The sequence below is a fragment of the Parafrankia irregularis genome, from assembly GCF_001536285.1.
In the GTDB taxonomy this organism is placed as follows: Bacteria; Actinomycetota; Actinomycetes; order Frankiales; family Frankiaceae; genus Parafrankia; species Parafrankia irregularis.
On record NZ_FAOZ01000006.1, the window covers coordinates 57,672 to 288,357 of the forward strand.

The 230,686-nt window shown below is 72.1% G+C and carries 173 protein-coding genes, 1 tRNA gene and 1 pseudogene (1 of these 175 running past the window's edge); 74 read left to right on the plus strand and 101 right to left on the minus strand.

Going from position 1 to position 230,686, the window contains the following annotated elements; translation table 11 throughout:
* Window positions 1-168 precede the first annotated feature (168 nt).
* The 3 genes from glgX to treZ all read left to right on the plus strand — a co-directional run bounded on the left by glgX (window position 169) and on the right by treZ (window position 6,839).
* The gene (gene glgX / locus AWX74_RS11515; RefSeq protein WP_091275698.1) at window positions 169-2,412 is read left to right on the plus strand and encodes a glycogen debranching protein GlgX; all 2,244 of its coding nucleotides are present in this window, start codon (window positions 169-171) and stop codon (window positions 2,410-2,412) included.
* A gap of 163 nt (window positions 2,413-2,575) precedes the next feature.
* A complete protein-coding gene (treY, locus tag AWX74_RS11520; protein WP_226932013.1) occupies window positions 2,576-4,993 on the plus strand; it encodes a malto-oligosyltrehalose synthase in 2,418 nt (805 codons plus the stop codon).
* Window positions 4,994-5,078: 85 nt separating this feature from the next.
* Window positions 5,079-6,839: a malto-oligosyltrehalose trehalohydrolase gene (gene treZ, locus AWX74_RS11525; RefSeq protein ID WP_091274882.1), complete on the plus strand. Its 1,761-nt coding sequence runs from the start codon at window positions 5,079-5,081 to the stop codon at window positions 6,837-6,839.
* Between the two features lie 82 nt (window positions 6,840-6,921).
* Here the strand turns inward: treZ and AWX74_RS42000 are convergent, their stop codons facing one another.
* Window positions 6,922-7,047 (minus strand): hypothetical protein, encoded by a 126-nt coding sequence (locus AWX74_RS42000; protein ID WP_278184626.1) that lies wholly within the window; start codon window positions 7,045-7,047, stop codon window positions 6,922-6,924.
* A 151-nt stretch (window positions 7,048-7,198) separates the two neighbouring features.
* Between AWX74_RS42000 and AWX74_RS11530 the strand changes: the two genes are divergently transcribed.
* The 3 genes from AWX74_RS11530 (at window position 7,199) to AWX74_RS11540 (ending at window position 10,682) form a co-directional block, all read left to right on the plus strand.
* Window positions 7,199-8,017 carry a pyrimidine reductase family protein gene (locus AWX74_RS11530; RefSeq protein ID WP_091275701.1) on the plus strand — a complete coding sequence of 273 codons (819 nt, stop codon included), beginning with the start codon at window positions 7,199-7,201 and terminating at the stop codon, window positions 8,015-8,017.
* A gap of 168 nt (window positions 8,018-8,185) precedes the next feature.
* Window positions 8,186-8,611, plus strand: coding sequence for a hypothetical protein (locus AWX74_RS11535; RefSeq protein WP_226930972.1), 426 nt, complete (start codon window positions 8,186-8,188; stop codon window positions 8,609-8,611).
* A 31-nt stretch (window positions 8,612-8,642) separates the two neighbouring features.
* Complete coding sequence (locus AWX74_RS11540) at window positions 8,643-10,682, plus strand: hypothetical protein (RefSeq protein WP_091274886.1); 2,040 nt, start codon at window positions 8,643-8,645, stop codon at window positions 10,680-10,682.
* A gap of 86 nt (window positions 10,683-10,768) precedes the next feature.
* Here the strand turns inward: AWX74_RS11540 and AWX74_RS11545 are convergent, their stop codons facing one another.
* Complete coding sequence (locus tag AWX74_RS11545) at window positions 10,769-11,932, minus strand: ATP-dependent DNA ligase (RefSeq protein WP_091274890.1); 1,164 nt, start codon at window positions 11,930-11,932, stop codon at window positions 10,769-10,771.
* Window positions 11,933-12,021: 89 nt separating this feature from the next.
* On the opposite strand from AWX74_RS11545, the gene cysC reads away from it, so the two are divergent.
* The gene (gene cysC / locus AWX74_RS11550) at window positions 12,022-13,881 is read left to right on the plus strand and encodes an adenylyl-sulfate kinase (RefSeq protein ID WP_091274893.1); all 1,860 of its coding nucleotides are present in this window, start codon (window positions 12,022-12,024) and stop codon (window positions 13,879-13,881) included.
* Here the strand turns inward: cysC and AWX74_RS11555 are convergent.
* The 4 genes from AWX74_RS11555 to hemE all read right to left on the minus strand — a co-directional run bounded on the left by AWX74_RS11555 (window position 13,875) and on the right by hemE (window position 20,299).
* The gene (locus AWX74_RS11555) at window positions 13,875-15,770 is read right to left on the minus strand and encodes a sugar transferase (protein ID WP_242666181.1); all 1,896 of its coding nucleotides are present in this window, start codon (window positions 15,768-15,770) and stop codon (window positions 13,875-13,877) included. The two genes, cysC and AWX74_RS11555, sit on opposite strands and share 7 nt — an antisense overlap.
* 855 nt (window positions 15,771-16,625) lie before the next feature.
* Window positions 16,626-17,363, minus strand: a complete 738-nt coding sequence (gene hemQ / locus AWX74_RS11560) for a hydrogen peroxide-dependent heme synthase (protein WP_054565764.1) — start codon at window positions 17,361-17,363, stop codon at window positions 16,626-16,628.
* A 139-nt stretch (window positions 17,364-17,502) separates the two neighbouring features.
* A complete protein-coding gene (gene hemG / locus AWX74_RS11565; protein ID WP_479724495.1) occupies window positions 17,503-18,906 on the minus strand; it encodes a protoporphyrinogen oxidase in 1,404 nt (467 codons plus the stop codon).
* Window positions 18,907-19,216: 310 nt separating this feature from the next.
* Window positions 19,217-20,299 (minus strand): uroporphyrinogen decarboxylase, encoded by a 1,083-nt coding sequence (gene hemE, locus AWX74_RS11570; protein ID WP_091274900.1) that lies wholly within the window; start codon window positions 20,297-20,299, stop codon window positions 19,217-19,219.
* Window positions 20,300-20,500: 201 nt separating this feature from the next.
* Between hemE and AWX74_RS11575 the strand changes: the two genes are divergently transcribed.
* Window positions 20,501-20,854, plus strand: coding sequence for a DUF3817 domain-containing protein (locus AWX74_RS11575; RefSeq protein WP_091274903.1), 354 nt, complete (start codon window positions 20,501-20,503; stop codon window positions 20,852-20,854).
* Window positions 20,855-21,098: 244 nt separating this feature from the next.
* Here AWX74_RS11575 and AWX74_RS39930 read toward each other — a convergent pair whose 3' ends face one another.
* Window positions 21,099-21,305 carry a hypothetical protein gene (locus tag AWX74_RS39930; protein ID WP_193209708.1) on the minus strand — a complete coding sequence of 69 codons (207 nt, stop codon included), beginning with the start codon at window positions 21,303-21,305 and terminating at the stop codon, window positions 21,099-21,101.
* Window positions 21,306-21,329: 24 nt separating this feature from the next.
* On the opposite strand from AWX74_RS39930, the gene AWX74_RS11580 reads away from it, so the two are divergent.
* From AWX74_RS11580 to AWX74_RS11595, 4 genes are all read left to right on the plus strand, one after another.
* A complete protein-coding gene (locus tag AWX74_RS11580) occupies window positions 21,330-21,983 on the plus strand; it encodes a DUF3000 domain-containing protein (protein WP_165615568.1) in 654 nt (217 codons plus the stop codon).
* Between the two features lie 111 nt (window positions 21,984-22,094).
* Window positions 22,095-23,723, plus strand: a complete 1,629-nt coding sequence (locus AWX74_RS11585; RefSeq protein WP_091274907.1) for a ribonuclease D — start codon at window positions 22,095-22,097, stop codon at window positions 23,721-23,723.
* A 594-nt stretch (window positions 23,724-24,317) separates the two neighbouring features.
* Entirely contained in the window at window positions 24,318-25,523 is a 1,206-nt protein-coding gene (locus tag AWX74_RS11590) for a thiolase family protein (protein WP_054565758.1), read from the plus strand.
* Between the two features lie 102 nt (window positions 25,524-25,625).
* A complete protein-coding gene (locus tag AWX74_RS11595) occupies window positions 25,626-27,788 on the plus strand; it encodes a 3-hydroxyacyl-CoA dehydrogenase NAD-binding domain-containing protein (protein ID WP_091274910.1) in 2,163 nt (720 codons plus the stop codon).
* 141 nt (window positions 27,789-27,929) lie between these two features.
* On the opposite strand, the gene AWX74_RS11600 is transcribed toward AWX74_RS11595, so the two are convergent.
* From AWX74_RS11600 to AWX74_RS11615, 4 genes are all read right to left on the minus strand, one after another.
* Window positions 27,930-29,060, minus strand: coding sequence for a lysylphosphatidylglycerol synthase domain-containing protein (locus AWX74_RS11600; protein WP_091274914.1), 1,131 nt, complete (start codon window positions 29,058-29,060; stop codon window positions 27,930-27,932).
* 208 nt (window positions 29,061-29,268) lie between these two features.
* The gene (gene dxs / locus AWX74_RS11605) at window positions 29,269-31,218 is read right to left on the minus strand and encodes a 1-deoxy-D-xylulose-5-phosphate synthase (RefSeq protein ID WP_091274917.1); all 1,950 of its coding nucleotides are present in this window, start codon (window positions 31,216-31,218) and stop codon (window positions 29,269-29,271) included.
* Window positions 31,219-32,026: 808 nt separating this feature from the next.
* On the minus strand, window positions 32,027-33,337 hold the full coding sequence (locus AWX74_RS11610) for a class I SAM-dependent RNA methyltransferase (protein ID WP_165615588.1): 1,311 nt from the start codon (window positions 33,335-33,337) through the stop codon (window positions 32,027-32,029).
* A 236-nt stretch (window positions 33,338-33,573) separates the two neighbouring features.
* Window positions 33,574-35,703, minus strand: a complete 2,130-nt coding sequence (locus AWX74_RS11615) for an APC family permease (protein WP_091274931.1) — start codon at window positions 35,701-35,703, stop codon at window positions 33,574-33,576.
* 166 nt (window positions 35,704-35,869) lie between these two features.
* On the opposite strand from AWX74_RS11615, the gene AWX74_RS11620 reads away from it, so the two are divergent.
* Together AWX74_RS11620 and AWX74_RS11625 are read left to right on the plus strand one after the other, a co-directional pair.
* Window positions 35,870-36,532 carry a potassium channel family protein gene (locus tag AWX74_RS11620; protein WP_054566524.1) on the plus strand — a complete coding sequence of 221 codons (663 nt, stop codon included), beginning with the start codon at window positions 35,870-35,872 and terminating at the stop codon, window positions 36,530-36,532.
* A gap of 25 nt (window positions 36,533-36,557) precedes the next feature.
* Window positions 36,558-37,313, plus strand: a complete 756-nt coding sequence (locus AWX74_RS11625) for a potassium channel family protein (protein WP_054565752.1) — start codon at window positions 36,558-36,560, stop codon at window positions 37,311-37,313.
* A 152-nt stretch (window positions 37,314-37,465) separates the two neighbouring features.
* Here the strand turns inward: AWX74_RS11625 and AWX74_RS11630 are convergent, their stop codons facing one another.
* The 4 genes from AWX74_RS11630 to dut form a co-directional block, all read right to left on the minus strand.
* A complete protein-coding gene (locus AWX74_RS11630) occupies window positions 37,466-38,380 on the minus strand; it encodes a DUF3159 domain-containing protein (protein ID WP_226930973.1) in 915 nt (304 codons plus the stop codon).
* A gap of 31 nt (window positions 38,381-38,411) precedes the next feature.
* Window positions 38,412-38,798 (minus strand): OB-fold nucleic acid binding domain-containing protein, encoded by a 387-nt coding sequence (locus AWX74_RS11635; protein ID WP_091275710.1) that lies wholly within the window; start codon window positions 38,796-38,798, stop codon window positions 38,412-38,414.
* Between the two features lie 339 nt (window positions 38,799-39,137).
* Window positions 39,138-39,830 (minus strand): DUF3710 domain-containing protein, encoded by a 693-nt coding sequence (locus AWX74_RS11640; protein WP_091274934.1) that lies wholly within the window; start codon window positions 39,828-39,830, stop codon window positions 39,138-39,140.
* Window positions 39,811-40,389: a dUTP diphosphatase gene (gene dut / locus AWX74_RS11645; protein WP_054565748.1), complete on the minus strand. Its 579-nt coding sequence runs from the start codon at window positions 40,387-40,389 to the stop codon at window positions 39,811-39,813. The genes AWX74_RS11640 and dut overlap by 20 nt, the downstream gene beginning before the upstream one ends.
* A 340-nt stretch (window positions 40,390-40,729) precedes the next feature.
* Between dut and AWX74_RS11650 the strand changes: the two genes are divergently transcribed.
* A complete protein-coding gene (locus AWX74_RS11650) occupies window positions 40,730-41,041 on the plus strand; it encodes a DUF4235 domain-containing protein (RefSeq protein WP_091274937.1) in 312 nt (103 codons plus the stop codon).
* 270 nt (window positions 41,042-41,311) lie between these two features.
* On the opposite strand, the gene AWX74_RS11655 is transcribed toward AWX74_RS11650, so the two are convergent.
* On the minus strand, window positions 41,312-41,830 hold the full coding sequence (locus tag AWX74_RS11655) for a gamma carbonic anhydrase family protein (protein ID WP_091274940.1): 519 nt from the start codon (window positions 41,828-41,830) through the stop codon (window positions 41,312-41,314).
* A 140-nt stretch (window positions 41,831-41,970) separates the two neighbouring features.
* Window positions 41,971-44,634: a valine--tRNA ligase gene (valS, locus tag AWX74_RS11660; protein ID WP_091274943.1), complete on the minus strand. Its 2,664-nt coding sequence runs from the start codon at window positions 44,632-44,634 to the stop codon at window positions 41,971-41,973.
* Window positions 44,635-44,737: 103 nt separating this feature from the next.
* Between valS and AWX74_RS11665 the strand changes: the two genes are divergently transcribed.
* Window positions 44,738-45,649 carry an inositol monophosphatase family protein gene (locus AWX74_RS11665; RefSeq protein ID WP_091274948.1) on the plus strand — a complete coding sequence of 304 codons (912 nt, stop codon included), beginning with the start codon at window positions 44,738-44,740 and terminating at the stop codon, window positions 45,647-45,649.
* 67 nt (window positions 45,650-45,716) lie between these two features.
* Here AWX74_RS11665 and AWX74_RS11670 read toward each other — a convergent pair whose 3' ends face one another.
* The 4 genes from AWX74_RS11670 to AWX74_RS11690 all read right to left on the minus strand — a co-directional run bounded on the left by AWX74_RS11670 (window position 45,717) and on the right by AWX74_RS11690 (window position 51,715).
* The gene (locus tag AWX74_RS11670; protein ID WP_165615569.1) at window positions 45,717-47,642 is read right to left on the minus strand and encodes a choline/carnitine O-acyltransferase; all 1,926 of its coding nucleotides are present in this window, start codon (window positions 47,640-47,642) and stop codon (window positions 45,717-45,719) included.
* A 169-nt stretch (window positions 47,643-47,811) separates the two neighbouring features.
* Window positions 47,812-48,654, minus strand: coding sequence for a class I SAM-dependent methyltransferase (locus tag AWX74_RS11675; protein ID WP_091274954.1), 843 nt, complete (start codon window positions 48,652-48,654; stop codon window positions 47,812-47,814).
* Between the two features lie 116 nt (window positions 48,655-48,770).
* Complete coding sequence (locus tag AWX74_RS11680; RefSeq protein ID WP_091274958.1) at window positions 48,771-49,670, minus strand: HalD/BesD family halogenase; 900 nt, start codon at window positions 49,668-49,670, stop codon at window positions 48,771-48,773.
* A gap of 1,034 nt (window positions 49,671-50,704) precedes the next feature.
* On the minus strand, window positions 50,705-51,715 hold the full coding sequence (locus AWX74_RS11690; protein WP_091275713.1) for a heme o synthase: 1,011 nt from the start codon (window positions 51,713-51,715) through the stop codon (window positions 50,705-50,707).
* An 871-nt stretch (window positions 51,716-52,586) separates the two neighbouring features.
* On the opposite strand from AWX74_RS11690, the gene tal reads away from it, so the two are divergent.
* The 4 genes from tal to pgl all read left to right on the plus strand — a co-directional run bounded on the left by tal (window position 52,587) and on the right by pgl (window position 57,459).
* Window positions 52,587-53,696 (plus strand): transaldolase, encoded by a 1,110-nt coding sequence (tal, locus tag AWX74_RS11695; protein WP_091274964.1) that lies wholly within the window; start codon window positions 52,587-52,589, stop codon window positions 53,694-53,696.
* A gap of 139 nt (window positions 53,697-53,835) precedes the next feature.
* Window positions 53,836-55,368: a glucose-6-phosphate dehydrogenase gene (zwf, locus tag AWX74_RS11700; protein WP_091274968.1), complete on the plus strand. Its 1,533-nt coding sequence runs from the start codon at window positions 53,836-53,838 to the stop codon at window positions 55,366-55,368.
* A 31-nt stretch (window positions 55,369-55,399) separates the two neighbouring features.
* Window positions 55,400-56,494: a glucose-6-phosphate dehydrogenase assembly protein OpcA gene (locus tag AWX74_RS11705; protein WP_091274971.1), complete on the plus strand. Its 1,095-nt coding sequence runs from the start codon at window positions 55,400-55,402 to the stop codon at window positions 56,492-56,494.
* Between the two features lie 77 nt (window positions 56,495-56,571).
* Entirely contained in the window at window positions 56,572-57,459 is an 888-nt protein-coding gene (gene pgl / locus AWX74_RS11710) for a 6-phosphogluconolactonase (RefSeq protein ID WP_091275716.1), read from the plus strand.
* Between the two features lie 32 nt (window positions 57,460-57,491).
* Here pgl and AWX74_RS11715 read toward each other — a convergent pair whose 3' ends face one another.
* From AWX74_RS11715 to uvrC, 12 genes are all read right to left on the minus strand, one after another.
* Entirely contained in the window at window positions 57,492-57,881 is a 390-nt protein-coding gene (locus AWX74_RS11715) for an SHOCT domain-containing protein (protein ID WP_091274973.1), read from the minus strand.
* 148 nt (window positions 57,882-58,029) lie between these two features.
* A complete protein-coding gene (locus AWX74_RS11720) occupies window positions 58,030-59,733 on the minus strand; it encodes a serine/threonine-protein kinase (protein ID WP_341271971.1) in 1,704 nt (567 codons plus the stop codon).
* 84 nt (window positions 59,734-59,817) lie between these two features.
* Window positions 59,818-60,159 (minus strand): RNA polymerase-binding protein RbpA, encoded by a 342-nt coding sequence (locus AWX74_RS11725; protein WP_006538993.1) that lies wholly within the window; start codon window positions 60,157-60,159, stop codon window positions 59,818-59,820.
* Window positions 60,160-60,443: 284 nt separating this feature from the next.
* Complete coding sequence (locus AWX74_RS11730; RefSeq protein WP_226932026.1) at window positions 60,444-62,165, minus strand: ABC transporter substrate-binding protein; 1,722 nt, start codon at window positions 62,163-62,165, stop codon at window positions 60,444-60,446.
* A 68-nt stretch (window positions 62,166-62,233) separates the two neighbouring features.
* Window positions 62,234-62,464, minus strand: a complete 231-nt coding sequence (gene secG, locus AWX74_RS11735) for a preprotein translocase subunit SecG (protein ID WP_006538991.1) — start codon at window positions 62,462-62,464, stop codon at window positions 62,234-62,236.
* Between the two features lie 103 nt (window positions 62,465-62,567).
* Window positions 62,568-63,380 carry a triose-phosphate isomerase gene (gene tpiA, locus AWX74_RS11740; RefSeq protein WP_091274982.1) on the minus strand — a complete coding sequence of 271 codons (813 nt, stop codon included), beginning with the start codon at window positions 63,378-63,380 and terminating at the stop codon, window positions 62,568-62,570.
* Window positions 63,381-63,470: 90 nt separating this feature from the next.
* Window positions 63,471-64,673, minus strand: a complete 1,203-nt coding sequence (locus AWX74_RS11745) for a phosphoglycerate kinase (protein WP_091274986.1) — start codon at window positions 64,671-64,673, stop codon at window positions 63,471-63,473.
* A 61-nt stretch (window positions 64,674-64,734) separates the two neighbouring features.
* Window positions 64,735-65,742 (minus strand): type I glyceraldehyde-3-phosphate dehydrogenase, encoded by a 1,008-nt coding sequence (gene gap, locus AWX74_RS11750; RefSeq protein ID WP_091274989.1) that lies wholly within the window; start codon window positions 65,740-65,742, stop codon window positions 64,735-64,737.
* 235 nt (window positions 65,743-65,977) lie between these two features.
* Window positions 65,978-66,964, minus strand: a complete 987-nt coding sequence (gene whiA, locus AWX74_RS11755; RefSeq protein ID WP_054566520.1) for a DNA-binding protein WhiA — start codon at window positions 66,962-66,964, stop codon at window positions 65,978-65,980.
* A gap of 5 nt (window positions 66,965-66,969) precedes the next feature.
* Window positions 66,970-68,178 carry a gluconeogenesis factor YvcK family protein gene (locus AWX74_RS11760; RefSeq protein ID WP_091274992.1) on the minus strand — a complete coding sequence of 403 codons (1,209 nt, stop codon included), beginning with the start codon at window positions 68,176-68,178 and terminating at the stop codon, window positions 66,970-66,972.
* Window positions 68,175-69,044 (minus strand): RNase adapter RapZ, encoded by an 870-nt coding sequence (rapZ, locus tag AWX74_RS11765; protein ID WP_006538985.1) that lies wholly within the window; start codon window positions 69,042-69,044, stop codon window positions 68,175-68,177. The genes AWX74_RS11760 and rapZ overlap by 4 nt, the downstream gene beginning before the upstream one ends.
* Window positions 69,041-71,317: an excinuclease ABC subunit UvrC gene (gene uvrC, locus AWX74_RS11770; RefSeq protein ID WP_091274994.1), complete on the minus strand. Its 2,277-nt coding sequence runs from the start codon at window positions 71,315-71,317 to the stop codon at window positions 69,041-69,043. The genes rapZ and uvrC overlap by 4 nt, the downstream gene beginning before the upstream one ends.
* A 574-nt stretch (window positions 71,318-71,891) precedes the next feature.
* On the opposite strand from uvrC, the gene AWX74_RS11775 reads away from it, so the two are divergent.
* The gene (locus AWX74_RS11775; RefSeq protein WP_006538983.1) at window positions 71,892-72,311 is read left to right on the plus strand and encodes an SsgA family sporulation/cell division regulator; all 420 of its coding nucleotides are present in this window, start codon (window positions 71,892-71,894) and stop codon (window positions 72,309-72,311) included.
* A 77-nt stretch (window positions 72,312-72,388) separates the two neighbouring features.
* On the opposite strand, the gene uvrA is transcribed toward AWX74_RS11775, so the two are convergent.
* Window positions 72,389-75,421, minus strand: coding sequence for an excinuclease ABC subunit UvrA (gene uvrA / locus AWX74_RS11780; RefSeq protein WP_091274998.1), 3,033 nt, complete (start codon window positions 75,419-75,421; stop codon window positions 72,389-72,391).
* A 440-nt stretch (window positions 75,422-75,861) separates the two neighbouring features.
* Here uvrA and AWX74_RS11785 point away from each other — a divergent pair, with 440 nt between their 5' ends.
* A complete protein-coding gene (locus AWX74_RS11785; protein ID WP_091275719.1) occupies window positions 75,862-76,530 on the plus strand; it encodes an MBL fold metallo-hydrolase in 669 nt (222 codons plus the stop codon).
* A 37-nt stretch (window positions 76,531-76,567) separates the two neighbouring features.
* Here AWX74_RS11785 and AWX74_RS11790 read toward each other — a convergent pair whose 3' ends face one another.
* The 3 genes from AWX74_RS11790 to AWX74_RS11800 form a co-directional block, all read right to left on the minus strand.
* Complete coding sequence (locus AWX74_RS11790; protein WP_091275001.1) at window positions 76,568-77,626, minus strand: glycosyltransferase family 2 protein; 1,059 nt, start codon at window positions 77,624-77,626, stop codon at window positions 76,568-76,570.
* Window positions 77,627-77,827: 201 nt separating this feature from the next.
* Window positions 77,828-78,919 (minus strand): TerC family protein, encoded by a 1,092-nt coding sequence (locus AWX74_RS11795; RefSeq protein WP_091275005.1) that lies wholly within the window; start codon window positions 78,917-78,919, stop codon window positions 77,828-77,830.
* A 275-nt stretch (window positions 78,920-79,194) separates the two neighbouring features.
* On the minus strand, window positions 79,195-80,421 hold the full coding sequence (locus tag AWX74_RS11800) for a zinc metalloprotease (RefSeq protein WP_091275010.1): 1,227 nt from the start codon (window positions 80,419-80,421) through the stop codon (window positions 79,195-79,197).
* Window positions 80,422-80,757: 336 nt separating this feature from the next.
* Here AWX74_RS11800 and AWX74_RS11805 point away from each other — a divergent pair, with 336 nt between their 5' ends.
* Together AWX74_RS11805 and uvrB are read left to right on the plus strand one after the other, a co-directional pair.
* Window positions 80,758-82,584 carry a helix-turn-helix domain-containing protein gene (locus tag AWX74_RS11805; RefSeq protein ID WP_091275014.1) on the plus strand — a complete coding sequence of 609 codons (1,827 nt, stop codon included), beginning with the start codon at window positions 80,758-80,760 and terminating at the stop codon, window positions 82,582-82,584.
* 113 nt (window positions 82,585-82,697) lie between these two features.
* On the plus strand, window positions 82,698-84,824 hold the full coding sequence (gene uvrB, locus AWX74_RS11810; protein ID WP_091275722.1) for an excinuclease ABC subunit UvrB: 2,127 nt from the start codon (window positions 82,698-82,700) through the stop codon (window positions 84,822-84,824).
* Between the two features lie 52 nt (window positions 84,825-84,876).
* Here uvrB and coaE read toward each other — a convergent pair whose 3' ends face one another.
* Complete coding sequence (coaE, locus tag AWX74_RS11815) at window positions 84,877-85,494, minus strand: dephospho-CoA kinase (protein WP_091275725.1); 618 nt, start codon at window positions 85,492-85,494, stop codon at window positions 84,877-84,879.
* A 124-nt stretch (window positions 85,495-85,618) separates the two neighbouring features.
* Between coaE and AWX74_RS11820 the strand changes: the two genes are divergently transcribed.
* Complete coding sequence (locus AWX74_RS11820; protein WP_091275018.1) at window positions 85,619-86,470, plus strand: hypothetical protein; 852 nt, start codon at window positions 85,619-85,621, stop codon at window positions 86,468-86,470.
* 107 nt (window positions 86,471-86,577) lie between these two features.
* On the plus strand, window positions 86,578-87,651 hold the full coding sequence (locus tag AWX74_RS11825) for a M4 family metallopeptidase (RefSeq protein ID WP_091275021.1): 1,074 nt from the start codon (window positions 86,578-86,580) through the stop codon (window positions 87,649-87,651).
* Between the two features lie 45 nt (window positions 87,652-87,696).
* Here the strand turns inward: AWX74_RS11825 and AWX74_RS11830 are convergent, their stop codons facing one another.
* Together AWX74_RS11830 and polA are read right to left on the minus strand one after the other, a co-directional pair.
* Entirely contained in the window at window positions 87,697-91,392 is a 3,696-nt protein-coding gene (locus AWX74_RS11830; RefSeq protein ID WP_091275024.1) for an EAL domain-containing protein, read from the minus strand.
* Between the two features lie 157 nt (window positions 91,393-91,549).
* Window positions 91,550-94,225 (minus strand): DNA polymerase I, encoded by a 2,676-nt coding sequence (gene polA, locus AWX74_RS11835; RefSeq protein WP_242666184.1) that lies wholly within the window; start codon window positions 94,223-94,225, stop codon window positions 91,550-91,552.
* A 180-nt stretch (window positions 94,226-94,405) separates the two neighbouring features.
* Here polA and AWX74_RS11840 point away from each other — a divergent pair, with 180 nt between their 5' ends.
* A complete protein-coding gene (locus tag AWX74_RS11840) occupies window positions 94,406-94,852 on the plus strand; it encodes a PaaI family thioesterase (protein ID WP_054565712.1) in 447 nt (148 codons plus the stop codon).
* 233 nt (window positions 94,853-95,085) lie between these two features.
* Here the strand turns inward: AWX74_RS11840 and AWX74_RS11845 are convergent, their stop codons facing one another.
* The 7 genes from AWX74_RS11845 to AWX74_RS11875 all read right to left on the minus strand — a co-directional run bounded on the left by AWX74_RS11845 (window position 95,086) and on the right by AWX74_RS11875 (window position 103,409).
* On the minus strand, window positions 95,086-96,144 hold the full coding sequence (locus tag AWX74_RS11845) for an ABC transporter ATP-binding protein (RefSeq protein ID WP_091275031.1): 1,059 nt from the start codon (window positions 96,142-96,144) through the stop codon (window positions 95,086-95,088).
* Window positions 96,141-97,163 (minus strand): ABC transporter ATP-binding protein, encoded by a 1,023-nt coding sequence (locus tag AWX74_RS11850; protein WP_397311435.1) that lies wholly within the window; start codon window positions 97,161-97,163, stop codon window positions 96,141-96,143. The genes AWX74_RS11845 and AWX74_RS11850 overlap by 4 nt, the downstream gene beginning before the upstream one ends.
* Window positions 97,160-98,605, minus strand: coding sequence for a branched-chain amino acid ABC transporter permease (locus AWX74_RS11855; protein ID WP_091275033.1), 1,446 nt, complete (start codon window positions 98,603-98,605; stop codon window positions 97,160-97,162). The genes AWX74_RS11850 and AWX74_RS11855 overlap by 4 nt, the downstream gene beginning before the upstream one ends.
* A complete protein-coding gene (locus AWX74_RS11860) occupies window positions 98,602-99,534 on the minus strand; it encodes a branched-chain amino acid ABC transporter permease (protein ID WP_054566517.1) in 933 nt (310 codons plus the stop codon). Before AWX74_RS11860 ends, AWX74_RS11855 begins: the two co-directional genes overlap by 4 nt.
* A gap of 84 nt (window positions 99,535-99,618) precedes the next feature.
* Window positions 99,619-100,767, minus strand: coding sequence for a branched-chain amino acid ABC transporter substrate-binding protein (locus AWX74_RS11865; protein WP_226932040.1), 1,149 nt, complete (start codon window positions 100,765-100,767; stop codon window positions 99,619-99,621).
* A 210-nt stretch (window positions 100,768-100,977) separates the two neighbouring features.
* A complete protein-coding gene (locus AWX74_RS11870; RefSeq protein WP_423212965.1) occupies window positions 100,978-102,588 on the minus strand; it encodes a branched-chain amino acid ABC transporter substrate-binding protein in 1,611 nt (536 codons plus the stop codon).
* Between the two features lie 221 nt (window positions 102,589-102,809).
* Window positions 102,810-103,409 (minus strand): ANTAR domain-containing response regulator, encoded by a 600-nt coding sequence (locus AWX74_RS11875; RefSeq protein ID WP_006541716.1) that lies wholly within the window; start codon window positions 103,407-103,409, stop codon window positions 102,810-102,812.
* 199 nt (window positions 103,410-103,608) lie between these two features.
* Between AWX74_RS11875 and AWX74_RS11880 the strand changes: the two genes are divergently transcribed.
* From AWX74_RS11880 to AWX74_RS11900, 5 genes are all read left to right on the plus strand, one after another.
* Window positions 103,609-103,681: transfer RNA gene (locus tag AWX74_RS11880), tRNA-Leu, on the plus strand.
* 335 nt (window positions 103,682-104,016) lie between these two features.
* Window positions 104,017-105,159 carry a sensor histidine kinase gene (locus AWX74_RS11885; RefSeq protein ID WP_091275037.1) on the plus strand — a complete coding sequence of 381 codons (1,143 nt, stop codon included), beginning with the start codon at window positions 104,017-104,019 and terminating at the stop codon, window positions 105,157-105,159.
* Window positions 105,156-105,812 (plus strand): response regulator, encoded by a 657-nt coding sequence (locus tag AWX74_RS11890; RefSeq protein ID WP_091275041.1) that lies wholly within the window; start codon window positions 105,156-105,158, stop codon window positions 105,810-105,812. Before AWX74_RS11885 ends, AWX74_RS11890 begins: the two co-directional genes overlap by 4 nt.
* 327 nt (window positions 105,813-106,139) lie before the next feature.
* Window positions 106,140-106,535 carry a DUF6326 family protein gene (locus AWX74_RS11895; RefSeq protein ID WP_242666186.1) on the plus strand — a complete coding sequence of 132 codons (396 nt, stop codon included), beginning with the start codon at window positions 106,140-106,142 and terminating at the stop codon, window positions 106,533-106,535.
* A gap of 438 nt (window positions 106,536-106,973) precedes the next feature.
* Complete coding sequence (locus AWX74_RS11900; RefSeq protein WP_091275735.1) at window positions 106,974-107,888, plus strand: nuclease; 915 nt, start codon at window positions 106,974-106,976, stop codon at window positions 107,886-107,888.
* 257 nt (window positions 107,889-108,145) lie between these two features.
* Here the strand turns inward: AWX74_RS11900 and nudC are convergent, their stop codons facing one another.
* The 16 genes from nudC to AWX74_RS11980 form a co-directional block, all read right to left on the minus strand.
* Window positions 108,146-109,162: an NAD(+) diphosphatase gene (nudC, locus tag AWX74_RS11905; protein ID WP_091275046.1), complete on the minus strand. Its 1,017-nt coding sequence runs from the start codon at window positions 109,160-109,162 to the stop codon at window positions 108,146-108,148.
* A 176-nt stretch (window positions 109,163-109,338) separates the two neighbouring features.
* Window positions 109,339-110,736, minus strand: coding sequence for a GMC family oxidoreductase (locus AWX74_RS11910; protein WP_091275051.1), 1,398 nt, complete (start codon window positions 110,734-110,736; stop codon window positions 109,339-109,341).
* A gap of 255 nt (window positions 110,737-110,991) precedes the next feature.
* On the minus strand, window positions 110,992-112,002 hold the full coding sequence (locus tag AWX74_RS11915; protein ID WP_091275054.1) for an amidohydrolase family protein: 1,011 nt from the start codon (window positions 112,000-112,002) through the stop codon (window positions 110,992-110,994).
* Between the two features lie 100 nt (window positions 112,003-112,102).
* Window positions 112,103-113,662, minus strand: coding sequence for an amidohydrolase family protein (locus AWX74_RS11920; protein WP_091275057.1), 1,560 nt, complete (start codon window positions 113,660-113,662; stop codon window positions 112,103-112,105).
* A complete protein-coding gene (locus tag AWX74_RS11925; protein ID WP_131799446.1) occupies window positions 113,643-114,620 on the minus strand; it encodes an aminopeptidase in 978 nt (325 codons plus the stop codon). Before AWX74_RS11925 ends, AWX74_RS11920 begins: the two co-directional genes overlap by 20 nt.
* 86 nt (window positions 114,621-114,706) lie before the next feature.
* Window positions 114,707-116,104 (minus strand): amidohydrolase, encoded by a 1,398-nt coding sequence (locus tag AWX74_RS11930; protein ID WP_091275738.1) that lies wholly within the window; start codon window positions 116,102-116,104, stop codon window positions 114,707-114,709.
* A 43-nt stretch (window positions 116,105-116,147) separates the two neighbouring features.
* A complete protein-coding gene (locus AWX74_RS11935; RefSeq protein WP_054564147.1) occupies window positions 116,148-116,870 on the minus strand; it encodes a GntR family transcriptional regulator in 723 nt (240 codons plus the stop codon).
* 169 nt (window positions 116,871-117,039) lie between these two features.
* A complete protein-coding gene (locus tag AWX74_RS11940) occupies window positions 117,040-118,053 on the minus strand; it encodes an LLM class flavin-dependent oxidoreductase (RefSeq protein ID WP_091275067.1) in 1,014 nt (337 codons plus the stop codon).
* A complete protein-coding gene (locus AWX74_RS11945; protein ID WP_091275070.1) occupies window positions 118,046-119,389 on the minus strand; it encodes a M20/M25/M40 family metallo-hydrolase in 1,344 nt (447 codons plus the stop codon). Before AWX74_RS11945 ends, AWX74_RS11940 begins: the two co-directional genes overlap by 8 nt.
* Window positions 119,386-120,675, minus strand: coding sequence for a CaiB/BaiF CoA transferase family protein (locus tag AWX74_RS11950; protein WP_091275073.1), 1,290 nt, complete (start codon window positions 120,673-120,675; stop codon window positions 119,386-119,388). The genes AWX74_RS11945 and AWX74_RS11950 overlap by 4 nt, the downstream gene beginning before the upstream one ends.
* Window positions 120,669-122,291 (minus strand): acyl-CoA mutase large subunit family protein, encoded by a 1,623-nt coding sequence (locus AWX74_RS11955; protein WP_091275076.1) that lies wholly within the window; start codon window positions 122,289-122,291, stop codon window positions 120,669-120,671. The genes AWX74_RS11950 and AWX74_RS11955 overlap by 7 nt, the downstream gene beginning before the upstream one ends.
* Window positions 122,288-122,764: a cobalamin B12-binding domain-containing protein gene (locus tag AWX74_RS11960; protein WP_242666187.1), complete on the minus strand. Its 477-nt coding sequence runs from the start codon at window positions 122,762-122,764 to the stop codon at window positions 122,288-122,290. The genes AWX74_RS11955 and AWX74_RS11960 overlap by 4 nt, the downstream gene beginning before the upstream one ends.
* Entirely contained in the window at window positions 122,761-123,978 is a 1,218-nt protein-coding gene (locus AWX74_RS11965; RefSeq protein ID WP_091275082.1) for a M20 family metallopeptidase, read from the minus strand. Before AWX74_RS11965 ends, AWX74_RS11960 begins: the two co-directional genes overlap by 4 nt.
* 212 nt (window positions 123,979-124,190) lie before the next feature.
* The gene (locus AWX74_RS11970) at window positions 124,191-125,210 is read right to left on the minus strand and encodes an ABC transporter substrate-binding protein (RefSeq protein WP_091275085.1); all 1,020 of its coding nucleotides are present in this window, start codon (window positions 125,208-125,210) and stop codon (window positions 124,191-124,193) included.
* The gene (locus AWX74_RS11975) at window positions 125,207-125,983 is read right to left on the minus strand and encodes an ABC transporter permease (protein ID WP_091275087.1); all 777 of its coding nucleotides are present in this window, start codon (window positions 125,981-125,983) and stop codon (window positions 125,207-125,209) included. The genes AWX74_RS11970 and AWX74_RS11975 overlap by 4 nt, the downstream gene beginning before the upstream one ends.
* Window position 125,984: 1 nt before the next feature.
* A complete protein-coding gene (locus AWX74_RS11980) occupies window positions 125,985-126,770 on the minus strand; it encodes an ABC transporter ATP-binding protein (protein WP_091275088.1) in 786 nt (261 codons plus the stop codon).
* 201 nt (window positions 126,771-126,971) lie between these two features.
* On the opposite strand from AWX74_RS11980, the gene AWX74_RS11985 reads away from it, so the two are divergent.
* The 4 genes from AWX74_RS11985 (at window position 126,972) to AWX74_RS12000 (ending at window position 131,050) form a co-directional block, all read left to right on the plus strand.
* On the plus strand, window positions 126,972-128,465 hold the full coding sequence (locus AWX74_RS11985; protein ID WP_091275091.1) for an aldehyde dehydrogenase family protein: 1,494 nt from the start codon (window positions 126,972-126,974) through the stop codon (window positions 128,463-128,465).
* Window positions 128,462-129,208, plus strand: coding sequence for a thiaminase II (gene tenA, locus AWX74_RS11990; RefSeq protein ID WP_091275094.1), 747 nt, complete (start codon window positions 128,462-128,464; stop codon window positions 129,206-129,208). Before AWX74_RS11985 ends, tenA begins: the two co-directional genes overlap by 4 nt.
* Complete coding sequence (locus AWX74_RS39940; protein ID WP_165615571.1) at window positions 129,205-130,383, plus strand: aromatic ring-hydroxylating oxygenase subunit alpha; 1,179 nt, start codon at window positions 129,205-129,207, stop codon at window positions 130,381-130,383. The genes tenA and AWX74_RS39940 overlap by 4 nt, the downstream gene beginning before the upstream one ends.
* Window positions 130,384-130,531: 148 nt before the next feature.
* Entirely contained in the window at window positions 130,532-131,050 is a 519-nt protein-coding gene (locus tag AWX74_RS12000) for an SRPBCC family protein (protein WP_091275098.1), read from the plus strand.
* A 39-nt stretch (window positions 131,051-131,089) separates the two neighbouring features.
* On the opposite strand, the gene AWX74_RS12005 is transcribed toward AWX74_RS12000, so the two are convergent.
* Window positions 131,090-132,112 (minus strand): cold-shock protein, encoded by a 1,023-nt coding sequence (locus AWX74_RS12005; protein WP_091275744.1) that lies wholly within the window; start codon window positions 132,110-132,112, stop codon window positions 131,090-131,092.
* Between the two features lie 256 nt (window positions 132,113-132,368).
* Here AWX74_RS12005 and AWX74_RS12010 point away from each other — a divergent pair, with 256 nt between their 5' ends.
* Entirely contained in the window at window positions 132,369-134,072 is a 1,704-nt protein-coding gene (locus AWX74_RS12010) for a serine/threonine-protein kinase (RefSeq protein ID WP_091275105.1), read from the plus strand.
* Between the two features lie 62 nt (window positions 134,073-134,134).
* Here the strand turns inward: AWX74_RS12010 and AWX74_RS12015 are convergent, their stop codons facing one another.
* The 3 genes from AWX74_RS12015 to AWX74_RS12025 are packed head-to-tail and all read right to left on the minus strand — an operon-like array spanning window position 134,135 to window position 137,578.
* Window positions 134,135-134,842, minus strand: coding sequence for an SDR family NAD(P)-dependent oxidoreductase (locus tag AWX74_RS12015; RefSeq protein WP_091275109.1), 708 nt, complete (start codon window positions 134,840-134,842; stop codon window positions 134,135-134,137).
* A 25-nt stretch (window positions 134,843-134,867) separates the two neighbouring features.
* A complete protein-coding gene (locus tag AWX74_RS12020) occupies window positions 134,868-136,826 on the minus strand; it encodes a flavin-containing monooxygenase (RefSeq protein ID WP_091275131.1) in 1,959 nt (652 codons plus the stop codon).
* Between the two features lie 41 nt (window positions 136,827-136,867).
* Window positions 136,868-137,578, minus strand: coding sequence for a TetR/AcrR family transcriptional regulator (locus AWX74_RS12025; RefSeq protein ID WP_091275135.1), 711 nt, complete (start codon window positions 137,576-137,578; stop codon window positions 136,868-136,870).
* Between the two features lie 88 nt (window positions 137,579-137,666).
* Between AWX74_RS12025 and AWX74_RS12030 the strand changes: the two genes are divergently transcribed.
* A complete protein-coding gene (locus tag AWX74_RS12030; protein ID WP_091275139.1) occupies window positions 137,667-138,641 on the plus strand; it encodes an alpha/beta hydrolase in 975 nt (324 codons plus the stop codon).
* 73 nt (window positions 138,642-138,714) lie between these two features.
* On the opposite strand, the gene AWX74_RS12035 is transcribed toward AWX74_RS12030, so the two are convergent.
* The 3 genes from AWX74_RS12035 to AWX74_RS12045 form a co-directional block, all read right to left on the minus strand.
* Window positions 138,715-139,512 (minus strand): tyrosine-protein phosphatase, encoded by a 798-nt coding sequence (locus AWX74_RS12035; RefSeq protein WP_311983734.1) that lies wholly within the window; start codon window positions 139,510-139,512, stop codon window positions 138,715-138,717.
* A 326-nt stretch (window positions 139,513-139,838) separates the two neighbouring features.
* Window positions 139,839-141,008 (minus strand): CobW family GTP-binding protein, encoded by a 1,170-nt coding sequence (locus AWX74_RS12040; RefSeq protein WP_091275147.1) that lies wholly within the window; start codon window positions 141,006-141,008, stop codon window positions 139,839-139,841.
* A 112-nt stretch (window positions 141,009-141,120) separates the two neighbouring features.
* Window positions 141,121-141,549 (minus strand): nitroreductase/quinone reductase family protein, encoded by a 429-nt coding sequence (locus AWX74_RS12045; RefSeq protein ID WP_165615573.1) that lies wholly within the window; start codon window positions 141,547-141,549, stop codon window positions 141,121-141,123.
* 318 nt (window positions 141,550-141,867) lie between these two features.
* On the opposite strand from AWX74_RS12045, the gene AWX74_RS12050 reads away from it, so the two are divergent.
* The 5 genes from AWX74_RS12050 (at window position 141,868) to AWX74_RS12070 (ending at window position 147,759) form a co-directional block, all read left to right on the plus strand.
* A complete protein-coding gene (locus AWX74_RS12050; protein WP_091275150.1) occupies window positions 141,868-143,433 on the plus strand; it encodes a tRNA wybutosine-synthesizing protein 4 beta-propeller domain-containing protein in 1,566 nt (521 codons plus the stop codon).
* Window positions 143,434-143,632: 199 nt separating this feature from the next.
* Window positions 143,633-146,137 carry an alpha-amylase family glycosyl hydrolase gene (locus AWX74_RS12055; RefSeq protein ID WP_091275154.1) on the plus strand — a complete coding sequence of 835 codons (2,505 nt, stop codon included), beginning with the start codon at window positions 143,633-143,635 and terminating at the stop codon, window positions 146,135-146,137.
* A gap of 47 nt (window positions 146,138-146,184) precedes the next feature.
* Window positions 146,185-146,643, plus strand: coding sequence for an NUDIX domain-containing protein (locus AWX74_RS12060; RefSeq protein WP_242666189.1), 459 nt, complete (start codon window positions 146,185-146,187; stop codon window positions 146,641-146,643).
* A gap of 187 nt (window positions 146,644-146,830) precedes the next feature.
* Window positions 146,831-147,274, plus strand: coding sequence for a nitroreductase family deazaflavin-dependent oxidoreductase (locus AWX74_RS12065; RefSeq protein WP_091275158.1), 444 nt, complete (start codon window positions 146,831-146,833; stop codon window positions 147,272-147,274).
* Between the two features lie 185 nt (window positions 147,275-147,459).
* The gene (locus AWX74_RS12070) at window positions 147,460-147,759 is read left to right on the plus strand and encodes a hypothetical protein (protein ID WP_054564172.1); all 300 of its coding nucleotides are present in this window, start codon (window positions 147,460-147,462) and stop codon (window positions 147,757-147,759) included.
* A gap of 175 nt (window positions 147,760-147,934) precedes the next feature.
* Here the strand turns inward: AWX74_RS12070 and AWX74_RS12075 are convergent, their stop codons facing one another.
* Window positions 147,935-148,123, minus strand: coding sequence for a hypothetical protein (locus tag AWX74_RS12075; protein ID WP_091275162.1), 189 nt, complete (start codon window positions 148,121-148,123; stop codon window positions 147,935-147,937).
* Between the two features lie 512 nt (window positions 148,124-148,635).
* Between AWX74_RS12075 and AWX74_RS12080 the strand changes: the two genes are divergently transcribed.
* Both AWX74_RS12080 and AWX74_RS12085 read left to right on the plus strand, forming a co-directional pair.
* Window positions 148,636-149,538 (plus strand): alpha/beta fold hydrolase, encoded by a 903-nt coding sequence (locus AWX74_RS12080; protein ID WP_091275166.1) that lies wholly within the window; start codon window positions 148,636-148,638, stop codon window positions 149,536-149,538.
* Between the two features lie 20 nt (window positions 149,539-149,558).
* Window positions 149,559-150,872 carry a DUF427 domain-containing protein gene (locus tag AWX74_RS12085; RefSeq protein WP_242666190.1) on the plus strand — a complete coding sequence of 438 codons (1,314 nt, stop codon included), beginning with the start codon at window positions 149,559-149,561 and terminating at the stop codon, window positions 150,870-150,872.
* A gap of 27 nt (window positions 150,873-150,899) precedes the next feature.
* Here AWX74_RS12085 and AWX74_RS12090 read toward each other — a convergent pair whose 3' ends face one another.
* The 3 genes from AWX74_RS12090 to AWX74_RS12100 form a co-directional block, all read right to left on the minus strand.
* Window positions 150,900-151,745 carry an enoyl-CoA hydratase-related protein gene (locus tag AWX74_RS12090; protein WP_091275169.1) on the minus strand — a complete coding sequence of 282 codons (846 nt, stop codon included), beginning with the start codon at window positions 151,743-151,745 and terminating at the stop codon, window positions 150,900-150,902.
* 101 nt (window positions 151,746-151,846) lie between these two features.
* On the minus strand, window positions 151,847-152,896 hold the full coding sequence (locus AWX74_RS12095) for a DUF2889 domain-containing protein (protein WP_091275172.1): 1,050 nt from the start codon (window positions 152,894-152,896) through the stop codon (window positions 151,847-151,849).
* Between the two features lie 54 nt (window positions 152,897-152,950).
* Window positions 152,951-153,958 (minus strand): LLM class F420-dependent oxidoreductase, encoded by a 1,008-nt coding sequence (locus tag AWX74_RS12100; protein WP_091275175.1) that lies wholly within the window; start codon window positions 153,956-153,958, stop codon window positions 152,951-152,953.
* Between the two features lie 206 nt (window positions 153,959-154,164).
* On the opposite strand from AWX74_RS12100, the gene AWX74_RS12105 reads away from it, so the two are divergent.
* The 3 genes from AWX74_RS12105 to AWX74_RS12115 all read left to right on the plus strand — a co-directional run bounded on the left by AWX74_RS12105 (window position 154,165) and on the right by AWX74_RS12115 (window position 156,700).
* A complete protein-coding gene (locus AWX74_RS12105; RefSeq protein WP_091275178.1) occupies window positions 154,165-154,944 on the plus strand; it encodes an HdeD family acid-resistance protein in 780 nt (259 codons plus the stop codon).
* A gap of 269 nt (window positions 154,945-155,213) precedes the next feature.
* A complete protein-coding gene (locus AWX74_RS12110) occupies window positions 155,214-156,017 on the plus strand; it encodes an enoyl-CoA hydratase-related protein (protein WP_242666191.1) in 804 nt (267 codons plus the stop codon).
* Between the two features lie 224 nt (window positions 156,018-156,241).
* Window positions 156,242-156,700: a hypothetical protein gene (locus AWX74_RS12115; RefSeq protein WP_091275758.1), complete on the plus strand. Its 459-nt coding sequence runs from the start codon at window positions 156,242-156,244 to the stop codon at window positions 156,698-156,700.
* A 232-nt stretch (window positions 156,701-156,932) separates the two neighbouring features.
* Here AWX74_RS12115 and AWX74_RS12120 read toward each other — a convergent pair whose 3' ends face one another.
* Window positions 156,933-157,460 (minus strand): MarR family winged helix-turn-helix transcriptional regulator, encoded by a 528-nt coding sequence (locus AWX74_RS12120; protein ID WP_091275182.1) that lies wholly within the window; start codon window positions 157,458-157,460, stop codon window positions 156,933-156,935.
* A gap of 154 nt (window positions 157,461-157,614) precedes the next feature.
* Between AWX74_RS12120 and AWX74_RS12125 the strand changes: the two genes are divergently transcribed.
* Window positions 157,615-160,581, plus strand: a complete 2,967-nt coding sequence (locus tag AWX74_RS12125; RefSeq protein ID WP_242666192.1) for a bifunctional acetate--CoA ligase family protein/GNAT family N-acetyltransferase — start codon at window positions 157,615-157,617, stop codon at window positions 160,579-160,581.
* Window positions 160,582-160,663: 82 nt separating this feature from the next.
* On the opposite strand, the gene AWX74_RS12130 is transcribed toward AWX74_RS12125, so the two are convergent.
* Window positions 160,664-161,185, minus strand: coding sequence for a hypothetical protein (locus AWX74_RS12130; protein ID WP_091275185.1), 522 nt, complete (start codon window positions 161,183-161,185; stop codon window positions 160,664-160,666).
* Window positions 161,186-161,555: 370 nt separating this feature from the next.
* On the opposite strand from AWX74_RS12130, the gene AWX74_RS12135 reads away from it, so the two are divergent.
* From AWX74_RS12135 to AWX74_RS12185, 11 genes and pseudogenes are all read left to right on the plus strand, one after another.
* Window positions 161,556-162,104: a hypothetical protein gene (locus tag AWX74_RS12135; protein ID WP_091275186.1), complete on the plus strand. Its 549-nt coding sequence runs from the start codon at window positions 161,556-161,558 to the stop codon at window positions 162,102-162,104.
* A 106-nt stretch (window positions 162,105-162,210) separates the two neighbouring features.
* Window positions 162,211-163,269, plus strand: coding sequence for a hypothetical protein (locus AWX74_RS12140; RefSeq protein WP_091275189.1), 1,059 nt, complete (start codon window positions 162,211-162,213; stop codon window positions 163,267-163,269).
* Window positions 163,270-163,347: 78 nt separating this feature from the next.
* Window positions 163,348-164,136 carry an SDR family NAD(P)-dependent oxidoreductase gene (locus AWX74_RS12145; protein WP_091275193.1) on the plus strand — a complete coding sequence of 263 codons (789 nt, stop codon included), beginning with the start codon at window positions 163,348-163,350 and terminating at the stop codon, window positions 164,134-164,136.
* Between the two features lie 210 nt (window positions 164,137-164,346).
* Window positions 164,347-164,550 carry a hypothetical protein gene (locus tag AWX74_RS12150; RefSeq protein WP_054564185.1) on the plus strand — a complete coding sequence of 68 codons (204 nt, stop codon included), beginning with the start codon at window positions 164,347-164,349 and terminating at the stop codon, window positions 164,548-164,550.
* A 275-nt stretch (window positions 164,551-164,825) separates the two neighbouring features.
* Entirely contained in the window at window positions 164,826-166,058 is a 1,233-nt protein-coding gene (locus tag AWX74_RS12155) for a metallophosphoesterase (protein WP_091275196.1), read from the plus strand.
* Entirely contained in the window at window positions 166,058-170,038 is a 3,981-nt protein-coding gene (locus tag AWX74_RS12160) for an AAA family ATPase (protein ID WP_091275201.1), read from the plus strand. The genes AWX74_RS12155 and AWX74_RS12160 overlap by 1 nt, the downstream gene beginning before the upstream one ends.
* Window positions 170,039-170,164: 126 nt before the next feature.
* Window positions 170,165-171,028 carry a prephenate dehydratase gene (locus AWX74_RS12165; RefSeq protein WP_091275205.1) on the plus strand — a complete coding sequence of 288 codons (864 nt, stop codon included), beginning with the start codon at window positions 170,165-170,167 and terminating at the stop codon, window positions 171,026-171,028.
* A gap of 25 nt (window positions 171,029-171,053) precedes the next feature.
* On the plus strand, window positions 171,054-171,929 hold the full coding sequence (locus AWX74_RS12170) for a PhzF family phenazine biosynthesis protein (RefSeq protein ID WP_091275209.1): 876 nt from the start codon (window positions 171,054-171,056) through the stop codon (window positions 171,927-171,929).
* A 15-nt stretch (window positions 171,930-171,944) separates the two neighbouring features.
* Window positions 171,945-172,199, plus strand: a pseudogene (locus tag AWX74_RS12175) (DUF2277 domain-containing protein); the annotation flags it as partial.
* Window positions 172,200-172,387: 188 nt separating this feature from the next.
* Window positions 172,388-174,376, plus strand: coding sequence for an ATP-dependent zinc metalloprotease FtsH (ftsH, locus tag AWX74_RS12180; RefSeq protein WP_091275764.1), 1,989 nt, complete (start codon window positions 172,388-172,390; stop codon window positions 174,374-174,376).
* Window positions 174,377-174,435: 59 nt separating this feature from the next.
* Window positions 174,436-175,674 (plus strand): FAD-dependent oxidoreductase, encoded by a 1,239-nt coding sequence (locus tag AWX74_RS12185; protein WP_091275217.1) that lies wholly within the window; start codon window positions 174,436-174,438, stop codon window positions 175,672-175,674.
* Window positions 175,675-175,991: 317 nt separating this feature from the next.
* On the opposite strand, the gene AWX74_RS12190 is transcribed toward AWX74_RS12185, so the two are convergent.
* Window positions 175,992-176,615 (minus strand): MarR family winged helix-turn-helix transcriptional regulator, encoded by a 624-nt coding sequence (locus AWX74_RS12190; protein ID WP_242666193.1) that lies wholly within the window; start codon window positions 176,613-176,615, stop codon window positions 175,992-175,994.
* A gap of 60 nt (window positions 176,616-176,675) precedes the next feature.
* On the opposite strand from AWX74_RS12190, the gene AWX74_RS12195 reads away from it, so the two are divergent.
* Together AWX74_RS12195 and AWX74_RS12200 are read left to right on the plus strand one after the other, a co-directional pair.
* Window positions 176,676-177,449 carry a pirin family protein gene (locus AWX74_RS12195; RefSeq protein ID WP_091275221.1) on the plus strand — a complete coding sequence of 258 codons (774 nt, stop codon included), beginning with the start codon at window positions 176,676-176,678 and terminating at the stop codon, window positions 177,447-177,449.
* 267 nt (window positions 177,450-177,716) lie between these two features.
* Complete coding sequence (locus AWX74_RS12200) at window positions 177,717-178,763, plus strand: hypothetical protein (RefSeq protein WP_091275227.1); 1,047 nt, start codon at window positions 177,717-177,719, stop codon at window positions 178,761-178,763.
* A 146-nt stretch (window positions 178,764-178,909) separates the two neighbouring features.
* Here AWX74_RS12200 and AWX74_RS12205 read toward each other — a convergent pair whose 3' ends face one another.
* The 4 genes from AWX74_RS12205 to AWX74_RS12220 all read right to left on the minus strand — a co-directional run bounded on the left by AWX74_RS12205 (window position 178,910) and on the right by AWX74_RS12220 (window position 184,207).
* The gene (locus AWX74_RS12205) at window positions 178,910-179,194 is read right to left on the minus strand and encodes a GNAT family N-acetyltransferase (protein ID WP_091275230.1); all 285 of its coding nucleotides are present in this window, start codon (window positions 179,192-179,194) and stop codon (window positions 178,910-178,912) included.
* Window positions 179,195-179,240: 46 nt separating this feature from the next.
* Window positions 179,241-180,320, minus strand: coding sequence for an Acg family FMN-binding oxidoreductase (locus AWX74_RS12210; protein WP_091275232.1), 1,080 nt, complete (start codon window positions 180,318-180,320; stop codon window positions 179,241-179,243).
* Window positions 180,321-180,541: 221 nt separating this feature from the next.
* The gene (locus AWX74_RS12215) at window positions 180,542-182,080 is read right to left on the minus strand and encodes an AAA family ATPase (RefSeq protein WP_091275234.1); all 1,539 of its coding nucleotides are present in this window, start codon (window positions 182,078-182,080) and stop codon (window positions 180,542-180,544) included.
* Window positions 182,081-182,326: 246 nt separating this feature from the next.
* Window positions 182,327-184,207, minus strand: a complete 1,881-nt coding sequence (locus AWX74_RS12220) for a GAF domain-containing sensor histidine kinase (RefSeq protein ID WP_091275238.1) — start codon at window positions 184,205-184,207, stop codon at window positions 182,327-182,329.
* Between the two features lie 342 nt (window positions 184,208-184,549).
* Here AWX74_RS12220 and AWX74_RS12225 point away from each other — a divergent pair, with 342 nt between their 5' ends.
* Both AWX74_RS12225 and AWX74_RS42470 read left to right on the plus strand, forming a co-directional pair.
* Window positions 184,550-185,089: an NUDIX hydrolase gene (locus AWX74_RS12225; RefSeq protein ID WP_091275241.1), complete on the plus strand. Its 540-nt coding sequence runs from the start codon at window positions 184,550-184,552 to the stop codon at window positions 185,087-185,089.
* A 179-nt stretch (window positions 185,090-185,268) separates the two neighbouring features.
* Window positions 185,269-185,556 carry an FDXHR family putative zinc-binding protein gene (locus AWX74_RS42470; protein ID WP_006539475.1) on the plus strand — a complete coding sequence of 96 codons (288 nt, stop codon included), beginning with the start codon at window positions 185,269-185,271 and terminating at the stop codon, window positions 185,554-185,556.
* A gap of 19 nt (window positions 185,557-185,575) precedes the next feature.
* On the opposite strand, the gene AWX74_RS12235 is transcribed toward AWX74_RS42470, so the two are convergent.
* Window positions 185,576-186,622, minus strand: a complete 1,047-nt coding sequence (locus tag AWX74_RS12235) for a helix-turn-helix transcriptional regulator (protein WP_091275244.1) — start codon at window positions 186,620-186,622, stop codon at window positions 185,576-185,578.
* Window positions 186,623-186,683: 61 nt separating this feature from the next.
* On the opposite strand from AWX74_RS12235, the gene AWX74_RS12240 reads away from it, so the two are divergent.
* The 5 genes from AWX74_RS12240 to AWX74_RS12260 all read left to right on the plus strand — a co-directional run bounded on the left by AWX74_RS12240 (window position 186,684) and on the right by AWX74_RS12260 (window position 191,342).
* Entirely contained in the window at window positions 186,684-187,184 is a 501-nt protein-coding gene (locus AWX74_RS12240; protein WP_054564199.1) for a pyridoxamine 5'-phosphate oxidase family protein, read from the plus strand.
* Window positions 187,185-187,398: 214 nt separating this feature from the next.
* Window positions 187,399-188,592 carry a thiolase family protein gene (locus AWX74_RS12245; RefSeq protein ID WP_091275248.1) on the plus strand — a complete coding sequence of 398 codons (1,194 nt, stop codon included), beginning with the start codon at window positions 187,399-187,401 and terminating at the stop codon, window positions 188,590-188,592.
* A 117-nt stretch (window positions 188,593-188,709) separates the two neighbouring features.
* Complete coding sequence (locus AWX74_RS12250; RefSeq protein WP_091275250.1) at window positions 188,710-189,822, plus strand: CaiB/BaiF CoA transferase family protein; 1,113 nt, start codon at window positions 188,710-188,712, stop codon at window positions 189,820-189,822.
* A 106-nt stretch (window positions 189,823-189,928) separates the two neighbouring features.
* Window positions 189,929-190,666: a sulfite exporter TauE/SafE family protein gene (locus tag AWX74_RS12255; RefSeq protein ID WP_091275253.1), complete on the plus strand. Its 738-nt coding sequence runs from the start codon at window positions 189,929-189,931 to the stop codon at window positions 190,664-190,666.
* Between the two features lie 463 nt (window positions 190,667-191,129).
* Complete coding sequence (locus AWX74_RS12260) at window positions 191,130-191,342, plus strand: hypothetical protein (protein ID WP_006539468.1); 213 nt, start codon at window positions 191,130-191,132, stop codon at window positions 191,340-191,342.
* A gap of 175 nt (window positions 191,343-191,517) precedes the next feature.
* Here AWX74_RS12260 and AWX74_RS12265 read toward each other — a convergent pair whose 3' ends face one another.
* Window positions 191,518-192,216 (minus strand): DUF4232 domain-containing protein, encoded by a 699-nt coding sequence (locus AWX74_RS12265; RefSeq protein WP_165615574.1) that lies wholly within the window; start codon window positions 192,214-192,216, stop codon window positions 191,518-191,520.
* A 636-nt stretch (window positions 192,217-192,852) separates the two neighbouring features.
* Here AWX74_RS12265 and AWX74_RS12270 point away from each other — a divergent pair.
* Together AWX74_RS12270 and AWX74_RS12275 are read left to right on the plus strand one after the other, a co-directional pair.
* Window positions 192,853-194,148 carry a hemolysin family protein gene (locus tag AWX74_RS12270; protein ID WP_076823743.1) on the plus strand — a complete coding sequence of 432 codons (1,296 nt, stop codon included), beginning with the start codon at window positions 192,853-192,855 and terminating at the stop codon, window positions 194,146-194,148.
* Window positions 194,145-195,191 (plus strand): hemolysin family protein, encoded by a 1,047-nt coding sequence (locus AWX74_RS12275; RefSeq protein WP_054564204.1) that lies wholly within the window; start codon window positions 194,145-194,147, stop codon window positions 195,189-195,191. Before AWX74_RS12270 ends, AWX74_RS12275 begins: the two co-directional genes overlap by 4 nt.
* A 147-nt stretch (window positions 195,192-195,338) precedes the next feature.
* Here the strand turns inward: AWX74_RS12275 and AWX74_RS12280 are convergent, their stop codons facing one another.
* Window positions 195,339-196,586, minus strand: coding sequence for an ABC transporter substrate-binding protein (locus tag AWX74_RS12280; RefSeq protein WP_091275257.1), 1,248 nt, complete (start codon window positions 196,584-196,586; stop codon window positions 195,339-195,341).
* A gap of 176 nt (window positions 196,587-196,762) precedes the next feature.
* The gene (locus tag AWX74_RS12285; protein ID WP_091275770.1) at window positions 196,763-197,635 is read right to left on the minus strand and encodes a methyltransferase; all 873 of its coding nucleotides are present in this window, start codon (window positions 197,633-197,635) and stop codon (window positions 196,763-196,765) included.
* Between the two features lie 252 nt (window positions 197,636-197,887).
* Between AWX74_RS12285 and AWX74_RS12290 the strand changes: the two genes are divergently transcribed.
* Entirely contained in the window at window positions 197,888-200,581 is a 2,694-nt protein-coding gene (locus AWX74_RS12290) for a WD40 repeat domain-containing serine/threonine protein kinase (protein ID WP_242666195.1), read from the plus strand.
* Window positions 200,582-200,748: 167 nt separating this feature from the next.
* Here the strand turns inward: AWX74_RS12290 and AWX74_RS12295 are convergent, their stop codons facing one another.
* On the minus strand, window positions 200,749-203,412 hold the full coding sequence (locus AWX74_RS12295) for an Hsp70 family protein (protein WP_091275263.1): 2,664 nt from the start codon (window positions 203,410-203,412) through the stop codon (window positions 200,749-200,751).
* Between the two features lie 638 nt (window positions 203,413-204,050).
* Between AWX74_RS12295 and AWX74_RS12300 the strand changes: the two genes are divergently transcribed.
* Entirely contained in the window at window positions 204,051-205,607 is a 1,557-nt protein-coding gene (locus tag AWX74_RS12300; RefSeq protein ID WP_091275267.1) for a class I adenylate-forming enzyme family protein, read from the plus strand.
* Window positions 205,608-205,706: 99 nt separating this feature from the next.
* Here AWX74_RS12300 and meaB read toward each other — a convergent pair whose 3' ends face one another.
* The 13 genes from meaB to trpC form a co-directional block, all read right to left on the minus strand.
* Window positions 205,707-206,693: a methylmalonyl Co-A mutase-associated GTPase MeaB gene (meaB, locus tag AWX74_RS12305; protein WP_091275271.1), complete on the minus strand. Its 987-nt coding sequence runs from the start codon at window positions 206,691-206,693 to the stop codon at window positions 205,707-205,709.
* 5 nt (window positions 206,694-206,698) lie between these two features.
* A complete protein-coding gene (scpA, locus tag AWX74_RS12310; RefSeq protein WP_091275274.1) occupies window positions 206,699-208,945 on the minus strand; it encodes a methylmalonyl-CoA mutase in 2,247 nt (748 codons plus the stop codon).
* Window positions 208,945-210,846, minus strand: coding sequence for a methylmalonyl-CoA mutase family protein (locus AWX74_RS12315; RefSeq protein WP_091275276.1), 1,902 nt, complete (start codon window positions 210,844-210,846; stop codon window positions 208,945-208,947). Before AWX74_RS12315 ends, scpA begins: the two co-directional genes overlap by 1 nt.
* A 187-nt stretch (window positions 210,847-211,033) precedes the next feature.
* The gene (locus AWX74_RS12320) at window positions 211,034-211,858 is read right to left on the minus strand and encodes a sulfite exporter TauE/SafE family protein (RefSeq protein ID WP_091275278.1); all 825 of its coding nucleotides are present in this window, start codon (window positions 211,856-211,858) and stop codon (window positions 211,034-211,036) included.
* A gap of 196 nt (window positions 211,859-212,054) precedes the next feature.
* Window positions 212,055-212,510: a tellurite resistance TerB family protein gene (locus AWX74_RS12325; protein ID WP_091275282.1), complete on the minus strand. Its 456-nt coding sequence runs from the start codon at window positions 212,508-212,510 to the stop codon at window positions 212,055-212,057.
* Between the two features lie 166 nt (window positions 212,511-212,676).
* Entirely contained in the window at window positions 212,677-215,211 is a 2,535-nt protein-coding gene (locus AWX74_RS12330; RefSeq protein ID WP_091275773.1) for a phosphoinositide-specific phospholipase C-related protein, read from the minus strand.
* Window positions 215,212-215,322: 111 nt separating this feature from the next.
* Window positions 215,323-215,922, minus strand: coding sequence for an adenylate kinase (locus AWX74_RS12335; RefSeq protein ID WP_091275285.1), 600 nt, complete (start codon window positions 215,920-215,922; stop codon window positions 215,323-215,325).
* A gap of 137 nt (window positions 215,923-216,059) precedes the next feature.
* Window positions 216,060-217,505: a glutamate synthase subunit beta gene (locus AWX74_RS12340; protein WP_091275288.1), complete on the minus strand. Its 1,446-nt coding sequence runs from the start codon at window positions 217,503-217,505 to the stop codon at window positions 216,060-216,062.
* A gap of 64 nt (window positions 217,506-217,569) precedes the next feature.
* On the minus strand, window positions 217,570-222,180 hold the full coding sequence (gene gltB, locus AWX74_RS12345) for a glutamate synthase large subunit (RefSeq protein WP_091275292.1): 4,611 nt from the start codon (window positions 222,178-222,180) through the stop codon (window positions 217,570-217,572).
* Between the two features lie 430 nt (window positions 222,181-222,610).
* On the minus strand, window positions 222,611-223,858 hold the full coding sequence (gene lgt / locus AWX74_RS12350; RefSeq protein WP_278184627.1) for a prolipoprotein diacylglyceryl transferase: 1,248 nt from the start codon (window positions 223,856-223,858) through the stop codon (window positions 222,611-222,613).
* Window positions 223,859-224,108: 250 nt separating this feature from the next.
* Window positions 224,109-224,984: a tryptophan synthase subunit alpha gene (gene trpA, locus AWX74_RS12355; protein WP_397313061.1), complete on the minus strand. Its 876-nt coding sequence runs from the start codon at window positions 224,982-224,984 to the stop codon at window positions 224,109-224,111.
* A 38-nt stretch (window positions 224,985-225,022) separates the two neighbouring features.
* Entirely contained in the window at window positions 225,023-226,384 is a 1,362-nt protein-coding gene (gene trpB, locus AWX74_RS12360) for a tryptophan synthase subunit beta (protein WP_311983759.1), read from the minus strand.
* Window positions 226,385-226,582: 198 nt separating this feature from the next.
* Window positions 226,583-227,389 (minus strand): indole-3-glycerol phosphate synthase TrpC, encoded by an 807-nt coding sequence (gene trpC, locus AWX74_RS12365; RefSeq protein ID WP_006544439.1) that lies wholly within the window; start codon window positions 227,387-227,389, stop codon window positions 226,583-226,585.
* Between the two features lie 372 nt (window positions 227,390-227,761).
* Between trpC and AWX74_RS12370 the strand changes: the two genes are divergently transcribed.
* The gene (locus tag AWX74_RS12370; protein WP_091275309.1) at window positions 227,762-228,520 is read left to right on the plus strand and encodes a hypothetical protein; all 759 of its coding nucleotides are present in this window, start codon (window positions 227,762-227,764) and stop codon (window positions 228,518-228,520) included.
* Here the strand turns inward: AWX74_RS12370 and AWX74_RS12375 are convergent, their stop codons facing one another.
* Together AWX74_RS12375 and AWX74_RS12380 are read right to left on the minus strand one after the other, a co-directional pair.
* On the minus strand, window positions 228,521-229,192 hold the full coding sequence (locus AWX74_RS12375; RefSeq protein WP_091275311.1) for a Trp biosynthesis-associated membrane protein: 672 nt from the start codon (window positions 229,190-229,192) through the stop codon (window positions 228,521-228,523).
* Window positions 229,189-230,686 carry the 3' portion of an anthranilate synthase component I gene (locus AWX74_RS12380; protein WP_091275314.1) on the minus strand. Its footprint extends 50 nt past the window's final position, so only the last 1,498 of its 1,548 coding nucleotides appear in the window; the start codon falls outside the window, past its right edge; the stop codon is at window positions 229,189-229,191. Before AWX74_RS12380 ends, AWX74_RS12375 begins: the two co-directional genes overlap by 4 nt.

The window sequence follows — 230,686 nt, forward strand, 5'->3', positions numbered from 1 at the left end:
ACTCCCCCTCCCGCGGCCACGGCAGCAGCGATCGGCGAAACAACCGGGCACCCGACCGGGCGACCAGCCAAACGATCAACAAGAAACGCAGTGGTGGCAGCCAACGGCCGCCCGCGGTTCGCGCGCCAGCCGGTCACAGCCGGGTGGCGAGCCGTAGGCTTCGTGCGTATGTCGCAGGTCTGGCCAGGCAGCCCTTACCCCCTCGGCGCCACCTTTGACGGATCGGGCACCAACTTCGCGATCTTCTCCGAAGTCGCCGAGCGTGTCGAGCTCTGTCTGTTCGACGCCGCGGGTACCGAGCGGCGGATCGAGCTGCGGGAGCGCGACGCGTTCGTGTGGCACGCCTACCTGCCCGCCGTGCTGCCGGGGCAGCGGTACGGCTACCGTGTCCACGGGCCTCATGATCCCGCACGTGGCCACCGGTGCAACCCCAGCAAGCTTCTGCTGGATCCGTACGCCAAGGCGGTGGACGGCGAGGTCGACTGGGACCAGGCCGTCTTCGGCTACAACTTCGGCGATCCGGACAGCGTGAACACCGCGGACTCCGCGCCGCACATGATGAAGTCGGTGGTGATCAGCCCGTTCTTCGACTGGAACGGCGACCGCCCGCCCCGTCGCCCGTACCACGAGACGGTGATCTACGAAGCCCACGTGCGCGGTCTGACCATGCGCCACCAGGGCCTGCCCGAGGAGTACCGCGGCACCTACGCGGGGGTGGCGCATCCGGTGATGATCGACCACTATCACCGTCTGGGTGTGACGGCCATCGAGCTGCTGCCCGTCCACCAGTTCGTCCACGACGAGCACCTCGTCCGTCGCGGCCTGCGTAACTACTGGGGCTACAACTCCATCGCGTTCCTGGCGCCGCACAACGGCTACTCGTCCGCCGGCGGCGACGGGCGGCAGGTCCAGGAGTTCAAGTCCATGGTGCGCAACCTGCACGAGGCGGGCATCGAGGTGATCCTCGACGTGGTCTACAACCACACCGCCGAGGGAAACCACATGGGCCCGATGCTGTGCTTCCGCGGCATCGACAACCAGGCCTACTACCGGCTGGTCGACGACGACCAGAGGTACTACATGGACTACACCGGCACCGGGAACAGCATGCGGGTCCGGCATCCGCACGTCCTTCAGCTGATCATGGACTCACTGCGGTACTGGGTGACCGAGATGCATGTGGACGGATTCCGCTTCGACCTCGCGGCGACCCTGGCCAGGGAGTTCTACGACGTCGACCGGCTGTCCTCCTTCTTCGACCTCGTCCAGCAGGACCCGGTGGTCTCCCAGGTCAAGCTGATCGCCGAGCCGTGGGACCTGGGCGAAGGCGGCTACCAGGTCGGCAACTTCCCGCCGCTGTGGACCGAATGGAACGGAAAATACCGCGACACCGTCCGTGACTTCTGGCGCGGTCAGGACCACGGCATCGCCGAGTTCGCCTCCCGGCTGACCGGCTCCTCCGACCTCTACGAGAGCAGCGGCCGGCGGCCATCGGCATCCATCAACTTCATCACCGCCCACGACGGCTTCACCCTGCACGACCTGGTCTCCTACAACGACAAGCACAACGAGGCCAACGGCGAGGAGAACCGGGACGGCTCGGACGACAACCGGTCCTGGAACTGCGGGGTCGAGGGGCCCAGCGACGATCCCGTGATCAACCGTCTGCGGGGCGCCCAGGCGCGCAACCTGCTCACCACCCTGCTGCTCTCACAGGGGGTGCCCATGCTGGTGGCCGGCGACGAGATGGGCCGCACCCAGCACGGAAACAACAACGCCTACTGCCAGGACACCGCCGTCTCCTGGCTGGACTGGGCGGACGCCGAACGCAACGCCGATCTCGTCGAGTTCACCGCCCAGGTGGCCCATCTACGGCGGGCGCACCCGGTCTTCCAGCGTCGCCGGTACTTCCAGGGCGAGGCGGGCCGCGGCTCGGCCGGTGGAGGCTACAACGCTGCCGGCACCCGCGACGCAGCCGGCGACCACAACGCGGGTGAACAGCCGGGCGGCGCGGAAACCTCCGACCCGGCCGCGAAGGACATAGTCTGGCTTCGTCCCGACGGTAGCGAGATGTCCGACACCGACTGGGAGTCCGGCACGGCGCGCTCGCTCGGCTGCTATCTGAACGGGCACGGCATACCGGACCCCAACGCGCTCGGAGAGGCGATCGTCGACGACTCCTTCCTGCTGTTCTTCAACGCCCACCACGAGCCGATCCGGTTCGTGGTACCACCGGGCAACTTCGGCACCACCTGGGAGATCATCGTGGACACGCGCTCATCCAGCGCCGAGATCGCGGCGATGCTCGGTGGCGTCGGGGCTTATGCCACCGACGCCGAGCAGGTGATCAAGGCCGAGGATCCGCTCGAGATCGACGCTCGGGCCACCCTCGTGCTGCGCCGTGTCAGCTGACTGGCCCGGCGGCCCGGACCGGACCGGGCCCGCCGAGCGACACGCCCCCGACCGCCGTCGGGACGGCGGGGCCGGGCGAGGCGGCGGGCCCAGGCAGGGCGGCCCGCACGACGGCGGCGAGCGCCGGGGCATCCCCACCGGGACCTACCGGCTCCAGCTCCACATGGAGTTCGGATTCACCGACGCCGCCGTGATCATTCCGTACCTGTCGGCGCTGGGGGTCTCCCACCTCTACCTGTCGCCGATCCTCGAGGCGGCGCCCGGGTCGACGCACGGCTACGACGTCGTCGACCACACCCAGATCAACCCCGAGTTGGGCGGGCTCGGCGGCCTGCGCCGGCTGGTGGCGGCCGCCCGCCGCGCCGGGCTGGCCCTCATCGCGGACGTCGTCCCCAACCACATGGCCGTGCTGACGCCCGGAACGACGAACACGGCCTGGTGGTCGGTGCTGCGCGAGGGGCCGGACTCCCCCTACGCCTCCTGGTTCGACATCGACTGGGACTCCCCCGAGAACCCGGGGCGGGTGCTGCTGCCCCTGCTCGGCCAGTCGCTCGCCGACAGCCTCGCCGCCGACGAGATCAGCGTCGAGCAGGACGAGGACGGCGAATGGGTCATCGTCTACTACGACCACGTGCTCCCGGTCGCGGCGGGCACGGCCGACCCGTCCGACGTCGCGGCGACCCTGGACGCGCAGTACTACCGGCTGTGCTGGTGGCGCGTCGGCGGGACGGAGCTGAACTACCGCCGTTTCTTCGACATCTCCTCGCTCGCCGGGCTGCGGCAGGAGGACCCCGACGTCTTCGCCGCCACCCACCGCCTGCTGATCGAGCAGGTCCGCTCCGGCAACCTGGAGGGCCTGCGCATCGATCATCCGGACGGCCTCGCCGACCCGGAGGAATACCTGCGCCAGCTGTCCGACGCGACAGGCGGTGTCTGGACGGTGATCGAGAAGATCATCGAGCGTGAGGAGGCCCTGCCGGACAACTGGGCCTGCGACGGCACCACCGGCTACGACGCGCTGAACCGGCTGACCCGGCTCTTCCTGGACCCGGTGTCAGCCCGCACGATGGGCACCCTCTACACCGAGGTCACCGGCCGCTCCCCCGACTTCGCGCTGGTGGCCCGGCAGGCCAAGATGGACGTCCTGACCAGCGTGCTGCGGCCCGAGGTCGACCGGCTCACCGGCCTGGCGCTGGCCGAGGCCCGCCGCGACCGCGCCGACCTCACCCGGGCCGGCCTGCGGGAGGCGCTGCGGGAGGTCCTCGCCGCCTTCGAGGTGTACCGCGCCTACATCCGACCGGACGGAACACCGAGCCTGGAAGCCCGCGGGCACATCGTCCGGGCCTGCGAGCAGGCCCGGCTGACGCTGCCCGGCCGGACCAGCGAGATCGATCTCATCGAGGATCTGGCGCTGGCCGGGCCGCCCGAGTTCGTGGTGCGCTTCCAGCAGACCTGCGGCCCGGTGATGGCCAAGGGCGTCGAGGACACCGCCTTCTACCGGTACGTCCCGATGGTCGCGCTCAACGAGGTCGGGGGCGCTCCGGGCGACTTCCCGGCCTACCCGACCGGGCATCCGCGCAGCGCCGTCAACGAGTTCCACGAAGCCAACATCAGCACCCAGCGCACCTGGCCGCTGACCATGACCACCCTGTCCACCCACGACACCAAGCGCTCCGAGGACGTGCGGGCCCGGCTCGCCGTGCTGTCGGAGGACCCGCGGGGCTGGGCCGACATCGTGCGGCGGCTGGCCCGCCTGGGCGAGCGGCACGCCGACCCGGAAGCGGGCTGGCCCGATCCGGTCACGATGTACCTGCTGGTGCAGACCCTGGTCGGCGCGTGGCCGATCTCGGCCGAGCGGGTGTCCCAGTACATGGTCAAGGCGGTGCGGGAGGCCAAGCACTTCACCACCTGGGCGGACACCGACCCGTCGTACGAGGCGGCGCTGACCAACTACATCGAGGGCGCCCTGGAGGACGAGGACTTCGTCGCGGCCCTCGACACCTACGTCTCGACCCTGGTGGAGCTCGGCCGGCAGAACAGCCTCGCGCAGAAGCTGCTCCAGCTCACGATGCCCGGCATTCCGGACGTCTACCAGGGCCAGGAGCTGTGGGACCACTCGCTGGTCGATCCCGACAACCGGCGTCCGGTCAACTTCGGTGAGCGGACCAAGATGCTCACCGAGCTGGGCGTGGAGCCCGGATCCGAGCTCGCCGCCCCGAAACGCCCGCCCCTGCTCGACGACTCGGGCGCGGCGAAGCTGCTGGTCGTCGCGCGGGCGCTGCGCATCCGCCGGGACCATCCGGAGTGGTTCGGCGAGCACGGCAGCTACCGGCCGCTGTGGGCGTCCGGTTCGGCCGCCGAGCACGTGGTCGCGTTCTGCCGGGCGGAGTCGGTGGTCACCGTCGTCCCGCGGCTTGTGCTCGGGCTGCGGCGTGGCGGCGGCTGGCGTGACACCACCGTCACCCTTCCCGAGGGCCGCTGGGCCGACGTGCTCACCGGCCGCCGGCACGACGGTGGGACCGCCTACGTGCTGCGCCTGCTGCGTGACTTCCCGGTGAGCCTGCTGATCCGCACCCCGTAGTTCCAGGGTCGCCGTAGTTCCAGAGCATCCGTAGTTCCAGAGCATCCGTGGTTGCAGGACATCCACGGTTTCAGGACAGGAGACCATGAGCTACTTCCGGGTGTGGGCACCTGCCGCGAAGACCGTCAGCCTGGTCGTGTCGGACACGGTGCACCAGATGGCCGGTGCCCCCGACGGGTGGTGGACCGTCGAGGTGCCGTCCGCCCGGCACGGGACGGACTACGCCTACCTCCTCGATGACGGCGAGCAGGAGCTGCCCGACCCGCGGTCAGCCTGGCAGCCGCACGGGGTGCACGGCCGCTCCCGGCTCGTCGACCACGCCCGCTTCCCCTGGACGGACGTCCACTGGCGCGGGGTGCCGCTGGCCGGCAGCGTGCTCTACGAGCTCCACGTCGGCACGTTCACGCCGCAGGGCACCTTCGACGCGGCGATCGAGCGGCTCGACCACCTCGCGGACCTCGGTATCGACATCGTCGAGCTGCTGCCGGTCAACGCGTACCCGGGGCGGCACGGCTGGGGTTATGACGGGGTCGGGCTGTTCGCCGTCCATGAGCCCTATGGCGGCCCGGAGGGCCTCAAACGCTTCGTGGACGCCGCACACGCCCGCGGCCTCGGCGTGATCATGGACGTCGTCTACAACCATCTCGGACCGGACGGCAACTACCTCGGCCGGTTCGGCCCCTATTTCACCGACCGCTACAGCACCCCGTGGGGCCCGGCGGTCAACCTGGACACCCCCGGTTCGGACGAGGTCCGCGCGTTCATCATCGACAGCGCGCTGGCATGGCTGCGGGACTACCACTGCGACGGGCTACGCCTGGACGCGGTGCACGCGTTCGTCGACAACCGGGCCCGGCACCTGCTGGAGGAGATCTCCGACGCGGTGCACCGGCTCGGCACCCAGCAACGCCGTCCGCTGTTCGCGGTGGCGGAGTCCGACCTCAACGACCCGCGGATGATCACCGCACCCGAGGCGGGAGGCCACGGTCTCGACGGGCAGTGGGCGGACGACATCCACCACGCGCTGTGGTCCACCCTTTCCGGGGAACGGCAGGGCTACTACGGGGACTTCGGCTCGTTCGAGACGCTGAGCAAGGCGCTGAGCTCCGCGTTCGTCCATGACGGTGAGTACTCGACGTTCCGCGGTAGGGCCCACGGCCGGCCGGTGCCACGCCGGACACCGGCCTACCGGTTCGTCACGTTCCTGCAGAACCACGACCAGATCGGCAACCGGGCAACCGGTGACCGCGCCAGCGCCACGCTCAGCGACGGCCGGCTGCGCATCGGAGCCGCGCTGCTGCTCACCGCGCCGTTCACCCCGATGCTGTTCATGGGCGAGGAGTGGGGGGCCACCACACCGTGGCAGTACTTCACCGACCACACCGACCCGGGGCTCGCGGAGGCGGTGCGGACCGGGCGGCGCGGCGAGTTCGCCGCCCACGGGTGGGGGCCCCAGGACGTCCCCGACCCGCAGGACCCGGCGACCTTCGAACGGTCCCGGCTGGACTGGGTTGAACGTGACCAGCCCGGTCCCGCCTCGATGCTCGACTGGCACCGGCGCCTGATCGCCCTGCGCCGGCGGCTCCCGCAGCTCAGTGATCCCGCGCTGGATTCCGTGCGCTGCTCCTACGACGAGCGAGCGAACTGGTTCGTGCTGCGCCGGCTCTCCCGCGACGGTGACGTCGCCGTGGTGTGCAACCTGGGTACCGAGCGGCAGAGTGTGCCGGTGGACGGGGTGCCCTTCGACGCGCCGGCGGCCTCCCGGCCCGGCTTCACCTACATGCCCGGCCGGGTCGAACTGGCGGGCGAGTCCGTCGTCGTGGTGCGCCTGCTGCCGACGGCCTGACCCACTCGCCGGCCCGGCCGGCCCGACGGTCCGGTCGGTGGCCCGGTCGACGACCGGGCCTGCGGGCGGGTCGGCGGGCGGCTCAACGGCCGGGTCGGCGGACGGATCGACGGCGGGCCGCGTTGCGGTTCAGCAGGTAGTACAGCGAGCCGAGCCCGGCAAGGCTGACGATCAGAACACAGATCAGAAGCAGCACGTACGTGTTCACGCATTCATCCTGGCACTCCCGCGGGGACACCGACGGCGGCGGCCCGTGCGGCGCGGTGCTTTCGCCGGGTGCCCGCGGGCGTCTGGCGGGCCTGGCGAAAGCGCCTGCGGCCGGACACCGGTACCACCGGGTGCCGGCTACAGTCGGGCAGATGCGTGTCCTTCTGTCCACCAGCGCCCCTGCTGCCACGGGTGCCTTCGGGAGTACACACACAGAGGCGAGCGGAACCGTCGATCTCGACGCCGCGTACGCGCTGCCCGAGCCGGTGCCGGGCGTCCCCCACGTACGGTCCAACTTCGTCACCTCCGTCGACGGAGCCATCGAGATCGAAGGCCGGTCGGGCGGGCTCGGCGGACCAGCCGACCGGTTGGTGTTCCGCACCCTGCGCTGGCTGTCCGACGTGGTGCTGGTCGGCGCGGGCACCGTCCGAGTCGAGGACTACGGCCCTGTTCCCGTGCCGGCCGAACGCCAGGAGCGGCGGGTCGCCGAAGGACTTGCGGCCGTGCCCCCGGTCGCCGTCGTCAGCGGCCGGCTCGACCTCGACCCGCAGGCCCGGCTGTTCGGCGGGGCGGTACGCCCGCTGCTGCTGACCTCCGAGGCTGCACCGGCCCAGGCGCGGCGTGCCCTGGAACCGGTCGCGGACATCGTGATCTGTGGGGAACGGACCGTCGAGCCGCCGGCCGTGCTCGCCGCGCTCGCAGCCCGGGGCCTGCTGCGGGTGCTGACCGAGGGCGGCCCAAGCCTGCATGCCCAGTTCGCCCAGGCCGGGCTGTTGGACGAGGCCTGCGTGACGCTCGCTCCTGTGCTGGCCGGCCCGGGGCGGCTCGGGATGATGACCGGTCCGGCCTGGGCGACACCGCTCGGCCTGCGGCTCGTGCATGTGCTCGAGGAGAGCGACGTCCTCTTCCTGCGGCTCGCCCGGACGCCCGGTCCCGATGCCGATTCCGATCCCGACTCGGCCGGGCGGTGAGTTCCGGGACGCGGTCTCTGGACGACTTCACGTTGTCCACAGTCCGGGTCTGAAGCGGGCCGCCACCATCGGCCACGCCTAGCGTCGATCACGTCCTTCGAGGCCGTGCGACCGCCCCGCGGAACGCCGGCCCCGCCCTGACGGATCACTGCAACGGACGGCGGCACAATGCCCTCATCTCAGCCCGGCGCGGCACTCCAGGTCGACACAGCAACCCAGATCAACACAGCAACCCAGATCGGCGCAGCACCCCAGATCGGCACGGCACCCCAACCCGGCGTCCCGAACCGGTATCTGCAGGCGGTCGAGGCCGCGCTGGCGGCCGCCGTGGCGGGGCGCCAGGCGGTGTCCGACGCGTTCGATGTGCTGTTCATCGAGGCAACCGCGGGTGGCTGGCAGGGCCGGGTGGCGGACGACTGGTGGCGCCAGACCGCGGACCAGCGCGCGGCCGCCCTCGGCAATCTCGAGGCGTGCGTCACCGAGTGCCGCGGTCTGCTCGCCGGCCAGTCCGAGCTGGTGGGCCTCGACGACCCCCGGGCACGCCATCCCGGCCCGGCCCGGGCGGTGCCCATGGCGCCAGCCGGGCGCCGGTAGGCAGCGCAGGCAGCGGGCCAGGTCCACGCCCATGCCCATGTCAGGCGACCGCGTCGTCGTCGATCCCGAGACGCTGCAACGAATGATCAGCAAGCTGGGTGATCTCCGTGGCACCCTGCAGGCACAGGCGCAGGTACTGACGGCGCAGGTCGCCGCCGTTCCGCTGGCAGTGGACACACCGAACCGGCTGCGGGCCGTCGACACCTGGGCCGCGGAGCAGGAGGCCCGGCTGCACCGCCGCCTGGTGCTGGCACAGGCCGCCGACCCGGCGGTCCGGGACAGTCCACGTCTGGTCTTCCTGCCCACCTCGTCCGACCGGTATGAGACCTCCGAGCAGGCGTCAGGCGCTGGCCGAGCGCTCGCGGAGGAACTGCTGCGCCCCGATCCCGATCGCCCGGGCGGCCAGCGGATCACCACCGCCCTCACCGACCTCGGGGCACGGGTCGCCGACCCGGACTTCGTGGCCGGGTTCTTCGACCGGCTGGGTCCCACCGGCCTCGCCCGCCTGTTGTACCGGCTGTTCGTGCCGGCGGGGCCGGCCGCCCAGCAGCGGGCGGCGGTCATCCTCGGGCGTGGGCTCGCCACGTACAGCGGGGTGCGGGATCTGGCCGGGGGGTGGCTGCGTGGGTTCAATCGGGCGGGCCGTCCCGGCGAGGTCGAGACGTCCCTGCTGGGTCCGCTGCTGGCACACGGGCAGTTCGCGCCCGCGTTGCTCGAGCGCCTCGGGGATCTGTTCTTCGGCACGGCTGACGGCTCGCTGCACGACGCCGGCCTGCGGCCGGGCCCGCGGGGCACCGCCGACGGGAGCCGGTGGACCGCCGGTTCCATGCACCGGGACTACGCCGCCGCACTTCTGCGGGCGATCGCGGCACAGCCGCGACTGGCCGCGGAGTTCGCCACCCGCCACCTCTCCCATCTCCTGTCCGCGTCCCATCTGCAGGGTGGCGGCCTGGCCCGCGCCCTGCGCCCGGACGGCGACGCCTGGTCCGCGCAGCTCGAGCCCGCGCGCGCGGCCCTGATCGCCGCGGCGGGCGGCTCGGCGGCACGCCACGACCAGCCTGCCGCGGCGCGGGAGTTCGTCGTCCGGCTCGTCGAGATGACGGCCGGGCCCGATGCCGCGCACGTGTCCGCGCACATGCGGGCGGCTTTCGGCCAGATCCTCCACGCCTGGCGGGATGATCTCTACGCCGCGGTGACCTCTCCGCTGCCGCCCGACACCTCGGCACCGGGCCTGGGCCTCACGCCGGGGCAGTGGGCCACGCTGCTCCGCGAGAGCCTGCGCGGTGGCGCCAGCGCCCCGCTGCTGGCGGCCGACGCGGTGACCTTCGCCGCCGGTCTCGACCTGCGGGCGTGGGAGCAGACCCGCGGCTACAACCGGCCCGACACGGGCTACTACCCGGCCAGCCCGCGGGCCCTGGCCTACCACCAGTCCAACGAGGTGGCGACGTTCTTCGGGGCCGCTCTCACGGATGTGGCGGAGGCGGAGCTCCGTGACCACGCCGCGAACGTGGCGGCGCACCAGCGGCGCACCGCGGTGCTGCTGGACGTGCTGGCGGAGACCGTGAAATCGATCGACGCCACGAGCCTGGTACGCACCCTGGCGAATCTCGCCCGCGGGCTGACCGTCGAGATCGTCGAGGACCGGATCCGAAGGGCCACCGCGGACCAGCCCACCGGTCCCGCCCGGGAGGTCCTGGCGGAGCTGCGGGCCGGGCTGCGGCGCTTCCCTGACTGGCAGGCCCGCTACCGTGCCTCGGTCACGGACCTGTGGCGGCGCCGTGGCAGCGATCCGCTCCGGCCGGTCCTGGTCACGACGGCCGACGGCGCGACCCGCGTCTACACCGGCGATCCCCGCGCCGACGGCTTCATCGCGGGCCCGGCGGACGACTTCCTCGGCCCCACGGACGAGCCGATCGCCGTCGAGGCCATGAGCCGCGGCCAGCGGGCGGCCTACGAGCGCTGGCTGGCCAGCCCTGCGATCGTGGCGAACAACGACCGGGTCGCCTCGATACTCGGCGTGCTGCCCTCGGACGTGGTGCCCGGGTGGGCGCCGGACTGGGCCCGGCCGTGACCGCCGGCAGCCCGGGTCCGCGCGCCTCCCTCCGTGTCCGCGGCCGCGGCGGTGTCCGCGGCCGCGCCGGTCAACCGACCTTTCGGTCAGCCACCCGAACCACTCAGAACGTCGGCGATCTCGAACCCGATTGGGCGTTCGAGCTGCTCGTAGGTGCACTCGAGCGGATCACGGTCCGGGCGGAACCGAACGAACTGGGTGGTGTGCCGGAACCGCGGGCCCTCCATGTGGTCGTAGCGCACCTCGACGACACGCTCCGGGCGCAGCGGGACGAACGACAGGTCCCGGCCGCGGGCCCACCTGCTCTCCCCGGCGTCCCACGGAGTCCGCGTGGCCGCGCCGTCCGCGCCCTCGGTGCCGTCCGAGCCGCCGGGCCGGGCCCACGGGTGATCGTCGATCGCCGTCACCAGGGGCGCGAGCTCGCCGACCAGTTCGCGGCGGCGCGCCATCGGGAACGCCGAGGTGACCCCGACCGACAGCAGCGACGATCCGTCATAGAGCCCCAGCAGCAGGGAGCCGACCGCCGCCGGGTCGTTCTTGTACGGCCGGTAGCCGGCCACGACGCAGTCGGCCGTGCGCTCGTGCTTGACCTTGATCATGGCTCGTTTGTCTGGTTCGTAGTGCCCGGCCGGCGGCTTGGCGACCAGGCCGTCGAGCCCGGCGCCCTCGAAGCGCCGGAACCAGTCCGCGGCCAGGTCCGGGTCGTCCGTCGCCGGGGTGAGGTAGACACCAGCCGGAGGGCGGCCCGGCGGGAGCTGTGTGTCGGCCGGCCCGGACCCCGGCGGGGGCGAGCTCGCCACGCCTGGGCCCGTCCGGCCCGCGAGCAGGTCCTCCAGGGCTGCACGCCGCCGCGCGAGCGGCTCCCCGACCAGTGCCGTGTCACCGAGCGCGAGCAGGTCGAAGGCCACGAAGGACACCGGTGTCTCCCGCGCGAGCCGATCCACCCGGCTGGCCGCCGGATGAACGCGCTGGCTGAGCTCCTCGAAGTCGAGGCCGCCGGGGGCGATGACCACGATCTCGCCGTCCAGCACACAGCGTTCCGGCAGAACTGCCAGCAGGATCTCGACCAGCTCGGGAAAGTACCTGGTCATGGGCCGGGTGTTACGGGAGGTGATCTCCAGCTCCGCGCCGTCACGGAACACCAGCGCCCGGAATCCGTCCCATTTCGGCTCGTACAGCATGCCCGGTGGGATCGCGGACGCGGCCCGCGCGAGCATCGGCTTCACCGGCGGCATCACGGGAAGATCCATGTGCGGATACTCCCGCACCGCACCGGTCTGCCGCGAGCGTGTCGCGACCCGGAACGCGGCCGAGTGGCCGAGCCGCTACCGTCGCGAGTGTGAGCGCCACCTCCGACAACGACGTCGGCGCCTTCGCCCGGATGCCACGCCGAGGGCATGATGCGGCCGGTCTGTCCGCCACGTCCATCGAGTCCGACCACATCGCCGGGTCTGCGGGCCAGGCTCTCGCGCTTGTCGATCCCGGACGGGCCCGCGAGCTGCGGGCGGCGTCCATCGCCTGGCCCTCGGTCACGCTGGACCCGCATCAGCTCGCCGACCTCGAGCTGATGCTGCTCGGCGTGTTCGGGCCCGCGCCAAGCTACCTCGGCCAGCTTCGGCAGCCCGACGGCCCGCCGGTACCCAGCCTCCCCGTTGCGGCGGACGTCGCCGCCGGCCTGACCGTCGGCTCCGAGGTGGCCCTGCGTGACAGGGAAGGAGTGATGATCGCCGCGCTGCGGCTGCTGGCGGTCGAGCCCGTTGCCCAGCCGGCCGCCCCGGGCCCGTTGGAAGCCCCGGGCCCGTCTGAAGCCGCCGCCGACGGCACGGGGCGGGCTCTCCTGGTCGGCACCGTGCAGGGTCTCGAGCTGCCCGGGCACCCCGACTATCCGGCGCTGCGCCTCACCCCACCGCAACTGCGCGCCCAGCTCGCCGCGCGGGGCTGGACGGCTTCCGGCACCGGCGCGCCGTGGGCGGTGTGGGCCGACGGTCTGCTGCACACCGCGGACGTGGGTCGGATCCGGGCGCTGACCCGCCGGGGCAAGCACTGCGTGATCCTCGTCCCCGTCGGCGGCGCGGATCCGGCGGATGCCACCCATCACCTCCGCGTGCGCTGCCTGCTCGCCGCGCTGGACGCGATCGAGGCCCCGCTGCGCCCGACCGAGGCCACGCTGGCCCACGAGCCACTCGCGTCGGAGGCGGTCGCCAGGGGCGGCCGACGGAACCTTCCGCCGACGGGCCAGGCAGGTCCGTCCGGTCAGGGATCATCCGCCAGCCGGGCATCGCAGTCGCCCGGACCGCCGCAGCAACGCGGCATGCTCGTGCTGGTGCCGGTCGTCCCGGCGAGTCAGCTCGCGGCTCCCCGCGAGCCGACGATGAGCGCCACCTCGCCGGGCGGCCTCACCGACGAGCTCGACGCGGGCGGACCGGCGCTGGATGCGATGGCCGAGCTCACCGCGCTGCGCGCGCACCTGGCCGAGGTGTACGGCTGCGCCGGCAGTCTGACCGGGCCCGCCATCGGCGCTCCGGGTTCCGACGAGATCACCGCCCTGCTGGACGCCGGTGCTCCGCTGCCGGCCGAGCTGACCCCACCAACGGTGGCGGCCGAGCTGGTCCGTGCCGTGCCACCACGTTCCCGGCGGGGTCTCACGATCCTGTTCACCGGGCTGTCCGGCGCGGGCAAGTCGACGCTGGCGGGGCTGCTGGCCTGCCGGCTGCTCGAACGGGGCCGGCGGGTCACCCTGCTGGACGGGGACATCGTCCGGACACATCTGTCCCAGGGACTGGGCTTCTCCCGCGCCGACCGGGAAACGAACGTGCGCCGCATCGGCTTCGTCGCGGCCGAGGTCGCGGGCGCCGGCGGGACGGCGGTGTGCGCCCCGATCGCCCCCTATGGCGCGGTTCGGGAGCAGGTGCGGGCCATGAGCACCGCGCGCGGGGCGGGATTCGTCCTCGTCCACGTGTCGACCCCACGCGAGGTGTGCGAGGGGCGGGATCGCAAGGGCCTTTACGCCAAGGCACGGGCAGGTGTGATTCCCGCCTTCACCGGCGTGTCGGACCCCTATGAGGAACCCGTGGACGCCGAGGTCGTCGTGAACACGGCGGATCTGTCCGCGACCGAGGCCGTGGACCAGGTGGTCGCCCATCTGGTCCAGGCCGGCTGGGTCGAGCAGGCACCTCGGGACGAGGAGCCGCCTCAGTAGGCACCCTCGCGGCGCAGCACCGCGAACAGGGTCCGCCACAGGATGACGAAGTCCATCGCCAACGACCAGTTCTCGACGTACCGGAGGTCGAGCCGGACCGACTCGTCCCATTCCAGGTCGCTGCGGCCGCTGATCTGCCACAGGCCGGTCAGGCCGGGTTTGACCATCAGCCGACGGTAGACGTCGTCCTCGTAGCGGGCGACCTCCGACGGCAGCGGCGGCCGCGGACCGACCAGCGACATGCTTCCGTTGACCACGTTGAACAGCTGGGGAAGCTCGTCAAGCGACCACTTCCGCAGGAACTTGCCCACCTTGGTGATCCGCGGGTCGTCGCGCATCTTGAACAGCAGGCCCTCGGCCCGCTCGTTGTGGGACTCCAGCTCCGCCTTGCGCGCCTCGGCGTCGACGTACATCGAGCGGAACTTGTACATCCGGAACTCGGCACCGCCGCGGCCGACCCGCGTCTGCTTGAAGATGGCCGGGCCGCGGCTGGTCAGCCGCACCGCCAGGCCCAGCCCGATCAGCAGCGGCGAGAAGAGGAGGATCGCGACGGTGGCGACGAGACGGTCGAAGGCCATCTTCATCAGCCGCCGTGTCCCGCTGAGCTCGGGCTCCTCGATGTGCAGCAGCGGCAGGCCGGCGACCGGCCGGATGGAGATCCGCGGGCCCGTCACGTCGGTCAGCGCGGAACTGACCAGGACGTCCACATCGCTTCCCTCCAGCGCCCACAGCACCCGTCGCAGCGTCTCGCCGTCCATCTGGGGGCCGATCGCGACCGTGGTCGCGTGCGTCGCCTGAATGGCGGTGTGCAGGTTCTCCGAAGTGCCGACGATGGGGACACCGAGCAGGTCGAAGCCGCTGCGCTCGGGTCGGTCGTGGCTGTGCCGGCCGGGCAGCCGGTCCAGGCAGACCCCGACGACCGACCAGCCCGTGGTGGGGTCACGCTGCGCGAGCCGGACCAGGGTGGCCGCGGACTCACCCGCACCCACGACCAGCACCCGGTGCAGGCAACGCCCCTGGCGCCGCATCCTGTGCAGGATGCCGCGCCCGGCGGAGCGCCCCGCGACCGAGAGCAGTGTCGCGGCCGGGAAGGCGATGAGCACGTAGCTTCGGGCGATCTCCGCCTTGGTGGCGTACGAGGCGACCGCCACCAGCGCCGTGAGCCGGGCCGCGGCGTTCACGACCCGCCGGAACTCCTCGGATCCGCCGCCGAGGAACCTGCTCTCGTAGGCCCGGTTGAGCGACATCGACAGCACCCAGGCCAGCGGCAGCAGGACCGTCATCACGATGTAGGGCGTCGACGAGACGGGCTTGGTGTCGAACTCGACGACGTCACCGAAACGCACGAAGTAGGCGAGGCCCACCGAGAGCACACAGGCGACCGCGTCGAAGAGCACCAGCAACCGCACGTAGCGACGTTCCCAGCCGACCTGCGCGCGGTAGTTCTTCGGATCGGACGACGACTGGACCTGCGAGAACGCGAACTGCTCGACCCCCGGGCCGGCATGGCGCCCCCCGGCGGGACGGCTTGGCCCGCCGAACCCTCGCGGCCCGCCCGGCCCGTCCGGCCCGACCCGCGGGACAGGCCACGCCGGCGGGGCCGGTGCGGCCGCCCAGTCGTGGCGCGCCGAAGGCCCGGCGCGCCCCGGGCCGTCCTCGTCGTAGTAGTAGCCGCGCTCGTCATAACCGGGCTCGCCGTAACCAGGCTCGCCGTAGCCGCGCTCGTCCTGGTCGTAGTAGCCGCGAGCCTGGGGCACCACGCCCGTCGCGCTGGCCGGCCACGGGCTGCCGGACGGCCTGGGCTCGTCAGACCGCCGCCGCCCACCCCCGAATGATCTTGTTCCCCCGGACACATCCGTCACTGCAGGACCCCCCCTGGCCTTCGGCATGTCAGTTCTGATCGACGGACCGGGCGCGCGGCGACGACCCCCCAGGTACCCCCCCGCCGGGCCAATTGTCGATCAGGACTCACCTGCCGGTGTAGCGGTTCACTCATACACGTCCGGTCCTGTAGTCGGTACGCGCGGGCGCGGCCCCCCCACGCCCCGGCGGCTGCCGGGCGCGTATTCCCCACTGGCCTGTCCCCTCGCGGCTTCACCGACTCCGCCCTCCAGCGATCGTGTGACCCGGGCAGCCGCGCGGACGTCGCGACAGGCCTGGCGCGCGCGGTCTGGGCAACCGACGCGCAACCAGCGCCCGGCCTGGGCCGACGACGGCCTGCGCCAGCCCCGACATGCGGCGCTCGATGGTCAGGCGGCCACGTTACCGGCACGCGCACCACAGCGGACCATCGCCCCGCCCAGCCCGAACGCCTTCTTCACGACAGCTGGCCGACAGACCCCACCGGAACACTGGTAACCAACAGTGACGACAGCCGAATTACCAGCCAGTAACGCTGTGTGAAACAGGCGTCCGATCACCCGAAATACGCTGCACTGCACCTACCCTGCGGCTCCACGCATTGACGAGTAGCAGACAGAAACCCACGGCGATGCTACTGTCAGTCATGGCCGGTCCGGGGCGCACCCGGCCGCCGACCATCGATCACCCGGGCCCCGACGGGCCCGGCGGAGATCGGTGGGCTCTGCCCGCCCAGGTCGACTGCGTCACCTGGCCGTGGGGGCAGCAACGGGGCGGTCGGCGCCTGCCGGACGGGTGGGGGCGCCCGGGCAGGTGCCGACCTCTCCTGTCACACAGGCGGTATGGGCCCGCCTGCGGAGGAATGTGACGAGGCCTTCAGGCCGCTACGGGAGCGCCGCGACGACATCCGCGAGGGGCTTGCGTGCCCCGCTGTAGAACGGCGTCTCGAGTCGGGTATGACGCCGCGTCGCACTGGCACGAAGGTGGCGGATGCAGTCCACGATCCGGTGCAGCTCGTCGGCCTCGAAGGCGAGCAGCCACTCGTAGTCACCGAGGCCGAAGGCCGCGACCGTGTTCGCACGGACATCCTCGTACTCGCGGCCCATCATCCCGTGCTCGGCGAGCAGGCCGCGCCGCTCGTAGTCGGGAAGCAGATACCACTCGAGCGAACGGTTGAACGGATAGACGCAGATGTAGTCGCGCGGGTCCTCCCGGCGGACATACGCCGGAATGTGGTTCCGGTTGAACTCGGCCGGCCGGTGCAGACCCACCGAGGACCACACCGGCTCGAGGCAGCGCCCCAGACCGGTCTGCCGGAACCGCTGGTAGGTCTCCTGCAGAAGATCCGGATTCGGCGAGGTCCACCAGATCATCACGTCGGCGTCGGCCCGATAGCCGGAGATCTCGTAGATACCGCGGGTGTACACGTCCTTGGCCAGCGCACCCTCAAGGAGCGCGGCGACCTCCGTGACGATCTCCGCACGGTCCGCGGGCAGCGGACGCCGGGCAGCGAAGACCGACCAACCGGTGTAGAGCAGTTCGTCGTTGAGCTCCCGCGCCGAGGAGGTACCACTGTGCTGCGGTGAGGTACCGCCGCGCTGGACGTCGTCGCCTGTTGACATGCCACCATTGTCCACCCCGGCCGCCCGGTGGCGAGTGCTCACCGCCCACCACCGCGCGGGTGCTCCCGACCCCGCCCGGCGCCCGGGCTCCCGGCAGGCTCTCGGGCTCCCGGCCGGGGCTCACGCTCCCGGCCGGGGCTCACGCTCCCGCCGGCTCCGACTCCGTCGCCGCCGCGCCTCCGGCGGGCAGCCCGACGGCCACCGCCGCCGCGGCGGCCTCCCCGGACCGGATGCACGCGGGGATGCCGACCCCGTCGTAGCCCGCGCCGGCCAGCGCGAGACCTGCGGGCAACGACCGGCGAACGGCCGCGATCCGGCCCAGGTGGCCCGGCAGGTACTGCGGCAACGCACCGCCCCAACGACTGACCCGGCCGGCGACGGGACGTGCGATCATCCCGGTCACCTGGGCGACCTCCGCCGCGACCACCCCGATCAGCTCGGTGTCGCCGCGCCGCAGCTCACCCTCGGCGCCGGCACGGCCGACGCTGGCCCGCACGACCGTGAGATCACTGCCAGCGGCCACGTGCGGCCACTTCGCGGACATGTAGGTCACGGCCTTGATCGACAACCCGGCTCGGGACGGCACCAGCAGCCCGCTGCCCGCGGGCGGCGTCACCCCCCGGTAGAGCAGGGTGACCAGGCCCACCGACGCGTACGGCACGCCGGCCAGCGGCGCCGCCGCGTGCGGCGCGATCGGGGAGAGCAGGTCCCGCGCCGCGCCCGCCGGCACCGCGATGATCACCGCATCGGCGGCGAACGGAGGCGGCGCCTCCCCACCGCCGATCGGTTCGCAGCGCACCTGCCAGCCATCCGAGGTCTGCCGCAGCTCGCGGGCCATCAGGCCGGTACGCACGATCGCGCCGCTGGTGTCGGACACCCGCTGTGCGAACGCGCCGAGCCCGCCGCGCAGCGAGGCGAACACCGGCGTGTGCGCCGGTGCCGGGCCGGTCCGTGCCCGCACCCGGTGCGCGCCGAGCAGCAGCGACCGGTCCTCCGTCGCGATCGGGGTGAGCTGGGGCACGGTCGCCTGCAGCGAGAGCGCGTCGGCCCGGCCGGCGTACACCCCGCCCAGCAGCGGATCGACCAGCCGGTCGACGATCTCCCGCCCCACCCTGGCACCGACGTAGCCGCCCACGGTCGGATCGTCGGGCAGCGTCGTCCGCGGCAGCACCAGATCGGCGGCGGCCCGCAGCAGCCCCCACGGCGAGAGCACCCGCGACCGCACCAGGCCGAGGGCGTCCGTGGGGACGCCCAGCAGTGTGTTGGGCGGAATCGGTCGACGCCGGCCACCCACCCAAAGCGCGGCGGCGGTCGTGGCCGGATGGACGATCGCGTGCCCGAGACCGACGTGCCGCGCCAGCCGCAGCCCCTCCGGCACGCGCGTCAGGAAGGACTCCGCGCCCTCCTCCACGGCGAGCCCCTCGATCGGGGTCGTGCGCAGCTTGCCGCCGACCCGGTCACCAGCCTCGATCACGGTGACCTCGGCCTTGCCCGCCAGAGCGTTCGCGGCCGCCAGGCCCGCGATGCCCCCACCAATGATCACGACCCGCACGTGTCTCCAGCCCCTTCAGCCGTCACCGGTCCGGCCGCCTCCGACGTGTGTCCGTCGAGCGCGAAGGCGGCGGCCTCGCGCTGACGGACCCGTCGGGTGCCGCGGTCGACCTTCAGTCTTGTCGGTGGATCCGGTTCCGCGGTGCCGCGGGTCTCCTCAGCACACCGCTCGCCCGCGTGGGCGGCCCTCTCCACGGGTGTCCGTCCCGGTACCCGCCACGGCCACGCCGCCACGCGCGCCGGATGGCCCGTCCGGGCGATCCCCCGGAGGGGCCATCAGAACCGGTGGACGAGGTCCACGATCAAAATTGGTGGACGAGGTCCACGATGTGCGCGAGCACGCCCGGGTCGCTCTCCGGCAGCACGCCGTGGCCGAGGTTGAAGATGTGGCCGGGCGCCGCGGCGCCGCGGCGGCAGACATCGCGCACCTTCTCGGCCAGCAGGTCGCCCGGGGCGAAGACCGCGGCTGGGTCGAGGTTGCCCTGCACGGACCGGCCGGGGCCGATGCGCTTGACGGCCTCGTCCAGCGGGACCCGCCAGTCGACCCCGACGACGTCCGCGCCGACCTCGCCCATCGCGCCGAGCAGCTGCCCGGTGTTCACGCCGAAGTGGATGCGCGGGATGCCGTCGTCGGCGAAGGCCGCCAGCACCCGGGAGCTGTGCGGGGCCACGTAGCGCCGGTAGTCGTCCTCGCTGAGCGCGCCGGCCCACGAGTCGAACAGCTGGACGGCGTCCGCGCCGGCGTCGACCTGCACCCGCAGGAACGCCGCGGTGATGTCGGCCAGCCGGCCGAGCAGGTCGTGCCACAGTTCGGGCTCGGAGTACATCAGGGCCTTGGTCCTGATGTGGCTGCGGCTCGGCCCTCCCTCGATGAGGTAGCTGGCCAGGGTGAACGGGGCGCCCGCGAAGCCGATCAGCGGTGTCGTGCCGAGCTCGCGGATCAGCGAGCCCACGGCCGTCCGCACATAGGGCACGTCGTCCGGTTCGAGCGGGCGCAGGATGTCCAGGTCGGCCCGGGACCGGACCGGGTGGGCCACCACGGGGCCGACTCCGGCGACGATGTCGACGTCCACGCCGACCGCGGCGAGCGGCAGCACGATGTCGGAGAAGAAGATCGCCGCGTCGGGGCGGAACCGGCGGATCGGCTGCAGCGTGATCTCGGTGACCAGGTCCGGGTTCCGGCAGGAGTCGAGCATCGCCGTGTTGGCGCGCAGCGCACGGTATTCGGGCAGCACCCGACCGGCCTGCCGCATGAACCAGACAGGTACCCGGTCCGGGCGGTCCCCGGCCGCGGCGCGCAGAAACGGCGATGTCGCGACGATGTCGCGACGTCGGGGCGGAGCCCCCTCACGGGGCGGCGCGACGGCGGTGTTTCCGAGGGACATAGCCCGATCGTTGCACGACGGGCGAGCAGATGCCGGGTTGGGCACACGACTGTGTGCGATATCTTCTACTGGCAGTAGAAGCCAATCGGGTGAACGGTAGCCGGGCGGCTAGGGCACCACTGGGCGCCGAGCCTGTCACCGACCCCGCAGAGACCACAGCGGGCCGCGGCCTGACCGCGGCGACCGTCGAGGAGATTCCCGATGACCGACCCTTCCGCTCGGGACGGTTTCTGGCCGGTGGGCGCCACGCGCGTCGTCTCGCTGGCGGAGGCCGTCTCCTTCGTGCTGCTGCTGGTGGCGAGCGCGATCAAGTACGGCGCGGACGAGCCGATCGGGGTCCGGATCCTCGGGCCGACGCACGGCACCCTGTTCATCGCGTACTGCCTGTTGGTGCTGTACGTGTCGGTGCTGCGGCAGTGGAAGATCGGGCGCACCCTGCTCGCCCTCGGTGCGTCCGTGGTGCCCTTCGCGCCCTTCTTCGTGGAACGCCACTGGCTGCGGCCGCTCGACGCCTCCACCGCGGGCGGGCCGGGTGCGTCCGGCGCAACCGCCTGAATCACCCACACTCTCGCGGATGGGGCTTCGGCCCCGCACCGCGCACAGCCGCCCGCACGCGACACGCCGGTGGGAATGCGCGGAGAACCGCACCACCCGTGGCACCGTCAGTCCAGTCGGAATGTGCGACAACGGTCCGCGATGCCCACACGGTCCGTGATGTCCCGCGTCGCCCACTTCCGGCCGGCCAACGGCGTGCCCGGGGAGTGACGCGAGTGGACCAGGTCCTGGTGAGCCCGGACGATCACATCCGCGACTGCGCGGACTGCGGGCGTGACCGGCGCTTCGAGAGCAGCACCGGCAGGAGCCCGGCGTGAGCCTGCACAGCACGGAGCCGGGCACCGCCGAGCCCACGGACTCGTTCCGCCCGCCACTGCGTCCCGCCCGAACCGGCCAGACCCGCACGGACGGTTCCAAGCGGCACTCTCCGACGTCCGACCAGCGTGATCACGGTGCAGCACCTAACGTTGCGGCCATGGGGGGAACACGGCTGCAGCCAACCGCGCCTGCCCTCTTCGTCGCAGCCACCGACGCGCTGCGGAGCTCGCTGGACGAGCTCCGGCCCGACGTCACCATTCGGGAGATCCCCGCGCCGACTCGCATCGCGCCGTTCGCCTTCGCGCTCGCCGGTGGTCTCACCAACGATGACGAGGCGGCGTCCGGGCGGTTCGTGCTGTTGTTCGACCCTGATGGCCAGGATGCCTGGGAAGGGCTGGCCCGAGTCGTCTGCTACGCGCGGGCCTCGGTCGACCCGGAGGTGGCCGACGATCCGCTGCTGCCCGGTGTCGCCTGGTCCTGGCTGCGGGAGTCGCTCCAGTCGCACGGTGCGGAGACCCACGCCCTCGGCGGGACGGTGACAACCACGTCGTCGCGTCGTTTCGGGGTGCTGGCCACCGATGGCGACAACTTCGACGTGGAGCTGCGCTGCTCGTGGTCACCCACCTGGGCCGGCACGGACGCGGCCGAGCCCGGTCAGGCTGGCCCGGCCGGGGGGGCCGAACCGGCGGGCGGGCTCGACCGTTCGGACGTCGCGGCGCACCTGCACTCGTTCGCCGATCTGCTGGCCGCGATGGCAGGCCTTCCACCACGTCTCTCCGGGGTCGTGCCGCTACCTGCGCGCCGGGCCTGAGCCGTCGGGCACCTCCGTGCGGGGACACAGCGCACCCGCTATGTCAACAGAACGCGTCCAGGATGACTACCTCGACGCCAAAGACGAACACTAAGCGTATAATTAGTCGGAATGCTCGGCCGACTGGGCTGCCAGCCCGCTCATTCACACGTACCATCGCCGATCGTGACGTCGACGGTTCCTGACTCAACGCACCTGGTCAGTGAGGGTGCGGCAGCCGAGGCTGCCGCCGAGCCGTCAGCACCCGTCCCGATCCCCCTGCTGGAGCCGGCCGACGGCGTCCCGCCCGTCCTCGACGATCCGCAGGATCTCGCGCGCGCCACGGAGCGCCTGGCCGCCGGCACCGGCCCGATCGCCTTCGACGCCGAGCGCGCCTCGGGCTACCGCTACAGCCAGCGCGCCTATCTCGTGCAGATCCGCCGCCAGGGCGCCGGCACCATCCTCATCGACCCGGTGGCACTGCCCGACCTCACCAGCCTGCAGGAGGTGGTGGGCCCGACCGAGTGGGTGCTGCACGCGGCCAGCCAGGACCTGCCCTGCCTCGCCGAGCTGGGCCTGCACCCGACCAGTCTGTTCGACACCGAGCTCGCCGGGCGGCTGCTGGGCTACGAGCGGGTCGGGCTCGGCGCCATGGTCGAGCGGGTGCTCGGCTTCGCGCTGGAGAAGGGGCACTCCGCGGCGGACTGGTCCACCCGGCCGCTGCCCGAGCCGTGGCTGCGCTATGCCGCGCTGGACGTGGAGCTGCTCGTGGAGCTCCGCGACCGGCTGGAGGCGGAGCTCGTCGAACGCGACAAGATCGACTTTGCCCGGCAGGAGTTCGCGGCGATCGCCGCCGCTCCCCCGCGGGAACCACGCGCCGAGCCGTGGCGTCGCACCAGCGGGATCCACCGCGCGCGCACCCGGCGCCAGCTCGCGGCGGTCCGCGCGATGTGGCAGGCCCGCGACAAGGTCGCCCGGACCCGTGACCTCGCGCCGGGGCGGGTGCTGCCCGACGGCGCGATCATGGACGCCGTCCTCAAGGCGCCCGCGGACATCGCCGCGCTGACCCGGCTGCCGGTCTTCTCCGGGCCGAAGATCCGTCGCTCGGCGCAGACCTGGATGGAGGCGCTGCGGTCAGCGGCGGAGCTGCCGGAGAGCCAGCTCCCGAGCACGGCCGGTCCGGGTGGAGACGGGCTTCCGCCCCAGAACCGCTGGGCCGAACGTGATCCGGTGGCCGCCGCCCGACTGGCCCGGGTGCGGGCCGCTCTGAACACCATCGCCACCGCGCAGGGCATGCCGGTGGAGAACCTGCTGGAGCCGGCACTCGCCCGCCGCGTCACCTGGACGCCGCCGGCGTCGCGCGACACCGCGTCGGTGACGGCAGCGCTGGTCGCGGGCGGGGCACGTTCCTGGCAGGTGGAGCTCACGGCGACCGCCGTGGCGACCGCGCTGGTCGACCCTCCGGCGACGGGCACCGCTCCGTCGATGCCGTCGACACCGCCATCAACACCGCCGTCGACTCCGCTGCCGACCCCGCTGCCGCCGATGCCGACGGCCGGGCCGGCCGCGAACGACACGACAGCGGACAGCACGGCCCCGGGCGCCTCTGCTGCCCCGCGAGGCGCGGCGGAAGGCCCAGCAGGAGGACGTCCCGAGCCCGACGCCGGCGGCGCTCCTCGCCGGGCCGCCCCGCGGCGGGCGACGCGCCCTCGCCGCTCACCGACCCAGCCCGCGGCGAGCGACGAGCCCTCCGCCTCCTGACGTCCACTGACGTCCACCCCCGGCCGCGCCACCACTCGGCCGCGCCGCTGACTGGCCTTGGCCGCCGCCCGGAGACCGCGGGTCGACGCCCGGCGCCCGATCTCCGGATTCCCGGCACCCGGACGGCCGGCGGTCAGCGCGGCCCGGAGGCAGCCATCCGAGGCGTGAAGGATTCTGGTCGTTCCCGCGACCAGAATCCTTCACGCCTGCTCGGCAGCAGCGGGAACCCGAGGCCCGGGATCTCGCGGCGGACTCTCCGACCGTCATCCCTTCCACAGCCGGAGACCGCTACCGATGTCCGGTTGGCAGGCACATCGCGTCACGCACCGTGACCAGATGTGGAAAAAGGACTACTGAGGCGTACCACCAGGGCCTGGCGGCGGTTCGGCGTTCGCCGAGGGCGCCGGATTTTACATCGCAAATACGACCACCGATCCGTCCTCGATCGTGACACCTCTTACCTACCCACGGGTAACTCCTGTCGTAGGCTGGTGCCCGTCGCGGCCGGCACACACCTTCAGGCGTCCGGCCCGACACCGGTGGCGGCGGGTCGGACACGCGCCGTCGACGGACAAGGGCGTCGAGGAGGCCGGTGTGTTCGTAAGCGCGCGGGGTTCGGTGCGTGATGTGGTGTTCGTCGACGGCGTGCGGACGCCGTTCGGCAAGGCGAAGGGCGTCTACAGCGAGACCCGGGCGGACGACCTGGTGGTCAAGGTCATCCGGGAGCTCATCCGCCGCAATCCCGGCCTGCCGCCGGAGCGGGTCGACGAGGTGGCGATCGCGGCCACCACCCAGATCGGCGACCAGGGCCTGACGATCGGGCGGACCGCCGGCATTCTCGCCGGTCTGCCGAAGTCCGTCCCGGGCTATGCGATCGACCGGATGTGCGCGGGCGCGGTGACGGCGGTGACCACGACCGCGTCCGCCATCGCGGTCGGCGCCTACGACGTCGCGATCGCCGGCGGCGTCGAGCACATGGGGCGCCATCCCATGGGTGAGGGGGTCGACCCCAACCCCCGGTTCGTCTCCGAGAAGCTCGTCGACCCGTCCGCGCTGGTCATGGGGATGACGGCGGAGAACGTGCACGACCGCTACCCGGGCATCACCCGGGCGCGGGCCGACGCCTACGCCGTCGCCTCGCAGGAGAAGGTGGCCAAGGCCTACGCCAACAACCAGATCCAGCCCGACCTCGTCCCGGTCGCCGCGCGGCACGTCGAGAACGGGTGGGAGCTGGTCACCGCGGACGAGCCGCCGCGACCCGGCACCACGCTGCAGGGCCTCGCCGGGCTCAAGACGCCGTTCCGGCCGCACGGCCGGGTCACCGCGGGCAACGCCGCCGGCATCAACGACGGCGCGACCGGATGCCTGCTGGCGGCCGCCGACGTCGCCGCCGAGCTGGGCCTGAGCCGCAAGATGACCATGGTCGGCTTCGGCTTCGCGGGTGTCTCCCCCGAGGTGATGGGCATCGGCCCAATCCCGTCCACGGAGAAGGCGCTCGCCCGCACCGGCCTGACCATCGACGACATCGGGCTGTTCGAGCTGAACGAGGCGTTCGCCGTGCAGGTGCTCGCGTTCCTCGACCACTTCGGCATCGACGACGACGACCCGCGCGTCAACCCCTACGGCGGCGCGATCGCGCTGGGGCATCCGCTCGCCTCCAGCGGCGTGCGCCTGATGACCCAGCTCGCCCGGCAGTTCGAGGAGCACCCCGAGGTCCGCTACGGCCTGACCGCGATGTGCGTGGGCATCGGCATGGGCGCGACGACGATCTGGGAGAACCCGCATCACCAGGCCGTCTGACCGGTGACCCATATCCCGCACCCCGCACCCCGCACCTCGAACCCCGACCCCCGACCCCCGCACCTCGAACCCCGAAATCTTCGCCCGAATGGGAGACGGAGCATGAGCAGCGCCGCGGTGACTCTTGAGCATCCGGACGAGGTCGTCACGCAGGCCCATGTCCGGTACGCGCGGCTTCCCGGCGTGGACGGACCCGTCGCGCTCATCACCCTCGACAACGGGCTGGACCACACCCGCCCGAGCACCTTCGGCCCGGCGGGACTGCGTTCCCTGATCGCCGCGGTCGACGAGATCGAGGCGCATGACCCGCCGGTCGCGGCGGTGGCGGTGACGGGCAAGCCGTTCATCTTCTGCGTCGGGGCCGACCTGTCGTACCGGTCGTCGCTGACCGACCCGGCTGAGGTGCGGCCCAAGCTCACCGCGCTCGGCGAGCTCGGGCACACCGCCCTGCGGCGGGTCGGCGAAGGACGTCTCGGCGACCGGAAGGTGCCGACCTTCGCCCTCGTCAACGGCGCCGCGCTCGGCGGCGGCCTCGAGCTGGCCCTGCACTGTGACTACCGGGCGCTGTCCACCGACATCGCCGCGCTCGCGCTGCCCGAGGTGTTCCTCGGCCTGGTGCCGGCCTGGGGCGGCACCCAGCTCCTGCCGAACCTCATCGGCGCGGACAACGCCGTCACCGTGATGATCGACAACGCGCTGAGCCAGAACCGGACGCTGCGCGCCGCGCAGGCCTTCAAGCTCGGCATCGGCGACATCCTGCTCGAGCCGGCCGACTTCCTGGAGGAGGCGCTGCGCTGGGTGGGCCGCGTGCTGCGGGGCGAGGTCGACCCCACGGCGGGCCGTCCGACCGTCGAGCGCGGCCCGGCCTGGGCGGCGGCGCTCGAACGTGGCCGCACCCTGGCGGACGCCCGGCTGCACGGAGCGGCGCCGGCCGCCTACCGGGCCCTGGAGCTGCTGGCGCTGGCCGAGACCGCGGACCGTGACACCGGGTACGCGGCGGAGGACGCGGCGCTGGCCGACCTCGGGGCCGGCGAGGAGCTGGTCGCCGGCCTCTACGCGTTCGACCTGGTGAACAAGCGCGCCAAGCGGCCCGTGGGCGGGCCGGACCGCTCGTTGGCGCGGCCGGTGACCAAGGTCGGGGTGGTGGGCGCCGGCCTGATGGCCAGCCAGCTCGCCGCGCTGTTCGCCCAGCGCCTGGAGGTACCGGTGGTGCTCACCGACCTCGACCAGGCCCGCCTGGACGCCGGTGTCGCCCGGGTCCACCAGGAGTTCGACAACCTGCTGCAGCGCAAGCGGATCTCCGCGGACCGGGCCAACCGGCTCAAGGCCAACGTCACCGGCTCGCTCACCAAGGACGCCTTCGCGGACGCCGACCTCATCATCGAGGCCGTCTTCGAGGACATGGCGATCAAGAAGTCGGTGCTCGCCGAGCTGGAGACCTACGTCAAGCCGGAGACGCTGCTGCTCACCAACACCTCCGCGCTGTCGGTGACCGAGATGGCGGCCGAGCTGACCCATCCCGAGCGGGTCGCCGGGCTGCACTTCTTCAACCCGGTGGCGGTGCTGCCGCTGGTCGAGGTCGTCCGCACGCCGCGCAGCGACGACGCGACGATCGCGACCACGCTCGACGTCGCCAAGAAGCTGAAGAAGAACGCCGTGCTGGTGGCGGACGCGCCCGCGTTCGTGGTGAACCGGCTGCTCACCCGCTTCATGGGCGAGGTGCTCGCCGCCACGGAGTCCGGCACCGCGATCGACACCGCCGACACCGCCCTGGACCCGCTCGGCCTGCCGATGTCGCCGCTCGTCCTGCTGTCGCTGGTCGGGCCGCCGGTCGCCCTGCACGTGGCCGAGACGCTGCACACCGCGACGCCGGACCGGTTCCGCTCACCGGCGGGCCTGGCCCGGCTGGTCGACGCGGGGCTCGGCGGCTTCTACACGACGGACCCGCAGGGCCGGCAGGTCGTCGACCCGAAGGCCGCCGCGCTCGTCCGCGAAGGCACCGGCGCCGACGGCTCCGGCACAGGCGCGGCGCTGACCCCGGAGCAGGTCCGGGACGCGGCACTGTCCGCGCTCGCGCAGGAGATCCGGCTGCTGCTGGACGAGAAGGTCGTCGCCGAGCCCGCGGACGTCGACCTGTGCATGATCCTCGGCGCCGGCTGGCCGTTCCACCTCGGCGGCATCACGCCCTACCTGGATCGCACCGGCATCAGCGAGCGGGTGACCGGCCGGCGGTTCAGCCCGCCCGGAACCGCCACCATCTCCTGACCCGTCCCGCCTCGGCCCGGCCGGCCTCGGACTCGTCCCGTCTCGGACTCGTCCCGTCTCGGACCCGTCTCCGACCGATGGGGAACCGCTCGCGCGGGGGGGCGGGCGCGGGCGGCCCTCCTCGGTGGCTTCTGGTGGCCCTCAGCGGCCGCCAGGTGCCGTCCCGGAGACGGTCGCGGCTCCCGGCCTCCCCGGTCCGGTTCCGCCCGTCTGCCGGGCGCTGAGGCGGGCGGAGCCGGGCTCGACCGCCTCGGCGAGATCCGTGCTGGCGCCGGCGTGGGTGTCGGCGTCGACGTAACGGCCCGCCGTCGACGTGCCGCGGGGCCGCAGCGCGACCCCGACGAGCGCCCAGACGACGTCCGCGATCGTGGCCAGCAGCCGGGCGACGACCGCGATGAGGGTGGCCGGGCCACTGGCCAGCGCCGGGGCCAGTGCCAGCACCAGGACCGCCTCGCGCACCCCGGCCCCCGCCGGCAGCACCAACACCAGAAAACCGGCCGTCCAGGCCAGCGCGTACGCGCCGATGCACAGCGCCACCAGCCGGGCCCCGCCGACGGCCGGGTCGAGGTCGCGCACCAGCAGCCAGGTCCCGACGCCGTACCAGACGAAACCCGCGATCAGCCAGCCGGCCCCGGCCAGGATGGGCCGCGCGGTGAGCGCCTCGTCCAGCGGCGGACGCCGCAGCAGGCGGAACGCGAGGTCGAGCAGCCTCGAAAGCACGGGCGGATGCAGAACCACCGCGAACAGCGGCACCACCGCCAGCGCCCACCAGTAGTCCGCGAGCGCCGAGCGGGAGACGAACGGGAGGGTCGCCGCCGCGGTCACTCCACCGCACGGCACCGCCAGGGCCAGCACCACCAGGCTCGCCGACGCCGACTTCGGCCGGGAGACCCCGTAGTCGCGGGACAGCTCCATCTGCGCGAGCACCGGCCACACACTGCCCGGGATGTACTTGCCGATCTGGCCGACGCAGAAGATGCGAACGGCCGCGCGCAGCGGCAACGACGCGCCGAGCCCGCCGAGCACCGACCGCCAGGACAGCACTGTGGCGCCGACCGCGAGCACCGTCGCGACGGCGGACCCGCCCAGGCCGGCCGCCGTCAGCTCGCCGACCGAGTCGCGGACGTCGTTCCACTGCCCCACCAGCGCGACGACCAGCAGCACCGCCGCGAGCAGCAGAGCGCCCCGCACCGCCCACCAACGCGCGCCCCGGCGGCGAGGCTGCGCGGCCTGCTTCTTCCCTCGCGGGCCCGCCCCGTCGACATGACTCACCTGGTCAGACTATGGGGTCGGCGCACCGCCGTCGTGGCCGCCCACCGCCGCGCCAGAAGAGGCCAGCGGGGTCAGAAGGACCAGCCGTGCCGCGAGCGCGGCGCCGGCCGGGCCAGAAGCGCGGCAACCGGGCCACGTGACCAAGACGTGACCCGGTTGCCGCAGTGCGCTGTGCCTGCCGAGGTGCGCTATCCCTGCCGGATGGCGATCAGGCCTGGCCGGCGGCGGGCGTCTGGTCGGGCTCGTCCGCGCCGACCTCGGCGTCCACCAGCGCGTTCTGGCGCCGGGCGACGGCCTCGATCACCTTGCGGGCGAGGTCCTGCGGGGCCAGGCCGACCTCGGCGAGGACCTCGTCACGCTTGCCGTGGTCGAGGAAGCGCTGGGCCACACCGAACTCCCGCAGCGGGACGTCGACGTCGGCGTCGCGCAGCAGCTGCGCGACGGACGCGCCGACGCCGCCGACGCGGCCGTTGTCCTCGACGGTGACGACGAGGTCGTGCTCACGGGCCAGGTCGACCAGCGCCGGGTCCAGCGGCTTGACCCACCGCGGGTCGACGACGGTGATGCCGATGCCCTGGCTCGCGACGCGGGCGGCGACGTCGAGGCAGGTCGTGGCCATCGCCCCGACGGAGACCAGCAGCACCTCGCGGTGGCGTGCCACCGCCGGCGCCCGGTACAGGACGTCCACCCCGCCGACCTGGTCGATCGCCGGGGTCTCCGGAGCGATCTTGCCCTTGGGGTAGCGGACGACCGTCGGCCCGTCGACGTTGGAGATCGCCTCGTCGAGCTCGGCGCGCAGGGTGGCCTCGTCACGCGGCGCGGCGATCGCCAGGCCGGGCACGACCTGCAGGAAGGACATGTCCCACATGCCGTTGTGCGACGCGCCGTCCTCACCGGTGATGCCGGCCCGGTCGAGCACGAAGGTCACCGGCTGGCGGTGCATCGCCACGTCCATCAGGACCTGGTCGAAGGCGCGGTTCAGGAAGGTCGCGTAGATGCAGACGACCGGCTTGAGGCCGCCCATCGCCAGGCCCGCCGCGGAGGTGACCGCGTGCTGCTCGGCGATGCCGACGTCGAAGACCCGGTCCGGGAACGCCTTCGCGAACGCCTTCAGGCCGACCGGCTGGAGCATGGCGGCCGTCATCGTGACGACGTCCGGGCGCTCCGCGCCGATGCGGACGATCTCGTCGGAGAAGACCGACGTCCAGGTGGTGCCCTTGGCCGCCCCGACCGGCTTGCCGGTGGCCGGGTCGATGACGCCGACCGCGTGGAAGTTGTCGGCCTCGTCCTGCTCGGCCGCCGGGTAGCCGAAGCCCTTGCGGGTGATCGCGTGGACGATCACGGGGCCGCCGAAGTCCTTGGCCCGGCGCAGCGCCGACTCCATCGCGACCACGTCGTGGCCGTCGATCGGGCCGACGTACTTGAGGCCGAGGTCCTCGAACATGCCCTGCGGGGTGACGACGTCCTTGATGCCCCGCTTGATGCCGTGCAGGGCGTCGAACAGCGGCGCCCCGACCAGCGGGGTGCGGCCCAGCACCTGCTTGACGACGTCGAGGACCTGCTCGTACTCGGGCGCCAGGCGCAGCGAGGCCAGGTGGTCGGCCAGCCCGCCGATGGTCGGCGAGTAGGACCGGCCGTTGTCGTTGACGACGATGACGACCTGCCGGTCGGAGGCGGCGATGTTGTTCAGCGCCTCCCAGCACATGCCGCCGGTCAGCGCGCCGTCACCGACGACCGCGACGACGGCCCGGTTCTCCCCGCGTAGCGCGTAGGCGCGCGACAGCCCGTCCGCGTAGGACAGGGCGGTGGAGGCGTGCGAGTTCTCGATGATGTCGTGCTCGGACTCGGCCTGGCACGGGTAGCCCGACAGCCCGCCGCGCTGACGAAGGCGGTCGAATGCATCCCGACGGCCGGTGAGAATCTTGTGGACATATGACTGATGTCCGGTGTCCCACAGGACTCGGTCAAATGGTGAGTCAAAAACCCTGTGAATTGCGAGAGTCAGTTCGACAGCGCCCAGATTCGGCCCGAGGTGGCCGCCAGTACGGGCAACCGCATGGATGAGGAAATCACGGATCTCGGCCGCGAGCGCCACCAGTTCCTCGTGGTCGAGGCGCTTGACGTCCTGCGGGCTGTCGATCGTCGACAGAAGCGACACGGCGTGCTCTCCCTCCCCCGAAAGGGGATCGGTCCGGGTCCGGCAAAGTCTACGCAGCAGGCCGTGGGCTCCGCAGACGGGCTCCCGACATGTGAGCTGCCCGAAGAGCGTCAGGTATTCTGCCCGGTCGCGGTAGAATCCGCCTCCCGCTGTCGGGAATGTGCGACGGGTAACCGCGGAAGAGACGGCATGAACCAGGCGTGACGCGTTGGCGGCGGTGACAGACCGATCGCCTCGGCCCAGCACGGCGGCGGCGGAACGAGCCGCCCGGCGGGGTTCTTTCTCGGGCTCATGGGTTCGTCGGTCAGTCTTCCATACCCGCGTCATCTTTTCGTGACATTCTCGTGACATCCCGACGGCCGTTACGAGTACCCCTGATCGTGACTTCCGCGACTACCCAGTGTCAGCAACCGTCGCCGGAGCCGGTCGCTCCGGCCGGTCCGCGCGGCCGCGATGCGGGCCGAGTGGACCGGCCGACCGGCTCCCGCCGCCACCGGCCCGGCGTCACGGCCTCCGACGGAGTCCGCCCGAGATGCCCGAGAGGCACGGTCGAAGACCACGGACGGGACGGTTGAAGACCACGGGCCGGGCCACCGAAGGCCATGAGCCGTACCGCCGAAGCCGACAGGGGGCACCATCGGTGCCACCGGGGACACCGTCGGGAAGAATGCCGCGACAGGCAATCAGGACTGTCGGCCGGAGGACTGAGGACCTCGGAGCCGACAGTCGCGCGGGCCGCCTGCCATCGGGCGTCACCAGAAAGGCGCGATCCGGAAATTCCGCCACAAACGGCGGTGACCGGTTCCGGTTACGCCGGCGCCAACGTCGCCACGCACTCCACATGTGAGGTCATGGGAAAAAGGTCGAAAGCCCTCAGCGCCGTAAGCCGGTAGCCCTCCTCCGCGGCAGCCGCGACATCTCGCGCGAGTGCCGCGGGGTCGCATGCCACGTACACGACCCGGCGCGGCCGATGGGCGAGGACCTCCGCCATGACCTCACGGCCGGCACCGGTGCGCGGCGGGTCGAGCACGGCGACGTCGACGCCGCCACCCTGCCGGTCGGACCCTCCGATCAGGCCGCGCACGGTCGCCGGCGTCACTCGCAGCGAACGCAGCGACACCCAGGGCAGATCCTCGAGGCTCCGGGCCGCGGAACGCACCGCGGCCTCGTCCGACTCCATCGCGATGACCCGACCGGTCGGCCCGACCGCCTCCGCGAGGAACGCCGCGAACAGCCCGGCACCGCTGTAGAGGTCGAGGGCCGTCTCACCGGGCGCCGCCGCGGCCGCCGCCCGCACGGCGTCGACCAGCGTCGCGGCCGCCGCCGGATGGACCTGCCAGAAGACTCCCGGTTCAAGACGGAACGAACGCCCCTCGACCGTCTCGACCACCTCGACGGGTTCCGCCAGGCCGGCGGGTTCCGCCGCCGCGCCCGCCTCGGGCGCGGCAGGCTCCAGGCCTCCCTCGGGACGCAGCCGGACCAGCTGCCAGCCGCCGGAACCGGTGGAGAAGGCCACCGCGTCGGACGTCGTCCCCGACTCGGTCAACTTCGCCGCGACGAGGTCGACGGCCTGCCCGGTCCGTTCCGGCGCGGCCGGGCCCTGGAGGAACACGGGGTCGGCGATCACCTGGGCGAGCGACGGGTGCGCGATCCGGCAGTCCGGGGTCGCGACCACCTGGTGGGAGCGGTGCGCGCGCAGCCCCACCCCGCCGTCGGGAGTGCGCGCGAAACGCATCCTGGTCCGCCAGCCGAGACCGTCATCCGCCTTCGCCGGCAGTGGCTCGACCCGCACGGCGCGTTCCAGGCCCGCGATGCGGCGCAGCGAGTCCTCGACCACCGTGGCCTTGAGGCGGCGCTGCGCGTCCAGTGTCGCGTGCTGCCAGTCGCATCCCCCGCACTGGCCGGGGCGGGCATGCGGGCACGGCGGCTCGACCCGGTCCGGGGAGGCGACCAGGATCTCCGTCGCGTCCGCCCGCCAGTAGCGGTCGTGGGAGACGTCGGTGATCCGCGCCAGGACCCGCTCACCCGGCAGCGCGTGCCGGACGAACACGACCCGCCCGTCGGTCCGCGCGACGCACAGGCCGTGGTGCGCCACCGGTCCGATCTCCAGCTCGACCAGCTCGTCCGGGGGCGTCGGAGGCTGTGCGGGTGTCTGGGCCCGCGGGCGTGTCTGGCGGCGCGGCGGCGCCTGGTCTCGCGGCGTCTTCTGGTCTCGCGGCGCTGCCTGGTCTCGCGGCGCTGCCTGCCCCCGCGACGGCGTCTGGTCTCGCGGGGCCGTCCGGTCGGCCCGCGCCGGCGCGGCGCCCTGGTCCGTCCGACGGCGGTTCGGGCCGCCACGGCGCGGCGGACGCCCGGTCACGTCCCGCTCCCGTTACCGGGCCGTACCTGCTCCGAAGGCAGCACCCGACCGCGCCGGACCGCGCCGGCCCCGGCGTGGTCGCGCCTCGTCTGAGCATGTGAGCTGGACTCAAGCTGCCAGGGAACGCTGGTCATCATGACGCCGGGCTGGAACAACAGCCGGGCCTTGAGGCGCAGCGCACTCTGGTTGTGCAGCAGGTGCTCCCACCAGCGCCCGACGACGTACTCCGGAACGAACACGGCGACGACGTCCCGGGGGCTCTCCCGGCGGATGCGCGCGACGTACTCCAGGACCGGCCTGGTGACCTCACGGTACGGCGACGCGAGAACGACAAGGTCGATCTTGATGTCGCGTTCCTCCCAGGCCTGCCGCAGCCGTTCCGTCTCGGCCGGGTCCACGGCGACGGTCGTCGCGACCAGCGTGTGCGGGCGGGTGGCCTTCGCGTAGGCCAACGCCCGCAGGGTCGGCGCGTGCATCTTGCTCACCAGCACGACGCCGTGCACACGGGACGGCAGCGTCGGCGGGCCCGGCTCGGGGGTCAGCTCGCTGGCGACCCGGTCGTAGTGCCGCTGGATGCCCTGCATGCAGAGATAGATCACCGGGATGGCGATGCAGACGATCCAGGCACCGCGGGTGAACTTGGTGAGGAGCACCAGGATGAGCACGGCGCCGGTCATGCAGGCGCCCAGGAAGCTCACGACCTGGTAGCGCCGGACCCGGCCACGCATGCGGGGCTCCAGCGGCACCCGCCCGGTGAGCTGGTCGTCCAGCTTCTCCCCGCTGTCACCGGAGCCGGCCGAAGCACCGGCCGCGGCACCAGCCCCGGTCGCGCCCGCGTCCGTGTCCGTGTCCGCGGCCACCGAGCCACGCAGCAGACGTGCCCAGTGCCGGACCATTCCGGTCTGGCTGAGGGTGAAGGAGATGAACACGCCCAGGATGTACAGCTGGATCAGTGCGGTGACCTGCGCGTCGAACACGACGATGAGCAGGATCGCGAACCCGGCCAGCAGGATGATCCCGTTGGAGTAGGCGAGCCGGTCTCCTCTGGTGTGCAGCTGGCGCGGCAGGTATCCGTCCCGGGCGAGGATCGAGCCGAGGACCGGGAAGCCGTTGAAGGCCGTGTTCGCCGCCAGGATGAGGATGAGCGTGGTGACCGCCGCGACGTAGACGAAACCCGGCGAGCCGTCGCCGAACACGGCGGCCGCGATCTGGGCGATGACCGTCCGCTGCTCCTCACCGTTGCTGCCGATGAGATCGGCGGGGTTCTCGGCGACGTGCACATCCGAGATGAGCGCGAGCGCCGTCACGCCCGCGAACATCGTGACGGCGATGGCACCCATCAGGAACAGGGTCGTCGCGGCGTTGCGGCTCTTGGGCCGGCGGAAGGCCGGCACACCGTTGCTGATCGCCTCGACACCGGTCAGCGCCGTGCAGCCCGAGGCGAACGCGCGCAGGATGAGGAAGATCAGGAACAGGCCGGTGAAGCTCTGTTCCGGATGGATGTGGTAGTCGGCACTCTCGGCACGCGGAGCGTCACCAAGGGCGGTCTTGACCAGCCCGGTGACGATCATGACCAGCACGCCGACGATGAAGGCGTAGGACGGGACCGCGAAGGCCGTGCCGGACTCCCGCACACCGCGCAGGTTGACCAGCGTCAGCAGCACGACCAGGAGGCTGGCCAGAAGCACCTTGTGCTCGGCGAGCCCGGTCGCGGCGGATGTCAGGTTCGCGACACCGGCCGACACCGACACGGCGACGGTCAGGACGTAGTCGACGAGCAGCGCGCTGCCGACCATCAGACCGGCCCGCGGCCCCAGGTTGACCGACGCCACCTCGTAGTCGCCGCCGCCGCTGGGGTAGGCGTGCACGTTCTGCCGGTAGGAGGCCACCACGGTCAGCATGAGGATCACGACCGCGGCCGCGATCCACGGTGTGTAGTGCAGCAGCGTGATCCCGCCGAGCGCGAGGACGAGAAGGATCTCCTCAGACGCGTACGAGACGGAGGAGAGCGCGTCGCTGGCGAAGACGGGAAGCGCGACCCGCTTCGGCAGCAAGGTTTCCCCGAGCCGATCACTACCGATGGGACGACCGACGAATCCGCGCTTCAGTCGGTCTGTGAGCGCCACGCGGCGATGCTACCGACCGTCGTCACAGCTCCTTCAACGGTGTGACGTGGGGCACTACACGGAACACACGTTCCTCCGTCCGCGGGCCGTCCCGAGGCCAGGCGCCTGGAACGGCCACGGCCCGGGCATCGACCGGACAACCCCGACCGGACTACGCTCACTTCCCGTGCACGTCGTGATCCTCGGTTGCGGCCGGGTCGGCTCGTCCCTCGCCGGTGCTGTCGAGCGGCTCGGCCATTCGGTGGCCGTCATCGACCAGAACCCGGCAGCCTTCAACCGGCTGTCCCCCGGCTTCGGCGGCCGGCGGGTGACCGGTGTCGGCTTCGACCGGGACACCCTGATCGAAGCCGGCATCGCGGAGGCCGCCGCGTTCGCCGCCGTGTCCAGCGGCGACAACTCGAACATCATCTCCGCCCGGGTGGCGCGGGAGATGTTCGGCGTCGAGCGGGTCGTGGCCCGGATCTACGATCCCCGGCGCGCCGAGGTCTACGAGCGGCTGGGGATCCCCACCGTCGCCACGGTCCGCTGGACCAGGGACCAGATCCTCGGTCGCCTCATCCCGGATGCCGTCGCCCCCGAGTGGACGGACACGTCCGGCTCGGTGCTGGTCACCGCGGTCACCCCGGCCCGGGGCTGGGTGGGCAAGCGGCTGGCCGACCTGGAGGCGCGGGCCGAGGTGCGGGTCGTGTGCGTGACCCGGTTCGGTGACGGCCTGCTCCCCGACGCGCGCACCGTGGTCCAGGACGGGGACGTCCTGCACATCGCGGTGGTGAAGGCGCGGGCCGTCGAGGCCGACGCCATCATCCACGCCGGCCCCGGGCACGACTGAGCGACAAGGGACGGGAGACCGCGCGATGACACTGGAACCGGACGAACACCAGCGGACCACCACGAGCTCGCACGGAGGACGCCGGGTGGCGATCGCCGGCGCGGGCAAGGTCGGCCGCTCAATCGCCGCGGAGCTGCTGGAGAACGGCGCCGAGGTGCTGATCATCGAGCGGGATCCCGTCAAGATCCGCCGGGACGCGCTGCCGGCGGCGCAGTGGCTGCTCGCCGACGCCTGTGAGCTGTCCTCGCTCGACGGTGCCGGGCTGGACGAGTGCGCCGTGATGGTCGCGACGACCGGCGACGACAAGGTCAACCTGGTGGTGTCGCTGCTCGCGAAGACCGAGTTCGGCGTGCCACGGGTCGTGGCGCGGGTCAACCATCCCAAGAACGAGTGGCTGTTCACCGACTCGTGGGGCGTCGACGTCGCCGTCTCCGCGCCCCGCATGCTGACCGCGCTGGTGGAGGAGGCGGTGAGCGTCGGTGACCTGGTGCGCCTGATGAAGTTCCGCCAGGGCGACGCGTCGCTGGTCGAGCTCACCCTGACCGCGACCGCCCCGGTCATCGGCCGGCGCGTCGGCGACGTCGCGCTTCCGCCCGACTCGGCGCTGGTCGTCATCCTGCGCGACGGGCACGCCATCGTCCCGTCCGCGGACTGCGCGCTGGAGCCGGGTGACGAGGTGCTGGCCGTCGCCACCACGAGCGAGGCCGAGGAAAGCCTCGCTGAGCTGCTCGGCGCCGTTCCGGCCGGGGAACGCTCCCGGGACGCTGCCGGCCTGCACTGAGCTCCGGCCTGCACCGAGCTCCGAGCCCGGCGGCAGCCCAGCCGCGGTGGTACCGAGGCAGGCGAGCGGCTGGCGCGTGGGAGGCGAGACTGCCGGCGCCGTGGCAGTCGAGCGAGCTCCCGGCGCCGCTCCGTGGCAGGCGGGGTGGAGCCTCAGTCCGGGCGAGAGGCGGAGGCCCGCTCGTCAGGAACGGCCACCTGCGCCATCCCCTGGGCAGGCTGCCCCGACTCGGCGGCCGCCTCCGGGACGTCGTCCGCGGGCGGCGCGAGACGCCGCACGATCGCGAAGGTCGCCAGCACGGCGACTCCGAACAGCGGCAGGCCCAGCGCGATGTTCGCCGCCGCGAGCCAACCGGTCTCACCGGCGAGGTACAGCAGGCCCTGCACGACGAACCGCACCCCGAACACGGCGATCCAGACCAGCGTGGCCCACACCGCCGCCCGTCGGACGGCCGGATTCTCCCGCCAGTCGGCATAGCGCTTGTCGAAGCCGGCCATCACGTACCCGCCGATCGGCCGGCCCACCAGCACGGAGACGAGCCCCGCGACGGAGCAGACGGCGTTCTTGGCGATCGAGGGCAGGAAGAAGCCCTCCGCGTGCCCGGTCCGGGAGGCGATGAAGGCGGCGAACCCGACCGCGAAGAGCCCGGAGAACGCCTGCTGAAGCGGCTCGTGCCGAACGAGCCGCAGGACGACCAGCCCCACGGCGGCCGCGATGGCGACGATGATCCCCGCGGTCAGCCCGCTCTCGGCGTTCACCGTGACGAAGGCGACCGTCGGAATCGCGCTGTCGATGATCCCGCGCGGCCCACCGATGGCGTCGGCGAGGCTCAGTACCGGCTCCGCGCCGTCGGCGCCCTCGCCGCTGTCGTCTCTGTCGCCGCCATTGGCCCTGTCGCCACCCTTGGCCCTGCTCCGGTCCCCCGCGGCTGCGGCACGGGCGACCCGGGCGAACGGACCGCCCATCAGCTCCGTGGAGCCCGCGTGCGGGCCCCTCGCCGCACCGAGGTCAGCCTGCTCCGGCTCCGGGCGCGACTGGGAGGAATCCGACGGGAGAGCTGGTGGCATAGGTGAAGACGTCCTGTCCTCCGGGCGCCGCTCAGGCGCTGGTCGACGAGACCGGCAGCAACTCGTATCGCGGATTGAAGATCGTGGTCCGCTCGTCACGAACGACCACTCGACCGGATGCCTTGACCGACCGGCCGGCTTCGATGCCCGCGATATGTTTGCGGCCGAGAAACACGAGGGTCACGGTTCCGGATCCATCATAGAGGTCGACCTCCAGACTTGGCCCCCCGGAACGCGCCCGAACGGTGACCGAGCGTATCGACCCGGCGACGCAGGCCTCCTCCCGATCCCGGCAGGCAAGCATCGGCTCCGCTCCCACGGCGACCGAGGCCCGCTGCAGGTCCTCGTCCTCCAACTCCTGATTGTCCGCTGTCAGCCGGTGGAACCGCCGTCCCAACCAGCCGCGCCCTTCGCCCACGGCTCCTCCGATCATCGACCGTTCCCGTAGCCGGGCGACGGAATCCGAACCTCGGGACGTCACCGGGCCAACGGGTGAGGAAGGTCCCACCAGGTGGCCATGCGTCAGCGCCCTGAACCGGGATTATGCGGTGGACGGACCCCCGCCACCACTGATCCCGCCCAGGATGGGACAACTCGCGGAGCGCCACCGGTGGATGGCCGAGCGTTCCAGCGCCGTTACCGGACTGTTCCGCGCTCGGCCACACCGCTGAGCCCTTTCCACCGTCGGCTCGGACCTGCGGCCTGCCAGACCGCGTGCCGCGAGCCGGAAGAGGCCCGCTGATCAGCGCGCCTCGGATCAGCGCGTCTCGCTGATCCGCACGCCGGGGCCCGGCATCTCGGGCCGGGCAGTCGCGCCCTGCTCCGTCTCCTGGGGCTCGCCGTCGGATTCCGCGACCTCCTTCGGCAACCGCAGCGGCAGCGGGTCACGGACCGGCATGGCCTCATCGCCCCGTACCACCACAGTTCGCCGGAGAGTCTCGTCCAGCAGGGGACCCGCACTGAGATCCTGCCCGGCGGGGCCGGTCACCACCGCACGGAGGAACCAGCGGGGCCCGTCGATACCGATCATGCGCCCGGGGATGGTCTCACCGGGCCGGTTCGTGGGCAGGCGCATCCGCAGCTCCGGGCCGAAGGGGCCCTCCCCCTCCGCGCCACCGACCGCCTGCAGCGTCTCCAGGATTTCCGCGCGGACCTCGTCCCACAGGGGTGTCGTCTTGGGGGCGGCGAACACCGCCACCTCCATCGCGCTGCGCCCGTCCGTGATGATGATCGTCACTGGACGGCCGGTCGCCTCCTCCACCTGGAACTGCATCTGCACGCCGCGCAGCGTCGGTATCCGCAACGCGCCGAGGTCCAGGCGGTGCACGTCGTCCTGCGGCGCGTCAGCGGCATCGAAGGGCCCGACCCGATCGACGTCCTGGCTGGCGCCGCGGGCCGCATCCGCATCCGCCGAGGCCTCGACCGAAGCCTTACGACCGCGACCGAACACCGTGGTCCTCCCTTCGCGGTCCACCGTCGGAAGAGTGGCCGAACCCGCCGGTCGACCCGAAGCCGCCCGTGCCGCGCACGGACTCGGGCAGGTCGGCGACCTCCCGGAAGACCGCGTGCTCCACTCGTTGGATCACCAGCTGGGCCACCCGATCACCCCTACGTAGAGTGATCGACTCACTCTGATCGGTGTTTATGAGATTCACCTTGATTTCTCCACGGTAACCGGCGTCGACAGTACCGGGGGCGTTGACCACAGTGAGTCCATGACGCGCGGCAAGTCCGCTACGGGGATGCACGAAGGCCGCATAACCCGCAGGCAGCGCGATCGACAGCCCCGTCCCGACGATGGCCCGCTCTCCCGGCGCCAGCGTGACGTCCTGCGTGGTCGCCAGGTCGGCACCGGCGTCGGACGGCTGGGCGTAGGTAGGAAGCGGCAGGCCCGGATCCAGCCTGTGCACCAGCACCTCCAGAGAGGCTGGCGACGAGGGAGGCGGCTCGCCGGTCGGCCACTCACCCGAGCGTGGGGCGGTCGGCGGCGTGGGGGTGGTCGCGGTCATGATTCTCCTGGATTGTTCTCACCCGGGCGGGCTGTCCGCGACACTAACGACTCGCCGGCTGGCAGCAGTCGGCGCCTTGCCGGTGGCCCGGGGCCATGACACTTCAGACACCACAGTGAGACGTGCGCGAGGGGCACGAGCGGGGTCGGGGGCCGGCCGAGCGGGGTATTCGTGCCCTGGTGGGTAGTGCTCGGGCAGCACTCGGAACACTCAGTGCCTGGAACGGGCAGTGCTCGGAACAGCGCAGCGCTCGGAACACGCAGTACCTGGGAACTACCAGGACGGACAGGCAACGCGCCCCGGAGACCGCGTCCCGGGGCGAACTGACGAGAGGTGTGGGGTGGCCGGACCGGCGTCGAAGATGGGATGGAAGGTCGTTGGCGGGGCGGCGACCGCACTCGCCGGCACCGCGGCGAGCCGAGGGGCCAGCGTCGCGTATCGCAGGGTGCGCAAGGCCGACCCGCCGAAGAACCCGGCCGACCCGGAGACCGCCTGGTCCGAGGCGATCGTCTGGGCGGCGGTGTCCGGCCTCGCCGTGGGCCTTGGCCGGCTGGCCGCCGAGCGGACGGCGGCACGTGGCTGGGTCCGGGCGACGGGCTCGTTGCCACCCGGCATGCGCCCGGCGTCGACAAGCTCGAAGACGGACGTCTGACCCGAGGCGGTACGCGTCGGAGCGCGAGGGATTCCACGCCGCCACACAGCGCCAACAATTCACACCGATTGGGATATATGGGGCGCAGAGTCGCTTGACAACCCACAAGAAGTGAGGATTTCGGTTGCCGCAGTAGCCAAAATCCTCACTTCTTGCTTTGAAGCAGCGACGGCGGGAGGTGTGGCCGGCGGCCAGGAACCGCTGAGGCGCTGCACTCGCACCCGGGCGACGTGCAGTGCCTCGGCGAGATCCGGTACCGGCGCCTCGGCATCAGTCGATGCGGCGGAGCTCCTTGCGGAAGCGCCGGCCGTTCTCGACGTAGGACTCGGCCGCCATCCGGATCATCTCCTGGGAGGCGGCACCCTCCCGGATCTTCGCCGGAACGCCGAGCGCCATGGCACCCTCCGGGACCTCGACCCGGTTGCCCACCACCGCGCCCGCACCGACCAGCGCACCCTTGCGGACCCGTGCGTCGTGCAGAACGATCGAGCCCGAGCCGACCAGCGAGCCGTCCTCGATCACACAGCCCTCGAGATGCACGACGTGCCCGATCACGCAGTCGTCGCCGACGGTCGTGGGGTGCAGGGCGGTCGTGTGGATGACCGTTCCGTCCTGGATGGACGTCCGCGCCCCGACGATGATCCGGCCATGGTCGCCACGCATCACGACACCCGGCCACACGGTCGACTCCGGCCCGATCGAGACGTTCCCGATGATCGTGGCGTCGGGGTGGACGTAGGCGGACGGGTCGATGGAGGGGACGAGATCCCCCAAAGCGTAGATGGCCACGCTTCCATCCTGCCCGATGGCCCCGGCACCCGCCCCCGGCCCGCGACCACTGCCGCCCAGGAAACACCGCCGACCAAGGACACGACCGCCCAGGAGACCGCCGGCCTGCTGGCGTCAGCCGGCCGGCGGTCGCGCCGCCATCAGCTCGTCGGCACCAGGACGACGTCGACGGTCAGCTCGCCGTCGGTCGCGTCCAGGGTGAGCTCCCAGATCCCGCCGGCGCTGCGCAGGTCCGCGGCCGCCTGCTCGACCAGTGCGACGGTCTGCGCCGGGCCGCCGACCCGGGCGGTCGCGACCTCGGCCTTCATCGAGACCTTCGCCTCGGACTTGGCCCGGCGCACCGCCGACAGCGCCGCACCGACAGCGTCCAGCAGCTCGGGACGGCCGTCACCGGCCGCCGCGCGGATCCGCTCCGCCTCGGGCCACCGGGCCCGGTGCACCGAACCCTCCTGCCACCAGGACCACACCTCTTCGGTGACGAACGGCAGGAAGGGCGCGAACAGGGTGAGCAGCGTCGCCAGCGCGAGCGAAAGCGTGGCCTGCGCGGAGGCGGCACCTGCCGGCCCGTGCGCACCGTAGGCCCGGCCCTTCACCAGCTCGACGTAGTCGTCACAGAAGCGCCAGAAGAACGTCTCGGTGACCTCGAGAGCCCGGGTGTAGTCGTAGCCGTCGAAGGACTCGGTCGCGGTCGCGACGACCTTCGCCAGCTCGGCGAGCAGCGCCCGGTCCAGCGCCTCGGTGATCGCCTCCACGCCGGGAGTGCCGCCGACGGCCGCCGCGCCCGAGCCGCTGACCTCCCGCGGGGCGGGCAGCTCGCCCGAACCACCCGCGCCGTCGGCCTCCCCGGCCTCCGCCAGCCCCAGGACGAACCGGCTCGCGTTGAGGATCTTGATGGCGAGGCGTCGGCCGGTCTTCATCTGGCCCACGTCGAAGGCCGTGTCCGTGCCGGGCCGGCCCGACGCCGCCCAGTACCGGACGGCATCCGAACCGTGCTGTTCCAGCAGGCCCATCGGGGTGACGACGTTGCCCTTGGACTTCGACATCTTCTTGCGGTCCGGGTCGAGGATCCAGCCGGAGATCGCGGCGTCCGACCACGGCAGCGCGCCGAACTCGGCGTGGCTGCGCAGCACGGTCGAGAACAGCCAGGTCCGGATGATCTCGTGTGCCTGCGGCCGCAGGTTCATCGGGAACACCTGGTTGAACAGGGCGGCGTCGCTCTCCCAGCCGCTGGCGATGAGCGGGGTCAGTGACGACGTGGCCCAGGTGTCCATGACGTCGGGGTCGGCCATGAAGCCACCCGGCACCCCCCGCTGCTCGGCGGTGTACCCGGGCGGGACATCGCTGGACGGGTCCACCGGCAGCGCGGACTCGGCCGCCACGATCGGCTCGTCGTAGCGCGGGTCGCCCGCCTCGTCCAACGGGTACCAGACCGGGAAGGGCACGCCGAAGAAACGCTGCCGGCTGATCAGCCAGTCACCGTTGAGACCGTCGACCCAGTTCTCGTAGCGCACCCGCATGTAGTCCGGGTGCCAGCGCAGCTCGCCGCCGCGCGCCCGCAGCTGCTCACGCAGCTGATCGTCCCGGCCGCCGTTGCGGATGTACCACTGGCGGGTGGAGACGATCTCCAGCGGCCGGTCGCCCTTCTCGTAGAACTTGACCGGGTGGCTGATCGCCCGGGGCTCGCCGAGCAGGGCACCGGACTCCCGCAGCGCCTCGACGATGGCCACCCGGCCCGAGGCGATCGTCTTGCCTGCGACCTGGGTGTAGTACTCGCGGCCCGCCGGCGAGGTGATGGCATCCGGCGCCTCGGCGATGAGCCGCCCGTCGCGGCCGATCACCGCGCGCGCGGGCAGCCGCAGCTCCCGCCACCAGGTGACGTCGGTCAGGTCACCGAAGGTACAGATCATGGCGATACCGGAGCCCTTCTCCGGATCCGCCAGCCGGTGCGCCACCACCGGCACCTCGACGTCGAACAGCGGCGTGCGGACCGTCTGCCCGAACAGCGGCTGATAGCGCTCGTCCTCGGGATGGGCCACCAGCGCCACGCAGGCCGGCAGCAGCTCCGGACGGGTCGTCTCGATCACCACCGGCTCGCCGCCGGGCCGCGGGAACGCGATGGTGTGGTACGCGCCAGGGCGCTCTCTGTCCTCCAGCTCCGCCTGCGCGACCGCGGTGCGGAAGGTGACGTCCCACAGCGTCGGGGCCTCGGCCAGGTAGGCCTCGCCACGGGCCAGGTTGCGCAGGAACGCGCGCTGCGCGACGGCCCGCGACCGGGCGTCGATCGTCGCGTAGGTGTACGACCAGTCCACCGACACGCCGAGCCGGCGCCAGAGCTCCTCGAAGCCCTTCTCGTCCTCGATCGTCAGCTTCTCGCACAGCTCGACGAAGTTGCGCCGCGAGATCGGGACCTGGTCCTTGCCCGGCTTGGCCGGCGGGGCGAAGTCGGGGTCGTACGGCAGCGACGGATCGCAGCGCACGCCGTAGTAGTTCTGCACCCGCCGCTCGGTCGGCAGGCCGTTGTCGTCGAACCCCATCGGGTAGAAGACCTCACGGCCGCGCATCCGCTGGAAGCGGGCGATCAGGTCGGTGTGGGTGTACGAGAACACGTGGCCGACGTGCAGGGAACCGCTTACGGTCGGGGGCGGGGTGTCCACCGAGTAGACGCGCTCCCGGGGAACCGATCGATCGAACGAATAGGTTCCGCGCTCCTGCCACTCCTGCGCCCAGCGCGCCTCGAGCCCATCCAGGGTCGGCTTCGCGGGGACCGCACGGGTCGGCCGTTCTGTACTGTCCGTTGCCACCACGCGCCCAATCCTACGGGTCGCACGATCGCCTCCCCGACGGCGGCGGCGGCACGGTGGGCGGCGGACACAACCGGACCCCGCGCCGCGCCGACACCTTGACAGGATGGGGCCCGTGGACTCATCCCCCGACATCACCACACCGCCGGCCGCGGCCGAGCTGCTCGGTCTAGGCCTGGACGTCGCCCGGGAGGCCGGCGCGCTGCTGCTGGCCGGCCGAGAAGGAACTGTCGAGGCCGAGGCGACGAAGTCCTCCCCGACCGACATCGTGACCGCGTTGGACCGGGCGTCCGAGGCCCTCGTCTCCCGCCGGCTGCGCGAGGCGCGCCCGCAGGACGGGCTGCTCGGCGAGGAAGGCTCGGACACGCCCGGCACGAGCGGCGTCCGCTGGATCGTGGACCCCCTCGACGGGACGGTGAACTTCCTCTACCGGCTGCCCAACTGGGCGGTGTCGATCGCGGCCGAGGTCGCGGGCGAGGTGGTGGCGGGCGTCGTGCACGCCCCGGCGCTCGGGCTCACCTACACCGCCGTCCGCGGTGGCGGAGCCCTGCGCTGGACCACCGCCGCCGCCACCGCTCACACCAGCGCGGGTCCGGGTGCAGACGCCGGCGCGGGCACGCCCGGGGAGGCCGATCCCGAGAAGCTCACCGGCTCCACGGTGACGGACCTGCGCGGCGCGCTGGTCGCGACCGGTTTCGGCTACACCGAACAGCGCCGCACCGCGCAGGTCGCGGTGCTGACCCGGGTGGTGCCCAGGGTGCGCGACATCCGCCGGATGGGCGCGGCCGCGCTGGACCTCTGCGCCGCCGCGGCCGGCACCGTCGACGCCTACTACGAACGTGGCCTGCATCCCTGGGACCACGCCGCGGGTGCGCTGGTCGCGTCCGAGGCGGGCCTGCGGGTCGGTGGGCTCGACGGGCGTGCGCCAGGCGAGGACCTGGTCGTCGCCGCTCCCCCGCCGCTGTTCGACGCCCTCACCGCCCTGCTCGCCGAGCACCCCCGCGCCGACAGCGACTAGCGCCGACAGCGACTGGGCCGGCAGCGACTGGGAACGCCGCTGCCGGCACGGGTCACGTCGCCCCGGATCAACCGGTTGCCGCGGGGTCACCGGCGAGCAGTTCGTCGAGCTCGCGCAGGGCCTCGCGGAGCCGGTCGGCGAACGCGTGCATCCCGGCGGCGGCCGGCCGCGGCGTGCTGAGGTAGATGTTCAGCGTGTCGGGCAGCAGCACATAGGCGACGCCGATGCAGTGGCCGCTGGTCGAGCCGAAACCGAAGTACCGGATGCTCTCCGACGGCGCGGAGCTGGTGCTCAGATAGTCGTCCCGCATCACCAGCCAGCCGGGCGTCTCGTACAGCGGCGACGGCTCGGGCACGCCCAGCTCGGCACCGGCCCGGCGCTGGATGAACGCCAGCTCCCACAGATGCTGCTCGGGCGCCTCGCCGCGCTGGCACTCGCCGGCGCGGCGCACATGCGCGGCCGCCGCGTCGCGCAGCGCGGCGCGGCGGGCGTCCGCGTCGGCCGCCGGGTCGTTCATCGTCGCCACGAAGGCCAGGACCTCCGGCGTGACAACGCGCATCGCCTCGGTGCGTCCGTACCGCCACTGCCTGGTCGCGATCGACTCGTAGGTCGCTCCGGCGAATCCCTTCGCCCGGTGGTGGGCGAGCTGGTAGGCCATCTGCACGAACGCGTCCGGGGAGATCCGCAACGCCTTGGCCCGACTCGCGCCGTGGTCCGGGAACGACAGCGTCACCGAGTCGGTGCCGGCGCCGAACGCGGCGAACGACTCCGCCGCCGCCCGGATGTCCGCGCGCAGCGCGTCGTCGAGCACGAACTCGACCGGACGCACCGCCGGCTGCCCGTGTGGGCGGGCCCCGGAGCGGGCCGACAGCTCGGCGGCGGGCGCGGCGAGCAGCTCGTCGACGAAGCTCAGGATCGTGGTGCCGTCGAGCCCGCAGTGCTCGACGTTGATGCCGGCCTGGCCGTCCGGGAAAACGATCAGCGACACGGCCTTGTCGTACCAGCGGCCGGCGGCGCTGCCGTGCAGCAGCTGATCGCAGGCGGCGAGCTCGTCGGACGGGGTCACGGCCTCGAGGCACACGCAGAACAGCGCCGTCTCGACCTCGTCGAGCGCGGCCTTGTTCGCCGGGTCGAGCGCGAGCAGCGCGGCGCGGCTTTCCGCCCAGGCGGCCCGGGCCTTGGTCGTCAGATGGCCGACGGCGGTCTCGTCCGACGCCTGCGCCGGACCGGCCGCCCGCACCGCGGCGAGGCCGGCGGTCAGCTCGTCGAGCGTGTGCGGCGACCCGTCCGGGCCGAGGACGTCCAGCCGGAACATGCGGCCGCCGTGGAACACCAGGATGTGGCGGGCGTCGGACGGCCCCGGCCACTCGGCGCTGTAGGGCACCCGGACGGTGTCCTGCACCAGGCCGGGGATGCGGGTGGTGGAGAAGAGGTACCGGTTCTGCACCATCGACTGCGGCTGGCCGCGGCGCAGCAACGGCGGGATCCGCTCCGCGTCCAGGCGCACCTTGTAGTCCAGCGCGGCCGCGATCAGGCCGGCGGCACGTTCCAGCTGCGGCCCCGCGGCGGTGGCGGGAGTGGCGGGGGTCGAGCCGTCACCTTCGCCGGCGGCCTCGGCGGCAGCGCGGAACAGGAAGATGAAGTTGGCGTTGAGTGCGATCCGGTCGCGGCGGCCGAGGTAGCGCGCCGGCCAGAACTCGTCCAGCCAGCTGTGCACGCCGTCGCTCACGTCGTAGCGGGCGAGCTCGGCGTGCAGCCGGGGGCCCGGGCCGTCCGGCGCGCGGAAGCGTGCCAGCTCGGCCTCGGTCGCGGCGAGCTGCTCAGGGGACAGCAGCGGGGCGCACCACTGGAGAAACCGCCCGCAGCTGTCCTCCAGGGTGGGCAGCGGAACGCGCGGCAGGTCGTCCTCATGGTCGAAGGTGCCAGTGGCAGCGGCGGCGGCCGCTGTGGCGGCGCTGTTCGCGGCCGGTCCCTGGCTCGTCTGGACGGTCATGCGCAGCGTCATCCTCGTCTCGGTTGCATGGTGTCTCTGTACGCGTGGTGTCTCGGTTGCGTGGTGTCCGGTCGCCCGATGGCTCCGCTCGCGCGATGGCTCCGGACGCGCCGCGCCGGTCAGGCTGTTACGAAACAATCCGATACCGGGAGTAATCCCCGAAACGCTCTCATAGCGCGGCCACGCCTGGGTCCGGTTCGGGTGGACGTGAGACGAACAGGCGGGCGTACAGCCAGCCATCGGCCTCCAGGCCAGCCGGGTCCACCCCGACCCCGGCGAGCGTCTCCAGCACCTGCGCCTGCTCCCGCGGGGAGACGAACCGGCGCTGCTCGAACAGCCGGCCCACCGCCTCCGTCTGGTACCCGTACCCGGCGAGAAGCTCGGCGATCGGGTCGAACGGGAACATCCGCAGTGCGAAATGCGCCATCCACGGCAACGGGCGCCGGCCGCCGTCACGGACAGCCGCGACGATCCGGGCGAGCGTGCGATCGGTGACATAGCCGAGGCAGCCGGTGGAGACGACCAGATCGACGTCGGCGAGCAGGGCACGCTCGGGCTCGGTCAGGTCCCGGGTCTCCAGGTCGGCGTGCACGGCGCCGTCGAGAAAGCCTGCCTCGTACGCGTAGGCGAGCGCCGGCTGGGACGTGTCGAGGCCGATCACCTCGACGTCGTGCAGCCCGCCGCGGTCGCGGGCCAGCGCCCGGTCGCGGGCGACCAGCTCCGCCCGGGACCGCCCGACGTCGGCTCCGTCGTACCGGTCGTACAGCTCGTCCATGGAGACGTCGAGCTTCAGCAGCGCCCCGTTGATCCCGTAGGAGCAGCCGATGTCGAGCACCCGCAGGGGCCGACCGGGGCGGGTCTCCCGGCACTCGTCGACGACCTTCGAGAAGTACGGCTTGGCAAGCTGCGGAATCTGATAATCCAGCACCCGCAGCGTACGGAAATAGGCTCGCGGATCGGGCTGCGTGTAGACGTGTTCGAGCGAGACCTTTCCGGTCGCGTCGAATTCCATGGCTGGCGCTCCTCTCCTTCCACTCAGCGGATCCATCCGCTCGGCGAAAGCCGGATGATCAGCCGGGTACCTGGCCGAGATGCGAGGTGAATGCGCGGACCGACCGCGCGGAGAACTCAGTCGAGCAGTCCGTCGACCCGCACGGCGCGGCGTGCCGCCGCCAGGTGCTCCGGCAGGACCCGGCCGAACAGCTGCCGCGTGCGCGACACGCTGCCCACCACACCGGGTCGCTCGCTGTAGGCGAAGATCGCGCTGTGCCGCTGGGTGGCGCCGCCGACCCGGCTCACCCGGTGCAGCGAGTAGCGCCCGAGGAAGAGCTGGAGATCGCCGGGCCGCAGGTCCAGCCGGTGGACGAAACGCTCCCCTTCGGTTCCGCCGGCGAGAACGGCGGACACGTCGTCGAAGTTCTCCGCCTCGGCGGATCGGATTCCCGGGCAGTACTCGAACACCCCACCGGCGTCCGCACCCTGGGTGAGCAGGCTGACGGTGAACTCGTTCGTGTCGAAATGCCAGGGGTGCTCCTGACCAGGCACGACGACGTTTACGCACAGTCCCGAAAGCGGGTCGGCGAGCTCGTGCACGGCCGGCAGCCCGAAGCAGGCCGCGACGAACGACCGGAACGCGGTGCTGACGTAGAGCCGGTGGATGACGTGCTCGGCGGGGATCCGGTCCCGGGCCACGAAGGCGTTGCCGCGCAGCATTCCGACCCGGCCGGGATGCCCCGGCGGCAGCTCCGCGTCGGCGTCGATGTTGTACACGTTGACGGTCTCAGCGTCGTAGTGCGCCGACGGGGCGAGCGTCACGCACTCGTCGCGCAGCCGCGCGTGCAGGCTGGGTCGGACGAAATCCGGAAGCACGCAGCACCCGGTATCCGCGAGCTGCCGGCGGACGTCCCCGACAAGCTCACCCGCGGCCCCGTCGGGCCACGAGCACACCGGATAGCGATCCGTGTCGATCACGTCCTCGATTGCCGAAGGCGAAGTCGCTTTCACGTTCACGGCCGCGGTACCGCCCATTGGAAATCCTTCCGTCCGCCGGTCACCCTGGCACGGCGGCCTGGCCACCGGCGAATCCAGCGACGACCGGAAAGGCCGCCGTGAATTCGGGGAATGCGCACAGTGTTCCCCGCAAGCCGCACGAAACGGCGCGCGGTGTGACCTGCAACACGGCTACCAGCTGCGGATGCGCTCCGACGGGCCGTGCGTCCGGCATCGTCGCCAGCCGCTTTCCGTCCACGTAGCCGACGCTCTGACCTGCACGGACGCGCCACCGTGTCATTCTTGGCCGCGCCGGGGTGGCCACCATCGAAATTCCGTCGACTGATTCGGCCTCCACACGGCTGGCCATTCCGGCAGCTGAAGCTGCCCGCTTCTCAGACGACGGCTCGACCAATCGGGACGGCATCGGCCGGCAGACTGGCCAGAAGCTGGCTGGAGGGCCGGCCGGTTGGCGGCCGGCCGGGAGTCGGCCGGCCGGGAGTCGGCCGGATGCCACCCTCCGGCGGGGGCGTGTCCAGCGCCGCAGCGCGAAGAACGTCCCGCGTCGGGCTGTCGCCGCTGGCTGGCCAGAGTTGAGGCTCGTGGTCGTTCTGGGTTCTGGAGCTCGTAGCAGGGATCCCGAGACGCAGCGGATCCGGACCACCAGCATGAGCTTGACGGAGCCGCACTGACGGATTACGAACCGCACCCGTACGGCCGCCCATCGAGGATCCCGCGCCGCCACGCAGCACCGACAACTCACCACAAGAGGGGCGAAAGGGGCAGGGGTTCGCCTGGCGACTCGCAAGAAAGAAGGATTTCGGTCGTTGGAACGACCAAAATCGTTCACTCTTGCGACTCACCAAACCGGCTAGCCGGCTACCGGGCCCTCGGAAGCCCAACCGCGTCGGTGGAGCGCGGACCTCACCACGGCGGCCCGCCGTCGCACGGCCTGCCGGCCGGGCGCCCAGCAGACGACGATCGGCAGGCCGTGGTCCACCAGACCACGACCGGCAGGCCGTGGCCCAGCAGGCCACGGCCGTCCCGGCCCAGTGCCGTTCGGCCCAGTGCCGTCAGACCAGCGCTGCCGCGGCCAGGGCGGCGAAGAGCAGCGTGAGGTACGAGATCGACATGTGGAACAGGCGCATCGGCCGGATGTCCTCACCGCGGTGGGCGCGGGCCACCATCCGGTGTGCCTCCGCGACGAACCAGGCCCCGAGCAACGCGGCCGGCACCGTGTACACCAGCCCGATGTCGGCGACCGGGCCGACGGCGAGCGAGACCCCGACCATCACGTACGAGTAGAGCAGGATGCGGCGGGTGACGACCTCCGTCGTGGCCACCACCGGGAGCATCGGCACCCCGGCCGCGGCGTAGTCGTCCTTGTAGCGGATGGCCAACGCCCAGAAGTGCGGCGGTGTCCAGAAGAAGATGACCGCGAAGAGCAGCACCGCGGCCCAGCCGACGGTTCCGGTCACCGCGGACCACCCGATCAGTACCGGGAAGCACCCGGCCGCGCCGCCGATCACGATGTTCGACGGCGAGCGCCGCTTGAGGCCCAGCGTGTAGACGAAGACGTAGAACGCGATCGCGCCCACGGACAGTGCGGCGGAGATCCAGTTGACGAGCAGGCCGAACATCAGCGTGGAGACGATGCCCAGCACGATGCCGAACCTGAGCGCCTGTGCCGGCTCGACCGTCTCGCGGACCAGCGGACGACGCTTGGTGCGGCCCATGAGCTGGTCGATGTCACGGTCGACGTAGCAGTTGATGGTGTTGGCACTGCCCGCCGACAGGGTGCCGGCGACGAGCGTCACCACGATCAGCCACCAGGACGGCATGCCGCGCTCGGCGAGGAGCATGACCGGAACGGTGGAGACCAGGAGAAGCTCGACGACCCGCAGCTTCATCAGCGCGATGTACGAGCGGGTTCGGCCGGCGGCCCGGGCCCAACGGCTTCGGGGGCCGGCGAGATCAAGATCGGAGGGCCCCGCCGGGACGGGTGACACCGCGCCGACAGCGCCCATGGCGCCGGCGGCGGGCAGACCCGCCACAGCGGGCGTCGGGACGACGGCAGCGGTCACAGCGGCGGCGCTCGTCGGCTGGACCGCGCCCGGCACGGAGCCGCGCAGCGCGGATCCCGCCGTGGCCGAACGGCCACCGCTCGACGTCACCGGGCGGCGGCGCAGGCCCTGCCGGTGGCGAACAACGGCCTCGGGAGACAGAACGACCTCGCGATCGGCGCGGTCATCCAGCGAACCGCGCGGGACGGTGCCCGGAGTAGGGCGTGGGGTGGGTTCTACGACGTGTCGGAGTCTAGCCGCCGCGAGGCGGGGAGTGCGCGTGGGCTGCGTCCCGACAGTGCTCCGAACCCGCCTGTGGGCGACGTCCGTCGGGGGCTGCGGGCTGGCGGTGCGTCCGGACTGTCAGACCCGCCACGCTGCGCGACGATATGCGCGTGACGTCGGTCGCCGGCCGGCCCGGGTAACGAGTCCAGTGTTCTTCGGCACGTTCCCTCCCTGCCGGCAGGGCACGGACACTGGGGTGAGGATCACGCGACAGGGTAGGGCGGAGGACAGGGACATCCGGCACGGTCGCCGTAAGCAGTAAGGAAGGCGGCACGAAGGCAGTGACGAGCTCGGCCAGGGGCACCGTACGTCCGTCGCCTCACAGTGTCCGCCCGTGTCACGGCGGCGGAAGGCCGTCCGCCGAGATGCGATCATTGTGGGGCAGGACTCCCGTCCCGCATGCACCCGACGACCCGGCACCTCGGCTCCGCCAGCATCTGGAGCTCCCGCAGCACCTTGAGCTCCTTCAGCACCTGGAGCTCCTTCAGCACCTCGGCATCCCCAGCAGTCTCGGCTCCCCCAGCACCCCGGCTACCCATCGCCTCGAACCACCGCAACCACGGACCACTGCGGCGCGACGACACGGCCGCGCAGAGGAGGACGTCCGATGAGCAAGCCACTGTCCGACCTGTCGGCCGCGGGTGTCGCGGTCTGGCTGGACGACATCAGCCGGGAGCGGATCCGGACCGGCAACCTGGCCGAGCTCGCCCGCACCCGCAGCGTCGTCGGGGTGACCAGCAACCCGACGATCTTCCAGAAGGCGATCGGTGGCGGCGAGACCTACGACGCGCAGCTGCGCGACCTGGCCGTCCGCGGGGTCGACGTGGGCGAGGCGGTCCGGGCGATCACCGCGCACGACATCCGGGCCGCCTGTGACATCCTGCGCCCCGCGTACGACGCGAGCGGCGGGGTGGACGGCCGGGTCTCCCTCGAGGTCGACCCGCGGCTCGCCCACGAGACCGAGCGCACCGTCGCCGAGGCACGTGCCCTGTGGTGGCTGGTCGACCGGCCCAACCTGTTCATCAAGATCCCGGCGACCCTGGCCGGCCTGCCGGCCATCACCGCGGCCCTGGCCGAGGGCATCAGCGTCAACGTCACGCTGATCTTCGCGCTGGAGCGGTACGAGGCGGTCATGGATGCGTTCATGACCGGTCTGGAGCAGGCCCTGGCCGCTGGTCGCGACATCTCGGACCTGGCCTCGGTGGCGTCCTTCTTCGTGAGCCGGGTCGACAGCGAGGTGGACCGTCGGCTGGGGAAGATCGGCACGCCCCAGGCGGACGCACTGCGGTCCAAGGCCGCGATCGCCAACGCCCGGCTCGCCTACGAGCTGCATCAGAAGGTGTTCGGCACCGCCCGGTGGGAGCGGCTGGCCGCGGCCGGCGCGAAGCCGCAGCGGCCGCTGTGGGCGTCGACGTCGACGAAGGACCCGTCGTTGCCGGACACCCTCTACGTGGCGGAACTGATCGCACCCGGCACGGTGAACACGATGCCGGAGGCGACACTGGAAGCGTTCGCCGATCACGGGGTCGTCCCCGGCGACACGATCACGCCGCACTACGAGGAGGCGCACTCAGTCATGTCCCAGCTGGCCGATCTGGGGGTGGACATGGCCGATGTCGTCGACGTGCTGGAGGTCGACGGCGTCCGCAAGTTCGAGGACTCCTGGAACCAGCTGCTCGACACGATCCGCGATCAGCTCGGGTCCGCCGCGTCCTGACGCCGCACTCCGACGCTCCGCCCCGGAAGCCGCCAACGGGCCGCCAGCCCAGGCGGATCCGGCGCGCGGGCGGCAGGATCGGTCAGGAGGGTCGGTCAGGCGGACCTCGCGAGCACCACGAACTGTGAAGGGGGAACGGGTGGCGTCCACCGCTAGTGGCAACCCACTGCGGGATCCACGGGATCGGAGGCTGCCACGGCTGCCGGACAACAGTGCTCTGGTGGTCTTCGGCGCGACCGGTGACCTGGCCCGCAAGAAACTCATCCCGGCCGTCTACGACCTCGCGAACCGGGGGCTCCTGCCCCCGGGATTCGTTCTGGTCGGTTTCGCCCGCCGGGACTGGAGCGACGAGGATTTCGCCGCGTTCGCCCGGGAGGCCGCGGAACGCGGCGCCCGAACGCCGTTCCGGGAGGACACCTGGGACAGGCTGGCGAGCTCGGTGCGTTTCCGGTCGGGTTCGTTCTCCGACGACGCCGCGTTCGACGGCCTCGTGAAGCTGCTCGCCGATCTGGAGTCCAGCCACGGCGTGCCCGGGAACGCGGCCTTCTACCTGTCCATTCCACCACCGGCGTTCCCGGTGGTCCTCAAGCAGATGCAGCGGACGGGCCTGGCCTCCAACGAGGCCGCGGGCGGCTGGCGCCGCGTGGTGATCGAGAAGCCGTTCGGCAACGATCTGGAGACCGCGCGCCAGCTCAACTCGCTCGTAGACGACGTCTTCACCCCGGACGACGTCTTCCGCATCGACCACTACCTCGGCAAGGAGACGGTTCAGAACCTGTTCGCGCTGCGTTTCGCGAACACGCTGTTCGAGCCGATCTGGAACTCGCACTTCGTCGACTCGGTGCAGATCACGATGGCCGAGGACGTCGGCATCGGCACCCGCGCCGGCTTCTACGACGAGACCGGCGCGGCCCGGGACGTCCTGCAGAACCACCTCCTGCAGCTGCTCGCGCTCACCGCCATGGAGGAGCCGGTCAGCCTCGGCGCCGAGGCGATCCGGACCGAGAAGCTGAAGGCCCTGCGCGCCGTGTCGCTGCCCGAGGACTTCGCGACCTACGCCGTCCGCGGGCAGTACTCGCAGGGCTGGCTCGCCGGCGAGCGGGTACGCGGCTATCTGGAGGAGGCCGACATCCCCGCGACGTCGGCCACCGAGACCTTCGTCGCCGTCAGACTCGGCGTGCAGACCCGGCGCTGGGCCGGAGTGCCCTTCTACCTGCGGACGGGCAAGCGCCTGCCGCGCCGGGTCACCGAGATCGCGATCACCTTCACCAAGGCCCCGCACCTGCCCTTCGACGAGACCGACACGACCGAGCTGGGCAACAACCAGCTGGTGATCCGGGTACAGCCCGACGAGGGTGTCACGCTGCGCTTCGGCTCCAAGGTGCCCGGTTCGTCGATGGAGGTCCGTGACGTCGCCATGGACTTCCTGTTCGGCGAGGCGTTCACCGAGGCGCTGCCCGAGGCCTACGAACGCCTGATCCTGGACGTCCTGCTCGGCGACGCGACGCTGTTCCCGAACAACGCCGAGGTCGAGGAGTCCTGGCGAATCATCGACCCGCTGGAGGACTTCTGGCAGAGCACCACCCCGCACGCCTACCGGGCGGGCACCTGGGGGCCGGCGGCCGCCGACGAGATGCTCAGCCGTGACGGCCGACGGTGGCGCCGGCCATGACCTGTGACCGTCACGTCGAGGGGACCCTGGCATGACCACGCTGTGGGACACCACCGGATCAGCGGTGGTCAAGGCTCTTTCCGCCGAGCGGCGGGCCGCGGGCGCGCTCGCGTTCGGCCTGGCGCTGACACTCGTCGTGGTCGTTGACGAGCAGCATGTCAGCCAGGCCGAAAGCGCGGCGATGGCGGCGTCCGCGGCGCACCCCTGCCGGCTGCTGATCGTGGTACGCCGCCAGATCGACGCTCCGCATCCGCGTCTTGATGCCGAGGTGTCGATCGGTGGGCGGCTGGGGCCCGGCGAGGCGGTCGTGATGCGGATGTCGGGCCGGCTGGCGCTGCACGCCGAGTCGGTCGTCCTGCCGCTGCTCGCGCCGGACGCACCGGTGGTCACCTGGTGGTACGACGCGCCGCCGGAGAAGATCGCCTACGACCCGCTCGGGGTCTTCGCCGACCGCCGGGTCACCGGGACCTACGCGGCGCCCGATCCGCTCGCCGCACTGCTGCAGCGGGCCGAGGACTTCGTCCCCGGTGACACGGACCTCGCCTGGACCCGCATCTCTGGCTGGCGCACCCTGCTGGCCGCCGCCTTCGACCAGGTCACCGAACCCGCCGGCCCGGCGACAGTGGTGAGCGAGCCCGACAACCCCAGCGCACGCCTGTTCGCCGGATGGCTGCAGGCCAAGCTGCGGATCCCGGTCACGATCACGGACGCACCTGGCCGCAAGGGCATCCAGAGCGTGCAGGTCGCCGTCGGCGACGGTGAGGTCACCCTGGCCCGAACGGACAGCCGCTCGGCCGGCATCACCCGCACGGGCTACCCCACCCGGGTCCTCCCGCTGCCGGAACGAGGCCTCGGTGACCTGCTCGCCGAGGAACTGCGCCGCCTCGACGACGACTACGTCTACGCGGAGGCGCTCTCGGCCTGGAGCGGCGTTCCCCACCTGAACCGCCGGCCGCGGCATCGCGACCACATCTGGCGCGACCCCGCGCTGGAGCAGCCCGCTGCCGCCATGGCCGCCATCACCGCCACGCCGGCTGCCGCACCCCCAGCCGCGCCCGCGTCCGCATCCCCGGCCACACCCGCGGCTCCGGCCCCGAACCCGACAACCCCGCCCGCGGCGTCGTGACCGCGGGGAGACCCGGCCCGGAGGTCGAACCCGTGCCAGCCACCCCGACCAGCCCGACCACAGCGACCAGCCCAACCGTGACGACCACTCCGACCGCGGCGGCCTCCGCCCCGGCCAGAGTGGTCGTCCACGCCGATGCCGGGGTGCTCGTCCGCGCGGCGGCGGCCCGGCTCGTCACCGCACTGGTCGACGCACAGGCGGAGCGCTCGGTGGCGTCGGTCGTCCTCACCGGCGGCGGCATCGGCATCGCGCTGCTGCGAGCGCTGCGGGGAAGCCCGGCGCTGGACGCGGTCGACTGGTCCCGGGTGGACGTCTGGTGGGGCGATGACCGGTTCGTGCCGGCGGACTCCCCAGACCGCAACGACCGGCAGGCCTGGGAGGCGTTGCTGGAACACATCCCGCTGGACCCGAGCCGGGTCTTCCCGATGGCGCCCTTCACTCCGGCGCGGGCGGCCGGCGACATCGAGTCCGCTTCGGACAGCGCCCCCGCCGAGGGCGCCGGCAACGCGGCCCGGCTGGCGTCGATCCGACCAGCCGGGGTCGAGGAGCCCGAGACCGCGGCCGTGGCGTACGCGGCCGAGCTGGCCGCCCGAGCGGAGCCCGGTTCGCCGGTGCCTGTCTTCGACGTGCTGTTGCTCGGGCTCGGGCCGGAGACGCACGTCGCCTCGATCTTCCCCGACTCCCCCGCGTCCGTGGCGACCGAGCCGGTGGCCGCGGTGCGGGACTGCCCGAAGCCGCCACCGACCCGGGTGACGCTGACCCCGCCGACGCTGCGGTCAGCGCGTCAGGTGTGGGTGGTCGCCGCGGGCGAGGAGAAGGCGGAGGCGGTCGCGACCGCGCTACGCCCCGGCGCGGATCCGGTGAAATGGCCCGCCGCCGGGGCTGTCGGGCGTGAAGCCACCCTGTGGCTTGTCGACCGGGCGGCCGCGTCCCGCCTTCACGCCTCACAGGCCGGGGTCCGCTGACGGAAACCCGGCCCGTGGGGCGGCCGGTGGGTTCAGGCCAGGATCTTCGTCTTCTCCCGTTCGAACTCGTTGCTGCTGATGACGCCGTGGTCACGTAGCTCGGCCAGCCTGCTGAGCTCGTCAGCGGTGCTGGGCCGCCCGGCTGCCGAGCGGACCTGGGCACGCCAGAGGTCGGCCGCGGCCGCGGCGTCGCGATTCTGCCGCTCGTGCATGCTGTGGCCCCGAACAATCAGATAGGCCAGCACACCGATCAGCGGGAGGATCAGAATCGCCGCGGTCCAGCCTGCCTTCCCCCAACCGGACAGGTCCTGGCTGCGGAAGACGTCCGTCACCACAGTAAAGAGCAGAAAGATCCACAACACGAAACAGAAGAACCACAGCATGTAGAGGAACACGCTGAGGAGCGGGAAGTCGGAATCCACCTTGCCTCCTCTCACCGTCACCTACCAGCAGGACCGACTCATACCCGCTTCGCCGCGCCACGCCGCGCCCAGCGCTCACCCGGCACGGGTGAATCGGCGAACGCCCCCACGCCGATCGGCTCAGGCGACGACAGCTCAGGCCCTCAGCTCAGGGCCGGGTGAGATCGGCGCTGCCCATCGAGTTGATCGACGTCGCCGGGAACATGTACCCCAACCGGCCATCGGGCCGTAGCGTCAGGACCAGCGGGTCGGCGCCCTGGCACAGCGGCCCCCTCTCGTCGAGCCGCTCCTGGACCGTGATGGTGTTCGGACCGGCCTCCAGCAGGCGCAGGTCCGCGCTGCACCCCTCGGTCGGATAGGAGCTGTGGCCGACGTCGTCGCCGACCGCGCCATCGGTGAGCACGATCTCGACTCCGAACCCGACCGGCCCCTGGACCACCCAACCGCTCCAGGAACCGACCATTCCGGCGGGCACGGCCGAACCAGCACCACGCGGAGCGGCACCGCCCATCATGATCCACAGTGTCACGGTGACGAGCCCGATGGCCGCCAGACCAGCGGTCCCCCCGGCAAGCCACGGACGGCTCCGTAACGCCCGGGCCATCCAGGCCGCTCGCCGAATCGGGCTCACCCGATCCACCTGATCCATCCGACCGGCCTGATCCAGGCCCTGTACCGACGGCACGGGCACCGAGTCCCGCGGGACCGGGGACGTCGCCACACGGCCCGGATCAGCCGCGGGCGGCGGGCTCGGAGCGGTCGGCGGGGCCAGAACGGTTGGAGAGACCGGCACGGCCGGCGGCGCCGGAACCGCTGACGGGGCCGGAGTGGCAGGCGGAGCCGGAACGGCTGGAGAGACCGGAAGGGGCAGGGGGCTCCGAGCGGCGCCAGTCGTCGCGGGGGCGGACAGGCGCAGTGCCCGCAGGAGCAGGGCACGGGCCGCTTCCGCCCCCAGGCGGCTCTCCGGGTTCTTGATGAGCAGACCACCGATGACGGGCCACAGGGTGTCCGCCCGCTCCAGCGGCGGTGGATCCACGTGCAGTACCGCGCCGAGGGTCATCACGATGCTCTCCCGCGCGAACGGCGGCTCCCCGTCGACGGCGAAGTACAGCGTGGCACCGAGGGAGAACAGGTCCGCGGCCACGGAGGCCGGACGCTGGGTGATGCGCTCCGGCGCCAGGTAGGCGGGGGTACCCGCGCTGCCATCGGAACCCGGCGAGGTCGTGTCCTCGACGTGGGTCGCGATACCGAAGTCGGTGAGCAGGACACGGCCGTCGTCGGCCAGCAGGATGTTCGCCGGTTTGACGTCCCGGTGCAGCAGCCCGATGCGCTGCCCGGCCATCAGGGCGTCCAGCACCGCCAGGCCCACCTGCGCGACCCGGGTGTTCGGCAGCGGGCCGCCCGCCCGTACCGCCGCGTCCAGTGACGTGGCGGCGATCAGCTCCATGATGATCCACGGGATGCCGACGTCCTCGAGGACGTCGGTCACGGAGACGACGTGCGGGTTGCCCCGCAGCCGGGCGGCGTTGCGGGCCTCCCGTACCGCGGCGGCGACCCGGGCCCGGTCCGGGTCGACCGGTCCGGGCCCGCTCGGACGTCCACCGACCCAGATGGCCTTGGCCGCCACCTCGACCCGCAGCAGCAGGTCCGAGGCGCGCCAGACGACGCCCATGGAGCCGGCGCCGATTGGTTCCAGCAGGCGGTACCGACCGGCCACAACGTGACCGGCCTGAACCCGGCCGGCCACCATGCGGCCGGCCGCACTGCGGCCGACCTCCTCGTGGCCGGTCACGCCCCGGCCGGCCTCGGTGCGGCCGGCCACCGTGCGATCGGCCACCGTGCGATCGGCCACCGTGCGATCGCTCTCAACGTGGCCGGCCCCAACGTGGCCGGCCTCGAACTCGCACAGCTGACGGTTCCGCGGTGAGGCTCAGGTTCAGGTGACCGGCGCGCCCCGCAGCTTCGCCAGGGCCTCCGCGAGGATCGCCTCGCCGTCCTTCTCGTTGCGGCGCTCCCGCACGTAGGCGAGGTGCGTCTTGTACGGCTCGGTCTTCGGCGGCGCGGGGGTGTTGTCACGGTCCCTGCCGGCGGGAAAACCACAGCTCGGACAGTCCCAGGTGTCCGGTATGGAAGCGTCGGCGGCGAAGGCCGGCTTCGTCTCGTGCTCGTTGGCGCACCAGAAGGAGATCCGTTGCCGCGGCGCAGTGTCGCCCCGCTCGGCCTCCCCCATTGGCCCTGCCCCGACCCGGCTCCCCCGGATGGCGTTGCCACCTGCCACGGCCCGCGTGCTCCTTCGTCTCGTCCCATGGGTGGTAGCTCGGCGGTCGGCCCCCCGCGGTCGGACCACCCACGCCCGCACCGCCACCGTTGACGTGCCGGCGCCTACCGAAAGGCTCGCCGAGGACGTCTTTTCGGAGTGTAGGACGCCAGGCCCACCACGGGTTACACCGACCACCCCCACCGGGGCTTCTATCGGTTCAGGAGGGCCCGTTGGGGCCCTCGCCCGGGTGTGTTCCTGCTCGCTGTGAGGGCTTCGGCGCGCTGCGAGAAGCTCGACGCCACTCAGGGTGCCAGTGCGACTGCGGTGGGGTCGGCCGTTCCCAGCGACGGAACGATCGTGAAGGTCACGACGGTCGCACTGTGGAGGCGGGCCGAGTACCTGACCGCGAGTGGCACGACCGCGGCGTCGCTGACAACCGTGTGCTCCAACGCCGACCAGTCCGCCGCGGCCTCGACCTTCCCCAGGGTCGTGAGAGCGCCCTCCAGGCGGGTCTGCAGGTCCTCAAGCCGGTAGCCGCCGTCCGCCGGGCGTGTGCCGACCCAGGTCTCGTCCAGCAGCGGCTGGTAGACGGTGCGCCCGGCATCGCCGAACCAGTCCGGGTCGATGGTGGTCAGCGCCAGGTCCCAGAACTGCGCCTGCGGGTTGCTCACCGCCTGCTGGTACTGCTCCGCGTTGCGGATCCGCACGTCCAGCCGGATGCCGGCGCGAGCGAACGCGGTCCGCAGAGCCTGGGCGACGGCGGCGTCGGTGGCACTGTCCGTCGTCAGCAGCGACAGCGCGGTCACCTTCCCGCCGGGGTTGTTCGCCAGGCCCTCGCCACAGCGCTCGGGGTCGCCGGTGCCCTCCCCCGCCGCATAGGGGTCGTACTCCTCGTAGCCGGTCATCGGCGGCTGCAGCAGCTGGGACGTCTCACCGGCGAGCGTCGGCCCGCCGAGCGCGTCGACGACCGCGGCCCGGTCGACGCAGTACGCCAGTGCGGCGCGCACCTGCTGCTCGCGCAGCGCGGCCGCGGACGGCCCGTTCAACCCGACGACGAGCGCGGTCACCGGCCCGGTCGAGGAGACCGCCAGCCGGTCGTCCCCGTCGCCGGCCAGGTCGCTCAGCACGCCCGCGGGAACCTCCCCGTCGAGGGCCATGTCCCCTTCCCCAGCCTGGATGCGGGCGGCGATGGTCTCCGGGGTGAGGCCGTCCGTGACGGTGATGTGGTCGGGCAGCGCCCGCCTGATGCCGTCGGACGAGCCGCTCCAGGACGGGTTGCGGGAAAGCAGGTAGCTGCCGTCGGGTGCGGGCACGAAGCGGTACGGACCGGCGGAGATCAGGTTGTCGAGGTACTCCGGGGAGTCCGCCGGATAGGCCAACGCCTCCAGGGGAACCGGGGAGCTGGCCGGCAACGCCAGCAGGTCGACGAAGTCGTTGGACGCCTTGAGCAGGTGGAACACGATCGTGTCGTCGCCGACGACCTCGACGCCGGGGATCGAGCCGCTTTCGATCAGGGCCGGCGCGTCGGCTACCGGTGCGCTGGCGAGCTGGGTGCAGAACTCGGCGAAGCCGCGGATGGTCGCGGCGTAGTAACCGCGCATCGGCGACGGCGTCGGTGGCGAGCACAGCCGCTTGAATCCCCGTGCCACGTCGGTCGCGGTGATCCGGCGCTGGCTCGGTGTGTTCCAGCGGGCCGCCGAACGCAGGCGCACCGTGTAGGCCAGACGGTCCTCGGACACCACGGGAGCGCCGACCGCGAGATCTGGCCGCGGAATCGTCGATCCGGTGACGTCCGTGTCCGAAGGGTAGCTGTAGAGCTGCCGGGTCACGAGCCGGGCGAACGCGCGCTCCCCCGGCTCGTCGGCCCAGCCTGGATCGCCGCTGGGCATCTGCCCGGTGAGCAGGCGGAGGGTGCCGCCGGGCTTGTCGACGGGCGCGGAGGTCGTCGGTGCACTGGACGGGCTTGCCGCCATCGGGCCTGGCGCCGGATCGGGCTCACCGCTGCACCCCGCGGCCGCGAACATCGCGGCCGCGAGGAGGGCGACCAGCGCACGAAGGGTGCCCGACCACCGGGATCTGCTGCTCAAACTATTCAGCTCTTCAACAGCAGACCGAGGCCGATGATGCAGGTGGCCCACAACAGGGCCACCGCGATGGTGAGGCGGTCGAGGTTCTTCTCGACGACCGAGGAGCCGCCCAGCGACGACGACACCCCTCCGCCGAAGAGGGTCGAAAGACCACCGCCCTTGGCCCGGTGCAGCAACACCAGCAAGATGAGCAGCACGCTCGTGACGATGAGTGCGATCGACAGACCGACCGTCATCTGGACCAGCTCCCGCTGTCGTTAGGGCCCGAACGTCGTACCCGATCAGGCCCGACGATCGTGCCAACGTACATCACGCCGCCCCGGTGCCCGCGCAGGTGCCTCAGGCCGCCGGCGAAGCGCGGACGATCCCCACGAACTCCTCTGCGACAAGGCTCGCGCCGCCGACGAGACCACCGTCGACATCGGGCATGGTGAACAGTTCGGCGGCGTTCGCGGCCTTGACCGAGCCCCCGTAGAGGACCCGGATTCCGCTCGCGACGGAATCCCCGAACAGCTTCGAGAGCTGGCCACGAACCGCCGAACACATGTCCTGGGCGTCCTGGGCCGAGGCGGTCCGACCGGTTCCGATCGCCCACACCGGCTCGTAGGCGACGACGAGTGTCGCGGCCTGCTCGGCGCTGACGCCGGCGAGCGAACCCTCCAGCTGGGTCAGCACATGCTCGACGTGGTTGCCCGCCGCGCGGACGTCCTCGTGCTCGCCGACGCAGAGGATCGGTGTGATGCCGTGCTTGTAGGCCGCGAGGACCTTGGAGGCGACCAGTGCGTCGTCCTCGTGATGGTAGGTGCGCCGCTCGGAGTGCCCGACGACGACATAGGAGCAGCCAAGCCTCGACAGCATGGTTCCGCTGATGTCACCGGTGTAGGCCCCGGAGCCGTGCGGCGACAGGTCCTGACCCCCGTAGCCGACGGCGAGCTTGTCGCCGTCGACCAGGGTCTGGACGCTGCGCAGGTCGGTGAACGGCGGCAGGAAGACGACCTCGACCTTCTCCAGCTCGGCCGGCTTCAGGTCGAAGGCGACCTTCTGCACCAGCGCGATGGCCTCGAGATGGTTGAGGTTCATCTTCCAGTTGCCGGCGACCAACGTCCGCCGACCGGAACCGGCCGATCCGCGGGCGGGTGCCCCCTTCGCCACGTCCCTGCTTCCCTTCGTCGGTGATGATGCTTCGGATGGTGATGCATCGGAGGTGATGCCTCGAATGGCGTCCCGTGCCCCGGGCGGGGCTCAGACGTCGAGTGCGGCGAGCCCGGGAAGGCTCTTGCCCTCCAGGTACTCCAGGCTGGCGCCACCGCCGGTGGAGATGTGGCTGAAGTCGCTGTCCGGGATGCCGAGCGCACGGACGGCGGCGGCCGAGTCCCCGCCACCCACGACGGAGAAACCGTCACCGGCGGCGACGGCCTCGGCCACGCCCTTCGTTCCCGCGGCGAACGGCGCGAACTCGAAGACACCCATCGGGCCGTTCCAGAAGATCGTGGCCGCACCGCCGACCACGTCGGCGAACGCCGCGGTCGAGGCCGGCCCGATGTCGAGGCCCAGCCAGCCGTCCGGAATCGCGTCCGCGGCGACGACCGCGGTGTCGGCGTCCGCCGCGAAGCGGTCCGCGACCACGACGTCCGTGGGAAGCACGAGCCGGTCGCCGGCCTCGGCCAGCAGCCCCTTGCAGGTGTCGATCATCTCGCTCTCCAGGAGCGAGGCGCCGACCGGGTACCCGAGCGCAGCCAGGAAGGTGAAGCACATCCCGCCCCCGACCAGGAGCGAGTCGACCTTCGGCAGCAGGGCCCGGATGACGCCGAGCTTGTCCGACACCTTCGAGCCGCCGAGCACCACCGTGTACGGCCGGGCCGGAGCGGCGGTGAGCCTGCGCAGCACGTCCAGCTCGGTCAGCACCAGCCGGCCCGCCGCGTGCGGCAGCCGCTTGGGCACCTCGGACACGCTCGCGTGCGCCCGGTGCACGGCGCCGAACGCGTCACCCACGTAGAACTCGGCGAGCGCCGAGAGCTCGTCCGCGAACGCGGCCCGGGCGGCGGCGTCCTTGCTGGTCTCCCCCGGATGGAAACGGAGGTTCTCCAGCAGGGCCACCTGCCCCTCGCCCAGCTGCCCGACCACCTCGCGGGCCCGGTCACCGGCGATGTCGCCGCTGCCGTCCCCGGCGAAGGCGACCGGGACTCCCAGCAGCTCGGCCAGCCGCTCGGCGACCGGGGCGAGCGAGTACTTCGCCTCGGGCTCACCCTTGGGGCGGCCGAGGTGCGAGCAGACCACCACCTTCGCCTGCCGGTCCAGCAGCGCCTGGATCGTCGGCACGCTGGCCCGCACCCGACCGTCGTCGGTGATGCGGGGCGTGGCCCCCGAGCGGTCCAGAGGCACGTTGAGATCACTACGGACAAGTACACGGTGACCGGTGACCTGCAGGTCGTCGATCGTCCTCACGCTGGCTACTCCGGTGTAGGCGAAGGTCAGGTGGTCAGGTTGGTCGGATGACCTGGTGTTGTCAGAGCCGGCCGGCGACGAGCCCGGTCAGGTCGACGAGACGGTTGGAGTAGCCCCACTCGTTGTCATACCAGCCGACGACCTTGACCTGGCTGCCGAAAGACATCGTCAGCTGCGAGTCGAAGGTGCAGGAGGCCGGGGTGCCCACGATGTCGGAGGAAACGATCGGGTCCTCGGTGTAGACGAGGTAACCCTTCAGTGGTCCTTCGGACGCAGCCTTGTAGGCGGCGTTGATCTCGTCCTTCGACGCCTCGCGGGCGAGATTCACGACAAGGTCGGTCACCGAACCGTCGAGTACCGGAACACGCATGGCGAGACCGTCGAGCTTGCCCTTCAGATGCGGAAGAACAAGCGCGGTCGCCTTCGCAGCTCCGGTGGTGGTGGGAATGATGTTCTGCGCGGCCGCACGCGCACGACGCAGGTCGGAATGCGGGAAGTCAAGGATGACCTGGTCATTCGTGTATGCGTGGATGGTGGTCATCAGACCACGTTCGATACCGAACGCCTCGTCGAGCACCTTCGCCAATGGCGCGACACAGTTCGTCGTGCAGGAGGCATTCGAGAGGATGTGGTGGTTCGCCGGGTCGTACACATCGTCGTTCACACCCATGACGACCGTCAGGTCCTCGCCCTTGGCGGGGGCGGAGATGATGACCTTCTTGGCGCCGGCCTCCCGGTGCTTGCCGGCGGTCTCCGCGGTCGTGAAGCGGCCCGTCGACTCGATCACGATGTCGACGCCCAGGTCACCCCACGGCAGCGCCGCCGGGTCCCGCTCGGCGAGCACCTTGATCGTGGTGTCGCCGACCCGGATGCCGTCGTCGACGACGGAGACCGGCTCGGCGAGCGTGCCGAGGGTCGTGTCGTACTTCAGCAGGTGCGCGAGGGTCTTGTTGTCCGTCAGGTCGTTGACGGCGACGATCTCCAGATCGCTCCGCCGGCTTGCCGCAAGGGCCCGCCAGAAGTTACGACCGATTCGCCCGAAGCCGTTGACACCCACCCGCGTAGCCACGTCCAGGACTCCCTATGCTCGTGTGCCGTCGTGTGCCAGGAGCCTAGCGAGTCCGGACATCATCGGCGGGAATCCGAACCGATACATGTCGGTCTCCTCACATCGGGGGACCCAGCACCCTCAGCAATTGGTTGAATGCAGCGCCTTTCGCCAAACACCCTATCCCATGGGCCTCGGCGAACACGGCGCGTGTCCGCGCACTCGACGTACCCCGTCCAGGCACCTGATTGCGTGCTCAGGCGTTCTCAAAGAGTTCCGGAGAGACACTGGCCTCGGTGTTCGGGATACCGAGAGCGTTGGCCCGTTTGTCCGCCAGGGCGAGCAGTCGACGGATTCGCCCGGCAACGGCGTCCTTGGTCAGCGGCGGGTCGGCGAGCGCACCGAGCTCCTCCAGTGACGCCTGTGCGTGTTCGAGCCGCAACCGTCCGGCCGCGAGCAGGTGGTCCGGCGCATCGTCACCGAGGATGCGCATCGCCGCCTGCACCCGGGCACCGGCCGCCACCGCGGCCCGCGCCGACCGGCGCAGGTTGGCGTCATCGAAGTTCGCGAGCCGGTTCGCCGTCGCCCGGACCTCGCGGCGCATCCGCCGCTCCTCCCAGGCCATCAGGCTGTCATGCGCACCGATCTTGGTCAGCAGCGCGCCGATCGCGTCGCCGTCGCGGACCACCACCCGGTCGACTCCGCGCACGTCCCGGCTCTTCGCCTGCACGCCCATCCGCCGGGCCGCGCCGACCAGCGCCAGCGCCGCCTCCGGGCCGGGCGCGGTGACCTCCATCGAGCAGGACCGCCCCGGCTCGGTGAGCGAGCCATGCGCGAGGAACGCGCCTCGCCAGGCCGCCGCCGCGTCGCAGGCAGACCCGGTGACCACCTGCGGCGGCAGGCCACGCACCGGGCGGCCGCGCTGGTCCAGCAGGCCCGTCGAGCGGGCGAGCTGCTCACCGTCGCGCTCCACGCGGACGATGTAGCGCACCGACCGCCGTAGCCCGCCGGCGGCGAGCACGGCGACCGACGACGGGAAGCCGAAGACCTCGGCGATCTCACGCCGCAGTCGACGCGCGGTGGAGCCGGTGTCCAGCTCGGCCTCCACCACGATGCGCCCGCCGACGATGTGCAGGCCGCCGGCGAACCGCAGCAGCGCCGCCATCTCAGCCCGCCGACAGCAGGGCTTGGCCACTCGCAGCCTGCTCAGTTCGTCCTTGACGGTGGCCGTCATCGCCGCCACACCGATCACTCCTTGCATTCACCGGAGGGGATCCGATGGCCTCGGCCACCGGTCGTTGAGCACCCGACGCCCGAGGGATCGACGCACGCCGCACCCCGGTCCCGCCAGGACCGTTCGTCCACGGGACGTGGGGGCACCGGCACCGCCGCCCGGCCCACATCGGCCTGGCTGCCGGGTGCGAACACGGCACGGAACGCGGCCGCGAGACGCTCGGGATCGTGCAGGGCCGGCTCGTCGGCGGCCCGCACGGACGAAAGGTGAAGCCTGCCGCCCAGATCCGCGGCCGCACGGGCCAGCGGTTCCGGATCATCGACCGCGGCGGGATCCGCGATCACGACGTCCAGGCGAAGACCGGGGACATGGGTGGCCAGCGCGTGCAGATGTGCCTCGGGCGTGTACCCGGCGGTCTCACCGGGCTGCGCCACGAGATTGAGGACCATGACGCGGCGGGCCCGGGAACCCGTGATCGCCGCGCGCATGTCCGGCACGAGCAGGTGCGGAAGCACACTCGTGTAGAGCGAACCGGGCCCCAGGACGATCCAGTCCGCGGCCTCGGCGGCGGCCAGCGCCGCGCCGCACGCCGCAGGCGCCGCGGGCACCAGCCGAACGCCCTCGACCCGGCCCGGAGTCGTGGCGACCGCGGCCTGACCGCGGACCTCCACCGACTTCCCCGGCTCCACCGAATCCACCGGCCGATCCGTGCCGGTGCCGGTGCCGGTCCCAGTCCCAGTGCCAGTGCCAGTGCCAGCACCGATATCGGCGATGGCGCCCGAGCCGGCGCCGAGGCCCGTCACATCCGCGACGATGTCGATACCGTCGCAGGACAGTGGGAGGACCCGGCCGTCGACGCCGAGCAGGGACGCAGCCAGGTCAAGCGCGGCGACCGGCGAACCCGCGCGTTCGGCCAGCGCGGTCAGGACGAGGTTCCCGACCGCGTGGCCGGCGAGCGGCCCGTCGCCCCCGAAGCGGTGCTGGAAGAGGTCGGTCCACGTGGTGGACCAGCCGTCGGTGCCGGCGAGCGCGGCCAGTGCCATCCGCAGATCGCCCATGGGCAACGCGCCGAGCTCGGCCCGCAGCCGACCGGACGATCCGCCGTCGTCACCCACGGTGACGACGGCGGTCAGGTGTGCGGTGATCCGCCGCAACGCCGACAGCGACGCCGCCAGCCCGTGCCCGCCACCGAACGCGGTGATCGCGAGAGCGTCGCCGGTCACTCGCGGCCCAGATCCCGGTGCACCACACGCACCCCGATGCCGTCGGCGGCGAGCCGTGCCCCCAGCTGCTCGGCCACGGCGACACTGCGGTGCTTGCCACCGGTGCAGCCCACCGCCAGCGTGAGGTAGCGCTTCCCCTCCCGCACGTAGCCCTCGCCGACCAGGTGCAACAGCGCCGTGTACTGGTCGACGAACTCCTCCGCACCCGGCTGGGCGAGCACGTAGTCGCGCACCTGCGGATCGCGCCCCGTGTAGGGGCGCAGTGCCTCGACCCAGTGCGGGTTCGGGAGGAAACGGCAGTCGGCGACGAAGTCGGCGTCGAGCGGAAGGCCGTACTTGTAGCCGAAGGAGACCACCGTCGCGTTCAGCCGGTTGGCGCGTGGCTGGCCGAACGCCACATCAATCTTCGCCCGCAGCTCGTGCACGTTGAGATCGGTCGTGTCCAGCACGAGGTCGGCTTCGCCGCGCAGCTCGGCGAGCAGCGCCCGTTCCCGGCTGATCCCGTCGACGACCCGCTCGTCGCCCTGCAGCGGATGCGGGCGCCGGACGTGGTCGAACCGGCGGACCAGCGCGTCGTCGGAGGCCTCCAGGAACAACATCCGCGGATGCATGCCCCGCGAGTCCAACGCCTCGACCGCGGCCCGCAGGTCGGAGAAGAACGCCCGGCCTCGGACATCGACGACCACCGCGATCCGGCTCACCGCCCCGCCGGAACGATGGCCCAGCTCAGCCATGGTCGACAGCAGCGCCGGCGGCAGATTGTCGACGACGAACCAGCCCAGATCCTCCAGGCACTTCGCCGCCGTGCTGCGACCAGCACCGGACAACCCGGTGATGATCGCGAGGTCAAGAGTTGCGGTGGTCATCCAGCCACCCCCCGGATAGTGCCCTGCGCGGCGGCGGGCTCGGCGTGCCCGGCCGACTCGTCGGCCGGGTTCGGCGCCGCCACCGGATCGGACATCGCCCCTGTGGTCTCGGTACCTGTGGTCTCGGTACCTGTGGTTCCGGTCCCTATGATCTCGCCGGTGAGCGGGTTGACGGCGGGCGGGGGCGCCTGGGCCTCTCCGGGAGCCGATCGGGCCAGCGCGGCCACGATCGCCTCGGCCGTCCGCGGCCCGATGCCCGGTACCTGGGCGATCTCCTCGACCGTCGCGGCGCGGACCTTCGTCACCGAGCCGAACTGTTGCAGCAGGGCCTTGCGCCGGGTCTCGCCCAGGCCCGGAACCCCGTCCAGCGCCGAGACGACCATCGAGGCCGACCGCTTCTGCCGGTGATAGGTGATCGCGAAGCGGTGGGCCTCATCGCGCACGCGCTGCAACAGGTAAAGCGCCTCGCTGGTGCGCGGCAGGATGACCGGCTCGTCCTGGTCCGGCAGCCAGATCTCCTCCAGGCGTTTCGCCAGCCCGCACAGGGCCACGCCCCCCGGACCGGACTCGACACCGAGCTCGTCGAGGGCCCGCGCGGCGGCCGCGACCTGCGGCGGACCGCCGTCGACCACCACGAGGTTCGGGGGGTAGGCGAACCGGCGGGGCCGTCCGGTCTCCGGATCCCGCAGGGACGGCCCCCCCACGTCCTCGGCCACTGCGGCCATTGCGGCCGCTTCGGCCTCCCCACCGTCAGCGTCTTCGGCACCCGGGTAACCCGCGAGCTCTCCCGTCCGCGCGCGCTCGGCCAGGTAACGCGAGAACCTGCGGTGAATGGTCTCGTGCATGCTGGCGACGTCGTCCTGCCCGTCGACGCCACGGATCGCGAACCGCCGGTACTCCGACTTGCGCGGCAGCCCGTCCTCGAACACGACCATGCTCGCGACGACATTCGTGCCCTGCATGTTCGACACGTCGAAACACTCGATGCGCAGCGGGGCGTCGGCCAGCTCCAGAGCCTCCTGCAGATCGGCCAGGGCGCGGCTGCGGGCGGTGAGATCACCGGCGCGCTTCGTCCGGTGGAGCGTGAACGCCTGTTTGGCGTTGCGTTCCACCGTCTCCATCAGGTTGCGCTTGTCGCCCCGACGCGGCACGCGCAGGTCGACCCGCGAACCGCGGGCCTGACTGAGCAGTTCGGTGACGGCCTCGGCGTCCGACGGCAGCTCGGGGACGAGGATCTCGCGTGGAATCTCACCGGCATACCCGGTGTCGGTGCCTGTGCCACCGGCACCCGGGTCGCTGGAACCCGTGTCGCTGGAACCGGCCGCCGACCCGCCGGCCCCGTCCAGGTACTCCTGGGTCAGGAACTTCTCGACGAGGTCTCCCGTGGTGACGTCGTCGAGCTTGTCCACGACCCAGCCACGCTGGCCACGGACCCGACCGGCCCGCACGTAGAAGATCTGGACCGCGGCCTCGAGCTCGTCCTGCGCGAAGGCGATCACGTCGGCGTCGGTCCCGTCGGGGAGCACGACAGCCTGCTTCTCGACCGCGCGACGCAGCGCGCCGATATCGTCCCGCAGCCGGGCGGCGCGTTCGTATTCCTGGGCGTCGGCGGCGGCCTGCATCTCGCGTTCGAGCCGGCGCAGGTAACGGCCCGTCTGCCCCGACATGAAGTCGCAGAAGTCCTCGACGATCTCCCGGTGGGTGGCCGCGTCGACCCGGCCCACGCACGGCGCGGAGCACCGGTCGATGTACCCGAGCAGGCAGGGACGCCCCACCTGGCCCGCTCGTTTGAAGACGCCTGAGCTGCAGGTCCGGGCCGGGAAGACACGCAGCAGCAGATCCAGCGTCTCCCTGATGGCCCACGCGTGCGCGTAGGGGCCGAAGTACCGCACGCCGCGGCGCTTGGGCCCACGCATCACCTGCAGCCGCGGAAACTCCTCGTACAACGTCACGGCGAGACTCGGGTAGCTCTTGTCGTCGCGGTAGCGGACGTTGAAACGCGGATCGAACTCCTTGATCCAGGTGTACTCGAGCTGAAGCGCCTCGACCTCGGTGGACACGATGGTCCACTCCACGGAGCTCGCCGTGGTGACCATGTGCTGGGTACGCGGGTGCAGGGTATGCACGTCGGCGAAGTAGTTTGCGAGCCGGGCGCGCAGGTTCTTGGCCTTGCCCACGTAGATGACCCGGCCATGCTCGTCACGGAAGCGGTACACGCCCGGGGTCTCGGGGATCGAGCGCGGCGGGGGCCGGTAGGTCGCCGGATCAGCCATGAACCGAGCCTACGGCCGTCATCCTCCGACCTGAACGGTGCCTGCACGTATCCATTTCATCACGCTCAGCTTCCATGTCGTCGAGGACCCCCGGAGCTCCCCGCGTCGAGCCGCGGCCGACCGGCCCGCGAGCACGCCCCCGGACGCCGGTCAACGGCCCGCGAAAAGCCACTCCCCGGGCCCGCGTCCACGAGCTGCCAGGCGGATGATCTCCCATCAGGCCTCGGCTGAGGCCGCATCGCCGTATGCTGTATGACGGTCGGCGGCTCGACGCCGACCGGCGCGGCAGCCGGCAGGCGGCCGTGGCTGGTCGACACGGCCGCTGACTGGCCGTCACAGCCGTTGATGCTCGGCTGGCCGACACCGCTGTTGACCAGTCGACACCGCAGGTCACACTGCAGGTGCCAGGCGGCCGAAGACGGTCGACTCTGCAGGAGACACTGTTGTAGACACAGCGGACGGTCGTCACGGCAGACGGGCGGCGCAGGCGCAGCAGACAGGCGAGACGCAGCCGTTCGACACGCAACGGTTCGACACGACGGAGCCGGCGGACTGGGACCAAGGGGGCCGACGGGTGCAGGTGGATGACGTCACGACGGAGTTCGTCGTCGACGACGCACCCGGGCGCGGAAGAATCACCGTTCTCCAGGTCACCTGGCGGAGCTGTGACCCTCTGGCCGTCGCCCTGGTACTCGTCTCCCGGCCGGACCACCCCGCGCTTCCGCAGGGCCACTGGGTGACCCCACGGGACGCGCTGCGGGCCGGCCTCGACGGCCCGGCTCCGGTAGGCGACGGTGATGTTCGGATCACCCCCGAGCCGACCCGGGGCGGGATCCGCCTGGAACTGGCCGACGGCGATCGGCGGTCGGTGGTCGTCCTCGACGCGGCACCGGTCCGCCGTTTCCTGGACCGCACGGAGCGGGTCGTGCCCGCCGGCGAGGAACACCCCGAGGTCGCCCTGGACGCCGTCCTCGACGACCTTTTCCAGAGCTGACAGCGGCGGGCCAGCCGTTCCAGGCAGCCCCGGGGCAGCCGGCCCCCGCCGCTCGCCGTCGCCAGGCCGCCAGGCTCTCAGCTGGTCACCGACGCGGTACCAGCCAACCGGTCACGGCCCTTGGACGCCCTCGCGTTCCTGACGCCGGCACCTTTCGCCGCCGGGCCCGCTCCATCAGGGGCGGCAGCACCCGCCTCCTGAGCCGCCGCCACCTGCTCTGCCACCACCTGACCGTCGGTCAGCGGGGCCGCGCCTGCGGTCGTGCCACGGCCACCCAGGATCTCGCGCAGGAATGCGCCCGTGTGGCTCACGGACACGGCGGCGATCGCCTCGGGGGTGCCCTCGGCGACGACCCGACCGCCGCCGGTGCCACCCTCCGGCCCCATGTCGATGATCCAGTCGGCGGTCTTGATGACGTCCAGGTTGTGCTCGATCACGATCACCGTGTTGCCCGCGTCGACCAGCCGCCCGAGGACACCCAGCAGCTTGCGGATGTCCTCGAAGTGCAGGCCGGTGGTCGGCTCGTCCAGCACGTAGACGGTGCGGCCGGTCGAGCGGCGCTGCAGCTCGGCCGCCAGCTTCACCCGCTGCGCCTCGCCACCGGAGAGGGTGGGCGCGGGCTGGCCGAGCCGGACGTACCCCAGCCCGACGTCGTTGAGGGTGCGCAGGTGGCGCGCGATCGCCGGGACGGCGGCGAAGAACTCCGCGCCCTCCTCGATCGGCATGTCGAGAACCTCGGAGATGTTCTTCCCCTTGTAGTGCACCTCGAGGGTCTCGCGGTTGTACCGGGCGCCCCCGCAGACCTCACAGGGCACGTAGACATCCGGAAGGAAGTTCATCTCGATCTTGATCGTGCCGTCGCCGGAGCAGGCCTCACATCGGCCGCCCTTGACGTTGAACGAGAACCGGCCGGGCAGGTAGCCGCGGACCTTCGCCTCCGTCGTCTCCGCGAACAGCCGGCGGATGTGGTCGAACACGCCGGTGTAGGTCGCCGGGTTGGAACGCGGGGTCCGGCCGATCGGTGACTGGTCGACCCGCACCGCCTTGTCGAGGTGGTCGAGCCCGCTCACCGTGCGGTGCCGGCCCGGTACCTCGCGGGCGCCGTTGAGGTGGTTGGCGAGCACGCAGGCGAGGATGTCGTTGACCAGCGTCGACTTGCCCGACCCGGAGACCCCGGTGACCGCCACGAAGCAGCTGAGCGGGAAGGACACCGTCACGTCGCGCAGGTTGTGCTGACGCGCGCCGTGCACGGTCAGCGCACGGCCCCTGGTCGGCGCCCGGCGGATCTCCGGTACGGGAATCTCCCGCCGGCCGGAGAGATACGCCCCGGTCGCCGACTCCGCGCTGCTCAACAGGTCGTCGACCGATCCGGAGACGACCACCCGACCACCGTGCTCCCCCGCGCCCGGGCCGATGTCGACCACCCAGTCCGCGGCGCGGATGGTGTCCTCGTCGTGTTCCACCACGATCAGGGTGTTGCCCAGATCCCGCAGCCGGACAAGGGTCTGGATGAGGCGGCGGTTGTCCCGCTGATGCAGGCCGATGGACGGCTCGTCGAGCACGTAGAGCACACCCACCAGCCCGGAGCCGATCTGGGTCGCCAGCCGGATGCGTTGCGCCTCGCCGCCGGCGAGCGTGCCCGCGGCGCGGTTCAGGGAGAGGTAGTCGAGGCCGACGTCCAGGAGAAAGACCAGCCGGGCGTCGATCTCCTTGAGAACCTGCCCGGCGATGGCCTGTTCCCGCTCGCTGAGCTCGATGTGCCGCAGGAACTCCGCGCATTCCTGGATCGACATGGCGGACACCTCGGCGATGGAGCGCCCGGCGAGGGTGACCGCCAGTGACTCCGGCTTGAGTCGGGAGCCTCGGCAGGCCGCACAGGGCACGTCACGCATGTACCCCTCGTAGCGCTCGCGGCTGCTGTCCGACTCCGCGTCGGCGTGCCGGCGCCGCAGGAACGCCAGCACGCCCTCGAACGAGGTGTAGTACGAGCGCTTGCGCCCGTAACGGTTCGTGTAGCCGACGTGGATCTCGGTCTCGCCGCTGCCGTGCAGGATGGCCTTGCGGGCCCGCTCCGGCAGCCCCTCCCAGGGCGTGTCCATCCGGAAGCTCAGGTCCTCGGCCAGCGCCGTCAGCAACCGCTGGAAGTACTCCTTGCTGTGCCCGCCGGACCACGGCTGGATGGCGCCCTCGGCCAACGAGAGGGTCGGGTCGGGCACGATCAGCTCGGGGTCCACCTCCTTGCGCGTGCCCAGCCCGGAGCACTCCTGGCAGGCACCGAACGGCGAGTTGAACGAGAAGGACCTCGGCTCCATCTCCTCGAACGACAGGTCGTCGTACATGCAGGCGAGGTGCTCGGAGTACATCCGCTCGCGGTCGGGGTCGGCCGGATCCCGGTCGACGAAGTCGAGCAGCACCAGACCGTTGCCCAGCCGCAGGGCCGTCTCGATCGAGTCGGTGAGGCGGCGCTTGGCCGACTCCTTCGCCGCGAGCCGGTCGACCACGACCTCGATCGTGTGCTTGCGCTGCTTCTCCAGCTTGGGGCGCTCGGTCAGCGGCACGACGGTGCCGTCGACGCGCACCCGGGCGAACCCGGAGCTCTGCAGCTCGGCGAAAAGATCCGCGTACTCGCCCTTGCGCCCGCGCACGACCGGTGCGAGCACCTGGAAGCGGGTGCCCTCGGGCAGCTCCAGCAGCCGGTCGACGATCTGCTGCGGGGTCTGGCGCGCGATCGGGCGACCGCACCGGGGGCAGTGCGGATGGCCGACTCGTGCGTACAGCAGCCGCAGGTAGTCGTATACCTCGGTGATCGTGCCAACCGTCGATCGCGGGTTACGCGACGTCGACTTCTGGTCGATGGACACCGCCGGCGACAGCCCCTCGATGAAGTCGACATCGGGCTTGTCCATCTGGCCGAGGAACTGGCGCGCGTAGGCGGACAGGGACTCGACGTACCGGCGCTGGCCCTCCGCGAAGATCGTGTCGAAGGCGAGGCTGGACTTGCCAGAGCCCGACAGGCCCGTGAAGACCACCAGAGCATCTCTGGGCAGGTCGAGATCGACATCACGAAGGTTGTGCTCGCGTGCTCCGCGCACGACAAGACGGTCGGCCATCGTCAGGTCCCTCGTCGTCCTCGATCGGTTGCTGGACTTCGCTGTCGGTGGTTGCGCTGTCGGTGCTGGTCGCGCTGTCGGTGCTGGTCACGCTGGCGCCGGCTGTGCCGCCGGTGCCGCCTGTCGGGGTCGCCCGAACCAGGCCGGCTACCGATCGCGACCAAACGCGCGTTCGAACACCGACGACGCTACACGCCCCGCCGAAGTTGCTCGCAACAGCACTGCCGCCCCGGACTGACGGCGACAACCAGGCCACAAGCCCACCGACGCCGGACCGACGGGCCACGCCCGACCGCCCCCCGGACGGAGACAGCCAGCAGACACACCGATGAGAATGAAGGGAACCCGCGAGTCATTCCCGGCCCAGCCCGTCGCGGCCGCGACGGTCCCCGGCCATGGTCTGCCGGCCTGGGGCCACGGAGAAGATCGAGGAGAACCGTATGAACATCGGCGCCGGCTACACGGGCGACGTCACCGTCGGCGGGCCCGCCGACGTGCGGGAGCTGCCGGACCTCACGATCACCAAGGTGGCCGTCGGCCCCTTCGACAACAACTGTTACCTGCTTCGCTGCGCCGCCACCGGCGAGCAGCTCCTCATCGACGCGGCGAACGAGACGGGCACCCTGCTGCGCCTCATCGGGGACACCGGGCTGAGCACCGTGGTGACGACCCACCGCCACGGTGACCACGTCCAGGCGCTGGTGGACGTCGTGGCCGCCACCGGCGCCCGGACCATCGCGCATCCGCTGGACGCGCCCGAGATCCCCGTCCCGACGACCGACCCGGTCTCCGACGGCGACGAGGTGCGGGTCGGTGAGGTCACCCTGCGGGTCGTGCACCTGGTCGGGCACACGCCCGGCTCGGTCGCGCTGCTCTACGACCAGGGCGACGGCGCTCCGCACCTGTTCACCGGTGACTGCCTGTTCCCCGGCGGCCCCGGGAACACCTTCGGCGACGCGAAGGCCTTCAGCACGTTGATGGGCGACCTGGAAGCCAAGATCTTCCGCCCGCTCCCGGACACGACGTGGATCTATCCAGGTCACGGAAAGGACACGACGCTCGGTGTCGAGCGCCCGCACCTGGCCGAATGGCGCGCCCGCGGCTGGTGACCGGACGCTGGTGACCGGACGCTGGTGGTGACCGGACTCAGTGGTCGGCTGTCACCCACGACGTGGGCGAGACGGCGGACCGGGGCCGGGGAAGCCTCACCGCGGCGCCCGCCCCCAACGTCTCGGGGTCGATACGACCCAGCTCGCGACGTCGCGCCGACGGCACCGCGCGCCACCGGGACGTGGTGGCGGGCTCCCGGCCTGGTTGAGCGATGCCGACGGCGAGGCCGGCGAGGATCCGCATGGCGCGACGCGCGTCGTGCGTCCGGCCGGCGGCGAGCTTGCGCAGGGCGAGCACGACAAGCTGCCCGACGTGCACCGCCAGCCAGCCGCGCCCCAGCGTCGCACGGTGCCGACGGGCGTAGATTGCGGCGGAACGGCCCAGTTCGGCATACAACAAACCGGCCCGGCCGACGGTCCCGCCGCCCACATGGGCCACCTGGCATCGGTCGTCGGCCCAGCCGACCCTGCCCCCCGCCGCGTGCAGCCGGGCGAACAGATCCGTCTCCTCGTAGTACATCCAGTAGGACGGATCAAATCCTCCCAGCCGCAGGAAGGCACTGGTTCGGATCGCGAAGAACGCACCCACCGGGTAGCGGAGATCGGGCCAGCGGGCCACTGCCGCGGCCTCGCCCCGCACCGCGACGTACGCGTTCGTGCGGGTGTTCGGCAGGACTGCCGTCCCCCGGCCGGGGCCCCCGTTCTCGGCAAGCAGCGGAAATCCCAGGGCATCCGTCCCCACCGGTACCGATGCGAGCAGTTCGGGCAACTGCTCGCAGGTCCGGGCCGGAACGGTCACATCGCTGTTGACGACAAGAATCCACTCGGGCCGCTCGGGGGCGGGGCCGCCCGCCGGTCGGAGCGATCCGTCCACTGCCAGCGATCCCCGCACGGCGATGTTCACAGCCGTGCCATATCCGACATTCCCGTGCCCGTCGTATAGTTCGACGTCGGCCGGCAGGCCTTCGTGCTCCGTTCCGCCCCGGTTCTCCACCAGGGTTACCCGGCATCCCGCGACACCGGCCAGTGCCGACAGCAGGCAGTGCAGCTGCGGCGATCCACCATAGGAAACAACGACTGCCAGAAAGTTGTGCATAGTCCGCCTTGGACGGGAGGGGACGGATTCAGGGCGCTCGGGCGATCCCTGCTGTGTCGAAACACTAACGTGAGCGTTGCCCGGGCGAGCACAGGACAATCGGCGCGTCACCCAGCCACTAATTCGTATCAATCATTTCCGGGCCTCCCGCCGGTCCGGGTGACAGCCTTGCCGACCGCCACCCGGACACACCCGGACAGGTCAACGGGCCTGTTCGCCGACCTGCGACGCGGCTCGCTTCGAGAGCCCGTCGGAGGCGGAGTCGGCCGCGTCCGACGAGGTCACCGCCGCGGGCCCGGATCCCGCCGCAACGCCGGCACCAGCATCGGCGCCAACAGCACCGGCACCAACAGCACCTCCGTCGGCTGCGTCGCCGTCCGCATCGGAGGGCGGGGCCGTCGCCAGCGACCAGGTGATCGAACCGGCGAGCACCACGGCGATGACCGTCAGCGACAGCCAGATCGGCATGTGCCAGACATCGGTGAGGAGCATCTTGACACCGATGAACGCGAGAATGACGGCCAGACCGGTGGCAAGGTGGTGGAACTTCTCCATCAGGCCGGACAGCAGGAAGAAGAGCGACCGCAGACCGAGAATCGCCAGCGCGTTCGCCGTGTAGACGAGGAAGGTCTCGTTCGTGACGCCCAGCGCCGCCGGCACGGAGTCGAAGGCGAACAGGACGTCGGCCGTCTCGATGGCGACCAGGACCGCGAGCAGCGGGGTGGCGACAAGCTTTCCGGCCCTACGCAGCACGAAATGCTGGCCCTCGTAGGAATCCGTCACCGGCATCACCTTGCGCAGCAGCTTGACCGCTCTGCTCTGACCCGGGTCCATGTCCACACCGTCGTCACGCACCATCTTGAACGCGGTGAACAGGAGAAATGCACCGAAGATGTAGATGACGAAACTGAAGTGCTCCAGCAGCGTGATGCCGGCTGCGATGAAGACGAAACGCAGCACGAGCGCGCCGAGCACACCGTAGAAAAGTACCCTGTGCTGGTACTCACGAGGAACCTTGAAGTACGAGAAGATCAGCGCGAAGACAAACAGGTTGTCAACCGACAGGCTCTTCTCGAGCAGATACGCCGCCGTGTACTCGCCGGCGGCACCCGGCCCCTGCCACGCCCAGATGACGAAGGCGAAGGTGATTCCCAGGGACACCCATCCGACACTCCACCACGCGGCTTCACGGAAGCCGATGACATGTGCCTTCCGATGAGCCAGCAGGTCGATCGCCAGGAGCAGGAGCAGGCCGCCGACGAAGGCGGCCCAGGCCCAGACTGGTACGTGCACGGAAAATCCTCCGGAATGCTTTCTTGAGGTGCGGGTGGCTCGGGGACGTGGAGGTCATCGCTCTGGCCAGCCGGGCGCCATTGCCGGCAGCCGGCCAGAGCAGGTTCACCGCCGACGCGGTGCGGGACATCCACATGCGCCGGGTCGTAAGGAGCGCTGCAGGGGTGCGTCGAAGGTGCGGCAGCACTGGAGGGCTTCAAGAGTCCGAGAGCCCTTGGGGGTGTGAGCCGTTGAAGGCGTGATCCGTTGAGGGTGTGAGAGGCTTTGAGGTGGGGTCAGCGGCGGCGGCCGAAGCCCACAGGCGAGACCACGCGACCGTGCAGCGGCGAGGCCTCCAGAGCCCTGGCGATCTCACCCGGCCCCACGGTTCCCACCATCTCCTGCCCGCCGTCGGCACCGGATTCCACGACCACGATCACGCCCGCGGCGGGGCGTTGCGCCAGCCGCGAGGTGACGCTGGCCAGCGGCTCGTCCGGCCGGGCGACCGCGACCCGGTCCAGCGGGATCGCCACCCGGGTTACCCGGGCCAGGCCACGATCATCCGCGGGAACGGCGGCCAGATCCCGCAGCAGTACCACTCCCAGCAGCGGACCCGCGAAGTCGCGCACCGCGAACACCGAACCGCCGGAGGGGATCACCGTCTCCTCCAGGGCACTGCCCACCGTCTTCCAGGCCTGAAGTGAAGGCGGCGCGGGCACCATCACATCCCGCACGAACACGCCGCTCAGCGCGGTCGTCGCCTTCTGCTGCGCCTGCGCGACCCGTGAGCTGCCGAGCGCCAGCCAGCCGAGCAGGACCGCCCACAGGCCGACCAGCCCGATCAGCAGGACAGCCACGACACCGAGAGCGATCAGCGTCCACCCGGTGATGACGCCGGCGCGGGCCACCGCCGCCGCGGCGGCGGCCTTGTCACCGGTACGGCGAACGACGCGGGCCGCGAGGATGCGGCCTCCCGCGCTGCGCGGCGCGGGCAGCAGATCGACCACGGTGATCAGCAGTGCGAACGTTCCGACCCACAAGGCGACCTCGCCGAGCAGCTTCAGCGTGCCGGCGGGCGCGAGCGCCCCGGCTGCGACCAGGACGACTCCGACCAGCGCGGTGACGGTCAGGCCGGCCCGGGCAATGGCGGCGTCGGCGGCAGGGTCGTCGGTACCGGGCGTGAGTGGCTCGGAGGTACCGGGGCCGTTCGAGACCCCACTCCGTTGTGCCGGAGCGAGCACGAGACGGCTGCCGAAGGCACCGAGCGTGATGCCGACCACCTTGATCCCCGCACGGCGCGCGGCTGCGGCACGAGCGAGGTCGGCCGCCAGCAGCAGCACGACCAGCAGGCCCGCTCCGATCACGCCACCGCTGAAGTACGCGAATCCCGGCCGGTCCGGCGCGGTTGCCGGGAGGGTGAACGCGGCCAGCACGACCGTCACGATCGTTACGGACACGAATAGACCCGGGCGCACCGCGATGGGGGTATGCGCGGTGTCACGTGGGCCGGTCTTCGCGAACATGTCGCGGTCTGATCCTTTCCCTTTCACTTCTGTCACTTCCGTCCGGGCTGCTTACGCCTGCGAGGAGTCGGGCCGGGTGGCCTCCGGTCGAGCCGGTGGATGCCACCTGCCTGCGCCCGAGGAGCCGAGCAGCGGCACTGGTACCTCTGGCCCGCACAGCACCTGGCCCGCGCACCGCCGCGCCGAGGCCTCGCCGCGGCTCGTCCAATGCCCGTCACCAGGCTCAACGCTCAGCCTGCCCTTCGACGTCCCGGCAGACACCGTCCGGACTCCGCGACTTTGTCTACGATTTCCTTGCCGACACTCGGCAGCCCGACGGGGGGAGACACGAGAGCTGTGGCAGACACCGACCAACGCCCTGGGTGGCCCATCGAGCACGAAGTGCAGGTCACGGGGCTGCCTGGCACGAGCCTCACCCGGCTGCCCCGGGCTGCCGTACTGGCTGCCGCCGATGCCCGCCTGCACGCCGGGCTGCTGGGCAACTACCTCGACGTTCTCGCCTCCACCGCGGACAGCGGGCGGAGGCTGACCCGGGCCGAGCTCGACACGTTCCGGGCCCTCGGCCAGGCCGCCGCCGAGTCCGGAGCCTCGCTGCCCGCGCTCGTCGACCTCTACCTGTCGGCGACCTGGCGGGTCTGGCCGTCGCTGCCCACAGTCCGGCAGGCCGATCGCCTGGCCCGGTTTTCGGCGCACGGCCCGCAGCCGCGCGACGCGGCCGGCCGGCCCGCCGAGGCAACCGGAGGGTCCGACGAGGCAACCGGAAAGCCCACTGGCACAGGGCCTGCTGTCGGCGCCGTCTCACGTACCCGCGCGGCGGCCTCCGCCGTCCTGCGTGCCAGCGACGACGTGGTCGCGGCGGTGTGCGACGGCTATGAGCGCGCTCGGACGGCCCGCGCACGCTCGGAGGAGGCGCTGCGCCGCGAGCTGGTCGACGACCTGCTCACCGGCACCTCGGAGGTGGGGCTGCTGCTGGAGCGAGCCGCGGCGTTCGGGTTCCGGCTGGAGGCTCCCCATGTCCTGCTCGTGTCTGCCGGGAGCCGGCGTTTCCTGGACGGCCGCGCCGTGGTCCGCGAGATCGAGGAGACGCTGCGCCGGCAGTGCCCGACGGAGCCGCTGGTCGCGACGAAGGACGGCCTGCTCGTCTGCGTCGTTCCGCAGGAGTCCGAGCTGACCCTCCCGGTGGCACTGAGCTCGGCCGGCCTCCATGCGGACGCCGCCGGCACCGGCACCGGGATCGACGCCGATGACGGCTCTGGCACTGCCACCAGAGCTGAAGCCGGAAGCGACAGTGCCGACCAGGGCGACGCGCACCGCCAGGAACACGGGCACGAGCACGGCGGGATCCACGGTGACGGCCGCTCGGTCGGACCCGGTGGCGCCGGGCCCGGTGGCGCCGGCTCCGAAGGCGGCGTGGTCCGATCGGGCCAGGTCGTCGCCGCCCCGCCCCCCGGGCGCGGCCCCGCCGTCCACACCCGCGCGGACGGTGGTTCCGGCCACCCTCGGATCGACCGTCCGACCGCCGCCGACCGGACGTCCCCGCGGACCACCGCGCCCCGCGGTCGGCGGCGGCTGGACCCGCCGGCAGCCGGGGATGTCGGCTTCGTCCCGATGCCCGGCGTCGCGCCGGCCGAGGCCGCCCCGGCCGCCGCGATCCGGGCGATCACCCGGCGGCTGGCGGTCGAGCCGGAACTGGTCTGGCGGCTCGGGGTGAGCCGGGCCCGCAGCGGCGTGGCCGGGGTTCGGATCAGCTTCGAGGAGGCGCGCAACGCCGTCGAGCTCGCCGGGCGGATGCGGTTGGACGGCCAGGTCGTGCACACCGACGACCTGCTGATCTACAAGGTGCTCCTGCGGGACCGGGAACCGCTCGAGGAGCTCGTCGACACGGTGCTGAGCCCGCTGCGGTCGGCGCGGGGCGGGGCGGCACCGCTGATCGAGACCCTCGACGCCTATTTCGCGACCGGCGGGGTGGCGCTCGCGGCCGCCCGGCGGCTGCATCTGTCCGTCCGGGCGCTCACCTACCGGCTGGACCGCATCCACGCGCTGACGAAGCACGACCCGACCTCACCGACCGACCGCTACGTGCTGCAGACCGCGGTGATCGGCGCGCGCCTGATCGACTGGGAGGGCGCGTTCCGGCGGCAGTCGGGTGATCCGGGCAGCTGATCGAGCCGGGCGACCGGCCGGGCGGTGGGGTCGGGCGGCCGGAACGGCCTGATCGAGGCGGGCCCGGCGACGCGGTCGGGAAACTGTCGGTGGCGTGTGGTGTTCTGGGAATCGTGAGCACAACGTTCGAACGCCCCACGACGGACCTGCAACGCTCGGCGGCACCGTTCCAGGTCGTCTCGGAGTTCGCCCCGGCTGGTGACCAGCCGGCGGCGATCGACGATCTCGCCCGCCGCATCCAGGCCGGGGAGAAGGACGTCGTGCTCCTCGGCGCGACCGGAACCGGCAAGTCGGCGACGACCGCGTGGCTGGTGGAGCGGCTGCAGCGGCCGACCCTCGTCATGGCGCCGAACAAGACGCTGGCGGCCCAGCTCGCGAACGAGTTCCGGGAACTGCTACCGCACAACGCCGTCGAGTACTTCGTGTCCTACTACGACTACTACCAGCCCGAGGCGTACATCGCCCAGACGGACACGTACATCGAGAAGGACTCCTCGATCAACGAGGAGGTCGAGCGCCTGCGGCACTCCGCGACGATGAACCTGCTCACCCGCCGCGACGTGATCGTGGTGGCCAGCGTGAGCTGCATCTACGGCCTGGGCACCCCGCAGGAGTACATCGACCGGATGGTGCGCCTGCGGGTGGGCGACGAGTTCGGGCACGAACGGCTGCTGCGCCGTTTCGTGGACGTCCAGTACGCGCGCAACGACGTCGCCTTCACCCGCGGGACGTTCCGTGTCCGGGGGGACACCGTCGAGGTGTTCCCCGTGTACGAGGAGCTCGCGGTCCGGATCGAGATGTTCGGCGACGAGATCGAGCGCCTGTCGTACCTGCACCCGCTCACCGGCGAGATCGTCCGCGAGGCGGAGGAGGTCTTCGTCTTCCCGGCGACGCACTACGTCGCCGGGCCCGAGCGCATGGAGCGGGCGATCACCGGCATCGAGGCCGAGCTCACCGGGCGGCTCGACGAGCTGGAGCGCCAGAGCAAGCTGCTGGAGGCCCAACGGCTGCGGATGCGGACCAGCTACGACATCGAGATGATGCGCCAGGTCGGCTTCTGCTCCGGGATCGAGAACTACTCCCGGCACATCGACGGCCGCGCCGCGGGCACCCCGCCGCACACGCTGCTCGACTACTTCCCGGAGGACTTCCTTCTCGTCATCGACGAGTCGCACGTCACGGTGCCGCAGATCGGCGGGATGTACGAGGGCGACATGTCGCGCAAGCGCAACCTCGTCGACCACGGCTTCCGGCTGCCGAGCGCGGTGGACAACCGCCCGCTGCGCTGGGAGGAGTTCCTGGAGCGGATCGGGCAGACGGTGTATCTCTCCGCGACACCGGGCCCTTACGAGCTGGGGCGCGGTGACGGCGTCGTGGAGCAGATCATCCGGCCGACCGGGCTGCTCGACCCGGAGATCATCCTCAAGCCGACCAAGGGCCAGATCGACGACCTGGTCCATGAGATCCGCCTGCGCGCCGAGCGCGACGAGCGGGTCCTCGTCACCACGCTGACCAAGAAGATGGCCGAGGATCTCACCGACTACCTGCTGGAGCTCGGCATCCGGGTGCGGTACCTGCACAGCGAGGTCGACACCCTGCGCCGGGTCGAGCTGCTGACCGACCTGCGCCGCGGCGAGTTCGACGTCCTCGTCGGCATCAACCTGCTGCGGGAGGGCCTCGACCTGCCCGAGGTGTCGCTCGTCGCGATCCTCGACGCGGACAAGGAGGGCTTCCTGCGGTCGGACAAGTCGCTCATCCAGACCATCGGGCGGGCCGCCCGTAACGTCTCCGGCCAGGTCCACATGTATGCGGACAAGATCACGCCCTCGATGAGCCATGCCATCGAGGAGACGAACCGGCGCCGCGAGAAGCAGGTCGCCTACAACACCGAGCGTGGGCTCGACCCGCAGCCGCTGCGCAAGAAGGTCGTCGACATCCTCGACGACATGGTGCGGGAGACGGCGGGCGGCGAGATGATCGGCGGCGGCGGGCGGGCACAGTCCCGCGGCAAGGCCCCCGCGCCCGGCATGAAGTCCAAGGCCGGTGACACGGTCGGTCGTTACGCCGCCGAGCTCGCCGGGATGCCGCGAGGAGAGCTGGCGCAGCTCATCCGCCAGCTCGACGACCAGATGCACGAGGCGGCGAAGGAGCTGCAGTTCGAGCTCGCCGCCCGGCTGCGCGACGAGATCAGCGAGCTGAAGAAGGAGCTGCGCGGCATGGACGCCGCCGGCGTCTCGTAGGCCGCTGGCGAGTAGACCGGCGTCTCGTGGACCGGCGCGCAGTCGGCTCGGCCTACGCGGGGCCGGCTGCGCCGGCGGGGGTGGCGTCGCGGCGCCGGAGCAGCTCCTGCCAGACCTCCCGCACCCGCGCGCCCAGGTCGTCGATCGACCCGCTGTTGTCGATGAGGATGTCGGCGACGGCGCGTCGCTGCTCGTCGGTGGCCTGGGCCGCCATCCTGGCCTCGGCCTGGTCACGCGGAAGGCCGCGTCGGGCCAGTCGCTCCAGGCGGAGCTCCCGAGGCGCCTCGACCACGAGGACAAGGTCGTAGCCTCCATGCGAGCCACCCTCGACGAGCAGCGGCACATCATGGATCACGATCGCGTCCGCCGGGGCCGCGGCGATCCGCCGCTCCATCGTCGCCCGGATCAGGGGATGGGTGATCGATTCCAGCCGCCGACGGCTCGCCTCGTCCGCGAACACCACCTGGCCCAGAGCCGCCCGGTCCAGCGCGCCGTCCGGCCCCAGCATGGCCGGGCCGAAGGCGGCGACGACCGCGGCCAGGCCCTCGCTGCCGGGCTCGACGACCTCCCGAGCGATGCGATCCGCGTCCACCAGGTAGGCGCCGTGGCCCACCAGGAGCTCCGACACGGCGCTCTTGCCCGACCCGATACCGCCCGTAAGGCCCACCATCAGCACGTAGGTGAGTGTGCCAGGCGGCGCACGGCGGCGGCGGTCCTGCAGGTCAGCCGAAGGCGGCGAGGACCACCAGAGGTGCGGACCGGAACAGGCCCGGACACCGGGTAAGACTGGACGAGTGGAGCCGCACCCGACCGGCACGACACCGGACGACCTGACCAGCCGGCACGGCGTCACCAACCAGCGGCATGGCGCCACCGACTCGCACGGCGCCACCGACTCGCACGGCGCCACGGACCCGCACGGCGCCACGGACCCGCACGGCGTCACCGGCCACAACAGCCGCACCGGTCGGGACGGCGCCGCCGGCCGGCGCGGTCGGGTGCCTGCCCGGCTCCTCACCCGGCTTTGGCCGACGCTGCTGACCGGCGCGCTGCTGGGCGCCGGCGGGCTTGGCCTCGCGTTCCTGCCCACGTTGGCGAGCTCCGCCCCACTGCTGCTCATCGCGATGCGGCCGACGGTGTCGGTCCTGCTCCTCGTCGGCGGTCAGGTCGCGTTCGTCCCCGCGCTGCTGGTCGCGACGGTGTTCCGGGCCTCGCTGGACGTCGGGTACTTCGGCCTCGCCCGCCACAACGTGCAGTCGTTGTTGTTGCGCCGGGTCGGCACCAGTCGGCTGGTGGCCGCGCTCTCACGGCACGGGGCGCAGCGCGGCCTGCTGTGGTTCTGCCTCGTGAACACCAACCTCGCCGTCGACGCGGCGCTGGGCGCCGGGTCCGTGCCACTACGTCGCTTCCTGCGGTTCGTCGTCCCCGGGTCGGCCATCTCGGCCGCGCTCTACCTGTCAGCCGGCAGCGCGCTCGCGCCCTGGACGCAGGACCTCGTCCGCTGGTTGGACGACCATGCCGGGATGCTGATCCTCGGCGGGATCGCGGTGGCGACGGTCCACACCCTGGTACTACTGATCAACCGACGACTCCACAAGGGCGGCACAAAAGGACACAACGATCAGTCTGGACATCAACCCGCGTAGCGACAAAGGTCGACTGCGACGGGTCATTCCATCCCGAACGACCCGGCGAGCACTGCCCACTGCGACGGCATCCTCCGATGGAGCGTCGCCTGATGAGGAGTCTCCCGATGAGCGTTCATCGTCGTTGCGCACCCTGTGCCGTGCCGCCGCACGTGTTGGAGCGCATCGCACGTAACGGAAACGACGAGCAGCGGTCCTGGGCCCTTTCCACCATGGCCCAGGACGCGTCCCATCGCACCGTGCGAGTGCACAACGCCTTCCTGCGCGCGGCGCAGCGCACGGCGGCACCGCCTCGCCTCACCCCGACCAGCGGCCCTACCAGCGGCCCGCGCCGCACCGTCGGCGACGCGAAGGAAGCCGAGGAGCTGCCCGGTGTGACGGTGCGCGCCGAGGGTGACAACCCGGTCGACGACACCGCCGTGAACGAGGCGTATGACGGGCTCGGTGCCACGTTCGAGTTCTTCCGAGCCACCTATGGCCGGGATTCCATCGACGACGACGGTATGGCCCTGCTCGCGACGGTCCACTACGGCAGCCATTACGACAATGCCTTCTGGAATGGCCGCCAGATGGTGTTCGGTGACGGCGACGGCGAGCTGTTCAATCGTTTCACCGTCTCGCTGGACATCATCGGCCACGAGCTCGCCCACGGCGTCACCGAGGACGAGGCCCAGCTCATGTACCTGAACCAGTCGGGTGCGCTCAACGAGTCGATGAGCGACGTTTTCGGCTCCCTGGTGCGGCAGTTCCAGCGGGGCGAGACCGCCGAGCAGGCCGACTGGCTCATCGGCGCGAGCCTGCTCACCGATGCCGTGCAGGGCGTGGCGCTGCGCTCCCTGAAGGAGCCCGGAACGGCGTATGACGACCCTGTGCTCGGCGACGACATCCAGCCGGCGCATATGGACGACTACGTGCGCACCAATGCTGACAACGGCGGGGTGCACATCAACTCTGGAATCCCGAACAAGGCCTTCTACAACGTGGCGATCGCGCTCGGCGGCCACGCGTGGGAGCGCGCGGGTCAGATCTGGTACGAGGCGTTGCGCTCCCCCCAGCTCCGCCCGAACGCCACGTTCCGCTCGTTCGCCACCGTGACGACGAGGCAGGCGCAGGTCCTGTTCGGCGCGGACGAGACGAAGAGCGTCCGGGAGGCCTGGGCTGCCGTGGGCATCTCGGTCTGAACTGTCCTACGCGGGCGGTCCTCCACCGGCCTTCGCGGGTGTCGGTCAGACACCCACGAAGGAGGCCGGAGCCGGGCGGTCGGCGGCTGCGGCCGAGTCGCGTGCCGCCGCCATCGCCAGGGCCTGGTTCTCGGCATCCACGAGCGCGCTGCTCAGCGGTACCTGGCTCCTGGTGACGGCGATCCCGACGGCGAGTGGAGCGGCCGACTCCCGCCGCCAGGCTCGGCGCAGCGCCGCGACGGCTGTTTCGGCACCTTCGCGGCCACCGGCCGGAACGGCCAGCACGAACTGCCGCTCCGCCCAGCGTGCGGAATGGACCGGGTCCTGCACCACGCCTCGTAGATCACGCGCGAAACGGGTGAGTCGCTGGTCCGGGCCAGTGCTCCGGGCCGTCGTCGGATGCCCGTTGCCGGCAGGCCCGCCGGCCTCTCCGGCCTCGCCGGCCTCTCCGCCGTTGACCTCTCCAGGCTCACCGGCCTCGCCGGGCACGTCGACGAGGCAGACCGCAGTGCCGGACGGGCAGTGACCGAGCTCGCTCAGAAAGGCCGACCTGGTGGCGAGACCGGTGGTGTTGTCAGTCCGGTGCCCGGGGCCGGGGCGCCCGGCGGTGAGCAGGCGACCGATCCCGTGGCCGGCCTGCCCCGTCAGCAGCCCGATCGCCTTGTCGAGCGCCGGGTCGATCACGGGATACGGGCTGGACCAGCGCAGGCACAACGCACCGACCACCCCGCCAGGGCCTGGCAGCGGAACGATGAGCACCGAGGAGATCTTCTCGGCTCGGGCTGTCTCGGCGTTGAATCCAGCGTAGGAGAGTGCATCGGGCACGAACAGCGGGCGGCGGGTCCGCAGCACGGTCCCGATGGCGGTCTGCTCCAGGCGACCGAACTTCTGCCCAGGTCGGATGATGGCCCTGACCCCCGGAGCCGTGGAGGAATCGACGGCGGTGAACCAGTCGGCGCCGGGCTGGTCCGCGACCAGCCCGGTCGCCGCGTCCGCGCCGGTCAGGTGACGCACCGCGTCGGCGAGCAGCCAGACCGCGGCAGGGACGTCTCCCCGGCAGTCAAGCTGCTCCAACGCCCGGGTGGTGTCGGTGACCGCCTCCAGCAGCGCGCACTCCCTTCGGGTGTCCATCATCGCGATGGTGTGCCGCGCGATGCTCTCCAGCGCCTCCCGCTGCCCCGGGCTGAGCCGCCGCGGGATGCGATCACTGATCGTGATGGCGGCGATCGCATGGCCGTCGGACGTCCGCACCGGCACGCCCGCGAGGAAGCGCACGATCCGTGCCCGGAACGCACGGGTGCCGTGCGCGAACCGGGTGTCCAGCGTGGCGTCCGGGACCTCCATCATCTCGCCGGCCGCGACGGTGTGTGCGGCGATGCCGACCCTGGCCGGGACATCGGGCATCTCGTGGCCGAAACGGCCGACGTAGACCTCCGAGTCGGTGTCGACCATGATGACCGAGCCGACGTCACAGCCGGTCATCGCGGTCGCGAGCGCCGCGACGTCGTCCAGCGGGTAGGCCCGCTGCCGGAACACGATGTCGTAGCGGCGCACGGCGGCGATCCGGGCGGACTCCCGTTCGGTCAGCGGAGCCGGGACCCCGAACCTGCTCGCCTGCTCCGCCGTGAAGGTGACGTTCATGGTGCTCGGCACCGGGGGCTTACCCTGGTCGGGGCCCGATGGCAGATCGGGGCCCGGTGGCACATCGGGGCCCTGTCGCGCATCGGGGCCCTGTCGCGCATCGGGGCCCTGTCGCAGGTCGGCCCGCGACGCCCACCCGTCGCTGAGCACCTCGCCCACGTCGGTGGGTTCCTCACTCGCCTTCGCCGCCCGCTCGGCGAGCAGGCTCGCGAGCCCGTCGGGTGACCGAGGCCGGGAGATCGCGTCACCCTGCAGGATGTCGCAGCCGAGCTCGGTCATCAGGCGCAGGGTCCGCTCGTCCTCGACGCCCTCCCCGACGACCCGCAGGCCGAGGCGGTGGCCCAGATCGAGCACCGACCGGACGATCGCGGCGTCCTGCAGACTGCCGCGGACGTCCACCACGAAGCCTCTGTCGATCTTGACCTCGTCGAACGGCAGGGCCTTGAGCATCTCCATCGAGCTGTAGCCGGTGCCGAAGTCGTCCAGTGAGAGCTTCACGCCCTTGCTGCGCAGTTCGCGCAGCATCGCCGCGGCCCGGCCGGGCTGGGTGACCAGTGCGCTCTCGGTGATCTCCAGGGTCAGCAGGTCGGGCGGCAGCCGGTGACGAGCCAGAGCCGCGGTCACCAGGTCGGGAAGATCGTCCAGAACGAGCATGCGGGGAGAGAGATTCACCGAGACCGGCACGTGCAGCCCCTGGCCGCGCCACACCGCACACTGACGCAGCGCCTCGTCGAGCACCCACCGGGTCATCGCACCGATCAGCGCCGAGCGCTCCGCGATGGGCAGGAACGCGCCGGGCGGCAGCAGGCCACGGGTCGGATGGCGCCAGCGGACGAGCGCCTCGACCCCGACGATCCGCCCGGTCGCGACGGCCTGCGGCTGGTAGAAGACGATGAGCTCATCGTGGGCGATCGCCGTGCGCAGCTCGGTGTAGAGCGAGATCTCCCAGGAGCGCACCCCGGCGATGCCGACGTCCCACAGCCCGACCCGTTCGCCCTCCCGCTTCGCCCGGGACAGCGCGACGTCGGCGCACGGGAGCAGCGCGGCGGTCGTCTCCCCGTCCCGCGGCGCGACCGCGAGCCCCACGCTCGCCTCGACGCCGACGCTGGTGCCCCGCACGTCGAACGGACCCTCCAGCTGGCTCAGCACCGACATGGCGAGATCGCGCAGATTGCGGTCCCGGCGCTGCGTCGCCTGGGTCTGATCCCCCACCTGATCCCCCGCCGTGCCGGCAGGTTCCCCGGGGCCGGCCGAGTCAGCGCCGCCCGAGCCGGCGGCGGTGCCCGGTGCGCCCGGGCCACCGGGACCGGTGGGGCCGCCCGGCGGGCCGGTGATGACCAGCGCGAACTCGTCACTGCCCAGACGGCCGATCAGCGACGGGCACGGCTTCACCCGGGCCAGCGCACGCGCGAACTGACGCAGCAGCTCGTCCCCGGCCTCATGCCCGAGTGCGTCGTTTACCTCCCGGAACCGGTTGATGTCGATCAGAAGGAAGGCGACCTCCTCACCCCGCTGACGCGCACCGGCGATCAGCGGGTCCGCGACGTGGGCCAGCCCGCTGCGGGCCACCAGCGATGTCAGCGGGTCGGAATGGGCCTGCCGGCGGCCCCACTGGAAGAGGCCGAACATGACCATGCAGCCGCCGAACGTACTGACCATCGCCGTGAGCAGCATCGCCGGTGGGTTGGCCAGGTCGGGATTGGCCCAGGCGGCGAGCAGCATCGAGCCGACCAGGGACCCGGCCAGCGCCGCGGCCGACCGGAACCGGAGCAGCCCGGCGAAGCTGGCGATCCATGGGAACCACAGCAGAAACACCTCGCCCGCGTTGCGGGGATCGGCGTCCGCCGCCGCCAGGCCGAGCCCGACCGCCATCGACACGGCGGAGATCAGAGGAAGCCATTGCCGGTCGTCGCGTTCGTCGACCAGGTGCCGGATCACGGTGAGGTTCGCCAGCGCGATGCCCAGCCCGGCGAGGGATCCGGGCCGGAGATAGCCCGGAGAGGCCGGCACGAAAACAATGATCAGGAAAAACCCGGCCATTCCGACCAGGAGAACTGCGAGCAGGCGGCGACCGTCAACCACGATCGGACTGCTGGGCACTCCTGGAGAATTCCCGCGCCCGACGCCCCCGACACCTCGCTGACCCGCGTCGGGCCTGCCACCGGACGTCCGACGTCCAGGCGCAGGGGCGTCAGCACCCAGCGGCATCAGCGGCCCGCGGTGTCGGCGGCCAGCGGCCCGGAGTCAGTGGCCGGCGTCAGTGGCCGGCGTCATCCCAGGTGAGCCCGGAGCCGACACTCACCTCCAGCGGCACGGACATCTCGTAGGCGGCCCCCATCTCGGCGCGGACCAGCGCCTCGACCTCCGACCGCTCGCCGGGCGCGATCTCCAGGACGAGCTCGTCGTGGACCTGCAGCAGCAGCCGTGAACGCAGGTCCCGCGAGCGCAGCGCCCGGTCGACACCCAACATCGCGATCTTGATGATGTCGGCGGCGGACCCCTGGATCGGGGCGTTCAGCGCCATCCGCTCGGCCATCTGCCGGCGCTGGGTGTTGTCGCTCGTCAGGTCGGGCAGGTAGCGCCGACGCCCCATGATGGTCTCGGTGTAGCCGTCGCGCCGGGCCTGGTCGACGACGCCGCGCAGGAAGTCCCGGACGCCGCCGAACCGGGCGAAGTAGGCGTCCATGTGCTCGCGGGCCTCGTCCGGAGCGATACCGAGCTGGCCGGCCAGCCCGAACGCGGACAGACCGTAGGCCAGGCCGTACGACATCGCCTTGATGCGCCGCCGCAGCTCCGGGTCGACCTCCGAGACCGGCAGGTCGAAGGCCTGCGCGGCGACGAAGGTGTGCAGGTCCTCCCCGGACGCGAACGCCTCGATGAGCCCCGCGTCGCCGGACAGGTGCGCCATCAGCCGCATCTCGATCTGCGAGTAGTCGGCCGTCAGCAGCGTCTCGTACCCCGGGCCGACGACGAACGCGCGGCGGATCTGGCGGCCCTGCGGGGTCCGGATCGGGATGTTCTGCAGGTTGGGATCGGTGGACGACAGCCGGCCGGTGGCGGCGATCATCTGGTTGAAGGTGGTGTGGATCCGGCCGGCGTCGTCGATCATCGGGATGAGCGAGTCGACGACCGTCTTGAGGCGGGCGACGTCCCGGTGGTGCAGCAGCACGGGGATCAGCGGGTGATCGGACTGGGTCGCCAGCCACGCCAGCGCGTCCGCGTCCGTGGTGTAGCCCGTCTTGATCTTCTTGGTCTTGGGCAGGGCCAGCTCGTCGAACAGGATCTGCTGGAGCTGCTTGGGCGAGCCGAGGTTGAACGACCGCCCGACGAGGCCGTGCGCCTGCCCGGCGACGTCCGCCACCTCGGCGCTGTAGTGCTTCTGCAGCTCGGTGAGGTGCTCCTCGTCGGCCGCGATGCCCGCGCGCTCCATCCGGGCGAGCACGTGCACCAGCGGAAGCTCCATCTCCCGCAGCAGCCGGGCCGCCGAACGGCGCTCCAGGTCACCGTCGAGCGCGGCGGCCAGCTCGAGCGCGGCGCGGGCGCGGATCGCGTCCGCCTCGGCCTCGTCCGCCTCGCCGGAACCGTCCAGGGTGAGCTGGCCGTTCGTCTCCGTGTCCGACTTGAGCTCGCGGTGCAGGTAGCGCAGTGTCAGATCGGCCAGGTCGAAGGAGCGCTGGCCGGGCAGGGCGAGGTAGGCCGCGAGCGCGGTGTCACTGGTGACACCGGCGAGAGCGAAACCGGCCTCGGCGAGCGCCAGCATCGGGCCCTTGAGGTCGTGCCCGGCCTTGGCCCGGTCCGGGTCGGCGAGCCAGGCGCCCAGGGCCGCGGAGTCCGCCGCGGTCAGCGCGGTCGGGTCGATCCAGGCCGCGGCACCGTCGGCGGCGGCCAGCGCCAGCGCGGTGATCACACCCGTGCCACGGCCCCAGGAGCCACGCAGGTGCAGGCCTGTCCGGCCGGGGCCGGCGGCGTGCGCGGCGAGCCAGCCGGCGACCTCGTCCGGCCCGAGCATGGCCAGGTCGACCTCGAAGCCCTCGTCAGCGCTGGGGGGCGCCACCGCCAGCGCGGCGTACAGCCGCTCCCGCAGCACCCGGAACTGCAACGTGTCGAAGAGCTGGTGGACGGCCTCCCTGTCCCACGGGTGCAGGCGCAGGTCGGCCGGCCCGAGCTCCAGCGGCACCTCGCGCGCCAGCTCCGTCAACGACCGGTTGCGGATGACGTTCGCGAGGTTCGCCCGCAGCGAGGCCCCGGTCTTGCCGCCGATCTCGTCGGCCCGGTCGACCAGGTCGGCCAGCGAGCCGAACTGCTGGATCCACTTGGTGGCGGTCTTCTCCCCCACCCCCGGCACCGAGGGAAGGTTGTCGGACGGGTCGCCCCGCAGCGCCGCGAAGTCGGGGTACTGGATCGGGGACAGGCCGTACTTCGCCTGCACCTCGTCCGGCGTGAAGCGGGTCATGTCGCTGATGCCCTTGCGGGTCATCAGCACGGTCACGTGCTCGTTGACCAGCTGCAGCGCATCCCGGTCGCCGGTGACGATCAGGACGTCCATCCCCTCGCCCGACGCCTGGGTGGCCAGGGTGGCGATCACGTCGTCGGCCTCGTAGCCGGGGGCGCTCACCCCGGGCACGGCGAGAGCCTCGCAGACCTGGTGGATCAGCGCGACCTGGCCGACGAAGTCCGCCGGGGTCTCCGACCGGCCGGCCTTGTACTCGGCGTACTGGGTATGGCGGAACGTCGGCGTCGGCAGGTCCCACGCGACGGCGACGTGGGTGGGCTTCTCGTCCCGCAGGGCGTTGATCAGCATCGAGGTGAAGCCGTAGACGGCGTTGGTCGGCTGGCCGGTGCTCGTCGAGAAGTTCTCCACCGGCAGCGCGAAGAAGGCGCGGTAGGCCAGCGAATGCCCGTCCAACAGCAACAGCCGGGGACGATCCGCCACGGTAGCCGGGGACGCGGCGGACGGGGACGAAGTAGTCGCAGGCACGCGGCGAGTCTAGGACGTCGGTACGACAGGTCCGCGGACGTCCGGCAGGTGGCGAGTGCCGCGTCCGGCGAGGTTCGCCCGACTACGCCCGCCCGGCCTGCCCGCGGCCGCCGCCACGGCACTAGGGTTCAGGGCGTGCCCACACCGCCGACGAATCCTGACGAGCTGCTCAAGGCGTTCAACGAGCATCGGGGCGAGCTCGCCGAGCGCATGGGGATCGTGCTCACGGAGGTCAGCGCGCAGCGCGTGTCCGCCACGATGCCGGTCGCCGGCAACCGCCAGCCCTACGGCCTGCTGCACGGGGGCGCCTCCGTGGTCCTCGCGGAGACGGTCGGCTCGGTCGCCTCGATGCTCTCCGCCCAGCCCGGCCGGATCGCCGTCGGCATCGAGATCAACGCGACGCATCACCGCGCGGCCACCGACGGGACGGTGACCGCGGTCGCCACCCGGATCCACGCGGGATCGACCCTGGCCACCTATGACATCCGGATCACCGACGAGGCCGGCCGGCCGGTGTGCACCTGCAGGCTGACCTGCATGCTCCGGGACCGCCCGCCCGGTTCCGGCTCGGTTCCCGGGTAGCACCCGCCCGGTCCCCGGATGGCGCCCGCGCCGATCCCGGACAGTGCCCCGCTTCCCGGCGAGAACAGCTGCGTCAGAACACTCAGGCCACCTCGGCACACCCGCGGCGTTCCGCCCGCCCGGCCGTGCTGCTACTTTCGTCCCAGGTGGGAGCCCGGGGCGGCCGAGTAGAAAACGCCGGGCACGGGGAAGGTTCGGACGGCACCAAAGTCCTTCCCGGGCATCCGCCAGAGTCAGCCGGCTGACTCCTCCACATCCAGTTCCACCGCACCAGTCTCCGCCGCAAGTCGCTTCCCCACTTCTTCTTCCGGTGCCCCCTCCGGCACCGTCCGCTCCGGCACGGCCTGCTCCGCCTCGTGGCTGGCGCCCAGGTAGGCGTCACGCACCCGGGGATCACGCGCGAGATCCGCGGCGGTGCCCTCCAGCACCACGCTGCCGGTGTCGAGGACATAGCCCCGATGGGCTATCCGAAGCGCGGCCGCCGCGTTCTGCTCCACCAGCAGAACGGTCACACCGTCCGCGTTGATCTCCCTGATCACCGCGAAGATCGTCGCGACCAGCTTCGGAGCCAGGCCGAGCGACGGCTCGTCCAGCAGGATGAGACGAGGGCGCGCCATCAGCGCACGGCCGATCGCCAGCATCTGCTGCTCCCCACCGGAGAGGGTTCCCGCCGGCTGCCTGGACCGTTCCGCGAGCCGGGGAAACAGCGTGTGCACCCGCTCCAGCTCACGGCGCGTGCCCTCGCGCGAGCGGCGGGCATCGAGGAAGCTCCCCAGCGTCAGGTTCTCGGCGACCGACATGGCCGGAAAGATCCGCCGGCCCTCCGGGACGTGGCTGATACCGAGCGCCGCGACCCGATGCACCGGCAGGTTCGCCCCCGAGTCGCGCCCCGGGACCGGCTCGGCGGAGCTGGGGCGACCGCTGCCACGAGGCCTGGGGCGAGGTCTGCGGTGAAGGCCGGGACCGCGCCCGGGATCACGGCTGGGGCCGGCGTTGGGGCCGGGGCCGGCGTTGGGGCCGGGGCTGGAGTTAGGGCCGCCGGCGAGCGGCGCGCCGTCGAACCAGACCGATCCGCGCACAGGCGCCAGCAGCCCGGAGATCATCCGCAGGGTCGTGGTCTTCCCGGCGCCGTTCGCGCCCAGCAGGGCAACCACCTCGCCGGAGCGAACCCGCAGCGAGATCCCGCGAACGGCGGTGACCGCCCCGTAGGCGACCTCGACGTCCCGCACGTCGAGCAGCGGGACGTCATGGAGGCCGTCGGTGGTCCTGGCCGGAGTCGTCGCGGCGGTCATCGTCGGCCCTCCCTGCCGTCGGCCCCATCGCCGGGCTGGCCAGCGGCCCGGTCTCCGGCCCGGTCATCGGCCCCGTCGTCGGCCCCGTCGTCGGAGTCGCCGAGGTAGGCCTCGATCACCGCGGGGTCGGACCTGATCTGCTCCGGCGACCCGGTGGCGATCACCCGGCCGAAGTTGAGCACGACGATCGAGCGGGCCACGGCAGCCACCAGTCGGATGTCGTGCTCGATGAGCAACACGGAGACACCCTGGTCGACGATGGCGCGAATCAGCGCCACCAGGTCGCGCCGTTCCGACGCGGTGGCGCCGGCGGCTGGCTCGTCCAGCAGGAGCAGGGACGGGCTCGTGCCCAGCGCCCGGGCGATCTCCAGCCGCCGTTGCTCCCCGTAGGCCAGGCTGCCGGCCGGCCACCGCACCCGGTGCCGAAGCCCGACGAAGTCCAGCAGGAGATGGCTGCGCTCGAGGATCTCGCGTTCCTCCCGCCGCACGGCCCTGGTCGGCACCAGCCCGCGCAGCGCGCCCGCGCGGGCCCTGACCTCCACACCGACCTGCACGTTCTCGACCGCCGACATCTCGGGGAAGAGCCGGATGTTCTGGAACGTCCGCGCGATGCCGAGCCGCGCGACCCGGTGCGGGGACCGGCCGACGAGGTCGACCCCGCGCTCCCCCACACCCGCCAGGACCGAAGCGCCCGCCGGGCTTGCGGGGCTTGCCGGGGTTGCTGGGCTTGTCGGGCTTGCCGGGGCCGTCGGCCAGAACCGTGCGCTGCCCTGCTGCGGCCGGTAGGCACCGGTGAGACAGTTGAACAGGGATGTCTTGCCGGCCCCGTTCGGGCCGATGACAGCAAGGACGCTTCCCCGGCCGTGCCGCAGGGAGACCCCGTCGAGGCTGGTCAGCCCACCGAAGCGCAGGGTGACGTCCCGCACGTCGAGGATCGGGTCGGCCGCCGACGGCCGCGGCTGCGGAATCGTCCGCGAGATCGCCGCCGGAAGTGGCCGCGGAACCGTCGCGCCGCTCAAGAGACCACCTCCGGCGACGCCTGGTCGGCCGCGCCACGGGACGTCCCGGCAGCCCCGGCGGACTCGACGGGCTCCTCGCGGGACAGCCCGGAGCCGCGGGCCCGATGCGCACGCGGTGGGAGCAGCCCCTCCGGCCGGAAGATCATCATCAGCACCACCACGGCGCCGAAGTAGATGAAGCGGTCGGCCGGCGGCACCGTGTCCCGCAGCAGGAAGGCGGTTCCCTGCAGGACCAGCGCGCCGAGCACCACCCCGAGCCGGGAGCCCATCCCCCCGAAGATCACGATGGTGAGCACGAGCAGCGAGGCCTGCAGGCCGAAGGACTGCGGGTTGAAGAACTGCTTGGTCGCGACCACCACGCCGGCGAAGCCCGACACGGACGCTCCCACGGCGAAGGCCAGCAGTTTCATCCGCATGGTCGCCACACCGGTCGCCTCGGCGGCGATCTCGTCCTGGCGGATCGCCGTCCAGGCCCGTCCCGTCCGTGAGCGTTCCCAACGCCCGAACACCACCATCACCAGCACGATCAGGGCGACCAGCAGGTAGTAGTACGGCAGCGGGTCCAGGCCCCAGGAGTAGCGGACCCCGGGCAGATCCACCGACAGCGGCGGCAGGCCGAAGACGCCCCGGGGCCCGCCGGTGACACCGTCGGCGTTGTTCGCCAGCAGCTGGACGATCTCCCCGAACCCCAGGGTCACGATGGCCAGGTAGTCCCCGCGCAGGCGCAGCGTCGGGCCGCCGAGGACGACCCCGGCGACCGCCGCCACCAGCAGCGCGATGGGCAGCACGAAGAACGGGTTGAGCTGCCAGGGCGCGTGCCAGGGCATCGCGTCGGCCGAGGTCAGGTAGGCGGTCGTGTAGGCACCGATCGCGAAGAACGCGATGTAGCCGAGGTCGAGCAGCCCGGCGTAGCCGACGACGACGTTGAGGCCCAGCGCGAGCAGCGCGTAGATGCCGATCTCGCTCACCAGGGCCTGCTGCGCGGCGGTCGGCAGCACCGGCGGAACCGCCAGGGCCACCGCGAGCAACGCGGCGTGGCCGAGCACCGCCCCGCGCCGCCCGGACAACCAGGTCGCGCCGGACCGGACTGCGGCAACAGCACCACCGCCACCGCCATCGCCATCGCCATCGCCACCTTCGGCACCGGCACCGGCAGTGGCACCGGCAGTGGCACCAGCGAGACCTGCCAGCCGGCCGAGACCTGCCAGCCGGCCGAGGGCCGTCGCGCGCAGCGTGCGGGCCTGGGCGCGCAGCCGGTCGCGGCCCAGCAGTGCCGCCCACAGCACCAGCGCCGCGGCGGCGAAGAACAGCACCCGCGGGAACGCGAGGGACCCGCGGATCCCGGCGAGTGGATGGTCCGCGTCACCCGTCGGCCCCGTCATCACCGCCGCCAGCGCGGCGAGCAGGGCGGCGGTCCGCAGGCTGCGCAGCCGACCGCTCACGCGGGCCGGCCCAGGCGGGTCCCGAGCAGGCCGGACGGCCGCACCAGGAGCACGCCGACGAGCACGGTGAACGCGATGACGTTCTTGTAGGAGGCGTCGAACAGGTACCCGCCGAAGCTCTCGACCAGGCCGAGCAGCAGCCCGCCGAGCACCGCGCCGCGCACGTTCCCGATACCGCCGAGCACCGCCGCGGTGAACGCCTTGATGCCGGGGACGAACCCCATCGTGTACGAGGCGTTGAACGTCATCGCGTAGAGGAAGCCGCCGGCGCCCGCGAGCAGGCCGCCGAGCACGAACGTCACGACGATGACCCGCTGGACGTCCACGCCCATCAGTCCGGCGCATTCGGCGTCCTGGGCCACGGCGCGGATGGACAGCCCGAGGCGGGTGCCGGCCACCAGGTGGTCGACCGCGAGCAGCATCAGCAGCGCCGTCGCGGCGATGACCAGCGACTGGGTCGAGATCTCCGCCCCGAGGACGGTCACCACCGTGCGGTTGGCGAACAGGTCGGGGACGGGCACGCTCTGCCGCCCGAACTCCTTGCCCGCCAGGTTGAACGCGAACAGGGACGCCCCGATCGCGCTGATCAAATAGGCCAGCCGCGGGGCTCCGCGCCGGCGCAGCGGGCGGTACGCGCACCGCTCCAGGGTGTACGCGGCCGCACCACCGGCGGCCGCACCCGCCACGAGCCCGACGAGGACGAGGCCGGCGGCGGCCAGACCGGCCGGGGTCGCACCGTCACCGGGCACCAGCGCCCGGCACGCGAACAGCCCGCCGAACGCCCCGAGCATGAAGACCTCGCTGTGCGCGAAGTTGATGAGCTGGAGGACTCCGTACACCAGCGTGTAGCCGAGGGCGATCACCGCGTAGAGCGCGCCGACCATCAGCCCGTCGACGGCCAGCTGGCTGATCTGCTCAGCCGAGCCCACGAGGCCCCCTGGAGCCCGGAAGCGGGCCGAAGCCCAGGTCCAGACCCGGAGCTGGGTCTGGACCTGGGCTGGCATCGGGAAGGATCACGGCTTGATGAGCGAGCTGACCGGCCCGAGCACCGTCCGCTGGCCGTCCTTCACCTGGTAGACGTACACGGTCGAGCCCTGGACGTCACCGTTGCGCTCGAACTTGATCCGCTTCGTGACGCCGGGCATGTCCACCGACCCGAACGCCGTCCGGACCGACTCACGGTTCGCGTCGGTGCCGAGCTTGCGCAGCACGGACGCGATCGCGTTGGTTGCGTCGTAGGCCTCACCCGAGTAGGTCCCCGGCTTCAGACCGCTGTTGACCTTCTTGTACTCGGCGACGAAGGCGGCGGCGGACGGGTCGGTGTTCGCGTCCGAGCACGGGCAGGTGATGAGTGCGCCCTCGGCGTTCGCCGTCCCGGCCTGGCGGATGAACTGGTCGTCGTTCGACCCGTCACCGCTGAGGATCGCGCCGTCGTATCCCTTGCCGCGCAGCGCCTTCGTCAGCAGCGCGTACTCCGGGTAGTACCCCGAGTAGTAGACGGCGTCCGCACCGTCGGCCATGATCTTCGTGGCCTGCGAGGTGTAGTCCTTCGTCGGGTTGATCCCGTCATGGGTGAACGGGACGTCGGCCTGCTCCAGGCCACGCTCGATGGCGCCGGACAAGCCCGTACCGTACTCGCTGCGGTCGTCGAGGGAGTAGACCCGCTTGGCCTTGACGACCTTGGCCAGGAACTCGGCCGCGGCGGCACCCTGCACCGTGTCCGGGGCGATCACCCGGTAGAAGCTGGTGAAACCGAGATCGGTGAGGGCCGGATTCGTCGCCGACGGGCTCACCGACAGCAGTCCGGCCTGGCTGTAGAGCGGCTCGCTGGACTTCGTCGGACCGGAGAACACCGGGCCGACGACCGCCATCAGCTTGGGATTGTCGATCAGTTTCTGGGCGGCGGTCGGACCCTGCTCGGGCAGGCCCTGGTCGTCGGAGGCCACGATGCGCAGCGTGAAGGGAAGGCTCTTGTCCTGGTTCAGCTGCTCGACGGCGGTCAGGACGCCGTTGTAGGCGTTGATGCCGAGCTGCTGGCTGTCACCTGACAGCGGGCCCTGGAATCCGATCAGGTATTCCTTCTTGCCGCCGTCGTCCGAGTCGCCGCCGCAGGCGGTCAGCGCCGCGCCGACCAGCGCGAATCCCGCGACCAGGGCGGCCATCGGACGCAGCGCCACCGTCCGTGCGGGTCTGGTTCGAAGAGGCCGTGGGGTGGCCGTCATGCAACGTCCTTCCGCTGCTTCCAACGGCGCGCGGGTGCGCTCCGCGGAGCGGAAACTAGTCGCTCACCCTCAGTCGCGAAAGCTCAAAGTGAGCGTGTCGCGACTTCACGTGTTACCCACCTGCCCCACCAGACGTCCGACCTCGGACCGTCAACCACCAGCTTCAACCTGCAACGGGACGAACCTCTCCGCCAGGACCGAGTAGAGAGCCACCCGCGGACTACGCAGGTCACCCCGCGCGTCGAAGGCGATCCGACCGGTGACACCGGCGTACTCACCGGCCCCGACCGCGTCGACGACGGCCGCCCGGGCGGCCTTGCTCACCTCCGTGCGCCCCGGCAGCACCGCCGCCGCGGCCCGGATCAGCGCGCGGGCGGCGTCGTAGGCGTACGCCGCCACCGGCGGGATCGCGTCCGCGCGCAGCACCGCGAGCTCCGCGTCCCGCGAACGCTGTACCGCACGCTCCTGCTCGGACAGATCCGAGGAACCTGACGAATTCGCCGCCGCACCGGCGGCTCCGTCACCGCGCCGCTGGTTGGAACGGGTGTCGGCACTCGGCTGGACCCTGCCCTGGGGCGTCGCCGTCTCCGACCCGCCGGACAGTCCGCTCTGGCCGTTCTCGCTGCTCGGGCTGCTCTCGCTGCTCGGGCTGTTCTGGCCGGTCTGGCCGGTCTGGCCGGTCGAACCGGATTCCGACGCAGAGCCGGCGCTGCTGCCGTCGGGCAGCAGATTGTCCAGTCCCTCGGGCGCGCCGAACCGCTTCGTGTAGGCCGCCACGAAGGCACCGGCGGACGGCAGCCGCGACGCCGGAACCGACAGATCGGTGATCACATCACCATCAGCGAGCGACTGCGCGCGCTCGACGTAGTCGTGGCTGAGCAGCCCGTCGGCGCCCAGCACCTGCACCGACACACCCTCGTCGGCGAAGGCCTGCCGCAGCTCCCCCGCGAACGCGGCCCCCGTGGCCAGGTACACCAGGTCCGGAGCCTCGTCCCGGATGGCCCGCGCCGTCCGCTCGATCTCGTCGTCGTCGGTCGAACCGCCCTCCACCCGGTGCACCGCCGGCACCGTCGCCCCCGCCTCACGCGCGTCCCGGGCGAACCGCTCCGCGAGGGTGATCATGCCGTAGTCGGGGCTGCCGTCGACCACACTGATCCTGGACCGGCCCAGCGTGTGGACCGCGTAGTCGGCCGCGACGGCGGAGAGCTGCTCATCCGTGCCACTCAGCCGAAAATAGGTCGGGTACGGGCGGTCGTCCGGAGCCTCCGGGCGCTCGGTCAGCGTCGGCTCCGCGTTCGACGGCGAGATCACCGGCAGGCCGGCCTCGCCCAGCCTGTCCAGCGACACCATCGCCACACTGGAACTCAGCGGCCCGACGACACCGATCATCCGCTTGTCGTCGGCGAAAAGGTCGGCGCCGGCCGCGCCACCATCAGGCCGGGACAGATCGTCGTGCGCGACGACCTCCAGCTTCCAGCCGGGAACGGTACGGTCCCGGTTGGCCTCCTCCACCGCCAGCGTGACGGCGTTACGCACGCTGCTCCCGGCATCCGCCGACGCCCCGGACAGCGGCGCCATCACCCCGATCGACGCGACCCGCTCCGGGGCCCCGCCGCCGTCATCCGCCGCCGACACCAGCAGAAACCCGATCACACTCGGGATGGCCAGCGCCACCGCCGTGACCGCCGCGAGCAGCACCCGGCCACGGCCGGTCCGCGCCGAGCGGCCAACCCAGTGCCGAACCGCGCGAACCGCCGTCATGACGGCACCGGCGATCAGCCGGGCACGCCCAACCGCCGGAGCATCCCGCTCACCCGACGCCTGGACGTCCTCCGACGCCTGATCTTCATCCGGCACCTGGACGTCGTCAGGGTCCCGGAGGTCACCAGGCACCTGAAGATCGTCAGATGCCTGGTCCTCGCTCTGCCGCGGCACCCGGGGACTGCCCGGGCTGGCGGCCACATCCTCGGGGTCGTCCCGGGTCACGAGCCCGGCAGCGCCTCACCCGACAGAACCGCCTCCGCGACGGCCCGCATCGTCCGGCGCTGGTTCATCGACGTCCGCTGGATCCAACGGAACGCGTCCGGCTCCGTCATCGAGTGCTCGGTCTGCAGCACACCCTTCGCCCGCTCGATGATCTTGCGAGCCTCCAGGCGGCCCTGCAGGTCCTCGACCTCGGCCTCCAGGCTGACGATCTCGGTGAACCGACTCATCGCCATCTCGATGGTCGGCAGCAGATCCTTCTTCTGGAACGGCTTCACCACATACGCCATGGCACCCGCCTCGCGGGCCCGTTCGACCAGCTCCCGCTGGCTGAACGCGGTGAGGATCACCACCGGGGCGATCCGATCCTTGGCGATCTTCGCGCCGGCGTCGATACCGTCCATCTTCGGCATCTTGACGTCCAGGATCACCAGGTCAGGGCGCAGCTTGCCGGCGAGGGCAACCGCCGTCTCACCGTCGCCGGCCTCGCCGACGACCTCGTAGCCCTCCTCCTGGAGCATCTCCCGGAGATCCAGCCGGATCAACGCTTCGTCCTCAGCGATCAAGACCCGACGCGGCGTCGAGGAAGGCTGGCTCATCGAGTCGAACTCCTGGGTTCTACGGTGATCTGGCTCTGCAGTTGTCCGGCCACGATCACCACGAACAGGCGGCGAACGCGGGCCCCGACCCCTCCCGCCCGTAATCTGACCGGGTCGGGCGGTCGAATCGCACCCTACCCGGCTAGAGTCGTCCACGAGAGGTTCCGCTGCGCATCCCGCGTCGGAGACCTCCGTGCCGGCCCCGGTACTCCAACGGCAGAGAGACGGTGCTCAAACCACCGACAGTGTGGGTTCGAATCCCACCCGGGGTACGTACAGCATTCACGCGCCGTGGATGCTCAGTGGCTGCCGGGTGTGGCCCGGGGGCGGCGGCCGTCACTCCCGACAGATGGGCAACCTTGTCGAGGTCTGCCACCGGAATCTTGATCATCATGTGCACCTCCTGCCTTTCGTGATCGAGGTGGACGGTGAGCTGAGTGCTTTCGTAGCGGCGTCCCCAGCAACTCCTCTGGCGCCTGGCGGCCTCGCCGCGACCGGCCTTCCCGCACATCGGCTTCGAGGCCGGAACCGCCTCTGCCATTGGGGGGAGCGGCGTCTCGTTCTTTCGGTGGGTCTCCGACGCCTGGGCTGTCTCTAGGCTGGGTGGGTGTTCACTACCGGCCTGCGCTCGCTCTGGGCCGAGCCCCGCGCCGCGGACACGCCCGAACGGATGTGGCTCGACCGGGTGCTGGTCGGCGTGGTGATGGTGGCGGCGTTGCTCGAAGGAACCCTCCGAGAGGACGTCACCTGGCGGCCGGTTGTGACGGTCGTGACGGTCGGACTTGCGCCGGTGCTGCTATGGCGGCGTACTCGCCCGTTGGTCTGCGTCGTGGTGGGCTTCGGCGCCGGGATGGCGTTAGGACTGGCGAGCTGGCTGGGCGGCACCTCAGGCGTGGGCCTGAACACGATGATCTACATCCTGGTGCTCGTCTACTCACTGGTCCGCTGGGGCTCAGGGCGTCAGATCGTGATTGGGCTGCTGGTGGTTGCGGTCGCCGCGGGGTTCAGCATCACGACCGACTACACCGGGCCAGCCGAGCTCTTCGGCGGGTTGGCGGTCCTGGCGGCGGCGGCAGCGATCGGAGCGGCGTTCCGCTACCGCGCCGAGAGTCGGCGCCGGGCGCTCGACCAGGTCCGCAGCCAGGAACGCGTCGGCCTCGCGCGCGAGCTGCACGACTCGGTCGCCCACCACGTCTCGGCGATCACTCTGCAAGCGCAGGCTGGCATGACGATGGCCGCGAAGCGACCTGAAGCGGCGCTCGAAGCGCTTGCGATCATCGTGGGGGAAGCGTCGCGAACGCTGGCGGAGATGCGAGCGATGGTCCGGGTGCTGCGTGACGGAGCGCCGGCGGAGTACGGTCCCCAGCCCGGCGTCGCCGACCTGATGCTCCTCGCCCGCCGCGAACCGGACCCCGTCGTCGACGTGGAGTTGGCGGGTGATCTGGCCGGACTTCGGCCCCAGGTCGACGCCGCCGTGTACCGGATGGCGCAGGAGGCGCTGACCAACGCGCTGCGGCACGCCCGAAACGCCTCGCGTGTGGAGATCAGGGTCGTCGAGGGCGCAGGAAGGCTGCGGCTCCGCGTGACCGACGACGGCCAGATCGACCCGGCGCGGCCGGCGACCCACGGTTTCGGGCTGCTGGGGATGACCGAGCGCGTGCAGCTGCTCGGCGGCACGCTACGCGCTGGGCCAACGCCCGAGGGCGGGTGGGCGGTCGACGCCGAGCTGCCGATGGAGTTGTACCTATGACGACGCGCGTGCTGGTGGCAGACGACCAAGATCTGGTGCGCACCGGCCTGTCGATGATCCTTGACGCCCAGCCCGACATCGAGGTCGTCGGCCAAGCCGCCGACGGCAAGGCCGCCGTCGAGCTGGCGCATCGGCTCCGCCCCGACGTGTGCCTGGTCGACATTCGGATGCCCGGGCTGGACGGCATCGAGGTGACCGAGCTCCTCGCAGGGCGGGGCGTCGTGGACCCCATCGCGGTGGTGGTGATCACGACGTTCGACCTGGACGAGTACGTCCACGGCGCGCTTCGGGCCGGAGCCCGAGGATTTCTCCTCAAGGATGCCGGGCCGGAGTTGCTGGTGCAGGCTGTCCATGCCGCTGCCGTCGGCGATGCCCTGATCGCGCCGAACATCACCCGCAGGCTGCTGGCGACCCTTGCCGCGGGGGCCTCATCGAAACGCCGTACCCAACCGATCGAGCCGCTCACCCAACGCGAGGAGGAGGTGCTGAAACTGGTCGCTGTCGGCCGCACGAACGCGGAGATCGCCGCCGAGCTGTTCATCAGCTTGACGACCGCCAAGACCCACGTCGCGAACCTGCTGGCCAAGATCGGCGCCCGGAACAGGGTCGAGATCGCGATGTGGGCCTACGACACCGGCCGGGTGGGGCACTGAACCGAACCTGACGTACATGCACGACGACTGGTCCCGGCCGGGGCGACCGAGGCCCACGACGAGCGCAGCGCCTTCGTCACCATCTGTCCGGTGCAGGGACAGCGCGGCAGCGGCGGATCAGCCGAAAGCACGAGAGAGAGACCATCTCATCGGCCAGGCGAACTCCGGCCTCCGGGCCGGTGTGCCCGCCACCGGGCTCAGCGATCGTGGACGTACCGATCCTCACCAACGGCGGAGCCCATGATGAGAACGCGTCAACCCACCACCACACTGGAAGACCAGCCGATCCCGGTGAGAGCAAAGCTCGCCGCGGCGTGGACCAGCCTCATGTTCCTGTACGCCTACGTGGACATTCTCAACTTCTTCACGCCCGGCGTCGTCGAAGACATCCTCGACGGAAAGGTCTTCGAGTTCGACCTCTCCCAGACCTTTTCGACCACGGCGCTGACTCTAATGGCCATCCCGATCCTCATGGTCGTGCTGTCGATGACGCTGCCCGCCCGGGCGACCCGCATCACGAACCTCATCGTGGCCTCGCTCTACGTTCCCGTCACGGCATTCAACGCGGTGGGCGAGTCCTGGCTGTGCTTTTACGGCCTCGGCATCGTACTGGAACTGATCCTGCTCGCCTTCATCATGCGGTACGCCTGGACCTGGCCCCGCACCGCACCGTCGGCGACCAGCCCGGACCGTGAAACCGTTCGCGCCCAGCAGCAGGCGTGAACCCAGGAACGGTCCCCGTCCTGTTCGGAGCCATCTACCTCGGTGCGGCGGTGTGGGCCTCTCGTGGCGGTGGGACACCAACTACCAGCACTGGGACGTTGCCCCCCCGTTGCCCCCCTCCGCCGGCGTTGCGCGGGGTGCCCTGGTTCGGAGGGTTCGGGAGTGCCGCGGCTTCGAGAACGCTCTCCGGGTGTTGTTCGCTGCCCGCGCCCGGGTTCGTGGGTGGGTCCCGTCCAGCGTCAGCCGGCACTGCCTTGCTTCCGCTCCACCGCCCAGCAGGTCCTGTCAGACGCGATCACGATCAGTCCTGCCGCAGTCGCCAGGATGACGCGTCCGGCCACGGCGGGTGTACCTCTGACAGACTGGCGGCGCCGCGGGACCGGTCACGAGCTGGTCACGTAGACGGACCGTCAGGGCGTGTTCATCGGGGGGACAACCATGATCGACGCAGTGCAGGTGCTGTGGTCACCGGCCGGGCAGAACCTGCCCTCGCTGGGTGGTCGGGAACTGGTTGATGTGACCGACGGCGACACGCCGAACGTCCGCATGCCGATCCGCATGCTGTCGGTCGACACGCCGGAGGTGACCGCTCGTTCCGCGGAGCGGGCCCAGGCCATCGATCAGGAGTTCCTACAGCTCGCGGGATGGATCAAGGACGGCCACGCGCCGATCTCCCCGGGCCTGGCGGCCTTCCTGCTGCCGAAGCTGGAGACCGGCACCGCCGGCACCCTCCATTTCGCGCAGGGCAAGGAAGCCTCGGCCTTCGCGAAGCAGAACATCGAGAAGCGGCTGACCAAGCCGAACGGCAGCAAGCGCAACCTGTTCATCCGCGCCGCGCAACCGCCCTTCGACACCAACAGCCGACTCCTGGCCTACGTCGCTCCCGACTACACCGAGGCCGAACGGCGCAACCTCACCCGCGAGCAGCGTGCCACCTTCAACCTGGACCTCATCGCGGCCGGATGGGCCGCCCCGTTCGTGATCTATCCGTCCATCCCCGGCGAGCTCGATCTGCCACTGCTCCTGGAGGCAGCCACGGCGGCGGCCGACCCGCAGGCCCCCAAGGGCATCTGGGCCAACCCGCACACCCTGCTGGCCTACGAGTACCGAGCCGTCGAGAAGCTCCACCGCGTCACGAAGAAGAAGGTCGACGGCGAGTCGCTGCGCGCCGGTGAGGCGACCTCCTGGCGCGAACGCTACTGCGCCGACATGCGCACTCGTCAGCTCCACGGGCCGGAGGACTACTTCACCATCCCGCCGCAGTACCGCCTGTGGTTCTGGCCGAACGACGTGACCGAGGCCATCGGGCGGCTCAACCTGGTTCCAGCGCCGCGACTGGTCGGCGCGGGATGAAGCCCGCGGTTTCCACGCACCGCCCGCTTCGCCCCGGGCAGCGCCAGGAGGTTGTTCGTCGGCACACCGTCGGCGCGGTTTCCACCAAGAAGGGGCAAATACCGCGCAGAGTTACCTGACGGTCGACAAGAGGTGAGGATTTCGGTTGTTCAAGCAGCCGAAATCCTCACCTCTTTCTCGGGAGCAGCGGCAGCGACGACCCGGAGCTCGGGATTCTGCGATGGGCTCCCCGACCCGATCCGGAACGACGAGCATCCTCAACTGTTCGAGTCGCGGGGGTGCGGCTGCGCCGGGACGCCGGAGGCCGTGCGGGCCAGAGCCCAGGCGTCGATCATGGTCCGGGCGATGGACAGGCGGCCGGGCAGGTGCAGCTGGCCGTCCGCGGTGGTGCCCACGGCGGGCCAGGCGGTGCGGGCCAGGGCCGGGCGCAGCTCATCCAGGGTGACCCACTGTGCTTCGACGATCTCGTCGTCGTCCAGGCGCAGCGGCGCCTCAGGGTCCGCGACGGCCTGGAACCCGATCATGAGGGATCGTGGGAAGGGCCAGGTCTGGCTGCCCAGGTAGCCGATGTCGCGGACGGCCACCCCGACCTCCTCGGCCATCTCGCGGGCGACGCAGGCCTCCAGTGACTCCCCGGCCTCGACGAAACCGGCCAGCACCGAGAAGCGGCCGACGGGCCAGACCCGCTGGCGGGCCAGCAGAACCCGGTCCGCGCCGTCGTGCACCAGGCAGATCACGGCCGGGTCTGTGCGCGGGTACTCCTCGTGTTGTTCTGCCTCGCACTTCCGGGCCCAGCCACCGTTGGTGGCGTGGGTGGGTGATCCGTCGCGGGCGCAGAAGCGGGCCCGGCCGTGCCAGTTCAGCAGGGCGGTCGCAGTGGCCGCCAGAGCTGCGTGCACCGCGGGGAAGTCTGCGCCCGCCGTGAACAGGTCCAGCCAGTGCACGGGGTCGTCGCCGCCGGAGTCGGCCGCGGACGGGGCTGAGGCTGAGGCTGAGGCTGGGGCCTGCATCCCCCAGTAGACGACGCCGTCGGCCTCCCCGAGCAGCAGTGCGTCCGGTGGTGGTGCGGCGGCGATCCCCGCCGCGGCGTAGGTGCGCAGCCGGGGCGGGCCGTCGGCCTGGTCGACCGGGAACCGGCCCCGGTCGTCGGTGACGACGACCTGCGCGGCGGCCCAGCTCGCCTCCCGCCGCGCCGAATCCAGCCGGAGCAGGCCGTCGCGCACGATCGGCGCGCCGGCCAGGACGGGTGATGCGACCAGTCCGAATCCACTCACCGCACCATCTTGCTCCGTCCACCTTGCTCCGTCTGACCGGGACGACCGGCGCGCCAGCGGGCCGGCCCGCCGACCGGCGGGCGAGATGTGGCGAGGCGAGGCCGATACCCGGGGCGCTCAGGGGCTGCCGGGCGGGGGCGCTGCCGCCCCGCCCGGCGTTTCGTGCCGCGGTGAGCTCAGAGCTCGATCAGGTCAGCGGCCCGGCGACCGATCATCATGGTGGCGAGGTTGGTGTTCGCCCGGGTGATCGCCGGCATCACCGACGCGTCGGCGACCATCAGACCGTCGACGCCACGCACCCGCAGGCGGCGGTCCACCACGGCGGTCGGGTCGTCATCGTCGCCGAGCCGGGCGGTGCCGACCGGGTGGTTGTAGGTCTCCGCCCGGGCGACGACCTGCTGCTCAAGGTCGTCCGCGCGCCACCACGGGTTGTCGGGGATCGTCACGATGCCGGTCGCGGCGACCCGGTCGAGCAGGTCCGCGGCGACGCGCACGCCTTCGGCGAGGCTCCGGCGGTCGATCTCCTCGGCGAGGTGGCCCAGGTCGATCGCGGTCCCTTCCGGTGTCACCCGCAGGGAGCCGCGGCTGCGCGGGGCCATCAGCCCGACGGCGAACGACACCTCGCCCACCGGCCGGGACATGTCGTAGAGATGCGCGGAGAACGGGAAGATCTGGATCTCCTCGTGGGGGTCGCCACCGAGGCCGAGGCGCAGCAGCGAACCGCTGACCGGGCGCTCGGCGATCAGGTCCGGGTCGGCCAGGGCGTTCAGCATCACCCACGGATGGTCCTGCAGATGCTCGCCGACGCCGGGAAGGTCCACCCCGGAGGCGATGAGCAGCTCCGGTGTCCCGAACGCCCCGGCGGACAGCACGACGACGTCCGCCGGAAGGACGCGGGTGCCGCTCTCCCCGGCTTCGGTGAGCTCCACGCCGCGCGCCCGCCCGTCGGTGATGACCACCCGGTGGGCGGTCGTCTCGGCGAGCAGGGTGACCCGCCCGCGCAGCCCCGGCATCACGCCGGCCAGGGTGCCCCAGCGACCTTCGTCGACCCGGTTCGTCGGCCAGGGGCCGATGCCGAGCGCGCCCGGGGCGTTGTGGTCCGGGGCCTCGGGGTGGCCCGCGGCGAGGCAGGCGGCGGTGAACGCGTCGTCGATCGGACCCGGCTTGAGCCGCGTCATCACGATCGGGCCGGAGTCGCCGTGGTGGTCGGCGTCGCCGAACTGGAGGTCCGTCTCGTTGGCCCGCAGTGCCGGCAGGCAGTCGGCCCAGGTCCACCCCTCGCCCCAGGGGTCGAAGTCCCACTGCTGGCCGCGCACCCCGGCACTGGAGTTGACCGAGGAGGAGCCGCCGACGACCTTGCCGCGCAGCAGCGGAACGCCTTTCGTCGACCGGTAGCCCCAGTCGAGGCTGGCCGGGAAGATGTAGTCGTAGAGCATCTGGCGCGGTGCCGGGCTGCCCGGGTCGATCCCGCCTTCCACGATTGTCACGTCGGCGCGGTCCGCTATTCCGTCGGCGAGCATTAGCCCGGCGGAACCCGCTCCGACGATGACGACCTTCGGGGTTTTTCCTGACATGGCGAGCGGCCTTCCTCGGGTCCCGACCTGACGGAATCCTGAACATGGGATATCAGATCTTATTTACCCGGATTCCGCCACAGGCCCTCAGTTGGGACGTATACGGATGTGTGGCGGATCCGGTAAAGCGATGTCTCCCTCTGGTGCCAGGCCGATGAATCGCGGCCCGGGCGGTGATTTATCGACGCTCAGTACACACTCGATCGTGCGACGGACGCACGCGGGGTGAGGTGAGGCGGGATGAAAGAACGGCGGTCAGTCCTGGACGAGGCCGAGCAGTCGGGCGGCGTTGTCGCCCATGATGCCGTCCAGCTTCTCCTGCGCGATCCTCGGCAGCCCGAGCCGGTCGGCCTGTTCGTTCACGCCGAGAACCTTGTCCTTCAGCTTGACCGGATCGTAGAGAAATCCCGGGTAGTCGCTGCCGAAAAGCAGCTTCTCCAGCGGGACGAAGAACTGCTCACAATGGATGAGGAAACGGTAGAACTCCTCGTCCGTCACGGTGGCGATGTGGTACGAGATATCGGTGTGGAAGTTCGGGTGCTTCGTGAGCATGAACAGCGCCTCGTCGATCCACGGAATCCCACAGTGCGCGATGATCACCCGCAGGTCGCGGAACTCCCGGCCGACGTCGTCGAGCATCGCCGGGCGGGCGTAGTCCATCCGCGCGTCGATACGGGTGGATCCCGCCTGGTGGACCATCACCGGAATGCCGAGGTCGGCGGCGGCGGCGAAGACCGGGAAGGCGATCTCCCGGTCCTGCGGTGACCAGTGCTGGTACATCGGGTAGAGCTTCACCCCGGACAGCCCGAGCTCCTCGACCGATCGCCGCAGCTCGGCGACCGCCGCCCGGGGCCCCCGGTAGGCCGGGTTCACCGACGCGAAGCCGATGAAGCGCTCCGGGTCGGAACGGACCACCGCCGCGATGTAGTCGTTGCACTTCTCCGGGCTCGGCGGGCCGGGCACGTCGGTGATCCCGTAGGTGTCCACCGTCCCGATCAGCTCGCCGTCGAGGAACTGCGGCGAGACGCCGAGAACGATCATCTTGTCGAAGCCGGGGTGGTCCCGGACGCTCTCCGCCGGCCCGATCACCGGCCAGCCGGCCCGGGAGTACCCGCTGTCCTCCCACTCCTGCTCGGTCGGCATCCGGTGCGAGGGGACCTTGCCGAGGCTGCGGTAGATGCACAGCGAGCCCTCACGGCCGTAGTCCGTGTTGAACTCGTGGTCCTCGGCCAGGCTCAGGATGTGCGTGTGCGCGTCGATAATCATGTCGTTCGGTGTCCGTTCTGGGTGCTCGGCACCCGGTCCGGGGTGGTTCGGCGGCTGGAAGCGGCCCGCAGGCTGGAACGGCCTGGAGGCTGGAAGCGGCCTAGAGGCGGCGGGCGTTGTAGACCGATGCCGGTTCGTGCCGCGTCTCGTACCAGGGCCGGTAGAAGTCCAGGACGTACGGCTCGACCTCGGCGCCCAGCGCCGCCCAGCGCCGCTCGTCCGCGGTCGGCCGGTACAGGCGCCGCTCACCCACCTCGGCGAGCCGGTCCGCGAGCGCGTCCTCGTCGACGACGGTGACCCGGCCGCCGGCCATGACGACCTTGCCGTGGATGAGCACGGTGTCGATGTCCGCGGCGCTCGCCCGGTCGACGAGGACGTCCAGCACCGGGGTGGAGTCGTACCGGCCGGGCGGGAACAGCATGCGCCGGGTGTCGACGACCAGCAGGTCCGCGAACGTCCCGGGCGCCAGCCGTCCGACCTTGCCCTCCATCCGCAGCGCCCGGGAGCCGTTCTCGCCGGCCGCGCGCAGCACGCCCGCCGAGTCGAGGCGGATCTCGTCGAACACCCGTGGGTCGCGCGCCAGCATGGTGGCCAGCCGCAGTTCGGCGAAGAAGTCCTCCCGGTCGGTGAACGAGATCCCGTCGGTGCCGAACGCGAGCCGCCCGCCGCTGGCGAGGATGTCGCGGGCTCGGCAGATACCGGACGACAGCCGCAGGTTCGAGCCGGGGTTGTTCGAGGCGACCGCGCCGGAGTCGGCGAAGATCCGCAGCTCGTCGTCGGTCACCCAGACGAAGTGCGCGCAGACCAGGTCCGGGCCGAGCACTCCGAGGTCGGCGAGCCGTTCCAGCGCGGGGCGGCCGTGCGTGCGGACGTTCCACAGCGCCTCGGAGCGGGTCTCCAGCACATGTGAGGTGATCCCGGTGCCGTAGTGGTCGGCGGCGGCGCGGCAGCGGCGGTAGAGCTCGTCCGAGCAGGCCGGCGTCCAGTCCGGCGCGAGCAGCACCCGGATCCGGTCGCCCCGGCCGTCCCAGCGGCGGACCAGCCGGTCGTAGCTGGCCATCACGTCGTCGACCGGCCAGGCGTAGCCCATGGGCGACTGGCGCACCCGGGTGGCGAGATCCGCCGGCAGCCGGGCGAGGAAGGCCTCGTCCGGTTCGTGGACGTAGGTGTTCTGGTCCCGGCTGACCAGGCCGAACGCGACCCGGAAGCCGATCTCGTCGTAGACGGAGAGCGCGACCTCGGCACCGAAGTCGGGCATGGCCGGGCGGCCGTAGAACATGTCGACGGCGCCGGTCTGCCCGCCTTTGATCGCCTGGACCAGCCCCCAGCGCAGGACGGTGGCCAGGTCCTCGGTGTCCATCGGGCCGTACGAGGAGTGGATGTGCACGTTGGCCCGCTCGAAGATCAGTTGGTACAGGCCGGGGCCGGCGGCGAGCTCCGAGTGGTAGTGGCAGTTGATGAAGCCGGGCATGACGAGGTGGTCACGGGAGCCGATGACCCGGTCGAACGGGCCGCGGGCGGCCAGCTGCTCCCGCGGGCCCACGGCGACGATGGTGGAGCCCTCGACGATGACGGCCCCGTCGGGGATCAGCGTCTGCTCGTCGAGCGCGACCACCGGGTCGCCGACGACCAGGATCCGCTCAGCCGGCTGCGATGTCATCGGCGAGCACCCCTTCCACCAGGACGGGACGTCCGTCGAGGTACAGCGTCGCGGCGCGCAGGACGCAGTCCAGGTGGGCCGCGGCGGCGACGGTCCCGCCGTACGCAATCGAGTTACCGAGGGCTATATGTGCTGTACCCAGCGTCGACTCGGTCTCCATCGCGACGCCGCACACCCGGCCGTTCGGGTTCAGCCCGACCGACACCTCCGCGAGGTTCGACATCCGCGGGTCGGCGACCCGGTCGATCATGTCGGTGAGCCGGCCGGCCTCCTCCCCCGCCACGTCGACCAGCTCGCCCGCGCGGAAGGTCAGCGCCACCGGGGACGGCAGCGGCCCGACGCCCATGAACAGCAGGTCGGCGTCGATGACGACGACACCGTCGGTGCTGCCCTCGACCGGCGCGGTGCCGGCCTCCACATCCGGCGGCGCCATGTAGGCGCCCGGCTCGCGGGCGATGCCGTGCAGCGCCCGGCCACCGCGCCCCCGCACGGAGCCGGCGAGGTCGGTCCCGGCCGGGCTGGTGATCCGGTAGGTGTCGGCGCCCGCCCAGGCGGCGGCGAGCACCTCGACCGTGCGGCGCAGTTCGTCGAAATCGACGTCCAGCGGGCCACCGGCGCGGAACGTGCTGGCCCGCACGGCCGGCATCGCCAGGTAGCGGGTGCCGGCGCGAGAGGCCTCCTGGCGCGCCGTCGACGACCCGACGAAGGTCGACGTCAGCTCGATCGCCGCGGCGGCCTCGGCGAGCAGCGCCCCGACCGAGCTCGGCGGCTCGCTGCCCGGCACCTGGTAGCGCGGCACCCGCGCGATCACGCACACGGCGTCGCGTTCCTCGATGCCGGCGGCGAGCGCGGCGACCACCGCCGGGTCGGTCTCCGCGTCGGTGAGGAGCACGACCTCCTCGCCCCTGTCGACTGCCAGGCAGCGGTCCAGGACGTTCGCGACGGTGGCCGCCGGCACCACGGCCGCCGCTGCCGCAGCCGAAACGGCAGGCGCTGGCGAGGCGGTGGCCTGGACCGAGGCCGGGGCCGGGGCTGCGGCCGGGGTCACGCCGCCGCCGACGGGGTGGGCGGGATCGCGAGCTCGGTGCTGGCGTCCTCGACCCGGGCCAGCACCCGGGCGAACGCCTTGTTCGACTCGCGCAGGATCAGGTCCTCGTCGACCAGCGTCAGCTCACGGCCGGCCATCACCACCCGGCCGTCGATGATCGTCGTGTCGACGCACGAGCCGTTCGCCGAGTAGACCAGGTGGGAATACAGGTGGGCGACGTCGTTCGCCCTGCGTGGCGTGAACATCGTGTTGTTGAGGTCCACCAGGATGACGTCGGCCTTGTGCCCGGCGACCAGCTGCCCGGTCTGGTGCCCCAGCGCCGCCGCGCCGTTGCGGGTGGCCATCCGGACGACGTCCGGTGCCTGGCCGAGGCTGGAGTCGACCCGGCTCGCCCGGTGCATCAGCGAGGCGAACTTCATCACCTCGAACATGTCCCGGCTGTTGTTGCACTCGGCCGCGTCGTGACCGAGGCCGACGTTCAGCCCGGCGGCGAGCATCTCCGGCAGCCGGGCGATGCCGTTGCCGAGCTTCGCGTTCGAGCTCGGGTTGTGCGAGATCTGCGTGTTCGTCTCCCGCATCAGCGCGATCTCGGTGTCCGACAGCCAGACGCAGTGCGCGGCGATCGTGTCGCGGCCGAGGATCCCCGTCTCGTAGGCGACCTCGGTCGGCCGCAGCCCGAAGCGGGACTTCGAGTTCTCCACCTCGGACAGCGACTCGTTGAGGTGGATGTGGATGCCGGTGCCCAGCTGGTCGGCGAGCGCCCGGGTGTCGCGCAGCAGCTCCCGGGAGGCGATCGGCAGCCACTCGATCCCGATGTACACCTCGACCCGGCCGTCGGCGGCGCCGTGGCAGGCGGTGTAGGCGCGGTGGTTGTCCTCGAGGGTGTCGAGGTTGTGCTCGGCGTCGGCCACGTCGTTCGACAGCACCGCCCGGATGCCGATCTCGGAGGCGGCCTTCGACAGCGCCTCCAGCTGGCGGTACATGTCGTTGACGGTGGTCACCCCGCCCTTGATCGACTCCGTGTAGCTGGCCAGCGCGGCCCAGTACGCCGCCTCCGGGTCGAGCGCGCGGATGATCGGGTACCAGCAGGTGTCCAGGTACTCCCACAGCGGCAGGTGATCGCTGTAGCCCTTCGCGATCGCCGTGTGGTAATGCAGGTCGACGAGGCCGGGCATGACCAGCTTGTCCGTCGCGTCCACTACGGTCACCGGAGCCTCGGCGCCGCCGCCACTCCCACCCCCGGCCCCACCGCCGGCGGCACCGTCGAACGATCCGGTCGGGCCGACCGCGACGATCCGGTCACCTTCGATGAGGACGTCGCCGCCGAAGTGGACCGTGTCGGCGTCGTCGAGGGTGAGCACCGTTCCGTTACGGATCAGGATGCGCTCGGACATCGGTTTGACCACCTGCTCCCTGCGTCGTGGAATCGATCAGCTGTCACGTGCCGGTTCGCGGGGCCGCCCGCGCGGTCCGCACGCCCGGGTCATCCGGGTCGAAGGCGGCGAGCTGGTCGGCCATCACGCTGGTGACGTGCTCCCGCATGAGGCGCTCGGCGTCTCCCGGGTCACGGCGCACGATCGCCTCGTGGATCGCGCTGTGCTGGCGGACGGAGACCTCCAGCCGCCCGGGGATCGCCACGGTGAGGTTGCCGATCCGAACCAGATGATCACCGAGGTTCTCGATCATCTCGCGGATCCGCCGGTTGCGGGTCTGCCCGTAGATGACCCGGTCGAACGCCTCCAGCAGCTCGGGCAGCCCGTCCAGCTCACCCGCCGCCCAGGCCCGCTCACTGCCGCGGACCACCTTGGTCAGCTCGGCGAGGTCGGCGGCGCTGATGTGCACCGCGGCCTCCCTCGCGCAGGCGCCCTCCAGCAGCTCCCGCAGCTCGTAGATCTCCTTGAGGTCGTCCCGGTCGTAGCCGCAGACCACGGCGCCCTTGTAGGGCACGATCTCGACGAGCCGCTCCCGCTGCAGCCGCACCAGCGCCTCACGCAGCGGGGTCTTGCTCACCCCGAGCCGGCCGGCGAGCTCCGCCTCCCGCATCGGGTAGCCCGGCGGCAGCCGCAGGTCGACGATCTCCTGCTTCAGGCGCAGGTAGACGACGTCCTTGAGCTGCCGGTGCGGGGTCTCGTCGGCCGGCTGGGCCGAACGCTCAGCCATGACGCTCGCCTGCCCGGCGGCGCGGCCGCTGGCGCGCCGCCCGTTCCCTCTCTGACCTGGACAAAGACTTTCCTTCCACGACCGCACGATGGCGCGTGCGGTGACCGACCCGTACGACATCGGTCATGATGCCGTCACCGTCCTGGTACGCCGGTTTCGCTCGTCGTCATCAACGCGCCAGCGCCTCCGCCCGGACGCCGAAGGCCGTGTCGAACGCCTCCCGGAACCGGGCGACGGTGCCCATCCGGTCGGCACCGAGCGGGAAGACGTTGACCGAGTCGACGCCGGCCGCGGCCAGCTCACGCAGCTGGGCGACGGTCCGTTCCTGGTTGCCGGACAGCGCCATCCGCCGGACGAACTCGTCCGGCAGCAGTTCGGCCGCGGCGCCGGCCTCCTGGAACTCCCCGCCCGTGTAGCGCCGGCGGACCTCGTCGATCAGCGCCCGGTCCAGCCCGGCGAGCTCGCAGTACACCGGCGCCGTCTGCGGGAACCACGCGGCGATGCTGCGGGCGGCGGCGAGCGCCGCCTGCTCGTCCTCGTCGATCCGGCCGTAGGCGAACACGGCCACGTGCGGACGCGCCGAGCGGCCCGCCGCCTCGACGCCGCGGTCGATGTGCTCCAGCGCGAACCGGATCCCGTCGGTGTGCAGGCCGGCGAGCAGGATCACCCCGTCGGCCACCCGGCCGGCCAGCTCCAGGGTCTTCGGCCCGCTCGCGGAGATGAACACCGGAATGTCGGACCGGGCCCCGAACCGCAGGTGGGCGTCGTGCAGCTCGAACCCCGCCGAGGTCTGGTCGACGTCCCCGCCGCGCAGCAGCGCGCGGATCGCGACGATCGAGTCCTCCAGGACGGCGAGCTTCGCGGGGCGCATCCCGAACGCCTCCAGCGGCCGGTCGCCGGCGCCGATGCCCAGGATGAAGCGCCCCTGCGCGATCTCGTCGACGGTCGCCGCCGCCACCGCGGTGATCCCCGGATGCCGGGTCAGCGGGTTCGTCACGGCCGTGCCGAGCAGCAGTTGGCTGCTCGCCCGCGCGGCCAGGGTGAGGTAGGCGTACGGGTTGCGGCTGTGCAGCGAGGAGTCCGTCAGCCACAGGTGGTCGAAACCGGAGCGCTCGACCTCGGCGACGTACGACTCGAAGACGGCAGGGGTGTCGACTCCCTGCAGCACCACTCCGCTACGCATCCCACTTGCTCCTGTCGGTCCGCGCGGCCTGCGCCGCGATGTCAGCCAGAGCGGCGGCTGGCGCCGCGGTGTCAGCCAGAGCGGCGGCCTGCGCCGCGGTGTCAGCCAGCGCGGCGAGGCCGTCCGCCACCTGTGCCAGGTCGATCCATTCGTCGATCGTGTGCTCGCGCTCGCCGTGGGTGATCCCGATGGTGATCGCCGGGATGCCGGCGGCGTAGGCGGCGTTCGCGTCGGTGCTGGCGGCATGTGTCCGGGCCGCCAGCCCGCGGCGGGCCAGCGCGGCGAAGGCGGCGGAGGCCAGCGGGTGTTCGGCCGGGATCCCGCCGGCCGGCCGGCGGCCGATCTCCCTGGCCTCGGCGGCCAGCTCCGCGCCCTGTTCCTCGATGACCAGCTCCTCGATGACCAGCCGGGCCTCCCGTTCCAGCCAGGCGAGTCCGGCGGCGGTGTCGGCGCGCAGGTCGACCTCGAAACGGCAGCTGGCCGCCCGGATGTTGATCGCCTCCCCGCCGGAGATCCGCCCGACGTTCACCGCGATCCGCCCAGCCACGCCGGCGCCTTCGGCGGCCTGCGGCGCGGCCAGGGCGGCGAGCCGGGAAACCATTCCCGCGGCCGCGTGCACGGCGCTCGGTGTCGCGGACCGCTCCCACGCGTGCCCGCCCGGTCCGGTCACCGTCACCGCGAACCGGACCGAGCCGACTCCGGTCACGGTCACCCGGCCCAGATAGTTGCCCTCGACGGCGATCACCGCTCCGACCGGCACCGGCGGATCCGCGAGCGCCGCGGTGATGCCGGCCAGGTTGCCGACGCCCTCCTCCCCCACGGTCGCGAGCACCCACACCGGACGGGCCTGCCCGGCGCCCACCAGCTCGGCTTCGAGCAGCCGGGGCAGCTCGGCGAGCGCGGCGACGGCGATCGTGTCGTCACCGACACCGGGGCCGACCAGCCGCCCGTCGTGGCGGCGGGCACCGTGCTCGACGTCCGGGCCGAACACCGTGTCCAGGTGGGCGGCGACCAGCACCGCCGGGCCCACGCCACGGCGGGCCAGCCCCCACACGTTGCCGGTCGGGTCGATGCGCACCTCGGCGAGGCCGTCCGCCCGCCACCAGTCGGCGACGACCGCCGCCCGCGCGGCCTCGCCGAACGGCGGGGCCGGCAGCAGGCACAGCCGCTCCGTCCGCACGATCACCCGCTCGGCGGCACCGGCCAGCGGGCCGGGCGCACCCGCCGGCAGCTCGGGCACACCGGCGGGCTCCTCGCGCACACCGGCGGGCTGTTCCGTCGTGCCACCCCCGCCCCCGGGCCCGAGCGCGGCGGCTCCGATGCCATGGGCACTCACCTGCCACCCCCGGCGGCGCTGGTCGTGCCGGTCGTCCCGGCCTGGATCGAGGCGTCGTGGATCGTGCCGGCGGCGTGCAGCTCGTCGATCTCGGGGTCGCTCAGCCCCGCCTCGCGCAGCACCGCGCGGGTGTGCTGGCCGAGGTCAGGCGCACCGGAGGGGAAGGGCAACGGCCCGGGGGCCCGCACCGGCACCGTCACCGCCCGGTAGGGCGAGCCGTCACCGGCACCGACCGTCGCCACCGCGCCGATCGCCGCCGCCTGCGCCGAGGTCAGTGCCTCACCGACGTCGCGGACCAGGCCGGCCGGTACCCCGGCGGCCTCCAGCCGCGCCACCCAGGCGGGCGCGTCATCCGCGGCGAGCGCCTGCTCGATGCGGGCGGTGAGCGCGTCCCGGTTGCGGACCCGGTCGGCGTTGGTGGCGAACGCCGGATCGTCGACGGCCTCGGGTACGCCGATCGTCGAGCACAGCCGCCGCCACAGCCCCTCGTTGCCCGCGCCGGCGAGGACCAGCTCGCCGGTACGGGCGCGGAACGCGCCGTAGGGTGCGAAGGCCGGCGAGTGGGTGCCCAGCCGGGAGGGGATCTCCCCCGCCGCGAAGAACGCCGAGGCCGGGGTGGTCAGGCCCGCGAGCGCGAACTCCAGCAGGGACGACGACACATGCCCGCCGAGGCCGGTCTCGGCCCGCCGCAGCAGGCCGGCCAGGATCCCGGTGACGCAGCAGATACCGGCGCCGACGTCGAGCAGCGGCGCGCCGACCTTCACCGGTCCCGATCCGGCCGTCCCGGTGACGCTCATCAGGCCGGCCTCGGCCTGCAGGATCAGGTCGAAGCCACCGCGGGCGGCGTCCGGGCCGGTCTGCCCGTAGCCGGACACCGATCCGTAGACGATCCGCGGGTGCCGGGCGAGCACCGCCGCGGCGTCCAGGCCGTACCGGGCGAGCGCGCCCGGCCGGGCGTTCTCGACGACCACGTCCGCGCCGGCGAGCAGCCGTTCCAGCGCCGCCTGCCCGGACGGCGCGCGCAGGTCGAGGGCGAGGCTGCGCTTGCCGTTGTTCAGGGAGAGGAAGAGCGCGGAGCGGTCGGCCACGGTGGCGGTCGCCTGGGCGCGGTAGGAGTCGCCACCGTCCGGTGGCTCGATCTTGACGACGTCCGCGCCGAGCGCGGCGAGCATCATCGTGGTGTAGGCGCCGGAGACGAACCGGGTGAGGTCGACGACCCGGACCCCGGCGAGCGGCGGCACACCGCCGCCCAGCAGACCGCCATCCGGAACACCGCCGTTCACCATGGCGCCGGCTCCCGGTACTCGCCGAACTCGGCCCGCATCAGGGCGTTGATCTCGCCGATCGTCGCGCCGGCCCGGGCGCAGTCCAGCAGCGCGGGCATCACGTTCGCGTCAGAGCTCAGCACCTTCGCCAGGTCCGCCAGGGCCGCCGCCGCGGCGGCGCCGTCGCGGGTGCGCAGGTGCTCGCGCAGCCGGTGGCGGGCGCGTTCCTGGGCGGACGGGTCCGGCTCGAACAGCCGCGGATCGGCGTCGGTGTCCGCGTCGTCGGTGTACCGGTTCACGCCGACCTTGACCCGGGTGCCGTCCACCAGCTCGCGTTCGGTGCGGTAGGCGGTCTTCGCGACCCAGCGCTGCGGGATGCCCTCGGCCAGCATCGCCACCATGCCGCCGCCGGAGTCGATCCGCTCGATCAGGGCGAAGGCGCGCTCTTCGAGCTCGTCGGTGAGCGACTCGACGTAGTAGGAGCCGGCGAGTGGGTCGACGGTGCGGGTCACCCCGGACTCGTGCGCGACGATCTGCTGGGTGCGCAGGGCGAGGCGCACCGACTCCTCGCTGGGGATCTCCAGCGCCTCGTCCCAGCCCATCACGTGCACCGACTGTGCACCGCCGAGCACCGCCGCCAGGCAGGAGATCGTCGAGCGGACCACGTTGTTCAGCGGCTGCTGGGCGGTGAGGACCGTGCCGGAGCAGCCGGAGAAGAACCGCATCCGGGACGACTCGGGACGGGTCGCGCCGAACCGTTCGGTGGCGATCCGGTGCCACATCCGCCGCGCCGCCCGGACCTTCGCCACCTCCTCGAACAGGTCGAGGGTGGCGGAGAAGTGGAAGGACAGCCGCCCGGCGAAGCGGTCGAACGGCAGGCCGCGGCGGGTGATCTCCTCGGCGTAGGCGATCGCGGAGGCGAGCGCCAGGCCCAGCTCCTGCACCGCGTCGCTGCCGGCCTCCCGGACGTGGTAGCCGGTGATGGAGACCGGATTGAACCGGGGCAGATGCTCGGCGGCGAAGGCGACGACGTCACCGACGAGCCGCAGCGACGCCGCCGGCGGATAGATGTAGGTCTTGCGGGCGAGGAACTCCTTGAGCAGGTCGTTCTGCGTCGTGCCGGCGACCCGGTCGAACGCCACGCCCTGGCGTTCCGCCGCGACCAGGAAGAACGCGAGGATGACCGGGGCGGTCGCGTTGATCGTGTGGTTCACCGAGAGCTCGCCCAGCGGCAGCCCGTCGAACAGCCGCACCATGTCCTCGGCGGTGTCGATGGCGACCCCCACCCGGCCCACCTCGGCCTCGGCCATCGGGTCCGTCGAGTCGTAGCCGAGCTGGGTGGGCAGGTCGAAGGCGACCGACAGCGCGGTCTGGCCCTGGGAGAGCAGATAGCGGTAGCGGGCGTTGGCGTCCTCGGCCGACCCGAAGCCGGCGTACTGACGCATCGTCCACAGCTTTTCCCGGTACATCGTCGGGTACGGGCCGCGGGTGTACGGGGCGCCGCCGGGCGGGCCGAGCCGTTCGGCCAGGCCCGGGGCGAGGTCGTCCTGCCCGTAGACCAGGTGGACGGGAACGCCGGAGTCGGTGCGGGCGGGCAGCACTCCCGCCGGTTCGCGATCGGGCCGCGACGCGGTCATCCGGCCACCGCCTCCCGGGTCGCCGCGGCGAGCTCCCCGGTCGTCGTGGCGAGCCCGAGGACCGTCGCCACAACCTCCGGCAGTGGGGTACCGACACCGTGGACCGCCGCGACGCCCAGCTCGCGCAGGGTCGCCGCGTCCGTCGCGCCGATGGTGCCGCCGACCGTCACGGGGATGTCGGTGAGCCCGGCGGCGTCCCGTTCGGCGAGCAGCGCCCGGGTCAGCGCGAGGTGCGCGCCGGAGAGCACCGAGATGCCGATGACGTCCACGTCCTCGTCCCGTGCCGCGGCGACGATCTCGGCGACGGAGCGGCGCAGCCCCAGGTAGATCACCTCGGCGCCGGCGTCGCGCAGCGCCATGCCGATCACCTTGATGCCCCGGTCGTGGCCGTCGAGGCCGGGCTTGGCGAGCAGTACCCGCGCCGGCCGGCCGCCGGGCACCTTCCCGGCCGCGCTCACGCCGACTGCACTCACGCCGACTCTGACGCGAGCGCGAGCGCGACGAAGGTCGCGTAGGTGCGGGTCGCCTCGACGAGGTCGTCCACGCTGAGGTGCTCGTCGGGGCAGTACACCGGCTCGCCGCCCGGCCCGAAGATGACGGTGGGGACCTTGTGGCCGAAGCTCGCGGTGTCACCGAGCCAGCCGGCGGCGGAAAGTTTCGGCGTCACCCCGCCGCGCACGGCGCCGAGCGCGCTGCTCATCAGCGTCACCACCTCGTCGTCCGGACCGGCCAGGTAGCCGTTCTTGACGTCGGCGAGCACCACGTCGGCGGCGAAGCGCGGCTCACGGGCGAGTGCCCGGGCCAGGCAGCGGTCGATCTCGGCGCGGACCTCCTCGACGCTAACTCCCGGCTGCGGGCGGCAGTCGACCCGGATCACGCACTCGTCCGGGATCGCCGACGGGCCGCCGGGTGGCAGCCCGCCGTAGATCCGTCCGGGCGCCATGTAGGTCTCCGGGCCGAACAGGTTGGCGACCCAGTCCTCGATCGACGGGATGAGCCGGGAGGCGTCCAGTTCCAGCACGGCGTGTGCGGCGAGCATGTTCGCGTTGACTGCGAGCGGCTTGTGGCAGGTGTGCGCGGTTCGGCCGCGGGTCGTGATGTCGAAGTAGTACCGCCCCCGGTGGCCGAGGAAGATCTCGTTGTCGGACAGCTCGCCGAGCACGCACAGGTCGGCGGCGTACTCGTCGAAGTAGGCGATCGAGCCGAGCTGGTCGCCCATGTGGTCGGAGACGGCCGCCATCGCTACCGTGCCGCTGACCGGCAGCCCGCTGGCCCGCACCGCCTGGATCGCGACGATCTGGCAGACCAGCGCCGCCTTCATGTCCATGATCCCGTGCCCGTAGACGTTGCCGTCAAGGAGCTCGCCGGAGAACGGGCTGGTCACCGTCCAGCCGTGGGCGACGGGCTTGGTGTCCAGGTGGCCGGTGAGCACCACACGCCGGCCCGGGCCGAAGTACACCTCGCCGACCGCGTTCGGCCGGTCCGGCAGCACCGCCTGCAGGTCGACCGCCGTGAAGTCGAGCTCCTTCATGGTCTGCGCGAGGAACCGGGCCAGCTCTCCCTCCTCGCCGAGCACGCTGGGAATGCGGCAGACCTGCTGGACGAGCTCGACGAGCTCGTCGGTGCGGATCTGCGCGGCGACCTTCTCCGCGAGGGCTGTTGCCGACGTTCCGGCGGGCGTGCTCATGGGGGTGGATCTCCTTCGATCGCGGGACGGACGAGGGTCACCGGCCGAGACTGGGCGGGGGTCTGGGGTCGTCTGAGGTGGCGCAGCCTGGATCTGAGGTGGCGCGGCCTGGATCCGCTCGGTGCGGCCTGGATCCGCTCGGTGCGGCCTGGATCGGCGCGGATCGAGGTCGGACCGGCCGGCCCGGTCGACGGGCCGGCCCGTCCGCCGCCTCAGCTGCCCGAGCCGGCCGGCAGGTAGTCGTTCGTGACGACGTCGGACGCGGTGACGGCCTTGTCGATGAGCCCCTCGGACTTCATCCAGTCGGCGAACGCCTGCCAGTCGGAGACGTCCTGCTGGCCGAATCCCTTGTCGTTCTTCAGCAGTGGCACGGTGGCGTCGATCATCTTCGGCACCTGCGCCTCGTCGTAGCCGTCGGCCTCGGCAGCGATGATCTTCGATGCGCTGGCCGGATCGGCGATCACGTCGGCGTTGCCCCTGGCGAGCCCCGACAGGAAGTCGCGGATGAGCTTCTGGTAGGCCGGGTCCGACTTCAGCCGGCTGGCCTGCGCGATGATGACCAGCTCGTCGTAGTCCGGCACGCCCGCGTCGGTGACCGGGATGATCGTGGGATTCAGGCCCTGGTCGGTCATCATGACGCCCTCGATGTTGCGGTAGGCGCCGAGCGTGGCGTCGACGTTGCCGGCGACCATCGCCGCCATCAGGTCCTGGCCGATGTTGACGGACTTCACCGACGCCGGGTCGATGTTGTTCCTGGCGAGGATCGTCGTCAGGAACGCGTCGTTGGTCTGCAGGCCGGGCGTGCCGATGGTGTGCCCGGCCAGGTCGGCGACGGACTTGACTGGCGAGTCCCCGTTCGCCATGACCGACAGCAGCGCCGTCGGGATCAGCGCGCCGACGGCCACGACGTCCAGGCCCTGTGAGCCGGAGATGATCGTCTCGGGCTCGTAGGAGATGCCGATGTCGATCTTCCCGGTGCTGACCAGCTTCGTCGGGTCCGAGGGGTCGGACGGCGGCTGGAAGGTCACGTCGAGGCCCGCGTCCTCGAAGTAGCCCGCCTCCTTGGCCGTGTACAGCGCCACATGGTCGGGGTTCGGGTCCCAGTCGAGCAGGACCGTCGTCTTCCGCAGTGCCTCGCCGTCGGAGGAGCTGTCATCGCTCCCGCAGGCGACGAGCGGGAGGGTGACGGCGAGCAGAGCCGCCACACCGCCGGTCAAACGCTTGGCTCTCATCTGTTCTTGCCTTCCTTGGCCCACGGGACCAGGACGTTTTCCAGGAGGGTGACGAGGACGAACAGGGCCACCGACATCGCGGTGAGCAGGGCGATCGCGGCGAAGACGAGGGCGCTCTGCAGCTGCGGGACGGCCTGGCGCATCACGTGGCCAAGCCCGTCCGTGGAGCCGGAGTACTCGCCGAACACCGCCGCTGTCGCCGCGTAGGCCGCGGACAGCCGCAGGCCGGTGAACATCGAGGGGAGCGCCGACGGGAACTCGACGCGCAGGAAGATCGACCAGCGGTTGCCGTACAGGGTGCGCATCATCCGGGTGAGCTGCGGGTCGACGGCCGCCAGCCCGTCCAGCGTGCCGACGACGATCGGGAAGAAGCACAGCAGCGCGACCAGGATGAGCTTCGGAGTGATCGAGTAGCCGAAGATGATCGCGAGAATCGGCGCGATCACCACGACCGGGATGGTCTGCGACCCGATCAACAGCGGGTAGATCGCGCGGCGGGCGATCGCCGAGAAGTGCAGCGCGCAGGCGATCAGCAACCCGGCGGCCACCGCGATGGCGAAGCCGACGACGACCTCCTTGAGCGTCACCCAGGTCGCGCTGGACAGGGTGCGGTCCCAGCGGTCGATCAGGGTGGTGATCACCTCGTCCGGCGCCGGCAGGATGTACTCCTCGACCCCGAAGACGGAGGTGGCCAGCTTCCACGCACCGAGCACGGCGAGCACGATCACGCCGGCCGGGCCGTACTGGCGCAGCGACTCCTTGAGGCGGGTCACGTCAGCCCTCCAGGTGGGCCAGCAGGGCGTCCCGCAGCCGGACGAACTCCGGCGTCGCGAGCAGCTCACGGCGGGAACCGGCGGGCGGCAGCTCGACGGGCAGCCGCGCGGCGACCCGGCCCGGGCGGCTGGACATCACCACCACCTCGTGGCTGAGCAGCAGCGCCTCCTCCACGTCGTGGGTGACCAGGACGACGGTGCGCGGCTCGGCGTCGAGGGTGTCGCGCAGCCAGTCCTGCACCCCGGCGCGGGTGATCGAGTCCAGCGCGCCGAACGGCTCGTCGAGCAGCAGCACGTCCTTGTCCGCGACGAGGGTGCGCAGGAAGGAAACCCGCTGGCGCATGCCGCCGGACAGCTCGTAGGGCCGGCGGTCCTCGAAGCCGGCCAGCCCGAAGCGGGCGAACAGCGGCCGCACCCGCTCCCGTGCCTCGCGCCGGGAGACGCCCCGGTTCTCCAGCGAGACGCAGGCGTTCGCGAGCACCGTGCGCCAGGGCAGGAGCAGATCCCGCTGCGGCATCCAGGCACACCGGGCGAGCCGGGCGGCCGGCGCGGTGTCACCGAGTACCTCGACGACGCCCTCGTCCGGGTTCTCCAGCCCGCTGACCATGCTCAGGACGGTCGACTTGCCGCAGCCGCTGGGGCCCACGATGCCCAGCCGGGTGTGCCGCGGCACAGCCAGGTCAAGCCCCGCCACCGCGACGACGTCGCCGTAGCGACGGGTGACGCCGGACAGCCGGATGCCGTCGCCATGGACGGCCGCAGCCGTCTCACCGTGCCCCTGGGCCATGCCGCACCTCCTCCCGTGGCGATGAGATCTGAGATCTGATCTCAAAGGAACGACCAGATAGAACCCGCTCCACGCGTTACGGGTCAAGGTTTCCAGATGTCGATGCTGTAACGTTTTCGCTGGTCAGATGCATAATTGACCGCTTCTCGGCCGCCTGGTTACCCTCCCTGAGATCTGATATCTCATCGTCGGGAGCCGCCCGTGAAGGCCGATCTGCTCGCATCCGTGCGCACCTTCGTCGCCACCGAGCACCAGCTCTTTGTCGACGGCGAGCCACGCCCGGCACACGGCGGCGCCCGGTTCGACGTCCAGGACCCGGCCAGCGGCGCGGTGCTGACGACGGCCGCGCGCGCCGGCGCCGCGGACGTCGACGACGCGGTCGCCGCCGCCCGGGCCGCCCTGCCCGGCTGGCGGCGGCTGCCCGCCGGCGAGCGCGGCCGCCTGCTGTGGGAGCTCGGCAACCGCATCGAGGCCCTCGCCGCGGAGTTCCTCCAGCTGGAGGCCCTCGACAACGGAAAGCCGACCGGCGAGGCGGCGGCCGTGGACGTGCCCCTGACGGCGAACGGCTTCCGCTACTTCGGCGGGCTCGCGACCAAGATCGAGGGCGCCACCATCCCGACGTACGGCGGCCTGCCGGTGCACGTCAGCACCCGCCGGGAGCCCGTCGGCGTCGTCGCGGCGATCATCCCGTGGAACTTCCCCCTGCTGAACTGCGCCTACAAGCTGGCGCCCGCGCTGGCCGCCGGCAACACCGTCGTGCTCAAGCCGGCCGAGCAGACCCCGCTCTCCGCGCTGCGGCTGGCCCAGCTCGCCGCCGAGGTCGGCTTTCCCCCCGGCGTCCTCAACGTGCTGACCGGCTTCGGGCCGGAGGCCGGAGCCCCACTGGCCGCCCACCCGGACGTCGACAAGATCACCTTCACCGGGGAGAACGCGACCGGCCGCAGCGTTCTGGCGGCGTCCGGCGGGACGATGAAGCGGGTGTCGCTGGAGCTCGGCGGCAAGTCACCGAGCCTCGTCTTCGCCGACGCCGACCTCGACGCCGCGGTCGAGGGCACCTTCGGCGCCGTCTACTTCAACCAGGGGCAGTGCTGCGTCGCCGGCGCGCGGATCTTCGTCCAGCGCCCCGTGTACGACGCGTTCGTCGAGGCGCTCGCGACCCGCGTCCACCAGGTGCGGCTCGGTTCCGGGCTCGACCCGGCGACGACCATGGGCCCGCTGGTCAGCGCGTCGCAGCGGGACCGCGTGCTCGGCCTGGTCCGGTCCGGCCTCGCCGCCGGGGCGAAGCCGGTCGTCGGCGGGGCCACCGACCCGGCCGAGGTCGACGGCTGCCCGGGCGGCTACTTCGTCGAACCGACCCTGTTCGTCGACGCGCCGCCGGACAGCGACATCATGCGCCGGGAGATCTTCGGGCCCGTCGGCATGGTCACCCCCTTCGACACCGAGCAGGAGGCGGTGGCGCTGGCCAACGACACGGAGTTCGGGCTGGCCGCGGGGGTGTGGACGCGCGACGTCGGCCGCGCCCACCGGGTGAGCGACGAGATCCGGGCCGGTGTGGTGTGGGTGAACATCTACGGCTGGTTCGACGTCGCCGTGCCGTTCGGCGGGTTCCGGGCCAGCGGCTACGGCAAGGAACACGGGATCGAGGCACTCGACGCCTACCTGCAGACCAAGGCCGTCTGGATGGGCCTGTCTTGAACGGCTCACCACGGCTGCGGAACGAGCCTGACCTGCGGAACGAACTGGATCTGCGGGACCAGCCGGGCCTGCCGCTCGCCGAGTTCCTGCGCGGGCGGGCCGGCGCGGTATGGGCGACGCTGCTCGACCATCCGTTCCCCGCCGAGATGGCCGCCGGCACGCTCCCGCCGGCGAAGTTCCGCTTCTACATCGACCAGAACCTGCTCTACCTGCCGGAGTACGCCCGGGTGCTGGCCGCGGGCGCGACCGTCGCCCGGGACGACGCCGAGCTGCGTCGTTTCAGCTCGGCGCTGGTGAACATCACCGACACCGAGATCCCGCAGAACGAGCGGCTGCGCGCCGCGATCGCCCGGCTGGGCGCCGGCCCGTCAGCCCACCACGACGTGCTGGCGCCGGCCGCGCAGGCGTACGTCGCGTACCTGGCGATGGTCGCGGCCCGCTTCGGCCCGGCGGAGATCTTCGCCGCGATCCTCCCCTGTGCCTGGTCCTACGGCCAGATCGGGCGCCGGCTGAGCCCGTCGGCGGTCGACCACCCGGTCTACGCCGACTGGCTCCGCTTCTGGTCCACCGACGAGGCCACCGCCTACGAGGCCGAACTGATCGCGCACGCGAACACGCTGGACGACCGGCCCGACCAGCCCGACCGGGAGCGCCTGGCGACGATCTTCCTGACCGCGGCCCGCTTCGAGCGCGCCTTCTGGGACATGGCCTACCACACCGAGCACTGGGCGGACCTGGCGTGACGATCCTCAGCCCCACTCCGGCCGGCACCCCCACCCCGGCCGGCGGCGCGGCCCCAACCGGCGGCGCCGTCCTGAGCGGCGGCATCGTCCTGAGCGGCGGTCTCACCGAGGTGGCGGACGGGCGCGACCCGGACGCGGGCCTGCTGACCACCGCGCGGCGCGAGGAGTACGACGCGGCCTGGCTGGCCGCGGCCCGGCGCAGCTGGCATCCGGTGGCCCGTGGGCAGGACGTCCCGGTGGGCCGGCCGGTCCCGGTCACCCTGCTCGGGTCGGAACTGGTGCTGTGGCGCCGTGCGGACGGGCAGCTCGGCCTGCTGGCGGGGAGCTGCGTGCACCGCGGAACCCGGCTCGCCGACGGCTCGGTCACCGCCGCCGGGGACCTGCGCTGCCCCTACCACGGCTGGGAGTTCCGGGCCGACGGCTCCTGCGCGCTGGTCCCCCAGCTCGGCTCCGACCGGGTGCCGGCCCGGATCCGCCAGCCCGCGGCCCAGGTCGACGAGCACGCCGGCCTGGTCTGGGCCTGCCTGGCCCCGCCCGGCGAGGAGGCGACCGCGAGGCCGACGCTGCCCGAGGCGGACCTCCCCGCCTTCCGCCGGCACATCGGCGCACCGATCCACTGGCGGGCGCAGGCCAGCCGGCACATCGAGAACTTCTGCGACATCGCGCACTTCTCGATCCTGCACACGTCGTCGTTCGGCAACCCCGACGTGCTCGGGGTGGACCGCTACGGCGTGCGGCGCACCGAGACGGGCCAGCTGCTGCTGCACTACGACTACCCAGGGCGCGACTACCTGGCCGGCACCGCCGGCCAGGTCGGGCCCGAGATGCTGATCACCCTGGACTACGAGGTCCAGCTGCCGTTCACGGTCACCCTGCGGGAGATCAACGGCCCGGGCACCCTGGTGTTCACCGCGCTGTGTCCGGTCGACGCCACCAGCTGCGTCGTGTTCTGGCTGTCGGCCCGCACGGACGGGGTGGAGCTGGACGGGCCGCGGGTGGAGCGGGCCGAGACCGAGATCCTGGAGGAGGACCGGCTGATCGTGGAGCGCCAGCGCCCGGCCCGGATGCCACTGGCCCGCGGCGGCGAGGCGCACCTGCGGTTCGACCGCTTCTCCGTCGCCTACCGCGAGTCGCTCGCCGCGCTCGGCTACCCCGATCTGCCGCCGACCCACTGAGCACACCCGCACCGCCACCACCGGGGCCGCGGATGAACGGCGGGGCCGACTCACGCGAGAACAGAAGGCAGGAAGCTATGGTTCCGCGGTGGGCGGTCCGACGCCCATGACCTGAACCCGCGCGGAAAAGGGACTTTGGGGAGACCGCATGAGCCCTATCCCGACCGGCCGTGTCATCGGGGAGGGCGATCGCTGCCGCCTCGTCCTCACCCGCACGTTCCAGGCACCGGTGCGGGAGGTGTGGGCCGCGGTCACCGAGGACGCGCGGCTGGCCCGCTGGATCGGCACGTTCACCGGCGATCCGGCGTCGGGCGAGGTGACCTTCCAGATGACGGCTGAGGACGGAGCACCCGCCCAGCAGGTCGAGATCCGTGAATGCACACCCCCACATGCCCTCCGCGTGGGCATCCACGCCGGATCGGAGCGCTGGCTGCTCGACCTCGAGCTCGCCGAGGCTGACGGCGTCACCACGCTGACCTTCTCCCAGCCGGGGCTCGACCCCGCCGCCGCGGAGAACGTCGGGCCCGGCTGGGAGTACTACCTGGACCGGCTGGTGGCCGCGGAGACCGGCGGCGAACCGGCCGCCGTCGACTTCGAGCGCGACTACTACCCGGCGATGCGGGACCACTACCAGCGGCAGGCCTCAGCGCTGAGCCCTCAGGCCTGAGGGCTGCCGGAGCTGAGGCCCGCCAGAAGAAATGCCGGGTCAGCCGCCGGCGGGCAGGTCCGCGCAGGAGGACTCGTCCGGCAGCAGCGGACGGAAAGTCAGCCGCCACGTCGCACCCTCGGACGTCCACGGGGTGATGGCGTCCGCCGTGCGCGCCGCCGCCAGCACCTTCGTCGCGTCGCCGCCGCTGGACGTCACGCAGCTCAGGCCGAGGCCCGCACCGTAGGGCTCACCGGGCAACGGCGGGCCGGGCCAGGGACGTGCCTCCCGGCTCAGCCCACCTCCGCCGCCGCACAGGTCGGGCGGGTCGCCGGCGGGCATGCTGCCGGCGGGCGCGCCGTCGCTGGGCGTGCTGGCGCTGGGCGCGCTGCCGCTGGGCGCGCTGCCGTCCGATGACGGCGCTGGGCAGTTCGCGGCCCACGGCTCGGCGAACGCGGCGATGGCGGTGGGGCTGTACTCCTCCGGTTCGCTGACCGCGCCCGTGCCCAGGGTGGCGGGCAGGTCGGTGAGCTCGGTGTACAGGCGCTGGGCGGCCTTGCGCGCGGACTGCTGGGCCGCGGTCAGCCCGGTGCCGTCCGCCTCGGTCAACGCCGTCACCTCCATCGTGCGCACACCACCCGCGGTCCGGACGGTGAACCGGGTCGACGGGGCATCCGCGATCGGCGGCTGGCCGAAGTCCGGTTCGGTGCCGACACCGGCCGCGACCGCGTGGTCGACGAGCTTCTGGACATCCGCGGCCGAGATCCGCCGCAGCTGGAGGTTCGGCAACGCCGGGCCGGGCCACACCGCGGCCACCGGGCCTTCGGTGAGCACCCGACCGTCGTGGTAGATCGCGACCAGCGGTAGCCGGGTGGCCAGCATCTGCGCTGTCACGAAACCGCCGATCCAGTCCACCCGCACCGCCACGGCGTCCGCGTCGAGGCCGGTAGTGGCACCGGTGCCGAGGCTGTCGCGGGCCGGGCCGGCGGCGGTGGCTCCGGTGCAGGCCACGCTCGCCAGTGCGGTCACCAGCGCCAGGGGTAGGACGGCCGCCATCAGGCGTCCGCCGCGGAGCATTGTCATCGCCATGGCCCTTAGACGGCGCAGTCCCCGCTCTGGTTCACCGTCACCGCGGCTCGTTCGGGGGCACTTCGCTGACGCCGCCGACTCCCCGCCGTCATCCGTACCTTCCGGCCTATGATCGGCGGGCATTCCATTTGCCTGTCAGTATCTTTCGGCGCAATCGTCTCGAGACGCGGCAACTCCACCCGCGACGCCACTGCCGACCTGACGGTCGGGCCCGAGCAGGCCACTGCGGACGAAAGGCGGGCGACACCGCATGAAGCCCCTCGGCCCCGACGACCCGCGTACCGCGGGTGCCTACCGACTCGTCGGCGTTCTCGGGGCCGGCGGGATGGGCCGGGTGTACCTGGGCCGCAGCCCCGGCGGGCGCAACGTGGCCATCAAGGTGATCCGCCCGGAGTTCGCGGACCATCCGGAGTTCCGCGCCCGGTTCCGGCGTGAGGTCGAGGCCGCCCGGCGGGTCGGCGGCCGGTGGACCGCGCAGGTGATCGACGCGGACGCGGACGCCGAGCGGCCCTACCTCGTCACGGTGTACGTCCCGGGCCCGTCGCTGCTGGATGCCGTTCACCGGCACGGCCCACTGCCCGCCCCGACCGTGACGGCTCTGGGTGTCGGCCTCTCCGAGGCGCTGATCAGCATCCACGCCGCGGGGGTGGTGCACCGCGATCTCAAGCCCTCGAACGTGCTGCTCACCGTCGACGGCCCGACGGTGATCGATTTCGGGATCGCCCGCGCGGTGGACTCGACCATTCTCACCCAGTCCGGCTCGATGATCGGCTCGCCGGCCTTCATCTCGCCCGAGCAGATCACCGGCGGGGACATCGGGCCCGCCAGCGACGTGTTCGCGCTCGGCGCCGTGCTGGTCTTCGCCGCGACGGGCAGCGGGCCGTTCGCGGGCACCGGGACACCTGCCGTGCTGTACGGGATTCTCAACGGCGAGCCGCGGCTGGACGGCGTACCGGCCGAGCTCCGCGCGGCTGTCGAGGCCTGCCTGCACAAGACCCCGGCCCTGCGCCCGCGGCCCGCCGAGATCAGGCGGGCCCTCCTTCCGGACGACCGTGCCGGTGGCGCGCTCTGGGCCCGCTGGCTGCCGCCGGAGCTGGTCACCGGTCTGATCCGGCAGGCGGTCGACGTCCTCGACCTCGAAGGTTCCGGCGGCCGGCCCGAGGTCGTCCGCTCCGATGAGACGGTGTCCCACGACGCCCCGTCGCGCAGCGCTGTCACCCACGCCCCGTCGCACGGCACCGTCACCCACACCCCGGCGTACAGCACCGCGGCTGCGGAGATCCCCGGCCTGACACCGCCGCCGGAGCAGGCCGGTCGGGACGGCCAGCGGCGCCTGCTGGCCGTCATCGCCTCCGTGGCCACCATGTGCCTGGTGATCATCGTGACGGCCGTCGTGCTGATCGGCTCCCGTGACTCCGGAGACGACGCGAAGATCGCCGACCAGGCCGGCACCGGGTCGCCCGCACCCCTCTCCGCGAGCGCGGGCCCCGGGGGCCGCGGGACGGCATCGGACGGATCGGACCCCGCCGCGTCCCCGGTACGTCCCGGCCCGCTGCCCGCCGGCTACGCCGGGACCTGGGAGGGGCAGGTCACCTCACATCTGGGCGTCACCCAACAGGTGGTGATCACCCTCCGGGCCGGCTCTGCCGGCGAGGTCGTCGGGCGTTCCGAGTTCACCCTCGACGGGCTCGGGGGCCTGGTCAGCGTTGGCTCGGAATCGGTGAAGTGCGTCGGCGACCTGGAACTCGTCGGCCTCTCCGACGGCGCGGCCGTTCCGGGAATCGTGCTGCGCGATGTCCCGGGCTCCGACCGGAATCCGACCCTGCTGGGCCTGCAGGTGTGCACGAGCGGCGGAACGAGCCGGCTGGCTCTGACCGGCGACGACGAGCTGGCCTTCCAGTCCGACGAGGACGACGCCGGGCGACCTGCCGGCACGCTGAGCCGCCGCGGCTGACCGACGGCGCCGGACGCCCGGCCGGGGCTGAGGCCGCCATGGGTCATGGCCTGACATCAGGCCTACATGAGCTGGCCGCCGTCGACGGCGTATTCGCTGCCGGTGATGAAGCTCGCGGCCGGTGAGGCGAGGAAGGCGACGACCTCGGCCACGTCCTGCGCGGTTCCGGCGCGGCCGAGCGGCAGCTCCTTTCCCAACCGGTCGGCCGTGGACGGATCGAGCATCGGGGTCGCGATCGGCCCCGGCACCACCGCGTTCACCCGGATTCGATCCCGGCTGAGCTCCTTGGCCGCCGACTGGGTGAACCCGCGGAGCGCGAACTTGGAGGATGTGTAGGCGCTGTGGTTCGCGAACCCGCGGACGGCGGCGACGGACAGGGTGTTGACGACCGCGGCGTCGTGGTCCTTCGCCGCGGCGCGCAGGGCGGGCAGTGCGACCTGCACTCCGAGAAAGGCGCCAAGGCAGTTGATCTCCCACAGCGCGCGCATGCCGTCGGCGGTCTCCTCCGGGATCGAACCACTCCGGAGCACTCCCGCGTTGTTGACCAGGACGTGCAGGGCGCCGAAACGTTCGACGGCGATCTCGACCGCCCTCCCCCAGTCGTTCTCGCTGCGGACGTCCCCCTGGCAGTCCACGACCAGCGGGTCGTTGCTCTCCGGGGTGGTCAGGTCCATGGCGACCACGGCGTAGTCCTGTGTGCGCAGGCGGCGGACGACCGCGGCTCCCTGCCCTCTCGCGCCACCCGTGACAATGGCGACCCGGTGGGTCATGTTCTTTCCTCCTCTGTGCAGAGAGTCAGGTGAAGAGATAGGAACCGGGCTCGACGTCGCGGGTCATCCGCCAGTAGTCGACCAGGCGCCAGGGGCTCAGAACGTGCACCCTGCCGTCGTCGCCCTTGTACCAGGAATGCCGCACCGCCGGATGCGCCCAGACCGTGCCGGCCAGTTCGGCACGCAGCCGCTCGACATAGTCGTCGAACGTCTCGGGGGTCACCTCCATCGACCGGTGCCCGCCCGTCAGCAGTGCCCGCAGGCACGATCCGATGAAGCGCAGCTGGCATTCCGAGTGGAAGATGATGCTCCCGGCGTGCGCGAGGTTCGTGCCGGGGCCGTACATCAGGAAGAGGTTCGGGAAACGCGGCACGGTGATACCCAGATGCGCCGCCGGGCCGTCCGCCCACTCTTCACGCAGGCGGGCCCCACCGCGGCCGGTGATATCCATCGGGGCGAGGAACTCGTTGGCCCGGAAACCCGTCGCCAGGACGATCACGTCGACCTCGAAACGCCCCCGGCCGGTGACGACGGCGCCGGGCTCGATCCGGATGATCTCGTCGCGGACCAGGTCGACGTTGTCCCGGCGCAGGCACCGCAGCCAGCTTCCGTCGTCCTGCAGCAGCCGCTTCCCCATCAGCGGGTAGTCGGGAACCACCTTGGCGAGCAGCTCCGGGTCGTCGCCGACCTGGCGCTCGATCCAGGACAGGAGCACCCGGCGCCGGGCCTCGTTCGCGGCGTTGACGGACTCCGGGAGCCCCGGCCAGTCCGGGTCCACCCGGACCAGGTCCAGGGCCTTGTCGCTGGCCTGGTACATGAGCATGAACCGGTACCAGGACGCGTAGCCGGGCAGATGGCGCATGGCCCATCTCGCCCCGTCGTGCACGGCCTGGCGGTATTTCCGGTTCGGTGCCATCCACTGGGCACTGCGCTGGAACACGACCAGGCTTTCGACGTCCTCCGCGATCGCCGGGGCGACCTGGAAACCACTCGCGCCGGCACCGATCAGCGCGACCCGTTTTCCGGCCAGCCCGACCGAGTGATCCCAGCGGGCGGTGTGGAAGACGGGGCCCGAGAAGGTGTCCAGGCCGGGGATCTCGGGGGTCAGCGGGCGGTTGAGCTGCCCGACCGCCGAGATGACTATGTTCGCGTCGAGACGGGTCTGCGTCCCGTCCGGGCCGCGGGTGACCAGGTGCCATCGCGAGGCGGCCTCGTCCCACGTCGCGGAAAGCACCTCCGTGCTCCAGCGGACGTGCGGCGCGATGTCGTGGCGGCGCATCACCTGCCGGAAATAGCTCAGCAGCTCCGGCTGCTGGGAGAAGTAGCCGCCGAAGCCGTCACTGGGCTCGAACGAATAGCAGTAGAAATGGTTGCCGACGTCCACCCGGCAGCCCGGGTAGCTGTTCTCCAGCCAGGTTCCGCCGACGTCGGAGTTCTTCTCGATGATGGTGAACGGAATGCCGGCCTGTTTGAGGCGAACCCCGGCGAGCAGCCCGGACTGGCCGCAGCCGATCACGATGACGGAAAGGCCGTGGCGCGCCGCGGCGTCGAGGTCGCCGAGGTCCAGGCGCCGGGGGTCGTCGCCCCCGATGTTCATCTCCTCCAGGAACATCTCGGCGTACTCGTCGGCGACCGGTTCGCAGACCAGCCAGGCCATGATCTCCCGCGCGAGCGGGCCGGGCGGCGGTGGCACCGGCGGGCAGCCGGCGTCCCGGTAGGCCCGGATCGCGGCCAGCGCCTGTTCGCGCAGGGCGCGTGACTCGTGCTCCTCGAGCCCGCCCTGGAAGTCGTTCGGAATGAAGGTCCGTGGCCGCAGCGGCCCGCGGACGAAGGCGGGGTCCCCGGTGAGATGGGCCATCGACGCGACCAGCGTCGGTACGCTGACGCCTTCCAGGAACGCGGCGATCTGGTCGTCGTCCTGGGTGATCGGAGGAAGTAAGGAGGACGAGGAGCCTTCGGTTCTCCGGGAGACGCCGGCTGGCATTCTTTTCATCCTTCCCGAGCGGGCATCCGGTCAGGTGCGGGTCACTGGTGGAGCGGCACGCCGCTCAGCGCCGTGACCGCGCGGGCGACCTCGGCCGGGGGCAGCGGCCGCATGATGTTGTGCTGGACGGCACCGAGCAGGTAGAGGTGCACCGCGCGGGCCCGCTCCGCCGGGTCCGGGACACCGCATCGCCCGATGGCGTCCTCGAACAGCGCGCGGATGGTCTCGAAGCAGGTCAGCACCTCGGCGTGGGCGCCCCGCGGCCAGGCGTGCGCCAGGTAGGTGGTCCACAGGACCAGGCTGTTCAGCCTCGCGGTCTCACCCAGTTCCACGCCACCGCCTTCCGGCGTCCTGTCGCCACCCGGTTCCGCTGCGCCACCCGGTTCCGCGGAACCGCCTTCCGAGGGCAGGAAGGTCGACACCAGGACACGGAACGCCGCCGGGCCGTCGGCCGCGACCTCCATGTGCTGGCGCACGTGGTCGGCGAACTGCCGCAGGAAGGTCAGGACGGCCAGGTCGACAAGCTCGCCCGCGTTGTCGACGTAGTAGTGGACCGTGCTTTTCGTCAGGCCGGCCTCCTCGGCGACGGCCCGGGTCGTGCAGGCGGCGATCCCCGAGCGGGCCACCAGACGGGCCGCGGCCTGCGCGATGCGCACACGTGCCGCCTGCTGGTTCGGCGACCAGCGTGCGGCCTGGTCTGCGGTGACAGCCGCCGGTTCGCTGACCGGTTCACTGACCGCGGGGCCCGTCATGCGGCATACACTCCGATCCGGACAAGCGTCCGAGGAGTTCGGACATCCGTCCAAAGCATAGCCGTCGCGCGACGAGGAGGGCGGGCCGATGGGCAACGCCGAGGTCAGGCTGTCACTGCCACCGGGGCAGGACGCGGACGCCGCGGAGCTCGCGGCCCGCATCAGGCAGCTCGGCCAGCCGTCGATGCGCGAGCGGGGAGTCGACGGCGCGCGTGCCTACCTGGAGGAACGGTCCGCGGCCGGGTCCGCCGGCCCGGACGTCGACCACGTCCACGACGCCACCGTGGACGTGCCGGGCCGGGCCGGGGTGCCGGTTCGCATCTACCGGGCGCGGCGACGGCCACAGGCACAGGCCGGCGCCGGTCTCCCGGTGGTGGTGTACTTCCACGGCGGCGGCTGGGTCATCGGCAGCGTCGCCGCCTCGGACTCCTTCTGCCGGCGGCTCGTCCACGCCGCCGACTGCGTGCTGGTGTCGGTCGGCTACCCGCTGGCGCCCGAGCATCCCTACCCACACGCCGTCGACAGCGCGGTCGCCGCCATCGCATGGTCGGCCGCCCACGCGCCGGAATGGGGAGGCGACCCGGCCCGGCTGGTGGTGCTCGGCGACTCGGCCGGCGGGAACATCGCCACCGTCGCCGTCCGCCGGCTGCTCCACCACGGCGGGCCGCCGGTGGCCCGGCAGGTCCTCGCCTACCCGGTGACCGCGGGCGGGCAGGTTCGCGCCGGCGGCCACTTCGGCGCCGACTGGCCGCTGACCGACGACGACCTCAACTGGTTCTCCGACCACTACGTACCGGACCCGGCGCTGCGCCAGGACCCGGATGTGGCACCGCTGCACGCCGACGTCCAGGACCTGCCGCCCACCACGCTGCTCCTCGCCGGCTGCGACCCCCTCGTCGCCGAAGGCCTCACCTACGCCGACCGGCTGTGGCAGGCCGGCGTCCGCGTCGACCTGCACCTCTACGCCGGGCAGATCCACGGCTTCCTGACCCTGGACCCCGCCGCCCTGCCTCGCGCCGAGGAGGCGCTCGGTCTCGTCGCCAACGCCATCCGCAACACCTGACAGCGCCAGCCCCCACGGCATGCGCCTCAGCCAGCGTCACCGCGGGGACGCCGTGGGGACCGCCGGGAAACGGTCACGGGCTCTGCGTGGCCTGCCCGGGCACGAGGCTCCTGCGCAGCCCGGAGACCGCCTCGTCGCTTACCCCCACCCGCGAGGCCCAACCGTCGACGCCACCGAACCGGTCGCCGACCAGACCGAGGAAGTGGATCATCGTCAGGTTCCGCAACATCACCGGCTTTATTCCGTCAGCACTCTGCGCGACGTACAGCGGATTCGCCCGCAGGCGCTCCGCAATCGTCAGCGCGTGGGAGTTGCTGGCGATGTAGTCCGAAATTATGTGCTCGTCCGTGACCTCGACCAGACCGAGCAGGAGAGCCGCGACCAGCCCGGTGCGATCACGCCCGGCGGCGCAGTGGAAGAGTACCGACTCGCCCACCGACACCGCACCCGCGATGATGCCGATGATCTCCGCGAGGGCCTCCGCGCCCTCGACCAGGTTCACGAAGTAGCCCTCGGCGAGCGCAATGGGATCGCGGCCGTCGGGGAAGGGCTCGCGACCGATTCTCCCCTCGGGAACCACGGAGACGTGGACGCACCGCACCTCGGGCAGGAGCCGCTGGTCCTGGAGCCCGTCCCCGTCGGATTCCTCGCGCGTTCGGATGTCCACGACCGTACCGACACGCATCTCGTTGACGAGCCGGTGCCGGTCCCGCTCCGACATGCGGTCCAGAGCGCCGGACCGAAACAGGACACTCGACAACGTACGCAAACCGCCCAACGTGGAGAGACCACCGAGATCCCTCGCATTGGTTATCCCGTCAAAGGGCGTCAAGTTCCCCAAACCAGACCTTCCGCCTGAATTTGACCACAATTCACCATGCAGCTACCTCATCATGCAGATACACAAAGCTCGACCCGAATGCAGCCCATCGCATTCTTCATGCTTTCCAGGCCCGCCTTGGAGTGTACCGCCGCCCAGGTTTTCGCCATGCCGCGGACAGGGCACGGACCAACGGGGCACCTAGCCGGGGAATCCGTTACCGAGGACGTCCGGCCCGGCTGGGCGAATCCGAAGAGTGGAGGATTCTGGTCGTCAGAACGACCAAAATCCTCTTTTCTTGTGGATTGTCAGCCCCGCTGCGGGAGTCCTGCCTGTCGCCCCCCAGCCCGAGTTCGGGCGGCGGCCGAACGAGCGGGTCAGACGCTCAGCCGTCGGTAGCGGGCCAGTCGGCGGACGTCGTCCGCGGTGGGCCGGACGGTGCAGGGTGCGACGGCCGCCTCCAGCCGGGCCTGGACGCCGGCCAGGTCGAGGCGCAGGCCGATCGCGACCAGGCCGTCACCGCCGTCACCCGCGAAGCCTGGCCTGGCAGCGCCGGGGCCGAGGCCAGGGCTGGGGCTGGGGCTGGTGGGCCTGGGGATGCTGGGCCTGGGGATGCTGGGCCTGGGGGTGCTGGGCTTGGGGGTACTGGGCCGGGCGGCGATGTGGATCTGGCCGCCGACGAGGTTGACCACGTGGGGGCGCAGGCCGCGGCCGGTGTCCACGGTCACGGTGCCCTTGAGGCGGTAGACGCCCGGCGGGGGCCGCTCGATCAGATCGACCAGCCGGCCCGGGTCGACCGGGCCGGTGGCGAGCACGGTCACCGCGTCGGCCCGCGGGTGCGCTTCGCCGTCGTGGTCGTGGTCGTGGCCCTCGCCGTCCCCTGCTTCGCCGGCCTCCCTGGCCGCGGCGGCGAGCGGGAGCTCGTCGATCGGGTCGTGCGGGTTCGCGGTGTCGAGGACCAGGGCGGGGTCGAGGCGCCCGCGCGTCGTCTCGACGATGTGGACCTGCGGGTTGGACTCGCGTACCCGGTCGGCGATCCGTCCCAGGATGTCCACGCGGTGCTCCGGCGGGAGCCGGTCGGTCTTGTTGATCACGACGAGGGTCGCGGAGGCGAACCGGGCCGGAGGCAGGCCGGTGCCCGGGTCGACCGTGTCGAAATAGGCGGCGGCGTCCACGACGTCGACAAGGCCGCCGGGGCGCACCCGAGGAACCCCGCTGAACCGGATGAGCCGGGCGAGTGCCGGCGGGTCGGCCACCCCGCTGGCCTCGACGATCACCGCGTCGAGGCGCAGCTTCGGCTGGCTCAGCTTCGCCAGCGCCACGTCGAGGCCGTCGGTGTCCGGCAGACAGCACAGGCATCCTCCGGCGATGGAGGCAGGCTCGTCCACCTGGCCGCTGACCAGGGCCGCGTCGACGTTGATCGCGCCGAAATCGTTGACCACCACACCGAGCCGCGCCCCGGGTGCCCGCAGCAGGTGGTTCAGCACCGTCGTCTTGCCCGCGCCCAGATATCCGGTGAGCGCGATCACCGGCACCCGCACAGCCATCCCCCACCCGCCTCCTCGTCTACCGGCATCTTCCTCCTGCTCGGATTCCTCCTGCTCGGCGCCGGTACGGGAGCCCAGGGCCGGACCAGCCGCGCCCCGCACAGGTGTGATGTCAGCGCGGCTCCAGCAGGACCAGCGGAATCACCCGTTTCGACTTGCGCTGGTATCCCTCGTAGACCCGGTTGCCCGCGACGACCCGCGGCCACAGCCGGTCGCGTTCCGCCTCCGTGGCGACCCGGGCGCGCATCGGGCGCCACGCGCCACCACGGAGGCGGACCTCGACGTCAGGCTGGGCGCGGAGATTGAGGAACCAGTCGGGATGGCGGTCGTCGCCGCCTCGGGAGGCCACCAGCACGATCGACCTGCCGTCGCGGACCGGCGAGGTGAGCATGATCGTGTGCTGGTGGCCGCTGCGGCGGCCGACCGTCGTCAGCTCCAGGACGGGCATGCCGATCGCACGCCAGCCGAGCCGGCCGCGGGTCGCCTTCAACAGCAGCCTGTGCGCGCTGTTCATGGCCTTGAAGCCACGCTCGCTCACCATGTCCCGGCCCTCGATCCGTCCTCGCCGCCCGGCCCGGCAAGCCTAAGGCCCGCTCCGCTCCGCGCCCCGTCGAGCCATCGAGCGGGTGGTCTGGTGGGCTGGTTGGCATTCGCGGCGGGTGACCCCCGATGGTCACGCACAGCCATGACTACTCTCGGAAACTAGGGGAAGACACTCCGTGCCCGTCGCGACCCTCGATGTGGCAACGACCGCGGCTAACCAGAGCCGACCATCCTCGTGCGCCGCCGATCGCGATCGGTCGCGCCCGATGTCCACCCAATGGTCCGGTCCCGCTCGGGGCCTCAAAGGGGGGAACCCATGAGCTGGTCACGAACGTCCCAGCGCTGTGCGTCTCGCGCGTTCGTCCTGACCGCCACACTGACCGCGGCCCTGGCCACGCCGATCCTCTTCGCTCCAGACGCCCACGCCCAGCCGACCAGCCCGGCCACCCAGTCGGCCGCGCCGACCTACGGGACGGTCTCGCCGACCAGCGGAACCGGATCGCCGACCGGGACTGCCTCACCCACCGGGACGGGCTCGCCCTCACCCACCGGCACGGCGAGCGCCGTACCCGGCGCGGCGGGCGCGCGGTGCCCGACGTTGCCGGAGGTCTCCGGCCCCCTGAAGACCTGGCAGTCCGTCGCCAACCTGCCCTCGGCGCGTGCCCATCTGGCCACGACCACCGCCTGCGACGGAAAGATCATCGCGATCGGCGGTGAGACCACCAGCAGTGCGGCCGGTGGCGCAGGCGGTGCCGGTGGCGCGGGCGGCACCGGGTCGCCGACCGGGTCGCCGACGACAAGCCCCACCGCGACCACGTCCTCCCCCACCGGGTCACCCCAGACCGGCGGTCCGACGACACCGACGACCGGCCCGGCCGGTGGCGGGACGGGGACACCTGGTGTACGGCTGACCCCGGCCGCCTTCAACGGCGACATGCCCACCGACATGCCGACCGACATGCACGGCTCGCCCGGTAACGACACAACGACGCCCACCACGACGTCGCCGGGCTCGACGACGACGTCCACCGGCTCACCGACGTCGTCGGCCAGCGCCTCGCCGGGCACCGGCGGCGCCGGCGGTGCGGCCGTGTCACCCCGCGCGGGCACGCCGGTGGACGACGTCCAGGTGTTCGACCCGAAGAGCGGCGCCTGGTCCAACGGGCCATCGCTGACGACCGCGCGTACCCACCCGGCCGCCGCCACCGACGCGAACGGGAACGTCTACGCGATCGGTGGGCGCACCGGTGACGACGCCACCCCGACGGACTCCGTCGAGGTCTACTCACCGTCGAGTGGCTCCTGGACCAGCGGGCCCTCGCTGCCGAAGCCGATGGGCGACCCCAGCGCGACCCGCGGCACCGACGGAAAGATCTACGTCCTCGACTCCTCGACGCTGGCCATTTTTGACCCGGGCAGCAAGAGCTGGTCCACGGCCGCGGCTCCGCCCTCGGCCACTGCCTCGCCCGCGCTGGCAAGCCTGCCGGACGGCCGGATCCTCGCCGCCGGTGGAAGTGCGTCGGGCAACGGCAACAAGGCCTCGTCCGACGCCTACGCGTACACGCCGGGCTCCGGTGGCGCGCCCGGTGGTTCCTGGGTTCAGGTAGCCGACCTGCCGACCGGTGTCTCGGACGCGGCGGCGGCGACCGGGCCGGATGGCCGGGTCTATGTGACCGGTGGCCGGGACAGTGACGGGAAGGTCGTCGGCGACACCCAGGTCTTCACCCCGGACGACGACAAGTGGTCGGCCGGCCCGAGCGGGGCCCTGTCGACCCGCGCCGACGCAGGCGCGGCGACCGGTGGTGACGGTCACGTCTACCTGACCGGCGGTACCTCCAGCTCCGGTTCCGCACTGGATTCCACGGCATCGCTGAGCGAGTGACCCGCCCGCCGATCCTGTGAGGATCTTCTGAAGTAAGATCATCTGACGGCGCTGTTCTCCCGGGTGGTCCTCCCGGGAGAACAGCGCTGACGCGTACGCCGGGCCCCGTCGCGGCAGTCGGCCCGACCCGGGCACCCGACGCGCGCCTACGCTGATGGGTGGCCCCGTCGGGTACCGAAAGCCACAAAGCGCGCCAAGCATGACATTCTGGTCGGTCATGCAGGACACCGGAACCGTTCGCGTCGACTTCGTCTACCACACCGGTGTCGGACGCCGGATCGCGGACGAGGCACGGCTCGCCGGCGGCTGGGACGAGCAGGGGCGGCCCGCCGCCGCGTGGTCGACGACGGCGATGGAGCGCTTCGTCGCCGAAGACGGCACCGCCGCCTTCCGCGCCTCGGTCACGCTGGACGCGAGTACCTCCTGGACCGTCGACTGGGGTGTGTGGCTGGTCCGTCCCGACGGCTCGCGGGTGTGGGGGATCCCCGCGGAGCTGGCGGACGCACAGGTCACGACGCAGGTCCGCCAGCTGCGGCTCGAGCCGCAGGACGGGCCGGTGGCCCAGGCCGAGTTCCGGCTCGCGACGCACCGGCACAACGGAGCACGACGCCTGGTCCGCGACACCGGCGGCGAGGTCGACGCCGTCATCGGGGCCGGCATCGGGCTCGGCACCACCAGCATCAGCGCCAGCGCCGGCGCCGGCGCCGAGGCGGCTGAGCGGATCCGGTTCCGGGTCTGGGCGCCGCACGCGCGTGGCGTCGAGGTGGCCTTCGCCGGGCCGAGCGGCTACATCGCCGACGACGGCCGAGGCGAGGACGACCAGCTCACCAGGCTGCCGATGCGCGCGGTGGCTGGCGGCTGGTGGGAGGCCGCCGCCCCCGGCTTCACCGACTGGGTCGGCCGGCGCTACGCCTACCGCATCGTGCGCGACGACGGCTCGGTGGCCTGGCGGTCCGACATGTACTCGACGCGCCAGTGCGGCGCTGGTGACGTCGACCCGTGCGGCGCCCCCTACGACGGGCCGGCCCACGAGCTGGACGGCGCCGTGAGCTGCTCGGTCATCGTCGACACCCGCGACGACGCCCGGTTCTGGGCGGACGAGTTCGACCCGACGCGGCCCGTCCCGCGCCGCGTCGAGGACCTGGTCATCTACGAGCTGCACGTGGGCTCGCTGGGGTTCGGCCGCACCGCGGCCGGTACCTTCGCCGACGCCACGGCCCTGCTGGACCACCTCGTCGACCTGGGGGTCAACGCCGTCGAGCTGATGCCCATGTTCGAGTTCAGCGGGACGAGATCCTGGGGCTACGGCAGCTCGCACCTGCTCGCCGTCAAGCAGAGCGCGGGTGGACGGGAGGGGCTGCGGGGATTCGTCCGCGCCTGTCACCGGCGCGGGCTCGCCGTGCTCATGGACGTCGTCTACAACCACTACAGCCCGAACGCCCAGCGCTGCGCCTGGCAGGTCGACAGCACGGCCGCGAGCCGGAACATCTACTACTGGTACGAGGGCGCCGAGACCGACCACCCCCACCCGGACGGTGGCTACCTCGACAACATCTCCTCCGGCTGGGCTCCGCGCTACCACGACGAGAACGTCCGCGCGCTGTTCATCGCCAGCGCGGTGGCGCTGCTCGACGACTTCCACATCGACGGGCTGCGGGTCGATCAGACCACCTCGATCCACGCCTACAACAGCCTGCACGCGGACGGGAGCCCCGTCGGCGCCGCGAACATCGCCGGGCGCAAGTTCCTGCGCGAGCTGTGCCAGACCCTGCGTGTCGTCGACCCGCAGGTGATGCTCATCGCGGAGGACCACTCGGGCTGGGCCGAGGTGACCAGACCCGCCGAGGAGGGCGGGCTCGGCTTCGACGCACGCTGGTACGTCGACTTCTACCACCACCTGATCGGCGACAAGGGTGAGGGACCGGAGTACGCGAAGCTGCTGCACACCGCCGGTCGCGACCAGCACGGCCCGCTGGCGATGGGCCGGTTCGGTGCCGCCCTGACGGCAGCGGCGGACAACGCCGTGGTCTACACGGAAAGCCACGACGAGGCGGGCAACGCCGAGCAGACCGCGCGCAACATCCTCGTCGCCGTCGACCACGCCCCGCTCGACGGCGAGACCGCCTGGTTCGCCCTCGCCCGGCTGCGGTGTGTCGCCGCGCTCACGCTGCTCTCCCCCGGCACGCCGATGTTCCTGATGGGCGACGAGGTGGGTGCCGACCAGGCGTTTCTCCACGACTCGTTCACCGAGGCCAAGGAGGACCTCGCCGGGCTGCGCGCGAACCGCGGCGCCGGCCAGTTCGCCTGCTACCAGGCACTCGTCGCGCTGCGGCTGGGCAGCCCGGCGCTGCGGTCGCGGTCCGTCGAGGTGGTGGCGGCCGACGACCCGGCCCGGCTGATCGTCTTCCGCCGCTGGGACGCCGGCGAGGAGTTCCTCGTGGTGGCGAGCCTGGCCAACGAGCCCGCGCCCGGCCGCACGCTGTCGCACCCGTCGCTGGCCGGCCGGCGATGGAAGCCGGTGCTGGACACCGACGCCGTGGCCTTCGGCGGCCGCGGCGCCCGGCGGGAGCGGGCACTGTCCGCACGCGGGGAGTCGCTCCGGCTCGACGTGGCGGCCGTCAGCGTCCGCGTTTACCGCAGGCGCACGACAAGTTCACACCATGGACGTCCCTGGCGGCGGTGGGCGGGCAAGCTGGGCTGGTGACCACACCGCCGGCCGAAGCCGCCAGCGTCCGCGGAGGAGGCCCGTCGGTGATCGAACGTTTCGTGCTCTGCTCGCGTGGCTGCCAGCACTGGGGTGCGCTCGGCGCCGCCGGTGTGCTGCTGCGGGCAGCCGCCGACCCGGATCCGAGGTATCTGCTCGTCCTGCGCCATCCCCGGTCGCATCAGGGCGGCACCTGGGCGCTTCCCGGCGGAGCGCTTCTGCCCGGCGAGTCCGCCCTGGCCGGGGCGTTGCGGGAGGCCGAGGAGGAGCTCGGCCCGCTGCCGGCGCACATCCCCCGTGCACACCCGCCCGCCCGCGCATACGTCGACGACCACGGGCAGTGGTCATACACGACGCTGGTGCTGGATATCGGCACGATGTTCGAACCCTCCGCCGCCAACTGGGAAACCGCGGACTGGACCTGGGTCTCGGCCCGCCACGCGCTGACGATGCCACTGCTGCCCGCGCTGCGCGCGGCCTGGCCGGCCCTGACCGACGCGGTCTGACACCGAGCCTGCGACGGCCGGGCGGCTCGGCTCGGCGCGTCGGCTCGGCGCGTCGGCTCGGCGCGTCGGCTCGGCGCGTCGGCTCGGCGCGTCGGCTCGGCGCCGCGTCCCCGGGCACCCGACACACCGCGGGCCCGCGCGGCGCCGGATGGGAAGGAGCCGCTCACCGGCGGTGTTGACTCACAGCATGCCGTTGACTGGTGAATACGAGCCAAGCCCCGCCGAATGGGTACGCAAGCAGGTCGAGGAGTACGAAAGCTCCGGCGGAACACGCGGCACCGAGCTGCGCGGCGTACCGGTGATCATTCTGACGACCCTGGGCGTGAAGTCGGGCAAGATACGCAAGAGCCCGCTGATGCGGGTCGAGCACGAGGGCCACTACGCGGCGGTCGCCTCCCTCGGTGGCGCGCCGAACCACCCGGTGTGGTTCCACAACATCGTCGCCCATCCGCAGGTGGAGCTGCAGGACGGGCCGATCCGCCAGGACATGGTCGCCCGTGAGGTCACCGGGGCGGAAAAGGCACTCTGGTGGGAACGCGCGGTCGCGGCCTGGCCGGACTACGCGGATTACCAGAAGAAGACCGAACGCGAGATTCCGGTGTTCGTCCTGGATCCCGTCCAAACCGGGTGACCAAACAGGACGGGTAGCCGGAAAGCGACAGGACGCCTAACCGGCACCATTTCTTGCCACCCCGCTCCGTTACCACAGAATTCCTTGGCTGGACCGCCGGCGGAGGCGATCTGGAGTAGCGTTCACGTCGCCTTGCCGAACCATTCGGCGAAGGATTGATGAAACACGAGAGGGGATCAGCGAGAATGGACCAGCAGCAGCGTCAGCAGGTCGAGCAGCAGCTGCGTCGGAACTGGAGCCAGATCCGCTACCGGATCCTGGACCAGTTCGGCCAGGTCAGCACCGCCGACCTTGACGCCGCCACCAGCGTCAACGACCTCGTTGCGCGGATCGCGGACAAGACCCACCACAGCGAGCGGTACGTCCAGAACCGCCTGCAGGAGCTCGCCGGTGTCGGCGCCGGCCAGAACCTCTCCGGTGGTGACCGCCTCGGCGCCAACATCGGCCAGGTCGGCCAGCAGGGTCAGCCGTTCGGCGCTCAGTAGTCCGACTGCCGGCCGGCAGCCTGCACTCCGGCTGCCGGCCGGCAGTTCACTGAACCTTCTCCACCGTCGAACCGGACTTCACGGCATCACTGGCCGCGAACCGTGAGATGGAAGGTTCACAGTTCGGCTCCAGGTCCGGCTCGCCGTCAGGCGGTCCGCCGGACAGATCGATCCGCTACTTGGTGCGTGTGTCAACACATGGTTCACACGCGCCAAGTAGTGCTCGAATCTCCAGAAGGCCGTCGATCAGCTCGAGTGTCGCTGCGTCACGCGGGAGCCGTCGCAGCTCATCGAGCATCGCGTCGGTCTCCTCCACGGTCGGGACGCCGTCAATCGACGCCGCCAGCTCAACAATCGCGGCCATGATCCCACCATCTTCCGGATCCGTAGCGCGTACCGCGCGTCCGAATAACCCTGGTCGGCATGATGCCAGATGGGTGCTCATCGGGCATTACGCAGGTGTCAGGTCCGTTCGGCAGCCAGCGAGACGATCCCCCAATCCCGATCTCCGCGAACAGGCCACCATGCACGCGACGTCCACGGCCAGGTCGTACGAGCGAGGAGCCAACCGCTTTCCGTGGCCTTTCTGTTACGTGTCGACCGGAAGCCCACGTGCTCGTATCGGTGTAGTTACCCGCTCAGCACGTCATCAAGCTCACACCGAGAAATGCCTCGGCCCCGGTGGAGGCCCGCGGCGAGAAAGGCGCGGCCGGGCGTCGGCCGGACCGGGGTGACGAGCGCGGCCCGCGTGAGAGAACCAGCTCCCGGCCCGGTGGCCGGACCCGTCCGCCCGGCCGCGGGAGGGTCCGGGGAACATCGGTCCCGCACAGATCGTCGTTCAGACGACGAAACGTCTCTACGAAGCGGGGTCCACCGATGCCGTACTTCGACCTGGGGGTCGAGACGAGGCTGTTCTTCACCGACGACCCCGCCCAGGACGCTGACGACCCGGCGGCCGAACCGCTGCTCCTGATCCACGGCTGGTGCTGCGACTCGCACGACTGGAACGCCCAGATCCCCGACTTCCTCAGCCACCACCGGGTGATCTCCTTCGACCTGCGCGGGCACGGCCGCTCCACCGGTTCCAAGGGCCTGCGCCCGAGGGTGCTCGCCGCGGACGTCGCCGCGCTGCTGCGCCAGCTCGGCATCACCGGGAGCGCCAGAGGCTCTGGGGGCACTGGGAATGCCGGGAGCGCTGGGGGCCGGGTGGTGGCGGTCGGGCACTCGCTGGGTGCCATGGTGGCCAGCGCGCTGGCCGTCGAGAACCCCGAGCTCGTCCGCGGCGTGGTCGCCGTCGAGCCGGCGTACGGCCTCACCGAGGCAGAGGTCGAGCGGACCGCGCGGACGTTGGGTGACCTGGGCGCGCCGGGCACCCAGCAGCGGTTGTTGCGGTACCTGGCCGCGCTCGCCGGCCCCGAGGCGCCCCGGCCGCTGACGACCTGGCACCGGCGCCGGGCGATGGGGGTGCCGCTCGACGTCGCCCAGGCGGCGCTGGCCGGGATGTGGCTGGCCGAGGACCAGTTCGGCAGCCGGGAGCGCAGCACCGCCTACCTGCGCGGGCGGTCCTGCCCGGTGCTGGCGGTCTACTCCGAGCGGCAGGGCGACCGGGCGGACTGGGAGCGCGGCCTCGCCACCGGCCCCTGCGACGAGGTGCATCAGCTGCCCGGCGGCCACTGGCTCCACCAGGAGCATCCCGACCTGTTCAACTCGCTCGTCCTCGGCTGGATCGACCGGCTGCCCGCCACCGATCGCTCGTCCCGCACCCGGGCCCGGTGTTAGCTTCACTTGGCGTGGAGCCTGTGACGTCCGAAGTGTCGGCGGAGAGTCCCGCGTTATCGCACCAGCCGTGCGGCTACCTGGCTCGGGCCTGGTGGGGCGACGTGCTGGTGGCCGAGTCCCGGGCCGCCGTCCGGGTGCGGGAGGCAACCGAAGATCCCGTTCTCTACTTTCCCCCCGCCGACGTGCGCATCGAGGCCCTGCACAGCGAGGGCCGCGCCATCACCTGCCCGGTCAAGGGCCAGGCACGGCTGTGGACGCTCGAAGGCAAGGTGCAGGCCGGCTCCCGGGACTGGCATGACCCCGGCGGCGTGATCTCCGTCGACGGGCGCGACGCCGTCTGGGCCTTCTCCCAGCCCGCTCCCGGGCTGGAATGGCTGACCGATCTGGTCGCTTTCGACCACGACCGGGTGCGGGTCGAGGTGGTCGACGCCGGCCCGGGTTCGGACGAACGCGACACCACGATCAAGCGGTTCCCCACCTGGGGTGACGCCGCGGACCTGATCGACATCATGAACGTGCGCCCGGCCGGGGACCGCCGGTACGTCAGCACCACGCTGGCGGGCGCGCGGCGGCCGGTCGTCGAGGCCAGCCAGATGCTCGGGCAGGCGATCGTGGCGGCGGGCCGCCACGCGCCCGAGCGCAGGGTCGTCTCGGCGCACATGGTGTTCTACCGGGCGGCGGACGCCCGGGAGCCGCTGGAGTTCGAGATCGACGAGCTCAGCGCCGGCCGCAGCTTCTCGACGCTGGCCGTACACGTCTCGCAGGGTGGGCGCCGCCGCGCGAGCGGCACGCTGCTGCTCGACGTCACCGCCCCGGACGTCGTCCGCCACCAGGCCGCCACCGAGCCGTGCGCGGGCCCCCACGACAGCGAGCCGTACGACATGTCCGTCACCGGGCGGGACATCCGGATGGTCGACGCGGCGTACACCGACGACCCCGACGCACCGGTCGGCCCGCCGGTCATCGACACCTGGGTCCGGTTCCGGGACGTCCCGGCGGACCCGCCGCTGCACGCCGGGCTGCTCACCCAGTTCACCGGCCACATCTCGATCGCGGCCGCGCTGCGTCCGCACGCCGGGGTCGGGCAGAGCCAGGCCCACCGCACGCTGTCGACGGGGATCAACGCGATCGGCATCTCCTTCCACGCCGCGGTGCGCGCGGACGAGTGGATGCGTTATCACCACCTGTCCACGTTCGCCGGCGACGGGATGACCCACTCGGAATGCCGGGTGCACGACGAGGCGGGCGCGCTCGTCGCGTCGTTCACCGTGGACGCCATGCTGCGCCCCTTCGCCCAGAAGGCCCACGCGGCGGACGACCGGCTCGCACTGTGAGCCTGCCGGCGGGGCGGGCGGGGCGGGCTACCGGCCGGCCTGTTCGGGCGTGGTGACCGAGGGCAGGTCCTGGTAGCGCGCGGCCCGCTTGTCAAACCTGGCCTGGACGGACTCCGCCACCTCGCCGGGCTGGAAGGCACCGCCCTGCCAGGTGGCGGTGTAGGCCAGCCCGTCCGCGACGGTGTGGTCCCGTGCGTGCAGCAGCAGCTCCTTGCTGCCCCACACCGCGACCGGGCTGTTCGCGACGATCTCCGCGGCGATCTCGCCGACGCCGCGGAGCATCGCGTCCCGGTCCGGGAACACCTGGTTCACCAGACCGGCGGCGAGGGCCTGATCGGCGGGCAGCCGGCGCCCGGTGTAGACGAGCTCCCGGGCGAGGCCGTCCGGGATGACCCGTGGCAGGCGCTGCAGCGTCCCGAGATCCGCCGGAATTCCGATCTTGGTCTCCTGGACCGTGAAGAAGGCGTCCGCGGTGGCGTACCTCATGTCGCAGGCGGTGATCAGGTCGACGCCACCGCCGATGCACCCGCCCTGTACCGCGGCCAGCACGGGGACCCGCAGCCGTTCCAGGGCCGTCAGGGCTTCCTGCATCCGCAGGATCAGCGACCGGCGGGCGAGGTTGGCCCGGGCCGGCTCACCGTCGGCGAAGAGCTCGGCGCTGCCGAAGGCGGCCAGGTCCAGACCCGCGGTGAAATGCCGGCCGGTGGACGCCACGACGAGCGCGCGGACGGCGCCGTCCGCACCGAGCCGGGCCAGCGCCTGCGGGAACTCGTACCAGAACTCCGGCTGGAACGTGTTGAGCTCGTCCGGCCGGGAGAGCACCAGCCAGGCGACCTGGTCGACGATGTCGATCTCGAAGTTTCGGCTACCCACGGCTGACTCCCTGACTCCCCGCAAAGGCACGGACGGCGAACGTTTCACACTCTCCCGGTGGCGGCCCAGGGCTCCTCCCGGTGGCGGCCCCGGGCTCCCGGTCACGCGGCCGCGGCCGGCCCGGGCAGGAGCGAGGCGAGAGCGGGCACGAAGACCAGCGACCGAAGCGTGTCGTTGAGATGCGTGCAGGTGCTTGTACCCCGCAGCTGCGCCCGCACCACGTCGCGCACGTCGGCGGCGGCGACGCCGGCCAGGCGGGACGCGCTCGCCGCCGCGAACGGGCATTCCACCCAGGGCAGGACCCGGGGATACGCCGTGATCTCCGTGAGGACACCGCTGGCGAGATCGAGCCGGGCCGTGACCGTGTACTCGTGGATGACCGTCTCGGGCCCGCCGTCGGACTGGTAGCTGTCCCGGAAGAACAGGTCCACGTCGGCGGCGCCCGGCACGGCCAGGGAGCGCACGACGTCCAGGCGGCGGTGCCGGCGCATGCCGTGCGGCGGCAGCGGCGGCAGCTCGTGCCAGCCCTGCGGGTCGTCGGGGCGGACGAGCGGCGGGGTGGCCGGGCCGGTCACCATCGGCGGCATACCCTCCCGCTCGATGTTCTCGATGATCGTCCCGCCCTGGACCCAGCCGGCGCACTGGTCGGCCTGGGCCAGCAGGAAACGCCCGCCGGGCAGGACATACCCCATCCGGCTCACCGCGTAGCCCGAGATGAGCCCGACCACGGACACGTCGTCCAGCATGGCCGCGAGCAGCGGCAGCCTCTGGTCGAGCTCGGGCAGCAGCTCCGCGAGGCGGCGGCGGAACCCCGACGTGCCCCCGGTGGCCACCAGCTGGCGCAGCGCCGGCACGGCCGGGTCGGCATCGAGGCGGCGGATCTCACGCGCACCGGAGGAGGCGAGCTCGAGGTGGAAGCGCGCCGCGTCGCCCTGCGCGGCCAGGCCGTCAGGCGCGGTGACCAGGTCCCGGCCGCGGCCGACGAGGTGCAGGTCCCCGTCGGCCCCGTCCGGGTGCAGCGCGTCGATCGTGATCGTGCGCCGGACCGAGCCGGGACGGCGGACCGGGCTTCCCACCACCGGGTCGTGCAGACCCCGGCGGGGATGCAACGGCGGCTCGGCGGGAGGCGGGTCCACGAACTGCCAGCTCACAGCGACGGTCTCCCTCCGGGCCGGCCGGGACGGGTCAGCGGCGTTCCGGACGGGTCAGCGCGCGGCGTCCAGGACGGCGGGCCAGTGCGCCTTGTTCGAGCCGCCCGCGTCGTAGAGGGTCGTCCGGGCGTAGACGCCGCCGATCTTGGCGACGAGACCGCGCCCGACCTCCTCCGGCGAGCCGATCACCGAGAACTCCGCCAGCATCTCGTCGGTGATCAGCCCCGCCATGTCGTCCCAGCGGCCCTGCTTGGACAGCGCCGTCAGCTCCGGCTGCACGTCACCCCAGCCGTGCAGCTCGAGGACGGAACGGTAGGCCGGGGTGGAGCCGTAGAAGGCGATCTGCTTCTTCGTCGCCGCGACGGCCCGGGCCATCTCCTCGTCCGTCCGCCCGATCGTGACGAACGCCGGCCCGCAGACCGTGAAGCCGTCCAGGTCACCGCGGCCGGCCCGGGCGCGACCGCGCAGCAGCGCCGGAATGGTCACTTCCTCGATATAGCGCATGGTGCTGAACGGATGGACGAAGAATCCGTCGGCGACCTCGCCGGCGACCTCCGTCATGCCCGGGCCGACGCCGGCGAGAAAGACGGGGGGCGGGCCGAACGCATGGGGTTTCGGGGTGAAGAACGGCGTCATGAGCGTGTGGGTGTAGAAGTCGCCGCGGAAGTCCAGCTTGGTGCCGTTCTGCCAGCAGTCCCAGATCGCCCGGACGGCGAGGATGAGCTCGCGCATCCGCGCCGCGGGATGCGACCACGGCATGGAGAAACGCCTTTCGATGTGCGGCTTGATCTGTGAGCCGAGCCCGAGGACGAACCGCCCCTCGCTGTACTGCGCCAGGTCGTAGCCCAGGTTCGCCAGCGTCATCGGGGTTCGCGCGAAGGCGATCGCGATCGACGTCCCGACGGTGATCGAGTCGGTCACGATCGATGCCTGCAGACACTGGAGGAACGGGTCGTGGCTGGTCTCCCCCACCCAGGCCCCGGCGTAGCCGTCCTTCTCGACCTCGACCGCGGAGCCTGCGGTCACGGCGATGTCGTCCGACAGGTTGTAATCGATCTTCATTGCTGCTCCTCGCCCCGATCCACCGCCGGCCACCGATCCTCAGGTTGGCGTCCCCGCACCGATGTAGGCAACCGATCCAGGCCCCCTCGACAAGTCACATAACAGGTCGCATCGATCTCGTAACGCACGGTATGAAATCCGAAGCCTCCGGGCACGGGTGAGGGAGAACCCGCACACGACAACCACCCTGCTGGAGGGATGACTTCATGAGTGCATCAGGCGATCGTGGCCACGATCTTCGCGGCCACGGCCACGATCTTCATGGCCACGCCTTTCACGAGCATGGCCGCGGCCGTGGCCACGGCGGCGCGTCCGGTGGTGCGGGAGCGGGCCAGGACCTGGGCGCCAAGGCCATGGGGGCGCTGCTCCCGCTGGGCATCGGCTGGCTGCTGTTCGCACTGGCCATCCCGATGTTCGGACTGACCACCGGCAAGTCGATCGCCGTCCTGCTCGGGATCACACTGCTGCTGGGTGCGCTCAGCGAGCTGGTCACCGGCCTGGCTTCCGGCGTCTCCTGGCGGCCCACACACGCGGCCCTGGCCGTCGCGCTGGCCGCCGGCGGCATCGTGGCGCTCGTCTGGCCCAGCCCGACACTGGCCGTGGTCGCCCGGATCGCCGCCTGGTCACTGCTGGCCCTCGGCATCCACGCCCTGGTGTCGGCGTTCTCGCAGCGGCAGGCAGCGCATGGGGGTACCTGGTGGGCTCCGCTGACCATCGGCGCGTTCTCGGTCGCGATGGCGTTCTGGGCCGCGACCCATCACCATCCCACGTACTCGCTGGTCGTCCTGTGGGTCGCGCTCACCGCGCTCGTGATCGGTCTGACCAAGTTCGCCGCGACCATGCGCTCCGCGGACGGTGAGGAGCCCCGCCTGGACACCCTCATGCACAGCGGCTTCAGCGGGCGGGCGGCCGCCGGCGCCGCCCGGGCCGAACAGCAGCCGCACATGGACCCGGCCGCACCCACCCGCGGCGGCGGCGGAAGCTGAGATCGCAGGCTGCGGACGCCACGGCGGCCGGCGGTGCGCATGCGCAGGCACGCGCACGCCGGCCGCTCGGGTCCCGCGCAGCCGGTCGATCCGGCTTCGCCTGGTTCGTCTCGCCGATCCGTTGGTTCGTCTCGCCGATCCGTCGTCGCCGATCCGTCGTCCGTCACATCTGACGAGCGCCGGACAACGGCGGTCGCCTAGTCTCCTTGACGACGTTCGGGTGGCGACGGATCAGACCAGACCAGGGCCAAATCACTGAGGCGGGCAGCGTGACGACGGAAACCGACGACCGCGAGATTCTGACCGAGATCCGCGACGGGGTCTGTGTCATCACCTTCAACCGCCCGAAGGCGCGCAACGCGATCACCGCGACGATGGGCCCCGCCTACGCGGACGCACTGCGCGCGGCGGACGACGATCCGGCCGTCCGCGTGATCGTCGTGACCGGCGCCGGCCCCGGCTTCTGCTCCGGCGCCGACCTGGACGTGCTGCGCGGCGGGCCCGAGATGATCAAGAAGTTCGTCCCGGCCCGGGAGGACCTGCCGACGCTGGCCATGCGGCTGCGCAAGCCCGTGATCGCCGCGATCAACGGTGCCGCCGTCGGCATCGGCTTCGCCTACATGCTGGGCAGCGACATCCGGTTCGCGGCCGAGTCGGCGAAGATCGCGACCGCGTTCTCGCGCCTGGGGCTCGCCGCCGAGTACGGCGTCTCCTGGCTGCTCCCGCGGGTGATCGGCGTGCAGGCCGCGATGGACCTCCTGCTCAGCGGGCGGACCATCGACGCCCAGGAGGCGGCGGCCATCGGCCTCGTCCACCGGGTGGTCCCGGACGGCACCGTGCTCGACGCCGCCCTCGCCTACGCGGCGGACCTGGCGGCCAACTGCTCGCCGTTCTCGTTCGCGACCATCAAGAAGCAGGTCTACGCCGACCTCGACCGCTCCGCGGACGACGCCCTCACCGATACGCTCCAGCAGATGGACATCGCCTTCGACGGCCCGGGACTCGCCGAGGCGCTCACCGCACGTACCGAGAAGCGGCCCGCGGTCTTCGACGCCCTGCCCGCGCGAGACTGAGGCACCGCCCCGAGCGGACCGGGACCGACCGGGACCGAGCAGGACCGACCAGGACCGGCCAGGAGCAGGACTGGAAGAGCCTGACCGGCCAGGGCTGGCGGGGAGGGCCGGGCAGCCCGGTCGGTCAAGGGGCGAGCGGCTCGGATCGGCGGGCCGCAGGCTGCAGGCGGCTGGTGGCTCCGGTCGCCCTGGAGGCCACGGCGCGGCACCTAACCTCGGCGTTTGTGACCACCTTTCTCCTCAGCGTCCACGTCCTCGCCGCGATCATCGCCGTCGGCCCGGTGACGGTCGCGGCGAGCATGTTCGCCCCGGCGGTGCGGTCGGCGCTGCGTGAGCCCGACCCCCGGGCCGTGGGAGTGGTCAGCACCCTGCACCGCATCTGCAACGTGTACGCGGCGATCGGCATCGTGGTGCCGATCCTCGGGCTGGCCACCGCCATGAGCATGGGCGTGGTCGGCGACCCCTGGCTGGTGGCCTCGATCGTGCTCACCGGGATCGCCGCGCTCGTCCTCGCGATGGCGGTGCTCCCCAGCCAGCAGCAGCTGATCGAGCAGGTCCGGACGTCCCCGGGATCGGCGGTGAGCACCACCCGGGTCGCCGTGACCAGCGGCCTGTTCAGCCTGCTGTGGACGGTGGTCACCGTGTTGATGATCGCCCGGCCGGGCTCGACGACCGGCGTCTAGCCCCAACGGTGGGCGGAGGTGTTCGGTCGCCCGGGCAGCCCGGCAGCCCGGTTTGGCGAGTCGCAAGAGTGAACGATTTTGGTCGCTCCAACGACCAAAATCCTTCTTTCTTGCGGGTCGCCAGGCGACACCCCACCCCTTTTGTCCCTCTTGGGATGAATTGTCGGCACCGCAGGGCGGTGCGGATCCGCGACGCTCCCGAGGGACCGCCCTGCCGCTTGCCCGGAACCGGTCAGCAGGGCCGGGTCGGTGGCGGTGGGGTGTCCAGCCGGTCGAGGACCTGGCCGCAGATCGCGGTGAGCTGGTTCAGCTGCTCCCGCGAGAGTGCCTCAACCACAAGGTCACGGACGGTCTCCACGTGGCCGGGAGCGGTCGCGGCGAGCTTCTCGAAACCGAGGTCGGTCAGGATCGCGTTGGTGACCCGCCCGTCGGCGGCGCACGGGAAGCGCCGCACCCAGCCCTTGTCCTCCAGGCGTTTGACGGCGTGCGAGAGCCTGGACAGCGACCCGCAGGTGAACTCGGCGAGCCGGGCCATCGCCAGGGTCCGGTTCGGCGCCTCGGAGAGACCGACGAGCACCGAGTACTCGAAGTGGCTCAGGCCCGCGTCACGGCGAAGCTGCGCGTCGAGGGCCGCGGGCAGGCGCGTCATGACGTTGATGAGGCCTCGCCAGGCGGTCCGTTCGCTGTCCCGGAGCCAACGCGGCTCGGCCGGGGTCACCCGACCGCCCGCGCCGGCCGCCGGCTCTCTGCCGCCGTCCATGCCATCCAGCCTATGATTTGCGCTGGCATTCCGACTTTTTACCCGGACCTTTCGGCTGAACCCGCCCGGCCGCGCACGATCGCAGCGTGGCGGCAGCATGATCGCAGGGCTGACGGCACCGGAGGCGGGCATCCGGGAGGTAGGAGGCTCGGCGATGGCAGAGGCCATGCGGGATGAGGCCGTACGAGATGAGGCCGTGCGGGATCAGGGCCGTCCGGCACGCTGGCAGGCGGACGCCGTGCTCACCGACGGCGCGCCCGTCCAACTGCGGCCGGCGCTCGGCACCGACGCGGCCGGCCTCGCCGCGTTGTACACCGGCCTGACCGAGGCCGAGGCCGCGGGCCTGCCCGCCCCGTGGGACGACGAGCAGACGTCCGACGCCCTCGCGAAGCGACTCACCGACGACGACCACCGGGACCATCTGGTGGTCGTCGCGATCCTGCGCGGCCGGCTGGTCGGGGCGGCGGAGTACGTCCGGTCGGGCGCGCGCCCGGGCCCGGCCCGGGTCCGCCTGGTCGTGCGGACGGGGTACCGGCGCCGGGGTGTGGGGCCGCTGCTGCTGGAGCACCTGACCGCGGCCGCCGGCGATCTGGGCGTTCGGCACCTGGTCGCCGACCTGCCCAGCAGCAACGACCACGCCCAGCGGGTCTTCCAGGCCGCCGGGTTCGTCCCCGACGACGCTCCCGACGACAGTTCCGACACCGGCACCGACAGCGGCAGCCGCGGCGACACCAGCGGCAGCAGCGACACCAGCGCGAGCGGCAGCGGCAGCGGCAGCGGCAGCGGCAGCGGGCGGATCATCCGGATGGCGTTCTCGACCGCCCAGGCGCCGCGGGCGCGGGGCATCTCACGGGCGTTGGAGCAGCGCGCCGAGGCACGCAGCATCGCCCGGCTGCTGAACCCTCGGGCGGTCGCGGTCATCGGCGCCGGCAGGCGACCGGGAAACGCGGGCCACGAGGTGTTCCGGAGGCTGCTGTCCAGCGACTTCCACGGCCCGGTCTACCCGGTCAACCCGGCGGCCCGGCAGATCGCCTCGGTCTACGCCTATCCCGACGTGCGCGAGATCCCGGACCCGGTCGACCTGGCGGTGATCGCGCTGCCCGCGGCCCAGGTCGCCGACGCCGTCCGCGCCTGCGCGCAGAAGGACGTCCGGAACCTGATCGTCGTCTCGGCCGGCTTCGCCGAGGCCGGGGCCGATGGCCGGGCCCGCCTCGCCGAGGTGACCCGACTGGCCCGCGAGTCGGGCATGCGGCTGATCGGCCCGAACGCGATGGGTGTGATCAACACGGATCCGGCGGTCCGCCTGCACGCCACGTTCGCCGCCGGCTCGCCCCCGACCGGGCGGGTCGGTGCCTTCACCCAGTCCGGGGCGCTGGCCGGCACCTTTCTCACCGAGACGGCGCGGCGCTCGATCGGCCTGTCGACGTTCGTCTCCACCGGTGACCGTTCGGACGTCTCGGGCAACGACCTGTTGCAGTTCTGGCAGTCGGACGAGCGCACCGAGGTCGTCCTGCTGCACCTGCAGAGCTTCGGCAACCCCCGCAAGTTCGCCCGGATCGCCCGGCGGCTGGGCCGGCGCAAGCCGGTGATCGCGCTCAAGAGCGGCGGCAGCTCCACCGATCCGGCGCTGGACGCGCTGTTCACCAGCGCCGGCGTCATCCGGGTCGACACGCTGGGGCAGCTTTTCGACATGGCCGCGCTGCTGGTGTCCCAGCCGCTGCCGGCCGGGCGGCGGGTCGGCATCGTCGGGACGTCCAGCGCGCTGGCCGCTCTGGCGGTGGACGCCTGCCGCACGGCCGGACTCGACGTGGCAAGGTTCGGCCCGGCCACCACGGCCGCGTTGGGTGACCTGCTCGACGGCCAGGACGCGACGAACCCGGTGGACCTGGGCGCGATGGCCGCCCCGGACCGGTTCGAGGCGGCGCTGCGCACCGTCGCCGGCTCGGGCGACGTCGACGCCGTGCTGGTGCTGATCACCCCGCATCCCGCCGGCGACGAGCTGGCGCGGGCCGTGCGCGGCGTCGCCGCGGCGGGCCGCCTGCCGGTCGTCGCGTCCTTCCTCGGCCATGACGGGATCCCGGCCGCGCTGGCCGCCCGCCGGACCGGCCACGGCGCGGCTTCGGGCCACGCCTCGGCCCCGGATTCCGCCTCGACGCCGGGCCGCGGCTCGGTGCCGTCCTTCGCCTCGCCGGAGTCGGCGGCGTGGGCGATCGCCCGGGCCGCCGACCACGCGGCCTGGCGGGACCGTGACCAGGGCACGGTGCCCACCCTCGACCGGCTCGACCTGGGCCGGACGATGCGCGCGATGGACGGCGCGGCGATGGACGGCGAATGGCTGCCACCGGACCGGGTCACGGGAATCCTCGCCGGAGTCGGCCTCGCGGTCTGGCCGGCTGAACGGGTGGTCTCCGAAAGCCACGCGCTGGCCGCGGCCGAACGGATCGGGTGGCCGGTCGCCCTCAAGATCGCGGACGAGCGCTTCCGTGGCCGGCTGGACGTCGGCGCGGTGCGCCTGGGCATCGAGGGTCCCGGCGCGCTGGCCGAGGCGTGGCGCACCATCCGGGCCGCAGTCGGGCCGGGCGACATGCTGGTGCAGCCGATGGCCCCGGCTGGTGTCTCCACCGTGGTCCGCATGACCCATGACCCGGCGATCGGGCCGCTGGTGTCGCTGCGGCTGGGCGGAGCGGTCGCGGACCTGCTCGTCGACCCGCTGGCCCGCGCTCTGCCCCTCACCGACCGAGACGCCGCGGAGCTTGTGCGCGGCATCCGGGGCGCCGTCATGCTGGTCGGCACCGGCAGCACCGGCAGCACCGGCGGCACCGGCAGCACCGGCGGCACTGGCAGCACTGGCGGCTCCGGCAGCACAGGCGGCACGGGCGACGCAGGCGCCGCGGGTGGGACGGCGCCAGCCGATCTCGCCGCCCTGGAGGACGTGCTGCACCGGCTCGCCCGGCTCGCCGAGCGTGCGCCCGCCGTCGCCGAGGTGCTCCTCGACCCGGTGCTCGTCGGCCGCTCCGGTGTCGTGCTGCTACACGCCGGTGTCCGCCTGCTGCCGCCGGGGACCGACCCGGAGTCGCTGCCACGCCGGATGACCGGATCGGGCGTCGACTTCTTCCGCTGATGGGACTGCACTGGTTCCGTCAAGGCGCCGTTTTCTCCCGCTGGGGCGCCACTTCTCCCGGCCGGCGCAGTCCGCCGCGGGCTCAGGCCACCGAGTGGGTCACCGTGCAGGTGTACATGCCGGCGACCACGCTGGACGGGACGTTCACGATGAACGTGGGATTCCACGACACGGTGCTTTGCAGGATGTTGACCGTGACCGCGGAGAAGGCGGTGCGGGTGGTGCTCAGCGTGACCGCGTTGGCCGCCGTGGCCTGGCCCGGGGTGGTGAGCGAGAGCAGTCCCGTGGTGGCGGTGACGGGCCCGGACCAGTAGGACAGTTGGCTGGTCCCCACCGTCCGCTGGCTCCCCCCGGCACCGGTGGTGCAGCTCGTCGACGACACCGACGCCGTCCAGGTGCCGATCAGGTTCGTGCTTGTGACCGTGACGGTGCCGAGCGCCGCGGTGAGCGTGCCACTACCGACCGGCCGGGAGCCGAGGCTCTTCGAGGTCGGCACGGTGATGTCCAGCGCCGCCCTGGCCGGGGTGAGCCCGGCGCCGGACAGCACCAGCGTCGGCAGGACGAGTGCGAGCCACCGGCGTGCGGGTACGCGGCGGGTCCCCACCGGGCGGGATCCGCGGCCCGACAGACGGTTGCGCACCGCGCATTGGTATCGCGGGGACTGATCGCGGGCAAGGAAGCCCGCCGCGGCTCAAGGTCCGATTCGGGGGCGGATCCGGACCGGACGGGACTTCACGCACACCCGACCAGCCGATCAGGGCGGAACCGGGCCGCACTGGGCCGGCCTGGCCGGTTCCCCGCCGCTCATCCCCGAGGAGGCCTTTGACCAACGCCACTCGTGGTTACGGATAGTAGCCACCGTCGGTCCGGCGTGACTACGGTAGCGGCGCTCACGATCGGTAAACATCCCCGTCCTGGCAGCGAGTCAGGACCCGCGAACCACGGCGGCCTACCGCCGGGAACGGAGGTGCGGCTTGCGCAGGTCATCACTCGCGGTAGCCGCCGGCGCTACCGCGATCGTCGCCGCCGGGCTGGCGATCACCCCACCCGCCACCGCCGCGACGTCCGGCACGACCAGCGTCACGTTCACGTTGACCGGCGGGACTCTCGACATCGCCGTTCCGGGGCCGACGGAGGTGAACCTCGGCTCGTTCGCGGTCACCACGCCGACCGTGTCCGGCCCCCTCGGCAATGTGACCGTCACGGACTCGCGTGGTCTCGCGTCCGCGACGTGGATCGCGAGTGTCGCGTCGTCGGCGCTCGCGGGCAGCGGCGCGGCGGCGGGTGTCACCATCCCGGCGTCCGCCATCGCCTACGCCCCCGGAACGATTACGGCCAGTAATGTGTCGACCACGGGATCAGATGTGGCCGCGCTGTCTGGCACAGCACAGACAGCGGTGACGGCCACGGCTGGCACCGGCCTGAACACCGCGACCTGGAACCCGACGCTCACCGTCACGATTCCGCCGGCGTCCGCGGTGGCAGGCACCTTCACCGCGACAGTGACGCACTCGGTCGCCTAGCGGTCCGGTCGTCCGCCGCCGCGGGCGACCACGCGGGCGAGGGGGTGGGACGACGGAACAGCGATCTGGCCGGGCACTGCCGGGCCACACGGTCGCACGAACGATCATGGTTGTCGTGGCCGGTCTGCTGCTGGTCACGACCACCATGGGCGCTTCTCCCACGGCGCGGGCGAGCGACGACGGCTCGATCGGCGTCCGCCTCATGGAGGTCACCGACAGTCTGCGGCTCGACCCGCGTGCCCGGCAGTATCTGATCGATCATCTGGAGCCGGGCACGGTCATCGACCGGCACGTCGAGGTCGCCAACAACAGCGCCGAGCCGCGCCGGATCACCATCTACCCGGGTGCCGCGACAGTCGGGAAGGGCCACTTCTCCTTCGGTGACGGCCACGCCGCCAACGAGCTGACCACGTGGACCAGCGTCGACAAGGAGGTTCTCGAGGTCGCGCCGCACAGCGTCGACACTGTCACGGTCCGCGTCGCCGTGCCGACCGACGCCTCGCCCGGTGAGCACTACGGCGTCCTCTGGGCCGAGACAGCCAGCACCACGAACGACGACGGCGGCGTCGAGATGGTCAACAGGGTGGGCATCCGCATCTATCTCGACATCGGGCCGGGCGGACCCGCGCCGTCCGCCTTCACCATGTCGGACATCGTGGCCCGGCGTCTGGAGGACGGGCGACCCGCCATGATCACAACCGTCCACAACACGGGTGGACGGGCCCTGGACATCACCGGCGAGCTGCTCCTGACCGACGGACCCGGCGGCCTGCGGGCCGGCCCGTTCGACGCGAAGCTCGGGACGACCATCGCCCCGGGCGAAAGCGACCCGGTCACGGTCTTCCTGGATCCGCTGGTACCGGCCGGCCCGTGGAAGGCGACGATCACCCTGCGCAGCGGCCTGGTGGAGAACACCATCTCCGCGCGCATCCGCTTCCCCGATCGGCCCGGCACCCAGGCCGGCCCGGTGCGTGAGCGCCTCCTTCCCTTCCTTCCCCTGGACGGGCCGGCCGCTTTCGCGGCCGTCGCGGGCACCGGCATGCTCACCGCGGCGCTCGCCCTGCTCACGGGTCGCGCTGTCCGCCGCCGTGATACCGGCCGTGGCCGTGGTACCGGCCGCGGCCGCCACGCCCGCCGAGTCGGCAGAGGGCCCGAGGAGGGGTAGACCGCCCCGGTGTCCCTAGGGTCTTCAGGGATCGGACGGGCCGATGGGGACCGGACCGTGGACGACGGAGGGTGCTCCATGGATCTTGAACTGGCCGGCAGGGTCATCCTGGTCACCGGTGGCTCCGAAGGCCTCGGCGCGGCGCTCGTCCGCACCCTGGCCGCGGAGGGAGCGCGGGTGGCCTTCTGCGCCCGCCGCGCCGAGGCCCTCGACCAGCTCGCCGACGAGATCATGAAGGCCGGCGCGGCCGAGGCGGATGTGCTGCCCGTGGCCGCCGACGTCACCAGCCCCGCCGACCTGGAGCGGTTCACCGAGCTCGCCGTCGGCCGCTGGGGCCGGATCGACGGGCTGGTGAACAACGCCGGGCGCAGCGCCGCCGAGATGTTCGACACCCAGACCGACGAGATGTGGAGCGAGGACCTCGAGCTCAAGGTCTACGGCGCGATCCGGCTCATCCGGCTGGCGCTTCCGCATCTGCGCGCCGCCGGTGGCGGCAGCATCGTCAACACCCTCGCCGTGGCGGCGAAGGCGCCGGGAGCCGGATCGACACCCACCTCGGTGTCCCGGGCCGCCGGCCTCGCCCTGACCAAGGCTCTGTCGAAGGAGCTGGGCCGGGACGGGATCCGGGTCAACGCGGTGCTCATCGGGCTGTTGGAGAGCAGGCAGTGGGAACGGCGGGCGACCGAGCTCGGTGTCAGCACAAGCGACCTCTACGCCGACCTCGGCCAGAACTCCGGCATCCCGCTCGGGCGGGTCGGCGAGGCCCGGGACTTCGCCGACCTCGCCGCGTTCCTGCTCTCGCCGCGGGCGGCCTATCTCACCGGCGCCGGCATCAACCTGGACGGCGGGCTCTCCCCGGTGCACTGAGTGACCCGGTGAAGGGTGACCCGGTGAGGGGAGCCAGCCGGTGAGCGGATCGACCCGGTGGGCCGAGCCGCCGGGTGGGCCAGGTTGCCGGGTGAGCCAGGTCACCCGGTGCTCCGGGCCGGAATCTCGTAATTCGCAGGCTTAACCCGCGCCTACCCGGGAAGCAGGAAAAACGAGCAACACGATCACACCACCACACGGAGGACGACCGTGAGCCTGATCCACAGCCTGCTCGAAGGACTCGACGCCAGCGACCGGGAACGGACCGTCGGCCTGATCAACCGAAGCATCGCGGCGGACCTGGCCAGCGTCGCCGACGGTGCCGGGCCGACCCGGCAGGTCGACGTGGGCACGCGCAGCCGGGCCCGGCGCACGCGCTCGACGTCGGGATCGGGCGCACGCTCCGGGCGCTGAGCGCTCCCGTACCGGGGCGGCACGCACAGCTGCCCACGCAACAGAGAGAAACATCAGGACCACGCTGGACCGGCAACGATCCGGAAATTCGCCAATGTCACGCGCCCACACGGCGTGGGACTGTTCGAGATGTCCCTTTGCGGTACTAGGTTCTGGCCGTTCGGCCTCGCGCGTCGCGACGAGGGCCGTCCGCGGATCGCACCACGCGAGCCGTGCCACCCGACCGCAACCGCGCATCACCCACTGCGCGGGGGCGCCCCGCCGCAAGAGGGAAGATGCGTCTCGTTCACGCAGCCGACGTCCACCTCGACAGCCCCCTGCGCGGGCTGACCCGGCTCGGCGACGGCGACCTCGCCCAACTGCTCCGTCAGGCGACCAGGCGGGCGCTCGGCAACCTGGTCGATCTCACCATCGCCAGGCAGGCGGACGCACTGCTGCTCGCCGGGGACATCTACGACGGAACCTGGCACGACTACGCGACCGGGCGGTACTTCGTCGAGCAGATGGGGCGCCTGCGCGACAGCGGCGTCCGGGTTTTCATGATCTCGGGGAACCACGATGCCGAGAGCGAGATCACCCGGACGCTCACGCTGCCCCCCAACGTCCTCGTGTTCCCGGCCGAACAGCCGGGCACGCACATCGTCGAGGACCTGGGCCTGGCGGTGCACGGGCAGAGCTACGCGACCCGTGCCGTCGGGGCCAACCTCGTCCTGCGGTACCCCGACGCCGTCGGCGGGCTGGTCAACGTCGGTCTCCTGCACACCGCGGCGGACGGCGCCGACGGCCACGACAACTACGCGCCGTGTTCGGCGGACGATCTGGCCCGCACCCGGTACGACTACTTCGCGCTCGGCCACGTCCACACCCATCGTGTGGTGGCCGCTGGCGAGCAGGTGGCGGCGTTCAGCGGGAACCTGCAGGGCCGCACCCCGCGGGAGGCCGGCCCGAAGGGCGCGCTCGTCGTCGAGATCACCGGCACCGGCCCCGCCCGCGTCGAGCACGTGCCGTGCGATGTCGCCCGCTGGGCGATGATCACGGTCGACATCAGCGGCACCACCACCCTCGACGCCGTCCTCGACCGGATCGCACGGGAGCTGCGGGACGCGCGGGACGCCGCCGGCGACCGCCCCGTCGTCGCGCGGATCGTGCTCACCGGCACCAGCCGGGCCGCCGCCGACCTCGCCGACGCCGAACGGCTGCGCGAGGAGCTGCGCTCCGTCGCGGACGGCCTGCGGGTCTGCCTGGAGAAGATCGTCACCCGGGTCACCGATCCGGCGTCCGCCGGCGGCGTCGACCCCGAGCTGATCACGTCGATCCGGGTCGCGTGCGAGTCTCTCGGCGGGCAACCGGACCTGCTCCGGCAGTGGGCCGGCCCGCTCGATCGGGAGGTCGGGCGGCTGCTGCGCACCGCCGAGCTGCTCGACCTGGGTGACCCCGGCACGCTCGGCGAGCTGGCACACCGGGCCGGGGTCGGCCTGCTGGCCCGACTGGCCGGCGGTGACGCCTGATGCGCATCCGGGCGTTGGGGCTTGAGCGCTACGGTGCCTTCGAAGCCCGCCGCGTCGAGTTCGGCCCGGGGCTGACCCTGGTCGTCGGCGCCAACGAGGCCGGCAAGTCCACCACCCTGGACGCGCTGTCCGACCTGCTGTGGACCTTCCGCGGCACCCGGCAGAGCTTCCATTTCGGCCTGGGCGCGCTGAGCCTGAGCGCCGAGGTCGAGCTGCCACCGGCACCGACGGCGCCGGTGGAGATCAGGCGCCGCAACACCGGTCTGCAGACGGTCGCGGACGGCGTCCCGTTCACTCCGCCCTGGGGCTCCGGCGGCGCCGCGGAACGCGACCGCTGGCGCCGCGCGTTCGGGCTTTCCCACGCGGAGCTGCGCGATGGCGGCGACCTGGTCTTCGCGGGCCGCGGTGACCTCGCCGAGCTCGTCTTCACCGCGCGTAGCGGGCGGGCCGTGCGCAGCCTGCTCGACGCGCTTGAGGCCGAGGTCGACTCCCTCTACAAGCAGCATCGCAACAGCAGGACGTCGAAGCTGCGCATCGCGCTCGCGGACTACCAGCGCCAGGCCGAGCAGGCGACGTCGTCCATGACCCGCGCGGCGCAGGTCGAGGCGACGCGCCACGAGCTGGCGCTACGCCGCGACGAGGCCGCGGCGGCCGCGGCGGCGGCCCGGGCCGCCGCCGCGCGGCTCGACCGGATGGAACAGCGGGGCCGGGCCGCGGCCTTCGTCCGGGACCTCGTGGTGCTCCGGGAGCGCCGGATCGCCCTGCTCACAGCCGGCACCGTGCTCACCGCGGAGCAGGCGGCGGTCTTCGACGCCAGTGCCGCGCAGACCGTGGCCGCCGAGACGGAGCTGGAACGGCTGACCACCGAGCTGACCGAGCGCCGTGCCGCACGCGCGAAGCTGACCGTCGACGAGGCCGTGCTCGCGGACGGCGAGACCATCATCCGGCTGGACCGGGCCAGCGTCGCCCGGCTGGGCGACGGCCGCCGCGCCCATGAACTGGCCACCGAGTCAGGTCACCAGGCCGCGCGGGCCCGCGCGCTGGTGCTCGGCCTCGTCGGGCCGAACGACGGGCGCGACACCGCCGACCTGCTCGACCAGCTGCACGTCCCCCGGGATCTCGCCGCCCAGCTGGACGCGCTGGCCGCCACGATCGGTGACCTCGGCGACGAGCTGGGCCGGGCCGAGGAGACACTGTCCGCCGCCCGCCAGCGCCACGACGCCGCCACCGAGCTCTCCCCCGGGGCCGATCCGGCCACGATCAGCCATCTCAAGGCCGTGGTCTCCGCGGTCGGCGCCCAGGGGTCGGCGACCGCGCTGGCCCGGGACGCCGTCGACGCGGCGGCTCACGCGGTCCGCGACCGGCGGGGGGCGCTGCACCGCGCCGGTGCCCGCGAGCTGGACGGCCCGCCGCCGGTCCTGCCCGGGCGCGCCGAGGTGCGGGCGGCGCGCAAGGAGCTGGACGCGGCGCGGGTGACACTGGCCCGGCGGGAGGAGGAACTGGTCGGGGCCACCCGCGATGACGACCTCGCCCAGGGCCGGCTCGCCGAAGTGGACGAGCAGGACCTGCCGGACTCCGTGACGCTGGAGCAGGCCCGCGCGACCCGCACCCGGCTGTGGAACCTGCTGATCGCCGCGACCGGCACCGCCACATCGGACGTCACCGTCCAACCGGACACCACCGCCACATCGGACGTCACCGTCGCATCGGACGTCACCGTCGCATCGGACGTCACCGCTGCGCCCGGCGCGGTGCAGGGTCTGAGCCGGCAGCGGGCCGGTGAGCTCCTGCCGGTGCTCGCCGCCGGCATCGCCCAGGCCGACGAGGTCGCCGACCAGCTCATCCGGCACGCCGACCTCGCGGCCCGGCGCGGTCAGCTCCGCCGGGAGGCCGCGACCGTCCGGGAGCGGGTCACGGACGCGGTGTCCGCCGCCGCCGCGGCTGCCGACGCCGCCGATCGGGCCGGCGCCGTCTGGACGGCGCTGTGGCAGGACGCCGGCCTCGCCGCTCCCGACCGGGACGACGTGGACGACGTCCTGCAGGCCGTCGACGACGCGCATCGCGCGCACGGCGAGCTGCTCGCCGCGCAGGCTCGCGTCACCGGGCTGGACCCGCAGGTGCGGGCGCAGCGCAGCGCGCTGGCCGAAGCACTGGCCCAGGTCGGTGTCCCGGCCGCGGAAGCCGACCTCGACAGCCTGCTCGGCGCCGCACGTGGCGTGCTCGACGACGACGATCGGGCCCGGGAGCAGCGCGCCACCGCGCTCCATTCCGGGCGTGTCGTCGACGAGGCGGAGCGTGACCTGGCGAAACGCCGCGAGGAGCTGCGTGGTGCCGAGGACGACTGGCGGGCCCTCGTCCGCCGCGCCGCCCTGGCGGACATCACCGACCCCCGGGGGTGGGCCGAGCGGCGGGCTGTGCTCACCGATGCCGCCGCGCTGCACGAGCTGGCGCTGCGGGCCGGCCGGGACGCCGACGCCGCCGGCGGCCTGTTTGGCGACTTCGCCGCCGAGGTGACGGGCCTGGCAGCCCGGCACGGCCTGCGCCGGACCGCCACAGCGGCAGCGGCAGCGGCAGCGGCACACATGACCGCAAACGCGACGGCGACGGCGACGGCGACGGCCGACGATCTGGATGCCGAGATCGGGGCGCTCGCCGACCTGGTCGATCAGCTCAGCGGCCTGCACCGCGTCGCCGCGCAGAACCGGGCCCGCACCGCGGAGATCGACCAGGCGATCGACGGACTCACCACCCGCGTCGAGGCGGCGGCGGGCCTGCGGGACAGCGCCGCGGGACGTCTCGACGAGCTCGGCGCCCAGGTCACCCTCACACCCGGGCAGACCCTCGCGGACGCGGCGGCCCGCCAGCGGGACCTCGCCCATGTGACAGCGGAGCTGACGGCCGCCGAGGCCCTCCTGCGCGCGACCGTCCCCGGCGATGACCTCGAGGCCGTCGTCGGCGACCTGACCGGACGGACGGACGCGGAGCTGGCGGCCGAGGTCACCCGCGCCCGGGACGAGCGGGACCGGTACGCCACCGCGCAGACGGACGCCTGGACGGCGGTCGGCACCGTCGAGCGACGTCTGCTCGATCTGGAGAGCGGCGCGAGCGCCGGCGAGCTGCACGCGCGGGCCCAGGAATCGCTGGCGCTGGTCGCGGAGACCGCGGAACGCTACGTCATCGCCCGTATCCAGCACGAGACGCTGCGCGGCGAGCTGGCGGCGTACGAACGTCGCCACGCGTCGCCCCTGCTCACTGCGGCGGGGCAGCTGCTCGAACGGCTCACCGAGGGCCGGTACGTGGCGCTGCGGGCCGTCGACCGCGGCGACAACGCCCGGACGTTGAAGGTCATCCGCTCGGACGAGCACGAGCTCGGGCCGCACGAGCTGTCGGAGGGCACCTGCGACCAGGTGTTCCTCGCCCTGCGGCTGGCTGCGATCGACCAGCTGCAGCGGGAGCGGGCTGATCGCGGCGAGCCCACGCTGCCGGTCGTGCTCGACGACGTCCTGATGACCTTCGACGACGACCGGACGAGGGCCGCCCTACGGGTGCTGACCGAGTTCGCGCCCCTCTGGCAGATCATCCTGCTGACCCACCACGAGCACCTCGCCGACCTGGCCCGGGACGTCGTCGTCGGCCGCGACGACGCCGACCTGATCACGATCACGTATCTGCCCGCCGCGTTCGCGATCGCCGCTGCCCGCGAGCCCGATCACATCCGGGCCATGGCGGGGATCGGGCTGCCGACCGAACCGGGCGACCGGCTCCTTCCCGCCCCGGCCGGGCCGCGCGGGTCGGTGGCGCTCACCTCCGGCGGTTCCTCGGGCACCGCCGGCTCCTCCGGCCCGGGCGGCGCCGGGGCCGGCGGCCGGGATCCCGGCCAGATCCGCGGATGGGCCAGGCAGAACGGCTTCGAGGTCGGTGACCGCGGCCGCATCCCGCGGGAGATCATCGAGGCTTTCGAGGCCGCTCACTCGGGCTGACGCCCACCCGCGGTGAGCTCCGTCCCGCGGCGGGCGGGAACCCGCTCACCGACCGGTACCGTCGAAAGGCGGCACCGGGACGTGCCGCACGCAGGACCAACCACGAACCGAAGGCAGGCGACCGCAATGACCGGGCGTCAGAAGATCGCATATCAGGGCGAGCCGGGGGCCAACTCCCATATCGCCTGCCGCGACGTCTACCCCGATTTCGAGGCGGTACCGTTCCAGACCTTCGAGGAGTGCTTCACCGCACTGGAGGACGGCACCGTCGGCCTGGCCATGATTCCGGTCGAGAACTCGACCGCGGGCCGGGTGGCGGACATTCATCACCTGCTCCCGAACTCGTCCGTGCACATCATCGGCGAGTACTTCCTGCCGATCCGGCACCAGCTCGTGGGCCTGCCACGCGCGACCATGGACGACCTCAAGACGGTGCACAGCCACCCGCAGGCGCTGGCCCAGTGCCGCAACGCCATCCGCGCGCTCGGGCTCACCGCCGTCCCGGCCGCGGACACCGCGGGCAGCGCGCGCGAGGTCGCCGAATGGGACGACGTGACGAAGGCTGCGGTCGCCTCCCGGCTGGCGGCCGAGGAGTACGGTCTGCGGGTACTGAAGGCCGACCTCGAGGACGAGGAGCACAACACCACCCGCTTCCTGATCCTCTCCAACGAGCGCCTGCGCGCCGCGGCCGGCGTCGGGCCGATCGTCACCACCTTCGTCTTCAAGGTCCGGAACATGCCGGCGGCGCTTTACAAGGCGATGGGCGGCTTCGCCACCAACGGCATCAACATGACGAAACTGGAGAGCTGCATGGTGAGCGGCAACTTCGTGGCGACGCAGTTCCTCGCCGACATCGAGGGCAGCCCGGAGGATCCGGCCGTCGAACGGGCCTTCTCCGAGCTCGGCTTCTTCGCCGACTACCGGATCCTCGGGGTCTACCGGGCCAGCCGGTTCCGCGAGCGGTACGGCCCGGCGACCGAGCGCGCCTGAGCGCCCCCGCCGACCCGGCCCCGCCATGCGACACGCGTTCCAGCAGGTCGACGTCTTCACCGACCGGCCCTGCCTCGGCAATCCCCTCGCGGTGGTCCTCGACGCGGAAGGCCTGACCGCCGCGCAGATGCAGCGGTTCGCGGCCTGGACGAACCTCTCCGAGACGACCTTCGTCGTGGCGCCGACCACACCGGCGGCCGACTACCGGGTCCGGATCTTCACCCCGGCGAGCGAGGTGCCGTTCGCGGGCCATCCGACGCTGGGGACCGCCCACGCCTGGCTGGGCGCGGGCGGGGCACCCCGTGACGACGACCGGATCATCCAGGAATGCGACGCGGGCCTGATCACCGTGCGCCGGGAAGCGGTGCCGGGAGAAGCCGCGTCCGCGCAGGCGCCGTCGGGGCAGGCGCCGTCGGGGCTGGCCTTCGCGGCGCCGCCGCTGCTGCGCTACGAGCAGGCGGACGCCGAGCTGCTGGTTCACCTCGCCGAGGTCCTGCGGATCGCGGCCACGGACATCGTCGCCGCCCAGTGGGTGGACAACGGCCCGGGCTGGGTGGCGGTGATGCTCGACTCCGCCGAGGCGGTGCTGGCGATCCAGCCCGGCACCGTCGACCTGAGCGTGGGTGTCATCGGCCCGCACCCGGAGGGCGGCCCGGCCGCCTTCGAGGTGCGGGCGTTCAGCCACCTGCTCACCACGGTCGAGGATCCGGTGACGGGCAGCCTGAACGCCTCGCTCGCCACCTGGCTGTTCGACACCGGTGTGGTCGATGGCCCGTACACCGCCCGGCAGGGCACCAGGCTCGGCCGGGAGGGGCAGGTCCGTCTCTCCCGCGACGAGGCCGGCACCATCTGGGTCGGCGGCGACGCCGTGACCTGCATCGTCGGCGAGGTCGACCTCTGATCTACCGTGGTATGCATGTGTCGCAACATCACGGAGCTGCGCGGGCTCGCCCCGCCCGCGAGCGACGAGGAGATCGAGGCCGCGGCCCTGCAGTTCGTCCGTAAGGTCAGCGGCCTGCGCCAGCCGCCGGCCGCCGCGGCCGAGGCGTTCGAGGCGGCTGTGGCCGAGGTCGCCGCGAGTGTGCACCGGCTGCTGGGCGAGCTGCCCGCGCGCCGAACGCCACCGGCTACCGTGCCGCCGCTGCGCCGGCCGGAGGTCCAGGCCCGGCTCGCCGCCACCGCCTCCTCCTCCACCGCCTCCACTGCCACCGCCGCCTCTGCCACCGCCAAACGAGCACATGCAGGGCACACACCGGCAGCGCCCGGGTCATAGCTGGGCATACTGAGGTTCGTGCCTGGAGTTTTGACAGCTGTCGTTGGATCGCCCGCGGGGCGGCCGGTGGATCTGTGGTGGAGCCGGTGATCTCCCGTGTCGTCCTCGACGGTGCGCATCACTCCGCCCCGGCGCGTTCCGGCCCTCCGAAGGACACCCCACCCAAACCCGCTCCCCCGCCGATGCCGGGCTGGCGCCGGTTCCTTATCCCGCTCGGGCTCGTCGTCACGGTGCTGCTGCTGTTCGGCCCGAGCCTGTTCGCCGGAGCGCCGGACGAGCTGGCCTACTCGGACTTCGTCGGCCGGGTCGACGCCGGCCAGGTCCGCTCCGTCACGATCGACGACCAGGGCGCCGTCGACGGCACGCTCACCGACGGCAAGGACTTCACCACCCGGATCCCGACCGCGCTCGACAGCACGGCGCTGACGAGCAAGCTCGCCGCCAAGAAGGTCGAGATCACCGCGACCCGGACGGGGACGTCCTTCCTGTCGGTGCTGCTGAGCTTCCTGCCGCTGCTCCTGCTGATCGGTTTCTTCGTGTGGTCCGGCCGGATGGCGCGCCGCCAGCTCGGCGGCGGCGCCGGCGGCCCGCTCGGGATGTTCAGCCGCTCCCGCGCGAAGGTCACCGACGTGGTCCGTCCGGAGACCAGGTTCACCGACGTCGCCGGCTACGAGGGCGCGAAACAGGAGATCAGCGAGGTCGTCGACTTCCTGCGCAACCCCGACCAGTACCGCGAGGCCGGCGCGCACGGTCCGCGCGGCGTGCTGATGGTCGGCCCGCCGGGCACCGGCAAGACCCTGCTCGCCCGGGCCGTCGCCGGTGAGGCCGAGGTCCCGTTCCTGTCGATCGCCGGGTCCGGTTTCGTCGAGATGTTCGTCGGCGTCGGCGCGTCCCGGGTGCGGGACCTGTTCGCCGAGGCACGCCGGCGCGCGCCGTCGATCATCTTCATCGATGAGATCGACGCGATCGGCGGCCGTCGCGGAGGCAGCGCCTTCGGCGGCGCCAACGACGAACGCGAGCAGACCCTCAACCAGCTGCTGGCCGAGATGGACGGCTTCGAGGCGAGCAGCGGCGTGGTGATCCTCGCCGCGACGAACCGCCCCGAGACCCTCGACCGCGCGCTGCTGCGGCCCGGGCGCTTCGACCGCCAGGTCACCGTGCCGCTGCCGAACCAGGCCGAACGCGCCGAGATCCTTGCCGTGCACGCCCGCGGCAAGCACCTGACAGCGGACGTCGACCTCACCCGGGTGGCCCGCGGCACCCCCGGGTTCTCCGGAGCGGATCTGGCGAACCTGATCAACGAGGCGGCCATCAACGCCGTGCGGGCGGGCCGGTCCACCCTGAGCGCCGCCGATCTCGACGCCGCGCGCGACCGGATCCTGCTTGGCCGCCGCGACGCGTCCAACGCCCTGCTGCCGGACGAGAAGCGGTCGGTGGCGGTGCACGAGTCCGGCCACGCCCTGGTCGCGGCGCTCTGCGCCGACGCCGATCCGGTGGCGAAGGTGACCATCCTGCCCGCGGGCATGGCCCTGGGGGTGACCCAGCAGCTCCCCGAGGCCGAGCGGCACCTGTACAGCGAGAACTACCTCACCGACAGCCTCGCCGTGCGGCTCGCGGGCCGGGCCGCCGAGCTCGTCGTGTTCGGGCACGGGTCGACCGGCGCCTCGAACGACCTGGCCGGGGCGACGTCGCTGGCGACCCGCATGGTCCGCGAGTTCGGTCTCTCCGCGGAGGTCGGCCCGGTCGGGTACGCCTCGGACGGGCCCGGCTACCTCGGCACCGACGAGATCATCGGCCGCCCGTACTCGGAGCAGACCCAGCGGCTGATCGACTCCGAGGTGGCGCGGCTGCTCCGGGAGGCGGAGGCACGTGCCATCGACCTGCTGCGTATGCACCGGGACGCCCTGAACGAGCTGACCGCCCGCCTGCTCGAGGAGGAGACGGTCGACGGAACGGTCGTGGACGAGATCGCCGCCGCCTCGGTGGCGAAGTTCGCCCACGCCCCGGGTGGCACCGGGCCGAACGGTGAGGGGCCGCAGGGGGGAATACCGCCCCAGATCACCCTGGAGACCTGAGCCCAGGTCGATCCGGCGGCCGGACGGGGTAGGCATGCTGGCATGACGCCGGAGCTGCCATGACGCCGGAACCGGTCGGCCACACGTTCGAGGTCTGTGTGGTCGGCGGCGGGCCGGCCGGGATCATGCTCGGCCTGCTGCTCGCCCGGCACGGCCTGCGCACCTGCGTGCTGGAGAAGCACGAGGACTTCCTGCGGGACTTCCGCGGGGACACGGTGCACCCGTCGACGCTGACGCTGCTCGACCGGATCGGGCTCGGCGGGCCCACCCGGGCGCTGCCCGGCCGTCGGGTGACCAGCCTCAGCTTCACCTTCGCCGACGGAACATTCCAGGTCGCCGACTTCTCCCGGCTGCGGACGGATCACCCATACCTGTACTTCGTCCCGCAGTGGGACCTGCTGGAGATGCTCGCCCGCACCGGCGCCGAGATTCCCACCTTCACCCTCCTGCGCCGCCGGAACGTGACGGGCCTGCTCCGGGACGGCGGCGGGCAGGTCGTCGGGGTCACCGCAGACGGCCCCGACGGACCGGAGACGGTGCGGGCACGGCTCACCGTGGGCGCCGACGGCCGGGGATCGGTCGTACGAACCCATCTCGGCCTGCCGATGCGCCAGTTCGGCGCGCCGATGGACGTGCTCTGGTTCCGGCTCCCCCGGTGCCCCGAGGACGGTGCGGGGCTGGGCGGCCTCGCCGGGTCTGGCCGCCTGCTGGTGCGGATCGACCGGGGCGAGTACTGGCAGGTCGCCTACCTGATCCGCAAGGGCGGCTATGACGCGGTCCGCGCCGAGGGGATCGACGCGCTGCGCCGCGGCGTCGCGGCGGTCGCCCCCGACTTCGCCGACCGCGTCGGCGGCATCGGGAGCTGGGACGACGTCCACCTGCTCACCGTGCGGATCGACCGGGCCCGGCGCTGGTACGCACCTGGCGCTCTCATCATCGGGGACGCGGCCCATCCGATGTCACCGATCGGCGGGGTCGGGATCAATCTCGCCGTACAGGACGCGGTCGCCGCGGCCCGTCTGCTCGCCGGGCCACTGATCGCCGGCCGCGAGCCGGCCCGCGCGCCGACGCCACGGCAGCTCGCCGCGGTGCAGCGCCGGCGCCTCCCCCCGACCGTGCTCACCCAGCTGCTGCAGCGGGCCGCCCAGCGCGCGTTTCTCGGCCCAACCCTGGACGGACCGGCCGACGGGTCGCCGCCCACAGCCCCCGCACTGCTCCGGCGCATCGCCCGAACCCCGGCGGCCCAGGGCGCGTTCGCCCACATCGTCGGCATCGGCTTCCGCCCCGAGCTCCCCTGACCAGGCGCGACTGCTCCGGGGACTTCGCCGGTGGTCCAGTGCGGGTCGGGAACCGTCTCGTGCTCGTGGCCACGGAACCGGACGCACAAGTGAGATCGGACAGGCAACGACGTGAAGCGTCGATGATCGACACCCCGGTAGCCCGGTAGCCCGGTTTGTCGAGTCACAAGGGTGAACGATTTTGGTCGTTCCGACGACCAAAATCCTTCTTTCTTGCGAGTCGCCAGGCGACTATTCGCCCCTTTTGCCCCGCTTCGGGCCACGCCCGTTGCCACAGCCCGGCCGCGGGCCAAGGGAACCCCCAGCGGACGGCGACGTCAGGACACCGGTGGCCGGTTCGCCGTCGCGGCGGCGAGCCGGGCCAGAACGGCGGCGGAGATGGCGTCCAGCGCGTCGACCTGGGCCTCGGTCAGGGCGTCGAACACATTCTCCCGGACGAACGTGACGTGCGCGGGCGCCGCCCGCTCGATCACGGCTCGGCCCTGCGGGGTCAGGACGACCAGCGCGCCGCGGCCGTCCTCGGCACATTCCTCCCGGACCACCAGGCCACGGCGCTGCATCCGCGCGACGTGGTGGGACAGCCGGCTCTGCTCCCACGACAGCGCGTGGGCGAGCCGGCTCACCCTCAGCCGCCCCTGCGGCGCCTCGGTGAGGTGCACGAGGACGTCGTAGTCGGCCAGGGAGATGCCGGCGTCGGCGGTGAGCTCGCGATTCATCCGCGCGGCGAGCTCACCGGCCATGAGCAGGTAGCGACGCCAGGCCCGCTGCTCGTGTTCGGCGAGCCAGCGCACCTCACCCTCAGCGCCCGCCGGACCCTCAGCGCTCGCCGGACCCGCAGCGCGCGCGGCGCCGGTCGCACTCGCGGCGCCCGCCGGATCCGCAGCGCCCGCGGTGCCGGTCGCACTCGCGGCGCCGGTCGCGGGCTGGAATACCTCGTCCACACCTCTAGTTGACACGTCATGTAGCTTAATGACACGTCATGAAGATGGAAAGGGGTCACCATGGCCAGTGCGACACTGAGGCCTCAGGTCGACATCCGCCGCGCGGACGACCGCGCGAAGACGAGGATCGCCTGGCTCGACTCGAAGCACTCCTTCTCGTTCGGCCAGCACTACGACCCGACCAACACCCACCACGGGCTGCTGCTCGTCAGCAACGACGACACCGTGCGGGCGGGGACGGGTTTCGAGACCCATCCGCACACGGACATGGAGATCGTCACCTGGGTGCTGCAGGGGTCGCTCGTCCACCAGGACTCGACGGGCAACAAGGGTGTGATCTACCCGGGTCTCGCCCAGCGGATGAGTGCCGGCCGGGGCATCCTGCACTCGGAGAAGAACGACGCCTGGCGGCTGACGAGTGACACCGAGCCCCACGACGACCCGGTCCACTTCATCCAGATGTGGGTCGTTCCGGACGAGCGCGGCATCGACCCCGGCTACGAGCAGCTGGAGATCGACAACGAGCTGCTCCGGGGCGGCCTCGTGACCGTCGCCTCCGGGATGGACCGACACGACGGCGCGTCGGCGATCCGCATCAAGAACCGGTACGCGGCGCTGCACGTCGCGCGGCTCGCGCCGGGGCAGAGCGTGGAGCTGCCCGATGCCCCTTACCTGCACCTCTTCGTCGCACGCGGCGAGGTCAACCTGGAAGGGGCCGGCCGGCTGCACGAGGGCGACGCGGTGAGGTTCACCGCCGTCGGCGGCCAGCAGGTGACCGGTGTCGAGCCCGCCGAGGTCCTGGTCTGGGAGATGCACGCCGGCCTGTCCGCCTGACCCACCCGGGCGCCCGGCGGCCCACCAACGGCCGCCGGGCCGCTCGGCGCGGGCCCGCTGCTGGCGCCGCGGGCCAGGTGGCCTCCCTTCCGACCCCTGATTCGGGTGGGATGCCGTCGGCGTGGAGCGTTGCCGCGCCGTGGCCTCGGGACGGAGACTGCCGACCCAGCCCCGAGGCTCCGCAGACGCGCGGTGCCGTCCGACCAGCCGCCCCTGACCCTCCGGTGGCCCGCCGACCCCGATCGGCGAGCGCCGAAAGGACTCCTTGTGCGGGCAGCGCTGACCGCGGCGACACTGGCCTCGACGATCATCGCGGTGCTCATCGCGCCGGCCACCGCTGCCACGGCCGCGAGCGGCTCCCCGCCCCCCGCACCGAACGGGACGCTCGTCGTCGCGCTCGGCACCGAGGACCTGATCGGCCCCATCGAGGTCCACGTCGACCTGGACCCGGAGCCGGGCCAGAACCAGCCAGACCTCTTCGGCTCCGCGGAACCGGATGACGACCAGGGCGCCGAACCTGCGCCACGGCCCGGACCGACCGCCGGGCACCGCCACACCGCGCACCCCGGGAACACGCCGGCGGGCAAGCCCAGCCAGCCGGCCGGTGGCCCCGCGGGTCGCGGCGATGAAAACGGCCCGGCAGCCACCCGGGGCGACAGCGCGCCGACCACCGCGACCGGAGCAGCAGCCGCGGTCGGCGCGGTCGGCACGGGCCCTCCGGCTGGCGCAGTCCAACCGGCCGGCGCAGTCCAACCGGCCGGCGCAGCTCAGCCAGCCGGCGGGGCGGCACGTGGCGTGCCTGGCTCCGGCACCGCACGATCCGAGACGACCGACGCGGGCCTGCCATCGGCCTCACCACCGGTGACGACACCGCCCGAAGCCCCGGACGACCCCGCCGGTGACCGCTCCGGGCCCTCCGGATCACGTCAGGGCAACGCGGTCAGCTGGCCCGGTCCGCGTCCGAGCGTCGTATCGGCACCCGCTTCGGCGAGGCCGGGGCAGCTGACCGCGGCCCGCGCCCACGATCGCGGATCGCCCACGAGCGGCGGGGCGGCGCGGTCCACGGCCGAGCGGGCCCTTCTCGCCGGAACGGCCACCCTCGGGGTGGTGCTCGCCGCCGCGGGACTGGCCGCCGCCCCACTCGCCCGCAGGCTGAGCCGACGGACACCCCACCGACGTTCCCGGCACGCCCCGCACACCACGCACACCCCGTACGCCGCCGCACGCAGGCCCGGGCACCTTCACCGGTCGCCCCCCGACGAGGTCCCTCCGGACCCGTTTCCCACCCTCGACGACATTCCCGCCCAGCGCTAGAGCCCAGCGCTCTGCCAACCCGTTCAGCAAATCCGGAGCTCGGGCTGTGGCTGCTGCCGGGCAGGAGTCGAGCCCTCCCGATGTGAACTGCTGGCGCCGCGCGACGGTGCAACCAGGCCCGAAGGCGGCTCGGCTCGTCTGGGCTGTCAGCTCTGGACGAGGTCGGCGTATTCGGGGTGGCGGTCGATGAACGCCCTGATGAACGGGCACTGCGGAACGACCGCGAGCCCCTCGGCCCGTACCGCGTCCAGCGCCGCGGCGGCGAGGGTCGACCCCACACCGGTGCCCTTGAACGCCGGGTCCACCACGGTGTGCACGAACGTCACCGCCGACTTCGTCCGGGTGTAGGTGGCGAAGCCGGCGACCTCACCGGTCTCGGTCCGGGCTTCGAAACGGCTGGCTGGGGCGTTGTCGACAACGGTGACGTCCATAGCGCCATCCTGGCCGGTGGCGGCACCCAGGGCTATCGGGCCCCGTTCAACCGATCCGGAGGATCTCGTCGACCCCGCGGCGGGGCGTGCCGGGAAGCGGCGGCAGGGCCGGGTCGGGGCGGCCCAGGCGCAGCATCATCTGGGCGTGCCCGGTGGCTCCGATCACCGCGCCCAGCTGCGCGCGGCTGGCGGTGAGGTCGATCACCTGGCCCAGCGGCGAGGCGGCCAGCCCCCGGGCGGTCGCGGTCAGCATCACCCGCCCCGTCGCGCCGCCGGCGATCAGCCAGTCGACGGGCCGGTCGCTGTCGGTGCCGACCACGAGGACGGTGGGGCGCTCGACCGGCCCCTCCCCCGGTGCCGCCGCCTCGGTGCCGCCGCCGGTAGCGCCCGCCGCGCCCGTAGCGCCCGCGGTGTCGTTCCCGCCGTCGACGCCGAAATCCCGCAGGACGAACTCCGACTGGCGCTCCCCGGCCACGTCCGGCACCGCGCTGGACGGAATCCCGTCCGCCGCCACCGACGGCTCGTGGCGCCACTGGCGCAGCTCGGCGGCGTACGCGGGGTCGTGGGCCTCGTGCCAGTCGGCGCGGGACAACAGCACGGAGGTCTCGATCCGCGAGTCCGTGTCGTCCACGAACCAGGCCCAGGCGGATTCGGCCTCGGCGGCGTGACGCAGCGCCGACAGGTCGTCCGGGGTCAGCCGCCCGCGATCGCCCGCCAGGAACGGCCGGCGGTCCGTGTGGCGCCTGGCCATGGCCGCGACGAGGTCGGCCTCGGCCGGGCTGGCCGGCCGGCGCCCGCTCACCGTGAGGGCGACGAGCGGCTGGGCCGCCGCGGGCACGCCTGTCTCGTCGTCGGCGAACGGGCCGAGCACCGCGTCGACCAGCAGACCGCGTGAGCGGGCCGCGAGGCGGGCGAAGGCCAGCGAGGCACCGCAGCTGATCAGCAGCTGGCGCCCCTCGGGGTCGGCGACCTGCAACAGCCTGGCGGGGTCGGCGAACAGGTGCAGCCCCGCCGCGTCCAGCCGCCAGCGCCAAGGCTGGGTGTTGTGAATGGACGGCGCGAGCTCGGCCAGCTCGACGATCGCGCGGGCGTCATTCTCCGTCAGCCGCATGGCGGTGCCGACCATGGCCTCTCCCGTCCGTCGACGACCCGGTCAATCATCGTGCGTCGCCGACATCATGCGCGCGGGACCCCCGGTCATCCGAAGGCCCCATTGTCGCTTCTCGCCGACTCACCGGGCCGCTCCAACTCGCCCTACCCAGCCTTCCAGTGTTCGCCCTACCCAGACTCGCGAACGTTGGACCTGCCCGGACCGACTCCGTCACCCGCTCAGGCGACGTCACCCGCTCAGGCGACGCAGCGCTCGGCGGCCTGGAACGCCTCGCCTTCGGGCACCGTCGTCTGGATCACCCTGGCCGTCGGCCACGGCTCGGCCCAGGCGCTCATCGCCCTGTGCAGGGTGGACATGGCACCGGCGGTGGTCGTGGGCCTGCCGGACCCCACCGCCCCGGACGCCCCGGACAGCTCGGACGCCCCAGCCGGCCCGGAGGCCGCCTGCCGGGCCGCGTCACGCCGTGCCAGCCGGGCGGCCGCAACCTCGGGCGAGGTCACGCAGCGCAGCTCGATCAGCTCCGCTCCGGTCTCCCGCGCGAGCCGCGCGGCCGCGGCGCGGTGGCGCCCGTCCGACCACGAGGCGTCGATGATCACCGTCTCCCCGCCGGACAGGAACACCCTGGCCCGCGCCAGCAGCTCCGTGTACGTCCGCGCGGTGATCTCCGATGCCAGCGGCCACACGTAGGAGTTGTCCGTGCCCACCTCCTCGGCGGAGAACCGCGCCCGCACCTCGTCGGAGCGGATCAGCACCCGGCCGCCGTCGCCGGCGGCGAGCCGGCCGGCCAGGGTCGTCTTCCCGGTGCCGGGCAGGCCGCCGACGAGCACGAGCCGCACCCGCGCGCGGCGCAGATGCCGGTAGGCGATGTCGGCGAGACGGCGAGCCTGCTCCCCCGCGGCGGCCGCGACCGTGGCCGCCTCGACCAGCGCACGGTAGGCGATGTGCAGGTGCTCCAGCGAGCGCGGGTGCGCCGTCCCGGCGAACTCCTGGTAGGCGCGCAGGAGAAGGTCGGCGTCCTCCGATGACCCGAGGCGCTCCAGCTCCACCGCGAGCAGCGCGACGTCCCCAAGGACGTCGTCGTGCCGCCCGTCGGCCTCGGCCCGGGCGAGGATGCGCGGCCCGTCGTCCAGGCAGTAGATGTCGTCGGCCCGCAGGCTTCCGTGCCCGTCGCGGACCCACCCGCCCGTGACCCTCCCGGCCAGCATCGCGCCGCGGCCGGCGAGGTACGCCCGGGCCAGCCGGCCGATCTCGTCCACCAGCTCGGCCTCGAGCACCGTCCCCCGGAACGCGCTGGCGGCGGTGATCGCCTCCTGCCACCGTGCCTCGGACCGCCCGGGATCGTCGACGCCGCTCCCGTGCGAGGTCTCGCAGCGCGCGTGGAACCCGGCGACGGCCCGCGCGACGGCGCGGACCTCCTCGTCGATGTGACCACCCCGCCGGAGCAGGGAGGCGAGCTGGCGACCGGCAGGCAGCCGGCGCAGGACGACAGCGTGATCCTGGACGACGCCGCCGTCGTCGACGACGTCCGCCACGCCGAGGTAGACATCCGGTGCCAGCGGCCGGTTGCGGGCCACCTCGGCGCGGCACGCGGCGAGCCGGGTCAGCAGGCCACGGAAGGCGGGCTCGCCCGGGTCCAGCGGCCGGCGCCGTTTGAGGACACGGTCGGCGGTCAGGCAGAGCACCGCGTCGGCCGTCTCGACCACCCGGCCGTCGGAGCCCGGCCGTGACCACAGCGCCGCGGGAACGGGCCTCGCGGCCATCTGCTCGACCGGCATGGCACCTCTCTCCGCACCGTTGCGTCCGGCATCCATCGTTACGGCCGACCGGGCGGCGCAGCGCCCGCGAGCGGCCCCGGAAACCGGGCCTTTCGTACCTGAGAGAGCTGCCTTCAGTCCCCTGAAACTCCTGCGGAGGACTACCACGCGCACCCGGCACTGCCGGCCGGCCGGTCAGACCGGGCAAGCGGTCAGACCGGGCAAGCGGTCAGACCGGGGGTAGACCGGGCAGCGCAGCAGAACCGGTCAGCGCAGCGGAACCGCCCAGCGCAGCCGGGTGCCCCCGGACGGGCCGGCGGCGATTTCGAACGTTCCGCCCAGCTCCTCCGCGCGGCTGCGGAGGTTGTCCAGGCCGCTGCGCCGGCTGGTGTCCCCCAGGCCGACCCCGTCGTCGGTGACCTCGGCGCGCAGCCAGCCCTGCCCGACCGTCACCGACAGCTCAGCCCGGCTCGCGCGTGCGTGCCGGGCCACGTTGGACAGGCTCTCGCGCGCGACGGCCAGCAGGTGGTCGACGGTCTTGCCCGACAGCACGGAGTCGAGTGGTCCGTCGACGCGCAGCCGGGGGCTGAACCCGAGGGCCTCGCCGACCTCCTCCACGATCTCGACCAGCCGGGCGCGCACTCCCGCCCCGCCGCTGGACCGCCTCCCCCGCAGCTCGAACACCGTCGAACGGATCTCGCGGATGGTCGCGTCGAGGTCGTCGACGTAGGTGCTGAGCCGGCCCGCCGCCGGCGCGCGGTCCTCGGCCGCGGCCATGCCCTGCAGGCCGAGCGCGACCGCGTACAGCCGCTGCATGACATGGTCGTGCAGGTCGCGGGCGATGCGGTCGCGGTCCTCCAGGACGAGCAGCCGGTCCCGGTTGGCACGGGAGGTGGCCAGGCCGAGCGCCACCTGGACGTGCCCGGCGAACGTCGCCGCCATGTCGAGGTCGGTGTCGGCGAACGGCCGGCCACCGGTCTCCCGCGCCAGGACCACCGCGCCCAGCCGCGTCTGCGTGCCCACCAGCGGGATGACCATGATCGGCCCGATGTCGACCGTGCCGAGCCCGGAGCTGCCCGGCTCCAGGGCGGCGTCGTCGACGAGCACGGGCCGGCCGTCGGCGACCGACCTGCCGGCCAGCGTCGCCTCGGTCGGAACGACCTGGCCGACCAGGATGTCCGCGGCGAGGCCGTCGGCGGCCTCGATCAGCAGTTCTCCGGTGACCTCGTCCGCCAGCAGCACGCAGGCCAGGTCGGCGTCGGCGACCTCCCGGGCGCGCCCGACGATCAGCGCCAGCGGCTCGGCGCCGTCCGCCAGCAGGTGGCGCATGATGTCGGCGGACGCCTGCAGCCACTGCTGGCGCCGCTGCGCCGCGCCGAACAGCCGCGCGTTCTCGATCGCGACACCGGCGCTGGCGGCAAGGGCGAGGACCAGCTCCTCGTCCTGCGCGGTGAACCGCCGCCCGCCGCGCTTCTCGGTGAGGTAGAGGTTGCCGAAGACCTCGCTGCGCACCTTGATCGGCACGCCGAGGAAGGTCCGCATCGGCGGATGCCCCGGCGGGAACCCGACCGCGTGGTCGTGCGCGGCGATGTCGTCGAGGCGGACGGGCCGGGGGTCGGCGGTCAGCAGGCCGAGCACGCCCTCCCCGCGCGGCAGGTGGCCGATCCTGCGAACCAGGTCGGCGTCCATTCCGACGTGGATGAACTGCTCCATCCGCCCGTCCCGGGCGATCACTCCGAGGGCTCCGTAGCGGGCGTCGACAAGCTCGCAGGCCGCCTCGGCGATCCGGCGGAGCACGACCTCCAGGCTCAGGTCGGCGGCGACCGCACGATGGGCCCGCAGCAGGCTGCGCAGCCGGCCCTGGGTGGTCATCACCTCGTGGGCCCGCTCGACCAGCTGGGCCATCAGCTCGTCCAGCTCAAGGCGGCCAGTCCGGGTGGGCGGGGCCTCGCCGAACGAGTCCGGGACCGGGAGCGGAGCCGGGGCGTCCAGGAGCTTCTCACTGTCGATCATCTCCCCGGCCTCCCGCCCGTCCAGCAGCTCCCGGAGTCGTCGAATCCCCAGCAGCCGCGGTGTCTCCAGCAACCCGCCGTCGGTGTCGTCGCCAGGGCTGTTATCACCACAGGCGCCCTCGAGCCACGGGTCCATGGTCTACAGACGCTATCGAACATCAGGGAAGCACAGCTTCGATCATCGGCCCAGCCATCGCGCTGGGTGACCATCGTGGCCCCGCCATGACCTGGCCGGACGGCACGGACCGCCGGAGACGCTGGTCATCACCACCGGCCACAGCTACCGAGACGGGTGCCACAAGGACCCATCCGGTCGGGCCTTCCGGCACCCCCGGGCACCATCCGGGCCGCACGGCTCTTCCGACCAATCCACGCAACGGCCCTTGCACGTGCACGTGCAACCCCGGATGATCGGTGCCTGGGCTGGCGCGCCCCGACAGTGTCCGACCTCCGGTGGAGCCAGCCTTTGGAGCCAGCCTTGTACCCCACGCGGTCGCTGTGCCATCCCGTCGACCTGCGGCTGATGGTGGTCGTCGCCGGCACCGTTTTCCTGATCATGTCAGGCACCTCGGAAGGCTCACCCACGCCGGAGTGGCGGCTGCCCGCGGCCTCACTGCGGCTCGGCGAGCCGGCCCGGGAGACGGCGCTGCGGCTGGCGGCCGACGCGGCCGCACCGCTGGCCGACGAGGCGGCGCTCACCCTGGCGCACACGGCGCACCACCGGATCGGAGGTGAGGAGCGGATGACCCTCTACTTCCTGCTGGACTGCACAGCGAAGGTGGCGACGGCGACGACGACGACGGCGACGACGACGACGACGGCGCGGGAGCCGGCAGGACGGCCGGGGCAGGCGTGCTGGCGGTCCCTCATCGACCTCCCCGCGGGGCTGGACAGGTTGGACGATGCCGTCCTTGTCGCCTGGCAACATGGCGAGGCCTATTCCGAGCCGGGCTGGCACCCCGTCCGGCCGCCGTCACCCAGCAGCCTTTCACCGCTTGAGGAGCTCCGTGCCCACTGAACCGGCGGGAAGCGGATTCGCACCTCCGGCACCCCCGTATGGTGGACCGGCCCGGCAAATCGTTACGGTCGATGCCGCATCTGCGGTCCGCACCAGGGGCGGGCGTAAAGAATCGACCTGACGGTGCCTGACCATCCAAGGCGCGGATTCGTCCGGCGAACAACGAGGGGGGGCGGCTCTTGCGCGGCCGCGACATCGACTATGACCGTCCGACACTCATCGGATGCGGTCGCTGCGATGTGCGTTGGACGGCGCTGACCGCTGCGCACTGCCCAACCTGCCACGAGACCTTTGTGGGAAGCGAAGGGTTTGACGCGCACCGCGACGACGGTCACTGCGTGCCGCCCGTCGACGCCGGGCTGTGCGCGGACGGCGGCTACTGGCGCCGCGACGACGAACGGGCCCCGGGGCGGCTGCTGACCCTCCCGCGCCAGATCACCACCGACCCGGTCGTCCGTCCCGCCTGACCGCCCCCATCCGGCGGGCTCAGGCGTTGATCGCCGCGATGCGCCGGGCGGAGCCCGCGAGCGCGGCCCGCAGGGATGGCGGGGCGACGACCCGAACGTGCGGGCCCAGCGCCCACAGCTGCGACTCGGCGACTTCCGGGCCCTCGAACCACACGTCCAGCTCGCGCCAGCCGTCGGCGTCGGGCGCGCCGGCCGTGGCCAGGGCCCGCCGTGCGACGAGCGGGTCCAGCACTCCGGCGAGGATCCGCTCCCCGAGCGCGGTGAGCGCCAGGCGCGCCGGCCAGCTGTGCAGGGACCGGACGAAGTCCTCCTTCGAGGCGGCCCACCAGCGGTCCAGCTGGAAGTCCGCGGGCCGGGTGAAGCTCGCCCGCGGCCCCGGCACCGGTTCCGCCGCGACGATCCTGTCGACGCGGTAGCTACGGATGTCACCGTCCTGGCTGTCACCGTCCTGGCCCGCGGCCAGGTACCAGACCCCCGCTTTCAGGACCAGCCCCAGCGGCTCGATCCGGCGCTGAACCGGCCGGTCCGCCCTGCCCGGCCGCGCCGTTCCGTCCGCTCCGTCCGCTCCGTCCTGCCTGTGCGGCCGGCCGTACCGGATGTCGAGGCGGTGCCCGGCCCAGACCGCCGCGGCGACGGCGGCCAGGCACGGCACCGGCTCCGCGTCGGTGAACCAGCCCGGCGCGTCCAGGTGGAACCGTTCGCCGACCTGCCCGGCCCGGACGCGCAGCTGCGGGGGCAGGGTCGCCAGCACCTTGCCCCGCGCGGCGGCGGCGACGGCGTCCAGCCCGAGGCCGGCGAGCGCGTCGCCGCCGGCCCCCGCCAGCAGCAGCGCGGACGCCTCGTCGCCGGTCAGCCCGTCCAGCCGGGTCCGCCACCCCTCCACCAGGCGGATCCCGCCGCGCGGCCCCGGCTCGGACCACACCGGCACGCCCGCCTGGGCGAGCGCGGCGACATCACGCCGCACGGTGCGGACGGACACCTCGAACCGGGCGGCGAGATCGGCGGCGGTGGCCCCGCCGTGGGCCTGGAGATGCAGCAGGAGGGCCATCAGGCGGCTGGAACGCACCCGGCGAAGGTAGCTCCGATCCCTGACAGCAGATGTCACTGTTCGAGGTGAGGCTAGGGCCATGACTGTGAGCTGGAACGAGTTCGAGACGGCGGAGCCGGACTTCGGGCGGGCCGTACGCGAGCGGTTCGCCGCCTACCGCCACCATGTGCTGGCGACCGTGCGCGCGGACGGATCACCTCGGGTGAGCGGCATCGAGACGAGCTTTCTGCTGGGCGAGCTGTGGCTCGGCGGCATGCCGGGTGCGCGCAAGTCGGCGGATCTGATCCGGGAGCCCCGGTTCGCGCTGCACGCGAACCCTGGCCCGGGCTCCGACATGGCCGATGGTGATGCCCGGGTCGCCGGCCGGGCCGTGCCGGTCACCGACCCGGGCACACTGCGGAGCTTCGCGGACGAGGTGAAGCCGCCGACGCCGTTCGACCTGTTCCGGGTGGAGGTCACCGAGGTCGTCCGGATCTCGGTCGCCGGCGACGAGCTGATAGTCGAGAGCTGGCATCCCGACGGCCGTGGCCTGCGCGTTCTGCGCCGTGGTAACGACGACGCGCCGGCCCGGGAGGAATAGCCCACACCGCGCGTCCGGGCACCGCTGGTCCGTAACGGCATTTCTTGACCCTGAGAACGGCGTACTCATACGTTCGATTGGCAGGTGTGGCGCTCGCGCCGAACCACCGCGACGAGCGACCGCGACGAGCGGAAATGTTCCGTACGTTCCGTACTGGCTTCCGGCTGGCCCGTTCCGGGCTTCCGGCTGGCCTGCTTCCGGGTTGGGGAGTGCCGTGGAAAACGCAGTGATCGTCGACGTCGTGCGCACCGCTTCGGGGCGAGGCAAGCCCGGCGGAGCGCTGTCCGAGATCCACCCCGTCGAGCTTCTCGCGGCGACCTTGAAGGCGCTGGTCACCCGGAACGACATCGACCCCGCGATCGTCGACGACGTGATCGCCGGCTGCGTCAGCCAGGCCGGGGAGCAGACGGCGAACATCGCCCGCAACGCGGTGCTCTCCGCCGGCTACCCCGAGTCGGTGCCGGGGACCACCGTCGACCGGCAGTGCGGCTCGAGCCAGCAGGCCATGCACTTCGCCGCGCAGGGCGTCATCGCCGGTGCCTACGACGTCGTCGTGGCCTGCGGCGTCGAGTCGATGAGCCGGGTCCCGATGCGCTTCGCCTCGGTGGGACGGGATCCGTCCGGGCCGGGCATGCGCGCGCGCTACCCCGAGGGCCTCGCCAACCAGGGCGTGGGCGCCGAGCTGATCGCGGCGAAGTGGAAACTGACCCGCGAGGAGCTCGACGAGTTCTCCGCCCGGTCGCATCAGCGAGCGGCGGCGACCGCCGCGGCCGGTGGCTTCGACAACGAGATCATCCCGTTCGAGGCGGTCGCCCCGGACGGCAGCACGTTCACCCACACCGTCGACCAGACCGTCCGCCCGTCGACCACGGCCGAGGGGCTCGCCGGGCTCAAGCCGTCGTTCTACACCGAGCAGTACGCCGAGCGCTTCCCGCAGATCGGCTGGCACATCACCCCGGGCAACTCCTCGCCGCTCAGCGACGGCGCGTCCGCCGCACTGATCATGAGCGAGTCGAAGGCGTCCGCGCTGGGCCTGCGGCCGCGGGCCCGCTTCCACTCGTTCGCGCTGGCCGGTGACGACCCGCTCTACATGCTGACCGCGCCGCTGCCGGCGACGCAGAAGATCCTCAGGCGCTCCGACCTGAGCCTGGACGACATCGACGCCTACGAGGTCAACGAGGCGTTCGCGTCCGTCCCGCTGTTCTGGGCGAAGGAGCTCGGCGCCGACCCGGCGAAGCTCAACCCGCGCGGTGGCGCGATCGCGCTGGGCCACCCGCTCGGCGGTTCCGGGGTCAAGCTGATGGCGACGATGCTCAACTACCTGGAGGCCACCGGCGGGCGCTACGGTCTGCAGACGATGTGTGAGGGCGGCGGCATGGCCAACGCGACGATCATCGAACGCCTGTAGGTTCGTTTCCCGGGTCGTTCGGGGCCGTTCGGGACCGTTCGGGACCACTCGGGACCGTTCGGCTTTGGTGTCGGGTTTGGCGTTGGTCCAGTTACTCCAGGTTGTTCGGGAGGCAGTGTGTCCGGTCCGCTGAGCGGGCTGCGGGTCGTGGAGCTCGCGGGAATCGGCCCCGGGCCGCACGCCGCGATGATCCTCGCCGACCTCGGCGCGGACGTCGTCCGCGTGCAGCGGCCGAACCTGGGCGACGGCCCCGACGACTGGCTGCTGCGCGGCCGGCGCCTGCTGCGGGTGGACCTGCGCAGCCCCGAAGGCCTCGCGCAGACGACGGAGCTGATCGCCCGGGCCGACGTGCTGATCGAGGGCTACCGGCCCGGAGTGGCCGAGCGGCTCGGCCTCGGCCCGGAGCAGTGCCTGGCCCGCAACCCCCGGCTGGTCTACGCCCGGATGACCGGCTGGGGCCAGACCGGTCCGCTCGCGCACCGCGCCGGCCACGACATCAACTACATCTCGCTGACCGGTGCCCTGCACGCCATGGGCAGCAACGCCGACGAACGCCCGGCACCGCCGCTGAACCTGGTCGGCGACTACGGCGGCGGCTCGATGTTCCTGCTGGTGGGGATCCTCTCCGCGCTGCTGGAACGCGGGCGTTCGGGCCAGGGCCAGGTCGTCGACGCGGCGATCGTGGACGGAACCAGCGTCCTGCTGCAGATGATGTGGGCCTGGCGCGCCATGGGCGACTGGCACGGCTACGGCGACTGGTCCGACGAGCGGGCATCCAACCTGCTCGACGGCAGCCGGCCCTTCTACGACACCTACACCTGCTCCGACGGCGGCCACGTCGCCGTCGGGCCGCTGGAGCCGCAGTTCTACGCCGAGCTGCTCAAAGGCCTCGACCTGGACGCGGCGCAACTGCCGGACCAGAACGACCCGGCCGGGTGGCCGGTGCTGCGCGAGGCGTTCACCACCGCCTTCGCCGCCCGCACCCGCGACGAGTGGGCGGCGCGGTTCGACGGGACGGACGCCTGTGTCACGCCGGTCCTGAGCCTGGCCGAGGTGTCGGCGGATCCGCACATGTCCGCCCGCGGCGCCGTGGTCGACGTCGACGGGGTCCCCCAGGCCGCGCCCGCGCCCCGCTTCTCCCGCAGCCCCACGCCCGTACCCCCCCGCGCGGTCTACAGCGAGCCGGACGCCGTCCTGGCCGAATGGGCGAGCGCGCCGCCAGCCGGGTGACCCGCGCCCGGATCACCCGTTCTCGAACCACCCGCATCCGACTCGCCCGCGTCGAGGTGAGAGCCGGCTGAACGCGGCGGACGTCGCGCTGCTCGTCGGCGCCGGGATCCTCGCGGGCATCACCAGCACGGTCGCGGGGTTGGCGTCCCTCGTCTCCTACCCGGCGTTGCTCGCCGTGGGCCTGGAGCCACGGACCGCGAACATGACGAACACCGCGGCCCTGCTGTTCGTGGCGCTCGGCGCCGCGCTCGGCTCGCGCACCGAGCTCGCCGGCCAGGGCGGGCGAGTCGCCCGCTTCGGCGCCGCCACCCTCACCGGCGGGGCCCTCGGCGCGGTGCTGCTGATGACCACCCCGGCCCGCGCCTTCGAGCTGGTCGTGCCCTGGCTGATCGTCGGTGCCGCGGTGCTCCTGGTGCTCTCGCCTCGCCTTCGGCCGGGGGCCGGTGACACCGCCGCCGGCCCCCTTGGTGGCCCCCTCGGCCCCCGCGGCCCCGGCCTGCTGGCCGCCGTGTTCGCCGTCTCGATCTACACCGGATATTTCGGCGCGGGCGCCGGCGTCGCCCTGCTGGCGATCATGGCTGTGATGATCCCGGAGCCACTGGCCCGCGTGAACGCGGTGAAGAACGTCGTGTCGGGCTTCTCCAACGCGGTCGCCGCGGTCCTGTTCGCCGTCGTGGGATCGGTCGCCTGGACGGCTGCCGCCCCGCTGGCCGCCGGGCTGCTCGCCGGCGGCGCCATCGGCCCCCGCATCGTCCGTGCGCTGCCCGCCGAGCTGCTGCGCTGGATCATCGCGGCCGCGGCGGTCGGCCTGGCCGTCTCCCTGGCTCTCGACGCCTACCGCTGAGACCCGCGCCCAACGCAACTCAGCCCGGCCCGGCCCGGCCCGACCCGGCCTGACCCGGCCGCTGTTCTCCTCGCCACCGGTCACGGATCCCACCGGCAGTTCACCTCAAGTGGGACAAAAGTGGCACGGCGTCGCCTGGCAACGCGCAAGAAAGAAGGATTTTGGTCGTCGGGACGACCAGAATCCTTCACCCTTGCGACTCGCCAGACCGGGCTACCGGGCTACCGGGCGCTCGGAGGTCCGGCCGCGTTCGAGGAGCGCGACCCTCCCCACCCGCCGAATGGCGATCTTGATCGGCGCCGACCCGCGACTCACCGGCGACCAGGATCCTCGGGTCCTACTCGGTAGCGAGCCAGTCACAGCGGCAGCCCGAAAACAGTGGCACACCCGGGAGGTTATCCCGCATACATCCGGGTATTTGCCGGCTCAGCGGATATTCCCCCTTTTACGGAAGGAGCGCCCGATGGCAACCCGGGTGCGCACTCGGACCTACGGCAGCGTCAGCCTCGGATTTCTCCTTTACCTGGCCATCGGACTCATCGTCACCATCAGCCAGGACTACTGGAACGTCACCGACTGGGACGGTGCCACGCTGCGCCACTTCTTCACCGCCGTGGTGGCGACACTGGCCTGGCCGCTGGCCATCTTCTATTCCATCGGCCTGACCCCGCGGTAGATGTCCACGTAGAGGTCGACATGCGCGACCCGGGCCGCTCGCCGGCACACCGCCGGCCGGCAGTGCGGCTGCGCGGCCGGTTGCGCGGCCGTCCAGCCGTGGTGCCGTCCCATGGTGCCGTCTCCCGCCGCCGCGCACGGTGGGAGACGGCACCGGCCAGCGCCGACGGCGGACCTCAGCCGCCCGACGCCGAGAAGAACGTCGTCACCCGCAGCTCGGTCAACACCGTGGCCGCACAGCCCGCGCCGGTCACCGAACCAGGCCCGGCGGCCGCAGGACCAACCGCCAGCCCAGCCGCAGGACCGGCAACAGGCCCGGCCACCGACCCAGGCCCGGCCACCGACCCAGGCCCGGCAACACCGTCCGCGGCGAACGCACCGTCCAACGGGAGCAGCCCCGCAAAGCCGTCCACCGGCAGCGGACCTGTTCCGCCGGGAGGGACGAGGCGCAGCCCAGCCGGCCTGGCCGGTGCATCCGGGCAGCCCGGGAACAACCCGGCGGCGGTCATGGTGAGGCCGGCCTGCGCCCGTCCGCCGGCCGCCAGCGGCACCGACGGCCCGACCGGCCCCTGGGCATCGGCCGCCGGGCCGAGCCCGTCGCCGGCCTCGTCGACCTGGAAAACCAGCGGGTAGCCGCGCAGCTCACAGGCCCGCCGCCCGATGTTGACCACGCTCAGCGCCGCGTGCGTCTGACCCGCGCCATGCTGGATGTCCGTCACTTCGGCGCGAAGCTCACCCGAGTCGCAGGAAATGCCGCCGCCCGGCACGGCACCGGCCACGGCCACGGCCATTCCGGCGAAACCCGACGACGCGAAACCCACCACCGTGAGCGTGGCGGCGGCCATCCCGGTCGAAGTCAGGACGTGGAATCCCACCCCGCGCCTTTTCGGCGGCATTTCCGGCCGGCGCGAGGCGGACGATTCGAGGATGCGCGGAGAAAACGGAGAAAGACGCATGACGCCCTCCCGGATCCCCCGATCTGGGCCCGTTCCGAACTCCCGGTAAACGATGTTCCCGGGCACCGATCACCTTCCCCTTTCCCGGGGTCGCCACACCTGCGGTCCGGTCACCGACCGCGACAGTGACGAAGCGCACCATTGCGTGACCGAGCCCATCTGCATGGCCGAGCCCGTCCGGGGCCTGGCCCATCCGAGCGCGTCCCGTGGGGCGAGCCGGTCTGCGGGTGAGCTGTTCCACGCGAGCCGTCGGGCGGCGGTCGCGCTTTGGGCTGGTGCTCGGTGCGGATGGTGAGCAATCATGCGGCCGGGGCCCCGCCGGTACCCGCCGAACCACACGGTGGCCCCCTGGACCGACGCACATCCCACAGGCCATCGTGAAACGGTCCGCACCTGGCAGGCGTTGAACCAGCTTGACGGGGGTAGGCACACCGCTGGGCGACTGTCGGGCCCGACAGCGTCCCACCCGACGGAAGGGATCATGAACAGTACCGACGATGCCGGATGTAGTTCCGGCCGACCCACGCGTAGGGAAGCGCCCGCGGGGGTCGATCGGTGACAGAGGCGCTCCTTCTGCTCCTGAGTATTGTGCTGGTGGTGGCCTGCGGCGTCTTCGTCGCCGCGGAGTTCGCGTTCGTCACCGTTGACCGACCTTCCGTCGAGCGTGCCGCCGACGCGGGCGACCGGTCCGCGGCCGGGGTGCTGACCGGGCTGCGGCAGCTGTCCACCCAGCTCTCCGGGGCACAGCTCGGTATCACCATCACGAACCTGGCCATCGGCTTTCTCGCCGAGCCGGCCATCGCGGATCTGCTCGAGGGCCCGCTCACCAGCCTCGGGGCTTCCCACGGTGTCGCGCGTGGCGTCTCCGTGGCTCTCGCCCTCGTCCTCGCGACCGCGTTCACCATGCTCTACGGGGAGCTCGTGCCCAAGAACCTGGCGATCGCCAGGCCGCTGGGCACGGCGCGGGCCGTGCAGCGCCCGCAGCGGGTCTTCACCCGGGCTGTCCGTCCCCTGATCCATTCGCTGAACAGCACCGCGAACGCGCTGCTGCGACGGGTCAACATCGAGCCCCAGGAGGAGCTCGCCTCGGCCCGATCGCCGCAGGAGCTGTTCTCCCTGCTCGGGCGCTCGGCCGAGCACGGCACCCTGCCTCGGGAGACCGCGACGCTCATGCAGCGCTCGCTGACCTTCGGTGACCGCGTGGCCGAGGACGTCATGACACCCCGCATGCGCATGCAGTCGATCGACGCGGACGCACCGGTCAGCGAGGTGATCAACGCGGTCCGGCGGACCGGCCACGCCCGGTTCCCGGTCATCGGGGACGGCAGTGACGACGTCGTCGGGCTGATCCACGTCAAGCACGCGGTGAGCGTGCCCGAGGAGCTGCGCGCCACGACGACGGTGCGGGAGGCGATGGTCCCCGCCGTGACGGTGCCGTCCTCGATGCCGCTCGACCCGCTGCTGGAGACGCTGCGGTCGGGCGGTCTGCAGATGGCCATCGTCGTCGACGAGTTCGGCGGCACGGATGGTCTGGTGACCGCGGAGGACCTCATCGAGGAGATCGTCGGCGACGTCATCGACGAGCATGACCGGGTCAGCCCCCGGGCCCTGCGCCGCCGGGACGGCACCTGGCTGCTCTCCGGCCTGCTGCGGCCCGAGGAGGCCAGCGAGGTCACCCGCCTGCGGATCCCGGCCGACGAGTCGTACCAGACCCTGGGTGGCCTGATGTCACGCACGCTGGGGCGGATCCCCCGCGCCGGCGACACGATCACGCTCGAGGGCATCCGGTACGAGGTGGAACGGATGGACGGTCGGCGGGTCGACCGGATCCGGCTCGGGGCCGGCCGATGAACGACATCATCGCGCTGGCGGTGACGGTTGTGCTTCTGGCCGGCAACGCCTTCTTCGTCGGCGCCGAGTTCGCGCTCATCTCCGCTCGGCGGGACACCATCGAGCCGCGGGCCGCGGCCGGCTCGCGCGCCGCCAAGGTGACGCTTCACGCCATGGAGCATGTGTCACTGATGCTCGCGGGCGCCCAGCTCGGTATCACGGTGTGCACGCTCGGCCTCGGCGCGCTGAGCGAGCCCGCCATCGCGCACCTGCTGGAGGCGCCGTTCGAGGCGGTCGGGCTGCCGACCTCGATGCGGCATCCGGTGGCGTTCGCGATCGCGCTCACCCTGGTGACCTACCTGCATGTGGTCATCGGCGAGATGGTTCCCAAGAACCTCGCGCTGGCCCTGCCGGACCGGGCGGTCCTGCTGCTCACCCCGCCCCTGGTCGCCGTCGTGCGGGCGGTGAAGCCGGTGATCTCGGCTCTCAACCTGGTCGCGAACCTCACCCTGCGGGCGCTGCGGGTGGAGCCGAAGGACGAGGTCACCAACGTCTACACCCGCGACGAGGTGGCCGGGCTCATCGAGGAGTCGCACCGCGAGGGCCTGCTGGCCGAGGACGAGCACGACCTGCTCACCGGCGCGCTGTCCTTCGACGAGCGCACCGCCCGCAGTGTGCTGCTCCGGCCGGAGGCGCTGGTCACCGTCGCACCCACGGTCACGCCGCGGGAGGTCGAGCAGCTCGCCGCCGACACGGGCTTCACCCGTTTCCCGGTCCGTGGCGAGGACGACGACCTCGTCGGCTACCTGCACCTCAAGGACGTCCTGGAGAACCGTGAGGACCGCAGGTCCGCGCCGGTCGCGCCGAAGTGGATCCGGCCGCTGGTGCGGGTCGGCGCGGACGAGAGCCTGCGCACGGTCCTGGCGACCATGCAGCGCTCCGGGTCGCATCTGGCCCGGCTCTCCGACGAGACCGGCCGCATCCTCGGGCTGGTGGCGTTGGAGGACATCCTGGAGGAGCTCGTCGGCGAGATCCGCGACGAGGCGGCCCGTCAGCCCGCCTGAGGCCGGCCGCGGGCGGCCTGCGGGTCGTCCGCGGCCGGCTGCGGCTGCGGTGTGTTCGGTGAGCCGGACGCTCTCCGAACACACCCGCCGCCGGCCGACGCCGGGGTCAGCAGCCGTCAGCGGCGGCCGGTGCCGGGCCGGCGGCGGTCAGCGGAGGGTGTCCCCACACAGCGCCATCGGCATCTGGACCTGGAAGACGTCCGCCGCCTGCCCGACGCGCACGACGCTCACGCAGACGCGCGGGGCGTTCTTCACGGCGAGATCGACCGGACCGGGCAGCAGGCCGCCCGCGTCGTAGTCCTTCACCGCGCGCAGCGCCGCGATGTACCCGGCCCGGGTCGGGCACTGCCCGGCCTCCTGCAGGCCGCGCAGGAACAGGTCCGCGGTCAGCCAACCGACCAGGCCGGTGGTCTGCTCCGGCCGCTCGATCTGCGGCGCGTACTGGGCCATCGCGTCGAGGTAACGCTGATGCGCCGGGGTGTGCGCCTCGAACGGCAGGAAGTCGACGAGGTAGAAGCTGCCGGCCAGCCCGGTGCGGCGGCGGTCGAGGACCCCGGGGTCGTAGCCGACCGGCTGCATCGCCACCTTCACCGTCACGCCCGCGGCCCTGGCGGCGGCGACGACGTCCGCGAACGCCTGGACGGGCACGACGCCGGTGATCATGTCGGCACCGGCGGCCCGCACCCGCTCGGCCGCCGCGGCCAGGTCGAAGCCGGTGGACGTCCAGGTGATCGTGTCGACCACCTGGACCGCGTCGGCACGCAGGCTGCGCGCCAGCCGGTCCCCGATCTGCCCGGAGGCCGCGAGGGCGTCCGTACGCAGGATCACCGCCCTGGTCGCCCCGTGGGAGTGCGCGAACACGCCGAAGACCGAGTTGCCGAGGTCACCGCCGAGCATGTTGGAGTAGCCGAACACGTTCTCCCCGCCGGCCGTGAGGTCCTGGCCGATCGTGGGGACTCCGCGTTCGGCCAGGTAGTCGGCCGCCTCGCCGGCGATGCCACTGGTCCCGACGACGGCGAACGACTGGGAGCGCTCCACGAGCGAACGCGCGGCGAGCAGCGCGCCCGCCGAGGTCGACTCGTCGTCGCGCCAGTCGTACCTGACCTGGCGGCCGTGGACGCCACCGGCGGCGTTCGCCTCGCCCAGCCTGGCGTCGACGCCGGCCCGGAACGCGCGGGAGAGCTGGGAGCTGGTTCCGGTGTCCGGGTAGAGCGCGCCGAACCGGACCTCGTCGGCGGTCACACCGGCCACCGGCGCACAGCTGGCCGCGGACACCTCGGGCGAGGTGTCGCCGGCTTCCCCGAAGCATCCGCCGATCAGGGTCGCCACCGCCGTCGCCAGTGCCAGGGCACCACCTGCGGCCCGCCACCGGCGGCCAGTCGCTGCGATCCTCAACAGTGTCCCCCGAGGCAAGAAAGGGATAGTTCGTACTTTTCCGACCATCAGGGCAAACTGGCTCGGCAACGTTACAACATCACGGACGCAGAGCCCAGCGATCGGCCGCCCCGCGGCCAGGCGTCCGGCGTTCAGCCGACCGGCAGTCAGACGTCCAGCGGTCAGCCGACCGGCGGTCAGCCGACCTGGCCACGCCGCGGGCCGGCGGCCACGATCACCGCCATCGACGGGGCCCACCAGTAGCTGCAGTCCGCCGGCGGACGCAGGCCGTCCACCACCCGCACCGAGAACGTCTCGAAATGGCGCAGCAGCGCACGCTGGTGACGCCGGGAAAGCGAGTCGATCTCGTTCGAGTAGTAGGTGAACGACCCTCCATCGGCCAGATGCTCGGCGGCGTGCGGGAAGAAGTGCTCGGCGAACGTCGCGTCCCGCACCACGTGGTCGTCGACCTCGCGCTCGTCCAGTGGATAGGTGTCGAACAGGATGCCGTCGAAACGCCCGAGATCCGGCAGCACGTCCTGCCAGCGGCCGGTCACTATCCGCACGCCGGCCCGGCCACCGCCATCGCCCCCGCCCCCGCCCCCGTCACCGTCACCGTCGTCGGAGGCGGCCCACGCCCGCGCGGTCGCGGCGACGTCCGGGTTCGCCTCGATGATCGTGTGCGCCGACGGCCGCAGGCTCTGGACGAACCCGGCCGAGATTCCCAGGCCGAAGCCGACCTCGCAGACCGTCCCCCCGGTGCGGGTCACCGCCTCGGCCAGCGCCCGCATCAGGGGACGCTCCCAGGTCTGCATCACCTCCTGGCCGGAGACCAGCAGGGTGTCGCCGGTGACCACCGGCGTGTCCGCGTCGAGGGCCACCTCGATCCTCGGCCGGGTGGCGCCCGGCACCAGTCGCGGCGCGACCTCGTCGAGAGCCCGGACGTCGGCCACGAACTCGTCCAGTGCCCGCCCGAGCAGCCACTCACGAGGCTCGTCCGCCACCGGCGCCAACAGCGATTCAGACGTCGGGGTGAGACTGACCTCGAACTTCGCCGTGCGCCGCAGCAGCACCATGACCTCCCAGATCCGACACTGGATCGACCGGAAAACCGCCGGAACAGATGGGAAAGCCCGGCCGGGATGCACCGTATACGCGGCACACCGCATACACGGCACACCACCGGTCCACACGGAGTCCGCATCCGATCAACATCCGGTCCGCACCCGGTCCGCGGGCAATGAACGTGGACGTCGGCTGCGCCGCAGACGGGTGTCGTAGGATCAATGCGATCTGATGTGCCCAGGCAGGAGTGCGGCCCCTTGAGCGGGTATACACAACCGCCGGTGTCCGGGAACACCGCGCGGCCGCTCCGCGCGGAGGACCCCGTCCGGCTCGGTAACTATCGCGTGGTCGGCAGGCTCGGCCAGGGTGGAATGGGCGCGGTCTTTCTCGGCCAGGCGCCGGACGGCACCGCCGTCGCCATCAAGGTGATCCGGCCCGAGCTCGCGTCCCGGCCGGAGTTCCGGGCCCGTTTCGCCCGTGAAGCCGAAAGCGCCCGCAGAGTTCGCCGTTTCACCACCGCGGCGGTCCTCGACGCGGATCCGGACGGCCCACAGCCGTATCTGGTGACGGAATTCGTCGAAGGCCCCACGCTGTCACGGCATGTCACGGCACGCGGGCCGATGCGGCCGGCCGACCTCGAACAGCTCGCGGTCAGCGTCGCCACCGCGCTGTCGGCCATCCACGCCGCCGGGATCGTGCACCGCGACCTCACGCCCGCGAACGTCCTGCTGTCCCCGGTCGGGCCGAAGGTGATCGACTTCGGGCTCGCCCGCGAGTACGACACCGTCAGTGACCTGTCCCGCAACGTCAAGCAGGCGATCGGCACCCCCGGCTACATGTCACCGGAGCAGATTCTCGACCAGCCCATCACGGCGGCGGTCGACATCTTCGCCTGGGGCTCGATCATCGTCTTCGCCGCCACCGGGCAGCCTCCGTTCGGCCAGGGGCGGGTCGAGGCCGTGCTGTACCGGATCGTGAACGAGCAGCCGCGGCTGGAGGGCGTGACCGGCGAGCTGCGCGACCTCGTCGAGCTCGCGATGCGCAAGGATCCCGGCGCCCGTCCCAGCGCCGAGGAGCTGCGCGCGGCCCTGATGGGCGGGGTGGCCATCCCGGATCGGTCGGCCCCGGCCCCGTCCTCCGCCGGCGTGGCCGGCGAAAGCGACCAGGGCGATCGCGCGCCACGCGGACGTCGCTGGTCACGAGGCGGCCGCAAGGCCACAGAGGTCTCGACGACGGGCGCGGCGGCCGGCCCCGCTCGCCCCTCACCGGCCGACACCGTCATCTCGGCGTCGCCCCTCCCGCCCGCGCCACCGATGCCGACCTCGCCGCCCCCCGCCGCGCGGCAGCCCTACTCGCCGGCACCGCACTCGCCCGCACCACACTCCCCGGCACCGCATTCGCCGGCACCGCATTCGCCGGCACCGCATTCACAGGCGCCGCCCCACTCACCAGCACCGCAGTCGCCCTACTCCCCGGCGCCACGCCCACCGGCGACCTACTCACCCGCGCCCTACTCACCGGCACCCCGATCGCCGGCACCACTGTCACAGACACCGCAGTCACCGGCACCGCACCCGTCCTCCCTGTCCCCTGTCACGCCGAGCAGCCCGGGCACCGCGGCGGCGCGGGGGCCACACCAGCAGGGCACGGGCCCGGACACCGGCACGGGGCGGCGCAGGCCCGATCGGCGGGTGGTCATCGCGGGCTTCGCCGTCGTGCTCGCCGCCGCCATCGCGATCCCGGTGGCGAGGCTCGGCGGCGGTGACTCACCGTCGAGTACGGACCGCGATGCCATCGCGACCAGGCTCGCCACCGAGGCGGCCGCCAGGCGTGCCGAGGACCCGGACCTCGCGGCCCGGCTGAGCCTCGCCGCCTACCGGATCGCTCCGGTCAGCGCCGCCAAGGACGCAATGATCGCATCGTTCAGCGCGCTGACCACGGTGCAACCACCGGAGGCCGCCAGCCCCGGCAAGGACGTCACGTTCAGCCCGTCGGACTCCGTGCTCGCCTCGGCCGGGTCGGACGGTGCGCTGCGGCTCTACCGCCTGACCGACGGCGGCGAGCCGTCGTTGCTCAGCGAGCAACCGACCAACGACCCGGCCGCCGCTGTCGCGTTCGCTCCCGACGGCAAGCGACTGGCCCTCAGCGGCACGCAGGACCCGGCCCGGGTGTGGGATGTGACCGACCCGGCCAAGCCGACGCAGCTGAGCACGCTGTCCGGCCTGGGTACACCCGTCCAGGTGGCGCTCGGCGCGGACGGGACGCTGCTCGCCGCCGCCACCGCGGACGGCACGTTCGCGCTGTGGCGCCTCTCCGACCCCGCGGCGCCCGAGCCACCGCGCCTGCAGCGCACCGGCTCCGTCATCACCGACATGGCCCTGAACCCAGCCGGAACGCTGCTCGCGACCGCGGGAATCAGCGGGGATGTGCAGCTCTGGGACGTCACCGACCCGGCGCGCCCGAAGCAGAGCGGAGCCCTGCGCGGGCCGGTCGCCGCTGTCAACACCGTCGCCTTCAACGGCGACGGGACACGGCTGGCCGTGGGCCGGGACGACCGGACCGTCCAGGTGTGGGACGTGAGCGATCCACAGCAGGGCCACGTCGCCACCGAGCTACGCGGGCCCGAAGGCCCCGTCTTCGCCGTCGCGTTCGACGAGGCCGGTCAGATCGTCATCGGGGACCAGTCCGGCGTCGTGAGCTACTGGGGCGGGGCGGATCCGGCGGCGGTGGTGCGGATCGCTGATGCGGAAAGCAAGATCACGTCCATTGCGATCGACCGCGCGGGTGACCACCTCGCGTTCACCACCGAAGGTGGCCGGACCTCGATCTGGTCGCTCAACCCCGACAGGCTCACCGCCGTCGCCTGCGCGAAACCGTCGGCGCGGATCACCCCGGCCGAGTGGGAACAGTTCGTCCCGGAGATCTCGTACACCGATCCCTGCAGCATCTGACCCACAACCGGGACCGGATGTCGGTTCGGTTCCACCTGCCGCTCGGGTCCACATGCCGCTCGGGTCCACATGCCGCGACCCACGCACCCTGGCTGTCGGCCAGAGCCCGTGGGTCGCGGTCCGTGCGTTCCGCCGGTAGGGCGGCAGAGCATCGAGCGGTGGAGCGGTCAGGCGGTGACCGGCGGAACGCCCTTGATCAGCTCGTCGACCTTGGCGACGTTCTCGTCGATCGTGCTCTGGGCACGCGGCACGTAGTGGGCGTCGAAGGCGATCTTCTCGCCGTTCTGCATGTAGTAGCGCATGAAGGCGGCGGCCCCGGACTCACGCAGCGAGTCCTTGCGGGCGTAGACGAACACCGGCTTGCACAGCGGCAGGTAGAACCCGGTGCCCGCGGTCACCGCGTTCGGTTCGACGCAGCCCTTGCCGTTGTCGATCTCCAGACCGCGCAGCTGCGAACCGAACGTCTGGAAGGTCGGGAAGTCGAGGAAGCCGAGCGCGTACTGGTCGCGGGCCACGTCGGTCGCCACACCGCTGAGGTCTGCCTCCTGGTACTGGCGGGACTTGTCACTGGCGTCGTTCACCGTCGCGTTGAACACCTGTGCCTGCACGCTGTCCCGCGGCGGCCCCACAAAGCTGATCGGCTGCGCCGGGAAAGAGGAGTCGATCTGGTCCCACCGGGTGATCTGCGAGCCGGCGTTCCAGATCTCGCGGACCTGGTCGAGGGTCATGCAGCGAGCCCACGAGTTCTGCGGGTTCACCACGATCGGCAGGGTGTGGTGCGCGACCTCGAAGCCGACGATCTGGTCGGCGCAGCCGGGATTGGCCTTGGAGTCGAACTCGAAGGAGGCGTCGGCGACGTCGATCTCGCCCGCGCACAGCTTGGCGAAGCCGTCCTCGGTCGTCGACGAGCTGACATTCACCGTCACGTTCGGCTGGACCTGGCGGAATCCCGCGTAGGCGGTCTCACTGATCGGCGCGACCTCGGCCGAACCGGCGATCAGCACCGTTTTCGGCCCCCGTGTCAGCGGTGCGGGGGACGCGCTCTGCTGCGCCGGAGGGGTCGTGACCGCCGTGGCGATCGGCACGACCGCGGTCGGCTCCTCGTCATCGCCCCCGGTCAGGGCGACACCGAACACGACGCCGGCGGTCACGAACACGATCGCCGCGACCGCGGCGGCGATCGTCCCGCCCGACCGGCCCGCGAACGGACCGCCGCCGGAACCCGAGCGACCGCCACGACCGCCACGACCGGTGTCCGGCCGGGCGGCCTGCGGTGGCACCGGCGCGGCGCCCACGGGACGGCTCTCGCCCGCCGCGTTGACGATCTCCATTCCGCCGAGCATCGTCGCCGCGCCCTCGTCGAAGCCGGAGGAGGACGAGGAGGCGCCGGTCGCGGTCGGATACGTCATCGGGGTGCCTGGGGCCGTGCCCGCCGGCGGCGGGGACGACACCGGGGCGCCGGTACGGCCCCCGATCACGGTGGCGTCGGGGTCAGCCGGCCGGGCCGGCGGAACCGGCCCGGCGGACGACGCGGAGCCGACCGGCGGAAGCGACCCGACCGGCGGAAGCGAGCCGACCGGTGGGAACGAGGAGACCGGGGGCACGGAACCGGCCGGCGGGAAGGAGCTCGCCGGGGGCACCGAGCCCTCGGCGGGGTAGGAGCCCGGCTGCGAGACCGACCCCCACGGAGGCACGGATCCCGGCTGCGTGCCGGCGGCCGGCGGCCGGATGATCGAGGTGATCTGCTCGCCCGGCGAGCGTTCGGCGAGCCCCGCCGCGATCAGCGCCGCCCCGGTGGCGATGTCGTCGTCCGAGCCGACCTGCCAGCGGCCGACACCGGGGAAGGCGGCACGCATCTGGGCCGCGACGAGCGGCATCCGCGCGGTTCCCCCGAACAGCAGCACGGTCGACAGGTCGGCGTGTTCCGCCTGGCCGCTGCGCAGCACCTGCCGGAATGCCCGCACCGTGTCGTCGACGACCGGTGCGACCAGGGTCTCCAGATCGGAGCGCCGCAGAGTGACCGAAGCCGTCTCCCGGCCCGGGAGGCTGACCGTTACCTCGATCTCCTCCTCCTCGGCGAGGTACTCCTTGGCCTGCGCGCACTCGTCCCGCAGCCGGCCCAGCGCGACCGCGATCGCCGGGTCGCCAAGGTCGAGCCGGTCGCGGCTGGTGCCCACCTGGGCCAGCGCCCTGTCCACCAGCAGTTCGTCGAACTCGGCCCCACCGGCGCGACCGACGCCTACCGGCGATCCAAGCCGTTCGAATCCGAACGGGCTGAAGGACAGCACCGCCGAGTCGAAGTGGCCGGCACCGAAGTCGTAGAAGCCCACCAGGTCAACGGTCCGGGCCGCCCGGCGGCTGATCAGCAGCGTGCCGATCGCGTCGGCGGACGCGCAGGTTGTGACGGGAGCGGAGACATCCGAAAGCTGGCTGACGGCCTCGGTGAATGCGGCGCGGCGATGCTCCGGCCAGAAGGTCGGATGCGCGACGACGATCTGCTCGGGCTCCTCGCCGCGGGCCGCGACCACCTGGCCGACCAGGTGACCGACCAGCCGGCCGAGGAGGCCCTCGGGGCTGTAGGCCGCGCCCGCGACCAGAACGTGGCCCGGCTCGCCAACGCGGTGCAGGAAGCCGCGGGCCGCGCGCTCGGGATCCGCCGTGGCCCGTCGCGCTGCCGAACGGCCGACGAGCATGCCTCCCGCCTGGGGCATGTAGAGCACGGATGGCACCGCCCGCCCACCGCCCAGGGTGAGCACGGCGGGCCATCCCCCGTCGGAGACCGCAAGAACGGTGTTCGCCGATCCGACGTCAATGCCAAGTTGGTAGCCCATGGGTCCTCCGGCTGTGTTCCCTCGTTGTCCGCCGTGGCCGTCACGGACGGACGCAGCGTGATCCCCCCGGCTCCCTCAGCGCCCCCGACACCGTCCGTAATCAGGCGGGTCGTTCACACAACAACGAAAGATCCGGCGGCCACATCGTAGGCCGCCCGACCAGGAGCTCCCTATCCGGTAGCGGACATCGATATCAGAAGACGGACACCGCACGAAGACCTGTCCTCCGTTGTAACGCCAATCCATCCGAAACACATCTGTCGGAAACGCGTCCGTCGGAAGCCGCGCCGGAATCCCCCGCCGGGTTCCGGGTTGAGCCGATTCCACTGCGCCAGACCACCATCACGGGGCGTCGGCAGGATCCAGGCCAGGCCCGGCAGGCCCGCCAGGGTAAAGGCGCCCACGGTTTCGCCTCCCGGGCTGCCGCCGTTCGAGATCGCGGACCGCCCGCGCCCGAAGAGGTCCCCGAGCCGCCCGCACCAACCCTTTACGTACAGGTTCCGTCCGCAATAGGCTGCATCGCCCTGAGGTGCGAGTGAACGGAAGCTGGGCGGGACGGCGGCCAGCGGCCTGGGCGCCCAGGCGACACGCGAACCCGGGATCGATCAACACCGCCGCGGGAACGGAGCGTGAGTCACATGACGTCGACCGACAACGAAGTCCGACCGACGATCCCCGACCTGCTCCGGCGTGCCGCCGGCGAGTTCGGCCCCGCCGACTACCTCGTCACCCTGACGGACCGGCTGACCTACGCCGAGGCCGACGAGCGGTCGGCGCGGGTGGCCCGGTGGCTGCTGCACGAGGGCGTGGGCAAGGGCACCCGGGTGGGGCTGTTCTTCCCCACCGGCGTCGAGTGGGTCACCTGGTGGCTGGCGGTCTCCAGGATCGGCGCCCTCGCCGTGCCGTTGAGCACGCTGTACGCGCCGGCCGAGATCGCCAAGGTGGCACGGTTGGCCGACCTGCAGATGCTGGTGGCACCCACGCGGGTACTCAGGATCGACGTCGCCGACCGGTTCGAGGCGGCGTTCTCCGACCTGCCGGGCCAGCTGGACGGACCACTGGAGCTGGCGGGCGCGCCGTACCTGCGGCGGATCGTGCTCACCGGCGAGACCGACCGCGGCTGGGCCACCCGGTGGCACGCGCGGGACGCACCGATGGTGCGCGCCGAGATCCTCGCCGCGGCTGAAGCCGAGGTCACCCCGGCCGACCTGGCCGTCATGGTACACACCTCCGGGTCGACGGCTGACCCGAAGGGCGTCCTGCACACCCACGGCACGCTGGTGCGGCAGACCTCCACCTGGGCGGCCGTGATCCGCCACCTCACGGACGTCGAGGACGCGCCGCGCATCCTGTGCGCCATGCCGTTCTTCTGGATCGGCGGGATCCTCGCCGCGGCAGGAGCGCTGCACGCGCCCGTCGCGGTGCTGTCCCTGGAGCGGCTGGAGGCCGGATCGGCCCTCGACCTCGCCGAGCGGGAACGGGCGAACGGTGTCGTCGGGTGGCCGGCGTTCACCCAGCAGCTACGGCTGCACCCGTCCTTCCCGGAACGGGACCTGCGTAGCGCGCCCGCTCTGCTGCAGGGTCCGGTGGACCTGGCGATGGTGGATGTCCCCGACGGTCACCCGATTCACCGGAGCCTGACCGAGTCCGGCGGCAGCTTCGCGTTCACCGAGATCGCGATCGTCGACGCGGACGGTGGGCGCGTCCCGGACGGCACGGTCGGCGAGCTGCTCATCCGTGGTATCGGCGTGATGGCCGGATACAACAAGCGCGAACGGTGGGAGGTCTTCGACGCGGACGGCTGGTACCACACCAGCGACCGGGTCTACCAGAGGACGGGCGACCCACGGCTGTTCTACGTCGGCCGGGACAGCGAGCTCATCAAGGCCGCCGGCTCGAACGTGTCGCCCCGCGAGGTCGAAGCCGTCATCGAGGAGTTCCCCGAGGTGGCGCACTGCGTCGTCGTCGGAGTCGAGCACCCGTCCCGTGGCGAGGAGGTGTGCGTGGTCGTGGTGGCGGCGGGAGAGGATCTGGACGTGGCGGAGCTGGCCGCGCGGGCCCGGACGCGTCTGTCCGCCTACAAGGTGCCCACCCGGTGGATCGTCGCGGCCGGCGACGAGGTGCCGGCGCTGCCCAGCGGCAAGCCCGACCGCAGGGGCCTCAGGCGGCTGGTCGATGAGGGCCGCGTGAAGTAGCCGGGCCACCGCTTGCCGGCAGTAGGACCTGACGGACTGCGAGGTCGGCTGACCGGTTCCCCGCGCCGCCACCGCCACCGCCATCGCCGGCGTCAGACGTCAGGCGTCGAAGGCGTCGAGAATGGTGTCGGCGGCGAGGCTCGGGGTCAGGGCGCCGTCGCGCACCCGCCGTTCGACGTCGGCGGTGACCGCCTGGACCGCCGCGCTGTCGCGCAGCCGGCCCAGCAGGCGGTCCTGGACCATCGCCCACGTCCAGTCGACCTGCTGGCGGCGGCGGCGCTCGGCCAGCTCACCGGAGGCGTCGAGGACGTTCTGGTGCTGCACGACCTGGCCCCACACCGTGTCCAGCCCGGTCTTCTCGGCGGCGCTGCAGGTGAGGACCGGGGTCTGCCACTCGCGGGCGGACCCCTGCAACAGCCGGATCGCACCGGCGAGCTCACGGGCGGCCCGGCGGGCGTCCAGCTCGTGCGGCCCGTCGGCCTTGTTCACGGCGATGACGTCCGCCAGCTCCAGGACGCCCTTCTTGATGCCCTGGAGCTGGTCACCGGTGCGGGCCAGGGTCAGGAACAGGAAGGTGTCCACCATGTCGGCGACCGTGGTCTCGGACTGCCCCACGCCGACGGTCTCGACGAGCACGACGTCGTAGCCGGCGGCCTCCATGATGATCATGGCTTCGCGGGTGGCCTTGGCGACGCCGCCGAGCGTGCCGGCCGTCGGCGAGGGGCGGATGAAGGCGGCCGGGTCGGCGGACAGTGCCGCCATCCGGGTCTTGTCGCCGAGGATGCTGCCCCCGGTCCGGGTCGAGGACGGGTCGACCGCGAGGACCGCCACCTGGTGGCCCTTCGCGGTGAGCATCGTCCCGAGCGCGTCGATGAACGTCGACTTGCCCACCCCGGGCACGCCGGTGATCCCGACCCGGCGGGCCTTGCCGGCATGCGGCAGCAGCGCCACCAGCAGCTGCTGCGCGGCCTCCCGGTGGTCGGCCCGGGTGGACTCGACCAGCGTGACGGCCCGCGCGATCCACACCCTGGACGCCGCGAGGACGCCGTCGGTGTACTCGGCGACGTCGACGGCCCGGCGCGCCACCGTGGTCAGGACGCCTCGGCGGACCCGGGCTGCCCGGCCTTCGCGTGGCCGAGCTGCTCGGACAGGGTCGCCAGCAGCTCGATCGCGGCGTCCGCGATGACCGTTCCGGGCGGGAAGATCGCCGCGGCGCCGGCGGCGCGCAGCGCATCGAAGTCCTGCGGCGGGATGACCCCGCCGACGACGACGAGGATGTCGCCGCGCCCCAGCTCGGCCAGCTCCTCCTTCAGCGCCGGCACCAGCGTGAGGTGCCCGGCGGCCAGCGAGTTCACCCCGATGATCTGGACGTCCGCCTCGATGGCCTGGCGGGCCACCTCGGCGGGCGTCTGGAACAGCGGGCCGACGTCCACGTCGAAGCCGATGTCGGCGAAGCCGGTGGCGATCACCTTCTGGCCGCGATCGTGCCCGTCCTGGCCCATCTTCGCGACGAGGATGCGGGGACGGCGGCCCTCCTCGCGCTCGAAGGCGGCGGCGGCGTCCCGGGCGGCGACGATGTTCCCGGCCGACCCGGCTTCGTCCCGATACACACCGGAGATGGTACGGATCTGGCCCGCGTGGCGCCCGTAGACCTTCTCCAGGGCGTCGGAGATCTCACCGACCGTGGCCTTGGCGCGGGCGGCGTCGACGGCCAGCGCGAGCAGGTTGTGCCCCAGGTCGGCGGGCCGGGAGCCGTCCCGGGCCGCCTCGGCGGCGCCGGTCAGCGCCCGCAGCGCGGACTCGACGGCGGCGCTGTCGCGCTCCTCGCGCAGCCGGCGCAGCTTCTCGATCTGCCCGGCCCGCACGGCCGAGTTGTCGACCTTGAGAACCTCGATGGCCTCGTCCGCGTCCACCCGGTACTTGTTGACCCCGACGAGCGGCTGGCGGCCGGCGTCGATGCGGGCCTGGGTGCGGGCCGCGGCCTCCTCGATGCGCATCTTGGGGATGCCGGCGTCGATCGCCTGCGCCATGCCGCCGCTGGCCTCGACCTCGCTGATGTGGCCCCAGGCCCTGCGAGCCAGGTCGTAGGTCAGCTTCTCGACGAAGTAGCTGCCGCCCCACGGGTCGACGACCCGGGTGGTGCCGGACTCCTGCTGCAGCAGCAGCTGGGTGTTGCGGGCGATGCGGGCGGAGAAGTCGGTGGGCAGCGCCAGTGCCTCGTCGAGGGCGTTGGTGTGCAGCGACTGGGTGTGGCCCTGGGTCGCCGCCATCGCCTCGACGCAGGTGCGCACCACGTTGTTGAAGACGTCCTGCGCGGTCAGCGACCAGCCGGACGTCTGCGAGTGGGTGCGCAGCGACGTCGAGCGCGGGCTCTTCGGCTCGAACTGGTTCACCAGCCGCGCCCACAGCAGCCGGGCGGCGCGCATCTTGGCGACTTCCATGAAGAAGTTCATGCCGATCGCCCAGAAGAACGACAGCCGGGGCGCGAACGCGTCGATCGCCAGCCCGGCGTTGCGCCCGGCCCGGATGTACTCGACGCCGTCCGCGAGCGTGTAGGCGAGCTCCAGGTCGGCGGTCGCGCCCGCCTCCTGCATGTGGTAGCCGGAGATGGAGATCGAGTTGAACTTCGGCATCTTCTGCGAGGTGTACGCGAAGATGTCGGAAATGATCTGCATCGAGGGCTGCGGCGGGTAGATGTAGGTGTTGCGGACCATGAACTCTTTGAGGATGTCGTTCTGGATGGTGCCGGCGAGCTGCTCCGGCGCCACCCCCTGCTCCTCGGCCGCCACGATGTAGAGCGCCAGCACCGGCAGCACGGCGCCGTTCATGGTCATCGAGACGCTCATGCGGTCCAGCGGGATGCCCTCGAACAGCTGGCGCATGTCGTAGATCGAGTCGATGGCGACCCCGGCCATGCCGACGTCGCCGGTGACCCGCGGGTGGTCGCTGTCGTAGCCGCGGTGGGTCGGCAGGTCGAAGGCGACCGACAGGCCCTTCTGGCCGGCGGCCAGGTTACGCCGGTAGAACGCGTTCGACTCCGCCGCGGTGGAGAAGCCGGCGTACTGGCGGATCGTCCACGGCTGGGTCACGTACATCGCCGGGTACGGGCCGCGCAGGTAGGGCGCGACACCCGGGTAGGTGCCCAGGAAGTCCAGGCCGGCGGTGTCGGCCGCGGTGTAGAGCGGCTTGACCGCGATGCCCTCGGGGGTGTCCCAGGTGAGGGCGTCGACGTCCTTGCCGGTGGTCTTCTCCACCGCGGCCCGCCACTGGGCCTCGTCGGCGTCGGCACCCGCCGGCGCGCCGAGTGCGATCTCGGAGAAGTCGGGGATCGAAGACATCAGGCCACTCCCACCGCTGCCAGGGTCGTGCTCAGCACCTCGACGGCGTTGCAGCCGGCGAAGACGTACCCGGTCACCCCGGCCGCGGCGTCGGTCTCCGCGCGGGCACCGGCCTTGCCGGCCAGCCAGATCCGCTCCGCCCCGGCGGCACGCAGCGCCTCGGCGACCGGTGCCGCCCACTCGGCGTAGACCTTGTCCGCCGAGCACAGGCAGGCGACCTTCGCGCCGGACGCGGTGAACGCGGCCGCGATCGCCGCCGGGTCGGTACCCGGCCCGGCGTCGGGCGTGGCCAGGCCGCCGGCCTGGAACAGGTTCGCGGCGAACGTGGACCGCCCGGTGAACGCCGACACGCTGCCGATCGTCGCCAGGAAGACCACCGGACGGGCACCGGTCGCCGCGGTGTGGGCGTCCGAACGGGCCCGCAGCGCCTCGTAGTCCTGGTCATAGGTGATCACCGGCAGGCCACCGGAACCGGCGCCGCCAGCGGGCTCAGCGCTCGGGGCGGGCTCGCGGGCGGGCAGCGTCTCGCCCAGGTTCGGGAACTCGCTCACGCCGGTCAGCGGGTCACGCCGATGCGCGAGCGCGTCGGCCCGGGCCGTCCAGGTGGCGTCCAGCCGGGCCCGCAGCGAGCCGTCCGCCAGCGTCGCGGCGATACCGCCGACACGCTCGATCTCGGTGAAGATCGCCCACGCGGCGGCGGCCAGCTGGTCGGTCAGCGTCTCGACGTACCAGGACCCACCGGCCGGGTCGACCACCCGGATCAGGCTCGACTCCTCCTGGAGCAGGGTCTGGGTGTTGCGCGCGATCCGCCGGGAGAAGTCGTCCGGCAGCCCAAGCCGGCTGTCGAAGGGCAGGACCGTCACCGCGTCCGCGCCACCGACGCCGGCGGCGAAGCAGGCCACGGTCGTGCGCAGCATGTTCACCCACGGGTCGCGGCGGCTCATCATCGCGGCCGAGGTCACCGCGTGCTGGCGCTGGGCCCGCACCTGGGCCGGCGCGCCGCAGACCTCCGCGACCCGCGCCCACAGCCGCCGCGCCGCCCGCAGCTTGGCGATCGTCAGGAACTGGTCGGCGCTCGCCGCATACCGGAACTCCAGCTGGCCCAGGGCGTCGTCCACGCCCATGCCGGCCGCGGTCAGCTCCCGCAGGTAGGCGACCCCGGTGGCGATCGACGCGCCGAGCTCCTCGGCGTCGCTGCCGCCGGCATCGTGGTACGCCCGGGCGTCGACGACCAGTGTGCGCAGCCGCGGGTACTCGGCGGCCACCCGGGGCGCGAGCGCGCGGACCGCGGTGAAGTCGGGCGCGGTCCCCGCCCGCGCGGCGAGCCCCAGCGGGTCGGCACCCAGCACCCCGCTGACCTGGGACGCCGGTACGCCGCGTGCGTCGGCCAGCGCCAGGAAGGCGGCCGCGGCCTCGGCGGTGAGCGGGCCGGCGTCGAGCACCACCGGCGCGAGGTCCAGGTAGACGTCCTTCAGGACCGTGGCGAGACCGTCCAGCGGCAGCCCCGCCGGGCCGAGCCGGAGCCACAGCGAGCTCACGCCGTTCTCCAGGTCGGCGAGCACCGCCTGGGCAGTGAGCCCCGCGTCGGGATGGCTGTGCAGCGCGCGCACATCCCAGCCGTCGGTGTTGGCGCCCTGCGGCCGCGCACCGCGCACGAACGGCGCGAGCCCCGGCAGGCCCGTCGGCGCGAGCGCCGCGCCATCGGCCGCGTCGTACAGCGGACGGATACTGATGCCCTCATACGTCGAGGTCGCGATCAGATCCTCGGCCTCGTCCGGGCTGGCGTCGTCGCCCGCGACCCCGGACTTGCGCAGCACGCCCAGGACGAGCTTGCGCCACTCATCCCGCGTCGCGCTCGGAAAGTCGGCGGCCAACTCCAGCTCCACCGGTGGAACGGTCATGACAGGCAATGCTAGGGGGCAACGACCTCGGAGGCTCGGAGCATGTTCCTCCCGTCACAGAGCCTTGCGTCGGATGCCCGTCCGACCAGCTGCGCGACGCCCTCATCAGCCGTCCCGAGACCAACATCAACGGCCTGGCAGCCAGGGCCGGAGCAGGTCAGCGGAGGTAAGCGGAGGTCAGCGGAGGTCAGCGGACCAGAAGGACCACGGCCACGACCACACCCAGCACGACGACCGCGGTGCGTAGGACATTCGCGGGCAGAAGCCGGGCGACCCGCGCGCCGAGCACACCACCGCAGGCCGACGTCACGACCAGAATGCCCGCGAAGGCCCAGGAGACCTGCGCCGTCACCAGGAAGACCACGACACCGATCGAGTTGACGCCGAAGGAGAGAAGCGTCTTGAGCGCGTTCGTCCGCTGCAGCTCGTCGACGAGAAGAATGCCGAGCACACCCAGCAGCAGAACGCCGAGCCCGGCACCGAAATAGGAGCCGTACGCGCCGGCGACGAACACGCCGATACGCGTCGGCCAGGTGATGGCGCCCTGCGGCGGCCCGGGTTCCGTTCCGGGTTCCGTGCCGGACTGTGTGGCGGTCGCGGCGGTCGCGGCGGCCACCGTGGCCGCCCGCCGCCGGGCGACCATGGCCGCGAGCCGGGACTGCACCGCGAGCAGCAGGCAGGCGGCGAGGACCAGGAACGGAACAGCCGACTTGAACCCGTCGGAGGGCGTCAGCAGGAGCACGATCGCGCCGACCAGTCCGCCGAGCATCGCGGGGGGCGCCAGTGCCTTCAGCCGACCGGTCTGGCCACGCAGCTCCCGCCGATACCCGAGCGCTCCGCCCGCATAGCCGGTGACGAGACCGACCGAAGAGGTGATGTTGGCGGTCAGGGCCGGCATCCCGGTCGCCAGCAGCGCGGGGAACGCGATCAGCGTGCCGCCGCCCGCGATGGCGTTGACCGCGCCCGCGAGCAGGCCGCCGCCCGCGACGAGAGCAGCGTCGGCTGGTCCCACAGGTCCTCCGTCCGGTCGTGACGAACCGCCGACAACTCGGTTACGACCGACGGCGACACGGCGCCCGTCGGGAGGCCGCGGGCCTCACCCTGTCCGGATGAATGCGGCCTTTCCAGGGATTGCGGCCCAGGTCACGGCACTTTCCGGGCCGATCGGCCCGGGCCGCGACGGAGCCAGCCGACCCACCGACGCTGCGTCAGAGGTCGAACTCCTCGGGGTTGATCCCGACCGCGAAGCACGCCTCCCGGACGATCGCCTGCTCGGCCTTGTCGAAGTTGCCGTCGGCGCCGCCGATGACGATCCCGATCTGGATCACCGCGCGGGCCTCGGTCGGCTTCTTCTTGACCTTGCCGATCTCCTGCAGGATGGAGACCTTGCCGAAGTCGAAGTCCGCCTGCAGCTTGCCGAGATAGTCGTTGAACCTGCGCTGCAGGTCGTCGGCCGGGAAGTTGGACAGCACGTCGTTACTGACGATCAGTGAGGCGACCCGCTGGCGCTCCGCCGGGTCGATGCTGCCGTCCGCGGCGGCCACGAGAGCACACATCGCCATGCTCGCGTCACGGAAAGCGCCGCTCTTGAGGTCGTTCTTCTTCGCGTTGAGCTGGCCCTGCATGGTCTGCGCGGACTGGCGTAGCTGGTTCCAGATCGGCACCTGTGCTCCTTTGCCGGTGGCGTTTCCGGTGTTCGAGGATCCTGGCGTTCTGGTGATGGCAGGTCAGATCAGACGGTTAGACCCGTCAGGACGGGCCAAGCCGTGCCTGACCTGGCCAACCTCCCACGAGGAGAACGTGCGACTGCCGGGCAACGCTCCTCGCTTGTCAGGATGCGCCGTTGAGCCGGTCGACGGCCAGCTGGGCATCACCGATATTGACGAAGTCCACCGCGACGAAGGTCGGGCGCCGCCCCTGTTCGGCCTCACAGCTGTGCGCACGGTCGAGGATCCGGTCGGCATTGTTGGCGACCAGGGCCGCCTGCCGGCTCGGCGCCGCGTCGGTCACCCAGTTGTTGAGCAGGAGCAGCTCCGACCCGGCCTCACCGCGATTGCGCGCACAGCCGACAAGTTTGTCCGCCGAGTCGACGGAGAAGGGTGTGTCCGATGCATAGCGGTAGAAACTTCGGAGAAATGTTCCGGGCAGGTCCTGGCTCTCGGTGAAGACGGCCAGCCGCCGACCGCTGTCGACCATCTCACGCAGCGTGGGCCATGAGCCGTCGTCGGCGGGCGGGGTGACCACGAGCCGGGAAAGCCCCGCCTGCGCGACCGCACCGGCGATCTCGGAGGCCGGCACACCGTCCTGGATGATGAAGGTGACGACCTCGCTCGGGTTGCGGGCCATCCAGTCCCCCACCTTGCCGAGCTCCTCGACCAGGTCGAGCGCGCCGAGCTGGCACATGTCGTGGCACAGCCACAGCCCCGGCCGGGCCGACCTGGCGTTGCGGGTCAACGGCTCGATGGCCGCCCGGGTCGTCGGCGGGAGCGTCGCGAGCACCGCGTCGACCTGCTCGGGCGTGGTCCAGTGGTGCACGTCGAGCAGCAGCGCGCGAACGCCGAGGTCGAGCTGGTGCACCAGCGACGGATCCTGCGTCGGGCCGAGAAAACGGTCCTCGCTGTTCGCCATCGCGTTGTGGGTCGCGAGGTAGGTGACCTCGTCGTAGCGCTTCGCGCAGAGCTGGGCCTGGCCGTTGCACAGTTCGCGCCCGGTGGCCGCGGCGCCCGGGAACGCGACCCAGGTCACCGCGATCATCACCGGAATGGTCACCACGAGGCCACCGGCGAGCCGGCGCCGCCGGCCGACCCGGCTCCACCGCGCGGACACTCGCCGGAACACGGCTGCGCCGACGACCACCAGGCCCACGAGCAGCGTCCAGCCGACGATGCGCAGGTAGTCGGCCTCGATGTCGCCGTAGGCGTGCCGGGAGAAGTCCGCGAGGACGGCCCCGGCGCCCGGTGGCAACGGCCCACCGGGCTTGTCCAGCGCCAGCAGCGGGTTCGGCAGCAGGATCCGCATCGCGACCCCGAACAGGCCTGCGGCGGCACCCGCGGTGATCACGGCGGCCGCCAGCGCGCGCACCCGGGACCGGCCCCGCCTGGCCGCCAGCCCGATGATCGCCACACCGATCAGGCCGACCAGGGCGAGCAGGGCCACGGTCAGGCCGTCCAACGCCGCGGAGACGTCGTGCAGCCGGGAGACGGCGCTGATGGCCGGCTCGTCGCGCAGGTCGGAGAGTCGGACGCCCAGGTCGAGAACGGCACCGTCGGTGAGGTGCGACCGCATCTCACCGATCGCCTGCTCGTCGCCCTGGAACAACAGCGGGCCGACCAGGGCCAGCGCTCCGGCGACGTCCCCGGAGCGCAGGTCCGCGCGCAGCGGGCCGGCCATCTCGTCGCGGTCGGCCGCCGGCAGCCGACCGAGCACCGCGTCGACGACGCGGTCGGTGTCCTGCGCGGACAGCTGCATGGTGGGCAGATCGGCCGGCGGGCGGCCCGCCATGATCTCGTCGATTGCGGTCAGGATCGCGCGGGTGAAGTCCGTCACGGACTCGACCTGGTAGCTGCTCCCCGACCCGAGCTCCCCGGCTATGTAGCGGTTGGCCAGGCCGGAGACGTTGCCGAAGATCGGCGTGAGGTCGACCGTGAACGCGAGATCGTCCTGCTTCGCGCTCAGGTAGCCCACGATGCGCCGGATCTGCTCGTCGGTCATCTCCTCGACCGTCGATGGCGGGAGGACCGTGCGCAGGTTCGCCGTGACCAGCGACGAGTCGATCGGCAGGCCGGAGAGCAGCGAGTCCACCGCCGGGTCGGGCAGGACCTCGGTGTAGATGCGGTCGTAGGCGTCGGCCTCGGTGAGCGACTGGGAGTAGAAGTCGGCGCTGAGCACGGTGGAACGCGCGGTGGTGAGCACGACGACGGGCACCCAGACCAGCGCCAGCAGCACGGCCAGGCCGGCCTGGGCCGCTCGCAGCCGCACACCGCTCCCACGGCCGGACGGCACCGGCCCGGCGGCCCGACCGCCGCTGGCGACCCGACCGGCTTTGGCGACCCGACCGGCGCTGGCGGCCTGGCCGGATCTGGCGGCCCGACCGGCGCTGGCAGTTCGGCCGACTCCGACGCCTCCGCTACCCGTGGCGGGTGGTTCGCCGCCCGGGCCCGGCGGATCGCCGTCGGCGGCACGCGGCTCGGGGACCGCCGCTCTGGTGTCGCCGGACGAGCTCGTGGACGGGGCCGCGTCGGAGCCATCTCCCGACGCGAACTCTGGCTCCGTCGTGGACCCGGGCGCGCCAACGGGCCCGGACGCCGCAGCGGACCCGGGTGTGGTGGCCCGCCTGCCTAGGCGCCCACGGAGCCCAGAAGCCATTCGGCCCATCTCCGACCTGTCACCACGCACCGCCATGGACGGCTTCCAACCTATCCCGGCCGGGCCGATCAGAGATCGGTTCCGCCGGCCAGGGAACACTCAGAGATCAGCTCAGGGCTGGCTCGCACGCAACTGCGGGTGCAGCACGGCCGTCAGGGCCTCCTCGATCCGCGCCGCGACGTCGTCCGGCGTGCCGGAACCGTCGATGCTCCGCAGCAGGCCCTGCTCCCCGTAGTGGCTGCGCAGCGGGGCCGTCTCCGCGGTGAAGACCTCCATGCGGCGCCGCGCCGTCTCGGCGGTGTCGTCGACGCGGCCCTCGGACAGCGCACGCCGGCTGATCCGCGCCAGCACCTCGGCCTGGTCGACCTTGAGATCCATCACGACGTCCAGCGGGCCGCAGGAGGCGTCCAGCATGCGGTCGAGGGCCTCGGCCTGTGGCAGCGTCCGGGGGAAGCCGTCGAGCAGGAAGCCGGCCCCACAGTCGGCACCGGTGGTGAGGCGGTCCGCGACGATGTCCAGCACGATCTCGTCGGGGACCAGCTCACCGGCACGGACGTAGCGCTCCGCCCGCCGGCCCAGGCTGGTGCCGGCGGAGATCTGCTGGTCGAAGAGCTGGCCCGTCGAGATCGCGGGAACGCCGTGGCGCGCGCTGATACGTGCGGCCTGGGTTCCCTTGCCTGCACCGGGTGGACCGAGCAGCACGAGCCTCATGCCCTGCACGCTACAGGCAGTTGCGCTGCCGACAGCTGCACCAAAAGGACAAAAGGGCCCGGCCCGGACTCGATGGAAGGCAGCTCACCTCCCTCGGTCCGGGCCGTTCCTGACCAATCGTCAGGGCCGGCTGGCCGTCAGGGCCGTCGGGTCGGCAGGATCGGGGCGGGCAGGTCCGTCGTGCCCATCAGATACCGGTCGACGGCCGCCGCGGCCGAGCGCCCCTCCGCGATCGCCCAGACGATCAGCGACTGGCCGCGGCCCATGTCCCCGGCCACGAACACACCGGGGACGGACGTCGACCAGCCCAGGTCGCGGGCGACGTTGCCACGGGGGTCGAGGTCGACCCCGAGCTGCTCCAGCAGGCCCGGGCGCTCGGGCCCGACGAAGCCCATGGCCAGCAGCACCAGGTCGCAGGGCAGCTCGGTGTCGGTCCCCTCGATCTTGCGGGGCCTGCCGTCGACCATCTCGACCTCGTGCATGAGCAGCGCCCGCACGTTGCCGTCGTCGTCGCCGAGGAACCGCTCGGTGGACACGGCGAAGACCCGCTCGCCGCCCTCCTCGTGCGCGCTGGTGACCCGGTAGAGCAGCGGGAAGGTCGGCCACGGGTTCGCCGGGGCGCGCGACGCCGGCGGCCGGGGCATGATCTCCAGCTGGTGGACGGACACCGCGCCCTGACGGTGCGAGGTGCCCAGGCAGTCGGCCCCGGTGTCACCACCGCCGATGATCACCACCCGCTTGCCCTCGGCGGAGATGGTCGTCCGGTCCAGGTCACCGAGCTGGACCTTGTTCGCGGGCACCAGGAAGTCCATGGCCAGGTGGATGCCGCCCAGCTCCCGGCCCGGCACCGGCAGGTCACGGCCCACCGTCGACCCGCCGGCGAGGACGACCGCGTCGTAGGACGACCGCAGCTCGTCCGCGGTGAGGTCGACACCGACGTTGCACGAGGTGATGAACGAGGTGCCCTCTGCCTCCATCTGCGCGAGACGGTTGTCGAGGACGCTCTTCTCCATCTTGAACTCGGGGATGCCGTAGCGGAGCAGGCCGCCCACGCGGTCCGCCCGCTCGTAGACCACCACCTCGTGGCCGGCCCGGGTGAGCTGCTGGGCGGCGGCCAGCCCGGCCGGGCCCGAACCGACCACCGCGACCCGCCGCCCGGTCCGCACCGACGGCTGGACCGGGGTCACCACCCCGTCCGCGATCGCGCGGTCGATGATGGTGACCTCGATCTGCTTGATCGTCACCGGGTCGTCGCCGATGCCGAGCACGCAGGCCGCCTCGCACGGCGCCGGGCACAGCCGCCCGGTGAACTCCGGGAAGTTGTTGGTCGCGTGCAGCCGCTCGATCGCCTCGGTCCAGTCCCCGCGGCGGGCGAGGTCGTTCCACTCGGGAATGATGTTCCCCAGCGGGCAGCCGTTGTGGCAGAACGGGATGCCGCAGTCCATGCACCGGCCGGCCTGGTCGCGCAGCGCCGGCTCGGGGAACGGCTCGTACACCTCGCGCCAGTCGGTGAGACGCAGGTCCACCGGCCGACGTGAGGGCAGCTCCCGGCGGTGCTTGAGAAACCCGGTCGGGTCAGCCATGACACTCCTGTCGCGGTCTGGTTCTTCGTTGGATCAATGGGTCGGTACCCGCGTGGTGACCTGGTCAGACGCGGGACGACGCCATGATCTCCTCGTCGACGGGCAGGCCCTGCTCCTGCGCCCTGCGCATGGCAGCCAGGACTCGCTTGTAGTCGCGCGGCATGACCTTCACGAAGTGGTCCTGCTCGTCCGCCCAGCGGGAGATCAGCCGGGCTGCGACAGCGGAGCCCGTCTCCCGGTAGTGCTTCTCGATGTGCCCGCGCAGCGCGACCCGGTCATCGCCGTCGAGCGGGTCGACGTCCACCATCTCGGTGTTGATGCGCTGGAGCACCGGCTTGTGAAGATACGCGACGCCACCGCTCATCCCGGCAGCGAAGTTGCGGCCGATCGAGCCGAGGACGACGACGACACCGCCGGTCATGTATTCGCAGCCGTGGTCCCCGACGCCCTCGACCACCGCGACGGCGCCCGAGTTACGCACGCAGAACCGCTCACCGACGATGCCGCGGAAGTAGGCCTCGCCCGCGGTGGCCCCGTAGAGCAGCACGTTGCCGGCGACGATGTTCTCCTCCGCCCGCAGCGGCGCCTCCTTCGGCGGGAAGACGATGAGCCGCCCGCCGGAGAGGCCCTTGCCGGCGTAGTCGTTGGCGTCGCCCTCCAGGGTGAGGGTCATCCCGCGGGGGACGAACGCGCCGAAGCTCTGCCCGGCGGAACCGGTGAACCGCAGCGAGATCGTGTCGTCGGGCAGCCCGGCCGCCCCGTACCTCTTCGTCACCTCGTAGCCGAGCATGGTGCCGACCGTCCGGTTGACGTTGCGGATCGGCATCTCCAGCCAGACCGGCCGGCCGTCCTCGATCGCGCCCTCGCAGAGCTGGATCAGCGAGTTGTCGAGCGCCTTGTCCAGGCCGTGGTCCTGGCTCGCGGTGCAGTGCAGCGAGCCACCGAACGGCCGCTCCGGCGTGTGCAGCAGCGGGGTGATGTCGAGCCCGGACGCCTTCCAGTGGTCGATCGCCGCCCGGGCGTCGAGCAGGTCGACCCGGCCCACCGCCTCCGCGATGCTGCGCAGGCCCAGCGCGGCCAGGTGCTCGCGCACCTCCTCGGCGATGAAGGTGAAGAACGCCTCCACGAACTCGGGGCGCCCGGTGAACCGCTTACGCAGCTCCGGGTTCTGCGTCGCCACGCCGACCGGGCAGGTGTCCAGGTGACAGACACGCATCATCACGCAGCCCGCGACGACGAGCGGCGCGGTGGCGAAGCCGAACTCCTCGGCACCCAGCAGGGCACCGATGACGACGTCCCGGCCGGTCTTCATCTGGCCGTCGACCTGAACGACGATGCGGTCCCGCAGGCCGTTGAGCAGCAGGGTCTGCTGGGTCTCGGCGAGGCCCAGCTCCCACGGCGCGCCGGCGTGCTTGAGCGACGTCAGCGGCGACGCCCCGGTGCCGCCGTCATGGCCGGAGATCAGCACGACGTCGGCGTGCGCCTTGGAGACACCCGCGGCCACCGTCCCGACCCCGACCTCGGCGACGAGCTTGACGTGCACCCGCGCCTTGGGGTTGGAGTTCTTCAGGTCGTGGATGAGCTGGGCGAGGTCCTCGATCGAGTAGATGTCGTGGTGCGGGGGCGGCGAGATCAGGCCGACGCCCGGGGTCGAGTGCCGGGTCTTCGCGATCCACGGGTAGACCTTGTGCCCGGGCAGCTGGCCGCCCTCGCCCGGCTTCGCGCCCTGCGCCATCTTGATCTGGATGTCGTCGGCGTTCGCCAGGTACTCGCTGGTCACCCCGAACCGGCCGCTGGCCACCTGCTTCACGGCCGAACGGCGCAGGTCGCCGTTGTCGTCCGGGGTGAAGCGGCGCGCGTCCTCGCCGCCCTCGCCGGTGTTCGACTTCCCGCCGAGGCGGTTCATCGCGATCGCGAGCGTCTCGTGGGCCTCGGCGCTGATCGAGCCGTACGACATGGCGCCGGTCGCGAACCGCTTCACGATCTCGGAGGCCGGCTCGACCTGGTCGATCGGGATCGGGCCACGCCCGGTGTCACGCAGCGCGAACAGGCCGCGCAGCGTCGCGTTCTGCCGGGCCAGGTCGTCGACCTTCGCGGTGTACTCGCGGAACAGGTCGTACTGGCGGCTGCGGGTGGCGTGCTGGAGCAGGAAGACGGTCTCCGGGTTGAACAGGTGCAGCTCGCCCTCACGCCGCCACTGGTACTCGCCGCCGACCTCCAGGGTGCGGTGCGCGAGCTCGGAGGGGACCGTCGGGTACGCGCGCCGGTGCCGGGCCGCGACCTCCTCGGCGATGACGTCGATGCCGACGCCGTCGAGCCGGCTGGGCGTGCCGACGAAGTACTCGTCGACCAGCTCCTGCGACAGCCCGATCGCCTCGAAGACCTGGGCCCCGGTGTAGCTCGCCACCGTGGAGATGCCCATCTTGGACATCACCTTGAGCAGGCCCTTGCCGAGCGCCTTGATCATGTTCTTCTCGGCCTGCTCGCGGTCGACGCCGGTGAGCTCGCCGCTGGCGAGCAGGTCGTCGATCGACTCGAAGGCCAGGTACGGGTTGACCGCCGCCGCGCCGTAGCCGGTGAGCAGCGCGATGTGGTGGACCTCGCGGGCGTCACCGCATTCGACGATGAGGCCGACCTTCGTCCGGGTCTTCTCGCGGATCAGGTGGTGGTGCACCGCCGCGGTCAGCAGCAGGGACGGGATCGGCGCCTTGTGCTCGTCGGAGTCGCGGTCGGAGAGAACCACAATGCGGGCACCGTCGGCGATGGCCTCGCTGACACCGGCGCAGATCTCCGCGAGGCGCGCGGTCAGCGCGGCACCGCCACCCTCGACGTCGTACAGACCACGTACCGTCACCGACGCGAAGCCGGGCATGTCACCGTCGTCGTTGATGCCGATGATCCGCGCCAGCTGGGTGTTGCTGATCACCGGGAACGGCAGGTGCACCATCCGGGCCGACGCCGGGGTCGGGTCGAGCAGGTTGCCCTCCGGGCCGAGCGTGCGGGCGAGGCTGGTGACCAGCTCCTCCCGGATCGCGTCCAGCGGCGGGTTGGTGACCTGGGCGAACAGCTGGGTGAAGTAGTCGAACAGCAGCCTCGGCCGGGTGGAGAGCACGGCGACCGGGGTGTCGGTGCCCATCGACCCGATCGGTTCGGCCCCCGAGCGCGCCATCGGGCCGACGATGATCCGCAGCTCCTCCTCGGTGTACCCGAAGACCTGCTGGCGACGCAGGACGGACGAGTGCCCGTACAGGATGTGCTCCCGCTCGGGCAGGTCGTCCAGGGAGATGACGCCGGCGTGCAGCCACTCCTCGTACGGCGCGGCGTTCGCCAGCGCCGACTTGACCTCGTCGTCGCTGACGATCCGGCCCTTCGCGGTGTCGACGAGGAACATCCGCCCAGGCTGCAGGCGGCCCTTGCGCACCACCTTGTGCGGCGGGATGTCCAGCACGCCGACCTCGGAGGCCATCACGACCAGGCCGTCGTCGGTCACCCAGTAGCGGGACGGGCGCAGGCCGTTGCGGTCCAGCACCGCGCCGATCATCGTGCCGTCGGTGAAGGCGATGGAGGCCGGGCCGTCCCAGGGCTCCATGAGCGCGGAGTGGAACTCGTAGAAGGCCCGGCGGGCCGGGTCCATCTCCTCGTGGTTCTCCCACGCCTCCGGGATCATCATGAGCACCGCGTGCGGCAGCGAACGCCCGCCCAGGTGCAGCAGCTCGAGCACCTCGTCGAAGCTGGCCGAGTCGCTGGCGCCGTCCTCACAGATCGGGAACAGCCGTGCCAGGTCGCCGGGGATGAGGTTGCTGGCCAGCAGCGCCTCCCGCGCGCGCATCCAGTTACGGTTGCCGCGCACGGTGTTGATCTCGCCGTTGTGGGCGATCAGCCGGTACGGGTGTGCCAGCGGCCAGCTCGGGAAGGTGTTCGTCGAGAACCGGCTGTGCACCAGCGCGATGGCGCTGTCGAACCGCGGGTCGTCGAGGTCCGGGAAGTAGGCGGAGAGCTGATGCGTCGTCAGCATGCCCTTGTAGACGATGGTGCGGGCTGACAGCGACGGCATGTAGGCGCCGGTCTCGCGCCGGACCCGCTTGCGTACGCAATAGGCGCGGCGCTCGAGGTCCATCACGTCGAATCCGTCGTCGGACGCGGAGCCGGTCGCACCCGCCGCGCCGGCCGCCCCGGACCCGTCCTGAGCCTGCGCCGGATCAGCCGCGGCGGCCCCGGTCGGCTCGCCGGGAAGCGCGAGGAAGATCTGCCGCATCCACGGCTCGACCTCACGCGCCGCGGTACCGACGAGGTGGCCGACCGTCGGAACCTCCCGCCAGCCGAGGATCCGCAGGCCCTCCTGGCGCACGATCCGGCTGATCGCCCGGACGGCGTCGTCGCGCTCGCCGGCGATCTGGGAGAGGAAGATCGTGCCGACGGCGTACCGGCCCGGCGCCGGCAGCGGGAACTGCACGACGTCACGGAAGAAGCCATCCGGCACCTGAACCAGGATGCCCGCACCGTCGCCGGTGTCGGGGTCGCTGCCGGACGCACCGCGGTGATCAAGATTGCGCAGGACTGTCAGCCCCTGATCGACCAGCTCGTGGCTACGCCGGCCATGCACATCGACAACGAAGCCGACGCCACAGGCATCGTGTTCGAACGAGGGGTCATAGAGACCTTGCGCAGTCGACATCCGGAGGTGTCCCGTCCATCTTCAGGGGCCGATGGGAGCGGACGACGTTGTCCGGAGGGTGGCGCGGCGAATGACGGGCTGCTCATCAGCTCCGCGCCTGTACCGAGTGTGCCATGCGCAAGCCGCATCCGCCGGGGTCGCTCATGTCCGTCAGATCACAGCGAGATGACGCCAGATTTCACAGGTGATCAAAGAACTTCCGGTAAGGGGCCACCGAAAGCGGACAAGTGACAGGGAGGCAACATTCCCGTCACAGGGCGCACCGCCAGGCAGCCAGCCGCCGCGAACCGGACGAGCAGGGTGAGGATCTCCTGCCTATAAGCAGTGTACGGATCCAGTTTGTCGTGGATCTGCCCACCCTCCGTGCGATCTCCGGTATTCCGCCCTGTCACGGCAAGCCACCCTGTTCGTCGAGGGCAGCCTGCCTCGGTCAGTCCCGGCTGGCCGAGCCCGCCCCCGCAGTCCCGGCAGGACCGGCGGTAGCAGAACCCGGGACGGCGGAACCGGCGGCGGCATCCGGCCCGCTGGGCGCCTTCCCAGCCGTCGCGCCCGCGCCCGCGCCGACGCCGGCACCGGCGGCCGAGCCGCCCGCACCCGGGACGGCTACGGCCGGCTCGGTCGCCCGGTCACCTGGATGGTCCGCGCTGACCGTGGCAGCGCCCTTGCCGGCGTCGATGCCCGGCCCACCGGTCGCGGTCGCCTCCGTCGCGCCGGCCGCGGCCGCCTTGCCCTCGTGGCCCGCCTTGCCAGCAACGCCAGTCTCGCCGGCCCCGGTCCCCTTGCCAGCCGTGTCCGTCTTGCCTGGCGTCTCCGCCTTGCCGGCCGCGTCGGTCCTGCCCTCCACGCCGGCCTTGCTGTCCGCGCCCGCACCGGCCTCGGCGTCCGGGGTGTCCCCGGCGCCGGGGGCCGGGGGCCAGCCGACGTTGGCGTCGATCGGGCGCCGAACGAGCGCCAGCGCCAACACCGCGAGCAGGAAGACCACGATCGAGACCCAGATGTTGATCCGGAAGCCGAGGACCTTCTCCGCGGTGTCGATCCGCAGCGCCTCGATCCACAGTCTCCCGATCGTGTAAAGCGCCACGTAGAGGAAGAACAAGCGCCCGCGGCCAAGCCGCTTACGCCTGTCGACGAGCAGCAGGACCCCCGCGACGACCAGGTTCCACAGCGACTCGTAAAGGAAGGTCGGGTGGTAGGCCGAGACTCCCGGGATCATCTGGTGCGCCGGATCGATCCGGACCGCCCAGGGCAGATCCGTCGCGCGGCCGTACAGCTCCTGGTTGAACCAGTTCCCCCACCGCCCGATCGCCTGCGCGAGAGCCAGGCCGGGCGCGAGCGCGTCCGCGAACAGGCCGAACGACACGTCCATCCGTCGGCAGGCGATCCAGGCGCCGAGCGCCCCACCGGCGACCGCGCCCCAGATCGCCAGGCCGCCGTTCCAGACCTCGAAGACCGCGACCAGGTCGCCGTCCTTGCCGAAGTAGGCCTCGGGGCTGCTGACCACGTGGTAGATCCGCGCGCCGACGATGCCGAACGGGACCGCCCAGTACGCGACCTCGCTGGCGACCACGGGATCCACGCCACGTGCCCGCAACCGCCGAGCGGTCACGACAACAGCGACGATGATCCCGATGACGATCATCAGAGCGTAGGCGCGCAGGGGGACGGGCCCCAGATGCACGACTCCTCGGGATGGACTGGGTATAGCAGCGAGCACCACGGGGGTCAGGCTATCGCCCCGGACGTCCGATGCTGCGAGGCCAGTCCCACGAGCAACGCAGCCGCAATCGGGAACGCGCCGGGCACACTTCCCGCAATCCACGACACCACAGGGGATATACCTGGCGCAATCAGACAGACCGGGCCCGGGTGGACCACAGAACAGCAACGGAGCGCCCACGGAGCGGCGGCGGGATGTTCACGGGAACAGGTCAGTCAGAGGCCGAGCGCACACCCGCGGCAAGCTCGGCTGCCAGACTGGTGACCGCGGCGAGACCGGCGTCGCCGCCCTGACCGGCACCGGTGTCGGTCGCGGTGTCGGTGGCGAGCGCACGGACGAGGGCCGAACCGACGATGACCCCGTCCGCGAAGCTCGCGACCTCCGAGGCCTGGGCCCCGTTGCTGACTCCCAGCCCGACGGCGACCGGCAGGCCGGTCACCTCACGCACCCGGGCGACAAGATCACCGGCCTTGGCCCCGACCTCGGCGCGCGCCCCGGTGACACCCATTGTCGACGCCGCGTAGACAAAGCCACGGCTGTGCCCGGTGACCAGGCGCAGCCGCTCGGGCGTGGAGCTCGGCGCGACCAGGAAGACCGGGTCCAGGCCGTGGGCGGCACAGGCCGCGAGCCAGCGGTCGGCCTCCTCGGGCGGCAGGTCGGGAGTGATCGCTCCCGCCCCGCCGGCCGCGGCCAGGTCGGCCGCGAACGCCTCCAGGCCGTATCGCTCCACCGGATTCCAGTAGGTCATCACCAGTGTCGGCGCTCCGGTCTCGGCGACCGCCTCGACCGTGCGCAGCACGTCCCGCGTCGTGACTCCGCCACGCAGGGCGGCATCGGCGGCGTCCTGGATGACCGGCCCGTCCATGGTCGGGTCGGAGTAGGGCAGACCGACCTCGACCACGTCCACCCCCGCCGCGACCATGGCCCGCATCGCGGCGATCCCGCGTTCCACTGTCGGGAAGCCCGCGGGAAGGTAGCCGACGAGGACGGCACGCCCCTCGTCGCGGGCCTGGGCGAAGGCCCGGTCCAGCGGGCTGAACCGCTCCGCCTCGCCCGACTGGACCTGCGCTGACGCGCTCTGTGCCAACTGACTCCGCACCGTGGATCCGTTCCTCGTCGTCGTGATCAGGCGGATGGAGAGGTGCCCGCGGCGTCGCCTGCGCCCGGGGACTCGGCGCCCTCGTCCAACAGGTTGAACCAGCGGGCAGCCGTGTCGACGTCCTTGTCGCCGCGGCCGGAGCAGTTGACCAGCACGACGGCGTCGGGGCCGAGCTCACGGGCGACCTCGAAGGCGCCGGCGAAGGCGTGCGCGCTCTCGATGGCCACGAGGATGCCCTCCGTGCGGGCCACCAGCCCCAGCGCGTCCATCGCCGCGGTGTCGTCGACCACCCGGTACGTGGCGCGCCCGGTCTCGTGCAGCAACGCGTGCTCGGGGCCGATGCCCGGGTAGTCGAGCCCGGCGGAGATCGAGTGGGAGACCTGGGTCTGCCCGTCCTCGTCCTGCAGCAGGAAGGTCCGCATGCCGTGCAGGACACCGGGTGCCCCACCGGCGATGGCGGCCGCGTGGCGCCCGGTGGCGACCCCGTCACCACCGGCCTCGCAACCGATCAGCGCGACCTCTGTGTCCGGGATGAAACGGTGGAAGATGCCCATCGCGTTCGACCCGCCGCCGACACAGGCGACCACCGCGTCCGGCAGGCGGCCGAGCAGGTCGAGGGTCTGCTGACGCGCCTCCACACCGATGATGCGCTGGAAGTCACGCACCATCATCGGGAACGGATGAGGCCCCATCACCGACCCGATGCAGTAGTGGGTCGAGTCGACCGTGGCCACCCAGTCACGCATGGCCTCGTTGATGGCGTCCTTCAGGGTGCGGCTGCCGGACGCGACCGCGACGACCTCCGCGCCGAGCAGGCGCATCCGCGCCACGTTGAGAGCCTGCCGGCGGGTGTCCTCCTCGCCCATGTAGACGACGCACTCCAGGCCCAGCAGGGCGCAGGCGGTCGCGGTCGCCACACCGTGCTGACCGGCACCCGTCTCGGCGATCACCCGCGTCTTGCCCATCCGGCGGGTGAGCAGGCACTGCCCCAGCACATTGTTGACCTTGTGCGAGCCGGTGTGGGCGAGATCCTCCCGCTTGAGCAGGATGCGCGCGCCACCGATCTTCTCGGTCAGCCGATCCGCGGCGGTCAGCGGCGTCGGGCGGCCGGCATAGGTCGACAGCAGCCGGTCGAGCTCACCGGTGAAGGCCGGGTCGACCCGGGCGGCCTCGTAGGCGGCCGAAAGCTCGTCGAGCGCGGCGAACAGCGCCTCGGGCACGAAACGCCCGCCGAAACGCCCGTAGTGACCTGACACGTCCGGAACCGACTGCCAGCTCCGGGCCGCTTCGACGGACGACCATTGATCGGCCGCACCGACCGCGCCCGGGCGGGTCGGGTCAGTGGCGTCGGAGGAGCCGGCAAGCGTTCCAGCGGATCGAGCAGTCACGGCCCTGACTGTACCGGCGCCCGACCCCACCAAGGTGACCGCGGGAGAGCTGCGGCCAGACGGGGACCGTCCGGACACGGCGGGACGCCACGGGCGCCGCACCGTGATCCCGGCCCGGCATCACGCCACGCCCCGGCCCGCCCGGCATCCGCGGGCCGACGCCCCGGATCCGGGCCGGGGCGTCGGCCGCGTGCGGGATCAGTGCGCGATGCGGGTGGCCGGATGGGTTCCGGCCGTCACGAGGTCCGCGACGAACTGCCGCGGGTCGCCACCGGTGACGGCGGCCTCGCCCACCAGAACGGCGTCCGCACCCGCGCCGGCGTACTGGAGGAGGTCGTGGGGACCGCGCACGCCGGACTCGGCGACCTTCAGCACCCCGTGGGGAACCATCGGTGCCAGCCGCGCGAACGTCTCCCTGTCGACCTGGAGCGTGCGCAGGTTCCGGGCGTTGATCCCGATCAGCCGGGCTCCCGCGTCGAGCGCACGGACCATCTCCTCCTCGTCGTGCACCTCGACCAGCGCGGTCATTCCCAGCGACTCGACCCGCTCCAGCAGCCCGATGAGGCGTGGCTGGTCGAGCGCGGCAACGATCAGCAGGACCAGGTCGGCACCATGCGCCCGCGCCTCCAGCACCTGGTACGGCGACACCACGAAGTCCTTGCGCAGGACCGGGATGTCCACCGCGACCCGGACGGCATCAAGATCCGCAAGGGACCCGCCGAAGCGCCGCCGCTCGGTGAGGACGCTCACCGCCGCCGCGCCGGCCTGCTCGTAGAGCGAGGCCAGCCCGGCCGGATCGGTGATCGCCGCCAGTGCCCCCTTCGACGGTGAGCGGCGCTTGATCTCCGCAATCACCGACACCCGCGGCGCACGCAGCACCGCCAGCGCGTCCCGGGGGTCGGGTACACGTTCCACTCTTTGTTTGAGAGCTGCCAGGGACGTCTCTCGCTCGCGTTCAGCCAGATCTGCTCTGACCCCGTCGAGGATCTCGTCGAGAGCGTTCATCGCCCCGCGCTCGCGCCAGTCGCGGCCATGGGGCCGATGGTAGGACAGGCGCACGACGCCGGCCCGCCACCCCCACTCACGGCGTCGACCGGTCACGACCTGTTGTTGCTTCTCCGTTGTTGATTTGAGCCGATACGCCCCTGACGTCGACGTCGAGGCCAGATGAATTAGAGGTATCTCCCACCCGGTGACGGAATGGTTCGCGAGCGTAGTGGTGACGCCGTTGCTACTGACACCCGCCGCACCGACACGGACACGTCACGAAACCGGCGCTCGGCGTCGCGACACGCCCGCCGCCCGGCGACTTTGACGCCCCGCGACCGCCCCGTATCATCGAACACACGTTCGACGGAGCTGCTTGGGGGAGGCGTGATGACGGATCGGGTGACAGATCAGGTGGGCCTGGCGTGGAGCGCGGCGGTGGAGATCGGCAACGCACCGAACGCGGCATGGGAGTCAGATCCGGCCGGCTCCGCGGGGCAGGCGATGGGCGCGCGATGGCCCATCGCGGCCTGGGCGTCCTCGGCTGTGTGGTCCGCCCGCCCCGCCAGCGGCAGCGGTTCCGAGCCGGACGGGCAGCCCGCTTCGGGCGGGCCGGAAGGTGGTCCGGACGAGAGGACCGATCGAAATGCAGGATCATCGTCAGCCGTTCCCGGCACCGCGCCGGGCACGCCCGTCTCCGGCCCCGCGGAGCCGCTGCACGCCGGCGGCGCGGCTGCCGAGCCCACGGGCCCGGCAGCGGCCAGCCCAGCGGGCGCCCCGGGCACCGTCGCGCCCCGGCGGGCGACCGCCGTCCCGCCCCGGCCCACGCCCGCAGGGCCACCGGGGAGCGCGCCCGCAGGTCGGCCAGGGGCCGCCACGGGCTCGGGCTCACAGCGGCTTCTCGACACCGACACGGAGCACCAGCTACTTCTTGCTCAGATCCGGGAGCTCGACCGCCGCATCGCCCGAATGGACGTGCTCATCCGTCTGCTTGAGGCGGATGTTGAGCGCAACCACCTGACGCTGGCGACCCTGGGCCGCCAGCAGTCCCCGCGTACACTCCCGCCGCGGCCGCCCGAGACCCACACCGGCCGGCCCGGCACGAGCGGCTCGCCACGCCTCGCGGGCCAGGAAGGGCGGCTCCGATGATCAGGTGGGGTCCTGGCCCCGCTCGATGGCGTCCCAGGCGTCAACGGGTGCGGCTACGCGGGCCTGGTAACGGCCGGACATGGCCGGCCAGGTCCGCGCGCGGGCGACCACGGCAGCGCCCGTGACGGCCAGTACCAGGCCGCCGAACGAGGCCGACCAGGGTCCGGCGGTGCGGGAGAGCCCAGTGATCGTCGGTTCCCCCACGGGCACCACGGCCTGAACCTCGTCCGTGCCGCGGACAGCGCCCATCGGATCGATGGCGATCCCACCCGCCGTCACGAGGATGGCGATGCCCGCGAGCAGCACGAGGATTCCCACCACGGTCCGGCCCAGCCGCCGGGTCGCGATGATCGCCAGTGTCCCGGCGAGGCCGAGCAGCCCGAGGGCGGTCACCGCCGGTGCCAGCGAGCTGCCGGACCAGTTCACCGTCAGCGGCGCTGCCACCACCTTCTCCCCCACCCCTGACTGCACGCGGGCCGACACCCAGGTGGAACCAGCGCTGAACAGCACCGCTGCCGCGCCGACCAGGCACCCGACGATGGCCAGCATCCGTTCCCGGCGGGCCCGTCGGGCCTGGTCAGCGGCCGGCGCGGCGGCCTGGTCGGCCGCGGTGCGGCCATCGGAATGCCGATCGGGTGGTGTGGTGGTGGGCATGTCGGGCGTCGGGGTCATGACGGCGAGCGGAGCGACTCCGCCACCTCGATCGCGCGGAGCACCGCGGCGGCCTTCGTCCGGCTCTCCAGATCCTCCGTCTCCGGCACCGAGTCCGCGACGATGCCGGCGCCGGCCTGCACATAGGCCATGCCGGAGCGCAGCACCGCGGTGCGGATGGCGATGGCGGTGTCCAGATCACCGCCGAAGTCGAGATAGCCGACCACGCCCCCGTAGAGAGCACGCCGGGTCGGCTCCAGCTCGTCGATGATCTCCATGGCACGCACCTTCGGGGCTCCGGACAGGGTGCCCGCGGGGAAGGTGGCGGCAAGCACGTCGACGGCGCTGCGTTCGGGCGCGACCTGACCGATCACGGTGGAGACGATGTGCATGATGTGCGAGAACCGCTCGACCGCGGCGAACTCGACGACCCGCACCGAACCGGGCACACAGACCCGCCCGAGATCGTTGCGGACCAGGTCCACCAGCATGACGTGCTCGGATCGTTCCTTCGGGTCGGCCAGCAGCTGGGCGGCCAGCTCGGCGTCGTGCTCGGGAGTCTCGCCCCGCGGCCGGCTGCCGGCGATCGGGTGCAGCAGCGCTCGGCGGCCCGTGACCTTGACGTGTGCCTCGGGCGAGGACCCGACGACGTCATGATCGGCGAAGCGCAGCAGATACATGTACGGGCTGGGGTTGGACGCCCGCAGGACCCGGTACACATCCAGCGCGTCGGCGGAGGTGGGGCGTTCGAAACGCTGCGAGACGACGATCTGGAAGCACTCGCCGGCGCGGATCTCCTCGATCGACCGCTCGATCGCGGCCCGGTAGCCACCCGCCTCGGTGGCGGAGACGAAGTCCCGTACCCCGGTGACGGCCCCCGTCGTGGTCGCCACGGTCGGCTCGCTCCACTTGCCGAGATCGGCCGTCATCACCTCGATGCGGTGCACCGCGTCGTCGTACGCCGCGTCCAGCTCGCCGGTACGGCCGGTACCGGCGCCCTCCGCACCATCGCCGCTTCCGGTGACGCCGGTGAAGACGTTCGCCACCAGCTGGCACGACCCGTCGGTGTGGTCCAGGACGGCGAGGTCGGTCGTCAGCAACATCCGCAGCTCGGGAATCCCGAGATCATTGACGGAGTTCGCCGGCAGCCGCTCGATGCGCCGGACGATGTCGTAGGACAGGTAGCCGACCAGGCCGCCGAGCAGCGGCGGGGTCCCCTCCGGGCGGGGCGAGCAGAGCTGCCGCTCGACGGCCCGCAGGACCTCCAGCGGATCACCACCGCTCGGCAGGCCCGGCGGCGGCACCCCGTCCACCCAGACGGCCTGGCCATCACGTTCCGTGAGGGTGGCGGCGGCGCGTACCCCGATGAACGAGTACCGCGACCACACACCACCATGCTCGGCGGACTCCAGCAGGAACGTGCCCGGGCCGCCGGCCAGCTTGCGGTACACCCCGACCGGGGTCTCCCCGTCGGCCAGCAGGCGCCGGGACACCGCCACGACCGGCTGGTGCGCC

Excerpts from the sequence above, each read along its gene's own strand:
- AWX74_RS12140 (WP_091275189.1), top strand. The coding sequence starts at position 162,211 with ATGGTTGTCGTGGCCGGTCTGCTGCTGGTCACGACCACCATGGGCGCT.
- AWX74_RS12010 (WP_091275105.1), top strand. The coding sequence starts at position 132,369 with ATGAAGCCCCTCGGCCCCGACGACCCGCGTACCGCGGGTGCCTACCGA.
- AWX74_RS12215 (WP_091275234.1), bottom strand. The coding sequence starts at position 182,080 with ATGCCGGTCGAGCAGATGGCCGCGAGGCCCGTTCCCGCGGCGCTGTGG.
- gltB (WP_091275292.1), bottom strand. The coding sequence starts at position 222,180 with ATGTCGACTGCGCAAGGTCTCTATGACCCCTCGTTCGAACACGATGCC.
- AWX74_RS11845 (WP_091275031.1), bottom strand. The coding sequence starts at position 96,144 with ATGACCGCCGCGACGACTCCGGCCAGGACCACCGACGGCCTCCATGAC.
- AWX74_RS11825 (WP_091275021.1), top strand. The coding sequence starts at position 86,578 with ATGAGCGTTCATCGTCGTTGCGCACCCTGTGCCGTGCCGCCGCACGTG.
- AWX74_RS11950 (WP_091275073.1), bottom strand. The coding sequence starts at position 120,675 with ATGGTGAACGGCGGTGTTCCGGATGGCGGTCTGCTGGGCGGCGGTGTG.
- AWX74_RS12000 (WP_091275098.1), top strand. The coding sequence starts at position 130,532 with ATGAGCCCTATCCCGACCGGCCGTGTCATCGGGGAGGGCGATCGCTGC.
- coaE (WP_091275725.1), bottom strand. The coding sequence starts at position 85,494 with ATGGTGGGCCTTACGGGCGGTATCGGGTCGGGCAAGAGCGCCGTGTCG.
- AWX74_RS12370 (WP_091275309.1), top strand. The coding sequence starts at position 227,762 with ATGACGGATCGGGTGACAGATCAGGTGGGCCTGGCGTGGAGCGCGGCG.
- AWX74_RS12300 (WP_091275267.1), top strand. The coding sequence starts at position 204,051 with ATGACGTCGACCGACAACGAAGTCCGACCGACGATCCCCGACCTGCTC.
- AWX74_RS12050 (WP_091275150.1), top strand. The coding sequence starts at position 141,868 with ATGAGCTGGTCACGAACGTCCCAGCGCTGTGCGTCTCGCGCGTTCGTC.
- glgX (WP_091275698.1), top strand. The coding sequence starts at position 169 with ATGTCGCAGGTCTGGCCAGGCAGCCCTTACCCCCTCGGCGCCACCTTT.
- AWX74_RS12195 (WP_091275221.1), top strand. The coding sequence starts at position 176,676 with ATGGCCAGTGCGACACTGAGGCCTCAGGTCGACATCCGCCGCGCGGAC.
- AWX74_RS11865 (WP_226932040.1), bottom strand. The coding sequence starts at position 100,767 with ATGGCCGCCCTGGTCGCGGGATTCGCGCTGGTCGGCGCGGCGCTGACC.
- AWX74_RS11800 (WP_091275010.1), bottom strand. The coding sequence starts at position 80,421 with ATGTTCGCGAAGACCGGCCCACGTGACACCGCGCATACCCCCATCGCG.
- AWX74_RS12020 (WP_091275131.1), bottom strand. The coding sequence starts at position 136,826 with ATGCCAGCCGGCGTCTCCCGGAGAACCGAAGGCTCCTCGTCCTCCTTA.
- AWX74_RS12165 (WP_091275205.1), top strand. The coding sequence starts at position 170,165 with ATGACCGGGCGTCAGAAGATCGCATATCAGGGCGAGCCGGGGGCCAAC.
- AWX74_RS12075 (WP_091275162.1), bottom strand. The coding sequence starts at position 148,123 with ATGGCCGCGATTGTTGAGCTGGCGGCGTCGATTGACGGCGTCCCGACC.
- AWX74_RS11665 (WP_091274948.1), top strand. The coding sequence starts at position 44,738 with ATGGGGCCCGTGGACTCATCCCCCGACATCACCACACCGCCGGCCGCG.
- AWX74_RS12065 (WP_091275158.1), top strand. The coding sequence starts at position 146,831 with ATGCCGTTGACTGGTGAATACGAGCCAAGCCCCGCCGAATGGGTACGC.
- AWX74_RS12055 (WP_091275154.1), top strand. The coding sequence starts at position 143,633 with ATGACATTCTGGTCGGTCATGCAGGACACCGGAACCGTTCGCGTCGAC.
- AWX74_RS11915 (WP_091275054.1), bottom strand. The coding sequence starts at position 112,002 with ATGATTATCGACGCGCACACGCACATCCTGAGCCTGGCCGAGGACCAC.
- AWX74_RS12240 (WP_054564199.1), top strand. The coding sequence starts at position 186,684 with ATGACTGTGAGCTGGAACGAGTTCGAGACGGCGGAGCCGGACTTCGGG.
- AWX74_RS11965 (WP_091275082.1), bottom strand. The coding sequence starts at position 123,978 with ATGAGCACGCCCGCCGGAACGTCGGCAACAGCCCTCGCGGAGAAGGTC.
- rapZ (WP_006538985.1), bottom strand. The coding sequence starts at position 69,044 with ATGACCACCGCAACTCTTGACCTCGCGATCATCACCGGGTTGTCCGGT.
- AWX74_RS11730 (WP_226932026.1), bottom strand. The coding sequence starts at position 62,165 with ATGTTCGCGGCCGCGGGGTGCAGCGGTGAGCCCGATCCGGCGCCAGGC.
- AWX74_RS11910 (WP_091275051.1), bottom strand. The coding sequence starts at position 110,736 with ATGTCAGGAAAAACCCCGAAGGTCGTCATCGTCGGAGCGGGTTCCGCC.
- AWX74_RS12045 (WP_165615573.1), bottom strand. The coding sequence starts at position 141,549 with ATGGTGAGCGAGCGTGGCTTCAAGGCCATGAACAGCGCGCACAGGCTG.
- AWX74_RS12220 (WP_091275238.1), bottom strand. The coding sequence starts at position 184,207 with ATGGACCCGTGGCTCGAGGGCGCCTGTGGTGATAACAGCCCTGGCGAC.
- AWX74_RS12335 (WP_091275285.1), bottom strand. The coding sequence starts at position 215,922 with ATGAGGCTCGTGCTGCTCGGTCCACCCGGTGCAGGCAAGGGAACCCAG.
- AWX74_RS11940 (WP_091275067.1), bottom strand. The coding sequence starts at position 118,053 with ATGCGTAGCGGAGTGGTGCTGCAGGGAGTCGACACCCCTGCCGTCTTC.
- AWX74_RS11680 (WP_091274958.1), bottom strand. The coding sequence starts at position 49,670 with ATGGGCGGTACCGCGGCCGTGAACGTGAAAGCGACTTCGCCTTCGGCA.
- AWX74_RS11530 (WP_091275701.1), top strand. The coding sequence starts at position 7,199 with ATGCGTGTCCTTCTGTCCACCAGCGCCCCTGCTGCCACGGGTGCCTTC.
- hemE (WP_091274900.1), bottom strand. The coding sequence starts at position 20,299 with ATGTCCCTCGGAAACACCGCCGTCGCGCCGCCCCGTGAGGGGGCTCCG.
- AWX74_RS12170 (WP_091275209.1), top strand. The coding sequence starts at position 171,054 with ATGCGACACGCGTTCCAGCAGGTCGACGTCTTCACCGACCGGCCCTGC.
- AWX74_RS11575 (WP_091274903.1), top strand. The coding sequence starts at position 20,501 with ATGACCGACCCTTCCGCTCGGGACGGTTTCTGGCCGGTGGGCGCCACG.
- AWX74_RS12205 (WP_091275230.1), bottom strand. The coding sequence starts at position 179,194 with ATGGACGTCACCGTTGTCGACAACGCCCCAGCCAGCCGTTTCGAAGCC.
- AWX74_RS12025 (WP_091275135.1), bottom strand. The coding sequence starts at position 137,578 with ATGACGGGCCCCGCGGTCAGTGAACCGGTCAGCGAACCGGCGGCTGTC.
- AWX74_RS12375 (WP_091275311.1), bottom strand. The coding sequence starts at position 229,192 with ATGACCCCGACGCCCGACATGCCCACCACCACACCACCCGATCGGCAT.
- uvrA (WP_091274998.1), bottom strand. The coding sequence starts at position 75,421 with ATGGCCGACCGTCTTGTCGTGCGCGGAGCACGCGAGCACAACCTTCGT.
- AWX74_RS11545 (WP_091274890.1), bottom strand. The coding sequence starts at position 11,932 with ATGGATCTTCCCGTGATGCCGCCGGTGAAGCCGATGCTCGCGCGGGCC.
- secG (WP_006538991.1), bottom strand. The coding sequence starts at position 62,464 with ATGACGGTCGGTCTGTCGATCGCACTCATCGTCACGAGCGTGCTGCTC.
- AWX74_RS11535 (WP_226930972.1), top strand. The coding sequence starts at position 8,186 with ATGCCCTCATCTCAGCCCGGCGCGGCACTCCAGGTCGACACAGCAACC.
- AWX74_RS12260 (WP_006539468.1), top strand. The coding sequence starts at position 191,130 with ATGGCAACCCGGGTGCGCACTCGGACCTACGGCAGCGTCAGCCTCGGA.
- AWX74_RS12145 (WP_091275193.1), top strand. The coding sequence starts at position 163,348 with ATGGATCTTGAACTGGCCGGCAGGGTCATCCTGGTCACCGGTGGCTCC.
- AWX74_RS12330 (WP_091275773.1), bottom strand. The coding sequence starts at position 215,211 with ATGGCTTCTGGGCTCCGTGGGCGCCTAGGCAGGCGGGCCACCACACCC.
- AWX74_RS11890 (WP_091275041.1), top strand. The coding sequence starts at position 105,156 with ATGACGACGCGCGTGCTGGTGGCAGACGACCAAGATCTGGTGCGCACC.
- dut (WP_054565748.1), bottom strand. The coding sequence starts at position 40,389 with ATGACCGCGACCACCCCCACGCCGCCGACCGCCCCACGCTCGGGTGAG.
- AWX74_RS12315 (WP_091275276.1), bottom strand. The coding sequence starts at position 210,846 with ATGACCGTTCCACCGGTGGAGCTGGAGTTGGCCGCCGACTTTCCGAGC.
- AWX74_RS11870 (WP_423212965.1), bottom strand. The coding sequence starts at position 102,588 with ATGACGGCGGTTCGCGCGGTTCGGCACTGGGTTGGCCGCTCGGCGCGG.
- AWX74_RS11785 (WP_091275719.1), top strand. The coding sequence starts at position 75,862 with ATGAACATCGGCGCCGGCTACACGGGCGACGTCACCGTCGGCGGGCCC.
- AWX74_RS12125 (WP_242666192.1), top strand. The coding sequence starts at position 157,615 with ATGGCAGAGGCCATGCGGGATGAGGCCGTACGAGATGAGGCCGTGCGG.
- AWX74_RS12210 (WP_091275232.1), bottom strand. The coding sequence starts at position 180,320 with ATGGTCGGCACCGCCATGCGGCTGACGGAGAATGACGCCCGCGCGATC.
- AWX74_RS12105 (WP_091275178.1), top strand. The coding sequence starts at position 154,165 with ATGAGTGCATCAGGCGATCGTGGCCACGATCTTCGCGGCCACGGCCAC.
- AWX74_RS12160 (WP_091275201.1), top strand. The coding sequence starts at position 166,058 with ATGCGCATCCGGGCGTTGGGGCTTGAGCGCTACGGTGCCTTCGAAGCC.
- AWX74_RS12275 (WP_054564204.1), top strand. The coding sequence starts at position 194,145 with ATGAACGACATCATCGCGCTGGCGGTGACGGTTGTGCTTCTGGCCGGC.
- AWX74_RS11670 (WP_165615569.1), bottom strand. The coding sequence starts at position 47,642 with ATGACCGTCCAGACGAGCCAGGGACCGGCCGCGAACAGCGCCGCCACA.
- AWX74_RS12295 (WP_091275263.1), bottom strand. The coding sequence starts at position 203,412 with ATGGGCTACCAACTTGGCATTGACGTCGGATCGGCGAACACCGTTCTT.
- AWX74_RS12030 (WP_091275139.1), top strand. The coding sequence starts at position 137,667 with ATGGGCAACGCCGAGGTCAGGCTGTCACTGCCACCGGGGCAGGACGCG.
- AWX74_RS12005 (WP_091275744.1), bottom strand. The coding sequence starts at position 132,112 with ATGACAATGCTCCGCGGCGGACGCCTGATGGCGGCCGTCCTACCCCTG.
- AWX74_RS12080 (WP_091275166.1), top strand. The coding sequence starts at position 148,636 with ATGCCGTACTTCGACCTGGGGGTCGAGACGAGGCTGTTCTTCACCGAC.
- AWX74_RS12185 (WP_091275217.1), top strand. The coding sequence starts at position 174,436 with ATGACGCCGGAACCGGTCGGCCACACGTTCGAGGTCTGTGTGGTCGGC.
- uvrC (WP_091274994.1), bottom strand. The coding sequence starts at position 71,317 with ATGGCTGATCCGGCGACCTACCGGCCCCCGCCGCGCTCGATCCCCGAG.
- trpC (WP_006544439.1), bottom strand. The coding sequence starts at position 227,389 with ATGAACGCTCTCGACGAGATCCTCGACGGGGTCAGAGCAGATCTGGCT.
- AWX74_RS11585 (WP_091274907.1), top strand. The coding sequence starts at position 22,095 with ATGCTCGGCCGACTGGGCTGCCAGCCCGCTCATTCACACGTACCATCG.
- AWX74_RS11625 (WP_054565752.1), top strand. The coding sequence starts at position 36,558 with ATGACACTGGAACCGGACGAACACCAGCGGACCACCACGAGCTCGCAC.
- hemQ (WP_054565764.1), bottom strand. The coding sequence starts at position 17,363 with ATGTCAACAGGCGACGACGTCCAGCGCGGCGGTACCTCACCGCAGCAC.
- treY (WP_226932013.1), top strand. The coding sequence starts at position 2,576 with ATGGAGTTCGGATTCACCGACGCCGCCGTGATCATTCCGTACCTGTCG.
- AWX74_RS11955 (WP_091275076.1), bottom strand. The coding sequence starts at position 122,291 with ATGACCGCGTCGCGGCCCGATCGCGAACCGGCGGGAGTGCTGCCCGCC.
- AWX74_RS11595 (WP_091274910.1), top strand. The coding sequence starts at position 25,626 with ATGAGCAGCGCCGCGGTGACTCTTGAGCATCCGGACGAGGTCGTCACG.
- AWX74_RS11555 (WP_242666181.1), bottom strand. The coding sequence starts at position 15,770 with ATGCCGAAGGCCAGGGGGGGTCCTGCAGTGACGGATGTGTCCGGGGGA.
- AWX74_RS11920 (WP_091275057.1), bottom strand. The coding sequence starts at position 113,662 with ATGACATCGCAGCCGGCTGAGCGGATCCTGGTCGTCGGCGACCCGGTG.
- AWX74_RS11980 (WP_091275088.1), bottom strand. The coding sequence starts at position 126,770 with ATGGCCCAGGGGCACGGTGAGACGGCTGCGGCCGTCCATGGCGACGGC.
- AWX74_RS11630 (WP_226930973.1), bottom strand. The coding sequence starts at position 38,380 with ATGCCACCAGCTCTCCCGTCGGATTCCTCCCAGTCGCGCCCGGAGCCG.
- AWX74_RS12070 (WP_054564172.1), top strand. The coding sequence starts at position 147,460 with ATGGACCAGCAGCAGCGTCAGCAGGTCGAGCAGCAGCTGCGTCGGAAC.
- AWX74_RS12040 (WP_091275147.1), bottom strand. The coding sequence starts at position 141,008 with ATGGCTGTGCGGGTGCCGGTGATCGCGCTCACCGGATATCTGGGCGCG.
- AWX74_RS12155 (WP_091275196.1), top strand. The coding sequence starts at position 164,826 with ATGCGTCTCGTTCACGCAGCCGACGTCCACCTCGACAGCCCCCTGCGC.
- AWX74_RS11875 (WP_006541716.1), bottom strand. The coding sequence starts at position 103,409 with ATGAGCCAGCCTTCCTCGACGCCGCGTCGGGTCTTGATCGCTGAGGAC.
- AWX74_RS11900 (WP_091275735.1), top strand. The coding sequence starts at position 106,974 with ATGATCGACGCAGTGCAGGTGCTGTGGTCACCGGCCGGGCAGAACCTG.
- AWX74_RS11935 (WP_054564147.1), bottom strand. The coding sequence starts at position 116,870 with ATGGCTGAGCGTTCGGCCCAGCCGGCCGACGAGACCCCGCACCGGCAG.
- AWX74_RS11580 (WP_165615568.1), top strand. The coding sequence starts at position 21,330 with ATGGGGGGAACACGGCTGCAGCCAACCGCGCCTGCCCTCTTCGTCGCA.
- AWX74_RS11705 (WP_091274971.1), top strand. The coding sequence starts at position 55,400 with ATGACCACGCTGTGGGACACCACCGGATCAGCGGTGGTCAAGGCTCTT.
- scpA (WP_091275274.1), bottom strand. The coding sequence starts at position 208,945 with ATGTCTTCGATCCCCGACTTCTCCGAGATCGCACTCGGCGCGCCGGCG.
- AWX74_RS11540 (WP_091274886.1), top strand. The coding sequence starts at position 8,643 with ATGCCCATGTCAGGCGACCGCGTCGTCGTCGATCCCGAGACGCTGCAA.
- AWX74_RS11675 (WP_091274954.1), bottom strand. The coding sequence starts at position 48,654 with ATGGAATTCGACGCGACCGGAAAGGTCTCGCTCGAACACGTCTACACG.
- AWX74_RS12120 (WP_091275182.1), bottom strand. The coding sequence starts at position 157,460 with ATGGACGGCGGCAGAGAGCCGGCGGCCGGCGCGGGCGGTCGGGTGACC.
- AWX74_RS11895 (WP_242666186.1), top strand. The coding sequence starts at position 106,140 with ATGTTCCTGTACGCCTACGTGGACATTCTCAACTTCTTCACGCCCGGC.
- AWX74_RS12100 (WP_091275175.1), bottom strand. The coding sequence starts at position 153,958 with ATGAAGATCGATTACAACCTGTCGGACGACATCGCCGTGACCGCAGGC.
- tal (WP_091274964.1), top strand. The coding sequence starts at position 52,587 with ATGAGCAAGCCACTGTCCGACCTGTCGGCCGCGGGTGTCGCGGTCTGG.
- AWX74_RS12340 (WP_091275288.1), bottom strand. The coding sequence starts at position 217,505 with ATGGCTGACCCGACCGGGTTTCTCAAGCACCGCCGGGAGCTGCCCTCA.
- AWX74_RS12015 (WP_091275109.1), bottom strand. The coding sequence starts at position 134,842 with ATGACCCACCGGGTCGCCATTGTCACGGGTGGCGCGAGAGGGCAGGGA.
- treZ (WP_091274882.1), top strand. The coding sequence starts at position 5,079 with ATGAGCTACTTCCGGGTGTGGGCACCTGCCGCGAAGACCGTCAGCCTG.
- AWX74_RS11790 (WP_091275001.1), bottom strand. The coding sequence starts at position 77,626 with ATGCACAACTTTCTGGCAGTCGTTGTTTCCTATGGTGGATCGCCGCAG.
- AWX74_RS11970 (WP_091275085.1), bottom strand. The coding sequence starts at position 125,210 with ATGAGAGCCAAGCGTTTGACCGGCGGTGTGGCGGCTCTGCTCGCCGTC.
- AWX74_RS11930 (WP_091275738.1), bottom strand. The coding sequence starts at position 116,104 with ATGTCCGAGCGCATCCTGATCCGTAACGGAACGGTGCTCACCCTCGAC.